228 protein-coding genes, 1 tRNA gene and 1 pseudogene (2 of these 230 cut by a window edge) are annotated in these 227988 nt (G+C 68.0%); 109 read left to right on the forward strand and 121 right to left on the reverse strand.

Annotated features, from left to right (window positions below):
• The 5 genes in view from BJ987_RS27865 to BJ987_RS27885 are tightly spaced (at most 19 nt apart) and all read left to right on the forward strand, a layout consistent with a single transcriptional unit that may run on beyond the window.
• Positions 1-62, forward strand: partial view of a 4Fe-4S dicluster domain-containing protein gene (locus BJ987_RS27865; protein WP_040689749.1) — the 3' end only. The gene continues 166 nt to the left of window position 1, outside the view; the window shows 62 of its 228 coding nt (coding positions 167-228); the start codon falls outside the window, past its left edge; its stop codon occupies positions 60-62.
• A gap of 14 nt (positions 63-76) precedes the next feature.
• Complete coding sequence (locus tag BJ987_RS27870) at positions 77-1489, forward strand: ABC transporter substrate-binding protein (RefSeq protein WP_209895770.1); 1413 nt, start codon at positions 77-79, stop codon at positions 1487-1489.
• A complete protein-coding gene (locus BJ987_RS27875; protein WP_209895771.1) occupies positions 1486-2349 on the forward strand; it encodes an ABC transporter permease in 864 nt (287 codons plus the stop codon). The genes BJ987_RS27870 and BJ987_RS27875 overlap by 4 nt, the downstream gene beginning before the upstream one ends.
• Positions 2346-3098, forward strand: coding sequence for an ABC transporter ATP-binding protein (locus BJ987_RS27880; RefSeq protein WP_209895773.1), 753 nt, complete (start codon positions 2346-2348; stop codon positions 3096-3098). Before BJ987_RS27875 ends, BJ987_RS27880 begins: the two co-directional genes overlap by 4 nt.
• A 19-nt stretch (positions 3099-3117) precedes the next feature.
• A complete protein-coding gene (locus tag BJ987_RS27885; RefSeq protein WP_209895775.1) occupies positions 3118-5811 on the forward strand; it encodes a fumarate reductase/succinate dehydrogenase flavoprotein subunit in 2694 nt (897 codons plus the stop codon).
• 5 nt (positions 5812-5816) lie between these two features.
• On the opposite strand, the gene BJ987_RS27890 is transcribed toward BJ987_RS27885, so the two are convergent.
• The 3 genes from BJ987_RS27890 to BJ987_RS27900 all read right to left on the reverse strand — a co-directional run bounded on the left by BJ987_RS27890 (position 5817) and on the right by BJ987_RS27900 (position 7070).
• Entirely contained in the window at positions 5817-6284 is a 468-nt protein-coding gene (locus BJ987_RS27890) for a hypothetical protein (protein ID WP_209895777.1), read from the reverse strand.
• A 110-nt stretch (positions 6285-6394) separates the two neighbouring features.
• Positions 6395-6865: a MarR family winged helix-turn-helix transcriptional regulator gene (locus BJ987_RS27895; RefSeq protein ID WP_209895779.1), complete on the reverse strand. Its 471-nt coding sequence runs from the start codon at positions 6863-6865 to the stop codon at positions 6395-6397.
• Between the two features lie 61 nt (positions 6866-6926).
• On the reverse strand, positions 6927-7070 hold the full coding sequence (locus BJ987_RS27900; RefSeq protein WP_209895780.1) for a nuclear transport factor 2-like protein: 144 nt from the start codon (positions 7068-7070) through the stop codon (positions 6927-6929).
• A 147-nt stretch (positions 7071-7217) separates the two neighbouring features.
• Between BJ987_RS27900 and BJ987_RS27905 the strand changes: the two genes are divergently transcribed.
• From BJ987_RS27905 to sigJ, 3 genes and pseudogenes are all read left to right on the forward strand, one after another.
• Entirely contained in the window at positions 7218-8744 is a 1527-nt protein-coding gene (locus BJ987_RS27905) for a DUF4419 domain-containing protein (protein ID WP_209895781.1), read from the forward strand.
• A gap of 49 nt (positions 8745-8793) precedes the next feature.
• A pseudogene (locus BJ987_RS27910) lies at positions 8794-9321 on the forward strand (FAD-dependent oxidoreductase); the annotation flags it as partial.
• Between the two features lie 194 nt (positions 9322-9515).
• On the forward strand, positions 9516-10427 hold the full coding sequence (sigJ, locus tag BJ987_RS27915; protein WP_209895783.1) for an RNA polymerase sigma factor SigJ: 912 nt from the start codon (positions 9516-9518) through the stop codon (positions 10425-10427).
• Positions 10428-10452: 25 nt separating this feature from the next.
• Here sigJ and BJ987_RS27920 read toward each other — a convergent pair whose 3' ends face one another.
• Together BJ987_RS27920 and BJ987_RS27925 are read right to left on the reverse strand one after the other, a co-directional pair.
• A complete protein-coding gene (locus tag BJ987_RS27920) occupies positions 10453-11613 on the reverse strand; it encodes a hypothetical protein (RefSeq protein WP_209895784.1) in 1161 nt (386 codons plus the stop codon).
• A complete protein-coding gene (locus BJ987_RS27925; protein WP_209895785.1) occupies positions 11613-12542 on the reverse strand; it encodes a metal-dependent hydrolase in 930 nt (309 codons plus the stop codon). Before BJ987_RS27925 ends, BJ987_RS27920 begins: the two co-directional genes overlap by 1 nt.
• Positions 12543-12646: 104 nt before the next feature.
• Between BJ987_RS27925 and BJ987_RS27930 the strand changes: the two genes are divergently transcribed.
• Complete coding sequence (locus tag BJ987_RS27930) at positions 12647-13267, forward strand: TetR/AcrR family transcriptional regulator (protein ID WP_209895786.1); 621 nt, start codon at positions 12647-12649, stop codon at positions 13265-13267.
• On the opposite strand, the gene BJ987_RS27935 is transcribed toward BJ987_RS27930, so the two are convergent.
• The gene (locus BJ987_RS27935) at positions 13264-14289 is read right to left on the reverse strand and encodes an AraC family transcriptional regulator (RefSeq protein ID WP_209895787.1); all 1026 of its coding nucleotides are present in this window, start codon (positions 14287-14289) and stop codon (positions 13264-13266) included. The two genes, BJ987_RS27930 and BJ987_RS27935, sit on opposite strands and share 4 nt — an antisense overlap.
• A gap of 71 nt (positions 14290-14360) precedes the next feature.
• Here BJ987_RS27935 and BJ987_RS27940 point away from each other — a divergent pair, with 71 nt between their 5' ends.
• The gene (locus BJ987_RS27940; protein ID WP_209895788.1) at positions 14361-15851 is read left to right on the forward strand and encodes a flavin-containing monooxygenase; all 1491 of its coding nucleotides are present in this window, start codon (positions 14361-14363) and stop codon (positions 15849-15851) included.
• Here the strand turns inward: BJ987_RS27940 and BJ987_RS27945 are convergent.
• Positions 15822-16442 carry a hypothetical protein gene (locus BJ987_RS27945; RefSeq protein ID WP_209895789.1) on the reverse strand — a complete coding sequence of 207 codons (621 nt, stop codon included), beginning with the start codon at positions 16440-16442 and terminating at the stop codon, positions 15822-15824. The genes BJ987_RS27940 and BJ987_RS27945 overlap by 30 nt on opposite strands.
• Before the next feature lie 102 nt (positions 16443-16544).
• Positions 16545-18008, reverse strand: a complete 1464-nt coding sequence (locus BJ987_RS27950; RefSeq protein WP_209895790.1) for a dihydroorotase — start codon at positions 18006-18008, stop codon at positions 16545-16547.
• Positions 18009-18146: 138 nt separating this feature from the next.
• On the opposite strand from BJ987_RS27950, the gene BJ987_RS27955 reads away from it, so the two are divergent.
• The 5 genes from BJ987_RS27955 (at position 18147) to BJ987_RS27975 (ending at position 23074) form a co-directional block, all read left to right on the forward strand.
• A complete protein-coding gene (locus BJ987_RS27955; protein ID WP_209895791.1) occupies positions 18147-19334 on the forward strand; it encodes a CaiB/BaiF CoA transferase family protein in 1188 nt (395 codons plus the stop codon).
• A complete protein-coding gene (locus tag BJ987_RS27960) occupies positions 19331-20182 on the forward strand; it encodes a cyclase family protein (RefSeq protein ID WP_209895792.1) in 852 nt (283 codons plus the stop codon). The genes BJ987_RS27955 and BJ987_RS27960 overlap by 4 nt, the downstream gene beginning before the upstream one ends.
• Before the next feature lie 111 nt (positions 20183-20293).
• Positions 20294-21712: an MmgE/PrpD family protein gene (locus BJ987_RS27965; protein WP_209895793.1), complete on the forward strand. Its 1419-nt coding sequence runs from the start codon at positions 20294-20296 to the stop codon at positions 21710-21712.
• A 90-nt stretch (positions 21713-21802) separates the two neighbouring features.
• Positions 21803-22570 (forward strand): ArsR/SmtB family transcription factor, encoded by a 768-nt coding sequence (locus BJ987_RS27970; RefSeq protein WP_209899187.1) that lies wholly within the window; start codon positions 21803-21805, stop codon positions 22568-22570.
• Positions 22571-22585: 15 nt separating this feature from the next.
• Positions 22586-23074 carry a DinB family protein gene (locus tag BJ987_RS27975; RefSeq protein ID WP_209895794.1) on the forward strand — a complete coding sequence of 163 codons (489 nt, stop codon included), beginning with the start codon at positions 22586-22588 and terminating at the stop codon, positions 23072-23074.
• A gap of 13 nt (positions 23075-23087) precedes the next feature.
• Here the strand turns inward: BJ987_RS27975 and BJ987_RS27980 are convergent, their stop codons facing one another.
• Positions 23088-23972 (reverse strand): hydroxymethylglutaryl-CoA lyase, encoded by an 885-nt coding sequence (locus BJ987_RS27980; RefSeq protein WP_245367560.1) that lies wholly within the window; start codon positions 23970-23972, stop codon positions 23088-23090.
• 95 nt (positions 23973-24067) lie between these two features.
• Between BJ987_RS27980 and BJ987_RS27985 the strand changes: the two genes are divergently transcribed.
• Together BJ987_RS27985 and BJ987_RS27990 are read left to right on the forward strand one after the other, a co-directional pair.
• Complete coding sequence (locus tag BJ987_RS27985; protein WP_245366159.1) at positions 24068-25282, forward strand: CaiB/BaiF CoA transferase family protein; 1215 nt, start codon at positions 24068-24070, stop codon at positions 25280-25282.
• 11 nt (positions 25283-25293) lie between these two features.
• A complete protein-coding gene (locus tag BJ987_RS27990; RefSeq protein WP_209895799.1) occupies positions 25294-25911 on the forward strand; it encodes an isochorismatase family protein in 618 nt (205 codons plus the stop codon).
• A 15-nt stretch (positions 25912-25926) separates the two neighbouring features.
• On the opposite strand, the gene BJ987_RS27995 is transcribed toward BJ987_RS27990, so the two are convergent.
• The 3 genes from BJ987_RS27995 to BJ987_RS28005 are packed head-to-tail and all read right to left on the reverse strand — an operon-like array spanning position 25927 to position 27909.
• On the reverse strand, positions 25927-26442 hold the full coding sequence (locus BJ987_RS27995; RefSeq protein WP_209895801.1) for a putative immunity protein: 516 nt from the start codon (positions 26440-26442) through the stop codon (positions 25927-25929).
• Positions 26443-26465: 23 nt separating this feature from the next.
• Positions 26466-26966, reverse strand: coding sequence for a DUF4240 domain-containing protein (locus tag BJ987_RS28000; protein ID WP_209895803.1), 501 nt, complete (start codon positions 26964-26966; stop codon positions 26466-26468).
• A 46-nt stretch (positions 26967-27012) separates the two neighbouring features.
• Complete coding sequence (locus BJ987_RS28005) at positions 27013-27909, reverse strand: poly(ethylene terephthalate) hydrolase family protein (protein WP_209895805.1); 897 nt, start codon at positions 27907-27909, stop codon at positions 27013-27015.
• Between the two features lie 113 nt (positions 27910-28022).
• On the opposite strand from BJ987_RS28005, the gene BJ987_RS28010 reads away from it, so the two are divergent.
• On the forward strand, positions 28023-28730 hold the full coding sequence (locus BJ987_RS28010) for a hypothetical protein (RefSeq protein ID WP_209895807.1): 708 nt from the start codon (positions 28023-28025) through the stop codon (positions 28728-28730).
• A gap of 6 nt (positions 28731-28736) precedes the next feature.
• Here BJ987_RS28010 and BJ987_RS38085 read toward each other — a convergent pair whose 3' ends face one another.
• On the reverse strand, positions 28737-29522 hold the full coding sequence (locus BJ987_RS38085) for an IclR family transcriptional regulator (RefSeq protein ID WP_209895809.1): 786 nt from the start codon (positions 29520-29522) through the stop codon (positions 28737-28739).
• A gap of 154 nt (positions 29523-29676) precedes the next feature.
• On the opposite strand from BJ987_RS38085, the gene BJ987_RS28020 reads away from it, so the two are divergent.
• The 6 genes from BJ987_RS28020 to BJ987_RS28045 all read left to right on the forward strand — a co-directional run bounded on the left by BJ987_RS28020 (position 29677) and on the right by BJ987_RS28045 (position 36353).
• Positions 29677-30201 carry a flavin reductase family protein gene (locus BJ987_RS28020; protein WP_209895811.1) on the forward strand — a complete coding sequence of 175 codons (525 nt, stop codon included), beginning with the start codon at positions 29677-29679 and terminating at the stop codon, positions 30199-30201.
• On the forward strand, positions 30198-31514 hold the full coding sequence (locus BJ987_RS28025) for an acyl-CoA dehydrogenase family protein (protein WP_245366162.1): 1317 nt from the start codon (positions 30198-30200) through the stop codon (positions 31512-31514). The genes BJ987_RS28020 and BJ987_RS28025 overlap by 4 nt, the downstream gene beginning before the upstream one ends.
• Before the next feature lie 69 nt (positions 31515-31583).
• A complete protein-coding gene (locus BJ987_RS28030; RefSeq protein WP_209895813.1) occupies positions 31584-32990 on the forward strand; it encodes an aldehyde dehydrogenase family protein in 1407 nt (468 codons plus the stop codon).
• Positions 32987-34129, forward strand: a complete 1143-nt coding sequence (locus BJ987_RS28035) for an FAD-dependent oxidoreductase (RefSeq protein ID WP_209895815.1) — start codon at positions 32987-32989, stop codon at positions 34127-34129. Before BJ987_RS28030 ends, BJ987_RS28035 begins: the two co-directional genes overlap by 4 nt.
• Before the next feature lie 219 nt (positions 34130-34348).
• The gene (locus BJ987_RS28040; protein WP_209895817.1) at positions 34349-35767 is read left to right on the forward strand and encodes an aldehyde dehydrogenase family protein; all 1419 of its coding nucleotides are present in this window, start codon (positions 34349-34351) and stop codon (positions 35765-35767) included.
• Between the two features lie 46 nt (positions 35768-35813).
• Positions 35814-36353 (forward strand): GNAT family N-acetyltransferase, encoded by a 540-nt coding sequence (locus tag BJ987_RS28045; protein WP_209895819.1) that lies wholly within the window; start codon positions 35814-35816, stop codon positions 36351-36353.
• Positions 36354-36620: 267 nt separating this feature from the next.
• Here BJ987_RS28045 and BJ987_RS28050 read toward each other — a convergent pair whose 3' ends face one another.
• From BJ987_RS28050 to BJ987_RS37870, 4 genes are read right to left on the reverse strand one after another with little or no spacing between them, the layout of a single operon-like run.
• Complete coding sequence (locus BJ987_RS28050; protein ID WP_209895821.1) at positions 36621-36881, reverse strand: Dabb family protein; 261 nt, start codon at positions 36879-36881, stop codon at positions 36621-36623.
• 22 nt (positions 36882-36903) lie between these two features.
• Positions 36904-37482: a neocarzinostatin apoprotein domain-containing protein gene (locus BJ987_RS28055; protein WP_209899749.1), complete on the reverse strand. Its 579-nt coding sequence runs from the start codon at positions 37480-37482 to the stop codon at positions 36904-36906.
• 20 nt (positions 37483-37502) lie between these two features.
• Positions 37503-38108: a neocarzinostatin apoprotein domain-containing protein gene (locus BJ987_RS28060; protein ID WP_209895823.1), complete on the reverse strand. Its 606-nt coding sequence runs from the start codon at positions 38106-38108 to the stop codon at positions 37503-37505.
• Positions 38105-39445, reverse strand: a complete 1341-nt coding sequence (locus BJ987_RS37870) for a hypothetical protein (protein ID WP_281070395.1) — start codon at positions 39443-39445, stop codon at positions 38105-38107. Before BJ987_RS37870 ends, BJ987_RS28060 begins: the two co-directional genes overlap by 4 nt.
• Positions 39446-39867: 422 nt before the next feature.
• On the opposite strand from BJ987_RS37870, the gene BJ987_RS28070 reads away from it, so the two are divergent.
• The 9 genes from BJ987_RS28070 to BJ987_RS28110 are packed head-to-tail and all read left to right on the forward strand — an operon-like array spanning position 39868 to position 48249.
• On the forward strand, positions 39868-41472 hold the full coding sequence (locus BJ987_RS28070; RefSeq protein WP_209895825.1) for a carbon-nitrogen hydrolase family protein: 1605 nt from the start codon (positions 39868-39870) through the stop codon (positions 41470-41472).
• A 34-nt stretch (positions 41473-41506) separates the two neighbouring features.
• Positions 41507-42316 (forward strand): oxidoreductase, encoded by an 810-nt coding sequence (locus BJ987_RS28075; RefSeq protein WP_209895827.1) that lies wholly within the window; start codon positions 41507-41509, stop codon positions 42314-42316.
• Between the two features lie 49 nt (positions 42317-42365).
• Entirely contained in the window at positions 42366-43367 is a 1002-nt protein-coding gene (locus BJ987_RS28080; RefSeq protein WP_209895829.1) for an alpha/beta hydrolase family protein, read from the forward strand.
• Positions 43368-43377: 10 nt separating this feature from the next.
• Positions 43378-44499 carry an aromatic ring-hydroxylating dioxygenase subunit alpha gene (locus BJ987_RS28085; protein WP_209895831.1) on the forward strand — a complete coding sequence of 374 codons (1122 nt, stop codon included), beginning with the start codon at positions 43378-43380 and terminating at the stop codon, positions 44497-44499.
• Positions 44496-45185 (forward strand): hypothetical protein, encoded by a 690-nt coding sequence (locus tag BJ987_RS28090; RefSeq protein ID WP_209895833.1) that lies wholly within the window; start codon positions 44496-44498, stop codon positions 45183-45185. Before BJ987_RS28085 ends, BJ987_RS28090 begins: the two co-directional genes overlap by 4 nt.
• Positions 45182-46099 carry a hypothetical protein gene (locus BJ987_RS28095; RefSeq protein ID WP_209895835.1) on the forward strand — a complete coding sequence of 306 codons (918 nt, stop codon included), beginning with the start codon at positions 45182-45184 and terminating at the stop codon, positions 46097-46099. The genes BJ987_RS28090 and BJ987_RS28095 overlap by 4 nt, the downstream gene beginning before the upstream one ends.
• On the forward strand, positions 46096-46866 hold the full coding sequence (locus BJ987_RS28100; protein ID WP_209895837.1) for an SDR family oxidoreductase: 771 nt from the start codon (positions 46096-46098) through the stop codon (positions 46864-46866). The genes BJ987_RS28095 and BJ987_RS28100 overlap by 4 nt, the downstream gene beginning before the upstream one ends.
• Before the next feature lie 4 nt (positions 46867-46870).
• The gene (locus BJ987_RS28105) at positions 46871-47509 is read left to right on the forward strand and encodes a hypothetical protein (protein WP_209895839.1); all 639 of its coding nucleotides are present in this window, start codon (positions 46871-46873) and stop codon (positions 47507-47509) included.
• Positions 47506-48249: a maleate cis-trans isomerase family protein gene (locus tag BJ987_RS28110; RefSeq protein ID WP_209895841.1), complete on the forward strand. Its 744-nt coding sequence runs from the start codon at positions 47506-47508 to the stop codon at positions 48247-48249. The genes BJ987_RS28105 and BJ987_RS28110 overlap by 4 nt, the downstream gene beginning before the upstream one ends.
• A gap of 4 nt (positions 48250-48253) precedes the next feature.
• Here BJ987_RS28110 and BJ987_RS28115 read toward each other — a convergent pair whose 3' ends face one another.
• Positions 48254-49075 carry an HpcH/HpaI aldolase/citrate lyase family protein gene (locus tag BJ987_RS28115; RefSeq protein WP_209895843.1) on the reverse strand — a complete coding sequence of 274 codons (822 nt, stop codon included), beginning with the start codon at positions 49073-49075 and terminating at the stop codon, positions 48254-48256.
• Positions 49076-49254: 179 nt separating this feature from the next.
• Here BJ987_RS28115 and BJ987_RS28120 point away from each other — a divergent pair, with 179 nt between their 5' ends.
• Both BJ987_RS28120 and BJ987_RS28125 read left to right on the forward strand, forming a co-directional pair.
• A complete protein-coding gene (locus BJ987_RS28120) occupies positions 49255-50205 on the forward strand; it encodes an alpha/beta fold hydrolase (protein ID WP_209895845.1) in 951 nt (316 codons plus the stop codon).
• A 12-nt stretch (positions 50206-50217) separates the two neighbouring features.
• The gene (locus BJ987_RS28125; RefSeq protein ID WP_209895847.1) at positions 50218-50922 is read left to right on the forward strand and encodes a hypothetical protein; all 705 of its coding nucleotides are present in this window, start codon (positions 50218-50220) and stop codon (positions 50920-50922) included.
• Positions 50923-51022: 100 nt separating this feature from the next.
• Here the strand turns inward: BJ987_RS28125 and BJ987_RS28130 are convergent, their stop codons facing one another.
• Positions 51023-51766, reverse strand: a complete 744-nt coding sequence (locus tag BJ987_RS28130; RefSeq protein ID WP_209895849.1) for a maleate cis-trans isomerase family protein — start codon at positions 51764-51766, stop codon at positions 51023-51025.
• Positions 51763-52326 carry a TetR-like C-terminal domain-containing protein gene (locus BJ987_RS28135; RefSeq protein ID WP_209895851.1) on the reverse strand — a complete coding sequence of 188 codons (564 nt, stop codon included), beginning with the start codon at positions 52324-52326 and terminating at the stop codon, positions 51763-51765. Before BJ987_RS28135 ends, BJ987_RS28130 begins: the two co-directional genes overlap by 4 nt.
• Before the next feature lie 82 nt (positions 52327-52408).
• On the opposite strand from BJ987_RS28135, the gene BJ987_RS28140 reads away from it, so the two are divergent.
• Positions 52409-53302, forward strand: a complete 894-nt coding sequence (locus BJ987_RS28140; protein WP_209895853.1) for a DUF4437 domain-containing protein — start codon at positions 52409-52411, stop codon at positions 53300-53302.
• 12 nt (positions 53303-53314) lie between these two features.
• On the opposite strand, the gene BJ987_RS28145 is transcribed toward BJ987_RS28140, so the two are convergent.
• Positions 53315-54871 (reverse strand): molybdopterin-dependent oxidoreductase, encoded by a 1557-nt coding sequence (locus tag BJ987_RS28145; protein WP_209895856.1) that lies wholly within the window; start codon positions 54869-54871, stop codon positions 53315-53317.
• 12 nt (positions 54872-54883) lie between these two features.
• Positions 54884-55531, reverse strand: a complete 648-nt coding sequence (locus tag BJ987_RS28150; RefSeq protein ID WP_245366165.1) for a fasciclin domain-containing protein — start codon at positions 55529-55531, stop codon at positions 54884-54886.
• Positions 55532-55962: 431 nt separating this feature from the next.
• Here BJ987_RS28150 and sigK point away from each other — a divergent pair, with 431 nt between their 5' ends.
• Positions 55963-56613, forward strand: a complete 651-nt coding sequence (sigK, locus tag BJ987_RS28155; protein WP_209895858.1) for an ECF RNA polymerase sigma factor SigK — start codon at positions 55963-55965, stop codon at positions 56611-56613.
• Positions 56606-57325, forward strand: a complete 720-nt coding sequence (locus tag BJ987_RS28160) for an anti-sigma factor (RefSeq protein WP_209895860.1) — start codon at positions 56606-56608, stop codon at positions 57323-57325. Before sigK ends, BJ987_RS28160 begins: the two co-directional genes overlap by 8 nt.
• 15 nt (positions 57326-57340) lie before the next feature.
• Here the strand turns inward: BJ987_RS28160 and BJ987_RS28165 are convergent, their stop codons facing one another.
• Positions 57341-57865, reverse strand: coding sequence for a TspO/MBR family protein (locus BJ987_RS28165; protein ID WP_372446898.1), 525 nt, complete (start codon positions 57863-57865; stop codon positions 57341-57343).
• 25 nt (positions 57866-57890) lie between these two features.
• Positions 57891-59996 (reverse strand): MMPL family transporter, encoded by a 2106-nt coding sequence (locus BJ987_RS28170; RefSeq protein WP_209895862.1) that lies wholly within the window; start codon positions 59994-59996, stop codon positions 57891-57893.
• Between the two features lie 69 nt (positions 59997-60065).
• Here BJ987_RS28170 and BJ987_RS28175 point away from each other — a divergent pair, with 69 nt between their 5' ends.
• Both BJ987_RS28175 and BJ987_RS28180 read left to right on the forward strand, forming a co-directional pair.
• A complete protein-coding gene (locus tag BJ987_RS28175) occupies positions 60066-60581 on the forward strand; it encodes a MarR family winged helix-turn-helix transcriptional regulator (protein WP_307869777.1) in 516 nt (171 codons plus the stop codon).
• 134 nt (positions 60582-60715) lie between these two features.
• Positions 60716-61711 (forward strand): AurF N-oxygenase family protein, encoded by a 996-nt coding sequence (locus BJ987_RS28180; protein WP_209895866.1) that lies wholly within the window; start codon positions 60716-60718, stop codon positions 61709-61711.
• Between the two features lie 12 nt (positions 61712-61723).
• On the opposite strand, the gene BJ987_RS28185 is transcribed toward BJ987_RS28180, so the two are convergent.
• A complete protein-coding gene (locus tag BJ987_RS28185) occupies positions 61724-62449 on the reverse strand; it encodes a TetR/AcrR family transcriptional regulator (RefSeq protein WP_307869778.1) in 726 nt (241 codons plus the stop codon).
• 89 nt (positions 62450-62538) lie between these two features.
• Here BJ987_RS28185 and BJ987_RS28190 point away from each other — a divergent pair, with 89 nt between their 5' ends.
• Both BJ987_RS28190 and BJ987_RS28195 read left to right on the forward strand, forming a co-directional pair.
• Positions 62539-62838, forward strand: coding sequence for a hypothetical protein (locus tag BJ987_RS28190; protein ID WP_209895869.1), 300 nt, complete (start codon positions 62539-62541; stop codon positions 62836-62838).
• Positions 62839-63012: 174 nt separating this feature from the next.
• Complete coding sequence (locus BJ987_RS28195; RefSeq protein WP_209895871.1) at positions 63013-63891, forward strand: alpha/beta hydrolase; 879 nt, start codon at positions 63013-63015, stop codon at positions 63889-63891.
• Between the two features lie 13 nt (positions 63892-63904).
• Here BJ987_RS28195 and BJ987_RS28200 read toward each other — a convergent pair whose 3' ends face one another.
• Together BJ987_RS28200 and BJ987_RS28205 are read right to left on the reverse strand one after the other, a co-directional pair.
• Positions 63905-65491: an MFS transporter gene (locus BJ987_RS28200; RefSeq protein ID WP_245366166.1), complete on the reverse strand. Its 1587-nt coding sequence runs from the start codon at positions 65489-65491 to the stop codon at positions 63905-63907.
• A gap of 74 nt (positions 65492-65565) precedes the next feature.
• Positions 65566-66570 carry an NAD(P)/FAD-dependent oxidoreductase gene (locus tag BJ987_RS28205; RefSeq protein ID WP_209895873.1) on the reverse strand — a complete coding sequence of 335 codons (1005 nt, stop codon included), beginning with the start codon at positions 66568-66570 and terminating at the stop codon, positions 65566-65568.
• 89 nt (positions 66571-66659) lie between these two features.
• Here BJ987_RS28205 and BJ987_RS28210 point away from each other — a divergent pair, with 89 nt between their 5' ends.
• On the forward strand, positions 66660-67268 hold the full coding sequence (locus BJ987_RS28210) for a helix-turn-helix domain-containing protein (RefSeq protein ID WP_209895875.1): 609 nt from the start codon (positions 66660-66662) through the stop codon (positions 67266-67268).
• Between the two features lie 5 nt (positions 67269-67273).
• The gene (locus BJ987_RS28215; protein WP_209895877.1) at positions 67274-67792 is read left to right on the forward strand and encodes a hypothetical protein; all 519 of its coding nucleotides are present in this window, start codon (positions 67274-67276) and stop codon (positions 67790-67792) included.
• A 4-nt stretch (positions 67793-67796) separates the two neighbouring features.
• Here BJ987_RS28215 and BJ987_RS28220 read toward each other — a convergent pair whose 3' ends face one another.
• Positions 67797-68282, reverse strand: a complete 486-nt coding sequence (locus tag BJ987_RS28220; protein WP_209895879.1) for a GNAT family N-acetyltransferase — start codon at positions 68280-68282, stop codon at positions 67797-67799.
• An 88-nt stretch (positions 68283-68370) separates the two neighbouring features.
• Positions 68371-68754 carry a hypothetical protein gene (locus BJ987_RS28225; protein WP_209899752.1) on the reverse strand — a complete coding sequence of 128 codons (384 nt, stop codon included), beginning with the start codon at positions 68752-68754 and terminating at the stop codon, positions 68371-68373.
• Positions 68755-69271: 517 nt separating this feature from the next.
• Between BJ987_RS28225 and BJ987_RS28230 the strand changes: the two genes are divergently transcribed.
• From BJ987_RS28230 to BJ987_RS28240, 3 genes are read left to right on the forward strand one after another with little or no spacing between them, the layout of a single operon-like run.
• Positions 69272-70051, forward strand: a complete 780-nt coding sequence (locus BJ987_RS28230) for an AraC family transcriptional regulator (protein WP_209895881.1) — start codon at positions 69272-69274, stop codon at positions 70049-70051.
• 43 nt (positions 70052-70094) lie between these two features.
• Complete coding sequence (locus BJ987_RS28235) at positions 70095-71015, forward strand: sterol desaturase family protein (protein WP_209895883.1); 921 nt, start codon at positions 70095-70097, stop codon at positions 71013-71015.
• A 33-nt stretch (positions 71016-71048) separates the two neighbouring features.
• Positions 71049-71399 carry a DUF3703 domain-containing protein gene (locus BJ987_RS28240; RefSeq protein WP_209895885.1) on the forward strand — a complete coding sequence of 117 codons (351 nt, stop codon included), beginning with the start codon at positions 71049-71051 and terminating at the stop codon, positions 71397-71399.
• 62 nt (positions 71400-71461) lie between these two features.
• Here the strand turns inward: BJ987_RS28240 and BJ987_RS28245 are convergent, their stop codons facing one another.
• From BJ987_RS28245 to BJ987_RS28270, 6 genes are all read right to left on the reverse strand, one after another.
• Positions 71462-71803, reverse strand: coding sequence for a hypothetical protein (locus BJ987_RS28245; RefSeq protein ID WP_209895886.1), 342 nt, complete (start codon positions 71801-71803; stop codon positions 71462-71464).
• Between the two features lie 23 nt (positions 71804-71826).
• Positions 71827-72099, reverse strand: coding sequence for a hypothetical protein (locus BJ987_RS28250; RefSeq protein WP_209895888.1), 273 nt, complete (start codon positions 72097-72099; stop codon positions 71827-71829).
• A gap of 57 nt (positions 72100-72156) precedes the next feature.
• Positions 72157-72993, reverse strand: coding sequence for a cytochrome c oxidase assembly protein (locus BJ987_RS28255; RefSeq protein ID WP_209895890.1), 837 nt, complete (start codon positions 72991-72993; stop codon positions 72157-72159).
• Positions 72994-73003: 10 nt separating this feature from the next.
• A complete protein-coding gene (locus BJ987_RS28260) occupies positions 73004-73498 on the reverse strand; it encodes a DUF2243 domain-containing protein (RefSeq protein ID WP_209895892.1) in 495 nt (164 codons plus the stop codon).
• A 162-nt stretch (positions 73499-73660) separates the two neighbouring features.
• Positions 73661-74050: a DUF4259 domain-containing protein gene (locus BJ987_RS28265; RefSeq protein WP_209895894.1), complete on the reverse strand. Its 390-nt coding sequence runs from the start codon at positions 74048-74050 to the stop codon at positions 73661-73663.
• Between the two features lie 145 nt (positions 74051-74195).
• On the reverse strand, positions 74196-74480 hold the full coding sequence (locus BJ987_RS28270; protein ID WP_209895896.1) for a hypothetical protein: 285 nt from the start codon (positions 74478-74480) through the stop codon (positions 74196-74198).
• Between the two features lie 245 nt (positions 74481-74725).
• On the opposite strand from BJ987_RS28270, the gene BJ987_RS28275 reads away from it, so the two are divergent.
• Positions 74726-75565, forward strand: coding sequence for an SAM-dependent methyltransferase (locus BJ987_RS28275; RefSeq protein ID WP_209895898.1), 840 nt, complete (start codon positions 74726-74728; stop codon positions 75563-75565).
• A gap of 82 nt (positions 75566-75647) precedes the next feature.
• Positions 75648-77066: an MDR family MFS transporter gene (locus tag BJ987_RS28280; protein WP_209895900.1), complete on the forward strand. Its 1419-nt coding sequence runs from the start codon at positions 75648-75650 to the stop codon at positions 77064-77066.
• Here the strand turns inward: BJ987_RS28280 and BJ987_RS28285 are convergent.
• The 3 genes from BJ987_RS28285 to BJ987_RS28295 form a co-directional block, all read right to left on the reverse strand.
• Positions 77063-77818, reverse strand: a complete 756-nt coding sequence (locus BJ987_RS28285; protein WP_209895901.1) for a class I SAM-dependent methyltransferase — start codon at positions 77816-77818, stop codon at positions 77063-77065. The genes BJ987_RS28280 and BJ987_RS28285 overlap by 4 nt on opposite strands.
• A 93-nt stretch (positions 77819-77911) precedes the next feature.
• Positions 77912-79324: an amino acid permease gene (locus BJ987_RS28290; RefSeq protein ID WP_209895902.1), complete on the reverse strand. Its 1413-nt coding sequence runs from the start codon at positions 79322-79324 to the stop codon at positions 77912-77914.
• A gap of 133 nt (positions 79325-79457) precedes the next feature.
• On the reverse strand, positions 79458-80540 hold the full coding sequence (locus tag BJ987_RS28295) for an NAD-dependent epimerase/dehydratase family protein (RefSeq protein WP_209895903.1): 1083 nt from the start codon (positions 80538-80540) through the stop codon (positions 79458-79460).
• Between the two features lie 102 nt (positions 80541-80642).
• Here BJ987_RS28295 and BJ987_RS28300 point away from each other — a divergent pair, with 102 nt between their 5' ends.
• The gene (locus BJ987_RS28300) at positions 80643-81713 is read left to right on the forward strand and encodes a hypothetical protein (RefSeq protein WP_209895904.1); all 1071 of its coding nucleotides are present in this window, start codon (positions 80643-80645) and stop codon (positions 81711-81713) included.
• 8 nt (positions 81714-81721) lie between these two features.
• Here the strand turns inward: BJ987_RS28300 and yczE are convergent, their stop codons facing one another.
• Both yczE and BJ987_RS28310 read right to left on the reverse strand, forming a co-directional pair.
• Positions 81722-82381 carry a membrane protein YczE gene (gene yczE / locus BJ987_RS28305; protein WP_209895905.1) on the reverse strand — a complete coding sequence of 220 codons (660 nt, stop codon included), beginning with the start codon at positions 82379-82381 and terminating at the stop codon, positions 81722-81724.
• 123 nt (positions 82382-82504) lie between these two features.
• On the reverse strand, positions 82505-84106 hold the full coding sequence (locus tag BJ987_RS28310; protein ID WP_209895906.1) for an alpha-L-fucosidase: 1602 nt from the start codon (positions 84104-84106) through the stop codon (positions 82505-82507).
• Positions 84107-84230: 124 nt separating this feature from the next.
• On the opposite strand from BJ987_RS28310, the gene BJ987_RS28315 reads away from it, so the two are divergent.
• From BJ987_RS28315 to BJ987_RS28350, 8 genes are all read left to right on the forward strand, one after another.
• Positions 84231-85280: a Gfo/Idh/MocA family protein gene (locus tag BJ987_RS28315; protein WP_209895907.1), complete on the forward strand. Its 1050-nt coding sequence runs from the start codon at positions 84231-84233 to the stop codon at positions 85278-85280.
• A gap of 35 nt (positions 85281-85315) precedes the next feature.
• Entirely contained in the window at positions 85316-86116 is an 801-nt protein-coding gene (locus BJ987_RS28320; protein WP_209895908.1) for a M50 family metallopeptidase, read from the forward strand.
• An 87-nt stretch (positions 86117-86203) separates the two neighbouring features.
• A complete protein-coding gene (locus BJ987_RS28325) occupies positions 86204-86863 on the forward strand; it encodes an RNA polymerase sigma factor (RefSeq protein ID WP_209895909.1) in 660 nt (219 codons plus the stop codon).
• 45 nt (positions 86864-86908) lie between these two features.
• The gene (locus tag BJ987_RS28330; protein ID WP_209895910.1) at positions 86909-87826 is read left to right on the forward strand and encodes an LLM class F420-dependent oxidoreductase; all 918 of its coding nucleotides are present in this window, start codon (positions 86909-86911) and stop codon (positions 87824-87826) included.
• A gap of 235 nt (positions 87827-88061) precedes the next feature.
• Positions 88062-88820, forward strand: a complete 759-nt coding sequence (locus BJ987_RS28335) for an LGFP repeat-containing protein (RefSeq protein WP_245366168.1) — start codon at positions 88062-88064, stop codon at positions 88818-88820.
• An 18-nt stretch (positions 88821-88838) separates the two neighbouring features.
• Positions 88839-90485 carry a serine/threonine-protein kinase gene (locus tag BJ987_RS28340; RefSeq protein ID WP_209895911.1) on the forward strand — a complete coding sequence of 549 codons (1647 nt, stop codon included), beginning with the start codon at positions 88839-88841 and terminating at the stop codon, positions 90483-90485.
• Positions 90486-90830: 345 nt separating this feature from the next.
• Positions 90831-91727 carry a DUF5995 family protein gene (locus BJ987_RS28345; protein ID WP_209895913.1) on the forward strand — a complete coding sequence of 299 codons (897 nt, stop codon included), beginning with the start codon at positions 90831-90833 and terminating at the stop codon, positions 91725-91727.
• Between the two features lie 130 nt (positions 91728-91857).
• Positions 91858-92982 carry a PQQ-dependent sugar dehydrogenase gene (locus tag BJ987_RS28350; RefSeq protein WP_209895915.1) on the forward strand — a complete coding sequence of 375 codons (1125 nt, stop codon included), beginning with the start codon at positions 91858-91860 and terminating at the stop codon, positions 92980-92982.
• A 74-nt stretch (positions 92983-93056) separates the two neighbouring features.
• On the opposite strand, the gene hutU is transcribed toward BJ987_RS28350, so the two are convergent.
• Positions 93057-94709: a urocanate hydratase gene (gene hutU, locus BJ987_RS28355; RefSeq protein WP_209895917.1), complete on the reverse strand. Its 1653-nt coding sequence runs from the start codon at positions 94707-94709 to the stop codon at positions 93057-93059.
• Between the two features lie 26 nt (positions 94710-94735).
• Entirely contained in the window at positions 94736-96280 is a 1545-nt protein-coding gene (gene hutH, locus BJ987_RS28360; RefSeq protein ID WP_209895919.1) for a histidine ammonia-lyase, read from the reverse strand.
• 85 nt (positions 96281-96365) lie between these two features.
• On the opposite strand from hutH, the gene BJ987_RS28365 reads away from it, so the two are divergent.
• Positions 96366-97139 carry an IclR family transcriptional regulator gene (locus tag BJ987_RS28365; protein WP_209895921.1) on the forward strand — a complete coding sequence of 258 codons (774 nt, stop codon included), beginning with the start codon at positions 96366-96368 and terminating at the stop codon, positions 97137-97139.
• 61 nt (positions 97140-97200) lie between these two features.
• Here BJ987_RS28365 and BJ987_RS37500 read toward each other — a convergent pair whose 3' ends face one another.
• Positions 97201-97548, reverse strand: a complete 348-nt coding sequence (locus BJ987_RS37500; RefSeq protein ID WP_307869914.1) for an excalibur calcium-binding domain-containing protein — start codon at positions 97546-97548, stop codon at positions 97201-97203.
• Between BJ987_RS37500 and BJ987_RS38090 the strand changes: the two genes are divergently transcribed.
• On the forward strand, positions 97481-97690 hold the full coding sequence (locus BJ987_RS38090; RefSeq protein WP_209899755.1) for a hypothetical protein: 210 nt from the start codon (positions 97481-97483) through the stop codon (positions 97688-97690). The genes BJ987_RS37500 and BJ987_RS38090 overlap by 68 nt on opposite strands.
• Positions 97691-98032: 342 nt before the next feature.
• Here the strand turns inward: BJ987_RS38090 and BJ987_RS28380 are convergent, their stop codons facing one another.
• The 4 genes from BJ987_RS28380 to BJ987_RS28395 all read right to left on the reverse strand — a co-directional run bounded on the left by BJ987_RS28380 (position 98033) and on the right by BJ987_RS28395 (position 101432).
• Positions 98033-98785 carry a ferritin-like domain-containing protein gene (locus BJ987_RS28380; RefSeq protein ID WP_209895923.1) on the reverse strand — a complete coding sequence of 251 codons (753 nt, stop codon included), beginning with the start codon at positions 98783-98785 and terminating at the stop codon, positions 98033-98035.
• 64 nt (positions 98786-98849) lie between these two features.
• Complete coding sequence (locus BJ987_RS28385) at positions 98850-99641, reverse strand: SAM-dependent methyltransferase (RefSeq protein ID WP_209895925.1); 792 nt, start codon at positions 99639-99641, stop codon at positions 98850-98852.
• Between the two features lie 82 nt (positions 99642-99723).
• The gene (locus BJ987_RS28390) at positions 99724-101268 is read right to left on the reverse strand and encodes a phytoene desaturase family protein (RefSeq protein ID WP_209895927.1); all 1545 of its coding nucleotides are present in this window, start codon (positions 101266-101268) and stop codon (positions 99724-99726) included.
• Entirely contained in the window at positions 101265-101432 is a 168-nt protein-coding gene (locus BJ987_RS28395; protein WP_209895929.1) for a hypothetical protein, read from the reverse strand. Before BJ987_RS28395 ends, BJ987_RS28390 begins: the two co-directional genes overlap by 4 nt.
• Before the next feature lie 118 nt (positions 101433-101550).
• Between BJ987_RS28395 and BJ987_RS28400 the strand changes: the two genes are divergently transcribed.
• From BJ987_RS28400 to BJ987_RS28425, 6 genes are all read left to right on the forward strand, one after another.
• On the forward strand, positions 101551-102039 hold the full coding sequence (locus BJ987_RS28400; protein WP_209895931.1) for a hypothetical protein: 489 nt from the start codon (positions 101551-101553) through the stop codon (positions 102037-102039).
• A complete protein-coding gene (locus BJ987_RS28405) occupies positions 102039-103418 on the forward strand; it encodes a hypothetical protein (protein WP_209895933.1) in 1380 nt (459 codons plus the stop codon). The genes BJ987_RS28400 and BJ987_RS28405 overlap by 1 nt, the downstream gene beginning before the upstream one ends.
• On the forward strand, positions 103415-104761 hold the full coding sequence (locus BJ987_RS28410; protein ID WP_209895935.1) for a vWA domain-containing protein: 1347 nt from the start codon (positions 103415-103417) through the stop codon (positions 104759-104761). Before BJ987_RS28405 ends, BJ987_RS28410 begins: the two co-directional genes overlap by 4 nt.
• 12 nt (positions 104762-104773) lie before the next feature.
• The gene (locus tag BJ987_RS28415; protein ID WP_209895937.1) at positions 104774-105886 is read left to right on the forward strand and encodes an ATP-binding protein; all 1113 of its coding nucleotides are present in this window, start codon (positions 104774-104776) and stop codon (positions 105884-105886) included.
• A complete protein-coding gene (locus tag BJ987_RS28420; RefSeq protein WP_209895939.1) occupies positions 105883-108654 on the forward strand; it encodes a DUF5682 family protein in 2772 nt (923 codons plus the stop codon). The genes BJ987_RS28415 and BJ987_RS28420 overlap by 4 nt, the downstream gene beginning before the upstream one ends.
• 127 nt (positions 108655-108781) lie before the next feature.
• On the forward strand, positions 108782-109456 hold the full coding sequence (locus BJ987_RS28425) for a SanA/YdcF family protein (protein ID WP_245367573.1): 675 nt from the start codon (positions 108782-108784) through the stop codon (positions 109454-109456).
• A gap of 5 nt (positions 109457-109461) precedes the next feature.
• Here the strand turns inward: BJ987_RS28425 and BJ987_RS28430 are convergent, their stop codons facing one another.
• From BJ987_RS28430 to fabG, 3 genes are all read right to left on the reverse strand, one after another.
• Complete coding sequence (locus tag BJ987_RS28430) at positions 109462-109887, reverse strand: hypothetical protein (protein ID WP_209895942.1); 426 nt, start codon at positions 109885-109887, stop codon at positions 109462-109464.
• 186 nt (positions 109888-110073) lie between these two features.
• Positions 110074-110526: a MaoC family dehydratase gene (locus tag BJ987_RS28435; protein WP_209895944.1), complete on the reverse strand. Its 453-nt coding sequence runs from the start codon at positions 110524-110526 to the stop codon at positions 110074-110076.
• Between the two features lie 4 nt (positions 110527-110530).
• Complete coding sequence (gene fabG / locus BJ987_RS28440) at positions 110531-111280, reverse strand: 3-oxoacyl-ACP reductase FabG (RefSeq protein WP_209895946.1); 750 nt, start codon at positions 111278-111280, stop codon at positions 110531-110533.
• Positions 111281-111343: 63 nt separating this feature from the next.
• On the opposite strand from fabG, the gene BJ987_RS28445 reads away from it, so the two are divergent.
• Positions 111344-111946: a TetR/AcrR family transcriptional regulator gene (locus BJ987_RS28445; protein WP_307869779.1), complete on the forward strand. Its 603-nt coding sequence runs from the start codon at positions 111344-111346 to the stop codon at positions 111944-111946.
• On the opposite strand, the gene BJ987_RS28450 is transcribed toward BJ987_RS28445, so the two are convergent.
• The 3 genes from BJ987_RS28450 to BJ987_RS28460 are packed head-to-tail and all read right to left on the reverse strand — an operon-like array spanning position 111943 to position 115053.
• Positions 111943-112503, reverse strand: a complete 561-nt coding sequence (locus BJ987_RS28450) for a TetR/AcrR family transcriptional regulator (RefSeq protein WP_209895948.1) — start codon at positions 112501-112503, stop codon at positions 111943-111945. The genes BJ987_RS28445 and BJ987_RS28450 overlap by 4 nt on opposite strands.
• Positions 112500-113720 (reverse strand): cytochrome P450, encoded by a 1221-nt coding sequence (locus tag BJ987_RS28455; protein WP_281070396.1) that lies wholly within the window; start codon positions 113718-113720, stop codon positions 112500-112502. The genes BJ987_RS28450 and BJ987_RS28455 overlap by 4 nt, the downstream gene beginning before the upstream one ends.
• 49 nt (positions 113721-113769) lie before the next feature.
• Entirely contained in the window at positions 113770-115053 is a 1284-nt protein-coding gene (locus tag BJ987_RS28460; RefSeq protein WP_209895950.1) for a M20 metallopeptidase family protein, read from the reverse strand.
• A gap of 186 nt (positions 115054-115239) precedes the next feature.
• Here BJ987_RS28460 and BJ987_RS28465 point away from each other — a divergent pair, with 186 nt between their 5' ends.
• Positions 115240-115953 carry a uracil-DNA glycosylase gene (locus BJ987_RS28465; RefSeq protein ID WP_209895952.1) on the forward strand — a complete coding sequence of 238 codons (714 nt, stop codon included), beginning with the start codon at positions 115240-115242 and terminating at the stop codon, positions 115951-115953.
• A 4-nt stretch (positions 115954-115957) separates the two neighbouring features.
• Here BJ987_RS28465 and BJ987_RS28470 read toward each other — a convergent pair whose 3' ends face one another.
• Complete coding sequence (locus BJ987_RS28470) at positions 115958-117223, reverse strand: PucR family transcriptional regulator (protein WP_209895954.1); 1266 nt, start codon at positions 117221-117223, stop codon at positions 115958-115960.
• A gap of 125 nt (positions 117224-117348) precedes the next feature.
• Here BJ987_RS28470 and pruA point away from each other — a divergent pair, with 125 nt between their 5' ends.
• The 3 genes from pruA (at position 117349) to BJ987_RS28485 (ending at position 121554) form a co-directional block, all read left to right on the forward strand.
• A complete protein-coding gene (pruA, locus tag BJ987_RS28475) occupies positions 117349-118986 on the forward strand; it encodes an L-glutamate gamma-semialdehyde dehydrogenase (RefSeq protein WP_209895956.1) in 1638 nt (545 codons plus the stop codon).
• Positions 118986-119996, forward strand: a complete 1011-nt coding sequence (locus tag BJ987_RS28480; RefSeq protein ID WP_209895958.1) for a proline dehydrogenase family protein — start codon at positions 118986-118988, stop codon at positions 119994-119996. Before pruA ends, BJ987_RS28480 begins: the two co-directional genes overlap by 1 nt.
• A 112-nt stretch (positions 119997-120108) precedes the next feature.
• Entirely contained in the window at positions 120109-121554 is a 1446-nt protein-coding gene (locus tag BJ987_RS28485) for an amino acid permease (protein WP_209895960.1), read from the forward strand.
• On the opposite strand, the gene BJ987_RS28490 is transcribed toward BJ987_RS28485, so the two are convergent.
• Positions 121529-122455, reverse strand: a complete 927-nt coding sequence (locus tag BJ987_RS28490; protein ID WP_209895961.1) for an EamA family transporter — start codon at positions 122453-122455, stop codon at positions 121529-121531. The genes BJ987_RS28485 and BJ987_RS28490 overlap by 26 nt on opposite strands.
• Before the next feature lie 349 nt (positions 122456-122804).
• On the opposite strand from BJ987_RS28490, the gene BJ987_RS28495 reads away from it, so the two are divergent.
• Complete coding sequence (locus BJ987_RS28495; RefSeq protein ID WP_307869915.1) at positions 122805-123314, forward strand: Lrp/AsnC family transcriptional regulator; 510 nt, start codon at positions 122805-122807, stop codon at positions 123312-123314.
• 65 nt (positions 123315-123379) lie between these two features.
• Here the strand turns inward: BJ987_RS28495 and ald are convergent, their stop codons facing one another.
• On the reverse strand, positions 123380-124489 hold the full coding sequence (gene ald / locus BJ987_RS28500) for an alanine dehydrogenase (RefSeq protein WP_209895963.1): 1110 nt from the start codon (positions 124487-124489) through the stop codon (positions 123380-123382).
• A 201-nt stretch (positions 124490-124690) separates the two neighbouring features.
• Positions 124691-126418, reverse strand: a complete 1728-nt coding sequence (locus BJ987_RS28505) for a glycerol-3-phosphate dehydrogenase/oxidase (RefSeq protein ID WP_209895965.1) — start codon at positions 126416-126418, stop codon at positions 124691-124693.
• Between the two features lie 223 nt (positions 126419-126641).
• On the opposite strand from BJ987_RS28505, the gene BJ987_RS28510 reads away from it, so the two are divergent.
• A complete protein-coding gene (locus BJ987_RS28510; RefSeq protein WP_209895968.1) occupies positions 126642-127415 on the forward strand; it encodes an IclR family transcriptional regulator in 774 nt (257 codons plus the stop codon).
• Between the two features lie 105 nt (positions 127416-127520).
• A complete protein-coding gene (gene glpK / locus BJ987_RS28515) occupies positions 127521-129029 on the forward strand; it encodes a glycerol kinase GlpK (protein ID WP_209895969.1) in 1509 nt (502 codons plus the stop codon).
• Here glpK and BJ987_RS28520 read toward each other — a convergent pair whose 3' ends face one another.
• A complete protein-coding gene (locus BJ987_RS28520) occupies positions 129030-129179 on the reverse strand; it encodes a hypothetical protein (protein WP_209895971.1) in 150 nt (49 codons plus the stop codon).
• Positions 129180-129338: 159 nt separating this feature from the next.
• Between BJ987_RS28520 and BJ987_RS28525 the strand changes: the two genes are divergently transcribed.
• Complete coding sequence (locus tag BJ987_RS28525; RefSeq protein ID WP_307869780.1) at positions 129339-129719, forward strand: DUF1304 domain-containing protein; 381 nt, start codon at positions 129339-129341, stop codon at positions 129717-129719.
• 4 nt (positions 129720-129723) lie between these two features.
• Here BJ987_RS28525 and BJ987_RS28530 read toward each other — a convergent pair whose 3' ends face one another.
• Genes BJ987_RS28530 through BJ987_RS28565 form a run of 8 tightly spaced genes read right to left on the reverse strand, consistent with a single transcriptional unit; the run spans position 129724 to position 136585 of the window.
• A complete protein-coding gene (locus BJ987_RS28530) occupies positions 129724-130104 on the reverse strand; it encodes a VOC family protein (protein ID WP_209895973.1) in 381 nt (126 codons plus the stop codon).
• Between the two features lie 59 nt (positions 130105-130163).
• A complete protein-coding gene (locus BJ987_RS28535; RefSeq protein ID WP_209895975.1) occupies positions 130164-131411 on the reverse strand; it encodes a hypothetical protein in 1248 nt (415 codons plus the stop codon).
• Between the two features lie 8 nt (positions 131412-131419).
• Positions 131420-132646, reverse strand: a complete 1227-nt coding sequence (locus tag BJ987_RS28540; protein WP_209895977.1) for a cytochrome P450 family protein — start codon at positions 132644-132646, stop codon at positions 131420-131422.
• 11 nt (positions 132647-132657) lie between these two features.
• Positions 132658-133899: a cytochrome P450 gene (locus BJ987_RS28545; protein WP_209899216.1), complete on the reverse strand. Its 1242-nt coding sequence runs from the start codon at positions 133897-133899 to the stop codon at positions 132658-132660.
• 2 nt (positions 133900-133901) lie between these two features.
• Positions 133902-134501, reverse strand: a complete 600-nt coding sequence (locus tag BJ987_RS28550) for a GTP-binding protein (RefSeq protein WP_209895979.1) — start codon at positions 134499-134501, stop codon at positions 133902-133904.
• Positions 134476-134823: a DUF742 domain-containing protein gene (locus BJ987_RS28555; protein WP_209895981.1), complete on the reverse strand. Its 348-nt coding sequence runs from the start codon at positions 134821-134823 to the stop codon at positions 134476-134478. The genes BJ987_RS28550 and BJ987_RS28555 overlap by 26 nt, the downstream gene beginning before the upstream one ends.
• Entirely contained in the window at positions 134820-135239 is a 420-nt protein-coding gene (locus BJ987_RS28560) for a roadblock/LC7 domain-containing protein (protein ID WP_209895983.1), read from the reverse strand. Before BJ987_RS28560 ends, BJ987_RS28555 begins: the two co-directional genes overlap by 4 nt.
• Positions 135239-136585: an ATP-binding protein gene (locus tag BJ987_RS28565; RefSeq protein ID WP_245366170.1), complete on the reverse strand. Its 1347-nt coding sequence runs from the start codon at positions 136583-136585 to the stop codon at positions 135239-135241. The genes BJ987_RS28560 and BJ987_RS28565 overlap by 1 nt, the downstream gene beginning before the upstream one ends.
• Positions 136586-136784: 199 nt before the next feature.
• Between BJ987_RS28565 and BJ987_RS28570 the strand changes: the two genes are divergently transcribed.
• Positions 136785-137222 (forward strand): type II toxin-antitoxin system Rv0910 family toxin, encoded by a 438-nt coding sequence (locus BJ987_RS28570; protein WP_209895987.1) that lies wholly within the window; start codon positions 136785-136787, stop codon positions 137220-137222.
• A 59-nt stretch (positions 137223-137281) separates the two neighbouring features.
• Here BJ987_RS28570 and BJ987_RS28575 read toward each other — a convergent pair whose 3' ends face one another.
• The 23 genes from BJ987_RS28575 to BJ987_RS28685 form a co-directional block, all read right to left on the reverse strand.
• Complete coding sequence (locus BJ987_RS28575; RefSeq protein WP_209895989.1) at positions 137282-138841, reverse strand: DHA2 family efflux MFS transporter permease subunit; 1560 nt, start codon at positions 138839-138841, stop codon at positions 137282-137284.
• A gap of 85 nt (positions 138842-138926) precedes the next feature.
• The gene (locus tag BJ987_RS28580; protein WP_209895991.1) at positions 138927-140858 is read right to left on the reverse strand and encodes an MFS transporter; all 1932 of its coding nucleotides are present in this window, start codon (positions 140856-140858) and stop codon (positions 138927-138929) included.
• 226 nt (positions 140859-141084) lie between these two features.
• Positions 141085-142062, reverse strand: coding sequence for a zinc-binding dehydrogenase (locus tag BJ987_RS28585; RefSeq protein ID WP_209895992.1), 978 nt, complete (start codon positions 142060-142062; stop codon positions 141085-141087).
• Positions 142063-142065: 3 nt separating this feature from the next.
• On the reverse strand, positions 142066-142488 hold the full coding sequence (locus BJ987_RS28590) for an organic hydroperoxide resistance protein (protein ID WP_209895994.1): 423 nt from the start codon (positions 142486-142488) through the stop codon (positions 142066-142068).
• The gene (locus BJ987_RS28595) at positions 142485-142955 is read right to left on the reverse strand and encodes a MarR family winged helix-turn-helix transcriptional regulator (RefSeq protein ID WP_307869781.1); all 471 of its coding nucleotides are present in this window, start codon (positions 142953-142955) and stop codon (positions 142485-142487) included. Before BJ987_RS28595 ends, BJ987_RS28590 begins: the two co-directional genes overlap by 4 nt.
• Before the next feature lie 154 nt (positions 142956-143109).
• Positions 143110-144129 (reverse strand): allantoicase, encoded by a 1020-nt coding sequence (gene alc, locus BJ987_RS28600; RefSeq protein WP_209895996.1) that lies wholly within the window; start codon positions 144127-144129, stop codon positions 143110-143112.
• A gap of 10 nt (positions 144130-144139) precedes the next feature.
• Positions 144140-145450, reverse strand: coding sequence for an allantoinase AllB (gene allB / locus BJ987_RS28605; protein WP_209895998.1), 1311 nt, complete (start codon positions 145448-145450; stop codon positions 144140-144142).
• On the reverse strand, positions 145443-145742 hold the full coding sequence (locus BJ987_RS28610; protein WP_209896000.1) for a hypothetical protein: 300 nt from the start codon (positions 145740-145742) through the stop codon (positions 145443-145445). The genes allB and BJ987_RS28610 overlap by 8 nt, the downstream gene beginning before the upstream one ends.
• On the reverse strand, positions 145735-146928 hold the full coding sequence (locus BJ987_RS28615) for a glycerate kinase (RefSeq protein WP_307869782.1): 1194 nt from the start codon (positions 146926-146928) through the stop codon (positions 145735-145737). Before BJ987_RS28615 ends, BJ987_RS28610 begins: the two co-directional genes overlap by 8 nt.
• Positions 146925-148727, reverse strand: a complete 1803-nt coding sequence (gcl, locus tag BJ987_RS28620) for a glyoxylate carboligase (RefSeq protein WP_209896002.1) — start codon at positions 148725-148727, stop codon at positions 146925-146927. The genes BJ987_RS28615 and gcl overlap by 4 nt, the downstream gene beginning before the upstream one ends.
• 87 nt (positions 148728-148814) lie before the next feature.
• On the reverse strand, positions 148815-149690 hold the full coding sequence (locus BJ987_RS28625; protein ID WP_209896004.1) for an NAD(P)-dependent oxidoreductase: 876 nt from the start codon (positions 149688-149690) through the stop codon (positions 148815-148817).
• Positions 149687-150466 (reverse strand): hydroxypyruvate isomerase family protein, encoded by a 780-nt coding sequence (locus BJ987_RS28630; RefSeq protein ID WP_209896006.1) that lies wholly within the window; start codon positions 150464-150466, stop codon positions 149687-149689. The genes BJ987_RS28625 and BJ987_RS28630 overlap by 4 nt, the downstream gene beginning before the upstream one ends.
• The gene (locus BJ987_RS28635) at positions 150463-150840 is read right to left on the reverse strand and encodes an allophanate hydrolase-related protein (RefSeq protein WP_209896008.1); all 378 of its coding nucleotides are present in this window, start codon (positions 150838-150840) and stop codon (positions 150463-150465) included. Before BJ987_RS28635 ends, BJ987_RS28630 begins: the two co-directional genes overlap by 4 nt.
• A gap of 33 nt (positions 150841-150873) precedes the next feature.
• Positions 150874-152295 carry a nucleobase:cation symporter-2 family protein gene (locus BJ987_RS28640; RefSeq protein WP_209896010.1) on the reverse strand — a complete coding sequence of 474 codons (1422 nt, stop codon included), beginning with the start codon at positions 152293-152295 and terminating at the stop codon, positions 150874-150876.
• Between the two features lie 19 nt (positions 152296-152314).
• Positions 152315-153223 carry a factor-independent urate hydroxylase gene (gene pucL / locus BJ987_RS28645; protein ID WP_209896012.1) on the reverse strand — a complete coding sequence of 303 codons (909 nt, stop codon included), beginning with the start codon at positions 153221-153223 and terminating at the stop codon, positions 152315-152317.
• A gap of 8 nt (positions 153224-153231) precedes the next feature.
• Positions 153232-153570, reverse strand: coding sequence for a hydroxyisourate hydrolase (gene uraH, locus BJ987_RS28650; protein ID WP_209896014.1), 339 nt, complete (start codon positions 153568-153570; stop codon positions 153232-153234).
• On the reverse strand, positions 153567-154082 hold the full coding sequence (gene uraD, locus BJ987_RS28655; protein ID WP_209896016.1) for a 2-oxo-4-hydroxy-4-carboxy-5-ureidoimidazoline decarboxylase: 516 nt from the start codon (positions 154080-154082) through the stop codon (positions 153567-153569). Before uraD ends, uraH begins: the two co-directional genes overlap by 4 nt.
• 161 nt (positions 154083-154243) lie before the next feature.
• Positions 154244-154660, reverse strand: coding sequence for a helix-turn-helix domain-containing protein (locus tag BJ987_RS28660; RefSeq protein ID WP_209896018.1), 417 nt, complete (start codon positions 154658-154660; stop codon positions 154244-154246).
• Positions 154653-154898, reverse strand: a complete 246-nt coding sequence (locus BJ987_RS28665; RefSeq protein ID WP_209896020.1) for a thiamine-binding protein — start codon at positions 154896-154898, stop codon at positions 154653-154655. Before BJ987_RS28665 ends, BJ987_RS28660 begins: the two co-directional genes overlap by 8 nt.
• 110 nt (positions 154899-155008) lie before the next feature.
• The gene (locus BJ987_RS28670; RefSeq protein ID WP_245367582.1) at positions 155009-156445 is read right to left on the reverse strand and encodes an NCS2 family permease; all 1437 of its coding nucleotides are present in this window, start codon (positions 156443-156445) and stop codon (positions 155009-155011) included.
• Between the two features lie 134 nt (positions 156446-156579).
• Entirely contained in the window at positions 156580-156846 is a 267-nt protein-coding gene (locus BJ987_RS28675; RefSeq protein WP_209896024.1) for a hypothetical protein, read from the reverse strand.
• Positions 156843-158189 (reverse strand): 8-oxoguanine deaminase, encoded by a 1347-nt coding sequence (locus tag BJ987_RS28680; protein WP_209896025.1) that lies wholly within the window; start codon positions 158187-158189, stop codon positions 156843-156845. Before BJ987_RS28680 ends, BJ987_RS28675 begins: the two co-directional genes overlap by 4 nt.
• Before the next feature lie 85 nt (positions 158190-158274).
• Positions 158275-158463: a hypothetical protein gene (locus BJ987_RS28685; RefSeq protein ID WP_209896027.1), complete on the reverse strand. Its 189-nt coding sequence runs from the start codon at positions 158461-158463 to the stop codon at positions 158275-158277.
• A 134-nt stretch (positions 158464-158597) separates the two neighbouring features.
• On the opposite strand from BJ987_RS28685, the gene BJ987_RS28690 reads away from it, so the two are divergent.
• Together BJ987_RS28690 and BJ987_RS28695 are read left to right on the forward strand one after the other, a co-directional pair.
• On the forward strand, positions 158598-160097 hold the full coding sequence (locus tag BJ987_RS28690) for a PucR family transcriptional regulator (protein WP_307869784.1): 1500 nt from the start codon (positions 158598-158600) through the stop codon (positions 160095-160097).
• A 22-nt stretch (positions 160098-160119) separates the two neighbouring features.
• The gene (locus tag BJ987_RS28695) at positions 160120-160656 is read left to right on the forward strand and encodes a hypothetical protein (RefSeq protein ID WP_209896029.1); all 537 of its coding nucleotides are present in this window, start codon (positions 160120-160122) and stop codon (positions 160654-160656) included.
• Between the two features lie 54 nt (positions 160657-160710).
• Here BJ987_RS28695 and BJ987_RS28700 read toward each other — a convergent pair whose 3' ends face one another.
• The 3 genes from BJ987_RS28700 to BJ987_RS28710 all read right to left on the reverse strand — a co-directional run bounded on the left by BJ987_RS28700 (position 160711) and on the right by BJ987_RS28710 (position 164757).
• Positions 160711-161883 carry a low temperature requirement protein A gene (locus tag BJ987_RS28700; RefSeq protein ID WP_209896031.1) on the reverse strand — a complete coding sequence of 391 codons (1173 nt, stop codon included), beginning with the start codon at positions 161881-161883 and terminating at the stop codon, positions 160711-160713.
• Positions 161884-162085: 202 nt separating this feature from the next.
• Positions 162086-163294, reverse strand: coding sequence for an MFS transporter (locus tag BJ987_RS28705; RefSeq protein WP_209896033.1), 1209 nt, complete (start codon positions 163292-163294; stop codon positions 162086-162088).
• Positions 163295-163395: 101 nt separating this feature from the next.
• Positions 163396-164757 carry an NAD(P)-binding domain-containing protein gene (locus tag BJ987_RS28710; RefSeq protein WP_209896035.1) on the reverse strand — a complete coding sequence of 454 codons (1362 nt, stop codon included), beginning with the start codon at positions 164755-164757 and terminating at the stop codon, positions 163396-163398.
• 101 nt (positions 164758-164858) lie between these two features.
• Here BJ987_RS28710 and BJ987_RS28715 point away from each other — a divergent pair, with 101 nt between their 5' ends.
• Positions 164859-165695 (forward strand): helix-turn-helix domain-containing GNAT family N-acetyltransferase, encoded by an 837-nt coding sequence (locus BJ987_RS28715; RefSeq protein WP_245366171.1) that lies wholly within the window; start codon positions 164859-164861, stop codon positions 165693-165695.
• Between the two features lie 82 nt (positions 165696-165777).
• Here BJ987_RS28715 and BJ987_RS28720 read toward each other — a convergent pair whose 3' ends face one another.
• Together BJ987_RS28720 and BJ987_RS28725 are read right to left on the reverse strand one after the other, a co-directional pair.
• Positions 165778-167172 (reverse strand): amidase, encoded by a 1395-nt coding sequence (locus BJ987_RS28720; protein ID WP_245366172.1) that lies wholly within the window; start codon positions 167170-167172, stop codon positions 165778-165780.
• 332 nt (positions 167173-167504) lie between these two features.
• Positions 167505-168146 carry a TetR/AcrR family transcriptional regulator gene (locus tag BJ987_RS28725; RefSeq protein ID WP_209896039.1) on the reverse strand — a complete coding sequence of 214 codons (642 nt, stop codon included), beginning with the start codon at positions 168144-168146 and terminating at the stop codon, positions 167505-167507.
• Positions 168147-168354: 208 nt separating this feature from the next.
• On the opposite strand from BJ987_RS28725, the gene BJ987_RS28730 reads away from it, so the two are divergent.
• Together BJ987_RS28730 and BJ987_RS28735 are read left to right on the forward strand one after the other, a co-directional pair.
• Positions 168355-169743: an NAD(P)/FAD-dependent oxidoreductase gene (locus BJ987_RS28730; protein ID WP_307869785.1), complete on the forward strand. Its 1389-nt coding sequence runs from the start codon at positions 168355-168357 to the stop codon at positions 169741-169743.
• 2 nt (positions 169744-169745) lie between these two features.
• Complete coding sequence (locus BJ987_RS28735; RefSeq protein ID WP_209896040.1) at positions 169746-171518, forward strand: hydroxysqualene dehydroxylase; 1773 nt, start codon at positions 169746-169748, stop codon at positions 171516-171518.
• Here the strand turns inward: BJ987_RS28735 and BJ987_RS28740 are convergent, their stop codons facing one another.
• Positions 171519-171842, reverse strand: a complete 324-nt coding sequence (locus tag BJ987_RS28740) for a MerR family transcriptional regulator (RefSeq protein ID WP_209896042.1) — start codon at positions 171840-171842, stop codon at positions 171519-171521.
• 148 nt (positions 171843-171990) lie between these two features.
• Between BJ987_RS28740 and BJ987_RS28745 the strand changes: the two genes are divergently transcribed.
• From BJ987_RS28745 to BJ987_RS28755, 3 genes are all read left to right on the forward strand, one after another.
• A complete protein-coding gene (locus BJ987_RS28745) occupies positions 171991-172413 on the forward strand; it encodes an Hsp20/alpha crystallin family protein (RefSeq protein WP_209899234.1) in 423 nt (140 codons plus the stop codon).
• 168 nt (positions 172414-172581) lie between these two features.
• Positions 172582-172779 (forward strand): Rv3202a family protein, encoded by a 198-nt coding sequence (locus BJ987_RS28750; protein ID WP_209896044.1) that lies wholly within the window; start codon positions 172582-172584, stop codon positions 172777-172779.
• Positions 172780-172904: 125 nt separating this feature from the next.
• Positions 172905-173069 carry a hypothetical protein gene (locus BJ987_RS28755; RefSeq protein ID WP_209899758.1) on the forward strand — a complete coding sequence of 55 codons (165 nt, stop codon included), beginning with the start codon at positions 172905-172907 and terminating at the stop codon, positions 173067-173069.
• Between the two features lie 166 nt (positions 173070-173235).
• Here the strand turns inward: BJ987_RS28755 and BJ987_RS28760 are convergent, their stop codons facing one another.
• Complete coding sequence (locus BJ987_RS28760) at positions 173236-173736, reverse strand: hemerythrin domain-containing protein (protein ID WP_209896046.1); 501 nt, start codon at positions 173734-173736, stop codon at positions 173236-173238.
• Between the two features lie 115 nt (positions 173737-173851).
• The gene (locus tag BJ987_RS28765) at positions 173852-175420 is read right to left on the reverse strand and encodes a putative glycoside hydrolase (protein ID WP_245366174.1); all 1569 of its coding nucleotides are present in this window, start codon (positions 175418-175420) and stop codon (positions 173852-173854) included.
• A 167-nt stretch (positions 175421-175587) separates the two neighbouring features.
• Between BJ987_RS28765 and BJ987_RS28770 the strand changes: the two genes are divergently transcribed.
• Entirely contained in the window at positions 175588-176589 is a 1002-nt protein-coding gene (locus BJ987_RS28770; protein WP_307869786.1) for a polysaccharide deacetylase family protein, read from the forward strand.
• A gap of 6 nt (positions 176590-176595) precedes the next feature.
• Here BJ987_RS28770 and BJ987_RS28775 read toward each other — a convergent pair whose 3' ends face one another.
• A complete protein-coding gene (locus BJ987_RS28775; protein ID WP_209896048.1) occupies positions 176596-178032 on the reverse strand; it encodes a serine/threonine-protein kinase in 1437 nt (478 codons plus the stop codon).
• Positions 178033-178184: 152 nt separating this feature from the next.
• Here BJ987_RS28775 and BJ987_RS28780 point away from each other — a divergent pair, with 152 nt between their 5' ends.
• Positions 178185-178862, forward strand: coding sequence for a phosphodiesterase (locus BJ987_RS28780; RefSeq protein ID WP_209896050.1), 678 nt, complete (start codon positions 178185-178187; stop codon positions 178860-178862).
• 55 nt (positions 178863-178917) lie between these two features.
• On the opposite strand, the gene BJ987_RS28785 is transcribed toward BJ987_RS28780, so the two are convergent.
• Entirely contained in the window at positions 178918-179382 is a 465-nt protein-coding gene (locus BJ987_RS28785; RefSeq protein ID WP_209899243.1) for a DUF4383 domain-containing protein, read from the reverse strand.
• Between the two features lie 217 nt (positions 179383-179599).
• Here BJ987_RS28785 and BJ987_RS28790 point away from each other — a divergent pair, with 217 nt between their 5' ends.
• The 3 genes from BJ987_RS28790 to BJ987_RS28800 all read left to right on the forward strand — a co-directional run bounded on the left by BJ987_RS28790 (position 179600) and on the right by BJ987_RS28800 (position 183012).
• Complete coding sequence (locus BJ987_RS28790; protein ID WP_209896052.1) at positions 179600-179776, forward strand: hypothetical protein; 177 nt, start codon at positions 179600-179602, stop codon at positions 179774-179776.
• Positions 179777-179905: 129 nt separating this feature from the next.
• Positions 179906-180643 carry an HAD family hydrolase gene (locus BJ987_RS28795; RefSeq protein WP_209896054.1) on the forward strand — a complete coding sequence of 246 codons (738 nt, stop codon included), beginning with the start codon at positions 179906-179908 and terminating at the stop codon, positions 180641-180643.
• The gene (locus tag BJ987_RS28800; protein ID WP_209896056.1) at positions 180640-183012 is read left to right on the forward strand and encodes a glycoside hydrolase family 65 protein; all 2373 of its coding nucleotides are present in this window, start codon (positions 180640-180642) and stop codon (positions 183010-183012) included. Before BJ987_RS28795 ends, BJ987_RS28800 begins: the two co-directional genes overlap by 4 nt.
• A 4-nt stretch (positions 183013-183016) precedes the next feature.
• On the opposite strand, the gene BJ987_RS28805 is transcribed toward BJ987_RS28800, so the two are convergent.
• From BJ987_RS28805 to BJ987_RS28845, 9 genes are all read right to left on the reverse strand, one after another.
• Positions 183017-183616 (reverse strand): maleylpyruvate isomerase family mycothiol-dependent enzyme, encoded by a 600-nt coding sequence (locus BJ987_RS28805; RefSeq protein WP_209896058.1) that lies wholly within the window; start codon positions 183614-183616, stop codon positions 183017-183019.
• 95 nt (positions 183617-183711) lie between these two features.
• Entirely contained in the window at positions 183712-184125 is a 414-nt protein-coding gene (locus tag BJ987_RS28810; RefSeq protein ID WP_209896060.1) for an SCP2 sterol-binding domain-containing protein, read from the reverse strand.
• Entirely contained in the window at positions 184122-184982 is an 861-nt protein-coding gene (locus BJ987_RS28815; protein WP_209896062.1) for an SDR family NAD(P)-dependent oxidoreductase, read from the reverse strand. The genes BJ987_RS28810 and BJ987_RS28815 overlap by 4 nt, the downstream gene beginning before the upstream one ends.
• Positions 184979-186322, reverse strand: a complete 1344-nt coding sequence (locus BJ987_RS28820; RefSeq protein WP_209896064.1) for a cytochrome P450 — start codon at positions 186320-186322, stop codon at positions 184979-184981. The genes BJ987_RS28815 and BJ987_RS28820 overlap by 4 nt, the downstream gene beginning before the upstream one ends.
• A gap of 17 nt (positions 186323-186339) precedes the next feature.
• On the reverse strand, positions 186340-189000 hold the full coding sequence (locus BJ987_RS28825) for an aminotransferase class III-fold pyridoxal phosphate-dependent enzyme (RefSeq protein ID WP_209896066.1): 2661 nt from the start codon (positions 188998-189000) through the stop codon (positions 186340-186342).
• 17 nt (positions 189001-189017) lie between these two features.
• A complete protein-coding gene (locus tag BJ987_RS28830) occupies positions 189018-189878 on the reverse strand; it encodes a beta-ketoacyl-[acyl-carrier-protein] synthase family protein (RefSeq protein WP_209896068.1) in 861 nt (286 codons plus the stop codon).
• A 2-nt stretch (positions 189879-189880) separates the two neighbouring features.
• Positions 189881-190960: a 3-oxoacyl-ACP synthase III family protein gene (locus BJ987_RS28835; protein ID WP_209896070.1), complete on the reverse strand. Its 1080-nt coding sequence runs from the start codon at positions 190958-190960 to the stop codon at positions 189881-189883.
• A gap of 161 nt (positions 190961-191121) precedes the next feature.
• Positions 191122-191991, reverse strand: a complete 870-nt coding sequence (locus BJ987_RS28840; protein ID WP_209896072.1) for a ParB/RepB/Spo0J family partition protein — start codon at positions 191989-191991, stop codon at positions 191122-191124.
• A gap of 217 nt (positions 191992-192208) precedes the next feature.
• Positions 192209-194455, reverse strand: coding sequence for an MMPL family transporter (locus BJ987_RS28845; protein ID WP_209896074.1), 2247 nt, complete (start codon positions 194453-194455; stop codon positions 192209-192211).
• Between the two features lie 110 nt (positions 194456-194565).
• Here BJ987_RS28845 and BJ987_RS28850 point away from each other — a divergent pair, with 110 nt between their 5' ends.
• Positions 194566-195243, forward strand: coding sequence for a TetR/AcrR family transcriptional regulator (locus BJ987_RS28850; RefSeq protein WP_209896076.1), 678 nt, complete (start codon positions 194566-194568; stop codon positions 195241-195243).
• A 103-nt stretch (positions 195244-195346) separates the two neighbouring features.
• The gene (locus BJ987_RS28855) at positions 195347-196561 is read left to right on the forward strand and encodes a saccharopine dehydrogenase family protein (RefSeq protein ID WP_209896077.1); all 1215 of its coding nucleotides are present in this window, start codon (positions 195347-195349) and stop codon (positions 196559-196561) included.
• Here the strand turns inward: BJ987_RS28855 and BJ987_RS28860 are convergent.
• On the reverse strand, positions 196529-197146 hold the full coding sequence (locus tag BJ987_RS28860) for a TetR/AcrR family transcriptional regulator (protein WP_307869787.1): 618 nt from the start codon (positions 197144-197146) through the stop codon (positions 196529-196531). The two genes, BJ987_RS28855 and BJ987_RS28860, sit on opposite strands and share 33 nt — an antisense overlap.
• A gap of 53 nt (positions 197147-197199) precedes the next feature.
• Here BJ987_RS28860 and BJ987_RS28865 point away from each other — a divergent pair, with 53 nt between their 5' ends.
• The 5 genes from BJ987_RS28865 (at position 197200) to BJ987_RS28885 (ending at position 204702) form a co-directional block, all read left to right on the forward strand.
• Complete coding sequence (locus tag BJ987_RS28865) at positions 197200-199419, forward strand: glycoside hydrolase family 3 C-terminal domain-containing protein (RefSeq protein ID WP_209896079.1); 2220 nt, start codon at positions 197200-197202, stop codon at positions 199417-199419.
• 829 nt (positions 199420-200248) lie between these two features.
• Positions 200249-201406: a lipase family protein gene (locus BJ987_RS28870; RefSeq protein ID WP_372446957.1), complete on the forward strand. Its 1158-nt coding sequence runs from the start codon at positions 200249-200251 to the stop codon at positions 201404-201406.
• Between the two features lie 133 nt (positions 201407-201539).
• Positions 201540-202607 carry a galactose-1-phosphate uridylyltransferase gene (gene galT, locus BJ987_RS28875; RefSeq protein ID WP_209899251.1) on the forward strand — a complete coding sequence of 356 codons (1068 nt, stop codon included), beginning with the start codon at positions 201540-201542 and terminating at the stop codon, positions 202605-202607.
• 38 nt (positions 202608-202645) lie between these two features.
• Positions 202646-203752 carry a galactokinase gene (gene galK, locus BJ987_RS28880; RefSeq protein WP_209899254.1) on the forward strand — a complete coding sequence of 369 codons (1107 nt, stop codon included), beginning with the start codon at positions 202646-202648 and terminating at the stop codon, positions 203750-203752.
• Complete coding sequence (locus BJ987_RS28885) at positions 203749-204702, forward strand: aldose 1-epimerase family protein (protein WP_209896081.1); 954 nt, start codon at positions 203749-203751, stop codon at positions 204700-204702. The genes galK and BJ987_RS28885 overlap by 4 nt, the downstream gene beginning before the upstream one ends.
• Here the strand turns inward: BJ987_RS28885 and BJ987_RS28890 are convergent.
• The 5 genes from BJ987_RS28890 to BJ987_RS28910 form a co-directional block, all read right to left on the reverse strand.
• Positions 204638-205576, reverse strand: coding sequence for an STM4011 family radical SAM protein (locus tag BJ987_RS28890; protein ID WP_307869788.1), 939 nt, complete (start codon positions 205574-205576; stop codon positions 204638-204640). The two genes, BJ987_RS28885 and BJ987_RS28890, sit on opposite strands and share 65 nt — an antisense overlap.
• A 65-nt stretch (positions 205577-205641) precedes the next feature.
• Positions 205642-206973 (reverse strand): STM4012 family radical SAM protein, encoded by a 1332-nt coding sequence (locus BJ987_RS28895; RefSeq protein ID WP_209896083.1) that lies wholly within the window; start codon positions 206971-206973, stop codon positions 205642-205644.
• Positions 206970-207791, reverse strand: a complete 822-nt coding sequence (locus tag BJ987_RS28900) for an STM4013/SEN3800 family hydrolase (RefSeq protein WP_245366176.1) — start codon at positions 207789-207791, stop codon at positions 206970-206972. Before BJ987_RS28900 ends, BJ987_RS28895 begins: the two co-directional genes overlap by 4 nt.
• Complete coding sequence (locus BJ987_RS28905) at positions 207784-208881, reverse strand: STM4014 family protein (protein WP_209896085.1); 1098 nt, start codon at positions 208879-208881, stop codon at positions 207784-207786. Before BJ987_RS28905 ends, BJ987_RS28900 begins: the two co-directional genes overlap by 8 nt.
• Positions 208878-209825, reverse strand: a complete 948-nt coding sequence (locus BJ987_RS28910) for an STM4015 family protein (protein WP_209896087.1) — start codon at positions 209823-209825, stop codon at positions 208878-208880. Before BJ987_RS28910 ends, BJ987_RS28905 begins: the two co-directional genes overlap by 4 nt.
• A 154-nt stretch (positions 209826-209979) precedes the next feature.
• Between BJ987_RS28910 and BJ987_RS28915 the strand changes: the two genes are divergently transcribed.
• Together BJ987_RS28915 and BJ987_RS28920 are read left to right on the forward strand one after the other, a co-directional pair.
• Positions 209980-210306: a DUF8820 family protein gene (locus tag BJ987_RS28915; RefSeq protein WP_209896089.1), complete on the forward strand. Its 327-nt coding sequence runs from the start codon at positions 209980-209982 to the stop codon at positions 210304-210306.
• Between the two features lie 33 nt (positions 210307-210339).
• On the forward strand, positions 210340-211377 hold the full coding sequence (locus BJ987_RS28920; RefSeq protein WP_209896091.1) for a DUF6745 domain-containing protein: 1038 nt from the start codon (positions 210340-210342) through the stop codon (positions 211375-211377).
• A 3-nt stretch (positions 211378-211380) separates the two neighbouring features.
• On the opposite strand, the gene BJ987_RS28925 is transcribed toward BJ987_RS28920, so the two are convergent.
• From BJ987_RS28925 to BJ987_RS28935, 3 genes are all read right to left on the reverse strand, one after another.
• A complete protein-coding gene (locus BJ987_RS28925) occupies positions 211381-211992 on the reverse strand; it encodes a TetR/AcrR family transcriptional regulator (RefSeq protein WP_209896093.1) in 612 nt (203 codons plus the stop codon).
• A gap of 16 nt (positions 211993-212008) precedes the next feature.
• Entirely contained in the window at positions 212009-212671 is a 663-nt protein-coding gene (locus tag BJ987_RS28930; RefSeq protein WP_245366177.1) for an SGNH/GDSL hydrolase family protein, read from the reverse strand.
• Between the two features lie 236 nt (positions 212672-212907).
• Positions 212908-213804 (reverse strand): LysR family transcriptional regulator, encoded by an 897-nt coding sequence (locus tag BJ987_RS28935; RefSeq protein WP_209896097.1) that lies wholly within the window; start codon positions 213802-213804, stop codon positions 212908-212910.
• 70 nt (positions 213805-213874) lie between these two features.
• On the opposite strand from BJ987_RS28935, the gene dapA reads away from it, so the two are divergent.
• The gene (gene dapA, locus BJ987_RS28940) at positions 213875-214783 is read left to right on the forward strand and encodes a 4-hydroxy-tetrahydrodipicolinate synthase (RefSeq protein ID WP_209896099.1); all 909 of its coding nucleotides are present in this window, start codon (positions 213875-213877) and stop codon (positions 214781-214783) included.
• A gap of 16 nt (positions 214784-214799) precedes the next feature.
• On the opposite strand, the gene BJ987_RS28945 is transcribed toward dapA, so the two are convergent.
• Positions 214800-216914: an acyltransferase family protein gene (locus tag BJ987_RS28945; RefSeq protein ID WP_245366178.1), complete on the reverse strand. Its 2115-nt coding sequence runs from the start codon at positions 216912-216914 to the stop codon at positions 214800-214802.
• A 163-nt stretch (positions 216915-217077) separates the two neighbouring features.
• Complete coding sequence (locus BJ987_RS28950; protein WP_209896101.1) at positions 217078-217788, reverse strand: TetR/AcrR family transcriptional regulator; 711 nt, start codon at positions 217786-217788, stop codon at positions 217078-217080.
• 55 nt (positions 217789-217843) lie between these two features.
• On the opposite strand from BJ987_RS28950, the gene BJ987_RS28955 reads away from it, so the two are divergent.
• Both BJ987_RS28955 and BJ987_RS28960 read left to right on the forward strand, forming a co-directional pair.
• A complete protein-coding gene (locus tag BJ987_RS28955) occupies positions 217844-219307 on the forward strand; it encodes an MFS transporter (RefSeq protein WP_307869789.1) in 1464 nt (487 codons plus the stop codon).
• An 89-nt stretch (positions 219308-219396) separates the two neighbouring features.
• Positions 219397-219470, forward strand: a tRNA-Pro gene (locus BJ987_RS28960).
• 150 nt (positions 219471-219620) lie between these two features.
• Here the strand turns inward: BJ987_RS28960 and BJ987_RS38095 are convergent.
• Entirely contained in the window at positions 219621-220823 is a 1203-nt protein-coding gene (locus tag BJ987_RS38095; RefSeq protein ID WP_209896104.1) for a site-specific integrase, read from the reverse strand.
• A 183-nt stretch (positions 220824-221006) separates the two neighbouring features.
• Positions 221007-221192, reverse strand: coding sequence for a helix-turn-helix domain-containing protein (locus BJ987_RS28970; protein WP_307869790.1), 186 nt, complete (start codon positions 221190-221192; stop codon positions 221007-221009).
• A 655-nt stretch (positions 221193-221847) separates the two neighbouring features.
• Between BJ987_RS28970 and BJ987_RS28975 the strand changes: the two genes are divergently transcribed.
• The 8 genes from BJ987_RS28975 to BJ987_RS29005 all read left to right on the forward strand — a co-directional run.
• Complete coding sequence (locus BJ987_RS28975) at positions 221848-222204, forward strand: hypothetical protein (protein WP_209896108.1); 357 nt, start codon at positions 221848-221850, stop codon at positions 222202-222204.
• Between the two features lie 369 nt (positions 222205-222573).
• Positions 222574-223176: a TetR family transcriptional regulator gene (locus tag BJ987_RS28980; RefSeq protein ID WP_209896110.1), complete on the forward strand. Its 603-nt coding sequence runs from the start codon at positions 222574-222576 to the stop codon at positions 223174-223176.
• A gap of 113 nt (positions 223177-223289) precedes the next feature.
• Positions 223290-224024 carry a hypothetical protein gene (locus tag BJ987_RS28985; protein ID WP_209896112.1) on the forward strand — a complete coding sequence of 245 codons (735 nt, stop codon included), beginning with the start codon at positions 223290-223292 and terminating at the stop codon, positions 224022-224024.
• 531 nt (positions 224025-224555) lie between these two features.
• The gene (locus BJ987_RS28990; protein ID WP_209896114.1) at positions 224556-226088 is read left to right on the forward strand and encodes a nitric oxide reductase activation protein NorD; all 1533 of its coding nucleotides are present in this window, start codon (positions 224556-224558) and stop codon (positions 226086-226088) included.
• Positions 226089-226111: 23 nt separating this feature from the next.
• Entirely contained in the window at positions 226112-226912 is an 801-nt protein-coding gene (locus BJ987_RS28995; protein WP_209896116.1) for an AAA family ATPase, read from the forward strand.
• Positions 226913-226927: 15 nt separating this feature from the next.
• Complete coding sequence (locus BJ987_RS37875) at positions 226928-227056, forward strand: hypothetical protein (RefSeq protein WP_281070397.1); 129 nt, start codon at positions 226928-226930, stop codon at positions 227054-227056.
• Positions 227057-227151: 95 nt separating this feature from the next.
• Positions 227152-227757 carry a hypothetical protein gene (locus tag BJ987_RS29000; protein ID WP_245367592.1) on the forward strand — a complete coding sequence of 202 codons (606 nt, stop codon included), beginning with the start codon at positions 227152-227154 and terminating at the stop codon, positions 227755-227757.
• A gap of 22 nt (positions 227758-227779) precedes the next feature.
• On the forward strand, positions 227780-227988 hold the 5' end (the start) of the coding sequence (locus BJ987_RS29005; RefSeq protein ID WP_372446958.1) for a hypothetical protein. 223 nt of this gene lie beyond the right edge of the window; 209 of the gene's 432 nt are visible here — the first part of the coding sequence; it begins with the start codon at positions 227780-227782; its stop codon lies off the right edge, out of view.

Consider the following 227988-nt stretch of genomic DNA (forward strand, 5'->3'; position numbering starts at 1 on the left):
CCTGCGCGGCGCGCTGCCCCACCGGGGCAGTGACCGTCAATATGCCCTATCTGTTGCGCTGAATCCGGAAAGACCCATGAAGAGAACACGTTTCGCACCCGTCCTGCTGACCGCCGCGCTCGCGTTGACCGGCTGCTCGCTGGAACAGGCGGCGGCCGGTGACACCGTCAAGGTCGTCATCGGCTACCAGTCCAAGACCATCAACACCGTCACCGCCGGAACCCTGTTGCGCGCCAAAGGTTTCCTGGAGCAGCGGCTGAACCGGCTGTCCGGCGCGAAATACCAGGTCGAGTGGCAGGACTACGACACCGGTGCGCCGATCACCGCGCAGATGGTCGCGGAGAAGATCGATATCGGATCCATGGGCGACTACCCGGTACTGATCAACGGTTCCCGCACGCAGGCCAGCGAACGCGCCGCGACCGCCCTCGTGTCGGTCACCGGCTACAACCCCAAGGGCGCACTGAATATGGTCGTGGTGGCGCCGAATTCGACCGCCCGCACCCTCGCGGACCTGGCCGGGCAGAAAGTCTCCGCCAGTGTCGGCTCGGCGGGGCACGGCACGCTCGTGCAGGCGCTGACCCGGGCCGGCATCGATCCGAAGTCCGGTGTCGAGGTGCTCAACCAGCAACCGCAGATCGGCGCTTCGGCGCTGGAATCCTCTCAGGTCCAGGGTCTTTCGCAGTTCGTGGCCTGGCCCGGTCTACTGGTTTTCCAGAACAAGGCCCGGCTGCTCTACGACGGCGCCGAACTGAACGTGCCCACCTTCCACGCGGTGGTGGCGCGCCGTGACTACTCCGCCAAGCATCCCGAGGTGCTCGATGCCTTCCTGCAGGCGCAACTGGACGCCACCCAGTTCCTCAACGACGAACCTGTCGAGGCAGCCCAGATCGTGGCCGAGAACTCGGGCCTCCCAGCCGAAGTCGTGTACCTCTACAACGGGCCGGGCGGCACCTCCTTCGACGCCACCGTCAAGCCGCACCTGGTGGAGACGCTGAAAAGCGATGTCACCTACCTGAAGTCGATCGGCGACTTCGCCGAACTCGACATCGACGAGTTCGTCGACGACACCGCACTGCGGAAGGCGTTCGCCGAGCGCGGGCAGAACTACGACAGCGCGCTGGCGAACACCGCCAACCCGTCGCTGATCCGGGGCAACGACCCGCTGAACGGCAGGACGGCCGACAATCCCGCGACGGCGAGCGAGATCTGGTTCGCCGGTCAGGACGCCACGCAACCGGCCGCCGATCCGACGAGCCTGCTCCGGGCCGTCAAACAGGGTCGGGCGCAGGGAAAGACGATACGGGCCGCCTATGTGCCCGACGCCGAACTCGGCACGCGCTGGTTCGCGGACAAGGCGGTGTGGGTGCGCGACGGGGAGACCTATCTGCCCTTCACCACCGCCGCCGCGGCGGCGCGATATCTGGACCGGCATCCGTCGGGTGTGACCGTCGGCTTCGAGCAGGCTGTCACCGAGGTGCGGGTATGAGTACCGCCGCGGTCCTCGATCTGGAAGCGGCGCCGATAGCCGAGCCGGGCGCGGCAGAGGCCCGATCCCGGGCGGGACGCGCGGTGTGGCGTTCCCGGATCGTCCGCGTCGCGGCCGTGGTCGCCGCGATCGCGGTATGGCAGTTCCTGACCGCCAACGACCTCCGGCTCTGGGTGCGGTTCGACACGCTGCCGACCGTCACCGAGATCGGCCGGGCGTTCCGGACTCAGCTGAGCACCCAGACCTTCTATCTGGATCTCGGCCAGTCGTTGATCCGCATTCTCACCGGTTTCGGCCTCGCCGCGGCACTGGGCGTGAGCACCGGTGTGGCGCTGGGTCGCTCGCGGTGGTTCGCCGACATCGTCGGGCCGCTCACCGAACTGGCCCGGCCGATCCCGGCCATCGCCGTGGTGCCGGTGGCGATCCTGCTGTTCCCCAGTGACGAGGCGGGAATCGTCTTCATCACCTTCATCGCCGCCTACTTTCCCGTCATGGTCTCGACCCGGCACGCGGTGCGCGCACTGCCGACGCTGTGGGAGGACTCGGTGCGCACCCTCGGCGGCAACCGCTGGGACGTGCTGTGGCGAGTCGTGTTGCCCGGCAGCCTGCCCGGCGTGTTCGGCGGCTTGTCCGTCGGCATCGGCGTGGCCTGGATCTGCGTGGTCTCCGCGGAGATGATCTCCGGCCGGCTCGGTGTCGGATACCGCACCTGGCAGGCCTACACCATCGTCGACTACCCCGGCGTATTCGTCGGGATCATCACCATCGGCGTGCTCGGTTACACCACCTCGGCCGCGGTGGAATTGCTCGGCCGCCGCGCCACCCGCTGGCTGCCGCGAGTCCGGGAGGTCGCGAAATGACCGGTAGCGGAACACGATTGCGCCTGGACCGGGTGCACCTTTCCTATGGTGGCGCACCGGTGATCACCGATCTGTCGCTCGACGTGCGGCCGGGCGAGATCCTGGTGCTCACGGGGCCTTCGGGCTGCGGGAAGTCCACGGTGCTGCGCGCGCTGGCCGGACTGCTGCGTCCGGACTCCGGGCGGGTGCTGGCCGACGACGTGGCGGTCACCGGCACCGATCGCGACCGGGCGGTGGTCTTCCAGGACAACGCCCTGCTCCCCTGGCGCACCGTGCGCGCCAATATCGAACTGGCGCTGAGACTTCGCGGCGAACCCCGCGCCGGGCGCCGCGAGCGCGCCGAGAAATGGATCGAGGAGGTCGGGCTCACCGGCTTCGCCGACTTCCTGCCCAAGAGCCTGTCCGGCGGCATGCGCCAGCGGGTGCAGCTCGCCCGCGGACTGGCCGGCGCCCCGCGCGCGGTGATGATGGACGAGCCGTTCGGCGCGCTGGACACCCAGACGCGCGCCACCATGCAGCGCTTGCTGATCCAGACCTGGCAGACCCATCCGAGCACCGTCGTGTTCGTCACCCACGATGTGGACGAGGCGCTGCTGCTCGGCGACCGGGTGGCCGTGCTCGGCCGGGCCGGTCAACCGCTGCGCGCCCTGCTCGACATCCCGCGTCCCCGTACTCCCGGCGTCGACCGCGCCGCCGCGCGCGCCGAAATCATCGCCGCGCTCGGCCGGCCCGAGCTCGCCGCCCTCTGACCGAATGGTGTTGTCACCGATGGACATTCCTGATTTGACCGAGACCACCCGCCTGGACTGCGACGTCCTGGTCATCGGCGGTGGTACCGCGGGCACCATGGCCGCCCTCACCGCCGCCGAGGCCGGCGCGAACGTACTGCTGCTGGAGAAGGCGCACGTGCGGCACTCCGGCGCGCTCGCGATGGGCATGGACGGCGTGAACAACGCCGTCATCCCGGGCAAGGCCGAACCCGAGGACTACGTCGCCGAGATCACCCGCGCCAACGACGGAATCGTCGACCAGCGCACCATCTATCAGACCGCGACCCGCGGTTTCGCCATGGTGCAACGGCTGGAACGCTACGGCGTCAAATTCGAGAAGGACGAATACGGGGAGTACGCGGTGCGCCGGGTGCATCGCTCCGGGTCGTACGTGCTGCCCATGCCCGAGGGCAAGGATGTGAAGAAAGCGCTGTATCGCGTGCTGCGGCAACGGAAGATGCGCGAGAAGATCCGGATCGAGAATCGGTTGATGCCGGTGCGGGTGCTCACCGAGAGCGGCCGGGCCGTCGGAGCCGCCGCATTGCACACGCGCACCGGCGAATTCGTCGCCGTCGGCGCGAAAGCGGTGATCCTGGCGACCGGGCCGTGCGGACGGCTCGGGCTGCCCGCCTCGGGATATCTCTACGGCACGTACGAGAATCCCACGAACGCGGGTGACGGTTACGCGATGGCGTACCACGCGGGCGCGGAACTGTCGGGGATCGAATGCTTCCAGATCAACCCGCTGATCAAGGATTACAACGGACCCGCCTGCGCCTACGTCGCCAACCCGTTCGGCGGCTACCAGGTCAACGCCCACGGTGAGCGGTTCGTCGATTCCGACTACTGGTCCGGCCAGATGATGGCCGAGGTCAAACGCGAGATCGAATCCGCCCGGGGCCCCATCTATCTCAAGGTTTCACACCTGCCCGAGGAGACCCTCGACACGCTCGAAGGCATCCTGCACACCACCGAACGACCCACCCGCGGCACCTTCCACGCCAACCGCGGTCACGACTACCGCACGCACGACATCGAGATGCACATCTCCGAAATCGGTTTGTGCGGTGGGCATTCCGCCTCAGGTGTCTGGGTGGACGAGCACGCCCGCACCACGGTGCCCGGTCTCTACGCCGCCGGTGACCTGGCCTGCGTCCCGCACAACTACATGATCGGCGCGTTCGTCTTCGGCGACCTCGCGGGCGCGCACGCGGCGGGGACCCTCGCCGCGGTGCCCGCGCCGGCGGCGCTTCCGGAAGACCAGCTCGCCGCCGCGCACGAGCTGATCTACCGTCCGCTGCGGAACCCGGACGGCCCGCCCCAGCCGCAGGTCGAATACAAACTCCGGCGCTTCGTCAACGACTATGTGGCGCCGCCGAAAACCGCCGCGAAACTGTCGATCGCGGTGGAGACCTTCGAACGGATGCGCGGCGACGTCGACGGAATCGGCGCTCGCACACCGCATGAGCTCATGCGGGCCGTCGAGGTCTCCTTCATCCGCGACTGCGCCGAAATGGCGGCTCGCAGCTCGCTCACCCGGACCGAGTCCCGCTGGGGTCTGTACCACGATCGCGCGGACATCCCCGAACGCGACGACCAGGCGTGGCGCTACCATCTGAATCTGCGCAAGAACGCCGACGGCGCAATGGAATTCCGGAAGCGGCCGGTCGCGCCCTACCTGGTGCCGGTGCCCGGCCTGGACGACGTGCCCAGCACCGACCGCACCGTGCTCGCCGTCGAACAACCCGAGCTGGTCGGGCAGCGCGCTCCCCAGATCACCGAGGCGGCCGAGGCCCCCCGCGAGCCCGTCGCTCCCCCGTCACCGCGACTGGTCAGCCTGCTGGCCCTCGATTCGCCCACGGTGCCCGACCTTTCGGGGTATCTGGCCGACTCCGACCCGCAGGTGCGGGTCGCCGCGATCTCGGTGCTGACCGAGAACACACCGGACGGGTTCGCCCCGATCCTGGTGCGCGCGTTGCGCGATCCCGCGCCGGCCGTGCGCCGGACCGCGGCCGAAGGTCTGCGCGAACTCGTCGAGGTCCTGCCGACGTCGACCGGGTTGGCCGACCACCTGGACTCCCCCGACCCGCTCGTTCGCGCCACTGTGGTCGATCTGCTGCGCGCCCTGAAGACCGGTACGACCGCGCAGTTCACCGCCGCCCTGTCCGACTCGGATCACCGGGTGCGCATCGAGGCCGTGCGCGCCCTGGTCTCGCTGGACGACCGGCACGGTGTGGCCGCGGCCGCCGCGGACCACAGCCGCGAAGTGCGCGTCGTTGTCGCCCAAGGGCTTTCGGTGATCGGCAACGGCGGTCACGAGGTGGTGCGCCGGCTGACCGCCGACCGGGATCCGCTGGTCCGAGCCGCGGCGCTGACCGCGTTCGGCGCGCTGGGCGCCGAGACCGCTGCCGATATCACCGATCTGACTACCGCGCTGCGGGATTCCGCGTGGCAGGTACGCGTGGGCGCGGCCCGCGGACTGACGGGCGCGGATCCCGAAGCCGCGGTACCGGTGCTGGCCGATGCCCTCGACGATCCGCACCTGGATGTCCGCAAGGCCGCGGTGCTGGCGCTGGCCACCTGGCCGGACCACGGCGCGGCCCAGGACGCGCTGCGCAGGGCCACCGCCGACCGCGACGCCGACGTGCGCGCCTACGCCCGGCGGGCCGCTACTCAACCGGTGGCGCACTGAATCGATCAGTGCGCACTCGGTGCGGGGACCTGCCCATTGGGTAGTCGGCGATGCCCCGACAGCAGACCGGCGGACAGTTCGCCGTACGCGATTTCGAGTTCGGCGAGCCGGGTCCAGGCCGCGTGCATCTCGTGGCTGCCCGGATCGATGGTCATCAGCAAACGGAAAGCATATTCCGAAGCATCGGCCATTCGGTCTATCACCAGGCCCAGGCGCTCGGGAGTGGTGCGCGCGCCGGGATGCGGATCCGGCAGCGCCACCTCCGCCCAGTCATCGATTTGTTCTATCAATTCGGTGCGGCAGGCGTCGATGTCCGGGGCTCGGTCCGGGTGGTCACGCCGCTGACGGTGCAACTCGGCCAAGCCGAAGGCCTGGGTGCACAGCGGGCCGATCAGGTAGTGGCCGCGCAACGCGGCCAGTAACTGGTCCTTGGATGGCAACGGCTCTGGCACGGGGACATGCCTCGCTGTCATCCGAGGAACCCTCCCTTCACGTCGGCGCCGGGTATCCACACCCGGGGAGTACCACCGAAAGCGTCGGCTAACTCACAGAAATCGGTGAATCTGCCCACCCTTACCGGAACTCACGACCCCGAGCGCTGCGCGACGACCGCGTCCAGACGCTCGCCCAGGGCCATGACCTGGTCTCGAAGCCGCACCAGCTCGTCCACGGGCCAAGCGATATCGGACAGCACATTGTCGATCATTTCCTTCGCACGCTCCTGCAGCGCGAGACCCGCTGGGGTCGCGCGCAATTGGACCGCTCGTCGATCATTCGGATTCCGCACGCTCTCCACCAGGCCGCGATCGGTCAGGCGCTGGATCAGCGGCGAGACGGTGCCGTAGTCCAGACGCAACTGCTCACCGAGCTCCTTCATCGTTATCCCGGGCCGCTCCCATAACGCGAGCAGCGTCAGATATTGCGGATAGGTGACGGTCATCGCCTCGAGGTGCGGCCGATAGGCGGCGGTCATCGAGCGCGAGGTGGAGTACAGCGCGAAACAAAGCTGTGCGGCGAGCGAGAGCAGGTGGTCGTCGTTCGCTTGATCGGACATATCAGCACTGTACGACCGTCCGAGTCGGGCCGAAAGACACTACCGCCTACGCTGCCGCCGACTACAGCCGAGCTTCCGGCGCGCCGATCGGTGTCAGTACGCGCTCGACCAGTGCGGTGTCGCAGTGCTCGACGACCTCGACGATGCGGCCTTCGGCGAGACGGAAGAGGAAGCAGTAGGTCTGGTGGTAATCCTCGCCGCGCACGGTAGTGGCGTAGCCGCGCGCCTGGACGACGACGCGGTCGCGGGTTCCCGTGCGGTCACAGCCGGAAATCGGTGGCCGGGCAGGCGGGACGGCGGCAGAATGGCGGCGGGTCCAAGCGGGGCCGCACGCGAGTAGCGGGGGGACACGATGGTGACTTTCCTGGTCGACGCGGTGACGTCGGCGGCGCAGCCGCTGGCTACGCGACCGCTGGCCGAGTTTTATCCGGACGCACTGCTCATCGGCGGAGATCCGGAAACGCCGATGCTCACGCCTGATGGCGTGGACCCGCTGTTGAGTGCGGTGGGGCGGGCGTTCGCCGAGCATCGGCCGCTGGTGTTGTCGCCGGACGCGGTGTGGCTGACTATCGCACAGGGACTGGCCAGGCACATCCGGTTGCATGCCGAGCAGCTGCGGGAGCAGTTGGTCGAACACCAGGGGCAGGCGACACTGACCGTCACGGTCGGCGATTCGATGCCCACCGACCGGGATTCGTGGTCGCACGTGGTGGAACTGTTCGACAAGGCGCTGTCCGCCGAGACGCGGTACAGCGGGTTGTTCGAATGCGACTTCTCCACCAGCACCGCGGTGGAGCGGGTGGCGGGCCGGGTCGTCGCGCTGGACGCCTATGCGGAGTACTTCGCGATGTGGATGGTGTGCGTCTGCGGGATTCCGTCGATCACGCTGACCGGAACAGTCGAGGACTGGCGCGAAATTCGTGACCGGGTGGACGCGCTCGCCGACTTCGGACTCGAAACCTGGTGCCGCGCACTGGCTCCGGTCATCGAGGAATTCGTGCGGGCGGCGGACGGCGGGGCCGATATCGCTTTCTGGCAGCGCATATACAAACCGGCCGACGCCTACGGCGAGTCGGTGATCACCGGGTGGATAACCCGGCTGTACCCGTATCTCCAGGGCGGGACCACCTACGACATCCCGAACTCGATGCTGGAGTTGCCGCTGGACGAACCGCGCGAGGTGACCGTCGACGGACGCCGCTACGACGGGCCGGGCATCAGCAGCACGATGGTGCCCGCGACGCTGTCGCGGGCGGTGATCAATGTCAATGACCGCGTGGCAGGGCACAACAGGGCGGTCGCACTGCGGGCCGGGCTGGTCGGTGTGGCGCAAGACGAGGACGGGTCGTTACGCCCCCTGCCGGGCTGGCACCTGGAGACCGTCACGGTCGATATCGACGAGGTCATCGACCGCATCGAGCGAGAACACGCGGTGACGGCCGCCGTGCCGAGGAAGTACTGGGAGCGCGTCGGCGCCGACGTGGCCGCGCTCTATCGTCGCATCGGTTCGGCCACCCTGTTCGACGGCGCCTGGCGAATCCTGCCGTGGGCCGAACACCGGAACGTCCGGGTGTCCAGCACCGGCTACACCGAGATCACGGTGATGTTCGAGCTCGCCGACGGCAGCTGCGTGGGCGCTCTCGACACCATCGATCCGGGATCGCGTTCGATGATCACACACTGGGTGCGCTGCCGGGTCGCAGCGGCCGGGGATCCGTCCGCGCCATCGAAGGCCCGTCTGCTGGGCCCGCTCAGCGCGGCGCGGGTATGCGGAACCTCGTTGCCGCTGTTGCTCACCGCCGCGCTGGACCACGGCGGCCGGATCACCCACACCGAAACGGGCGGGCTCGACCGGCTGCTGCGGCGCATCCATCGGTGACACGCGTCACACTCTGTTACGTCAGCGGCGGCCGCGGTGTCCCGAGAGCATGACTGAGCACACCAGCACCACCAAGGTCGTTGTCGTCGGCGGCGGTTACGCCGGCACCCTCGCGGCCAACCGGCTGCAAACGCGCGAGGACGTCGAAATCACCCTCGTCAATCCGCGCCCGCAGTTCGTCGAGCGAATTCGGCTGCACCAGTTGGTCGCCGGTACCGGTGCCGCCGCCCAGGACTTCGGCGCGATGCTGGGCGCGCGGGTACGGCTGATCGTCGACAGTGTGACCCGCATCGACACCGCCGCCCGCAGCGTGCGTCTGGCCTCGGACCGCACACTGCGCTACGACTACCTCATCTACGCGGTCGGCAGTACGGCGGCCACACCCGCCTCGATACCCGGCGCGGCCGAATTCGCTTATCCCCTCGGGGAATGGGAGCACGCGCAGCGGCTGCGCGCCGCGATCGGCGCACTGCCGCGGGACGCGCGCATCACCGTCGTCGGTGGCGGCCCCACGGGCATCGAAACCGCCGCCGAACTGGCCGAGCAGGGCCGCACCGTCACGCTGACCAACCAACTCAGCCACCGCGACGACCGTCCCCGCACTCTCTACCTCGGCGGCAGAGTGGCCGCGTTCCTCAAGGAATCGGTCTGCAAGGCAACGGTTTCCGGGATCCGGAAGGAAGGCCGCAAGCCCGGCTCCTGCGCCACCATCACCGGGTCCGGCGCCCGGCTCGAGCGGCCGGCGCCGGCGCCCGATATGGTGTCGAACCTGTGACCGGCACCGACGAGCACACCGAACGATTCACCCTGCTGCGCCCGTTGCTGTTCACGGTCGCCTACGAAATCCTCGGCTCGGCCACCGAATCCGATGACGTCCTGCAGGACAGCTATCTGCGGTGGGTCCGGGTCGACCTGGCGACGGTCCGCGACACCAAGTCGTATCTGGCGCAACTGGTGACCAGGCAGGCGCTCAACGCGCTCCGGGCGGGTGCGCGCCGCCGCGAGGAATACATCGGCCCGTGGCTTCCCGAACCCCTGCTGCTCACCGAGAGCGACGCCCTGAGCGATGTCGTGCTCGCCGAGTCGGTGTCGATGGGCATGCTGGTGCTGCTGGAGACGCTCACGCCCGACGAGCGCGCGGTCTTCGTCCTGCACGAGGTATTCGGTTTCGGCTATCACGACATCGCCACGGCGGTAAGCAAATCCGTTCCGGCGGTGCGCCAGATAGCACATCGCGCCCGCGAACACGTCCAGGCCAGGCGCAGCCGGTTCGGGCCTGTCGACGCCGCCCAGACCGCCGCACTCACCGATCGCTTCCTGGCCGCGGCGAGCACCGGCGATATGGACGGCCTGCTGTCGATGCTCACACCCGACGCCACCTGGACCACCGACAGCGGCGGCAAGGTTTCGGCGCTGGCCTGGCACGCGACGGGCGCGCGGCGGGTGGCCGAAATCGTGCTCGGTGCATTCCGCATGCGGGAGCTGGTATCCGGGGTGCGGATCGAGACCGTCACCTTCAATCACGCTCCGGCCCTGGCCATCTACCGCGACGCCCATCTCGAGGCGGTGATGCTGATCGAGATCGCCGACGGGAAGATCACCAAGCTCTACGGCATCCGCAACCCGGACAAGCTCGCCGCGCTCGAGATCCCGCGCCGTATCACGCGCAGCGAACGCGGCTGATGTCGCGGCACGCGCCGCCGGGCAGTCAGGCCGGACTGTGGTCGGCCGGCACGGCCGGTTCGGTCCGGCCGACCGCCGAGCCGGTCCGGCGCGGCACGGTGTACACCGCGATCACGCACAGGATCGAGATCGCGAAGCAGGCCAGGGTGTACCAGAGGTTCCCGAGCGGGTCGCCGTTGTCGGTCACGCCGTCGACCGCGCTGAAGAAGTCGGGCAGGGCCGAGATCCAGAGCAATGCCATGACCGCCAGGTACACGATGCTGTAGATCCGCACGAACCGATTGGTGTAGGGCGGATCGTCCAGTTCGCCGCGCCGGAGTCCGAGCCACTGCCGGGTCAGGATCACGACGGCCACGACGCTGACGATCACCAGTTCGGCCGCGTACAAGAAGCCGCGCACGGGCGTGCTGCCCGCACCCAGCACCGTGGCGGGAATCGGCAGGATGGCGGTGCCCAGCGAGGCGAGCACGCCGATAACCACTGTGCGCCAGACCAATTGGAGGCCGGTGAAGGTCTGCCCCTGGTCGACGTGGCGGCCGACGAACCACTGCACGCACAGCGCCAGCGACATCGGCCACAGTGCCGCGAAGACGACGACGCTGGGCAGCGGCACCGCGTCGAACATCGGCTGGTTCATCGGATTGTCGACCGACCACTCCCACCACCGCAGCTGCGGACCGAGATGGTCGAAGATCTCGTAGAAGCCGTGGTGCACGAACCCCACACAGGCCGCCCCGGCAAGCACGCCGTAGCGCCGGAAAACACCCAGCGTCCGGACGATTTCGAAGGCCACGGTGGCCATGAACGGATAGATCGCGACGATGTAGAGCGGTAGCCGGCCCCACAGGAAGTCCACGGTGAAGACGTTGTGCGCGAACATCGTATCGACGTGTTCGGAGATGCCGAACTCCTGCGGGAAGTACAGCGGCGGTTCGATGATGAACAGATAGGCGGTGGCGCCGAACCAGAGCACCAGGTTGGTGGGATCACCGTGGCGGCGCAGGCGCGTGATCGCGTAGATCAGCGCGAGCACCGCACCGAGGATGATGGTGAACTCGAGAACGGGCAGGGTCCAGTTCTCCAGGGCGAACGGATTGCGGAACTCGACGAGCCCGCCCGCCTCGGCACACGAAAAGCCCAGTGCCTCGGCCAGTTCGGCGAAGGTGGGTGCGCAACCGGCGGCCATCACCGCACCTCCCGCGTCTCGGCGGTGTACCAGTGCGAGACGTCATATCCCTCGTCGAAGCGCTTGAACCACAGGTCGGCCAGCGCGGGTAGTCGCTCGTGATCCGGGTTGTGCCGGGGCATCTGACTGCGGATGATGCCTGCCAGCGCGACGAGTTGTTCTCGCAGCGGCAGATGGTCGAACGCGCGCGGCATCGGTCCGTTGTCCTCGGCCCGCAGGCCCGGCAGCAGTCGGCGAAGTTGCTGCTTACGGCGATAGGTCGCGTGCATCGCCAGCGCGTCGACCTGCCGATCCGCCAGCGGCACATGCTTGTTGAAGCCCTCGTTGGCGATCCGGATCACGCGCAGCACATGGGCGAAGATGGACGGGGCCTGCCGCATTCGGTAGAGGTCGCTGCCCACCACATGGTCGAAGATGATCAGGGCCGAGCTGCGGTGCTCGACCTCCTCGACGAAATGCCAGATGAACAGCGAGGCAACGCGATCGTCACCCGGCGCGAACAACGTCGCGTCGTTGTCCAGCATCAGTTTGAACACCGGGGTGAACGTGGCTTCCAGGTCCGCGGTATAGGCGAGCCGATACGCCAGTGTGGCGTGCGTGGTCAGGCGGTCGAATTCCGCGATGACCTGGTTGTAGGTTTCCTCGAGCCCCGGATAGGTCCGGATCAGGGCGTTGACGTGCTGGCGGTGCGCGGTGGAGTGCTGGCCCTCCTGCCGCACGAACGCGTCGGCCTCCTCGGCGACTTCGGGATCGGTGATCAGCGGCATGGCCTCGCGGATCATGTTCACGATCATCTTTTCGAAGCCGATCGCGAGCAGGGACACCGCGTTGGCCATGGCCGAGAAGGCCGGATTTCGTTCATTCCACAGGAACGGCACGTCGTGATCGGCGAATGCGAAACGCATCTTCCGGACTTGTAGATCGGTCATGGCCGACACCATACACACAACCCATCGTTTGTATGATGCTAATCGTGTCTACTGACCGGAACTGCGCAAAGGCAGCCCGGCGATCCTCTGGTACCGTCGGGCCAGTGGCAGGCAGGCGCGGGTGGGGCGGCAATCCGCCGAGCAGCGACGAAGAGGCGACGAGCCGAATCATCGCCGCCGCGGTCGAACTGATCGGGCGCACCGGGTCGGCGATCAGCATCGCCGACGTCGCGGACGCGCTCGGCGTCATCCGGCAGACCGTCTACCGCTACTTCGCCAGCGCCGACGCGCTGATGCGGGCGGCGGCGATCGCGTCGGTGGCCGAGTTCCTCGATCGGCTGACCGAGCGGGTCAGCGGCATCCACGACCCGGCCGAGGCGATGACCGAAGGCGTGGTCTTCACCTTGGCCGAGGTCACGCGCACCCCGCACCTGGGCCTTCTGGTCTCGGGGGCGTACTCCAACGTGCATCCCGACAGCCTCACCTCCGACGCGGCGCAGATGTTCGGCATGCAGATGATCCGGCGCTTCGATGTCGACTGGGAGAGCTACGGATACGACGAGCAGGCGCTCTATGAACTCGTCGAATTCTGCCTGCGCATCCAGCAGTCGTTCTTCGCCGCGCCGAGCAATCCGCCGCGCAGCGACGATGAACTGCGGCGGTATCTACGGCGCTGGATGGGTTCGGCCATTCTGGCCCAAAACCTCCCCGCCACCAGGCTTTAGCGGCGCGGCTCGCGGGGTGCGCGGCCGGTCCAGCGACGGTGGGCGCGGCTGAAACCGGCGGCGTCGTGATAGCCGAGACGACGCGCTATCTCGGTGAGGGTGAGCCGGTCCAGGGTCAGCAGATCGGCGGCCAGGGCGGAGCGCACCTCGTCGACGAGTTCGCGGAACGAGGTGCCCTCGGCCCGCAGGTGCCGGCGCAGCGTGCGCTCGTCGAGATGCAGGCGGGCGGCGATATCGGCGGCCGAGGGAGCGTGGTCGATGTCGGCGAGGATCAGGGCGCGCACGCGGGCGGAAATGCCGCGACGCGATCGCCGGGCCTCCAGCATGCGCGTGCACTGTTCTTCCAGCAGCAGCGCGGTGGTCGAATCCGCTTGCGGCAGTGGGCGATCCAGCAACGAGGCGGCGACCACGATCCGGTGCCGCTCGGTTCCGGTACGCAGGTCGACGCCGGGCAGCAGTGCACGCAGGGCCGTCGCGCGGGAGCCGGTGAACGCCGCCTCGACCCGCAACCCCTGATGCGCGCCGATCGCGATGGGCGAGAGGACGGCGATCTTGGTGAGCTCGCGTTCGACGAAGAACCCCCGGACGTCGGCGGGGATGTCGGTGTCGTCGAAGATCACCGTCAGGTCTGACCCGCTGGGTTCGAGCACCGGTTTGATGAACGCGAAGGACAGTTCCGCATATCGCACGCCGAGGCGGATCGCCTCGCGCACACTCGCACTGGACAGCATGGCGTAGCCCCAGACGCCCAGGGTGCCGATGGTGTAGCGCAACCCGGCGGCGACGCCGAGTCCGGGCTGGTCACCGACCCGGTTCAGCAGATTGCGCGCGATGGCGAGTTCCTGCCCGCCCTCGATGAAGGTGTCGGCGCGGTCCAGGTCGGCGGAGCGCAGGCCGGTGCCGGACAGGCATTCGGCGGCGGTCAGCCCGTGCGCCGCGCCCAGCTCGACGAGAATCCGCGTGGCGGCGGGTCCGCGCGGATGGTCCCAGGTGGGAGTCTCGGCTGTGCTGTCCGTGCTCATGTCCGGAAATGACAATAGCTCATCCGGATCGGACCTCGTCGCGACCGGGGCCGCGAGCCTACCGTCCAACCATGACGAGTAAGGCAGTGTCGGTCGCCATCATCGGTGCGGGGTTCGGCGGGCTGGCCGCGGCAATCGAACTGGACCGCAACGGCATTCACGACTACACCGTTTTCGAACGCGGCGAGTCCGTCGGCGGCGTGTGGCGGGCGAACTCGTATCCCGGTGCGGCCTGCGACGTGCCGTCGCCGATCTACTCGTTCTCCTACGAGCTGGAGACGGAGTGGTCGCGGCGGTTCGGCACCCAGCCGGAGATCCATCGATACCTGCGGCGCACCGCCGACAAGTACGGCGTGACCCGCAAGATCCGGTTCGGTACCGAGGTCGTCGCGGCGACCTTCGAGGAGGACGCGGGCCGCTGGCGGGTCGAGCAGGCCGGCGGGGAGGTGGACTACTTCGATGCGCTGATCTGCGCGACCGGGCAGCTGTCCCGGCCCAAACTGCCCGAACTCGACGGGATGGACAGTTTCGCGGGAGCGCAGTTCCACTCGGCGCAGTGGGACCACAGCGTCGATCTGACCGGCAAGCGGGTCGCGGTGGTCGGTAGCGGTGCGAGCGCGGTGCAGATCGTGCCCGCCATCGCCGACCGGGTCGCGGCGCTGGAGGTGGTGCAGCGGTCGGCGTATTGGGTGGGCAACAAATGGGACCATCAGACCAGCAAGACCGTGCGCGCCCTGCTGCGCACCGTGCCCGGACTCGCACGGCTGCAACACAATGCCGAATGGCTCTGGTACGAAGCGCGGGCGCCGTTCATCGCGCGCTGGGCCGAACCGGTGCAGATCGCGTTCGAGTACTGGCTGAAGTTCAAGATCCGCCGCGAGATTCGCGATCCGGAGCTGCGCGCGGCGGTGACGCCGGACTACCGGTTCGGATGCAATCGGGTGCTGCTGTCCAACGCCTGGTATCCGGCGCTGGACCGAGAGCATGTGACCCTGCATCCACACGGCGTCCACCGCGTCACCGAGCGCGGACTGGTGCTCTCCGACGGTAGCGAGGTGGCCGCCGATGTCATCGTGTGGTGCACGGGCTTCACGGCGAGCGAGTATCTCGCGCCGATCGACATCACCGGGCTCGACGGACGAAAACTGCACGCGGAGTGGAAGTCCGGGCCGTACGCCCATCTCGGCATCACGGTGTCCGGCTACCCGAATATGTTCCTGATGTACGGGCCCAACACCGGGTCGCTCACCAACACCATCACCTTCCTGCTGGAGAAGCAGGCCCGTTACGCCCGCCAGGCGATCGAGCGGATCGCCGCGCGCGGCGGGTGGCTCGACGTGCGCCCGGAAGTGCAGGAGGCGTTCAACGACGGACTCCAGCACACGTTGCGGCGCACGGTATTCACCACCGGCTGCCCCGGCTGGTATCACACTCCCGAGGGCAAGGTCACCGCCGTCTGGCCGGGCTCGCACGTCGCCTACGCCCGCAAGACCCGGAAGGTCGATTTCGACGAGTACGAGCACCGTGCCGCTTCAGGCGAGCTCATGCACGGGCTGTCGTAGCCGGACGGCCGCCACCAGGGCGGTGAACATCACGGCCTCACCGGCGTTGCCGAGCGGTGGTACCGCGAAGGCCGCGCCCGAGGCCACGAAAAGGATGGCCGTGGCCAGCGCCAGCCACGGCCAATTCAGCTTGCGCCACAGCATGATTCCGGCGATGAGCAGCACGATGGAGACGACCAGTGCGGGGATCGGCGGGCCGGACGGTGTTTCCGGGGCGTACCGGACCGTATCGGCGAACCGGCGTGGGATCAGACGCAGGTCGGTCAGATCCGCGACAGCGCCCCAGGCGATCAGAGCGGCGGTGAGCAGCCAGGCCCAGCGCATCCGGATCCGCAGCACGCATTGCGCGGCCCAGATCACCAGCAGCGGGGTCAGTACCACGTGGCCGACGAATCTGCCCACACTGAGGTCGTGCAGTAGATTGCCCGGACCCAGTGTGGCGCCCAGCCCGAATATCGCCGAGTCGTAAGCCAATCCGATGCCGACCGCGTAGAGGCACAGCCGAGCAGGCCCCGTTACCGCGCTCCCCCGCAGCATCAGCACACACGCGATTTGGAATCCGGCCAGCGATAACAGTGCGACGGACAGCATCGGTCTCCTCGGTCGGCCGGAGGGATGATGCCACCCGGCATGCGCTTCCAGTGTGGATGTAGCGGAGGTCGCCGCCGCGAGCGGCCCTCGGGCACACTCGCCTCAGACCGGCGCGCGGCGCAGATAGCGGCCCTGCGGATCGCCCTGGACTTTGCCGTCGTTCAGGATGTGCTGACCCCGCAGGAAGACATCGGTGACCCGGGCGTTCATCTCGAATCCCTCGAAAGGCGTGTATTGCTGCGCGGATTCGGAATCCGCGGCCCGCACGGTCCAGCGCGCTCCGGGATCGACGAGCGCGATATCGGCATCGAAGCCCGCGGCGATGGCGCCCTTGGTTCGCAGGCCGTAGCGCTGGGCCGGGTTCCATGCGGTCAACTCCGCGATGCGAGACAGCGGCAGACCACGCTTCCGCCCCGCGCCCACCAGCCCGGGTAACAGGTACTCGGCGCCGCCGAAGCCGGACTTGGCGGCGAACACGTCGCCGCGGTCGGCCCCGAATTTCTGCTCCTCGCGGCAGCAGGCGTGATCGCTGACCACCCAGTCGATGTCGCCGTCCAGCAGATGCCGCCACAGCGTCTCGACGTCGTCGCGGTCGCGCAGCGGTGGGTTCACCTTGCCACCGAGACCGTGCGCGGTATCGACGTCCGCGAGCAGGTGACCGATGGTGACCTCGCGGCGAAAGTCGACGTGCGGGAAGGCTCGCGCCATCGTGAGCGCGGCCTCGACCGCCTTGGCCGAGGACAGGTGCAGCAGGTTGATGTTCGCCAAGCCGGTTTCGTGGGCCAGATAGGCGGCCATGGTGATGGCCAGACCCTCGGAATGGGCGGGACGCGAGGCGCTGTAGGCGCGCAAGCCGGTCAGCGTGCCCGCGCGCTCCACCATCTCGGTGTACGCGGTCATGATCTCGGCGGTCTCGCAGTGCAGCGACAGGGAGATCCGGTCACCGAAACGCGCACGTGCGTCTTGGATTCCACGCATCACGAACTCGAAGTGCGCCAGGTCGTAGCGCGCACTGGGCGGAATCATCAGGAAGTCGGCCTGATCCGTGGCGCGCCCGTGCAGGCCGTGCCCACCGTAGAACATGAAGATCTTGAACGAGGTGATGCCGAAATCCTCGATGAGCGCGGGGATCTCGGCAATATGCTCGGCGGTCATCGGGGCGAGGTGCAGGGCGTGATCGACGAAGGCGCGGCCTGCCATCCGGTCGAGCACCTCCGGCACGAAGTCGCGGTAGGCGCCGCCCCGATTCAGGTAGTAGCGCCCGGTCCGCATGTAGGTGATGGACGTGGTGACGCCGCCCTGGGCACAGGCCCGGCTTTCGCTGGCGGTGTCGGCGGACAGCTCCTGATAGATACCCCAGTGCTGATGGGCGTCGACGATGCCCGGAAAGGCCAGCAGCCCTTGGGCATCCACCACGCGGTCTACGCCCCCCGCGGCCAGATTCGGGCCCACGGCGGTGACGACACCTTCCGCGACAGCGATATCCACGGCCGCGGGACTGTCGGTGGACGGGTCACCCGGGCGCACCACGCGGGCGTTCCGGATCAGCAGGTCGGTCGCCGCCACGATGACTCCAGTTTCTCTGTGCGAAACATCATTACCAATTGGCCGATCATGGCAGTAGTATGCGCTGATAGTCAATGCCGCAGAAGCACTCTCGCGTTTCGTTGTGGGAAACAACTGCGGCGGTGAGGAGTTGGGGCGATGACCGATCCGCTGTCGGGAATCCGGGTGCTGGATGTGGCGACACTGTTCGCGGGGCCGCTGGCAGCGACGCTGCTCGCGGATTTCGGGGCCGAGGTGATCAAGATCGAGCACCCCAACGGCGATCCGGTGCGCACCCACGGCGCGCAGCGGGACGGGGTCGGCTTGTGGTGGAAGATGCTGGGGCGCGGCAAGAAGTCGGTCACCCTGTACCTCGGTTCGCCCGACGGCCAGGAGATCTTCCGGCGCATGGTGGCCGACGCGGATGTGGTCATCGAGAATTTTCGCCCCGGCACCCTCGAGCGCTGGGGCCTCGGCTACGCCGAACTCCGCGCGATCAACCCCCGGCTGGTGCTGACCCGGGTCACCGGCTTCGGCCAGATCGGCCCGTACGCACACCGGCCCGGCTTCGGCACGCTGGCCGAGGCGATGAGCGGGTTCGCCGCCGTCACCGGCGAACCCGACGGGCCGCCGACCCTGCCGCCGTTCGGCCTCGCCGACGGCATCGCCGCATTGGCCACCGCCTTCGCGGTAATGACCGCGCTGCGAGCCCGCGACCGCGACGGACACGGTCAGCAGATCGACATGGCCATCATCGAACCCATCCTCACCGTGCTCGGGCCGCAGCTCATCGCCTACGACCAACTCGGTGAACTGCAGCCGCGGATGGGCAACCGATCCGCCAACAATGCCCCCCGCAATACCTATCGCACGGCGGACGGCGGCTGGGTGGCGGTGTCCACCAGTGCCCAGTCGGTTGCCGAGCGGGTTGTGCGCCTGGTCGGGCGGGCCGACCTCGCCGAGCAGCCGTGGTTCGGCTCGGGAGCCGAAAGAGCCCGGCACGCAGACGAACTCGATGCCGCGGTCGGCGGCTGGATCGTCGCCCGATCGACCGAGGAGGTGGTGCGCGCCTTCGAGAAAGCCGAAGCCGCCGTGGCACCGATCTACACCGCCGCCGACATCATGACCGATCCGCAATTCCAGGCGCTGGGCACCATCGCCGAACTGCCCGACGACGAACTGGGACTCGTGAAAATGCAGAACGTGCTGTTCCGGCTGTCCGCAACGCCCGGCCGAATCCGCTGGACCGGGCCACCGTTGGGCGCACACACCGCCGAAGTGCTCGCGGGCTACGGTGTGACCGCCGACCGGCTGGCCGAACTCCGCACCACCGGAGTCGTGCGATGAGCGAGCGAGACACCGTCCTGCGGTCAACGCACCGGAGGCGCGATCCGTTGCTGGAGGCGGTGCGCGGCGGTGTCGATCTGATCGAACTCGGGCAGCCGTTCTTCACCGGCATGCCCTGTTCACCCAACCATCCCGGCTTCCGAATGACGCTGGCGCGCAGGCACGGTGACATGGTGCGCCCCGACGGCGGGTCCGCGTCCAACGAGATCATTGTGACCGGTGGGCATGTCGGGACCCACATCGACGCGCTCAGCCACGTCAGCCAGGACGGCCGGCTACACGGCGGCATCGATGCCGCCGACGCGCAGCGGGGCGGGACGTTCACCGTGCACGGGGCCGAGCATCTGCCCGGCTTCCTGCGGCGCGGAATCCTGCTCGATATCGCCCGGGTGCACGACACCGACACGCTGCCCGGCGGTTACGAAGTCACCGTCGAGGATTTGGCGCGGGCGGCGGCACTGGCCGGGGCCGAGCCCACGTCGGGGGATGTGGTGCTGATTCGCACCGGGTGGGCGCGGCTGTTCGACCGTCCCGAGGCGTATCTGGGTGGGCAGTCCGGCGTACCCGGCATCGGGGTGGCGGGTGCTCGGTGGCTGGCGGCCCGCGGCATCGCCGCCACCGGTGCCGACACCACCGCCTACGAGTGCCTGGCTCCCGGCGCGGGACACAGCGTGCTGCCGGTACACCGGGTGCTGCTGGTGGAATCCGGGATCTTCATCCTCGAACATCTGGCACTGGAAGTGCTTTCCGCCCAGAGGATTTCGGAGTTCGTGTTCGTACTGGCACCCTTGCGCATTGTCGGCGGAACCGGGTCTCCGGTCCGCCCTTTCGCGGCGGTAGGCCGATGACGAGGTGGACGCGGCCGGGCGAACCGAGGCCAGCGGTGAATCCAGTGGCTGCTCTGGTTCGGGCGATGACCAGTCGGGGATCATCGACGGCGAGAGTAGGGCGGTGCGTTCATGAATGAGCGGACAATCGTTCAGCGGTTGGCGGAATTCGCCGCATCGGCGCGCGATCGTGGTCTCGGTACGGAGTTGCGCGCCGACGCGGCCCGCCGGGTGCTCGACGTCCTCGGCAACAGCCTCGCGGCCCAACACACTCCCGCTGCGGCGACGGTGCGCGCGCTGATCACCGAGTGGGGCGGCACGCCGCGCGCGACCGCGCTCGGCCTGCCCGGCCGCCACCCGGAGGCCAGTGCGGCATTGCTCGGCGGAACCCTCGCGCACGCCATGGATTTCGATGACACGCACCTGCCGTCGGTGCTGCACCCTTCGGCTTCGGTGGTACCCACCGCTTTGGCGGTCGCGGAGGCTACCGGCGCTGCCGGTGCGGCGCTGCTGGACGCGGTGGCCGTCGGTGTGGAGATCACCGTGCGCCTCGGCATGGCGGGCTACGACGAGGCTCTGGGCAACTCGGTCTTCTTCGAGCGGGGCCAGCACGCGACCGCGATCTGCGGGGCCGTCGGCGCCGCGGCCGCGGCCGCCATGCTGTACCGCTCGGACGCCGACGGCATCGCCCACGCCCTCGGCATCGCCGCGAGCATGGGTTCGGGACTGCTGGAAGCCAATCGCACCGGCGGCACCGTGAAGCGGGTGCACTGCGGGTGGGCCGGGCACGCCGCGGTGACGGCGGCGAGCCTGGCACGGCACGGCATGACCGGCCCGCCGACCGTGATCGAAGGCAGATTCGGTCTGCTGCAAGCCTTTTGCGGTGACCGAGCGGTACCCTCGGCGATCACCGGCGCGCTCGGCGAGCACTGGGAGTTGCCCGGGGTCTTCTTCAAGCCCTACCCGTGCAACCACTTCACCCATGCGGGCATCGACGCCGCACTCCGCCTCCGCGCCCGTGGCGTCACCGCCGCGGAGGTGGTCCGCTTGGAGCTGGGCGCACCGGCACCGGTACTGCGCACCATCGGCGAACCGCTCGACGCCAAGCGTCGCCCCGAATCCGGTTATCACGCGGCGTTTTCCGGCCCGTACACCGTTGCCGCGGCGCTGCTGGGCGGCGGCGGCCTCGGGGTGTTCCACGAGGACTTCACCGACGCCGCCGCCCGTGACCCACAGCGCCTCGCCCTGGCGGCGAAGCTCGATTGCGTCCCGGACCCGCACTGCGACAAGATCTTCCCGCACCAGTTCCCCGCCGTGCTCACCGCCGAACTGCACGACGGCCGCACCCGCACCGAACGCGTGGACGTCAATCGGGGCGGCCCCGGTAACCCACTTTCACCCGAGGAACTCGCGACCAAATTCCGCCTCAACACCACCCATCTGCTGACCCCCGCCGAGGCCGACACCGTCAGCGAGACCGTATACGGATTGGCCGACCTGGAAGATCTGGAGCCACTGCTGACCCAGCTACGAGCAACAGCAGTTCGCTGAACAGCAAATCCAACGCGTCCACACTGCCCGTTGACATATGCAGGTAATCACCTGCATGATTTGGGAGTGCGATCCGAACCCGACATCGACCTGGTGTTCAAAGCCCTCGCCGATCCGACGCGGCGGCTGCTGCTGGATCGGCTGCGGGAACGCAATGGGCAGACATTGCGGGAGTTGTGCGAGCGGGTGGAGATGGCGCGGCAGTCGTTGACGCAGCACCTGGACATCCTCGAGCAATCCGGGCTCGTCACCGTGCTGCGACGCGGGCGGGAGCGAGTCCATTACCTCGATCCGGGTCCTATCCACGACATCGAGCAGCGCTGGATTTCCGTCTTCGACAAGCCGCGACTGGACGCGATCAGCGCTATCAAGAACCAAGCAGAGGAGAAAGCTATGACTACAACGGTGCCCGATTATGTTTACGTCACCTACATTCGGGCGAGTGCGGAACAGGTGTGGGAGGCGCTGACCGACGCGGATGTCACCGCCCAGTTCTGGGGCCACTCGAATGTGTCGGATTGGCAGCCGGGTTCGGGCTGGGAGCATCGGCGGGCCGACGGGTCGGGCGTAATCGACGTCGTCGGGAAGGTGCTCGAATCCGATCCGCCGACCCGCCTGGTCGTCACCTTCGAGGATTCGCCGGAGGTCGAACGGGAGGCTTCGGAGGTGACCTTCCTGATCGAACCCCATCAGGACATCGTGCGGCTCACCGTCACCCACGAGAAGCTGCCGAACCAGGAGATGCTGCAGGGCATTTCCACCGGCTGGCCCGCCGTGCTCGCCAATCTCAAATCGCTGCTGGAGACGGGTGCCGTACTGCCGCAAGCCCCGTGGGAGATGTCAGCGGCCCACGCCTGAGCTCGAGGAGACACGATGCTCGACACCACCGCGTTGCGCGAGGCCTACCGCGTACTGATCGAGGCCGCCGCCACGGTCGCCGAGGCGGAGACGACACGCGATCCCGGGCCGGGCGAATGGAATGCCGACCAGGTGCTGGGCCACGTCAGCCTGGTCACCGCCATGACCCTCGCCGCGGCGTCCGCCGTCGCCGCGGGTGCGCCGACGACCTATGACAACCGGCTGGCCCAGGACTCCTGGACCATCGGCCGCGCCGTCGAGCTGGCGGGCGACGGCGCGGGGCTGCGCGAACGGGTCCGTCGCCAAGGCGAGGCCCTGTGCGAGTTCAGCGGTCCGGCACTGAGTGACGCGGAGTTGGACACCCTGGTGCCCACTCGCCTGATCTCGGCCGGCACGCTGCTGGTGGATCAGCCACTGCCGCTTCGAGATCTACTCACCGGCCTCGCCGCCACGGAATTGCCGGGCCACACCGAGCAACTGCTGGCCCTGCTGGATATCCGCTAGCCCGCGGCCTCGTCTACACGGCGGCGGCGGGGAACGGCCCCGCGCGACCCAGCAGCGCGGGCACCGGTTTGCCCAGCAGTTCGCCCAACCACTGTCCCGTTTCGCGCACCCGTCCGGCATCGACACCGGTCGTCACGCCCATCCGGTCCAGCAGGTAGAGCAGGTCCTCGGTCGCGATATTGCCGGTGGCGGCCGGGGCAAACGGGCAGCCGCCGATACCGCCGGTGCTCGCGTCCAGCACGCGAGCACCGGCCTCGATGGCGGCGACAGCGTTGGCGTAACCGGTGTTTCGGGTGTTGTGGAAGTGGCAGCGCAGTATCGCCGACGGCGCCAGCGCCGCGACTCCGGCGATGAGGGTGCGCACCCGGTCGGGTGTGCCGACGCCGATGGTATCGGCGAGCGCGATCTCGTCGGGCGCGGCGGCGGCGACCCGGCGGATCAGATCCAGGACCGACGCGGGAGCCACTTCGCCCTCGAACGGGCAGCCGAACGCGGCGGCGATGGTGACGGTGCGGTGCAGACCGGCCGCGGCGGCACGCTCGGCGAGCGCCTGCCAGCGCTCGATCCCCTCGTCCGTCGTACATCCCTGATTGCGGCGGCTGAACGTATCCGTGGCCACCACAACGATATTCACCTCGTCCACGGCGGCGGCCAGCGCGCGGTCCAGTCCCCTGTCGTTGAACACCAGTCCGGCATAGGTGACGCCCGGCGGCCGCGGCACCCCCGCCATCACCGCCTCCGCATCGGCCATCTGCGGAACCCGTTGCGGGTGCACGAAACTCACCGCCTCGACGCGCCGCACGCCTGCCTCGACGGACCGTTCGATCAGCCGGATCTTGTCCGCCGTCGAGATCATCTCCGGTTCGTTCTGCAGACCGTCGCGCGGGGCGACCTCCATCAGCGTCAGGTCCACCGTGCCTCCGTATTGCCGGGTCGTTTCACTCAGGGATACAGTGTATCCAGTTTGCCGCGCTTCGCAGGATGGGAACCCAAATGCCCGCTGACACAACCACATCGACCGGTCCGCTGGCCGACCTCCGGGTGATCGAGATGGGCCAACTGCTGGCCGGGCCGTTCTGCGGCCAACTGCTCGGTGATTTCGGCGCCGAGGTGATCAAACTCGAGAGCCCGGGCAGCGGCGACCCGATGCGGCAGTGGGGCCGGGAACAATCGCAGGGCAAGTCGCTGTGGTGGCCGGTGGTCGCGCGCAACAAGAAGTCGGCGACCTGCAATCTGCGCGATCCCGAAGGACAGCGGCTGGCCCGGGAGCTCATCGCCCAGGCCGATATCGTGATCGAGAACTTCCGGCCGGGCACGATGGAGCGCTGGGGACTCGGCTACGACCGGCTGCGGGAAAACAATCCCGGTCTGATCATGACGCGGGTCACCGGTTACGGCCAGACCGGCCCATACGCGCCCCGCGCCGGGTACGGTTCGATCGGCGAGGCGATGGGCGGAATCCGTTACACCACAGGCGATCCCGGCAATCCGCCGGCCCGCACCGGTATCTCGATCGGCGATTCCCTGGCCGCGGTCTTCGCCACCATCGGCACGCTCGCCGCGGTGCATCACCGTGCGCGCACCGGTGCGGGCCAGCTCGTCGACTCCGCCATCTACGAGGCGGTGCTGGCGATGATGGAATCACTGCTGCCGGAGTACGCGATCACCGGCTATCAGCGCGAGCGCACCGGTTCGGTGCTGCCGAATGTCGCGCCGAGCAACGTCTACCCGACCGCGAACGGGGACATGATCCTCATCGCCGCCAACCAGGACACGGTTTTCACCCGCCTCGCGCAGCTCATGGACCGGCCCGAATTGGCCACCGACGCAAGGTATGCCACGCATACCGCCCGCGGCGCCCGGATGGCCGAGCTGGACGACCTCATCGCGGCGTGGACCGCCGGCGCCGACGCGGAACAACTGCTGGAACGCCTGCACGCCGCCGGTGTCCCGGCCGGGCGCATCTACACCGCCCGAGATATGTTCACCGATCCGCATTTCGCCGCACGCGAGGCGATCGTGCGGATCGCGCATCCCGAATTCGGCGAGCTGCCCATGCACAACGTGGTCCCCAAACTCAGTGCCACACCGGGATCCATCCGCCACGCCGGCCCCGAACTGGGCCAGCACAACACCGACGTCTACTGCGGCCTGCTCGGCCTGGACGCCGGCCAACTCGCGAAACTCGCCGAATCAGGCGTCGTCTGAATGGATTTCGAATGAAAGATCTGGCCGAAGACGCCCGCGGCGCGGGTTACGGCACGCCCTTGGGCGCCGGGGACCACCCCGCCGTGCTGGTGATCGATGTCTGTGCCGCCTACCTGGTGGACGACTCCCCGCTGCGCGCGCCGGTGGAGGACGCGGTGCGCGCGGCCGCCACGGTGGTGCACCGCGCGCGTGCGGCGGGATATCCGGTGTTGTTCACCCGCGTCAGCTACCAGCCCGGCACCGGCGAGGGCGGTTTGTTCCGCCGGAAAGTCCCCACCCTCGTTGTGTTCGAGGAAGGCAATCCCCTGGCCGAGTTCCTCGACGATCCGGCCCCGCTTCCCGGCGAATCGGTGATCACCAAGCAGTATCCGAGCGCCTTCCACGGCACCGCATTGGCCGCCAACCTCACCGCCGCCGGCATCGATACCCTGCTCATCACCGGCCTCACCACCAGCGGCTGCGTGCGCGCCACCGCGACCGACGCGCTCCAGCACGGTTTCCGCCCCCTGGTCGTCGCCGACGCCTGTGGCGACCGCGACCCCCGGCTGCACGACGCGAACCTGTTCGACCTCAACGCCAAGTACGCCGACGTCATCGGTCTCGACGCGGCGCTCCGGGTCCTGCGTTGACCGGCAGTGCCGGATTCAGCAGTCGAAGACCGACCAGCAGATGTCGTTGCGCAACCGTTGATCGTCGAGCACGAGTTCGCGGATCGCCGCCGGCAGCTGGTCACGCTGCCACTGGCATTCGAGTCGTCCCGCGGACTCGCTCATATCCGGCGGCGCGGCCGCGCGCGCGGCTTTGATCGCGAAGGCGGCCGCGCCGAGTTCATGCGCGGCGACATGGGCGACGCACCCAGCTTGACCGGCAGCGTAGGCGGCGTGCCGCGCTGCCCCGCGCAGGTCTCTGGCCGCCCCCATCGCATGTCCGCCGGCGGCGCGCGCCGCCATCATCTTGACCTCGCCCCGCACCCAGGCTCGGGCGTGCTCTATCGCTTGACGGGGACGCGGGTCTCCAGGCTGGGCGGCCTCGAAGTAGCCGAGGACATGTTCCGCACACGAGGCGGCCCACAGTGCCAAGAGGTGGTGATCGGCGTCGGTGAGGGTCCCACCACGACGAATCGTCACGAAGCGCGGGTCCCGGATTTTCGGCAGGATCACGACAGGCGCTCCTTCCTCGGTGTTTACGCCCAGCCGGACGGGTTCGACATGCTTTCCCGGGTGATGCCGCCCCCGGTGCGGGGAAAGCCGCCGAACCGCTCATTGTGCAGGTGGGCGAAGAAGTAGCCCATTGCGCCGCATTCCGCGTCCCGCGCGGCCGTTTCGGGTGCCGCCGCTACTGCCTCGTAGTAGTCCTTGCCCATCGCGACGATGAAGCCGCGGCCGTACAGGAACCCGTCATCGGAACCGCCGATCACTCGGTGGATGTCGGCACGGTCGAGGTCGTACATCTTGCGCTCCAGGACGCGGTCCAGCGCGGTCAGCTCACTGGCGGGCAGCTCACCGGCGAGGGCCCGCAGCTGATCGAGAAACGTGCTCAGCTGCTTTTCCAGGGTCTCGGCGACATCGCCGCGGGTGGTCAGCTCGCCGCGCAGCGCGCTGGGTTCCGCGCCCACCTGCTCCCACGCCGACTCGATGATGTTCCAGAACCGGGACTCGTCGGCCGCGGTGGGGATCTCGCTCACGGGCGGACGTTATCAGACCCGGACGCCGCCATCGTTCGGCCGCCGCTCACCGCAGTTCGACCGTGACCGCTGAATCCTGCTGCGGTCCAATGCGGTACACGTAATCGCGCGCGGCCCGGTCGCCGAGCTGCGCCAGGAACCACATAGCCGTCCAGCGTGCGGTCGTGGCGATGGACGCTCCCCACGTGGTGGTCGGGACGCGCGGGTCCGGCGCCGCGCCGGGCGGGTTGTTCTCGTCGGTGAGACAGAAGTGGTTGGCGCCCAGCAGGTTCACGAAGGCCGAGGAGGGAGACCCGCTCAGGCGCATGAAGCTCGCATGGGCTTCGGCGAGTTCGCTGACGCCGTCATTGCTGCCGTTGACGAACATCACCGGAATGTTCCGCACCGCAACCTCATCCACGGAGGCGCCGACCGTGGTGTTGGCGCCGTGGCCGACGATCGCCCGCAATTCCGGCGGGCGGCGGTAGGTCAGGCCGAAGCAGAACGGCGGCTGACAGCGGTCGGCGGCGGCGTACAGCGCGGCGGCGGCCCCGTAGGAGTGCCCGGCAACCACCAGCGTCCCCGGATCCAGCACCGCGCCGATCGCCGAGGACGGATCGGCGGCCGCCACACGCGCCCAGGCGACAGCACGGTTCAGCAAATGCTCACTGGGCACCGCGTACCCGATGAACGGCAACGGATAGTGCTCCGGCACCAGCACCACAAACCCGTAATCCGCCAGCGCGGCAGCGAATCCGGCGTAGTACTGCTTACGGACATTGGCGCCGGGCAGCAGCAGCGCAACCGGCAGGCGGCGCTCGGACCCGGCGGGATACCAGACTGTCGCGGCATCGCCTTCGATGCCGATTTCGGCGGATCGCACCCGTTCCCGGCCCTCGGCGGGCGGGTCGGGCACGGCGATCAGGGATAAGAGGCAGGCGGCGGCCAGGACGAGGGCACGCATGAGACCCCATTCGTTAGCAAACGCTGTGTTTGTGGAAACAGCGTTTCGATGTGAAACTAGCGCGAAGCGTACTCTGCGAAACACCGTTTCGCACAAGAGAACAGGGGAATCGAATGGGCCCGCACCCACACGGCTGGTGGATCCTGCTGCATCTGGTGTTGTTCGTGTGCTGGCTGGGCGGTGACCTGGGCGTGTTCTACTCCAGCCGCTTCGTCATCGACCCGGAGCGGACGCCGGCCGCCCGCGCCACCGCGCTGGCCATCATGAGCGGACTGGACCTCGCCCCCAAGGTCTGCCTGGTGTTGTTCCTGCCCAGCGGCCTCACCCTGATGGCCTTGGAACCGCACGGCGCGGAACTCTTCGACATCGCGCTGTTTCCCTGGTGGACCATTGCCCCGGTGTGGCTGCTCGCCGCACTCTGGTTGTCGCTCACCGTGATTCAGCACCGCACACACGGCGCTATCCCGATGGTCCGGCGGGGCGACCTGGCGATCCGGTGGGCGGTCATCGCGGGCATGGCGGGCACCGGCGGCTACGCGCTGATCGCCGCGGAACCGTTCGGCGTCACCACCAACCCGAAGTGGCTCGGGGTGAAAACCTTGCTCTACGCCGCCGCCATCGCCGCCGGTCTCGGCATCCGAATGACGTTGCGCCCCTTCGGTCCCGCCTTCGCCACCCTGATGACGACCGGCTCCGAGGACACCGTGGAACGCACCCTGCGCCGCAGCATCGACGGCTGCCTGCCCTACGTCTGGCTGATCTGGGGCAGCGTGCTCGCCGCCGCCGCGCTCGGCGTGTTCAAGCCCGGCGCGCAGCTGTGAACCGGGTCAGGCCGAATAACCCATCTGCGCCGACACCGCGCCGGCCGCCTTCTGCAACAGCGGCACGCACTCGGCCATCCGCGGCTCGAAGCGCGACAGCGGTCCGCACACGCTGAGCGCGGCCACCACACCGCCGTCGTGATCGAGCACCGGCGCGGCGATGGACGCGGCGCCGATCTGCCGCTCCCCCATGGAGATCGCGTACCCGCGCTTGCGGATCTCGGCGAGTTCGGTGCGCAGTTTGCGCGGCGTGGTGATGGTGGCGTCGGTGAACGGCGTCAGCTCGTGCCGGTCCAGGTATTCATCGATCTCGGCCTTGCGCAGGAATGCCAGGATGGCCTTGGACGAGCTGCCCGCGTGCAGCGGATACGGCACCCCGAGCGCCACCTCCATCCGCAGTTCCTGGTCCGGCACAACCTGATCCACATACATGCGGGTGTCGCCCCGGCGGATCGAGAGGGTGGCGGTTTCTCCGGTGAGCGAGGCCAGCCGGCGCAGTTCCGGACCGGCCATCACGCGCAGATCGGTGCGCGCGAGATAGGCGCGGCCGAGCGCGATCGCCGCATGACCGAGCGCGTAGCGGCGGGTGGTCGGTTCGAGGGTGATGAGTTCGCGGTTGCGCAGCGCGGTGAGAATGCGGTGCACCGCGGCCTTGGTCAGGCCCAGTTCGTTGGCGATCTCGGTAACCCCGAGATCGGGCCGCCCGGTGCGGCCGAACAGCAACAACACGTCCATGGCTCGTTCGACGGCGGCGATGGAGCGACTCTGATTCTCGGCCTCGGTGTCCGACACGCCAACAGCTTAGGGCACGCCATTTCCCGATGGGAAACGGTCTCGGAAAACCCCCCGAAACGTCTGCGCCACAACGCTGTTACCGGTTGCGCCGGAGCCCGGACAGCGTTACCTTGAGCGTAACAGCGTTTCCACTACCGAAACGGAGGTGACGGTGGATCCGACGTATCTCCGCACCGTGCTCGCCCAGTGGGCCAGCGGCGTCGTGGTCGTCACCACGCTGCGCGAGGGTGGCGGCCGTCATGGAATGACGGCCAGCTCGTTCACCAGTGTGGCCCTGGAGCCCCCGCTCGTCTCGGTATGCCTGGCCACCGACAGCACGACTTGCCGATCGGTCCGGCGCAGTGGGGTTTTCGCGGTCAACATGCTCGGCCACGATCACGAGGAAATCGGTCGCCGCTTCGCCTCCCCCGCCGACGCGGGCGACCGATTCTCGGTGCCGCAGCGCTTGTCCCACCCAGCGGGGTCGGCTCCCGCCGTCCCCCGGTGGGACACCGCGACCACCGGCGCACCCGTACTGGCCGACGCGGTCGCCTGGGTGGACTGCGTGGTCGCCGCCTGCCATCCCGCCGGGGACCACACCATCGTGCTCGGCCTGGTCCAGGACGCGGCCGCACCCCGGCCCGCGCCCCCGCTCATCTATCACGACCGCACCTACTACGAGGGGATAGCCCGATGATCGGCGCACGACTCGTCGAAGACATGACCGACGCGGAACGCGCACGCGCCCAGCGAGTCGAATCCGTTCTGCCCGCGCTGCGCGAGGCGGCCGAGGAGGCCGACCGCACCGCGACCTTCCCGCCGTCGCATGTGTCGCTGCTGCGCGACGCGGGTCTGCTGGGCCTGGTGGTGCCGGAGAAATTCGGCGGCCTCGGCGGCACCCTGCGCGACCTGGCCGCCGCGACTTTCGCCATGGGCACCGCCTGCCCGTCCACGGCGCTGGCCTACTTCTTCCACAACACCAGCGCCTCCCGCGGACTACTGCCGCTGGAGGCGATCGAGGCGGGGCTGTTCTCCGACGACGAGATACCGGTGGTGCGCGCCTTCGCCGAGAAGGTGCTCACGCGGATGGCCGACGGGGTGTGGTTGGCCAATTTCGCCTCGGAGTCGGTGAAGACCGCCAAGGCGAACATCACCATCGCCACGACCGCCCGCAGCGTCGACGGTGGCTGGATCCTGCAGGGCGAGAAGTCGTTCGGCTGCGCGACCGGCGTCGCGGACTACTACCTGACCTCGGCCAAACTCGAGGGCTACGACACCGCCGAGGGGCTGGCGACGTTCTTCGTTCCGCGCGACGCGGCGGGGGTGAGCACCCGCGCCCCCTGGGACGGACTCGGCATGCGAGCCACCGCCAACAACGGCATCCGGCTCGACGAGGTGTTCATCCCGCACGACGAAGCCTTGGCGGTCCCGGGCGCGTTCACCAAGATGCTCACCATGAGCCGGGGCAGCTTCGTCGGGAACCAGCTGGCCATCGCCGCGGTCTACACCGGGTGCGCGCAACGGGTCTACGACGAAACCCTCGCCGCGACAACCCGGAAGACCTTCGCCGACACGGGTGCACCCATCGCCTCCTCGCCCGTGCACCAGGTGCTCATCGGTGAGATGACCCGGCAGTTGCAGACGGCTTACCTGTGGCTGCGCTACCAGCTCGGCATCGAAACCGTGGAGCCGCCGGTCAAACCGAAGCAGGAAGTGTTCACCCAGTGGCGGCTCGGGAAGGGCGCGGTCACCGAGGCGTGCTTCCAGGTGGCGCTCGGCGGACTGAAAGCCGGTGGGACATCGGCGGCTTCGATGAGCGGCGTGGCCGGGCGCGCGCTGCGCGACCTCGCGATGGGCCTGGTCATGACGTTCCCCGCGGAGCGCGGCCTGCTCGAGGTGGCGCGCGTCATCACCGACGCCAAAGCCAATGAGCTGTTCGCGCCCGCACCGCACATACCCGACAGCAACACCGCCGACGCGCAAGCACCTGCCCCTGAGGTGGCGCGGTGACGCGACGCACAGCGGACGCCTTCGCACGCGAAGCCGTGACGGACCTTACGCACTACCGGAGATTGCGCAATGACTGAAAGCACCGCTGGCAGTGGCGAACTCCCCCGCATCGTCGACCTGATCGACGGCGACTGGGGCACGCCGTCGATCGATCTCGGTGTGGCGCTGGAAGATCCGGCCACCGGATGCGAGGTCGCGCGGGCTGTCGCCACCTCGGGCGACAGAATCGAACGCGCCCTCGCGGTGGCCGACCGCGCCTCCGGCGTCATCGCACCGGAACTGCTCGACGCGATCGCCGACGGGCTGGAACCCCGACTGGCGCAACTGGCCGAATGGGATTCGCGGGCAACGGGTGTGCCGATCCGGCAGACCGAATTGCTCGGTGTCATCGTCGCGGGGGCCTTCCGCCTGGCCGCCCAGCAGTTGCGGTCCGGCGCGCTGCGCGCCGACCGCGACGGGGTGCAGGTGCACCGGTTGCCACTGGGGCCGGCGCTGTGCCTGGTGCCGTGGAACGCGCCCGCGCCGATGGCCGCGCACAAGGTCGCGAGCGCGCTGGCCGCCGGCTGCCCGGTGATCCTCAAAGTCAGTGAGCTGACGCCCTATAGCGCGATTCCGCTCGCCGAAGTGATCGCCGAGCATGTACCGGCGGGGATGTTCCAATTGGTCCAGGGCGGCGTCCAGGCCGGAGCGCAATTGGTCGCCGATCCACGGATCAAAGCCGTGTCCTTCACCGGCGGCGTGGCGGGCGGACGCTCGGTCGCGACCGCGTCGGCTCCCCTGTTGCGACCCTGCCAGCTCGAATTGGGCGGCAACAATCCGCTCGTCGTACTCCCGGACGCCGAGGTCGAGACCGCCGCGCGGATGGCGGCCGAACTGCTCACCACACTCAACGGCCAATGGTGCCGGGCGCTGGGTCGTTTGATCATGCCCGCCGACCGAGCCGAGGAACTCGTCGAAGCCATCGGGAAGCGGCTCGAGGCGTTACGCTTCGGCCCGCCGCTCGACCGGGGCACCGATTTCGGCCCGCTCATCCACTCGCGGCATGCCCGGCTGGTCCGGGAATCGCTGTCCGGTCGCGGATTCCACTCCTTCGGTGAACTGCCCGATCGCGGAAACTTCGTCGCACCAACGCTTTTGGATGGCGATTCGGCCGACGAGGTATTCGGCCCGATCGCCGGGATCGCCACGTACGACTCGGTAGCGGACGCGGTGCGGCTCGCCAACGCGGTGCCGTACGGGCTCGAGGGCTACGTCTGTGGGGCTGACGAAGAGCGGGCTCTGTCGGTGGCGCGGCAGATCCGTGCCGGTGAGGTCAAGGTCAACGGGTCCTCCATCATGAGCCTGCACCTGATGACTCCGCGCCCGGCGTGGGGCTGGTCCGGACTCGGCGAGGAAGGCACCGCGGAGACGCTGCGGTTCTTCACCGGAGCCCGGGTCGTCGGCGTCGAGGGCCGCTTCGCCCTGCACACCACATGAGCGCCGTAGTCGTGGTGGGCGCGGGCCCGGTCGGACTCACCGCCGCGCTGACGCTGTCCCGCCGCGGCGTGCCGGTCACGGTGCTCGAACAGGGCGACACGCTGGCCACCGAATCCCGGGCCTCCACCTTCCATCCGCCGACACTCGCGATGCTGGCCGACCTCGGCACGCTGGAACCGCTGCTCGCGCGCGGCATCATCGCCTCGACTTTTCAGTACCGGGCTCGCGGCGGTGGTGAAATCGCCACCCTCGATCTGGGCGTGCTCGCCGCCGACACGCCATATCCGTTCCGGGTCCAGTGCGAGCAGAGCAAACTCACCCCGATCCTGTTGTCCGCCTTGCCCGCGCACGCCGGCGTGCGCTTCGGCTACCGGGTCGACAGCCTGTACCCGAGCGAGGAGGGGGTCATCGTGCACACCTCACGTGGCCCCGTACTGGCCGACTGGGTGATCGCCGCCGACGGCGCGCACTCGACGGTCCGGCGCACGCTCGGCGCGGGATTCGACGGCAGCACCTACCCGGAACGGTTTCTCGTCGCCTCGGTGGCGGAGGATCTGACGGCGGTGCTGCCCGGTATCGCGCCCATCAACTACGTCTTCGATCCGGAAGAATGGCTGGTGCTGCTGCGCACGCCCGAGCACTGGCGGGTGCTGCTCCCCACCCCGGCGGACACCCGCGACGACGACGAATTGGCGCGGCTTCCAGCGCGTTTGGACGCCGTCGCCGACCTCGGCCGGCCGTGGCGGGTGCTGCACGCTTCGCTTTATCAGGTCCACCAGCGCGTCACCGAGAGCTTCCGCCTCGGGCGGGTCCTGCTCGCCGGCGATGCCGCGCACGTCAACAACCCGCTCGGCGGGATGGGCATGAACAGCGGCATCCACGATGCCGTCCAGTTGGCGGATGCGCTCGCCGGCGTCCTCGACGGTGGCCCCGAATCCGAGCTCGACATGGTCGCGGTCCGCCGCCGCACCGTCGCCGTCGAGCATGTCCAGCGGGCCAGCCATGACAACTGGCAACGCCTGCGCAGTCAGGACGACGGCTACCACCAGCAGTTGCGCGCCTTGGCAGCCGACCCGGCCGCCGCGCGCGCCTATCTCCGGCGGGCGTGCCTGCTCGATTCCCTGGAGAACCAGCCGTGACGGCGTCGGGGCGGCGACGCGGCCGGTCAGGGCGGTGTGCCGACGCGCGAAGGTGGCGCGCCCGAATTCGGGGGCTTCGTGCCGCGCGCACCTCCCTCGGGAGTTCAACGGCCGGTGGGGCATCGCGCAGTGAGTCGCCACGTCTGGTGTGCCGTCACCGACACGGCCCTGCTCGCCGGACATCGAAGCGTTCGCCATCGCTGCGACGAGGAGCTACTCGTGCGGATCCAGCGTGAGAATCCGGCACGGCCCCGCGAGATCGTCGGGTCGGTGCCGGTCACCACACCCGACTCCGTGGACGATGTTGTGCGCGAGGCACATCGAGACTTTCGCGAATGGTCACGCCGGCCCCTCGGCACCCGGCTCGCCGCACTCGGCGCCGCAGCCGACCGGATGGATGCGAAGCGCTCGGACCTGGCCGCGCTGCTCGCCCGCGAGAGCGGCAAGCCGGTAGCCGACTGCCGTGGTGAAATCGGTTTCGCCGCAACCTATCTGCGCTGGGTGCGCGACAATGCCGCGACCGTGCTGATGGCAACGACCATCGACGACGACCTGGGCCGGATCGAATGCGCGCCCGCACCGTACGGGGTGGTCGCCGCCATTACGCCGTGGAACGCGCCGATCATCCTGTCGGTGCTGAAGCTGGGCCCGGCGCTGGCGGCGGGAAACACCGTGGTGCTCAAGCCTTCTCCGCTGGCTCCGCTGGCGATCAGCGCGGTGGCGGAACTCCTGCCCGGGGTGCGGGTGATGCACGGCGGCGCCGAGACGGTGCGGGCTCTGGTGGCGCATCCGCTGATCGGCAAGGTGGCTTTCACCGGCGGCGGCGACGCCGGGCGCAGCATCGCGGCGACGGCCGGGCAGGCGCTCACGCCGGTGGTACTCGAATTGGGCGGCAACGACCCCGCCGTCTTTCTCGACGACTTCGCGCTGACACCAGACGATTACGAACGATTGGTGCTGGCCTCGTTCGCTACCGCGGGCCAAGTATGCATGGCAGCCAAGCGGCTGTACGTGCCGCAGGCGCGGTTCGACGAGTTCATCGAGTCATACCTCGCGGCCGCGCGGCGAATTCTGACGGTCGGCGACCCGCTCGACGAGAAGGTGACGATGGGCCCGGTGGTGAGCCGCGCCGCCGCCGCGCGCATGACCGCCCTCGCCGCCGATGCCTGGAACCGCGGCGGCTGGATGCTTCCGCTCGCCGAAAGCCCGGACAGCGACGGCTATTTCGTCGCCCCCACGCTCGTTCTCGACCTCCCGGACGACGCCGATCTGGTCCGGCTGGAGCAATTCGGCCCCGCTGTCCCGGTCCTCACCTACGACACCGAGGACGAGGCCCTCGCGCGCGCCAACAACAGCGAACTCGGCTTAGGCGCTTCGGTCTGGTCGGTCGACGAGGATCGCGCCTTCACCTTCGCCACCCGCCTGGAGGCCGGTTTCACCTTCATCAACACTCACAACCGCACGGGCATGTCCTTGCGCGCGCCGTTCGGTGGCACCAAACGCAGCGGCTTCGGCCGCGAGTACGCCGTCGAGGGCTTACGCGAATACGTCCAGACCACCGTGCGACACGCCCCGGCCGCATTCCGGGCGGGCGGTCCCGGCATGCCCGCCCGCGCCTACCCGGGCCCCACCCGCTAGCTGAAAGCCGCTCTGCCGCAATGTAGTACCTCAATAGAATGGGTACGTGCCCAAGCTGATCGCGCCCACCACACGACTGCACCACGCCTGGCTCGAAGCACACACCGAGTGGGGCCCCGGCACCCATGAAGACGGGTTCGGACTGACACCGGCTGACGAAACCGGCTCACCGGACGGCTTCGCGGCATGGGTGAGCCGGCTGATCGCCGACACCCGCACCACCTACCGCTGGATCGTCGAGGACGGCCGAGTGTGCGGCGGAATCGCACTGCGACAAAGGTTCGACGACTACGTGAGCTGGGCGGGCCACATCGGCTTCGGCATCCGGCCCACCGCGCGACAGCGGGGACTCGCCACCTGGGCGCTCCGCACAATCCTGGACACGGCACAGCTGCTCGAGCTGGACCGCGTCCTGCTGGTATGCGCTGCGGACAACATCGCCTCGGCGAAAACAATCGAACGAGTCGGCGGGACTCTCGAGGAAATCCGCGATACCGAATACGGGCCCGCACGGCGCTATTGGATAGACCTCCAGCCCGGCACGGTAACTCGGAGTTCGCACGCGAACCCGTCGACGGCGTCATAGTCTTCCGACATCGCACGCGTGGGCAGCGGTCTCGATCACCGCATGCTCGCGCTGGCCGCGATCGGAAGTACTCGAGCGCCGGGTGGGATCTCGCTGGTGACAGACCACCCGATCCTCGGCTAGCCGCGGCCGACGCGCTCCGATCCTCGCGCACGTCCGCTACGGCGCACCCCGATAGTCCACCAACGCACGACTGGCGAGGCGGGGGTGCCAGCCATTCGGCGAGCATGGCGACGCGCTCCGATCTTCGCGGACGTCGGCTGCGGATCACTCCCGGTAGTCGACCACCGCGCGGCTTACGAGGCGGGGTATCAGCCATTCGGCGATTTCCCGGTGGGCTGGATGTCGCTGGTAGGCAGCGAGTTCCGACTCGGAATTGTGCGTGGTCATCATGAACAGGTGGTAGGACACGGGGGTGTCGAGTTCGTCGAGGGCCAGTGTCAGGGACCGGATCTCGGGCACCGTGGATCGGAGGCCGGTCAGGAGCTTCGCCGCCTGCTGAGCGTCGCCGCGCTCGTGGAACTTCATCAGGACACGTGGGTCAGCGTGCTCATCGGGTGCTGCCGCGGCGGCGCAGCAGGAAGAATGCCGCGATGGCCGCGACCACGAGGACCGCAGCGGCAATGCCGACGATCATTCTGGTGTTGCTGTCGTCGCTTTCGGATTCCGCGGCGGGGGACGCCGCAGGGGTGGGCTGGACTGCGGTCTTCGCCGCGAAGGTCAGCGGTACGGAGGCCAGGATCTGGGACGGGTTGGTCAAGCTGGTGACGCTGATCGCGCAGGCGCCGGGGGCCGCGGCGCAGTCGGTGCCGCCCACCGCCGCGACCAGGGTGAGGGTGCGGGCGCCGTTTCTGGGCTGCCATACGCCTTGCGCGTCGGCGGAGCCCATCAGCGATCCGGTGAGGTGGCAGTCGGTCGGCGCGACGACCTGCGGCTTACATTGCCCGACCGCGACGCCCGCCAGGTTGGCGTCCAAGCCCGACAGTTCCACGGTGATCGTCTGTCCCGCCGCGACTCCCGTACTCGTATCCAGTTGCAGGGTGGGCGCGGCCGAGGCCGTCGGCGCGGCCGCGAGCAGGCCGGTCGCGGCCGCCGTGAGGACGGCGAGCCGGAACGCGTTGTGTTTCATGTCTTTTCTCCTGAGAGTGTTCACAGCCGTCGCCGGTCGGCGAGGGCGAGACCGGCGACTACGACCAGCAGGGCGGCGGTCGCCGACCACAGCGGTAGCGACGGTCCGTCGATATCGGCCGTGGACGCGGTGGTCGCGACGGTGGGGGCGGCCGTGGCCGCCGGGAGTTGCGATCCGGTGAAAGTGACCGCGATCTCGGCGGAGTTGGCCGCGAGCACGCTGGGCGGTTCGGTGCCGGGCAGCGGCGCGGCGGCGATCACGCACTGCTGCCGCAGGCAGTCGATCATGTTGAAATGCGGGCGGGCGGTGAGTGTGACGGTCGGCAGGGTGCCGTCGTCGGCGACGTTGACGAACGTCGCGCCACCGCCGAGATCGCAATCCCGCATTCCGCTGGTGAAGCCCTGCTTGCACAGGCCCACCGCGATCGAAGCGAGTCCGGGTCGGAACCCCGTGCCGTGCACGGTGATTCGCTGGCCCGTGGTCAAGTCGGTACTGGCGCTCACCTGTATCGCGGCCGTGCCGGGTGCCGCCTGCGCGGGCAGCACCGAAACAACCGGCGTCGAAGTGAGAAGTGCCGCGGTCAGCGAGACGGCCGCGGCCGAGCGGACGGTGATGGTGCGAATCATGTTGTGCCTCCTGGGAAGACGGGTTCGGCTCCAGCCGGCCGAGGTGCGAGCCGCCCGCACAGCAGCGCGCAGCCCACGCCCGCCCCGGCAAGCACGGCCAGTCCCGAGCCGGTGCCCGCCAGCCGTGCCAGAGCACTGACCAGCCCCAGCCCCGTCGCCGCGGCGACCGCGGCCACCAGCACGGTCGCGGCACCCGCGCCGGATGGCACGGTCGCGGCGCCCGCGCCGGATGGCACGCTCGCGGCGCCCGCGCCGGATGGCACGCTCGCGGCGCCCGCGCCGGATGGCACGCCCGTGGCGCCCGCGCCGGATGGCACGCCCGTGGCGCCCGCGCCGGATGGCACGCCCGTGGCGCCCGCGCCGGATGGCACGCCCGTGGCGCCCGCGCCGGATGGCACGCCCGTGGCGCCCGTGGCGGATGGCACGCCCGCGCCGGATAGCAGGATGGCGGCGCGGATTTCACCGTCGAGCCCGCGTGCGGCTCGGGCGGCCGCCGCCAGCGCTACGGCGATACCGATGGCCAGAGTGGCCTCGCCCGGTGCGGTGCCGACCAGCAGCGGCCCGCCCGCTGCCAGGGCCAGCAGCGGCACCACGGCACTCGGATCAGGCGTGGGCAGCGCGACCGCGAAGACCGCGGGCAACGCCGCGAAGACCAGCCAGGTGGCCTGCTCGGATCCCACCGCGTTCCAGCGGAACAGCAGCAGATGCAGCGCCGGGAGCACAGTGCCGCCCACGAGCAGACCCAGCGCGCCGTAGCCTGCCAAGGCCCATCGCATCGGCGCCGGTATCAGCCGATCCCCGGGCCGTCGTCCGACGGCCGTCGCGGAATCCGCACCGTCCGGAGCGAACACCGCCACCGCCGCACAGGACGCCGCCAACAGGCCCGACACGAAAAGCCCGGTCCCCGGGGACCGTTGGCAGACCGCGGCGACGGCCGCGGCGACAACCACACCGAGTGCGGTCACGATGTGCCAACCGGTCAGCGTGGATCCCGCGAGCGCGCGCATCCGACCGGCGACGAATGCCGGTCCGGTTCCCGCACCGGCGACCAGTACCGCCGTGGTGAACATCCACGGCGTCGACACGAGCCCCGCTATCGCGAACGCCATTCCCGCGATCACGCCGCAGACCCCGCCGACACGCACCGAACGACCGGGCCGGATCGCCGCGGTCACGCAACCGAGCGCGAAGGCCGAGATCGCCAGGTACCCGACGGCGGCGCTGGGAATCCCGACAACACCGCCGAAAGGCTTGGCCAGCAAGGCCAATTGCCCGCCGGCCACCGGCCCGGCCAGCGCACCGCAGAGGATGAGGCCCCCGATTCCCGCGCGCATCATGGCCCCGCCCAACGATCGCGACGGCCTGGCGCCCGGCGGTTATCGGCGGCCCGGCGGTTACCGGCGGCCCGGCGGTTACCGGCGGCCCGAGGCGACGGCGCGCCCTCGCCGGAGACTGCCGAGCGACCTACCGGGAGTCCACACCGCGAAACCGCGTCGATGAGCCGGATCTCCTCCGGCGATGCTGCGCAGGTCATCATGGCTACCTTCCCCCGATGTTTCCCACAAAGAAACACGGTTTCGGAATTGCCATATTGAACCCGCCGCACCGGCGGGTGTCAAGGCGAACCCGATGCGCGGCAATCGATTACCGCCGCGTGAAATCCCGGACGAGCGCTGGACAGATTCCACGACCGGGTACAGAATCAGCTAGATTGGAAACAGCGTTTCGATATACGAAACGCCGGGAGAGGTAGCAGCCCATGACCCGAGTCGCCGCCGCACAGCTCGCCGCCGGCACCGACGTCGCGGCCAATCTCGCCGCCTGCCTGCGCGCGATCGACGCCGCCGCCCGGGCGAGCGCCGAACTGGTGGTACTGCCGGAGTTCTGTAACCACCTATCCTGGTACGACGACCGGGCTCATGCCCGGCGAATGGCCCGTACGCTCGGAGATTCCTTCCTCACCGCCGTCGCGGCGCGGGCCGCGCGGCACGGCATCCACGTCAAGATCGGTGTCACACTGGCCCGCGAAGACGGGCGCATCACCGGCACCAGCCTGTTGTTCGGACCGGATGGCGCGCTGCTCGGTCAGGCCGACAAGCAGATCCTGATGGGCGCGGAGAACGACTATCTCGATGCCGGGCAAGCGGATTCGCCGGTCATCGACACACCGCTGGGCCGGATCGGCATGTACGCCTGCATGGAGGGCGTGATCTACGAGGTCACCCGCTCGCTAGCGGTGCGCGGGGCCCAACTGCTGCTCAACAGTCTCAACTCCTTCGCCACCGATGAGGCGAGCCTGCACATCCCGGTGCGCGCCGCGGAGAACAAGGTGTGGGTGGTGGCGGCCAACAAGGTCGGGCCGCTGCTACCGGAGGACCAACTGCCCGCCATCGCGAAAAGGCTCGGCGTACCGCCGGAGCGGTTGCACGGGGCCGGGGAGAGTCAGATCGTCGCACCCGACGGCACCTGCGTGGCCATGGCTCCGGCCACGGGCGAGGCGGTGATCGTCGCCGATATCGATGTCGTGCGAGCCGACGCCAAACAACGGCCGGACGGCACCGACGTGCTGGCCGCGCGCCGCCCGGAACTGTATGCCCCCCTGAGTGATTCAGCCTCCGGCCGCCGAGCGCCCGTAGGTGTAGAGACCATCACCGCGGCGATCGCCGCGCCGGAGACCGCGACGATCCGGCACCTGGCCACCACCGGTGTGGATCTCATCGTCCTGCCGGAGCTGGCGGCGGTGCCGATCCCCGAACTGGTGCGCGCGCTGGCGGACACCTCCGCCTATGCCGTGCTCACCGTCCGCGACGGCGCGGCACATCATGGCGTGCTCGTGCATGCCGACGGTGTCCTAGGTCGACAGCCACAACTACATCGCAGTGCTCGCCATCGGTGGCTCACCGCACCCGGCGACGACCTGGCCGTCTTCGAATTGCCCTGGGGCCGAATCGCACTCGTCGTCGGCGACGACGCCTTGTTTCCCGAGACCTTCCGGCTGGCCGCCGTGCGGGACGCCGACGTGGTGGCCGTGCCCTGCACCCCCTCCGAACCCTGGGAGCTGCGCCTCGGCCTGCCCGAGCGGGCCGCAGAGAATCGCTTGAACGTGGTGGCCGCCGGGTGGGGTCCCGCGGGGCTCACCGGCGCGCTCTACGCGCTCAGCCCGGATTTCACGCTGTGGTCCACCTGGAGCGGCCCGTTCACCGGGGTGATCAGCCACCCGGTGGTGACCACCGTCCCGCCCGGCGCGCGCAGCGTGCGCGCCACCCTCCGTCCCGCGCAGGCGGTGAACCGCGCCGTCTCCAAGGGCACCGACCTCGTCGACGGCCGGCCCCGCCACCGTCTCGACGCCGTGCGCGCGCGGTGAAGCCGACACCGCCGCACCGAACGAAAGCAGCCGCATGAGTGAAACCGTCCAGCATGTCGAGCACCTGGTCGATACGACCCCGCGCGCCGATGTCACCGAGACCTTCCAGGAATGGCGGGACCTGTTGAGCCGGTTGCGCTCCCGCATCGCCGAGCGCTTCGAGCTCACCCGCGACCCGTCCACCGCGGACCTGGAAACCTATGGTGACCCGGAGCAGGGCCCGTCGGGCAGCCTCGCGGCGTACAGCGGCCCCGAGATCGACTGGCTGGTGCACTCCTGGATAGGCGACCCGCGAACGGGTTTCGTGAATCTGCACCTGACGGCCTGGCTCGGCCCGCAGGTCCAGGTGCCGCATCTGGGCTCCGCGCTGCTGCTGTGGCCGGAGGGCTGGTTCTACGTCGATGCGGTCCCGCGCGGTGACCTGGTGGGTGACGGTGACTACTTCGATCGCTATTACGCACCGAACGACGTGCCCTGGCTGACCTTCAAGGAGGAGCATCCCGACTTCAGCTGGTTCACCAGCCGCACCGGGTTCATCCGCGGCAGCCTCTCGCCCACCGCCTACTGCTATTCGTTCCCGCCGACCCGCCCGAATCTCGAGGTGGTGGACCAGATTCTGACCGCCCGGGTGGAGCAGTGGCTGGGCTGGGTCGACGCGGCCGATCCGGTACCCGCCGGCGAACAGGCCGAACTGGCGGCCCGCGACCTCGCGGTGCGCCGCAATATCGCCGAGCGCGATCCGGCGAATGTCATGGGCGAGCGCATGTTCGGGCCCGAACTCACCCAGCGGCTGGTCCGCGCCCTCTGGGGCGGCGACCGCCAACTACCCAGGGCGGGCGCATGAGCGAGCGAAGCACACGCCGACCGGAGCCGCGCGGCACCGAGGTGCGCTCATGACCGGCGATCCGAAGGCGGCGGCCGGCTCGACCATCGGCCCTGACCTGAATCGAGCAGCCCTGATCCGCTCGATGTGGTGGTCGGTCCGGACCGATGGCGTCGCGCCGTTCGATACCGCGCACCTCAAGGTGTACTACCCCGCTCTGCCCTCCGGCAGCGACGCGGAGCGCCTGACCGGCGTCTTCGCCCCGGATCCGACGCGTGCCCCCTATCCGGTGGTGGTGTTCCTCTCCGGCGTCAACGTCGGCCAGGACTCCTACCGCCGGTTCGCCACCGCCGTCGCGGCAACCGGCTTCGTGGTGGTCACCATGGATCGGGTCGCCGAATTGTTCGGCGGTCAGCGCGGTCTCACGCCGGGAGTCGATCTCGACGCCGCCCGCCCGGACGCCTACGGCACCCGCCCTACCTGCCCCACCATCGGCGCGGTACTCGACGCGTTGATCGAAATCAACGAGCTGCCACCGCTACGCGGAGCATTGGACTTGGCGCGCATCGCCTTGGGCGGACATTCGGCAGGCGGCACCGTGGTCTTGCAGTCCGCCCGCTTCTTTCCTTCGGTGGCGGCGGTTTTCGCGTGGGGCGCGCACACGATGGTCGCGACCATGCTGGGCTGGGCTCCCGGTACCGTCCTGCCCGCGCAGGTCGGGTGTCCGGTGCTGCTCGGCGTCGGCACCAACGACGGTGTCATCCAGGCCAGCGCCGACCGCTACGGCGAAGACGGCGCGGAGCGGCCGGATCCGGTGCGGCGCACCTTTCTCGAGGCGCTGCCACAGGGTGATCATCTGCTGGCGGTGGTGCCCGGCGCCAACCATTTCGGTATCGCCGACACCGATCCGACGGCCGCCCGGGCCTTTCTGGACGGCCCGGCCGAGACCGACGCACTGGCACCGTTCGCCCGGCTCACCTCGGCCTTCTTACGGGCGCATCTGCGCGGCGACGGGGCGGCCGGAACCGAACTGGCCGAGTTCGATCAGGGCGTACGGCTGAGCCGGCGATAGGAGCAAAACCATGTTGAAGAACTTCTGGTACGCACTGGAATTCGCGGACAAAGTCACCCGCGAGCCGCGCAAGATCACCTGCGTGGGCCAGGATTTCGTGGTGTACCGCACCGAAGCCGGTGCGCCGGTCTGCCTTTCGGATCTGTGTGTGCACCGCGGCGGCGCGTTGTCCATGGGCAAGGTCACCGGCGACTGTATCTCGTGCCCGTATCACGGCTGGCAGTACAACGCCGAGGGCGTGTGCGTGAAGATTCCCGCGAATGCCGAGGAACGCAAGATTCCACGCAAGGCGCGAGTGGACGCGTATCCGACAGTGGAACGCTATGGCATGGTGTGGGCCTTCCTCGGCGATCTCCCCGAGGCGGAACGGCCGCCGATCCCGGAATTGCCCGAGCACAACGATCCAGCGTTCCGGGCGGTGCAGTTCGAGATGGAGATCGCCGCCAACTACGAGCGCACGTTCGAGAACGTGGTCGACGCCGCGCACACGCCGTTCGTGCACGGCACCGCCTTCGGCAACCCGGACAAGCCGGGGATCCCGGATTTCCGTATCCGGCAGACGGAATGGTCGGCCGAAGCCGATATCCAGCTCAGCCCGCCGCTACCGAAGGGCCTGTGGGGACTGCTGGCCCGGCGGCGGCCACGGGCGGAGTACGTCACCGTCACCAACGCCTGGTACCTGCCCAACATCGTGAAACTGCACGTGCGGCTGCCCATGGGCGACCTGCTGCTCTACGACTTCAATATCCCGCTGTCACAGGAGCGGACGCTGGTCAAGATTCTCGGCTACCGCAACTTCTTCACCGGCGCCTGGGCGGACGGCAATGCCCGCAAACGCATCGAGAAGATCCTGCTGCAGGACCAGCCGGTGGTGGAAAACCAACGCCCGGAGTTGCTTCCGTTCGATCTCGCCGACGAACTGCACGTGCGCAGCGACGGTTTGCAGGTCGCCTATCGCCGCAGGCGTCTGGAACTGATCAAACAGGGCTGGTGGGTCGGCGGTGACGACATCATCACCGGCGACTCCCCACGCCGGAAGGCCACCGTCATCGCTTCCCCGGTCCGCCGCGACAATCCCGAACTGGCCAGTGCCTGGGTGCACAAGGCCCGCACCGGAGGTAATCCGCAATGAGTCTCCCGACCGCGCTCAGCGAGCGCACCCTGGGCACGCTGAGTTCCGCACTGGGCCTGGACACCACTGAGGATGTGGCACTGACCAGCGCCATGTCACCCGAACCGGTGGGCCGGCTGCGGGTGCTGCGCGGCGGGCCGATCGACAAGGCGGTCACCGTCGATCTGGTGGTCCCGCAGATCGGCCTGGACAGTCACATGATCTTCGCGTTCACCGATAGTGCCTCCGCGATACCGCATTTCACGCTGGACTCGGTGCGGGCACCCGAGTATCACGCGCTGCATTTGGATCTGATTCCGCGCGCCGATCTGGCCGTCAACCTGGACTACCTGGATTCGGCGTTCCTGCCCCTGACGCCGCTGCTCGAAGCGGCATGGCGGATCGAGGGCCTGTCCCCCGCCGCCATCGGTCCGCGGCAGCGCGCCATGATGTCGCCGTGGATGCTGGTGTGCCGCGCCACCGAGGACGCCTTCCGCGCCTTGGACGTCACCGTCGACCGCTATCTGGCGCACTGGCTCACGTTGGCGGACAAGGGAGTTCCCACCGTGGACACCGACCTTCCGGCACGGGACCGGATCAATCGAGCGAATCTGTTCAGCCCGGCGGTGGATCCGGTGTGGGCGCAGGTGACCAGGCTGCTCGGCGCCGAACAGGCCGAGCGGGTGCGCGGGGAGCTGGTCGCGTGAGCACCCAGGCCGCGCCGAGCGCGTTCCAGCAACGCATAGCGGGCGAATGGGTCGGCCGCCCTTCGCTTTTCGACGCGCACGGCACCTGGCGGGGCTATGAGGACATCCGCCGCAGTTCCGTGTTCGCCGACGGCGTCACCACCTACTACATGGACGGCGGGCTCACCGGCGGCGGCGATCTGGCCGGCCGGTTCGCGCTGGGCGCGCCGTTCGCCTTCGGCGTCCGGGATTCCGACGCCGACCGCCTCTACACCGGACCCGATTTCTATGGATCCGGCCGGCCCTACGGCAATTTCGTCGACGCCCACTACTACGGTCCGGGCTGGCAGGTCTCGCTGAACACCTGGAATCAGACCATCGGCGACACCCAGGTGTATTCGTCGGTGCTCTACCAGGGCCCGGCCATGGTGGGCGTGTTCGACGGCGTCTACACGCGCGTGCCGGAGCTCGTCGAGCAGCGCATCGAGACCGAAACCCGGTGCGGCCCCGCTGTATTCACCGTGCCGACCAAGGAGAAGTCCCGATACTCCGGTGAACTGGAAGTGTGGAGCGCGGGTCAGCGGTCGCTGGGCAGCCTGCACATGGCGCTCGACATCGATCCGCTGAACCTGCTCACCGCCGAACACCGCCTGGTGATGTCCGGTCCGGTCGAGTTCGATTCCCGAACCACGGTGCGGCGCGACGGGGTCCGATCCTTCCACGAGGGCCCCGATCTCTGGGGCAACGGAAACTCCTACGGCCGAGCCAATTTCGTCCGGCTGCACACTTCGGACGGGCGCAGACTCGTCGGACGGGAATTCATGATCGACGCCGAGCCGGGGATGGGCGCGGGCTCCGAGCTCGCGGTGGTGTACCAGATGTTCGAGCACAACTGCCTGGTCACGGTGCTGCACGGCGTGCTGGAGCGGGCATGAGGACCGTGGTGGTGACCGGCGGGACCCGGGGCATCGGACTCGGCATGGTGCGGGCCCTGCTCGACGGCGGGCATCGGGTCGCTTTGTGCGGCACCGACACCGCGCGTGTCGCCGAAGTGCGCTCGCGCCTCGGTGATTCGGCCCTGGTCATGGCCGCCGACGTGACCGAGCGCGCGTCGCTGCAGGCGCTGTGGGACGCCGCGGTCGACCGCTTCGGCAAGGTCGACGTGTGGATCAACAACGCGGGGGTGTCGCACGATCGGGCCCCGCTGTGGCAGCTGCCCGCCGAGCAGGCCCGCGCCGTCGTCGAGACCAATCTCCTGGGCGTGCTGCACGGGTCGGCCGTCGCCGTGGCGGGGATGGCGGCGGCCGGCGGCGGGCACGTGTGGAACATGGAGGGTCTCGGCAGTGACGGCCGCACCGTGACCGGGCTGGCCGCCTACGGCGCCAGCAAGCGTGGTGTCACCTATGTGACCAAGGCGCTGGCCAAGGAAACACCGGCCGGAGTGTCGGTGGGACTGCTGAGCCCCGGCATGGTGGTCACCGACCTGCTCACCCACGGCTACGCCGATCCGGACGAATTGGCCAAGGCCCGCAAGGTGTTCAACATCCTCGCCGACACCGTCGAGACCGTGGCACCGTGGCTGGCCGAGCGCGCTGTCACGCACACCCGCAACGGCGCGCATGTGCGCTGGCTGACCACGCCGAAGGTGATCGGGCGTTTCGCCATGGCGCCGGTGCGCCGCCGAGATCTGTTCGCCGGGTAGCGCGGTGGAGTATCCGATCTCGCTGGCGGTGGAGGACTTCGCGCCGGTCCTGCTGACCGTGGCCGGAGTCCTGGTGTTGCGCAACGTCTTCCCGGCCAGACGTGGAATTCTGGCGGCCGCGGCTCTGCTGGGCGCGGGCGGCTTCGCGAAAGCCACGGCGAAACTGATCGCCGCGGCCGGCGGCCCGGATCTGCCGTGGCTGCGGAATCTGCTGTTTCCGCTACTGACGCTCGGCTTCGCGGTGCTGGCCTGGGTGGTCGTGGGCTCGCGTGCCGGGCGCATCCCACCGTGGCTCGGCTTTTTGGTGCCTGGGCTCACCCTCGCGTGCGCGCTGGGCGCGGTGCTGGCCCGCGATCCCCTGCCGATGCTGGTGAGCACCACCGTGTTCGCCACCCTCACCGGCGGCCAGCTGATTCTGCTGGCGCGCGCCCGCGGTGACGCCATCGCGGCCGGCCTGTTCGGCACCCAATTGCTGGTGTTCTTCCTGCTCGGACCACTCGCGTCCCGGCCCGATCAGACGGTGGCCCTGCAGTGGGCCGAACAGCTGTGCAATACCGCGGCGCAGGCCGCGTTCCTGGTCGCCGCCCGGCGACTCTCGGCCGCCCCCGTCGCGGCCCCGACCGACGAGGAGTTGATCCGATGACCGACGCACTGGGCTGGCGGCGCAAATTCGGCGTGATCGCACCCTCCACCAACACCATTGTGGAGCCCGACTTCTATCGGATGGGCGTGCCGGGCGTCACCGCGCATTTCAGCCGCATCCATATCCGCGATCAGAACATGGCCGACGATGCCGGCATGGACCGCCTGCTGGAACAGATTCGCGCCGAAATCGGTTCGGCCTGCGAGCGGGTGCTGACCTGCGAGCCCGACTACATGGTGATGGGTATGTCCGCCGAAACCTTCTGGGGCGGCGTGGAAGGCAACCGGCAGTTCGTCCAGCAGATCCACGATGTCACCGGCCTGGAGGTGGCGACCGGGGCCGAAGCCTGCCGCCGCGCCCTGGAACTGTTCGGTGCCCGGCGCATCGGCGTGGTGACGCCGTACCAGCCGATCGGCGACGCGAACGTGGTCCGCTTCTTCGGCGAACTGGGTTTCGAGGTCGCCGCCATTCAGGGATTGCGCTGTCCCACCGCGGTTTCCATCGCCCACGTCACCGAGGATGACTTGCGCACGGCACTGCTCGAAGTGAACAGCGACAATGTCGACGCCCTCATCCAGTGCGGCACGAATCTGTCCATGGTGCGGCTGGCCGACGAGGCCGAGCGCTGGCTCGGCAAACCGGTGCTCGCCATCAACGCCGCGACGTGGTGGATGGCGCTGCGCGACAACGGCATTCCAGATCGAGTGGCGGGCGCGGGGTCACTGCTGCGCGACCACTGACCGGTCATAGGGCGTCGAGCAGGCGGCGGGCCTGCCGGACCACCGCCTCGTCCACCATGCGGCCGGAGTCGTCGAGCATCACGCCCCCGGCGGCGTCCCGGAAGCGATCCACCAGCGCGCGGGCGCGCTCGACCTCGTCCGCGGTAGGCGTGAAGACCTCGTTGACCACCGGCAGTTGCGCGGGATGAATGCAGGCGCGACCCCGGAACCCCAAGCGGCGCAAGGCGATCGTCGACTCGCGCAGCGCTTCGAGGTCGCGGAAGTCGGTGCGCACCGGGCCGAGCGGCGGCTCGATACCCGCCGCGGCGCCGGCCAGCACCACCTGCGATCGGATGGCCAGCAGTTCGCGTTCGTCCGGGCCGGGCGTGAGGCCGAGTTCGGCGGCTAGGTCCGCCTCACCGATCTGGAGCCGGGAAACGCGTGCCACGGAGGCGATCTCGAACGCCGCGAGAATCGCCGCCGCACTCTCGAGCAGAGCGCAGATCCGGATCGCGCCCGGGTGGGGCTCGCACGTGCTCAGCACCGCGCCCGCGGCGCGGACCTGCCGCGCCGATTCGGTCTTCGACAGACAGACGGCCGCGACCATCGGCCCGGCCACCGCGCGCAGATCCTGGTGGCCGAGCTCGCCCGGATTGACCCGCACCCAGACCGCCGGACGCGCCCGCGTGACACCGCGCAGCCAGGCGGCGACCTCCGCGCGCGCGGCGTCCTTGTCTGGTAGCGGGACGCCGTCCTCGAGATCGAGCAGCACCACGTCCGCCGGTCCGGCCAGCGCCTTGTCGAACAACTCCGGTCGATTGCCCGGCACGTACAGCGCGGATCTCATCCACCCTCCGAAATCCATTGAAGGGAACAGCGTTTCCTTCAACGAAACATAGTGTGACCGATACTTTCTGTCTATCTCGAGTTCTCCCTTGACAGTTGGCCGTGGGCGACCAATGATCTGTCCATAAAAGAAACGCCATTCCACTGTAGGAAACGGCGCACCGCTCCCGGGGAGTCACCATGACCCTTAGACGCCCGGTTCTGACCGCCGTCGCCGCCGCTCTCATCGCCGTTATCGGCACCGGAACCACCGCCGCCACCACCCAGCTCTCGGGCAGCGTCGATATTCGCTGCGCCGCAAGCACTCTGCACCAGGACGCGGACTGGTACCTTCCCACCGCAAAGCCGACCGCCATGGTGTGGATCCAGCACGGATTCGCCCGGAGCAATGCGCAGATCGGGGCCTTGGCACGCGGTTTCGCCGAAGCCGGCTATCTGGTGTTCGCGCCGAGCCTGCCGTTCATGCAGTGGCAGGGCTGCACCCTGCAGAACCTCGGCGACAACAGCGCCTTCCTGCACAACGTGGCCGAACTGTTCGGCACCGCGACCGATCCCACCGGCGCGCTCGCCGCCGGCCTGGCCACGGCGGCCCGCCGCAACGGCGTGCCGGTCCCGGAGTTGCCCAGCGAGCTGGTCTTTCTCGGGCATTCGGCGGGAGCCGAAGCCGTCACCTTCGTCGCCGACCGGATCCGCAGCACGCATCCGCAGACCTTCATCGGACTGCGCGGGGTCATCCTGCTGGATCCGGTCAAGTCCTTCATCGGCGACAATATCGCCCGCGCGCTGACCGGTTTGGATCCCACCGGCCTGCCCATCCTGACCATCTCGGCGGCGCCCGCGCTGTGCAACAGCTTCGGCGTCGGCACCGCCGCCGTGCAGACGCAGTTGCGCCGCCCGTTCGTGGGCATCCGCCTGCGGGACGGCGTGCACACCGATGCCGAGGGCGCCAGCTCGGACCCGCTGGGCACCCTGCTCTGCGGCACGCCCACCGCGGTGAACGCCGCCACCCTGCGCACCCTCGCCCTCGGCTGGACCGGCGACTTCCTCACGGGTGCGACCGCCGCCACCGAACCTCGCGCCCGCGCCTTGGTGTCCACCGGGCTGGCCGCCGACCTCCTGCCCGGATCCTGAGCGAGACTCCCCATGATGTTTCCTACCCTGCGCCGCCGTCTGGCGGTGACCGTCCTGACCGCAGCCGCGGGCATCGGACTCACCGCGCCGATCGCCACCGCGGAACCTGCGGAACCCGAAACCTCTGAAGCGGAGGCGATTCCGCAACTCTGCCTGCGCGCACAGGTGCAGACGGCGAAGCTGCGGGTGGTGAAGTTCCGCCGGGGCGGGGGCACCCTGTCCGAAGTGCCCTACACCGACCCGGCCGCATTCGCCGCATCGAAGCCGCAGGCGCAACCGCTGACCGTCACCAGCTACACGACCTACCAGGCGGGCTTGCCGAAACAGGTGCGCTGCAAAGGCAAGTCGGCCGATCACCTCACCGACGTGTACGGCGCCGACATCGCCGGGCCCGAGGGCGCCTGCGCGAATGTCAACCGCGTCACGCTGCGCCAGGTCATCCGATCGTTCACCGCGCGGGAGCGCGAAGCCCTCGTCTATCGGCCGAACAGGGTGGTCGTCGACCCGGACACCGCCGCGATAACCGGCCAGGACTGGTTGGCCGATTTCCCGGTCGCCACCAGGGTCGCCGCGGGCACCCTGCACCTGCCGTCCAAATCACTACTGGTGCCGTTGAATACGCCCGGCATCCCCGAAGCCTTCAAAGGCCAGCACTACTGCACCCTGATCGCACCCGAGTATCTGAAAGCCCTACTGCTCGGCACAGTTCAGCCCTGACCCGACGACCGACACGGTCGAGCCGCGATGCCGAAAGCTCATTACGCGCAGAGCCTGGTGCTGTCCGGCCATTCCACCGGTGGCGGCGAGCCGGGTGCGGTCAGTGCTCACGGAGTAGACAGCCCGCGCCGTCGACGCGGTCATCGAAACCGTGCTCGCGCAAGGCATTCCAGAGCGTAGCGGTGTTGATCGCGAGGACCGGCTTGCCCAGCTCCGCCTCCAACCGGTCGGCCAGCGCGACGAAGGACAGATTCGTGCCGACCTGGACGATCGCCTGCACGTCGGCTCCGTCGATCTCGGCGACGACCGACCGTAGACGTCCGGCACCGACCCGGGCGATATCCATCGCCGTCGGACACCGCAGACCGGTGATCGCGGCGACGTCGAAACCGGCCTCGGTGAAGAACCGGCCGACCTCCTTGTCCGCGATCGGCTGATACGGGGAGAACACCGCGATGCGACGGCACCCCAGTTCCCGCAACGCGGCCCGGCACGAGCTCGCGCCGGTCGTGACCGGCAGACCACTACGGTCCCGCAGACGCTGCTCGAACGCGGCGTTTCCGGCCACGCCACCCCAGAAGGTTTCGGCCGACATGCCCATGACCATACGATCGGGCTCCGCGGTGAGCACATCACGCACCGCGGTGTCGATGGACGCGCGGATCTGGCCGAGCAGTCCCTGAAAGTCCTCATCGTCGCCCATCACCGGATTCGGGATGTACATCGAGCCCGCCCGATAGGCGATGCCCGGAAGCCCGGCCCGCCAATAGTCGTGCTCGACAACGGTATTGGTACTGGGAACGATGACCCCGAAGACCGCCCGGGCGCCCACGACGTTGGTCATCGCACGCTCCCGGCGCCGAGCCGGGCCAGCAGCTCGTCGACGGCGCGATGGGCGCGTTCCCGCTCGACGGGACGGTCCAGCAGCAGTGCTTCGACCACCAGCGGAGAAACGACGGACAGGGCCGCCTCCTCCACGTCGGCCACCCCGAGCGCGGTGAGTGCGGTGCGGAAAGGTCCGAGCAGGTCGTTGACGTAGCGGTGCCGCAGTTCGGTACACGACGGATCGGCCGAGGAGGCCTTGACCAGCGCCCGCAGGAACGCCGCAACGGGCTTGTCGCGCAATCGATCACAGAGCAGATCGGTTTCGGCGTGCAAGTCGGCCGCCAGATCACCGCTGGGCTCCGGCGATTCGTGCGGCGCCACCGCGATGAGCGCGGCGAGGAAGTCGCGCGGCGTCGGCCAGTGCCGGTAGATGGTCGTCCGCGCGACCCCGGTCACGGCATGCAGCCGCTGCGGCGTCAGCGCGGCCGCCCCCTCGGTCAGCAGCAGCTCCAATGCCGCTGTCAGCACGATGTTTTCGGTGTCGGCGGCAGGCCCCGCCGGACGGCCCGGTCTGGTCATGACAATTTACGATACACCTTGTCTTGCTTATTGATAAGCACTACATTCTGTATCGCATATATTGCTTCTCCGAGGAGGACCGATGCGTCCACATGTAGAACTCATCGACGAAAAAGACCTGATCGAGCACGTAGCCGAATTCGAGCAGGCCACCGGAAACGCGGTGCAGCGCAACCTCAGCTACGACGAGGAGGACGGCTCCGCGTCCCTCAAAGTCCGCTTCACCAGCGACTGGTCCCGTCCCGCCGGTGTGCATCACGCCGACACCGAATGGTTCGTGCTGACCGGTCAGGTCACCATCGGGGACACGGTCCTCGGCCCGGAGGGCTTCTGGATGGCGCCGAAAGGCGTTCACACACCGTCACTCTCGGTCACCGCGGGCACCGAGATCCTGTTGTTCCGGGAGCACGGCGACTGGCATTTCGACCTGACCGGCGCCGACCGCGACTTCGTGCGCGCCGACCAGGAATTGATCGTCCGAAACTCCGCCGACATGCCGTGGATCGACGTAAAAGACGGCAGCCCCATGCGTTTCGACCTCGGCGGCACTCCCGTCCCGGGCCTCTACATCAAACTCCTGGCCCGGGACGCCGAGACCGGCTTCTACACCCGTCTCATCAAAGCGAAACCCGGCTGGCGGGAAGAACCCCTCGCCCACCACCCCTGCTCGGAAGAGGCCTACTGCCTCGCGGGCGGCTTCGACTATAACTTCGGCACCATGTGGCCCGGCACCTACTTCTGGCGTCCCGCCCTGATCCGGCACGGCGACTTCACCGCCGATGCCGACCAGGGCTGCACCTGGCTCGTCCGCTCCGACGCCGACCTGGTCGACTGGTACACCGACAACGCGCGAGTCGTGATGTCCGGCGATCCCACCAACTGGGGCCCGGAATACCCGCACAGCCTGTCCCCGCGCTTCGTCGAGCCGGTCCGCTCCCGCTCCATCGGAACCTGGGCCGACCCCGCTTACCAATAGTCCCCACGGGATTCAGCGAACGGTGACTACCCGGTTGTGCCATCCGGTCGATCCGCTCGGAAACGGCGCGGCGCGCTGCTCGGTCTGCGCCGCGCCCGCGCGGTCGACGGCCCGGACCCGCAGTGTGTGGGTGCCGGGCGTCGCCCGCCAGCGCCATGTCCACTGCCGCCAGGTGTCGGTGGAGTACTCCGCCGCGAGATCCGCGGCCTGCCAAGGCTCGTCATCGACCCGCACCTGCACCGCGGCGATCCCGCGCCGCTGCGCCCAGGCGACGCCCGCGACCACGACCACGCCCGCGGCGACGGTGGCGAAAGCGGCGGGCACGTCGATCCGCGACGCCGTCTTGATGGGCGCGCGATCGGCCCAGCCGCGCTCGGTCCAGTAGGCGGTGGCCCGATCGAACCGGGTCACCTCCAAGTCGACGACCCACTTGGTCGCCGAAACATACCCGTACAGACCCGGGACGATCAGGCGCGCCGGATAGCCGTGCTCAATGGGCAGCGCCGCGCCGTTCATGCCCACCGCCAGGAGCGCGTCACGACCATCCGTGACCGCGGACAGCGGTGTGCCGGCGGTGAATCCGTCCACGCTGCGCGACAGCAGCATGTCCGCATCCGGCCGTATCCCGGCCTCGCCGAGCAGTTCGGCGAGCGGATAGCCCAGCCAGCGTGCCGTGCCCACGAGATCGCCGCCGACCTCGTTCGATACGCAGGTGAGCGTCACCAGGCGCTCGACCGCCGGGCGCCGGGCAAGTTCGTCGACATCGAGGATCAGCGGGCGATCCACCATGCCGTGGATCCGCAACCGCCACTCCGCACTGGGCAACGCGGGCAGTCGCAGTGCCGTGTCGACACGGTAGAACCGGTCGTTCGCGGTCACGAAGGAGGTCAGACCCTCGACTTGCGGCGTGACCTCCGGTGCTATCGCCGCCATCGGACTGTCCGTGCGCGGCAATCGGAAGCGGGCACGATCGGCCACTACGTCGTACCAGCGCGCCGAAAGCGCCCGCGCCGCGGTGGCCGAAACCACGACCACCGCACCGACGCTCATCGCCGTGACCAAGAACCTGCGCCGGGACGGCTCGGTGCCGGGAGAACGCAGAGCCGGTGTGCCCGTCAGCAACAGCCGCAGCGCGACGATGCCCGCCAGGACGCCCACCACGGTCGGCACGACGAACCACACTGTGGCCGTGGGCCGTTGCAGCGCCGCCCCGGCGGTGACGACCCCCAGCACCACGAACAAGGCGCTGCCCAAGGGCCGCCTGCGTTCGAGCAACCCTGAGGCCACCGCACCGAGCAACATCACCGCCGCCATCGACACGAACAACGCGTGTTTGTCGTGCGCACCGAAGCGCCGGATAGCGGCATCCTTCACCTCGTGCGGCGTGTGATCCACCATGGCGGCGCCGAGCGCGAAGAACGGCGAGGACGCCGGAGCGATCAGGACGGACACCAGATGGCCGATGCCCAGCACGGTGGCGGCGGCGAGCACCCCCGCCACCGCGGCAGCGCCGCGACCGAGTCTCGGGGTCCGCGTCCGGGTTTCAGGTGTCCCAGGATCGGTGGTCATCGAACGATCCACTCAGGCCGGCGGCATGAGCACGGAGTCGATCAGGTAGACCGTGGCGTTCGCGGTCTGCACGCCGCCGCAGATGACCGAGGCGTCGGCGACCTTGATGGTGTCGCCGGAACGGGTGACCGTCACCTCGCCGCCCTGGACCGTCTTCTGGGTACCCGCGATCTGATCCGGCGCGATCCGACCCGGGACGACGTGGTAGGTCAAAATCTTTGTGAGGGTGGCCGAATCGGTCTTCAGCGCATCGACGGTGCCGGCCGGGATCTTCGCGAAGGCCGCGTCGACCGGCGCGAAGACGGTGAACTGTCCGCCGTTGAGCGTGTCGACGAGGTTGACCTGCGGGTTCAGCTTCCCGGATACCGCCGACACCAACGTGGTGAGCAGCGGGTTGTTGGAGGCCGCCACCGCCACCGGATCTTGAGCCATACCGCGCACCGAACCCGCGCCGGTGGGCACCTGCTGTGCGTAGTCCTTGCATCCCGGTCCGACCGGATCCCCGGCGGACGTCGCCGGCATGGGCGTCGCGGAGGTGGCGGGCATGGACGAGGACGTCGGCCCGGAATTCGATTCGGTGTCGCTGGAGCAGGCGCTCAGGCCCGCGACGGAAGCCGCCGCGACGATGGCTACCGAGGTGATGCGAGAGAAGAGTTTCATGATCGTTCCTCTGCGGGGGCGGCCCGGCTGGGCCGCGGTGAATGGGTGGATCAGGTATCGAGGAGGGGCACCGGCCGAAGTCGGGGTGGTGGTTCGGCCGGTGACCCTCCTGCCATGGGGCGGCTCGGCCCCTTCCGGCGCTTCGACGTATCCGATGCGCGCCGCAAGGGCTTCGCGCCCCACGGCGCGCAGGTTTGGTCTCGCAGCGAGAAATCTTCGAATCGGCGACCCGCGAGAAAACTTCGCCGGTAGACCAAACCCGAGCGCACGGCGTATCGAAGTGGAGGTATGCGATCACCCTTCGTGCCCCTCGACCGACCGAGCCGCCGTGCCGATCGGAGCTGTCCCCGGCCGAGTTCATGGTGACCGGGCCGCGCGCTGTGGTGAGCGCCGTAGCATCGCTGGTACCTCAACTTACGGAGACACAGCGCATGGCGGATGAACGCCGCATCCTGTCGCTCGCCCTGGACCGGACAGTCGATCCGGCCGCCTGCCCGACCGATCGTCCGGCGCCCGACCCGGAGGCCGCTCGCAGGCTCGCGGAGTTGCTACGCCGCGTCGCCGACGCCGACCGGGACGCGTTCACCCAGTTCTATCGCTCGACGCACGACCGGGTATTCGGTCTGGCGCTACGCGTACTGCGCCGGCCCACCGCCGCCGAGGAGATCACCCAGGAGGTGTACCTCTATGTGTGGAACACCGCCGCGCAGTACGACAGCCGGTTGGCCAGCCCGATCGGATGGCTGATGATGCTCACCCACCGCCGCGCCGTGGACCGGGTCCGCACCGAATCCTCCGCTACCACAAGAGATCTCGCCTACGGCCATCGGCACTTGGGCCGCGACCACGATATCGTCGCCGAGACCGTCACCCAGCGCTCGGACGAACGCGCCGTCGTGGCATGCCTGGGCACGCTCACCGACACCCAGCGCGAAACCGTCGCACTCGCCTACTACGGCGGTCGCACCTACGCCGAAGTGGCCACGCACCTGGGTATTCCGCTCAACACCGTCAAGACCCGCATCCGCGACGGTCTCAAACGTCTGCAGAACTGTCTGACCGGATCGGTGCGCGATGCCTGACATCCATTCGCACCACGACCTGCTCGACCTCGCGTATCCCTATGCCCTCTACGCCCTGTCCGAGGAGGACCGGCGCGCCGTCGAGCACATGCTGGACCACGCCGAGGAAGCGACCGCCGCCACGTTCCGCGCGACCGTTCGCGACCTGCGGGAAACACTCGCCGCCATGACCGTCGTGGATGCCGTTCCCGCCCCGCCGAATGTCGAGGAATCGCTGTTGCGCGCGCTCGACACCCAGCTCGCGGGTGCGCGCACATCCGCACCCGCGCGGGGCCGCAAACGCTGGGTCGCGGCGGCCGCGGCCGTCGCGATCGTCATCGGCGTCGGTGGCGGAATCACGGTGTACCGCAGCCAATCTCCCGATCCCGGTGCGGTGACGACCGAGCAGGTCCTCGCGCAGACCGACGTCCGCACCAAGACCGCGGCGGTCGCCGGTGGCGGCACCATCACCGTCTACACGTCCCGGGAGCTGGGCGCGGCGGTCGTCTCCTTCGACGCCGTACCGGCGCCGCCGCCCGAGCACACCTATCAGCTGTGGCTGATCGCCGAGGCCGATCAGGTCCGGTCGGGCGGCGTCGTGGACACCTTGCCCAGCAGCCGCGCGCCGATGCTCATGCGGTTCGGCGACGCCGACCAGCTGGCGGTGTCGGTCGAACCGGCGGGCGGTTCGCTCGCACCGACCACTCCGCCGGTTGTCGGCGTACCCCTGTGAGTCGGCAAAACCCGCTCAGCTGTTCAAGCGCCAGATCTCGAAATTCAGCGCGGCGGCGAAGGCGGTCCAGAGGAAGTACGGCACCAGCAACGCCGCCGCGATCCGGCTGTGCCGCAGGAACATCCAGATCGTCACGGCAATGGCGACCAGCAGCACCAGGATCTCGGCGAAGGCGAGTCCACGCAGATCGGACCCGAAGAACAGCGGTGTCCAGGCGGCGTTGAGGATCAGCTGCACCAGAAAGACCAGGAGCGCCGGGCGTACCGATCGCCAGGGCGCGCCGCGCCACACCAACCAGGCCGCGACCGCCATGAGGAGGTACAGCACGGTCCACACCGGCCCGAACAACCAGGACGGCGGCGCCCAGCCGGGCTGCGTCAAGCGTTTGTAGTCCTCGGCGGCGGAGACCGCCGCCAGATTTCCGACGGTGGCGGCCGCGGCTACCAGCACCAGCGCCACGACGAACCCCGCGACCTGAGTGGCCGCGCGGTACCGCTGGGCGCCCGGAGTTCGATCGGATTGCCGCACATTCTGGTTCACGGTTCCTCCTGCGATGTCGTGTGTGCTAGCTGTGTGCCGCCACCCGGTCGTCCTCGACCGCGCGGTCGTTCGATTTCTCGCGGCCGGTGTCGCCCGGCCACCACACCTTCGCCCCGATCGCACTGAACAGTGCCGGGATGATCACGGTCCGAACCACGAAGGTGTCGAGCAGGATTCCCACTCCGACGACGATGCCGAGCTGGGTGAGCGTGATCAGCGGCAGCACGCCCAGCACACAGAAGACGGCCGCGAGCACGATGCCGGCACTGGTGATGACCGCGCCCGTGGACGACACCGCGCGCACCATGCCCCACTCGGTGCCGTGGGCGGGCGTCTCCTCACGCGCCCGGGTGACCAAGAAGATGGTGTAGTCGACGCCCAGCGCGACCAGGAACAGGAACGCGAACAACGGCACGGCGGTATCCATCGCCGGGAAGCCGAACAGGTGCACGCTCAGCCAGCTCCCGATGCCGAGCGCCGCCAGCGCACTGAGCACCGTGACCGCGACGAGCAGCAGTGCGGCGGGCACGGCGCGCAGCAGGCCGAGCAGGACGGCGCAGACGGCGGCGAGGATCAGCGGAATGAGCACCAGCCGGTCGCGTCCCGCAGCGGTGCGGCTGTCGAGGGCCTGCGCGTCGTTGCCGCCGACCAGCGCCTCGGCCTCGGGCCGGGAGTCCAGTCGCGTGCGGAGGGATTCGACGATCCGGAACGCCCGATCCGAGCCCGGCTCGGCGTCGAGGAGCACGGTCCAGCGCGCCCAGCCGGTCGGTGACGTCCCCGTCGGGGTCGCTCGAACCACGCCCGGGGTGCTCGAGATGAGATCGGTGAGACCGGGCGCGGCGGAGGCGCGCGCGACGATCTGCGCCGGGTCGGCCGATCCGGCGGGGAAATGCGCTGCGAGCGTGTCGAATCCGGTGACCGACTCGGCTCGCACCCGGAACTGCTCGGTCTGTGACAGACCCACGTCGACGGTGAACAGGCCCAGCACGCAGATCAGCAGCCCAGCCACCGTCACACCAGCGACCCGCACCGGTCGGGCGATGACCCGGGTCGCGACCGCGTGCCAGACGCCCTGTTCGGCGAGATCCTGATCGTCCGAGGCTGGGATATAGGGCCAGAACACTTTTCGGCCGCACAGTGCCAGGGCGGCCGGTAGTCCGACGAGCGCGAAGAGCAGGGCGATCACCAAACCCGCCGCGGCGAACACGCCGAGACTGCGTGTACTCGGGACCGACGCCAGCACCAGTATCAGCAGGGCCATGACCACTGTGAGATTACTGGCCACGATCGCGGGACCGGCGCGACGCACCGCGCGACGCAACGCCCGCCGATGGTCGGTGTCGCGATGCAGTTCGTCCCGGTATCGCGAGATCAGCAGCAACGCGTAGTTGGTGCCGGCGCCGAAGACCAGCACGCTGGTGATGCCCGAGGTCGAGCCGTCGAAGGTGATGTCGGTCAACCGGGACAGCCCGGTGCCCGCCGCGTTCGCGACGCGGTCGGCCAGGCCGATGATCAGCAAAGGCAGCAACCACAGGATCGGCGACCGGTAGGTCACGATCAGCAGCACGGCCACCACCGCCGCGGTCACCGCCAGCAAGGTCACGTCCGCGCCGGAAAACGAGTCGGCGATATCGGCGGCGAAGGCCGGGCCGCCGGTGATCTCCACGGTCAGTTCGGCGGGCAGGCCGGCGCGCGCGGCTGCTCGCACGCGCTCGACCAGTTCGGTCAGCGCGGTGCCGCTCGACTTCCCGGAGATCGGCACCTGCCCGAGCACCGCCGCGCCGTCCGGCGCCGCGACGAGCTGGTTCGGGGCGGGCCCGGCACCGGCTGCCTCGGCCGCGCGCGTCACCGCCGCGGCGGCGGCCTGCCGGTCCGACTGGCCCAGTTGACCGCCATCGGACCGGGTCACCACGGCGATCACCGAGGCCGCGCCCGCGTCCGGGAATTCGTCCAGCACCTGCTCGATACGCGTCGACTGCGCGTTGTCGGGCAGCGATTTCGGTGATTCACCGGCGGCATCGTTTCCGCCCGCACCTCCGATTATCGCCAGCGCGATGGCGAGGAGCACCAGCAGTAGCGCCCACGACCTGCGATGCGTAACGACAGCTCCGTACCGATCCCAGATACTCACATCTTCGAATGTTTCATATTCTTAAATATTAAGCAACAGAGAGATCGAGCCGAGGACTACGCTATCGCGGTGACCGACAACGACCAGAACGCCACCACGCCCCGTGCCGACACCGGCCCGGAACGCGCGACGCTGGAGACGGAAATCGGCGCCGACCTGCGCGCACTGACCGCGGTCTCGGAACAGCTCGGACATGTCTTCGCGCGATCGAACAACCTGCGGCCCAACGATTTCCGGGCGTTGCTGCACATCGCCACGGCCGAGTTCGCCGACCGCCCGCTCACCGCCGGCCAGCTCGGCGGGTTGATGGGAATGTCCTCGGCGGCGGTGACCTACCTGGTGGAGCGACTGATCGAATCGGGCCACCTGCGTCGCGGGGCCGACCCGCGCGACCGCCGCCGGGTGCTCCTGTTCCACGACGCTCCCGGCCGCGCCGCCGCCGAGGACTTCTTCATTCCGATCGGCCAGCGCACCCGCGCGGCCACCGCCCAGTTCTCCGATGCGGAACTATCCGCCGCGCACCGGGTGCTGACCGCGATCACCGCGGCCTTGCGTACCCACCTCGACGAAGTAAGCGGCCGCTGAGAGTCGCTGCGATTTCATGAATCTCCCGCGGGTTCAGCAGAAGACGGTTGTATGGGACTCAGGGTCCCATATATCCTCGGAAGTGATGCACCGACCGCTCGGCTACGCCGGTCGGCCCGAACGAGGAGATATCGATGACGCTGTCGCAATCGGTTGGGGAACTGTTCGACCAGGACTATCGGGACGCGCTGGCGACCCTGTCCGAAGGCTCGGTTCACCGCCGCTTCGATCCCTATCTGGACATCGACTGGGACGCACCAGAATTCGCGATCGATCCGAATGATCCGCGCTGGGTGCTGTCCCCGGAATACGATCCGCTGGGCGCGACACGCTGGTATCAGGAGTTGCCCCTGGACCGGCAGATCGAGATCGGCAAATGGCGGATAGCCAATGTCATCAAGGTCGGCGCGGCCTTCGAGAGCGTGCTCATCCGCGGGATGATGCAGTACATCATGAAGCTGCCCAACGGTTCTCCCGAGTTCAGGTACTGCCTGCACGAGATGACCGAGGAATGCAATCACATCCAGATGTTCCAGGAACTGGTCAATCGCATCGGCGTGGACGTGCCCGGTATGCGGCGGCTGTTCAAGATCCTCTCGCCCTTCATCGGCGTGGCCGGCGGATACGCGCACGTCATCCTGTTCATCGGCATTCTGGGTGGCGAGGAGCCGATCGATCACTATCAGAAGGCACTGATCCGCGACGGCGACTCGGTGCCGCCCGCGGTGCTGCGCACCATGGAGATCCACATTGCCGAGGAGGCCCGGCACATCTCCTTCGCGGGCGAATTCCTCGCCGCCCACCTGGCGCATATGAACGCCGCCTCGAAGGCGGTGTGCGCCTTGGCTTTCCCGCTCGCGATGCGCTGGCTCGCCGGAGAGATCATGTCGCCGCCGCGCTCCTTCGGGCGCCAGTTCGACATCCCCGACGAGGTCATCCGCGAAGCCTTCTGGAACTCACCGCAATCCCGGCGCATCCTGTCCGGCTACTTCGGTGACATGCGCAAGCTCGCCGGCGACCTCGGGCTGATGAACCCGATCACCAAACCGCTGTGGTCACTGCTGCACATCGACGGTGCGCCGTCGCGGTATCGCAGTGAGCCGGAGCGTGGAACACGGCGCACCGCTTGAGGTTTCACCGCTTCAGAGCGGCGCGGAGAGCTCTCTGAGCACTTCGAGCAGCGGTCGATCCGGGTCCAGCGCGAGGTCGTGCTCCCGGGCGACCGCGTCGACCAGGCTCCACGCGTATCCGGCCACGGTGGTGATCAGGGCGGCGCGACTCAGCGTCGGGGCGGGGTCGCGGGTCCAGCGGGTCACCGTGGCCTCGACCATGGAGACAATGGCGAAAGTCATGGTGTCGACGGCCGGTTCGTCGACGACACCGACCACGCCGGCGAGACCCGAGACCAGCCCCCGGGTGCGCGCCGCGACGGCGGTGGCGAGGCTGGTGGCGGCGTCGATATCGTCCGGATCGCCGGTCGCCGGGCCTTTGCGCAGGAAATCGTGCAGACGCTGGTGATTCTCGAACCAGTCCACGACGGCGTCCACCGCTCGGACCAGGATCTCGCGGATCGATCCGAACGCCACGTTCAGCGCCTCGTCGAGGGTGTCGGTGAACCGCTCGCCGATCGCCGTGCGCACCCGCCGGTCGAGGTCATCCCGCCCGGAGAACTGCCGGTACACCACCGATTTCGCCAACCCGGCCCGTTCGGCGATCTGCTGCATCGAAATCTCACCCCCCACCGGGGTCTCCTCCAGCAGCTCGATGGTCGCCGCGACGATCTGCCCCTGGCGACTCTCGTTGTGCGGCTGCCACCGCGCCTGCCGCCCACCCAGGGCGGTCGACGCGGCTGACTCGGCGCTCGGCACCGCCCGAGTCTAAAACACCGACCCAGGCCGGTCCCGGATCGAGGTTCGCGAGAAGCAGTCGAGTCTCGTCGCAACCTAGAGTTGCGCCGGTGTCTGTGAATATTCATCTTTCGATGTACATCGAGCAGCTCGCCTCCCCGGCGGAAGCCGACGCTGTCGAGGTAGCGGTGTCAAAGGTGTTGCGCGAGCATGGGATCGAGTCGTGGATGCACATCGGCGTATTCCACGATCCGCCGTGGGTCAAGGCGTGCAGTGAGAATGGGCCGATCGTCATCCGGGGCTTCGGTGAGTGGAGCAAAACTTTCGAGCGGGATGTCACCAAAGCGATCCGTGGTGTCGCACCGGACGCGGACATCGATTTGGCGTGGGGCTATCCGGACGAAGGTTGACACTCGGAGGCTTTGTATCTCATCTCATAATTAAATCTCATTATGTGAAGATTTTGAGATGGCAGGAATATTCTGATTTATCCCGTGTTTGTGTGCACATTCACTTACCAATGGTCAATTTTCCCTTAGGATGACTGACTGACAGTCAGTCCATTGCCTCAGGGATGGTCCCGTATGCGAACCCATGTCTCGTTCACCGCCGGTGGCGTCCGATGCGCCGGCTACCTCTACCTGCCCGCCGATTCCGGGCCAGCGCCCTGTGTCGTGCTCTGTCACGGCTTCAGCGGGACGATGGACCGCCTCTTCGACTACGCCGAGCGTTTCGCCGCCGCGGGCTTCGCCGCTCTTGTCTTCGACTATCGCAGCTTCGGCGAGAGCGACGGCGAGCCCCGCCAACTGCCCGATCTCGACGGTCAACTCGCAGACATCCGTGCCGCCGTGGCGTTCGTTCGCGGGCAGCAGCGGGTCGACCCGGACAAGGTGCTGCTGTGGGGCAACTCGCTGGGCGGCGCGCACGTAATCACCGTTGCCGCAAGCGATTCCCGGATCGCGGCCGTGGTGGCGCAGATTCCGTTCAACGGATTCCCCAAGCAGGTCGAGGGTCGATCGACCGGCGACACGGTGAAACTGCTCGGCGCGATCTGCTGGGACGCGCTGCGCGGCAAGCTGGGCCTGCGCCCCTACTACATCCCCATGGTGGGGCACCCCGGTGAACTCGCCGTGGCCGCGACCCCTGAGGCCGAACAACACATCCAGACCCTGACCGGCGGACAGAAAACGCTGTGGCGCAACAGCATCGCGCCCAGGGCGCTGTTGCGCATGATGCGCTACCGGCCCGCCGCGGAACGCCTGACCTGCCCGCTACTCGTCTGTGCCGCCGCCGAGGACCGGGAAACTCCAGTGGAGACCAGCCGGGCATTGGCCGACCGCGCCGCCAACGGCGAACTCCGCGTCTATCCCGGCACCCACTTCACCTTCTACACCGATCCCACGCTGCGAGATCAGGTGGTCGCCGACCAGATCGACTTCTACCGCTCAGCCACAGGCGAGTAATGCCGCTTCCGGCCTACCGGGACTGCACCGGTTCGGGCGCTTCGGCGGCTGCCTGCGGGACGGTCTTCTTTCGCCCGAGGCTCAGGATGTAGAGCAGCAACCCGCCCATCACCGCGACGCCCACCCACATGGCCTGCTGCCAGCCGTCGACGAAGGAGTGCTGGGCAGCCTGAACCACCTGTTGGGCATGGTCGCCCGCACGTCCGGCGACATCGACGGCATTGGCGACGCCTTCGCGCGCGGTGTCGGCAGTACCGCCGGGCACCCCGTCGAGCTTGCCGTCGATGGAGTCGCGGTAACCCGTGGCTACGAGCGCGCCGAGCAAGGCCACGCCGAGGGCGGTGCCGAACTCGCGAGTGACGTCGTTGAGTGCCGAAGCCACGCCCTGTTTCTCCTGGGGCAGGGAGCTGGTGATGGCCTGAGTGGCGGGTGTCATCGCCAGCCCCATACCGATACCCATCGCGATGATGCCGGGCAGGATGGACAGGTATCCCCCGTCTACGGAAGCGAATCCGGCCATCTGCGCCAACCCCGCCCCGCCCAGCGCGATGCCGATCGCCATCGTGGATCCGGCGCCGATCCGCTCGGCCGACTTCGGCGCCGCACCGGAGGCGATCATCATCGCCACGGCCATGGGCATCAGCGCGAGTGTGGCGAGCAGACCGGACCAGCCGAGGACGGCCTGAAAGAACGGGAACAGCACCACGGCGACACCGGCGTGCACACCGAACACCACCAGCAACGTGATCGAGCCACCGGCCAAACCGCGCTCACGGAAGAGCCGGACATCGAGCAGCGCGGCGTCGCGGCGACGCAGTTCCCATCCCACGAACCCGGCGGCGGCGAGCAGACCGACGGTCAGGCTGATCAGTGTTGCCGGAGCGGTCCAGCCGCGTTCGGGGCCTTCTTGCAACACGAAGATCAGACCGACCACGGCGACGACCGAGATGGACGCTCCGACTGTGTCGAAGGGATGGTCGGCGTGCTCGCGGGAGTTAGGTACCGCGGTGAGCGTGGTGACCAGGGCGGCCAGCACCAGCACGAGCGGAAGAACGAACAACCATCGCCAGTCGGCGACATCGACCAGCAGGGCGGACAGGAACATCCCCAGAATGCCGCCGCCCCCGGCCACACCGGTCCAGACACCGATCGCTCTGCCGCGCTGTTCCGCGGGGAACGTCGAGGTGATCACGGCCAGAGTGATCGGCATGATCATCGCCGCGCCGATACCGGCGGCCACGCGCGCGCCGATCATCACCTCGGCGCTCGGAGCAAGCGCCGCAACGACATTCGCGATGCCGAACACCACCAGACCGGCGACGAGCATAGGTTTACGGCCCAGCCGATCCCCGATCGCGCCCAACGGCAGCAACAGCGCGGCCAAACTCAGGGTGTAGATGTTGATGATCCACAGAATGGTGTTCTGTGCGGCGCCGAACTCGACCGCCATGTCGATCTGGGCCACGCTGAGCCCGGACACCGAAGCGATGACAGCCATCAGCGCCAGCGACACCGCGATCAAGATGGCACGCAGCTGCCCGGCGGTCGGCGTGCCGGCACCAGCGGTAGCAGCCGCAGTTGTGGATTGGTTGACGTTCATGGGTTCCTCTCGGAAATGAGCAGGCCGAAACAGGCGCCGGGCCGATGCCCGGTCGCCTTAGGTGGCGGGACCGATCAGGTAGTGACCCGCGCGGCGGCGAGGGCCGCGTCGGTGTCGGCGGTGGCGAGCATGGCGTTGATGTGGGCACCGGCCAGCGCGCCCGCCGCTGCGGAGGCACCGACCTGGGCCATCAGGTCGGTGGCGTTGCCGACTACCCAGACTCCGGGCACGTCGGTGGTGCCGGCCATGCCGGAGGTGAACCGCCGGCCCAAGTTGTCGGGCAGATCCTCCATCGGCAACCCGAGCCCTTCCAATCCCGCCGTGCGGGCCAGCATGCGGGTGGCGACCGCGAGAACACGGCGGGCCACGACCCGGCCATCGGTCAACCGGACGCCGTTCAGCGTGCCGTCCTCGGCACTGACGATCTCCTCCCACGGGGTGTCGATGACGGTGATGTCGCGGGCGGCGAAGCGGGCGCGGGTGTCGGCGTCGAGGCCGGTGCCGCCGGTGAAATAGACCAGGTCGTCGGTCAACTGGCGAAACAGCAATGCGTGGTGGACGGACCCGGGACCGGTGGCGATGATGCCGATGGGTTCGTCGCGCACTTCCCAGCCATGGCAGTACGGGCAGTGCACCACACTGTGTCCCCAGTGCCGCGTCAGCCCTGGGATGTCGGGCAATTCATCCCGCAGCCCGGTGGCCACCAGCACGCGGCGCGCGGTCAGTCGGCGGCCGTCGGCCAGCGTGACGGTGAATCGCAGGTCACCGTCCGCGGACGGGGCGGCCGGTGCGGTGTCGGCCACCGTCGCGTGCACGACCCGGCCCCCGTAGTGCCGCACTTGTTCACGTCCCTGTGCCAGCAAGCGCGCGGGCGGGGTGCCGTCGAGCACGATGAATCCGTGCATCGCCTCCGCCGGGGCATTGCGTGGGTCGCCGCCGTCGAGCACGACGACCGAACGCCGTGAGCGGGCCAGCATCAGCGCCCCGTTGAGGCCTGCGGCGCCACCGCCGACGACCACGACATCGACGGTCCGATCGGGCACTGCGTCCGACGCGTAGGTGAAAGCGGTCTCCGCCATATCTACACCCTTCGTATCTGGTCCAGCCGTTCTGGACAGCCACGAACGACCATAACGCCGCCTTGCCGCAAGGGCATACAATGTTGCCTATGACGCAAGAAGATGGCGATCTGGACAGCCTCGTACGCAAGCGCATCCGTGCATTGCGGGTGGCGCAGGGCTGGTCACTGGACGAGTTGGCCACCAAGGCGCACATGAGTCAGTCCAGCCTTTCCCGGATCGAGAACGGTCAGCGCCGGCTCGCCCTGGATCAACTGGTCACGTTGGCTCGCGCCCTGGACACCACCCTGGATCAACTGGTGGAGACCGACGCCGACGACGTGATCATCAGCCCCGTGATCGACACGGCGCACGGCATGATGCGCTGGTCCATGAAGGCCGAACCCGGCATGAGCGTCATCCGCCAGCGGATGACCCAACCGCCGCCGGACAATCCCGCGCGCATGCGCGCACACCCGGGCCGGGAATGGCTGGTCGTCCTCTCCGGCACCGCCATCCTGATGCTGGGCCACCGGCGCTTCCGGGTGGAGACGAACCAGGCCGCCGAGTTCCCCACCATGCTGCCGCACGCGATCGGCGCCGAAGGCGGACCGTGCGAGATTCTCGGAATTTTCGACCGCGACGCCCGGCGCGGTCACCAGCGCGACGGCCAGGACGATGAATCACCGTGTCTGCCAGGGGATCCGGCGATAGGGTAAGCGCCATGGACCAGGTTTCGGCCTTTGTCGATGCGTTCGTGGCCAACGGCCCGCGGCCCGAGTTGGCGACGGAGTTGCAGTTGTTCGCCCCGTTGATCGGCAGCTGGGATCTGCGGGTATTCGAATACGACGCGGATGACTCGGTGACCGAGACGACAGCCGAATGGCATTTCTCGTGGGCGCTGGACGGGCACGCGGTCGCCGATGTGTGGATCAGCCCCCGCCGGGCCGACCGCGGTGCGGGCACCGAGGGAGAGTGGGGATTGTCGTTACGGTTCTACGACCCCAAGATCCAGGCGTGGCGTTCCACCTGGCACGGTCCGATGCGCGGCTGGGTGATCCCGTTCCTCGGACAGCGGACCGAGGAGGGCATCGAGCTGCGGGCACAGCAGGACGGCGTAACCCACCGCTGGATCTTCTCGCACCTGACCGCGGAATCGTTCCGGTGGCGGCGGGAGGAAATCGGGCGCGACGAGACAGTACGTCTTCGGCAACGGTTCGAGGCGCACCGGACGGGCGCGTAGGCGGTCAGAACCCGCGGTACATCACGTGCAGCCCGACCCGGCCGAGTGCGGGATGGTGAAACGCTCCCGGCACGGTGCCTACGATCTCGAAGCCCAACCGCTGGTACACCTCGATGGCCCGGCGATTGGAATCGGCCACCGCGTTGAATTGCATTCCGGCGAAACCACGTTCCTTCGCCCACTCCATCACATGCCGGCACAAAGCCGTACCGATGCCCTGGCCGCGCGCGGTGGCGGCGACCATGAAACTCGCCGTCGATACGTGCGCGCCCGGCCCCTGACGATTGGCGTAGGCATTGGCGGTACCCACCACTCGGCCGCCCGCCACGGCGACGACGGTCGTGGCCGGCGGCCCCATCACCCAGATGTCGCGCGCCTGCTCCTCCGTCATCGCCTGGTCGTAGGTGAATGTCTCCCCGGAGCGCACGATGTCGCGGACGATCGGCCAGACCTGCGGCCAGTCGTCCGCGGTGTACTCACGAATTCGCATAGCCGACAAGCTATTCGAAGCCGTCACGCGCATCGACCCGCGGCGCGGCTTTCCGCGTCACGGGTCGATCTGCGAGGTTCAGCGGGAGTTACCTGCCCGCGCTTCCGGTAGACGGTCGCGCCCTGCGCAATTCGCACGCCAGCCGGTCGGCGTCGGGCCGGTCCGGACCGGATCGGGCGCAGCCTTGCGAGGTGTAGCCCTCCGAGTTGTAGCCCTGCCGGTCATAGCCCCACCTGTCGTAACCCCAGCGGTCATAGCCCCACCGGTCATAGCCCCAGAAATCGAAGCCGTCAGGGCCGTAAGGGTCTTCCTGCACAGGGGGTTTGGGAAGTGACGGTGTCGTCCGGGGTGGTTCGGTCGTGACCGGCGGCGCAGTGGTTACCGGCGGCGCAGTGGTGACCGGCGGCGCAGTGGTGACCGGCGGCGCGGTCGTCACCGGCGGCGCGGTAGTGACCGGCGGTGCAGTCGTCACGGGCGGCACCGTTGGCACGGGCGCGGACGTGGTCGGGCCCGGGGTTGCGAATGCCGGAATGACAAGCGCGGCCGGAGCAAGCGCCACCGTCCCGGCGGCCGCGGCCAGCAGGACCGACTGCCGAACCGTACGCGGACTTCTCCTCCACTGCGACATAGATGACCTCCAACTCGAGATGGGCGCGCTCACCGCACCCGAGTCCCCTATCGGTCGACCGTCCAAATTCGCTACATCACAGTGACTTTCGCGACCGCCTCACCCGCGCAGGGCTTACCGAGCACTCCGAGCATTATGCGGGCTGCGAAACTCATAACGCCGTGCGAACACCCGGGAACAAAGCCTGGACCGCTCAGTATGCTTCTACTGCTGACGCACGCGGAATGTGTACGCCGACACCCATCTCGGTTCGTCGGCTGGGCTGCGCCTACGCCGGGTGCCCCGGCTCAGTGTCGAACGGAAGGAGCCAGGTGGTGCCCACAACACCCCGTATCCAGCGTCGGCCGCCCGGTGCAGCGTGATGACCGCCGTCACCGCACCGCCGACCGATCCACTCCCGGCTGCCGCAGTCGCGCGGTGGCGCGGCGGGGTGGTGTTCACGCCGGGGTTGATGGCGTTCACCGGCCGCATCGGGGACGCGGCCGCGCACGCGCATGCCGCTGTGCAGGTGTTGTTCGTCGCCCGAGGCGCGCTCACCCTCACCGACAACGCCGGGCGCACCGTGCCCGCGCAGGCGGCGATCATCCCGCCCGGTGCCGGCCATCGCGTGCACGCCGAACCCGGGACCAGCGGCTTCGTCGCCTTCCTCGATCCCGACAGCGCCACCGCCCACGCCGCCGTGGCGCGGCTGGCCGGATTACCCACCGATCACGCGGCGAGCTGGGTCGCGGCCGCCCGACCGCGCCCACCGATGCTTTCGCCCGCCCCGGCCGTCCGGCCCCGGCGAGCGCATCCGGTGCTCGCCGAAGCGCTGCGCGCGGCGGCCGAATGGCCGGGCGGACCTCCCGCACTCGGCGAACTCGCCGCACGAGTGGGGATCTCGGGCAGTCGGCTGTCCCACGTGTTCACCGCGCAGGTCGGGCTGCCCTATGCGGCGTGGCGGCGCTGGACCCGCCTGCATCAGGCCTTCGAGGTCGTGCGCGCCGGCGGGTCGTTGACCGAGGCCGCGCACACCTCCGGGTTCGCCGACAGCGCGCACCTCACACGCACCTGCCGGGAGCTGATCGGTATCACTCCCACCGAAGCGCTCATCGCCACCGGCTGGCGGCCTGAACCGGCGGGCCACGGCGAAGTCGGCTGATTTCTTCAATCCCGCACCCCGGCGCGGGCGCGAGGCTGATCCCATGTCCACCCTCGCCCGTCCCCTCATCCGCTACGGCTACGCACCGTTCATGCTGCTCGGCATCAACGGCGTCGCCATCGCCCTGGTCGGCGGCGGCGCCGGCAAAGCTTGGCTGCTCGCCCTGCTCGCCGTCGCGGTCGCGGCCTCGTTCACCGCCGAAGCGCTGCTGCCCTACCAGGATTCCTGGAACGGCTCCCATGGCGACACCGGCCGCGACGCCGCGCACGCCTTCGTCAACGAAACCCTCATCCTCACCAGCGTCGCCGCAATTCCCGCCCTGGCCGCGCTCATCCCCGGCGACGGGATCTGGCCGGACAGTTGGCCTTTCGTCGGACAGGTGCTGTTCGCGATCTTGGTCGCCGACCTCGGCATCACCCTGACGCACTACGCCAGCCACAAGGTCGGGGTGCTGTGGCGCTTCCATGCCGTGCACCACAGCGTCCAACGCTTCTATGGGCTCAACGGGCTGATGAAACATCCTCTGCACCAAACCCTCGAGATGGCCGCCGGTGTCACCCCGCTCCTGCTCGCCGGGATTCCGGTATCGATCGCGGCCGTGCTGTCGCTGGCCGTGGCGGTGCAACTGCTGCTGCAACACTCCAACGCCGACTACCGCGTCGGACCGTTCGAACACGTTCTCGCGCTCAACGCGGGCCACCGCTTCCACCACCTCAAATGGGCCGGCATCGGCGATGTCAACTTCGGGCTGTTCACGCTGATCTGGGATCACCTGCTGCGCACCTACAGCTATGACCCGGCCCGCCGCTTCACCAGCGACGACCTCGGCATGGCAGCCAAACCCGACTACCCCACCGGCTACCTGGCCCAACTCGCCGAACCCTGCACCCGCCGCGGCGCCTGCCACTTCACCTCTGACGCCACCGGCACATCGGATTCCGCCGAACAGGTCAGCACAGCCTGACCCGCCGACCCCGACCACCCGAAAGGCCAAGCCATGCCACCAATCCCGCCCGCAGCACGCGCCCGCTATCACGAGGAAATGCGCGCGGCCGAGACCGCACCCGACCCCGCCCAGCGCTGGTTCCACCTCGAACGCGCCCATATCCTGTCCCAGCCCGAACCGTGGCTGCACACGGCCAACCACATCGCGATGTTCGTCCTCGCCGTGCGCGGGCGTAACCGCCGCGAAGCCCTCGGCCAAGTCGTGCGCATCATCGCCGCCGCACCCGCGTCGCTGGCCGGTCTCGCCCCCGCAGGCAACACCGGCCGCGCCGACGTCGGTCTGCGCCGAACCATGCCCCTTCCATCCGATCTCGCGGCGCTGCTGCGTCCAGCGTCGGCATAACTCCACGACCCGACCGCCCGTGATCAACCAAACTTGTTCCGAGCGGCCGACGGTCGCTCTCCTCAGTGAGCGGGCACCGACACGCACACCATGGTGGTGTCTTCGAGGGCCTCGACAATCCCGGGCGCCTGCTCCGGGACGTGGACGAATTCGCCCGCGCGGACCGTTACGGCATCGCTCTGGTCGCCCACGCGTAGCGCTCCACTGAGCACCACCCACACCTCTGCGTAGGGAGCCGGGAGGTCGGCGCGTGCCCCGGCGTAGAAGAACGACGTGTAGGCACTCATCGACCCACCGGCCGTTTTGTCGAGTCCGGGCGCGATCAAGATCCGATCACCGAAGCGAACGGCGTCGTCACCGATCGCGGAGCTGAACTTGTGCGCCCGCGGAGGCATGGCAGCCATGTGGAACCTCTCCGTGGGTAGCTTCAGGCGTCGAGTTCGATCGCGGCGGGCGCGTGCACCGGCGGCCCTTGGAGTCCGAGTTGGCCCGCGATGGTCGGAATTTCGGGGTCCGCGAGAAAGCCCTCGTAGTCCTTCGCGTCCCAGTCGAAGACGCACCACGCCCGGTGCGCGTCGTCCGGATCGAAATAGACTCGGGCCCCCCGGCACCCGTGCTGCTTCCGCTTCTCGGCGCCGACGGTCTCGAAGACCTCGAGGAACCGTTCGGGGTCGGTAACCCTTGCGATGGTGATAATCACTGCGCGCTCCTCCACTATCGGGGACGAAGACCCCCGGTCGGCCGGAAGCGTAAAACGTCAACTTCGATTGAGGTCAAGTGCCCGCGGGCCGACGGGCCAGGCAGGTTGCGCACGTCGCCGCGCATGGCGCTGCGCTCGGCCGGTAGCGAGGTACCACTGGCCCGCGACTACCGCGGCGAGCGCGAGCTCGACGACATCGCCCCCGTAATACATGATCTGCGCGCCGAGCTGTAGATCGCTCGCGGCGAAGGAGGTTCCCGGTGGACCGGCCGCATACAGGGTCTTGGCCAGGACCCCGTGCCCTGCGGCAGCCGCGACCAGTGTCGTTGCCCGGAGCACGAGCGAGTAGCGGTGCCGAACCGGTTCGAGCTGGGTCACCGCGGTGGAAAACAGTGTCCCCGAAGCGAAGACATGCACGAACACCAACGCATGCGGGCCCGGCCGATCATGGACCGCCGCGAACATGCCGGTGCGGTACAGCAGCCATAGCCCGCCGATATCCAGCAGCGCCGCCACCGGCGGGCACATCACCACCGCGACCACCCGAGACCGCACGACCTCGAGCAACGCCGCCCTGACCGGCTGACGCAGAGCACGCAGCGCGAGGGTGACCGGCCGGGCCAGCACCAGCGTCAACGGCGCCACCATGCCCACCACCAGGTGCTGAATCATATGCCGGGTGAACGGTGCGCCCGGGAGCGGCGCCAGCACCGTAATGAGCAGCAGCACACCGCAACTCAGAGCCGCCGCGCTCCGCCACCAGGACCAGTGGTCGCCGCGCGAACGTAACCGCCACACGGCCGCCAGATAGGCACCCACGCCGGCGAACACGAGCAGAACGACAATTCCGCCCAGGTAGCCACTCAGCACGTCAGGGCTGTGATGTTCATGCATGGGTCGGCCGCTATCGGGTAGCGGTCGTACGGCGGCTCTTGGCTACTCGCAACAGCAACACGCCCACCACGAGTAAGAGCACGGCGATGACATTCCACGTCCAGTCGTAGGGTGCGATGTCGACCTCGTACCGGATCTGATGCAATCGCATCAGCTTGTGTTGAACAGTGCCGTCGTAAAGCTGAAATCCCCCGAGCCCGAGGAAGATTCCGGCGGCTACGCCGTACTTCGACAGCCCGGCGCGACGGACGAGGTCGGCGACCATGACCAGGCCGATCACCACCGCGAAGAACCCGAACGCATGGAACAACCCGTCCGAGACCAGACCCACCGAGGTGGTCGACTTGTCGTAGAAATGGTGCCAATGCAGCAGCTGGTGAAACACGGTCTCGTCGATGAACGCCGCGGTTCCGAGGCCGACCAGCACACCGGACCACACCGAGCGGGCCAGCAATGGCGTCGTCTCCACCGCTCCCGGTTGGATCGATGTATCTCTAGGCGTCATCGGCACACCTCTCCTGATTCGGGCTGAACGCGTCGGTGTGCCGGGCTTACCCCTCGGGATCCACGCAAAACGGCGGCACCGAGGATCCAGGACGTGCCCCGACGGCTTCGGAATCACTCCGCTTGCTGCGCCGGGTCGGCGATTTCCGCCAGCTGCCCTACTCTATTCGCCGTCTCGCGCACGAGTCGCGGCCAACGCGATGGCGCGGTCGAATGTTTCGGTGATCACCGCGCGACGGCCAGTCTTGAAATCGTCGTCGGGGTCGAGTTGGTCGATGTAGCCGTCCCATACCCGTAGATACCGTTCGCGCCACTCGCCGAGCACCGCCGCCGAGGGGAAGCTCGCGCCGACCCGCTGGGTTCGGACGATCTCGGTGAGGATTTCGAGCCAGGCGGGCACCATGTTCCCGCCCCACTCGTCGGGCTCCAAGGGCGTGTCGTCGGAAGGGTCCTGGAATTGTTCGGCGATATCGCCGATGATGCGGTCGGTCAACTCTCCGAGTCCGTCCGCAACGGTGTCGCTGTCGAAGTTCCCAGGACCCCAGACACCCATGACTACCTCTCCAGCCGAACACCCGGTTGCGAGGGGCAGCCTATCAACCTCTCAGCGCGTCAATGTGCTTCGCGGGCATCGGATTCGGGGTGCGACTTGATTGCCGGAGAGCCAGGTCTTCCGCCCAGGGCCTTGTTGCTCCGAGTCAGATCACCGCGTTCATGATGGTCCCCGCGCTGGTGGCGACCGCGCCGCCGGCCATGGCGCTGGCCACCATCTTCGGCGACTGGAGGCCACCGCCGTTCCACCGCTCCCAGGCGAAGCGGCCGCCGCCGTAGGTGATGGCGGTGATGCCCGACAGCTGGACCAGCCAGGTGAAGTAGCGGCCCATCTGCATCAGTTTGTCGGCCAGCGGCGGAGCCTCGGGGGCGGGGTTGCCGACGACCTGGGCCAGGACGGTGTCTTGTAGCGCGCAGAGGATCAGGCTCACTGTCATGCTCCTTCGGGATGCCGAGGTGAGGTAATTCGCCGACCGTGCGGTCTTGTTCTCGGCCCATTGAACAACACCTAAAACGCCTGGCAGAGCCGACACACCGCACCTGCCCTGCCCCCTTGTCAGCGGGTTTGCGCACCTCACCTCGCCAGCCGCGAATCCGGCTGCCTTGCTTGGGCGATACCGGCCCGCTGGGGGTTCGCTGGACATAGTCTGGGCGGACGCCCAAGGAAGGACTCTCGATGGCGCAGCCACACGCTCAGACCACCTCCGGATTGTCGGCCAGAATCGATACGACCGTCGCGCACGAAGCGCGGGTGTATGACTACTGGCTCGGTGGCAAAGACAATTACCCCGCCGATCGCGCCCTGGGCGACGCGATAGCCGGGCACATCCCCGCCATCCAGACCATGGCCCAGGCCAATCGGGCGTTCCTCGGCCGGTCGGTGCGCTATCTGGTGCGAGAGGCCGGGATCACGCAGTTCCTCGACATCGGCACCGGGATTCCTACCGCGGGCAATACCCACGAGGTGGCGCAGCGGGCACAGCCCGCCGCCCGCGTCGTCTACGTCGACAACGACCCGATCGTGCTGGCGCACGCGCGCGCTTTGATGTCGAGTTCCGCGGCGGGGAAGACGGCGTTCATTCACGCCGATCTGCACGATCCGGACAGCATCCTGACCGACTCGGCGCTCATCGACACCCTGGATTTCGATCAGCCGGTCGCGATCATGATGGTGGCCGTGCTGATGTACTTCGAGGACGCCGACAAGCCGCACGACATCGTGGCCAAGTTGCTGGATGCCGTCCCCTCGGGCAGTTATCTGGTGATCACCCATCCGACCGCTGATTTCGACGAACGCGCGATGGCCCGGGTGGTGCATTCGGCGGAGGACGCCGGGATCACCTTCCATCCACGCACCCGCGCGGAGACGGAGTCGCTGTTCGCGGGCACGGAACTGGTCGAGCCGGGGGTGGTACCGGTCGTCACGTGGCGGCCCGACCTCGCCGACCGAACGCCGAGGACCGTGGCCGATCCGGAATCGGCCTGGTATTGGGCGGGCGTGGGCCGCAAGCCGTAGCAACCCCTTCCATGCGGGAATAACCAGGGGGACGATACGTTCGTTGGGAACAAGTTAGTCCAACGAACGAAAGGGGCCGCCGGTGGCGACCGAGACAGCGGAGCCGGCTGTCGGCCTCAGATCCGAGCGCGGGGCGGTCCTCGGAGCATTGATGCTCTCGACCGGGCTGGTCGCCTTGGATTCCACCATTATCGCCACCGCGATCCTGACCATCACTCAAAGTCTGGGCGGGTTCGCCCAATTCCCCTGGCTGTTCTCGATCTATCTGCTGGCGCAGGCCGTGACGGTGCCGATCTACGGCAAACTGGCCGACACGTTCGGCCGAAAGCCCGTGCTGCTGTTCGGTATCGCGGTGTTCGCCCTCGGTTCGCTGCTGTGCGGGCTGGCGACCAGCATGCTGGGGCTGATCATCTTCCGCGCCATCCAAGGCTTGGGCGCGGGCGCGGTGCAGCCGATGACGCTGACCATCGCCGGCGATCTGTACACCCTCGCCGAACGTGGCAAGGTGCAGGGCTATATCGCCGCGGTGTGGGCCGCCTCCTCGGTACTCGGCCCACTGCTGGGCGGGCTGTTCTCCGAATATCTGAGCTGGCGCCTGATCTTCCTGGTGAACCTGCCCTTGTCCGGCCTGGCCGCGTGGATGTTGTTGCGGCACTTCAAGGAAACAGCGCCGCGCCATCGGCGCAGCAGCATCGACTACCTCGGCGCGGGCCTGCTCACCCTCGGTGCGGGCGCGATCATTCTGGGGCTGCTCGAAGGCGGGCACTCCTGGGCGTGGGCCTCCGCGCCCAGCATCGGGATTTTCACCGGCGGCGCGGTCGTGCTGCTCGTGTTCGCCGTGGTGGAGCGGCGGGCCGCGAATCCGATTCTGCCGCTGTGGGTTTTCACCCGCCGGGTGCTGGTGGCCAGCAGCCTGATCTCGCTGTTCGTCGGCGCGATAATCCTCGGATTGACCTCCTATATCCCGACTTTCGCGCAAGGCGTGCTCGGCAGCAGCGCGCTGATCGCGGGTCTCGGTGTCGGCGCACTCACTCTGGGCTGGCCGATCACCGGTTCGCAGGCGGGAAAGGTGTACATGCGCATCGGTTTCCGCAACAGCGCTTTGATCGGCAGCGTCGTCGCGACGATCGGCGCCGCCTCGCTGCTGCTGGCGGGCCCGCAGTCGACGGTGTGGCAGTTGGCGGGTTCGTGCTTTGTGATGGGCCTCGGGCTGGGCTTGGTCTCCACACCGTCGATCATCGCCGCGCAGTCCAGTGTGGATTGGCCGGAGCGCGGAGTGGCCACCTCGACCAATATGTTCGCCCGGTCCATCGGCAGCGCGGTGGGCGTCGCGGTGTTCGGCGCCATCGTGAACTCGCACGTGCACGGTGCCGACCATCCCGCACCGGACGCCCTGTCCGCGGCGGTTCACCTGGTGTTCGTCGCGGTCACCGCGGCCGCCGTGGTGTTGATCCTGGCGTCGACCATGCTCCCCGGCCGCCCCACCGCCGACGCGCACTAGCGCTTGCGGGCCTCGATCAGGAACCGGGTGGTGGTCGCGACGAAGGGACCGGTGGCTTCGATCTGCTCGTGCAGTTCGCGCAAGCGGTCTCGGTACTGGTCGACGGTGAAACCGGGGACCATCCAGATCACTTTGCGCAGGAAGTAGATCACCGCCCCGATATCGTCGAATTCGGTGCGTAACTTCTCGAAACGCAGGTCCACGACCTCGAGGCCTGCGGCCTCGGCGTCGCGGCGTGCATCTTCGGGATCCCGCGCTTTACGCGCTTCCGGTTGCGGACCCAGGAAGTAGTCGACCAGTTCGAAGACGCTGGCGGGTCCGACATGCTGGGACAGGTAGCTGCCGCCCGGGCGTAGTACGCGGGCGATTTCGGCCCACCACGCCCGCACGGGGTGGCGGCTGGTGACCAGATCGAAAGCGTTGTCCGCGAACGGAAGTGGTGGTTCGTCGGCATCGCTGACGACCACCGCGCCCAGCGGATGCAGCAGCCGGGTGGCCTCGGCGATGTTCGGCGGCCACGACTCGGTCGCCACCATGGTGCGCGGCAGTTTCGCAGCGCCGGCGAGCACTTCACCGCCGCCGGTCTGGATATCCAGGGCCGCATCGACTTCGGCCAACCGCGCGCTCATCAGACGCTGATAACCCCACGACGGTCGCTGTTCGGTTGCCCGGCCTTCCAGCCAAGCGAAATCCCACCCGTCCACCGACACCGATTCGGCCTCGGCCACCAGATCCTCGAAGGTTCGCGACATAGCAGCGATCCTCGCATCGGTGTCCACCGAATTTCCGTGCGGAAACACCGAGGGCCGACCGGCGATGCGCGATCGGCCCTCGGACACCCGTGGCTAGGCGGTGCGCTTGCCGAGTCTGAGCAGCGTCAGATAACCCAGGCCGACCAGCACGCCCCACCCCAAGCCGACCGCGATCGCGGTACGGCCGCTCTCGGTGAGGAACAGCAGGACCACGACGAGTCCCAGGAAGCCGAGCGCCAGCCAGGTGGTAACCGGCGCGCCGGGCAGCCGGTAGTCGCTGGCGGGCAGCAGGCCCTGCCGCACCCGGCCGCGGTAGATCAGGTGGCAGACCAGGATCATGCCCCAGACGAAGATGATGCCGATCGTGCTGACCGAGGTGATGTAGGCGAACGCCTTGTCCGGCGAGATCACGTTGACCACCACGCCGATCACCATGACCGCCGCCGACAGGCTGATTCCGACATACGGCACCGCGCGCGGGCTGAGCTTGCGCAACGCGGCCGGCGCCTCACCGTGCAGGGACAGGGTGCGCAGCATCCGGCCGGTCGAGTAGATACCGGAGTTACACGACGACAGCGCCGCGGTGAGCAGCACGAAGTTGATCAGGCCGGCGGCTCCCGGGATGCCGATCTGCTGGAAGACCTCCACGAACGGACTCTTGCCCTCGTGGAAGTTGCGCCAGCTGGACACCGACATGATCACCAGAAGTGCGCCCACATAGAACAATCCGATGCGGAACGGCAGCGTATTGATGGCTTTGCGCAGGGTCTTGCGCGGTTCGCGGGCCTCCCCCGCGGTGACGCCGACGAGTTCGACGCCGACGTAGGCGAACAGCACGATCTGCAGCACCAGTAGCGACTGGCCGAAGCCGTTCGGGAAGACGCCGCCGTCGGCCCACAGGTTGGTCACCGTCGGATCGGCGGCGTGACCGAACCCGATGGTGAGCACGCCGATACCGAGCAGGATCATGCCGATGATCGCGGTCACCTTGATGGTGGAGAACCAGAACTCACCCTCGCCGAACAGGCGCACCGAGATCAGGTTCGCCGCGTACATCACCGCGAGCACGACCAGCGCGGTGATCCATGGCTCGATGTCGAACCAGTACTGCACGTACTTGCCGGCAACCGTGATCTCGGCCATGCAGGTCGCCACCCACACCGCCCAGTACGACCAGCCCGTCGCGAAACCGGCGAAGCGGCCCAGGAACTCGTGCGCGTATTCGGCGAAACTGCCGGACACCGGACGGTAGGTGAGCAGTTCACCGAGCGCCCGCATGATGACGAAGATGGCCAGGCCGGCGACCAGGTAGGCCAGGATCAGAGCCGGGCCCGCCTGCTCGATGGCCCCGCCCGCGCCGTAGAACAGGCCGGTGCCGATGGCGCCGCCGATCGCGATCATCTGAATAGTGCGCGGGTTCAGGCCCCGCGCGTAGCCCTCTTCGCCCGATTCGGGCGAGTCCGGGAGTTCCGCGCCCGCGTGTAGCTGACGGTCAGCGGCTGTCATGGGTGGTTCCTTCCGCATTGCCGAACGATCTGCGACGTCACGCTACCGTTCGGCAATCCCACTGCGGCATGCCACCGCCGGTCAGCGCCCGGATAGCCGGATGCTTACCGGTGCACCGATATCCGGAGCGGACTCACCCGTCCCGAGCCGACCGGCCCTGATCCACCGGATCCAAACCGCCGACGCCCGAGGCGAACTCGTGGACCCGCAGTCGCCCGCCCGCCCGCGGGTCCAGCGGCGGGGTCTGGGTACCCGCGCCGGTGCGCAGGCCCTCCAGCAGTTCAGCGAGTGCGTCGAGGGAGGTCCGGCGCGGTGTCCACCCCAGTTCGGCACGGGCGCGGGTGGTGTCCATGAGCGGCAACCGGAGCAACGCATCGAACAGTGTCGGCTCGGCGGGCACCAGGCGCAGATGCCAGGCGGCCGCCAGTGCGCCGCGCACCGCCGTGCTCGGCACGCGCACCGGGCGGGCGCCGAGCAATTCGCCCAGTTGCCGCGCGTCGATCACCGGGTCGGCGGCGATATTGAAGGCACCCCGCACATCGCCGAGCACGGCCCGGCGGTAGGCGTCGGCGACGTCGTCGCTGTGCGCTGCCTGGAACCGCAAGCCCGTCGGCATCGGCAGGATGGGGATCAGTCCCGGCCGGACGAGCCGGTTCGGCAGCAGCGGTCCGAGGAACAATCGCCGCTGGGCGCTGGCCGCCCCGCGCTGGAAAATGAATCCCGGGCGCAGCCGGACGGTCCGGCACTCGGGATTGTCGAGTTCGAAGGCATCCAGAAGTCTTTCCACATAAGCCTTTTCGCGGGTGTAGCCCGCGGCGGGCCAGCCGTCGGTCGGCCAACTCTCGGGCACCGGCACGTCGTCGTGTTTGGGCGAGTAAGCGCCGACGGACGAGGCGTAGACGAAGGCGGGCACCTTGGCCGCCGCCACCGCGCGCAGCACCCGCGTGGTGCCGCCCACGTTGGCCTCCCAGGTGGTCATCGGTCCGTGCATCGGCTGGATGAGCCAGGCCAGGTGGATCACCGCGTCGGCGCCGCGGAAGTGCGGCTCCAGCTCGCTGCTCCGGACATCGGCCCGCACCCACTCCGTTTTCGGCCACTGCCGGTCCGGCAGGCGGCGCGCCAAGCCCAGGATCGAGGTGACCTCGGGGTCCGCGGCCAACGCCGTGAGCACGCTGGTTCCCACATTTCCGGTAGCACCGGTAACGACGACACGCATGACGCACTCCTTCTCCGACGGGTGCTCCCGGCATACCCGGGGCAGCGGCCACGACACCTCGAACCCAACCCTGGCCAGGGCATGTTCGGTACGGTCTACGAGATGGGGATGTCGTCGGGAATTCAGGATCGAACCGGGGTGGCCCGGCGGCCACGCGCCACGCTGGGCGACGACGCGGGCACCGCCCTGACGTCGCTGTGGTTGATCGGCGGGCTGATGCTCGACGCGTGGGCACACTCGAATCGGCCCGGATTGGAGTCGTTCTTCACACCCTGGCACGCGGTGTTCTACAGCGGGTTCGCGGCCACCGCCGGCTGGGTCGGCTGGGTGGTGTGGAAGCACTGGCGCACCGGGCGGCGCGGCCTCGACGCGATTCCGCTCGGGTATGGCCCGACGCTGATCGCGTTGGCCGCCTTCGGGCTCAGCGGTGTCGCGGACATGTTCTGGCACACCCTCTTCGGCATCGAGGAGTCCATCGACATCCTGTTCAGCCCGAGCCACCTCGGACTCGCCATCACGATGTGTGTCATCGTCACCACCCCGGTGCGCTCCGCCTGGACCGACCCGGCTCCGGGCACGCTACGACGGCTGTGGCCCGCGCTGCTCGGCATCGGCCTGGCGATCGCCGAGATCATGGTCTTCCTGGAATACGGCAACGCCCTGACCATCCGCGCGACCCGGATCGTCAGCGGCTTCTCCGATACGGAGAACGGCTCGGCGTCGCAGATCGCGGTCCGGATGCTGGTGACGAACGCGGCCCTGCTGCTGCCGCTGCTGTTCGTGGCCAGACGCTGGGGCCTGCCGCCGGGTGCGGCGACGATCTGCACCGTCCCCCTGCTGGTCCTGAGCGGCGCGGAAACCGGCGGCCGCAATATGAGCACGCTGGTATCGATCCTGGTCGCGGCGATCGGCGCGGACCTGCTGGCACAAGCCTTGCGTCCCACGCATATTCGTCGCTGGGCCTACTGGGCCTTCGCCACCGCCGTACCCTTCTTCACCTGGTCGCTGTACCTCGGGGTCGCCGCCGCGGCGGTGGGCCGCCTGCCCTCGATCGTCGAATTGTGGACCGGCGCACCGATTGTCGCCGCCGCCGTCGGCCTGCTACTCGGCGCGCTGATGATGCCGGGCGACGGGGGCACGGACCCGAGCCGGGAGCAGACGACGAGCGCCTGAGCGTGCGGTCACGCGGCCGGATCAGGCTGCGGCGCGACGGTTTCCGGCAGAACAGCGGTCGTCTCGATGGCACTGCGCGCGTGGAAACCGGGCAGGTGCCGGTTCACCAGCGGGATCATGAGCTGGATGAGGGGTCCGATGCCGAAGGCGTAGACCAGGGTGCCGACGCCGACGCTGCCGCCGAGCACGAACCCGATCACCAGCACCGTCACCTCGATCGTGGTGCGGATGAGACGGACCGACCACCCGGTGCGGCGCACCAGGCCAGTCATCAGGCCATCGCGCGGTCCGGGACCCATCCCCGCGCCGATGTAGAGGACCGTGGCGGCGGCATTGAGCACCACCGCCAGCACCATCGCGCCGATCCGGACCAGCAGCGAATCCCACGCCGGTAGCAGCCACAACCCGGCGTCCACCGAAATACCGATCACGACGACGTTGCTGAGCGTGCCGAGGCCGGGCCGCTGCCGCAGCGGGATCCACAGCAGCAGCACGACCACGCCGGTAATGGCCGTGACCATGCCGAAACTGAGCGGGACGTGCTCGGCCACGCCCTGATGGAAGACATCCCACGGGTCCAGCCCGAGCCCGGCCCGGATCATGACCGCCATGGAGAACCCGTACAACCACAGCCCGCTGTACAGCGCGACCACACGACGAACCAGCATGCGCTTCAGCGTGCGGGTGACTGGCCCGCGAATACAGAGCCAGTCAGGGATTACTGGTCTGGTTGCCGTGGAAGTCCGGCTGGTCCGGCCCCGTACTCGGCGCGATGCCGCGAACCGCGCATGTCAATTCGCGGTGATCTTCACGACCGGGGCGAACGTGCCCGGGAACGGTGCGGCGAGCACGGTGTCGGCACCTTCCGGGCGCACCGTCACCGGTCCCGCTGCACCCAGCAACGTCGCTTCCCCTTGGAGGACAAGGCCTTTCAGGGTGACCGGGCCCGTCGGGCGACCGAGCACGATGGCGTAGGTAGCGGAGCCCTTGCGCGTGAAGAGGACTCGGGTGCCGTCGGTGGTGGTCGCCGTGGAGGTCGTCCACGGGCGGGTACCGTCCACCGCTTCCCGGTTGATCCGCAACCACGCGCCGATCGCGTCCAGCCGGGACTGCTGTTCGGCCACGATAACGCCCGCTCCCCCGCTCGGGCCCGCATTGAGTAGCAGCGCACCATTGTTCGCGCTCGCCTCGACGAGGCTCGTGAGCAACTCCTCGGGTGGCGCGTAATCGGCGTCGGTCTCCCGGCGGTTGTAGCCGAAGGAGCCGCCGATGCCGCGGTCCTGCTGCCAGAACTTCTCCTGCACGACATCGAAGCCGGTGTACTCCGGGGTCCGGAAGTCGCTGTGCGGCACGGACGGTGGTGTGGTGATCCGCTCGGCACCGCCGGGCTGGGACAGCGCCCACTTCATGACCCGGTCGAACCCCCAGCGCAGCGGTTGCCGGCCCATCAGCGCCTGCCAGAACGACGCGGTCTGCCACCGGTCGTTGACCACGCCTTCGGGAACGGTGTTGTAGTAGTCGGCGAACAGCGCGTTCAGCCGCTGCTGACCGGTGGGCCAGCCGATGTCGTTCCAGAGGATGTCGGGCCGGTATCGGTCGATCAACTCGCGCACCTGGGCCTCGGCGTAGTCACCGTAGTCGGCTCCGTAGGGCAGATAGATGTAGTCCCCCAACGTGTTCACCACCCGCGGCTGGAAGGTCCAGTCGACCCCGCCGGAGTAGTAGAGACCGAATTTCATGCCGCGGGCGCGCACGGCGGCCGCCAGCTCACCCACCAGGTCACGCTGGGAATGGAAGTCCGGGGCGTGCGGGTTGGGCACGGCTGACGGCCAAAGAGCATATCCGTCAGCGTATTTCGCGGTGAGTACGACATAGGAGGCGCCGGCGGAGCGGAACTTCTCCGCCCAGGCATCGGGATCCCAGTCGGCCAGTTCGGCCTCGAACTTCCGGGCGATGTCCGCATAGGTAGCCGCGCCGTAGGTGGCGCGATGGTAGGCCGCGGTCGGTGAATCCGGATCCTTGATCTGGTTGGCGTAGTCCTCGGCGTAGGGGCTGCGGGTGAGAGCGTGGTCGTAGTCCTGGACCACGGTCTCGGTGAAGGTCCGGCCGGTCGGAGCGAAGCCCGGCACCGAGTACGGGCCCCAGTGCAGCATGATCCCGAACTTCGCGTCCTGGAACCAGGCGGGCAGCGGATGCCGGCGCAGTGATTCCAGGGAACTGTCGTAACGGCCGGTGGTCGTCATGGCCGCCTTGGCGTCGTCCTGGCGAGCCCACCGCCAGGCCCCGATGCCGAGCGCGGCCGCGGCAGCCACGCCGAGTACCAGCAGGCCGATTCCGGCGCGCAACGCGAACCGGCCGATCCGCCGGGGCCAGGGCCTGGACTTCGGGTTCATGACTCCACGCTATGGGCGGCAGCCGCCCGGCGTCGTCATACCAACGGCCCATCGCGGGTCGTTCTCCGGTAGCACCAGCCCGGGCGTCACGGAATTCGGTGCCCACGGCGGTAACGTCGGGTTCATGACTAGTCTCGAGGTCGCCGTGATCGGATACGGGCTGGCGGGATCGGTGTTCCACGCACCGTTGATCGCCGCCGAGCCGCGACTGCGGGTGGCCGCGGTGGTCACCGGATCGGCGGAGCGGGCCGCGCAGGCCGAGCGGGAGCACCCCGGGGTCCGCGTGTTCCCCGACGCCGACGCGCTCTTCGCCGACCTGTCCGGTATCGATCTGGTGGTGATCGCTACGCCGAACCGCACGCACGCCCCCCTCGCGCACCGTGCCTTAACGGCGGGAGTGCCTGTGGTGGTGGACAAACCGTTCGCGGTCACCGCGGCCGACGCGGAAGCCCTTGTGGCACAGGCTCAACAGCGCGGGGTGCTGCTGTCCGTCTTCCAGAACCGGCGCTGGGACGGCGATTTCCTGACCGTGCGGGAACTGATCGACACCGGAAGGCTCGGCGCGGTGCGCCGGTTCGAGTCCCGTTTCGAGCGCTGGCGTCCCGTGCCCAAGGGTGGCTGGCGTGAAGTCGGTGACGCGGCGGACGGCGCGGGCATCCTGCTCGATCTGGGCCCGCACCTCGTCGACCAGGCGCTCACCTTGTTCGGCCCGGTCCGCGAGGTGTATTGCGAACTGGACCGCCGCCGCGACGGCATCCGAACCGATGACGACGCGTTTCTCGCGCTCACCCACGACTCCGGGGTCCGCTCGCACCTGTGGATGAGCGCGGTGACACCCCAGCTCGGGCCACGCTTTCGCGTGCTCGGCTCGGAATCCGGCTATGTCACCTACGGATTGGACCCGCAGGAGGCGGCCTTGCGCGCGGGCCGGCGCCCCGGCGAAGGACCTTGGGGTGCAGTGGAATCCGATGCCTGGGGCATGCTCGGCGCGGACCCCGACCTGGAGCCGTATCCGACCCGAGCGGGCGACTATCCCGCCTTCTACACCGCGATGGCGGACGCGTTGCTGGACGGCGCGCCCGTCCCCGTGGACCCGCGCGATGCCGTGACCGCGCTGCGCATCCTCGAATCCGCGCGCGACTCCGCCGCCACCGGAGTCGCCCGGCCGCTCTAGTGGACGGTCCCCGGGCGCGCCGATAGGGTGCGGCGGTGGATAGTGCGGAATTGATCGACCGAGGCGCGTCTATTGCCGATCGGCTCCAGACGACACAGCTGCCGCCGCCATGGCAACTGGTGGTGATCACCGGCCTGATCGCGCTGGTGCTCGTCGCCTACTCCCCGGTGTGGCGGATGACCCGCAACGTGGTGACCATCGCACACGAAGGCGGGCACGCGCTGTTCGCCCTGCTCACCGGTCGCCGTTTGAACAGCATCACTTTGCATTCGGACACGTCGGGGCTGACCGTGTCCAGCGGCAAACCGTACGGATTCGGCATGATCGTCACCGCGATGGCCGGTTACCCCGCGCCGCCGCTGCTGGGTCTCGGTTTCGCGGCCCTGCTCGGCGCCGACCGCATCACCCTCATGCTGTGGACCGCTATCGTCCTGCTCGCCGCGGTCCTCATCAAGGTCCGCAACATCTATGGTCTGATCACGGTATTCGGTTTGGGTGCGCTGATTTTCGCGGTGTCCTGGTTCGGCACCGACACCCTGCAGGCCGCCTTCGCCTATCTCGGCGCGTGGTTCCTGCTCCTGGCGGGCACCCGCCCGGTCCTGGAGCTACAGCGCGGTCGCCGCCAACGCTGGCGCAACCCCGGCGGCGTCGACTCCGACGCCGACCAGCTCGCCCGTCTCACCCATCTGCCGGGTCTGCTCTGGGTCTTGTTCTTCGCCGCCGTCGCCGTCGTCTGCCTGGTCGCCGGTACCGGTTTTCTACTGTCCGACGCCACCGGCGTCTGCATCCCGGTGGTCTCCGGCGACTGCCCGGCCCCGTCCTGGCTCAACCCCTGACCCGCGAACCGAGCCCGCGTTCGTTGCGTAGCGGGGGCCCGGCCTGCGTAAATTGCTAGGCAGGATCGTGTGTACAGGGGTGACTCCATGCAACCGGATAATGGACGAGTGCTGTCCGAAGCCGCCGTCGAAGCACTGCTCGGTGCGGTGCTGCGGGAATGCGCGCTGGAACCGCTGCTGCTGCTGGACGCCGCCCGTTCCGGTAGCGCGCTGGTCCGGATCGCCCGCGCCGGCGCCGCCGGGCCCGACCCCTTCGACGAGATCCTCACCGATGCCTACGAATCCACCCGCCGGGAGATGATCGACTGGGCCGCCGGCGAGCTCACCCCAGCGGGCAGCGCGGAGGGCGTCGTACGCACCGCGTTCATGCGGGTCTATGCCCGTCGCCCGGATATCACCGATCCCGGGGAGATGCGCGCATACCTGTGGCATGCCACCGAGAAACTGGTCCGCGACACCTCGCACCACCACACCGCCGACCGCCTCGAACCAGCCGGTGACGAACACATCGCCATGCTCGCCGACCGGGTGGGCGTCTCGTTCGACGACACGATCACCGTGCGGCACATGGTGATCGCGGCGCTGGAGACGATTCCGCAACGCGAACGTGAGGCCGTGGTGCTGCGCGGCTACGAGGACAGCGGCTATGCCGAAGTCGCCCGGATCATGGGTTCGTCGCAGGACGCCGCGCGGTCCTACGTCCGCGATGCCCTCGCCCGAATCCACGAGCGCCTGCGGGCGGCATAAGTCCCGGGCGGACGCCGGGTATTTCCCTCGGGCACGATGGATGCCATGAAACTGCGCATCTTCACCGAGCCGCAGCAGGGTGCGGACTACGACACGCTGCTGGCCGTCGCGAAAGCTACCGAGGACTTGGGGTTCGACGCATTCTTCCGGTCCGACCACTACCTGGCCATGGGTGACTCCGATGGGCTGCCCGGCCCGACCGACGCCTGGATCACGCTGGCCGGGCTGGCGCGCGAGACCGAGCGGATCCGGTTGGGCACGCTGGTCACCGCCGCTACCTTCCGGCTGCCCGGACCGTTGGCGATTCAAGTGGCCCAGGTAGATCAGATGTCGGGCGGCCGTATCGAATTGGGGCTGGGCAGCGGATGGTTCGCCAGTGAGCACGCCGCCTACGGAATCCCCTTCCCGGCGGACAAGTTCGCGCGGTTCGAAGAGCAGCTGGCGATCGTCACCGGGTTGTGGGCGACCGAGGTGGGTGCCAAGTTCGACTTCGACGGCGAGCATTATCAGCTGAAGGATTCGCCAGCCCTGCCCAAGCCGGTGCAGAATCCGGTGCCGGTGATCATCGGCGGCACCGGGCCCAAGCGCACGCCACGGCTGGCCGCGCGGTACGCGAGCGAGTTCAACGTGCCGTTCCACTCGGTCGAGGACAGTGCCCGCAGCTTCGACCGGGTGCGCGCGGCCGCCGCGGCCCACGGGCGCACCGATGAGCTGGTGTACTCCAACGCGCTGGTCGTCTGTGTCGGCGACAATGACGCCGAGGTGGCCCGGCGGGCTGCCGCGATCGGCCGGGAGGTGGCGGAACTGAAGACCAATGGCCTGGCCGGTTCGCCCGCCGAGGTCGTCGACAAGATCGGGCGCTACGCCGAGATCGGTAGTTCGCGCCTCTACCTGCAGGTGCTGGATCTGCAGGATCTCGACCACCTGGAATTGATCTCGGCGAAGGTACAGTCGCAGCTCTGAGTGCCGAACCCGCTCGTGCGCCCGGTGATTCCGGTGCGCGAGCGGGTCGTGCCGCCGGATTGCTAACGATCCGCCGATGGTCGCCGATTCAGCAGGTGGTCGCGCACATCGATGTCGCTGTGCGCCAGTTCACAACTAAAGCCCCCGCCGTGTTGCCCTGCGCGACGTCCGCGCAGGATGTCCGAACAGACAGCAATCCACTGGCTATCCGAGTACTACCCGCCCAGGAGTTCTCTTGAGACCGTTCCGCCGCACCAACCGTCCTGCCGGTTCGCGCAAGCCCGGCGCCGTGGCCACCGCCATCGTCGCCTCGGGCCTCGCCCTGACCGTGTGCGCGGCGACCGCCGGCGCCCGCCCCGTCGGGCCCTTCGACGTGGGCGGTGCGATCGAGACGGAATACGACCGAGCGGGTGGCACGGCGGCGCTCGGCGAGCCCACCGCGCCGGAAGCGGACGCGGCGAACGGCGGCAAGTTCCAGACCTTCACCAACAACGCCGCCATCTACTGGACCGCCGACACCGGCGCGCACGTCGTCTCGGGCCCGATTCGCAACAAGTGGGGCGCGCTCGGCTACGAGAGCGGCGCATTGCGCTACCCGGTGACCAGCGAAGCGCAGACCCCCGCCGGAAATGGCCTGTTCGTCCAGTTCCAGGGCGGTTCCATCTACTACTCCGTCGGCACCGACGCACACCAGATCGGTGGATTCATCCGCGACAAATGGGGACAGCTGGGCTGGGAGAACGGGCCGCTCGGGTTCCCGCTCACCGACGAAGCCGCCGGCCCCAAGGGGGGACGCTACAACCTCTTCCCAGGTGGAGCCATCTATTGGGCGCCCACCACCGGCGCGCACGCGGTCTGGGGCTCGATTCGCGACAACTGGGTCCGAGCCGGCGGCGAAAGCGGCCGCTACGGCTATCCCACCAGCGACGAATACGACTACGAGGACGGCAAAGCCCAGGACTTCCAGGGCGGCCGCATCACGTGGCAGCCGTAGGTAGGTAGCCTGTCGCCTGTGCAACCGCTTGGCGTGAACGATCCGCGACGGATCGGGGACTACCGGATTCTCGGCGTCCTCGGAGCCGGCGGTATGGGCAAGGTCTATCTCGGCCGCAACGCGGGTGGGCGCACCGTCGCCGTCAAGGTCATCCGGCCCGATCTGGTCGGCAACGGAGAATTCCGCACCCGGTTCGAGCGTGAGGTGACCGCCGCGAAGCGCGTCGGCGGACGATTCACCGCTCCGGTGCTCGACGCCGACGTCAACGCGAACCCGCCCTGGCTGGCCACCGGCTATGTCGCGGGGCTCCCGCTCGATGACGCGATCCAGCGATTCGGCACCTTCACCGAAGACACGTTGCTGGTGCTCGCGCGCGGATTGGCCGAAGCGCTGGTCGCCGTGCACAGCGCGGGCGTGGTGCATCGGGACTTGAAGCCGTCGAATGTGCTGCTGGCCGTGGACGGTCCGAAGGTGATCGACTTCGGTATCGCGCGCGCCGTGGAGGACACCGCGCTCACCACCACCGGAAAGGTCATCGGCTCACCGGGATTCATGTGCCCGGAGCAGGTCACCGGGGAAGCGGTGGTGCCGGCCAGCGATGTGTTCGCGCTCGGCGGTGTGCTGGTGTACGCGGCCAGTGGACAGGGGCCGTTCGGCAGCGGTGACACCGTGCAGATGCTGTGGCGGGTGGTGTACGAGGAACCGCGGCTGGAGGCCGTGCCGGAACGGCTGCGTGCACTGGTCGCCGCATGCCTGGCCAAGGATCCCGCCGCGCGCCCGACCCCGCAGCAGATTATGGACGAACTGCCCCAACTCGGGGTGCCCGCGGGCGGCGGCTGGCTGCCCGGACCGGTGCTGCACGAGGTGAGCACTCGCGCGGTACAGCTGCTCGATCTGGACTCCGGTCACTCCGATCCGATACCGGATCACACCCCGCCCGCAGGCGCGGGCCAGTGGTCCGGTCAGCACACCCCGCCACCCGGCCAGTCCTGGCCCGGCACCGCCCCGGCGGTGGAACACTATGCGCCGCACGGATATCCGGGGCGCACCGACCCGACGCAGTTGTCCCACCAGCAGACCGGCTCCCGCAACCACTGGCAACCCGAGCCCCCGAAGCCGAAACGCCGCGGCGCACTCATCGCCGGACTCCTCGTCGCCATCCTGGTCGCGGCCGGCGCCTTTGTCGTCGGCAACCAGCTCCGCGACGACAACTCCGGCGCGGCCGCCACGTCCACCTCCCCCACCGACACAGCGAACACCACCACCCAGCGCGCCCCCACCTCCGCCACAGCGGCCACCACCACGGCCGCCTCGGGCGAATCCGTACCGGAAGCCTTTGTCGGACAATGGAAGGGGACGGCGCAGGACGGGTTGGTCGGCTTCGACATCGAGCTGACCATCAAGGAGGGCAAGGTCGGCCAGGAAGTCGCTACCTCGGCCAATACCGGTCAACTGCTCCGCCACCGCTGTAGCCGAATCGAAACCCTCACCAACGCCACCGACAGCCAACTGACCTTCCGCGCCCGCCTCGCCGCCGACACCGCGGGCGGATGCGTCGACGACGGCAAACCCTCCACGGTCGAACTGCAGCCGGACGGCTCGCTGTCCTACAGCACGCCCGGGGTGTTCGGCGGCACCATCGCGGGCGTGCTCCGCAAGTCTTAGCCATCCCCCCGATTCGCTGCGGTCGCTCGCTTCGGACGCCCGACGCGGCCTGGCTGTACGCCGGGCCGGCGCGCGAGTTCCCGGAGGTCGAAACGCCTTGGCCGGCGTCCCGGGGGCCGTCGCCGAAAGCGGGTGCTCGGGCCGGACTTACCTACGCTGAACCCGATTGCGTTATAGCAGGCGGCCTGTCGCGCCGCGCGACCCGTGATCTCGGATACGCTTGCGCTGCCTCGTCCCTCGCTTCCGCGCCGTCGCGACCGAGGGGTGGGTGATTGCCAGCCGGACGATGTTGTCCGTCCCGGATCTCTCGGCAGCGGCCGAGGAGCTGACGAACACGGAGTTGTCATGACGATCGCTGGTGCGCGCAACGCTGTGCTGATCGCGGTATCGACCGTGGTCCTGTCCGTGGCGGGATTGGCCGCGCCTGCCGCGAGCGCGGTCGTTTCCGACACGGTCTGCGGGACGCCGCTGAGTCAGGACGAGCTTTCCTCGATCGAACGGCTGTCCGACACAAGCACTTTGCGCGGCTCATCGATGGAGCGCCTGGAACGTGCGGTCGACAACCATCGGCAGATCACCGAAATCCTGGTGCGGCACCGGGATCGTCGCGGGCTACTGGCGCTCGGGCTCAACGGTGTCGAATACGCCGCCGTGATGCCCCTGCAGCGCGACCCGGCAGCATTCGCCGATCCCGAATGGGCACACCGCATCAGCCTCGAGTTGCTCTCCCGCTTCCTCGACAATCTGCACGCCGAATTCACCGGCGCTCCGGCGGAGCCGCACTGGGCCCACTACTTCGCGTTGACCCGCCGCTGCGAGCTCTCCGCCGCCCGGGTCGCCATGGCGGGCTACAACGCGCACCTCACCGTCGACCTCTCCTATTCGGTTGCGGCCGTGGGCAGTACACCCGAGAATGCCCCCGACTACTTTCGTATCGTCGACGCCATCGCCCAGCAGGGCCCGCTCATCATCGAGTCCACCAAAGAGGTCTATCACGGGGACCTGGGTCCCCTCTGGCGCTTCTATTTCGTCGGCGAGGGCCTCGACGCGGTCCTGGGCGCGGGCGTAGCCACCGGCCCGCTCCTGCGTCTCGCCGACGCCGGCGCCAACGTTGTCATCTTCACCAACGGCCTCGCATTGCAGGATCCCGCCCTGGCCCCGGCTGTGCGCATCGAGATCGATCTGCTGTGGCCCACTGCCGACACCGCCTTCGCGGTGCTCAGCGCCAACGGCGGGCTGTAGACGCGAACAACGAAGGGTGTCATCTCGGCGCATGATCGAAAGAGAGCGGTCCGCGTGCCGAGCAATCCGGCACCATGGAAATGGATTCGTTTCGATCGGTGGCACCAGGCGATCGGGTAAGGACCAAGACATGGGGATCGGGAAGAACCGGGGACGCCGAGCGCGTTCCGCGTCGATACTGGTCGCGCTGCTGATCGGCGCGGCGCTCACCGCTTGCGGCGGGGAGCCCGACCCCGGCGAGGCGAACCCGGGCACCGCGGTCAGCAGTACCGCGACGAGTACACCGTCCGGCGTGCCGGATTTGGGGGCGGCGGAGGAGATCGCGCTCGGCATCGACGTCCCGTGGGGGTTGGCGTTGTTGCCCGATGGCGCGGCGTTGGTGGCGGAGCGGGATACCGGCCGGGTCTTGCGGGTGGTGGCGGGGCGGGCGCCGGAGCAGGTCTATCAGGTTTCGGGAGTGGTCGCACGAGGCGAGGGCGGGCTGCTCGGGCTGGCGATCGCCCGCGATTACGCCGCGACCGGCTGGGTCTACGCGTATTTCACCGGCGCGGACGACAATCGGATCGTACGGTTCCGGCTGGGCGGGCCGCAGGAGGTGGTGTTCACCGGAATCGCCAAGGCGGGCAACCACAATGGCGGGCGGATCGAATTCGGGCCGGACGGAATGCTGTACGTCGGAACCGGGGACGCGGGGCAGACGGACCGCTCACCCGATCCGGGCAGTCCCAATGGGAAGATTCTGCGCTTGACACCGGACGGACAGCCCGCGCCGGGCAATCCCACGACCGGGTCACCGGTGTACAGCCTGGGGCATCGGAATGTGCAAGGGCTGGCGTGGGATCGGTCGGGGCGATTGTTCGCGGCGGAGTTCGGTCAGAACCGTTTGGACGAGGTCAATCTGATCGAACCCGGCCGTAACTACGGCTGGCCCGCGGTGGAGGGAGCCGGCGGCGGCGATCGAGGCTACGCCGACCCGCTGTTGACCTGGCCCACCTCCGCCGCGTCTCCCTCGGGCATCGCCATTGCGGGCGACACCCTGTACGTCGCCGCTCTCCGTGGCGAGAGGCTGTGGACCGCAAAGATTTCCGACGGCAAGCTCGGCGAACCCGCGGCTCTGCTGCAAGACCGCTATGGCCGTCTGCGCACCGTCGCCGTGGCCGCCGACGGCGCTCTGTGGCTCACCACGTCCAATACCGATGGGCGCGGCGATATCCGTGACGGCGACGACCGCATCCTCCGCTTCCCGGCGAAGTGAACCCGCGGTGAGGCCTCGTCGAGCGCCAGCGGTTCGGGGATGACCAACGTTTCCGTGCCGGTCGATGTGGTCCGTCAGTCACGTTCCCACATCGGGATGCGCACCCCGCGCTCCGCCGCGACCACGGCCGCATCTTCGTAACCCGCGTCCACATGGCGCATCACCCCGGTGCCCGGGTCGTTGGTGAGCACCCGCTCGATCTTCTGGGCGGCGAGGTCGGTGCCGTCGGCCACGCACACCTGTCCGGCGTGGATGGATCGGCCCATGCCGACGCCGCCACCGTGGTGGATCGACACCCAGCTGGCGCCGGAGGCGGTGTTGAGCAGGGCGTTGAGGAGCGGCCAGTCGGCGATGGCGTCGGATCCGTCTGCCATGGACTCGGTTTCGCGGTAGGGCGACGCGACGCTGCCCGAGTCGAGGTGGTCGCGGCCGATCACCACGGGGGCACGGAGCTCCCCGGCGGCGACCATCTCGTTGAACCGCAGGCCGGCCACCTGGCGTTCGCCGTAGCCGAGCCAGCAGATGCGGGCCGGAAGCCCTTGGAAGGCAACGCGTTCGCCCGCGAGACGGAGCCAGCGGCGCAGGGATTGATTGTGCGGGAACAGCTCCACCATGGCGCGGTCGGTGGCGGCGATGTCGGCCGGATCGCCGGAAAGGGCGGCCCACCGGAAGGGGCCTTTGCCCGCGCAGAAGAGGGGGCGGATGTAGGCGGGGACGAACCCCGGATAGTCGAAGGCGCGGTCGCAGCCACCGAGTTTCGCTTCACCGCGCAGCGAGTTGCCGTAGTCGAAGACTTCGGCGCCACGGTCCAGGAAGCCGAGCATGCCCGCTACGTGGTCGGCCATGGATTCGCGGGCGCGGTCGGTGAATTCGTCGGGCTTCGCGGCCGCGTAGTCCGGCCAATCATCCACTTCGACGCCGCGCGGGAGATAGGACAGCGGGTCGTGTGCGGAGGTCTGGTCGGTGACGATGTCGGCTTCCAGACCTACGGCGAGCAGTCGCGGGATCACCTCGCACGCGTTGCCGATCAGGCCGACCGACAAGGCTTTTCGCGCGCTCCTCGCCGCTGACACCCGCCGGACCGCGTCATCGAAGTCGTCGGCGATCTCGTCGAGGTAGCGGTCGGCGACGCGCCGCCGGGCCCGCGCCGGATCGCATTCGACGACCAGGGCGATGCCCCCGTTCATGGTGACCGCCAGCGGCTGCGCCCCGCCCATGCCGCCGAGACCCGCCGTGAGGGTGAGCGTGCCGGAAAGCGTTCCGCCGAAGCGTTTGTCGGCGATGGCGGCGAAGGTCTCGTAGGTGCCCTGCAGGATCCCCTGGGTGCCGATGTAGATCCAGGATCCGGCGGTCATCTGCCCGTACATGGTCAACCCGAGCGCTTCGAGGCGGCGGAACTCCGGCCAGTTCGCCCAGTCCCCCACCAGATTCGAATTGGCGATCAGCACCCGCGGCGCCCACTCGTGGGTGCGGAACACCCCCACCGGCTTCCCGGACTGGACGAGCAGCGTTTCGTCGCTGTCGAGCGTGGTCAGCGTGCGGGTGATCGCGTCGAAACTGGCCCAGTCCCGCGCCGCTTTCCCGGTGCCGCCGTACACGACCAGATCCTGCGGTCGCTCGGCCACCTCCGGGTCGAGGTTGTTGTGCAACATCCGGATCGCCGCTTCGGTCTGCCAGGACTTGGCAATCAGATCCGTCCCGCGCGCGGCCCGTACCGTTCGAGTCATGCGTTCCTCCGTTCTCGGCGGTTGGACTACTGGTCGATGCGCAGGTGCGCGGCGACGGCGTCGTCGAGCGCCCCGGAGTTGATGAGTCGTTCGGCGGCGGCGATTTCCGGCGCCAGGTGCCGGTCCGGTCCGGGGCCGGGGACCTCGGTGCGCAACAGCGCGAGCGCGGCGGCCGTCACCGGGCCCGGTCGCAGGGGCGCGCGCAGATCCAGAGCCCGTGCGGCCGTGAGGTATTCGATGGCCAGCACCGTGGTGAGCCCGGCTACCGCTTTGCGCAATTTGCGTGCCGCCGACCAGCCCATCGATACATGGTCCTCCTGCATCGCACTGCTCGGGATCGAATCCACCGAAGCGGGCGCGGCAAGTCGCTTCAGCTCGCTGACCACACCGGCCTGGGTGTACTGGGCGATCATGTGCCCGGAGTCGACGCCGGGATCGGCGGCCAGAAACGCCGGAAGTCCGTGCGAGCGTGCGGTATCCAGCATGCGGTCGGTGCGCCGCTCGGCCATGCTCGCCACGTCGGCGATCGGGATGGCCAGGAAATCCAGTACATAGGCCACCGGGGCGCCGTGGAAGTTGCCGTTGGATTCCAGACGGCCGTCGGCCAGCACGACGGGATTGTCGATCGCGGAGGCCAATTCGCGATCGGCGACAGTTTCGGCGTGCAGCACGGTATCGCGGGCGGCGCCGTGCACCTGGGGTGCGCAGCGCAAGGAGTAGGCGTCCTGCACCCGGTTGCAGTCCGGCCCGCGATGACTCGCGACGATCTCCGAATCCGCCAGCGCCGCGCGCATCCGCGCCGCCGAGCGCGCCTGCCCGGGATGCGGGCGCAGCGCTTGCAGGTCCGCCGCGAAAACCCGGTCGGTGCCGAGCAGCGCCTCGACACTCATGGCCGCGGTGATATCCGCGACGTCGAGCAGCCGACGCAGATCGTCCAGGGCGAGCACCAGCATGCCGAGCATGCCGTCGGTGCCGTTGGTCAGCGCGAGGCCCTCCTTCTCGGCCAGCACTACGGGCTCGATCCCCTCGACCCGCAAAGCCTCCGACGCGGGCAGGCGTACGCCCTCTGCGTCGACGACCTCTCCTTCACCCATCAGCGCCAGTCCGATCGCGGCCAGCGGGGCCAGATCACCGGAGCAGCCGAGCGACCCGTACTCCGGGACCACCGGCACGATTCCCGCGTTCAGCAGTGCGGCGAGCGTGTGCGCGGTTTCCGGCCGCACTCCGGTGTGCCCGGTGGCGAGGGTGCGCAGGCGCAGCACCATCAGCGCCCGCACCACCTCGCGTTCCACCGCCGGTCCGGCGCCCGCCGCGTGCGAGCGGATCAACGACCGCTGCAAAGCGGCCCGGCTCTCCGGCGGGATATGCCGGGTGGCGAGTGCGCCGAAGCCGGTGGACACGCCGTAGGTCGGCACATCGCTCACCGCCAGCGCCTCGACGTGCCCGCGCGCACTGCTCAGCCGCTTCTCCGCGGCCGCGCTCAAACGCACCGTCGCCGCTCCGCGCGCGACAGCGACAACCCACTCCCTCGACAGCGGCCCATCCAATTCGACCTGTGCGATATCCGGCATGGGTCCCATTCCACAACCGCGACGGCGCAGGCAGAATGAGGCCACGCCGGATACAGTCTGGTATTTCAGACAGAGCGAGGAAGTCATGGGTGATATCCCGGCCCTGCGCCGCGGCCTCGCGGTACTGCGATTACTGGCGACCCGCGCCGGCCCGGTGTCGGCCGCCACCATCGCCCGCGAGCTCGCCCTGCCGCGCTCCACCACCTACCACCTGCTCACGGAACTGGAACGGGCCCGTTTCGTCACTCATCTGCCGGCCGAGCGACGCTACGGCCTCGGCATCGCCGCGTTCGAACTCGGCTCGGCCTACCTGCGCCACGATCCGCTGGAACGACTGGCGGCGCCGCTACTGCGCGAACTCGTGGAACGCGTCGGTCACAACGCGCATCTCGGCGTCCTGCACGGCAACGAACTGCTCTACCTGATCAAGGAACACCCTGCCCGGCCGGAAACGGTGGTCACCGAAGTCGGTGTCCGGCTCCCGGCGCAGCTGACCGCTTCGGGCCGAGCCATCCTCGCGCATCTGCCGGCGGCGCACGTCCGCGCGCTGTTCCCCACCGCGAGCGCGTTCGTCCACCGCACCGACCGCGGGCCCACCACGCTCGCCGCGCTGCGGTCGATCCTGTCCGCCGAACGCCGCCGCGGCTGGTCCTGCGAGGACGGACACATCACCCCCGGGTTCGCCTCGGTAGCGCACCCCATCTTCGATCACGCCCACCACCCCATCGCCGCCATCAGCGTCACCCTGCGCCACCACTGCGACAACACCCCGTGCGGCACCGACTGGTCCGCGTTGGCCACCGAAGTCCGTTGCACCGCAACCGAACTCACGCGCCGCATCGGCGGCCGGAGCGACTGAGCACGCTGCCGCCGGAGCTGCGGATCATCCGGCGCTCCGGCGGCACACCACTTCTGACGAACTACTCGCAGGCGACGCCGTCATTGTCGCGGTCCAGCTTCGAGCTGTAACCGGGTTCACCTCGATGCAACGGAGCCGCCCCGGCGGCTCTGGCCGCAGCGCAGTTGGCGTAGTAGGCGGCGGGCGGAGCCACGGTAACCGGCGGGGGCGGCGGAGGCGGTGCGACAGTAGTCGGGACCACGATCGGAGCACGCACAGTCGGTGGCACGGTCACCACCGGCGGGACAACCGGAGTGCCGGCCGTCGGCGGCGGAGTGGGCGGTGGCACAACTTCGTTCACGGTGGTCGGCACGGCCGTCGGGGTGCTCGACGCGGTGGTTGTGGGCACCTGGGTGGCGATCGGCGCCACCGGGACCGACAATGGCGCGATGGGAGTCGCCGGTTTGTCGCGGTCGCCGCCGCTGATCACGCCGAGAAGCAATAAGAAAGCAAGTAAACCGCCGCCGATTCCGGCGAAAATCTTGAGATTCTTCTTCTTTGCTGCACGCTGAGACGCGTTCGGCTGCGGCCGATTATCCATGGGGTACTTTCTCTGTCTCGCAGGCGAATCCGTCGCCACTGCGGTCGAGCTGTACCCGGGATTTCGGCTTCTCCGCGCCGAGTGTTACGGCTACTGGAGCGAACTGCTCCGGCGTGCGCCCAGAACACGCTCGAAAGCCGCCTTTTCCGACTCGGCGATCCGGAGGCGGTAGCAGAACTTGCCTTCGATCCGGCGTGTTCCGCCGCCGGCTACGATCCGCCGAAAACTCATCTCGCTCTTTCCCGCTCACTCGATCGACACTGTGCTACCAACGGTAGCGACCCCAGAGAATATCGAGCAACCGAATGTTTTCCTAATCCGGCACCCCTGGCCGGCACCGCAGCGGGATTGCCGCGGGCGCGATCGCGGCGAACAGCGCGAATACGCCGCGCGCGAAATCCACCCGGCCGATACCGAATTGCCGCAGCGCCGGACCATGATCGACAGCCACGACCACGGTCACACCGGCCATCAGCGCCCACCACACCGCTACGGCGAAAAGCCGTGCCGGGCGGGATTTCGCGGCGAACGCCACCCGCAACCGCTGACAGTGAAACGGCACATGCCGTTGTTCGTCGGCGAGCACGAGCCCGGCGACCTGCGTGGTCAGTGCATCGCCGGTACCGTCGCGCAGCGCCCGGTAATACCGCAGCGCAACCACTTCCGCCAGCATCAGCACCATCAGCTCGAGCCGCAGACCCAGCGCCCGGCGCAACCGGACGAACACCGCGTCGGTCCAGTGCGCCGAAATGGTGGGCTGCCCGGCGGACTCCAGCAACAATCCGAGCATGCGCGCGTGATTGCGTTCCTCCGCGACGAACAACCGCACCGCGGCCGAATACTCCGGATCCCCCGCGCGATCCGCCTTTCCGATCAGGTTCGCGCCGTCACCGCTCTCCCCGACTTGGAAACGTTGCACGCTGCGCACGATCGCCGGATCGAGCCGAGCGCCCCGGGACCAATCCGGGTCCCCCGCGGCGGCCCGCGCGGTGACCTTCGCTTCGAATTCTCTTGTCCATCGCGTGAAATCATAGGTATGAGCAACGCCGCCCCGCACTGTGTCCATAGGCCAAACCCTAGGAAGCGGCTGTGCGGATCGGCGGGCCCCGGCGTGGAGATTCTGTGCAGGATCAGGGCTTGCGGCCCACCCCGCCCCAGACCGAACCCGGCCGGATACCTTTCGCTTCCTCATCGGTCCGCCAGTAATTGAGCGGGACGATCCCGGGCGGCACCAACTCCAGCCCCTCGTAGTAACCGGCGATCACCTTGTTCGGACGCGGATGATAGGGCACACCACCGCTTTTGGCGTAGTTGTGGCACAGCCGCACATAACCCTCGTCGTCGTCGGTGCCGTCGTTGTGCGCGAGATAGCTGCCGGGGACGACGGCGTCCATCATGGTCCGGATGATGCGGTGCGCGTCTTCCGCGGTAGGCGCGTGACCGAGCACACCCATGAACAGCACGGCGATCGGTTCTTTGAAGTTCAGCACGTTGCGGGCGTCGGCGATGATGGATTCCGGCTCGTTGAAATCGCCCTCCACATAGGTCGTCACCCCTTCGTCGGTGGTGTTGACCAGTAGCGCCCGCGCGTGCGCGAGCACCAGCGGATCGTTGTCGACATAGACGATTTTGGAGCTGGGCGCCGCCTTCTGCGCGACCTCGTGCGTGTTCTCCATGGTGGGCAGGCCGGTGCCGACATCGATGAACTGCCTGACTCCTTGTTCCGCCAGGTATTCGACCGAACGGATCAGGAACTGCCGGGACTGGACCGCCATCGTCTTGATCTCCGGGTACCCCTGCACCGACGATTCCCCGACCACCCGGTCGACCTCGTAATTGTCGCGACCTCCCAGCCAGTAGTTCCAGATCCGGGCCGAATGCGGAACATCGGTGCGAATTAGGTCTTTGCGCTTGTTCGCCATGGGAGGCTCCTGAACGAAAGGAACGATTGCGTCGCGGTGACTGTACTGCCGATCGGCGGTCCGCCGGAGCGTGTTCGGCGGACTAGGACTCCAGCACAGCCATGGCGGCATTGTGACCGCCGATTCCGCTGACGCCGCCGCCGCGCACCGCGCCCGCGCCACAGAGGAAGACGGTCTTCCGGCCGGTCCCGACGCCCCAGCGAGCGGCGGGATCGGAGGGATCTTCCGCGGCGTAGGGGAAGGCGAGATCACGGTGGAAGATGTGGCCGCCAGGCAGGCCGATATCGCGTTCCAGATCGACCGGCGATTTGGCTTCCAGACAGGGTTTGCCGGTGGCATCGACGGCCAGGCAGTCGGCGATGGGTTCGGCCAGGACCGTATCCAGTTGCGCCAGAGTTGCTTTCACCAGCTCGGCCTTGTTCGCGGCCGGGTCGGTGCCGAACAGCCGGGCCGGGGTGTGCAAGCCGAACAGGGTGAGGGTGTGCAGGCCCGCGGCGGCCGCATCCGGGGACAGGATGGTGGGGTCGGTCAGTGTGTGGCAATAGATTTCCGACGGCGGGGCCGCGGGCATCCGGCCGGCGGCCGCGTCCCGGTAGGCCCGCTCCAGTTGGGTGTAGGACTCGGCGATGTGGAATGTTCCGGCGAAGGCGTCACGCGGGTCTACCGCGGGATCGCGCAGGCGGGGCAGTCGACGCAGCACCATGTTCACTTTCAATTGCGCGCCTTCGGGTTTCGCGGGCTCCGGCTCGCCGAGCAGGCGACTCAGTTCATACGGGGAGGCGTTCACCAGAACATGACCGGCTCCGGTGACGCCGTGTTCATGGCGCACTTCGGTTGCGCTGCCGTCGGTTTCGATCGCGGTGACAGCACAGCCGGTGACGATGTCGGCCCCCGCCGTACGGGCGGCCGTGGCCAGCGCGTCGGTGAGCGCGCCCATTCCGCCGATCGGCACATCCCAGTCGCCCGTGCCGCCGCCGATGATGTGGTACAGGAAGCAGCGGTTCTGCAGCAGGGCCGGATCGTGGGCATGGGTGAAGGTGCCGATCAGCGCGTCGGTGAGCACGATGCCGCGCACGGTGTCGTCGGCGAAGGTCGACTCGATGGTTTCCCCGAGCGGCCGTTCGAAGATCGCCTCCCACATGGCCTGGTCGTCGATGAGATCGGCCAGTTCGGCGCGCGTGGGCAGCGGCTGGGTCAAGGTCGGGAAGACCCGCTCCGCCAAACGGCCGGTGCGGGAGTAGAAGCTTTGCCAGGCTTGATAATCCCGGTCCGAGCCGGTGAGCCGGACGAAGCTGTCCCGGGTGCGCTCGGCGGAGCCGGTGTCGACCAGCAAGCCACCCGGGCCGACCGGCGTGTAGGAGGAGATCCGCCGCCTGCGCACCTCGAAGCGCAGGCCCAGGTCCCGAATGATCTGGGGCGGAAGCAGACTCACCAGATACGAGTATCGCGAGACCCGGGCGTCGATGCCGGGGAACATTCGCGCCGAGACGGCCGCGCCGCCGGTGCCCGGCTCCTTTTCCAGGATCAGCACCGATCGTCCGGCCTGAGCCAGATAGGCGGCGGCGACGAGGCCGTTGTGGCCGCCGCCGACGATCACGACATCGTAGGAGGAGCGCGTCGGGGTCATCCGTCCTCGATAGCACGCCGGGCGAGCAGGAGGTTGCCGACGCGCAGTAGTTGCCCGAAGTTCTCCAGTATCGGCGCACCGGCTCGTCGCGTGCCGGTGTTCGTTGTTACCCGGCGGGGCGCACGCAGCCCGGCCGCGCGGACCGTACCAGCAACCTCCGACAACTCGAATCCCCCTGTCGGACAGGAGAAAAGAGCAGATAGGTCGACGTTTCCGCGCCCCGAAACTTGTCGGTGCCTTCGCGTAGATTCAGCACCATGACAAGCAACGGGAGGGAAGGCGATGGACACCACTGAGTGGGAGCGAGCGTCGGTGGTGCGGGTGTTGCCCACCGTCGCACCCCGGAAGCTGGCGAAGGTCCCCTTCGTCGAAATGGCCGACGGCCGACTGCAGGGCGTGGTATCGAGCGGCTCCGATATCGCACGGGTCTACGTGTCCTCGGTGACGGCCCAGACGCACGGGCTCAGCTGCAGCACCAATAACAATCGCCCCTGCGGCGGCCTGAACGGCGGGTGGCAGTGCAAGCACATCGACGCGCTGATCACCGAGGCGGTCCTGCAGTACGGGGTGGCGCGGGTGGCCGGGTTCCTGCGGGTCGAGGCCACGACCGCCCGGGAGCTCGCCGCGGCGGTACACGGCACTCGCGAGCCGGCTCCGGCGGCCGCGGTCTTCAGCCGGTTCCTCCGGCACCTCGCCTATCTGGAACTGCCCGGTAGTTCCGCGCCCCTTCCGGAAATGCAGTGGTTCCCGGCCACGGGGGTGCAGCGCTGATGCTCGCGACACAACTGGCCCACCTGCTGGACGAACCGGCGGGCATCGCCGAGGTGCTCGAGGTGATCGCCGGATTCGACGATGCCCTGGTGCACGGGTTCGCCCGTATCGGCGACGAGCAGGCCGCCGCGCTGGCCGCGCTGGCCGGGGCGGTGGCAGGTTCGCCGCTGGCCGGGCCCGTCGCCGCTGCCGTCGCCGAGCTGAGTACGGGCTCGATCGGTCCGGAGAAGCTCGCGGCGCTCGCCGCGGCCCGCGCGGCGCTGCTCGGCGCGGTGCACGATGCGCTCGCCGGACAATTCGATACCACGCTCGGGCGTCCGAGATCCGAATGGGCACAAGCCGATTCGTCTACCGTCGCGCCGGGCAACCTGGTGGCGGGCTGCCGGTCCTGGCTCCAGGAGCTGGCGATCAGCGGCTGGCGCGGCGTCGACCACGATCTGGTCGCGGCGGTCGACCAGACGGTCGAGGCCCTGTGGGGCGACCCCGCGCTACGACGACTCGCGGTGCTGCTGGACGGATTCGCCGCCGAGCTGAGCGCGTCCTGTCCGGTCGCGACGATGGATCGGGTGCCGGTCAAACGCTGGGCCGATCTGTGGGCACGGGCGCTGCTGCTCTCCTGGCGCGGCGACGAAACAAGAGCCGCCGCCACGATTTCCGGCCGATTGCTGATCCTCGGCGTAGACGTGCACGAGCACGGCACCGCCGTCCAGGCACAGGTCTACGGCGTGCTGGAAGGCTCGGACGGCGTCAACCGCCGGGTACGGGTCAGCGTCTCCGCCGCCAAGGTCGACACCATTGTCGGCCCGGCGGTCTGGCAGGTGCTCGGCGCGCATCCCCAGTTGCTGAAGGCACTCGCCGACCATCGCAGCCTGGATGTCACCGATCTGCCGCTCACCGCGAACGGCGATCTGCTCTGGCACGACGATCGAGCCGGGCTCGGCAGCCCGGCAGATCCGTTCGCCACCGCCCGCATCCAGCTGGCGACCGCCACGGGCCCGGCCGTGCCCCCACTCGACCGAGATCCGGTGCATCTGGCCGAACCGGTCCTGCTGGAGGGCTATCGCGTCAAGGAGGGAGCGCTCGAACTCGACGGTCATCGGCTCGTGCTCGAGCTGGACCGGCTACCCGGCTGCGGCCCGCTCACCCCGAGTTCGCTCACCGGCTCGGCGGCCTGCCTCGGCTTGCTCCGCTGGGACGCCGGCCAGTGGACGTTGCGGCCGCTCGCGGTGCAGAAGAAGGTCAAGAACGTGGTCACCGAGATACACGGCGGTGATTGGGCGTGCGGGCCCACCGACCCCAAAGTCGTGAAGGCACTGGCGAAATCGGGTGATTCCGTCGCGGTGCTGCGGGAACGAGCGGGACGGCTGCTGCGCAAATGACCGAGACCTACGAGACCCAACGACAGCTCCTCTACTGGCGCCTGCTCGCGGGCATCTTCGACAGCGAACCGCAGCCGGCCCTGGAATCCGCCAGTGTCGCCATCGTGGACGACCACGGGCTCCCGGCGGCACTGCTCGATCCCGGCGTCTCGATCGACACCGTGGTACAGCGATTCCCGGAACTCGAGGCGGAATTCGAAGCCTTGGGGGCCGCCGTCCGCGACGCCGACGAGCACACGGACGGAGCCGCCGACGCCGAACCGCACGCGGTCGAGAGCGCCGATTCGGCTGAACCCGTTGACACGCAGCAGGTTCGAAGCGCGGCCCTGGTGTCGAAGCTGTTGCTCAACGTCTTCGCCACGGGTTCGGGCAACGTCAGCGCCACCCAGCTGGCCGGCTGGCAGCGCGACGCACAGTGGCTGCGCCGGACGCTCGGCGCCGAATGTGATGGCGGAATGCGTGCCGTGCTGGCGGATTTGGAGGGCGACCTGGTCTCCCGGATGCGGCTGCGCGAGGTCCTGGCCGATCCCAGCCTGGCCGCACAGCTCACCCCGAGCATGTCGCTGATCGAGCAACTGCTCCGGGACAAGTCGAACCTGTCCGGTGTGGCACTCGCCAACGCCAAGGCTCTGATTCGCCGATTCGTGGATCAGGTCGCCGAGGTGCTGCGCACCCAGGTGCAGCAGACCAGCGCCGGCACGCTGGATCGTTCGGTGCCGCCGAAACGCATCCTGCGCAACCTCGACATCGACCGCACCATCTGGAAGAACCTGCCGAACTGGAACCCGAAAGACGAACGGCTCTATGTCGACCGGCTGTTCTATCGGCAGACCGCCAAGCGCACCACCCCCGCGCGCATGATCGTGGTGGTGGACCAATCCGGCTCGATGACCGACTCCATGGTGAACTGCACCATTCTGGCCTCCATTTTCGCCGGGCTGCCCAAAGTGGATGTGCACCTCATCGCCTACGACACCCGCGCCATCGACCTAACCCCCTGGGTGCACGATCCGTTCGAGGTGCTGCTGCGCACCAATCTCGGCGGCGGCAACGACGGCCCGGTCGCCATGGCCATGGCCATGCCCAAGATCGCCGACCCGAAAAACACGGTGCTGGTGTGGATCTCGGATTTCTACGAATTCGACCGCTCGCAGCCGCTGTTCGAATCCATGCAGGCGGTGCACCGCAACGGGGTGAAGTTCATCCCCGTCGGCTCGGTCAACAGCTCCGGCCACCAGAGCGTGAATCCGTGGTTCCGGGAGCGCTTCAAGACCATGGGAACCCCGGTCATTTCGGGTCGCATCCAGAAACTCGTCCACGAACTCAAGAACTTCCTCGACTAGGAGATTGCCGATATGTCCGACACCTTGCGCGCCCCGGCCGAAGTCAAGTACGCCGAAGAACTGGCCTGGCTGGAATCGATCGACGACGGCCCCAAGCCGTTCGCGTGGCGACTGAGCCCGAAGATGGTCCGGCTGTTCGTTCTCGGATCCGAGCGCGCCGACGGACTGGACCGTCAGATCGATCAGAAGTGGTTCGGTGACCGCAGTTTCGTCGAACGCAGCATCGTCACCCTGGCCTCGGACCGCGGTTTGCTGCTGATCGGCGACCCCGGCACCGGTAAGAGCTGGCTGGCCGAACTGCTCTCCGCGGCGATCAGCCGCAACTCCACCCTGGTCGTACAGGGCACCGCGGGCACCACCGAGGATCACATCAAGTACTCGTGGAACATCTCCATGGTCATCGCCAAGGGCCAGTCCCGGGAGTCGATGATCCCCTCGCCCATCATGACCGCGATGGAGCAGGGCGCGATCGGACGCTTCGAGGAACTCACCCGCTCCACCAGCGATGTGCAGGACGCGCTGATCTCCATCCTGTCCGAGAAATACGTCTCCATTCCCGAACTCGACGACGACAACATCGTTTTCGCCAAACCCGGCTTCTCCATCATCGCCACCGCCAACAGCCGGGACCGCGGTGTCAACGACCTGTCCTCGGCACTCAAGCGGCGCTTCAACTTCGTCCGCATTCCGGTCGTGACGAACAAGCGCAGCGAAGCGGAGATCGTGCGGTTCCGCACCGCCGAGCTGCTGCGCCGGCACCAGATCGAATTGGAGGTACCGCCCACGCTGCTCGACATCCTGCTGGACTCGTTCGCCGATCTGCGGGCGGCGGCCGCGGCCGCGTCCAGCGACGACGAAAAACTGGAGTCGGCGCTGTCGACAGCCGAGCAGATCGGCGTCCTCGAGGACGCGATTCTGCACAGCCAATTCTTCGGCGACAGCACCCTGCGGGCCAACACACTGGCGAGTTCACTGGTCGGCTCGCTGGCTCGCCGGGCCCCGGAAGATCTGGCCATCCTCAACAAGTTCTGGCACGGCGTAGTCGAGCCACGCTCCAAGAACGGCGGCGGTGACTGGTCGCAGTTCCTGGAGGGCGGCCGCGACGCGATCGCGAGGTTGTCGTGAGCGTGGAAATCCTGGCACCGTTCGCCGCGCTGCGTGACCAGCTCACCACCGCCGCCACGCAATTCGCCGACGCGCCGGACGCCGTCACCGACATCCTCACCGGCATCGTCGACGATGTCGACCGCGCGTTGCGGGAGGAGCTGGAGATCTTCCCGGTGTGTCATCACTCGCCCGCTTCGGCGCTGGCGATGGCGCGCCGCCTGCACGAGAAACGGCCCAGCGTAATCTATTTGGAGCTGTGCGAGGATCTGCGCCCGATTCTGGACGAACTGCGCAACTGCAAACTGCCGGTCGCGGTGCAGGCGTGGGCCGGTGCGGTAGACGGATTCCCGAAAGAGTGGGCCCCGCTGTCGGTGGTCGCGCCGATCACCGAGGCGTCCGCCGAGTACCAGGCCATCGCCTACGCCCTGGACACGCCCGGTGTCGAGCTGGTGCTGGTCGACCGCTCCACCGATCACGTCTTCCAATGGACGCCCGCCGAGCCGGCCGAAGCCGCCACGCCACCCGACAGCGCGGAAGCCGCGCTGCACGGTGACGCCGTCGGCATCGAAATCGGTGATATGCGACCACATTTCGCCGAACTGGAGCAGCATCTGCTGCACCACGGCAAGGTCCGGCACTGGTCGGAATGGTGGGATCAGTACGTCGAACAGCCCTTGGCGGGCGCGGACTACGACACCTACCGCCAGGTCATGGTGTTGATCGGCAGCCTGTTCCGGCGGCTGCGGCGCACCGACCTGGACCGGGACGAGGATCGGGAACGCTATATGTGGACCCGGATGCGCGAGCATCTCACCGAGTCCGGCGCCGATCCGGCGAGCTGCCTCTACATCTGCGGCGCGTTCCACGCCGCCAGTCGTGTCGAACAATTCGGCCTGGCCGCGCAGGCGCCCTACGAGATCACACCACGTTCGGCGACCGCCTGGCAGTACGGATTGATCCCGTCCAGCCATTCCGCGATCGAAGCACAATTCGGACTGGCCTCCGGTTCGGTCTCGATCGCCGCCGCTACCTGGTCGAAAGGCTTGCGGCGCAACGGAATCAAGCCGTTTCAGCTGAACGGTCAGTCCGCGAAGCCCAGCACCCGGCGCGGCAAGGTGCGGCCGCTGCCCGCACCGGCGGTCCCGGCGGCCGACAAACTCACCGGCTTTCTGTCCAGCCCGCCGCGGCTGGACACCCTCGATGAAGCCGAACTCCTGGAATGGTCGGTCGACATCGTCCGGCTGGCCCGGCGCAACGGCTATCTGGCCTCCACGGCCGACGCCATCGCCGTCTTCGAGACCTCGATCCTGTTGGCGGGCATGCGCAACCGCGCCCGCCCTACGCCGTACGACTTCCAGGACGCGGCGGTCACCTGCATCGAGAAGGATCACACGCCCGGCCGTCGCGACGTGCGGCGGCTCTGCGAAATCCTGCTCGGCGGCGACCGGATCGGTCAGGTCGGCTATGCCGCGCTGCCGCCGCTGGCCCAGGATGTCCTCGATCGGCTCGAGCCGCTGGGTCTGGATCTGAGTAAGCGGACCGTGCAGCGCTGCCTGCTCGATCTGCAAACCGACAAGCATCTGCGGCCGTGCTCGGATCTGCTGTGGATTCTGCGCCGGCTCATGCCCGCCGAGGCGGTCCGGCCCATCATGGGTGCCCGTGCGCTGGGCGAACGCTCGATCCAGGAATCCTGGGATCTGGCGATCGGCAAACATCAGCGCGCCCTGGTCCAGATCGGCTATGAGGGCGTCACCCTGGAACAGGTGCTGGAACAACGCCTGCGCCGCGCGGTCAACGATCCGGACGCCACCGCGGCGGTAGCCCTCGCCGCCGTCGAGGACGCGCTGCTGTACCTGGGTTCCGCCCGCCTGGCCGACGAACTCGGTGCCCGTGCGGTGGAACTGCTCGCCGCCGAACGGTCGGTCGACGACGCACCGGAGGTGCTGCGGCGAATCAGGCTGCTACTCAACTATTTCCGTTCCACCGAGGCCGGGCTGCCGGACTGGTGCGGAAAATTCGTGACGGCCGGCTACGCCCATTACTGCACCCTGCTCCCCACGGCTTTCTCCGATGAGGACACCGGCGTCCGCCCGGTCGCGGCCATGCTCGGCTTCCTGTTCGGCATGGAGAATCTGGCCTTGTCGCTGGGCTGCGACCACACCCAGCTCGAACTGGCCGTCTTGCAATCGCATCCGGAGGCTCCCGCCAAGGTGGCCCTGCTGTGGGCCACCCGCTATCAACTCGGCCTGCTCACGCTGCCGGAACTTCGCGCCCGCTGCGACGACATGCTGGCCAATCCCCTCGTCGTTCCGGCCTTCCCGCACTACCTCAGCGGCTTCATCCAGGCCATGGATCCGGTTCCCACCTTGAAGCCCTTCATCGTGGAGGTGCTGTCGAAAGCATTCGGCCGGCTCCCCGACTCGGTGCTGCTGCCTTGGCTGCCCACACTCATCACCACGCTGAAAGATCAAGCGGCCGAGCTCATCCCGTCACTCACCCGGGAAGCCGGACGTACCTTCCCGGGTACCCTGTCCGCGCTCGAATCGTGGGTTCCGCCGTGGATCGCCCGTCCCGAACCGATCATCGCGCTCGCGCCGACGCCGGGCGGTCCGGCCACCGACCTGCTCGGCTCCTACCCCGCGACCTGCGACGCCCTCGCCGAAATGCTGGGTTACGAAGGAACATGGCAGGCCGCGGGAACCACCACGAACCAGGCGGTGACCGCGCTGCTGGACAGCTACCCCGCCACAGCCACCGCGCTGGCGGCCCTCGTCCCGCACACCTGACCAGGACCCGATATCCGAACGCCTGCGGCATGATTCGCCGCGGGCCTTCGGCCGTCGTTCCACCAGAGGTCTACCTTTCCGCCACGAAATCCGCACAACATTCCGGCACTATGGCGCCGTGGGGATCATGGGATTCAAGCCGCGGCGGCGAACGGTGCTGCGATGGTCGGCAGCCGTTGTCTTGATCGGCGCACTGGCTGTATCGGCCTCCGTCGGCTGGGTCAGGTATCAGGCGAGCGGCCGTGAATACGCGGCCGATGCGGTGCCGGCGACCGACGTGGCGATCGTTTTCGGGGCGCAGGTCTACGACGACGGGCAGCCCTCGCCGTACCTGGCGGCGCGGCTGGACATCGGGCGTCAGCTGCTCGAGTCCGGGAAGGTGCGGGCTCTGCTGCTGACCGGGGACAACGGCCGGCGTACCTACGACGAGCCCGAGGCCATGCGTAGATATCTGGTGGGCAAAGGTGTCCCGGCGGCCAAGATCGCTTTGGATTACGCGGGATTCGATACGTATCAGTCCTGTGTCCGGGCCAACAAGATCTTCGGGGTGCGACAGGCCATTGTCGTGACCCAGGATTTCAGCGTGCCGCGGACCGTGGCGCTGTGCCGGTCGGCCGGCATCGAAACCGCCGCCGTGGCCGATCACAGCCAGCCGCACGAAGGGGTGTGGATCAAGTGCTGGGTGCGCGATCAGATCGCCGCCATCAAGGCGGTGTGGGAGATGGCCACCGAGCCGGACCCCAAGTTCCTGGGCAATGTGGAAACCTCGGTGCGGGACGCCATTGCGTCGAGCCCGCGGTAGCGGTTTCAGCCGCCGTTGACGATGCAGCTGTAGCCGATGTGCGTACCGACGCCGACCCGGAGAGCGATGGTGGCGGTAACGCGGTCGTCGGGGGCCTGTACGGCGCTGAGCGTGTGTGGGCCCGGTGTCGCCGGGACCCATTTCAGAATGGCGACGCCGCCGGACGGTTGGATCGTCGCGAGCGGAATCCCGTTGTCGTAGAAGTAGACCGGAGCCACCGGATCGGTGACGAATGCCTGGACGGTGTGGGTGCAGCCGGTGCCGTAATTGGTCGCCGAGCCGACGTTCGTATCGGCGAAAACGCCGATCCGGGTGACGGTGGCGCCCGCGGTGGGCGGACCGAGCAGCGCGGCCGCGGCGCAGGCGGCGGCGACCACGCCGAGACGGACGGACAATCGGGCGGCTGTCGGTTCGGTGATCCGGTCACTCATGTGGAGTCCCTCGTCGCACGGTGCCGGCGCACGTCGATGGAACTGCGTCGGCCGGTCCAGTGCGCTGATGGTATCGGCTGCACCCGCCCGGCAACCGCTGATTACGCCAGCGCGTCAGGTAAGGACCGCGTCAGGTAAGGACAACGCCCCGTCGTCCCGGCCGCGACCGGGACGACGGGAGTTGGCTCAATCCACGAGGACCGCGATCGGCTCCGCGACACAGGCCGGTTTCGCGCCGCCCTCGATCTCGATGGTGACCCGGGTCGAGACCTGGGCGCCCGCGGGCTTGCGATCCACCGCCAGCAATTCGACCCCGGCTCGAACCCGGCTGCCGACCGGAACCGCGGCCGGAAAACGGACCTTGTTGGAGCCGTAGTTGATTCCCATCTGCAGCCCGTCGACCCGATAGACCTCGGACGCCAGCATCGGCAGCAGCGACAGGGTCAGGTATCCGTGCGCGATGGTCGTCCCGTACGGGCCCGCCGCCGCCCGGACCGGGTCGAGGTGGATCCACTGGTGATCACCGGTCGCCTCGGCGAACTGGTTCACCTGTTCCTGGGTGATGGTGTGCCATTCGCTGTAGCCGAGGTGCGTGCCTGCCGCCTGCTCGAGCTCGGCGGTGCCGTTGAAGATTCGCATGGCGTCAGCAGGTCGGTCCGCCGGCGACGTAGATGACCTGGCCGGAGACGAACCCGGCTGCCTCACCCACGAAGAACGACACGGTGTTGGCGATGTCCTCGGGCTGGCCCACGCGCTGCACCGGGATCTGGGTGGCGGCCGCCGCGATGAACTGGTCGAACGGCACGCCCACGCGCTCGGCGGTGGCCGCGGTCATATCGGTCTGGATGAAACCGGGCGCGATGGCGTTCACGGTGACACCGAACTTGCCGAGCTCGATCGCCAGGGTCTTGGTGAAGCCCTGCAGACCCGCCTTCGCCGCGGAGTAGTTGGCCTGACCGCGGTTGCCCAGCGCCGAGGTGCTCGACAGGTTGACGATGCGGCCCCACTTCGCCTCGGTCATGTACTTCTGGGTCGCGCGGCTCATCAGGAACGACCCGCGCAGGTGCACGTTCAGCACCGAATCCCAATCCGACACCGACATCTTGAACAGCAGGTTGTCGCGCAGGATGCCCGCGTTGTTCACCAGCACGGTCGGCGCGCCGAGCTCGTCGGCGACCCGCTGCACCGCCGCCTCGACCGACTGCTCGTCGGAGACGTCCACCCCGACCGCGAGGGCCTTACCGCCGGCGGCTTCGATCTCGGAGACGACGGTCTTGCAGGCGGATTCGTCGAGATCCAGGATGGCGACCGCGAGACCGTCCGCGGCGAGCCGGCGGGCGGTGGCCGCGCCGATACCTCGGGCTGATCCGGTGACAATGGCTGTGCGGGTCATGGAGACTCCTGACGTGAGTGGTCGACGTTCGAGACATACGTTACGACCTGTATTATTCACCCGGTGCGCAACCCCCCGCCCACTCGTTCCCCTGGCCGCCCGGCCTCGGCGACCCGCCAACAAGTCCTCGAGCTCACCCGTCGCGCCTTCCTGGCCGGTGAACGCGTCGACGTGCAGGCGATCGCCGCGGAACTCGGGCTCAGCCGCGCTTCCATCTACCGCTGGTTCGGATCTCGCGACGGACTACTCGGCGCCATGCTGGTCCAGGAGTACGAACGCCTGATCACCCGCGCCGACGCCCGCTGCCGCACGCGCGGCGCCCAGCGGGTGCTCGAGGTTTTCGACCGGGTCGCCCGCTGGGAGTCCGACAACGAGCCCTTCCGCCGCTATTTCGAGAACGAGCCGCTCTCGGGTCTGCGCATCATCACCGCCGGTGACGGACCCGTGCAGACCAGAGCCGTCGCGGCGGTAGAGGAATTGATCGCGCGCGTAGAACGCGAGGACGGTTACCAGCCGCCGCTGGAACGCCCGCTGCTCGCCTATTCGCTGGTCCGCCTCGGCGAGGCGTTCCTCTACAACGACCGCGCAGCCGGCATTCGCGGTGACGTGGACCGGCTGCGGCAGGTGGTGGCGGTACTGGTCGGCGCGCACGAGGCCGCGAACTAAGGTGCCGGCACCCCGCTGAGCAGTGGAGCGACGAACTCTTCGAGCATGGCGCGTTCCTCCGCGGCGTCGCGGCCCGGCACGGTGAGCAGGGAAACGATCACGCGTGTGAGCCAGCGGGCGAGTGGCGGTGGTTCGGAGCCGTGGGCACCGAGGAAATGACCGGCCATCGCCTCGATCACGGCCGACGACTGTCCGATATCACCGGCGAAGCCGGCGTTGGCCGGACTGAACCAGGCAATCAGCAAGGGATCGGCCCGCACCGCGCGGACCGCGGCCAGCATTGCCTCGACGATCCGCCCGACCGGGTCCGCGACCGTGGCGACCTCCGCCGTCACCGCCGCCGCGAGCCGACGCGCCTCCCGGTGCACGAACGCCAGCCGCAACGCCTGGCGGTTGTCGAAATACCGATACAGCGTCGCCCGCGAACATCCCGCCGCCCGCGCGACTTCCGCCATTCCGGTCTCGGCCACACCTCGTTCGGCGAAAACCTGGCCGGCGGCGTCGAGGATGCGCTCCACCGCCGCGTCGGTCCGCTCGTCGCGGAGCCAGCCACTCATCCGGCGACCTCGAACGGCACCTTCGTCGGCCAGCGCACGTAGTTTCCCTCCGACCAGCGCACGCCGTCGAGATCGACGGTGAAGTTCGGGCAGCGGGCCAGTAGCTCCTCCAGCGCGACCCTGGCTTGCATGCGCGCCGCGGCCGCGCCGAGGCAATGGTGGTTGCCGTGGCTGAACGTCATGATCTGCCGGGGCCGCCGGCGGACATCGAGTTCGCCCGCGTCGGAACCGAATTCGCGTTCATCGTGGTTCGCCGAGGCGTACAGCAGCAACGCCCTGCGCCCAGCGGGGATGGTAGTGCCGTGCAGTTCGACATCCCGCCGGACCGTGCGTGCGAGTCCCTGCACCGGGGAGGTCAGCCGCAGGAACTCCTCGACCGCGTCCGCGATCAGACCCGGGTCGTCGACCAGCAGCTGCCGCTGATCGGGCCGCTGGTGCAGCAATTGCACCGCGCCGCCGAGGTTTCCGGTGGTGGTGTCGTTGCCGCCGGTGATCATGGTGAACGCGAAGCCGAGGATGGCCAGGATTCCGGCGAAGTCGCCGTCGGCGCCCATCCCGGCGGCCACCAGGTGCGAGATGGTGTCGTCACCCGGTTCGCCGCGGCGTCGTTCGATCAAGCCGGTGAAGTACTGCAGCAGCTCACCCACCGCCGCCTGCGCGTCCGCCACGTTCCCCTGCGCGGAGGCCGCGACGATCGCCTCGGTCCAGCTGTCGAAGTGCGCCCGATCCGCTTCCGGCACACCGAGATAGTGCGCCACGACCATGCTGGGCAGCGGCTTGAACAGTTCGGCGACGATATCTCCGCCACCGTCGGCCCGCAGTCGCTCGATCCGCTCGCGCACGAATGCTCGCACCGCCGGTTCCACCGCGCTCACCTGCCGGGGCGTGAACCCCTTCGACACATGTTTGCGAAAGTCGGTGTGCTCCGGGGGATCGGTGAACACGAACGGCCGGTTCTCGCCCAGCCCGACTTTTTCCAGGTCCCGGTAGTCCACGGTGATTCCGGACGCGGAGGAGAATGTCCCGGGATCCCGTGCGGCCTCGTAGACATCCGAATACCGGGACAGGACAAAGTAATCCGACTCCGGGTCGCCTTCCGGGACCACGTGATGGACCGGATCTCGATCGCGCAGAGCCGCGTACATGGGCCATGGGTCGCGCCAGGTCGCCCCCGAACGCAACTCGAATCGGACACTACTGGACAACTGTGGCGACATGTCGCCACGGTAAGACAGTCATCATTTTTTGTCTAGAACGTGTTTCAGGTCAGCCGGGCGCAAGGTGCCCGGCGAGGTGGTCGTAGGCGACATGGGCGTGCAGCCGCACGCCGGTGACCAGGGTGTCGTCGTCGGCATAGAAGTGCGGATTGTGGTTCATGTACATCCCGCGGCCGTTCGGCTCCGGCCGTGGCATGCCCTGCGGTCCGAGCTCCGCGTCCTGCACGCCGAGGGTCACATACAGTCCGCCGTACCTGTTGACGAACACCGAGACGTCGTCGTATCCGAGGGTGGGCGGCGTCTGCGTCACTTTGTCCGCACCGGCGACCCGCCGGAAGGTCGGTAGCGCGGCGTCGATCCACGCCGCCTGATTGTGCACGGCAGGCACATCCTGCAGGAATTCGACTGTGGCAGAGCAGTTGTAGGCCTGCGCGGTATGGGTAGCCAGTGTCTCGACCCGCCGTCGCACCTCCGGCATGTCCGCCTCGACGGCGCAGCGGATCGTGCCCCACAGCGTGACGGTCTGGCCGATGATGTTGAACCGTCCCACGTCCTCGACATGCCCGATGCTGACCGTCACCGGATCGAACGCGCTGATCTGGCGGTACAGCTGGCCGATGCCGGTGAGCACGGCGCCGGCGGGCGGCATCGGGTCGATGCCCATCCACGGGGTGGAACCATGCACCTGCCGGCCGGTGATCCCGATCTTGATCAGGCAGGAGGCCCCGAACTGGTTGCCCTCGCGGTACCCGATGTACCCCTTCGGATACGGCGTGACGTGAAAGCCGAAGGCCATAGTCGGTACCGGATCGTCGAGCGCGCCCTCCCCGAGCATTGCCGCCGCGCCGCCCTTCTCGTCCACCGGCGGCCCCTCCTCGGCCGGCTGGAACACGAAAAGCACCGTGCCCGGCAGCTTTTCACGCACTCCGGCCAGCACCGTGGCCGCGCCCATCAGCATCGAGGTGTGGCAGTCGTGGCCGCAGGCGTGCGACACCGGAAACGGCCCGCCCGGATACTCCTGGTCGACCACCTTCGACGCGAAATCGGCGCCGCACAGATCGGGTACGGGCAGCGCATCGGTGTCCGCCCGCAGCGCGACGACACCCTTCCCCGGCTGGCTACCATGCAGCACACCAACGATGCCGTGACCGGCGATACCGGTGCGAACCTCGTCCAGATCCAGGGACCGCAGATGTTCGGCGATCAGCTCCGCAGTCTGGACTTCCCGGTTCGACAACTCGGGGTTCTGATGCAAATGCCGCCGCCAGCGCACAACCTGATCGGCGACAGCGGCGGCACGGGCGTCCAATTCACCGTAGATCGGCTCTGACATCGCGACTCCATTCGAGTGATCCGCAAGGGACTGCCGGTGGATATCACTGCCACTATGCCGCAGAAAGCGACAAACTACGGCCATCCCAACCAGTCAGGCAATCATTTCGCTACCCGCGCTGTCGCCAGCCGGTGGCACCCGGCCCCGGCGCTGCGCCGCAGAGCGCATCCGTGGTTGAGTCGGAGTATGTGCCGGACAATCAGCGATCTCGACGCAGCCGTCTCGGACTGTCGCGCCTGTCCGCGGCTGGTGGCCTGGCGCGAGCAGGTCGCACAGGACAAGCGCGCCGCGTTTCGTAGCGAAACATATTGGGGGCGACCGGTTCCGGGCTTCGGTCCGGCCGACGCGCGGCTGCTGATCGTCGGCCTGGCGCCGGCCGCGCACGGCGGAAACCGCACCGGACGGATGTTCACCGGCGACCGAAGCGGTGACGTGCTGTATGCCGCCATGTACGCGACCGGCCTGGCCAGCCAGCCGACCGCCGTGCATCGCGACGACGGTCTGCGATTGCTCGGTGCGCGCGTCACCGCCCCCGTGCACTGCGCCCCACCGGACAACAAGCCACTGCCCGAGGAACGCGACCGCTGCCGGCATTGGCTGACGACCGAACTCGATCTGCTCGCATCCACCGTGCGAGCGGTCGTGGTACTCGGCGGCTTCGGCTGGCAGGCGCTGCTACCGGTGCTCGACCAGGCCGGCTGGGTGATTCCACGCCCGCGCCCCAAGTTCGGCCACGGCGTGCGGATCAACCTGGCCCCCAAGACTTCCGAGCGCGCGCCGCTGCATGTGTTCGGCTGCTATCACGTCAGCCAGCGGAACACCTCCACCGGCCTGCTCACCAGCACCATGATCGAATCGGTGCTCAGCTCCGCCGCGGCCGCCGCCGGTCTGCGCGGGTAGCCGGTCAGCGCTCACCGCGCGACGACGCCGACTCGCGCAGTGCCAATTGCAGTTCCAGCAGCAGCCGGTCCGCCGGGTCGGCCAGGCTCATGCCGGTGAGCTGTTCGACGCGGCGAATGCGGTACCGCAACGTATTCGGGTGCACCCGCAGCTCCTGGGCGGCAGCCCGGACGTCACCGTGGACGCGCAGATAGACCTCGACGCTGTCGCCCAGGTTCGCCGAATGCGCGCTGTCGTAGTCGGCGAGCGCCTCGAGCCGGGGGTCGCGTAGCTCCGGTTTGCCGCGCAGCAGGCCGACGATCTCACCGAGCAGCACCGCCGTGCGCGATTCCGCGAGGGTTGTTACCCTGCCCTGCGCGAACGCCGCGGGCGGGCTGTCGAGCACCCGATCCACTTCCGACCGGGCGCCCGCGACCGCCGCGAGATCGGCGACCGGGATCGCGATGGCCGCGTGCAGCGGGACCAGTTGTTCCCGTTCGAAGCGCTCGACCAGCTGACGCACCCAGGCGGTCACCGCCCGTTCGGAGCGGAATCGCGGCAGCAGCACATAGATTCGCGCGCCGTACACCATGGTCACGGCATCGCGGCGAAAGGCGCTGGAGTGCAGCCGGATCAGACCTCCGAGGCTGTCGTCCGCCGTCTCACCAGCACTCGCGCTCCCGTCCGAGCGGGCCGCGGCGCCGGTCAGCGCCGCGAAACCGACTACCGCGGCCGGGCCGTGCGCCGGAATGCCCAGAGCCCCCGCGATCGAGGGGATATCGACACCCTCCCCCCGCACGCCGAACAACCGTTGCACCATCAGCGCTTCCGTGGACGGCGCGTCGAGAATCCGCGAAATAATCCGTGCGGCAATGGCCGACGCCCCACGCAGCACCTCCGGTGCGCCCGGCTCGAACGCGCGGTCGCCCTGCTGCAACCAGATCGAGCCGAGCAGGCGTGGCGCGACACCGGCGTCCGCGGACGGCCGCCGGATGCTGATCACCAAGCGCCGCTTGATATTCAGTTCCGGGTGCGCGGGCACCTCGATGACCTCGTCGGTGCGCCGCAACCGGTCGAACACACCCCATTCCCGCAGCATCCGCAAATAGTCGTGCGGACCCTCGCGACCCAGGATCGAGCGGATCCGCAGCGGGTCAGCGGCCTCGTCGGAGGCCGAGTAGGCCAGCACATGGGACTCGGGATCCTCGATGGAGACCATTCCGCCCGCGTTCTGGGCCACCAGCTGGGCCAGCCCGAACAGGTCGGTTTCGCCGTCGAGCAGAACACGCATGGTGGAACAACCTTCGGCCGATCGAACAATACTGACAGCTCATCTTTGTCCGTTCGGCCGATCCACCGCAGGCTTTCGCGGAGTTGACTGCCCTCCAGTGCTACCGCGCTATCCAGGAGGTATTCATGGACGCCATCGCGACCACTCCCCCGCCCGTCAACGAGCCGGTGGGGACCTTCGCTCCGGGCAGCCCCGAACGGGCCAGGCTGCGAGCGAAACTCGACGAACTCGGCGCCGAGCGGACCGAGGTGAACAATGTCATCGGCGGTGTGCATCGGCGCACCGACGGCCCGGTGATCGATGTGGTGCAACCGCATCGGCACGCGGCGGTGCTCGGCACCGTCACCGCGGCCAAGGCGCGTGACGTGCGGGCCGCGGTCGACGCGGCGACCGCGGCCGCACCCGGCTGGCGTGCGCTGGCTTTCGAGGACCGCGCCGCGATCTTCCTGCGCGCCGCGGATCTGCTGGCCGGGCCGTGGCGGGAGACCATCGCCGCGGCCACCATGCTGGGGCAATCCAAGACCGCCTATCAGGCCGAGATCGACGCCCCGTGTGAGCTGGTGGACTTCTGGCGGTTCAACGTCCAGTTCGCCCGGGAAATACTGGCGCAGCAGCCGATTTCGGTGCCGGGAGTGTGGAATCGGCTCGACTACCGGCCGCTGGAAGGGTTCGTCTACGCCGTTACCCCGTTCAACTTCACCGCGATCGCCGCCAATCTGCCCACGGCTCCCGCGCTGATGGGTAACACCGTGGTCTGGAAACCCGCACTCACCCAGTCGGTGGCGGCGTACTGGACGATGAAGCTGCTGGAGGCGGCGGGGTTGCCGCCCGGCGTCATCAATCTGGTGCACGGCGCCGGGCCGAAGGTCTCGGATGTGGTGCTCGCCGACCCGCGACTGGCGGGCGTGCACTTCACCGGTTCCACCAAAACCTTCCAGCACCTGTGGCGTTCGGTGGCCGCGAATATCGGTGACTACCAGTCCTATCCGCGGCTGGTCGGGGAGACCGGCGGCAAGGACTTCGTCATCGCGCACAGCTCGGCCGACCCGGAGGTACTGAGCACCGCGCTGATCCGCGGCGCGTTCGACTATCAGGGCCAGAAGTGTTCGGCGGCCTCGCGCGCGTTCATCCCGAAATCGGTGTGGGCGCAGATGGGCGCGGATCTGGTCGGGAAGGTCGCCGAGCTGAAATACGGCGACGTCACCGATTTCACGAACTTCGGTGGCGCCCTGATCGATCGGCGGGCCTACGACCGCAATGTGGATGCGCTGGAACGGGCCAAGGCGACGGCGGGCCTGACCATCGCGGTCGGCGGGCGGGCCGATGACAGTGTGGGCTATTTCGTCGAGCCGACGGTACTGCTCGGTGACGATCCGGCCGACGAGGCGTTCCACACCGAATACTTCGGCCCCATCCTGTCGGTGCATGTCTATGACGACTCCACGCCCGGATCCTTCGACGCCGCTTTGGATCTCGTCGATCGCGGAGCGAGTTACGGGCTGACCGGATCGATCATCGCCACCGACCGCGCCGCCGTCGCGCGAGCCACCGATGCGTTGCGGTTCGCCGCCGGGAACTTCTATGTCAACGACAAGCCGACCGGCGCCGTGGTCGGTCAGCAACCGTTCGGTGGGTCGCGGGCCTCGGGCACCAATGACAAGGCCGGATCGCCATTGAATCTGCTGCGCTGGACGTCGGCACGAACCATCAAGGAGACCTTCGTACCGCCGGTCGAGCACCGCTACCCGCATCAGGAGCGGTGATGACGAACGGATTGCTGCGCCCCGCCATGCTGGCCGCCGCCCGTTCGGCCCGGCTGGAACGCACTGTTCGCCGCATGCCGTCGACCCGGCGGCTGGTCGACCGGTTCGTCGCGGGCGATACCGAGGAGCAGGCGATCGCGGCCGCCACACCCCTGCTCGAATCGGGGCGGCGGATCAGCATCGATTACCTCGGTGAGGACACCACCGATATCGGACAGGCGCGCGCCACGGTCAAGCACTATCTCGAGCTCCTGTCCGCGCTGGCGCACGCACAGGCGGCATTCAGCGGCGATCAGACGGCCGTCACCCCCGCGGGACCGCTGGAGGTTTCGCTGAAACTGTCCGCCCTCGGGCAGGCTCTGCCGCGCGACGGGCACCGGATCGCCCTCGACCACGCGGCGGAAATCTGTGCGGCGGCCCAGGCCGCCGCAGCGATGGTGACCATCGACGCCGAAGACCACACCACCACCGATTCGACACTGTCCATCGTGCGGGAGTTGCGCGGCGAATTCCCGGACCTCGGCACCGTCCTCCAGGCCTATCTGAAGCGAACCGAGGCCGACTGCCAGGAACTCGCCGGCTCCCGCATCCGGCTGTGCAAGGGCGCCTACCGGGAACCGGCCGATGTCGCCTATCAACGCCGGGCGGAGGTCGACGAGGCGTACCTGCGGTGTTTGCGGATCCTCATGGCGGGGGAAGGCTATCCCATGGTCGCCACCCACGATCCGCGGATGATCGACGCCGCGCAGCGCTACGCCCGAGAGACCGGCCGCGACACGGGCGATTTCGAGTTCCAGATGCTCCACGGCATCCGCGACGACGAACAGCGCCGTCTGGTCAAGGCCGGGCATCGCTTGCGGGTCTACCTGCCCTACGGCGACCAGTGGTACGGCTACTTCATGCGACGGCTCGCCGAACGCCCGGCCAACCTGGTGTTCTTCCTGCGCGCCCTGAGGCCCGGCAATTTCGCCGATTCTCCGTCCGTCACACCCGCCGGTCGGTTTAGCTGAATCCAGCTCGCTGGGTTCACCCACCCCGTCGGCTCACCAGCCACCAGCTGAGCTGTCGCGCGCTCGGCTCGCCACCCCTGGGCCGAGCGCACGCAGAAAGGAAAGGAATCGCATGTTCAACGCCGATATGCGCCGGCAGATGTTGCGCCGCAAACCCATTCAGGAAATCGAGGAGGAGATTCCCGCCGACGAGCGGCTCGCCAAACATCTCGGCCTGTGGCAGCTCACCGCGATCGGTGTCGGCGGCATCATCGGTGCGGGTATCTTCGCGCTCGCCGGGTCGGTCGCGCATTCGGTGACCGGGCCCGCGGTGCTGATCTCGTTCCTGATCGCCGGCCTGGCCAGTGCCGCCGCCGCGCTGTGTTACGCCGAGTTCGCGGGCATGATCCCGAAGGCCGGTTCGGCCTACACCTACGGGTACGTGGCGCTCGGCGAACTCGGCGGCTGGTTCATCGGCTGGGATCTGCTGCTCGAGTACGTGGCGGTGGCGGCGGTCGTCGCGATCGGCGTCTCCGGATACTTCAAATTCCTGCTGGAGCAGGTCGACATCGACCTGCCCACCTGGATGCTGGGCGCGTACGGCACCGAGGACGGGCGGGTGGTCGACGTCTTCGCCGTACTGTTCTGCCTGGGCACCGCGTGGCTGCTCTCGCGTGGCATCCGCAGCGTCGGCCGGTTCGAGACGGTGGCGGTCGGCATCAAGGTGGCGCTCGTGCTGCTCATCATCGTGCTCGGTGTCTTCCACATCGACAGCGCCAACTACAGCCCGTACTTCCCGTTCGGTACCGCCGCCGTCTTCACCGGCGCGGCGACGGTGTTCTTCGCCGTGTTCGGCTACGACGCGATGAGCACGGCGGCCGAGGAGTCCGTCGACGGCAAGAAGCACCTGCCCAAGGCGATCATCTACTCCCTGGCCATCGCGATGGTGCTGTACGTGCTGGCGACTTTGGTGCTCACCGGCATGCAGAAGTACACCGAAATCGACCCGGAGAGTGGCTTCTCCACCGCCTTCAAGGCTGTCGGCATGCCCGGCGTCGCCAACATCATCGCGATCGGCGCCATCGTCGGCATCATCACCGTGGTGCTCACCTTCATGCTCGGTGTCACCCGCGTGTGGTTCGCGATGAGCCGCGACGGGCTGCTGCCGGAGTGGTTCGCGAAAACCCATCCGGTGCGCAAGGTTCCGACTCGCGTCACCTGGATCGTCGGCATCGGTTCGGCGATCCTGGCCGGATTGCTACCGATCAACACCGTCGCCGAGCTCACCAATATCGGCATCCTGATGGCGTTCGTCGTGGTCTGCATCGCCGTGGTGGTCCTGCGCTACAAACGTCCCGACGCGCCCCGCACGTTCAAACTCCCACTCATGCCGGTCATTCCGATCATCGGCGTGATCGCCTCGGTGTGGCTGATGCTGTCGCTGCCGTGGGAGACGTGGCTGCGGTTCGGGGCCTGGCTGGTGGTCGGACTGGTGATCTATCTCGGTTACTCCCGCACCCATTCCAAACTCGAGCAGACAGGCCCCGCCCCCGCTACCGGGCCTTTGGTGAAAGACTGAGCAACACCAGCCCGGAGGCGAGAACCGCTAGGCCGCACCACGATACGAACGGCAAGCGTTCGCCGATGACCGTGACGCCGAGCACCGCCGCGACGGCGGGCTCGGCGAGCGTCAGCGTGGTCGCCGCCGCCACGGTGGTGTGGCGCAGGCCGTACCCGAACAGGCGGTACGCCAGGAACGTGGTGAAGATCGCGAGGTGCAGCGCGACCGCGATGCCGCGCGTGCTGCCGAGCCACGTTGTGTCCGTGCACAGCACCACCGGCAGCACCAAAAGCCCTGCCGCGCCGAACATCACGCCCATCACCGAGTCGGACCGGTGCCCGCGGGCGATCAGTTCACCACCCACCAGCGCGTAGACGACATAGGCGAAGCCGCCCATCGCGGCCAGACCGATGCCGAGCAGGTCGACCGCGGCGGCGCCGGTCGTCAGTTGCGGGCCCAGAACCAGTGCCGCGCAACCGGCTACCGCCGCGGACGTGGCCACGACCCACCGCGCCGCCGGGCGCGACCGGCCCATCGCCCAAGCCAGCGCACCGGCGAAAACCGGTGCGCCGCACAGCGCTACGACCGTCGCGACGGCCACGCCCGTGCGCGCCACCGCCGGATAGAACGTGACCGGATATCCGGCCACGGCGACCGCACCGAGCAGAAGCAGCCGCCACTCCCCGCGCGAGTAGGACCGGCGACTCGGCCGGCGAGGCCCATAGTGCCCGGCCGATAAGAGCAGTAGCCCGCCCAGGGCGAGACCCGCCGAACCCACCGCGGCGGCGGGCGCTCCCGCGGGTGCCAGTGAACTAGCCGTTCCGGTGGTTCCCCACAGCACCGAAGCCGCGAGGATCGGTGTGGAGCCGCCGAACCGGCCGGATGTTTCAGCCAGGGTGGAGCAGACATCGTTGGACACAGTCGTGAACTTCCGTTCTCGAATTCCGAAAGGGATTGGATTCGAAACGGGCGCACGAACGACAGCCCCGCGACCCAGAGGTCAGCGCGGGCTCGAATTCAGCTCAACCGCGAAGGTGCGCCCGGTCAGGCGACCGGGGGCGGCGTGACAGCGTGCCAGTAGGTGGAGTCCACGGCGTCGATATTAACGGCAGTCGCCACCCGACGGTACCGGCCGCTCATAGCGCATATCTATCGGCACCGCGCAGATTCGCCAACGATGATTCGAAGTCACCGCATCCTGGCGAATCATTTTCGGTAGCGTGACCTCCGTGAGTGAACATGGCAGGACCGAGCGACGGCGCGGCGCAGTGTCGGCGGCAGGCTTACCGCCCGCGCCCAGCCGCCCGCGCACGCCGGTGCCGATCGATGACATCGATCGGGTGCTGCTCGACCACCTCGCCCGGGATGGGCGCATGACCAACAACGCGCTGGCCGCCGCCGCCGGCATCGCACCCTCGACCTGCCTCGGACGGGTGCGCTCGCTGGTGGAGCGCGGCGTGATCCGCGGCTTCCACGCCGAGATCGATCCCGGCGCGCTCGGGCGGGACTTGCAGGCGATGATCTCGGTTCGGCTGCACAGCAATTCGCGCAAACACCTGGCCGAGTTCGGACAGCAGCTGTCGGTGCTGCAAGAAGTGTTGAACGTGTATTTCATCGCCGGTGGTGACGACTATCTGATCCATGTCGCCACCGCCGACACCGAGGAACTGCGCGGGTTCGTGCTCGAGCATCTCAGCGCGCACCCGGCGGTGTCCTCCACCGAGACCATTCTGATCTTCGAGCACCTGCGCCCGCGCACGACTCTCGCGCAGCACTGAGGACGAACAGCGCGGACCGTGCATCACGGTCCCCGCGGATGCCTGTTCGCGGTGGTGACCGAGTGTCAGGCCGCGACCAGGCGGCCCACCGAATAGCCGTGCGCGGTGGCGACCGACTCCGACAGCAGCTGACCCGCGTGTGTGCTCAGACCGGCGGCAAGACCCGCGTCGGCCGCGACGGCCGCACGCCAGCCCTTGTCGGCCAGTTCCAGCACATAGGGGAGGGTGGTGTTGGTCAACGCCACCGTCGACGTATTCGGCACCGCGCCAGGCATATTGGCGACGCAGTAGAACACCGAGTCGTGTACCCGATAGGTCGGCTCGGCGTGCGTGGTCGGCCGCGAGTCCGCGAAACAGCCACCCTGATCGATCGCGATGTCCACCAGGACCGATCCCGGTTTCATCTGCGCCACAAGCTCATTCGGCACCAGCGTGGGAGCCTTCGCGCCGGGCACGAGCACCGCGCCGATCACCAGATCGGCCTCGCGCACCGTGGTTTCCACTTCTTGCCCGTTGGACGCGATGGTGCGCACGTGTCCCCGGTACTGCTCGTCGATCTCGCGCAGCCGCGCGATATTCACATCCAGCGCGGTCACCTCCGCGTGCATGCCGAGCGCGACGGCGATCGCGTTGCGGCCCGCCACTCCGGCCCCGAACACTACGACCTTCGCGGGCCGCACCCCCGGCACACCGCCCATCAGCACACCGCGCCCGCCTTCACTGCGCATCAGGTGATAGGCCCCCGCCTGCGGCGCCAACCGCCCCGCCACCTCACTCATCGGCGCCAGCAGCGGCAGCGAGCCGTCGCGAGCCGTCACCGTCTCGTACGCGATCGAGGTGATGCCCGACGCCAGCAGCGCGTCCGTGCACTCCTTCGACGCCGCCAGATGCAGGTAGGTGAACAACACCTGCCCTCGCCGCATGCGCGAATACTCCTCGGCCACCGGCTCTTTCACCTTCAACACCAATTCGGCGCTGCCCCACACCTCATCCACCGACGCCGAAACCCGCGCCCCCACATACGAATACGCCGCATCCTCGAACCCGGACCCCACCCCGGCCCCCGCCTCGACCACCACCTCATGCCCCCGCGCGACGAGCTCCCGCACCCCCGCGGGCGTACACGCCACCCGATACTCGTGGTTCTTGACCTCCCGCGGCACCCCGATCTTCACTGCGGCTCCTCACACTCGATGAATTGGACGGCCCCGAAAAACCGAGGCGCTTCATCTCAAAGTGTGAACTTTCTGCGAGATCAGATCTATATTCTTGAATTTAATTCTCAAACGGCCTTCATGTACGTCGATATTTGCAGGCATCATGGCTATGTGCGCCCGCCACACGAAACATCTTCGGCAGGCAACGCTTCCCGACCTTCAGGGCACCGAGAGTGATTCCTCGAGGGGGAAGCCGAAGGATTCGCGGGAGTCGGGGGCGGAGACGCGGATGGCGTCGGCTTGGGCGTCGGTGGGTTGCAGGTTGGAGGCCAGTTCGGCTTCGACCCGGAGGCGGTAGATCTGGATTTCGCGGGCGATCCGGTCTTCGTCCCAGCCGAGGTAGGGGGCGACCAGGGTGGCGACCTCGGGGGCGATGTCGACGCCGCGGGCGCTGGTCTCCACCGAGAGGCGGGTGCGGCGGGCGAGGATGTCGTCGAGGTGCAGGGCGCCCTCGTGGGTTACCGCGTAGACGATCTCGGCTTTGAGGTAGCGCGAATTGCCCAGCCGGGCGGCGAGTTCCGGGGCGGCGTCGATCAGTTCGCGGAGTTCGGTGACGGCGCTGCCGAAGCGACCGAGGAGGTGGTCGACGGTGGGCAGGTCGACGTCGAAGACCTCGGCCAGACGGGCGCGGGACAACGACAGTTCGCGGTACTGGTGGGCGCCGACCAGGGGGACGCGTTCGGTGCAAGACTTGGCGATGCGGCCGGGCAGGTCCGCGACAGCGAGATCGATGGCGTCCTTGGCCATGACGCGATAGGTGGTGTATTTGCCGCCGGCCACGATGACGAGCCCGGGGACCGGGCGGACGACGGCGTGCTCGCGGGAGAGCTTGGCGGTCTGGTCGGAGTCGCCGGCGGCGAGCAAGGGACGCAGTCCGGCGTAGACACCGACGATGTCGTCATGGCCGATCGGCGTCTCCAAGAGCCGATTCACTTGGGCCAGAATGTAATCGATGTCGGCACGGGTGGCGGCGGGGTGGGCGAGGTCATGGTCCCAGCCGGTGTCGGTGGTGCCGATCACCCAGTGCTCGTCGCTCCAGGGGCACGGGATGACGAACAGCAGGCTCTTCTCGGTTTCGGTGATCAGGCCGGTCTCGGAGTCGATCCGGTCGCGGGGCACCACGATGTGCACGCCCTTGGACGCCTTGATCTTGAACTGGCTGGCGGCACCGAGCATTTCCTGGAGTTCGTCGGTCCAGGCGCCGGCGGCGTTGACGACGCGTTTGGCACGCACCTCGAACTTGCGGCCCGTCTCCTGGTCCTGCACCAGCGCGCCGACGACGCGACCGTCCGCGCGCAGGAAGTCGACGACTCGGGCGCTGGAAGCGACCAGCGCGCCGTGCGAGGCGGCGGTGCGGGACAGCATCATGGTGTGCCGGGCGTCGTCGAGCTGGCCCTCGTAGAAGCTGACGCCGCCGCGCACGGTGCCGCGTTTGGCGCTCGGAAAACGCTGCATGGTCTTCTTCTTGCCGAGGTGGCGGAAGTGTGCGGGAACGCCGCGGCCCGCGCCGAGCACGTCGTAGACCCCGACGCCGGTGCCGACCCAGGCGCGATCGAGGACCGGCTTCTCCAGCGGATAGACGAACTCGACGGGCTTGGCCAGATGCGGCGCCAGGGTTTCCAGGATCAGCTTGCGTTCGCGCAGCGCCTCGAACACGAGCCGGAAGTTGAGCTGCTTGAGGTAGCGCAGGCCGCCGTGCACGAGCTTCGACGAGCGGCTGGAGGTTCCGGAGGCGTAGTCGCGGGCCTCGACGAGCCCGACGGTGAGCCCGCGGGTGACCGCGTCCAAGGCGGCCCCGGCGCCGACCACACCGGCGCCGATCACCAGCACGTCCAGCTCGGTGGCGGCCATGGTGTCGAGCGCGTGCTGCCGGGCCTCGGGACTCATCGCGACAGGCGCGGTCAGGGAACGCGTTTCGATCCCCTTCCGCACGGTGGACTCAGGCCTTCCAGGTACCGCTCCGACGAGGTCAGGCATCACATTCTCCGTTGTCCGTGATACGGCTCCGGCCCCGATCCGGGGGAGCCATTACCGAACGTAAGGACCCGGCGACCAGGCTTCAACGGTGCCTGTTCGACATTGTCGAACAGTTTCGCGCTAGCGTGGGGATATGCCCGGACCGATCCAATCGATCGAACGCGCCGCCGCGATCATGAGCGTGGTGGCCGAAGCGCCCTTCGGTATCGGCGTCGGCGAACTGGCGGCGGTCCTCGGCCTGCCGAAGCCGACCGCGCACGGACTGCTGCGCACCTTACAGGGGGTCGGCTACATCGACCAGGATCCGCGATCCGGGAAGTATCGAATCGGGGACGCGACCCTGGGCCTGACGGCACGGCGGTTCGACGCCAACGTGCTGCGCTCCTACGCGATGAACTGGGGCGACACCCTCGCGGCGCGCTCGGGCGAGTCGGTCCGCATCGGGGTGCTGCACGGTGACAGCGTGCAGATCGTGCACCACGTGTTCCGGCCGGACGGCAGCGCTCAAGTGCTGCGCCTCGGCGTCGAACTACCTTTGCACGCAACCGCTTTGGGCAAGGTTCTGCTGGCCTACACGCCGGGCCTCGCCGAGCGCGCGACCACGGGAACCCTGCCCGCCTACACCCGGCGGACGGTGGCCGCGCCGCGCGCGCTGCACGGCGAGATAGCGCGGGTGCGCGGCCAGGGTTACGCCGAGGACCTCGGCGAATTCGCCGCTGAACGCGCGTCCGTCGCCGCACCCGTCCGCGAGTCGGGCGGGCGAGTGGTCGGCGCGATCGGGGTGGTCGGCCCCTTCGACCGGCTGAGCGAGAAGGCGACGCACACCAGGCTGATCGACCTGGTCCGCACCGCCGCGGCCGCGATCTCCCGCGACCTCAGCGCCGAACGTCCGCAGGTCCAATCATGAAGCCGATTCTCCCGCAAGGTTATTGCCGTGCGCACGCCGCCCGGACCACCGAGAACGAAACCGACGTTCGCCGAGAATACGACCCACCTGCGCCCAGAGCGACAAATGAGCACTGAACGCGCTTCCAAAGCACGCTATGTGATGGCCATCGACCAAGGCACCACGTCGAGCCGGACGATCCTCTATGACGCCGCCGGACAACTGGTGTCGGTGGCCCAGCGCGAACACCGGCAGTTCTATCCGGCGGCCGGGCAGGTCGAGCACGACGCGGTGGAGATCCGCAAGAATGTCGGCAATCTGGTGGGACGGGTGATCGCGAAGGCCGGGGTATCCGCCGATCAGGTGGTGGCGATCGGGATCGCGAATCAGCGCGAGACCACGGTGCTGTGGGATCGGCACACCGGCCGGCCGATCGGCAATGCGATCGTCTGGCAGGACACGCGCACGGAAGAGCTGGTCGCGCGACTGGCCCGGCGACCGGAAGCCGCCCAGGTAGCCGCACGCTGCGGGCTTCCGCTGCTCAGTTACTTCGCCGCCCCGCGCATCCGGTGGATTCTCGACCATCATCCCGGGCTGCGCGAACGTGCCGAGCGCGGCGACATCCTGTTCGGGACCATGGACAGCTGGCTGATCTGGAATCTCACCGGCGGGGTGCACGTCACCGATGTGACCAATGCGGGCCGGACCATGCTGATGAACCTGCGCACCCTGGACTGGGACGACGAACTGCTCGAATTCTTCGACATCCCGCGCGCGCTCCTGCCCGAAATCCGTTCCAACGCGGAGGTTTACGGCCACACCGAGCACGGCATACCGATCGCCGCCGCGCTCGGCGATCAGCAGGCCGCCCTGTTCGGCCAAACCTGTTTCGACGCGGGCGAGGCGAAATGCACCTACGGCACCGGCAGTTTCCTGCTCGCCAATACCGGCACGGCGCCGGTGCACTCCGAGCACGGCCTACTGACCACCGTCGCCTACCGGATCGGCACCGATCCCGCGCGTTACGCCCTGGAGGGTTCGATGGCGGCCACCGGAACCCTGGTGCAGTGGTTACGCGATCGGCTGGAACTGATCGGCGCGGCGCCCGAGATCGAAACGCTGGCAAGCACGGTCGAGGACAACGGCGGCTGCTATGTGGTGCCCGCCTTCTCCGGCCTGTTCGCACCGCGCTGGCGGGCGGAGGCGCGCGGCGTCATCGCCGGTCTCACCTCGTATATCACCAAGGGTCATCTGGCACGCGCGGTGCTGGAAGCGACCGCCTGGCAGACCCGCGAAGTCGTCGACGCCATGAACGCCGACTCCGGTCATCCACTGACCGAACTGCGCGTCGACGGCGGCATGACCTCCAACAACCTACTGATGCAACAGATCTCGGATTCGCTCGGCGTCCCGGTGGAGCGCCCGCTGTACGCCGAGACCGTCTCGCTCGGCGCGGCCTACGCCGCGGGCCTCGCCGTCGGACTGTGGCCGGACATGACCGGTCTGCGGCGCAACCGGCACACCGCCGGACGCTGGCTCCCGGCGATGCCCGCGGCCCGCCGGGACAGCGAGTATCGCCGCTGGTCCCAGGCCGCCGGCCTCACCTACAACTGGACCGAACCGGCGGAGAACTAGTCAGAGTTCGTCGGGCGTCGACTCGTCGGATTCCAGTTCCTCGCTCATCGGATGCTCGTCGGCGTGGGTGGCCGACTCGTGCTCCCCCGCGAAATCGGGGTCTTCCTGGAGCGACTCCGCGGTCGCCCGATCCATTTCAGGTCCACTCATGGCTGCCGGATACCTCGTCCCGCGGTCGGCAAACAGTGCCATCATCGATACGGCACGCGGCGCGGCGGCAGGATCGGAAGCCACCTCGCGGCTACCGTGCTTTCCGGACTGCGCCCCGCAGCCCACGGAACGCCGGAGTGACCGATCCGAGGAGGGCTCGTGCTCGCGGTAGTGCAAATCCTGGCAGGCCTCGCCGCCCTGATTCACCTCTACATCTTCACGCTGGAGAGCTTCCGCTTCACCGATCGCCGGGTGCACGCCGGCTTGTTCCTGGTCGACGACACCGCGCTCGAAGCGGTCCGGCCCTGGGCGTTCAACCAGGGCTTCTACAACTTGTTCCTGGCAATCGGCACACTGGTCGGCGTCTTCCTCGTGCGCCCCTGCCCGGCGGCCGGCTGGGCTCTGATCATCATGGGGTGCGGCTCCATGCTCGCCGCCGCACTGGTCCTGGTCGGCACCGACCGCCGCTTCCTGAAGGCCGCGGCCGCGCAGGGCACCCTGCCCGCAGTGGCCCTGCTGGCCGCGCTGACCCAGCTCTGAGCCGTCAGTCCAGCCACATCAGACAGAAGATGTGCCCGACCGGATCGGCGAACACCCGGAAGTCGCCGTCGGTGACCTCTTGCACCAGCCGGGCTCCGAGTTCGAGCACCCGCTCCTGCGCGATGTCGACGTCGTCCACCAGCACGTCGAAATGGATCTGCTGGGACGCTTTCGGGTCCGGAAACCGCGGCGGCTGGTATTCGGGCGCGGTTTGGAACGCTATGCGCCGACCTTCCTTGTCCGCGATGACAACCCAGTCGTCTTCTTCGTCTTCGATCAACTCTGCCCCCAGCAGCCCGATATAGAACTCGGCCAGTTTGCGTGGTTCCGGACAGTCCAGCACCACACTCCGCAGGCTGCCGATCCCGGTGGTCGCGTTCGTCATACATCCCTCCTCGAAGTTCCCTTGGACACTTCCCGGTTACCCGAGGAGACCGGCACTACTCACTCACGGATGCGCCGGAGCAGCGGGCGCACCCAGGGCGCGAGGGCCGGCACCCCGACGAGCAGGAACCACGGTATGCGCCACCACCACCGGACGCCGTAGTCCTGGGCAGCCGGCGCCGTCGTCGTCAGCAAACGCGCGGTGGACGACCACACCACGAAGGCGTCGCCGATGGGGAACAGACCGAAGGCGTAGCGCTTGCTGCCGGGCAGCGTCAGGGGCAGGCCGAGCAGTTCGCCCTCCGATGCCAGCGCCGCGGCCAGGCTCGCATCGCCGTTGACCCGGGCGGCGCCCATCCCGACCACGGTGGCGGACAAGCTGATTCCCGCGACCAGCGGCCCGGAATCGACATCACCGGTTCCGGCTTGCCCCTGCGGATACTCGCGCAACCCGGGACCGAAACCACCCGGGTAGCTGAGGAATCGGCTCCGGAACCCGGCGTACTGAGTCCGCGCGAATTCGGCGTCTATCTCGGGAAGGAAGCGATGGATCATGGTCTGGGAGGTAGCGCGAGCCCCGGCCACCACTGACCCGTCCGGCGAAACCTGGTGCGGCAGTAGCCCGGTCGCCGGATCGAGCCGGGCTCTGGCGTCGTCGAGCCAGCGCGCGACCACCGCCCCGAACCGAGCGCCGCGCAGGTGATCGTGCAGCCGGAGCGCGGCGATCGCCACCGTCGAATCCACCGGCCAGGCCCGACCGGGATACGCCGGCAAGAACGGCGTCCCGGCGTCGGTGAAGGCCGCCGCGATCTCGGCGCTGCCTTCGTCGAACCGTCGCGCCAGCTCGGCATCCGTGCCGCCGTCCAACGCGAGGACACCACCCCGCAGCCAATTCGTCCAGCCCGCCCAGAACACGCCGTACGCGGGGCGCAACCGCGAATCGAACACCGCTTTGCCGGCCGTCGACTCCAGTCTGTCCAGCGCCCAACGGGATTCACGCACGGCGTGCGCCCGATGCGCCGGATCGTGCAACCCCGTCTGCACCCAGGCAAGACCGTAGAGAGCGTTCACGAAGAAGTACCCCTCCGGGAACTGCCGCTGCGCCGCTGTGTCCGCGCCGTCGGCTATCGCGCCGCGCAAGAACGACAGCTGACGCGCGGTCCCGGCGGGCTGCTCGTCCACGCCCGGCTGCGGCCAGACGAACCGCCCGACCGCCACCAAACAGGCGATGGTCACGACGACGCCCAACCCGCGCAGCACCCACCGCCACGGCGACACCGTTCGGGCCGGCAGCGAAACCACCGCCACGCGTCGGGCTACTCGGCCGGATTCAGATGCACCGGAAGTGTCCGGTGGCCATTGGAGATGAAACTGGCGACGTGCCCGAACTCCGCCGGGTCGGCGGCGAACGTCATGTTCGGGAAGCGTTCGAACAGCGCCGGCAACGCCACCAGCGCCTCCAGACGGGCCAGCGGCGCACCGAGGCAGTGGTGCACGCCGTGACCGAAGGACAAGTGCTCCTTGGACGGTCGCGTCACGTCGAACTCGGCCGCTGTTTCGCCGTGCACCTTCGGATCACGGTTGGCCGCGGCATACGAGGCGAGGATCGGATCGCCCTTGGCGATGCGGATGCCGCCGTCGATGTCGATATCGTCGGCGGCGAAACGCAGCGGCAGGTGCGCGACGGGCGCTTCGAAACGCAGCGACTCCTCGACGAGGTCGGACCACGCGACGTTGCCCTCGACCACGGCGGCCCGCTGGTCGGGACGGGTCAGCAGCGCGTGGATGGATTGGTCGAGCAGGTTGACGGTGGTCTCATGGCCCGCGCTGATGACCAGCAGCAGGGTGTCGATGAGCTCCTGCTCCTGCAGCTGGGTGTTGTCCTCTTCGTCGCGATGCGAGATCAGCAGGCTCGTCATGTCGTCGCCGGGGTGCTCACGGCGGTAGGCCACCAGTTCACCGAGGATCCGGTACATCTCCATGTAGTTGGCCTGGGATTCCTCCGGGCCGAGGGAGGTGTCGAAAATGCCGTCGACGCACTGGCGCAGGCCCTCGTTCAGCGACTCCGGCACGCCCATGAGTTCCGAAATCACTTGAATCGGAAGCGGATACGCGAACCGCTCGCGCAAATCGACCGGCCCTTCGGCGGCGGCCAGGTCGTCGAGCAGCGCGTGGGCGATTCGTTCGATCTGCGGCCGCATCGCCTCGGTGCGGCGGTGGGTGAACGCTGGTGCGACCAGCTTCCGTAGTCGGCGATGGTCGGCGCCGTAGGCGGTGAACATGTTGTTCACGGCCACCCAGAGGAACAGCGGCCAATCCTGCGGCACCTCGCCGTTGATGAAGGCCGGCCAGTGCTGGCGCGCGTCCTTGGACACCCGCGGGTCGATCAGCATCTTCTTCAGCACTTCGGCGTCGGTCACCGACCACGCGCGCACACCACCCGGCAACTCGACAGCACTGACCGGTCCGCGCTCGGCGATGCGGGCGGCCTCTCCTTGAATGTCGGTACCGGCGGGATCCAGGACAATGGGCTGACTGTCCATCACTTCTCTCCTTAATACACGTGCAGCGGAGGCGATTTCGGGAAGGTGACCGGTAGGGACACCAATGCGCGATGGAACGGTCCCGGCCGCCAGTGCAGCTGGTCGGGCGACACCCCCAGCCGCATTTCCGGTAGTGCGTCAAGGATTTGGTCGATGGTTTCCTGGGCGATCAGGTAGGCCACGGACCGGGCGGGGCAGGCGTGCGGGCCGAGGCTCCACGCCAGATGCGAACGGTTGTCGGTGTATTCGCCCGCGCTGATGGCGGGATCGTTGTTGCAACCGGCCATGCTGATGACGACCGGCTGATGCGCGGGCAGCCACACGCCGTCGATGAGCATCGGCTGGCGCGGATAGGAGACGCAGTAGTTCGCCATGGGCGGGTCGGTGAACAGCACCTCGTCCAGTGCGTCGCGGGTGGAAAGACTGCCACCCAACAGGTTTCCGGCGAACCGGTCATCGGTGAGCATGAACACCAGCGTGTTCACGATGAGGTTCTGCTCCGGCTCGATGCCCGCGCCGTAGATGGTCGCCAGCTGGTGGATCATCTCCACATCGGTCAACTTCGCCGGGTGGGCGAGCAGCCGTGAGGTGAGGTCGTCGCCGGGTTCCTTGCGCTTGCGGGAAGTGAGCTCCACCAGCGCGTCGCTGAGCATGGCGTTGCCCTTGTCGGCGTTGACGCCCTCGAAGATGGCGGCCATACCGGTGGCCACCTGCTGGCCGATATCGGGTGGGCAGCCGATCACCTCATTGAGCACCGCGAACGTCGCCGGGAAGGCGTACTGACTGATCAGATCGGCGTAACCGTCGCTACAGAAGGTGTTGATCAGCGGTATCGCGATGCGCTCGACGGTGGCGTGCAAGGAGTGCAGATCGACCGCGCTGATCGCGGCGAGATTGGCCTGGCGGTAGCGCAGATGCTCGATTCCCGCGCTGCGCAACGCGTTCGGGCGCCACTCCAGCATCGGCAGAATGGGGCATTCGCCGGGCACGTGCTGCTGCCAGGTGCGCGGGTCGGCCGGGAAGTGGTCGGGATCGTTGAGAATCCGCAGCGCGGTGTGATAGCCGATCACCAGGGTCGCGGGAATTCCCGGGGAGAGTTCGACCGGCACCAAAGAGCCGTATCTGCGGCGCATTTCGTCGTAGGCGCGGTGCGGATCGGCCGCGAACTCCTCGTCATACAGGGACACGCGCGGGCCGTCGGTGTCGACCGGTGAGCCGTGGGGTACCGGACAGCGATCGGCCTGGGGCGGCATGGTCAAAGCAAGGACTCCTGACGATGGAACAGGAATTCGACGAGCGTGATCAGCGAACGCAGACAGGTGCCCCGATTGCGGGCATCGAGCGCGGTGAGCGGCGTCTCGGGCGTGAGATCGAGCGCGTCCCGGACCTCCTCCAGCGGATAGCGCGTGGCGTCGTCGAAGACGTTGACCGCCACCGAATACGGCACCCCGCGCTCCTCGAGCACCGAGAGCACCTCGTCGGAGCGCTCGATGCGCCGGGTGTCGACCAGCACCAGCGCACCCAGCGCACCACGGGCCAGCTCTTCCCATAAGGGGACGAAACGCTGCTGGCCCGGGGTGCCGAAAAGGTATAGCGCCAGTTGGGGATTCAACGTGATGCGGCCGAAATCCATCGCGACGGTGGTCTGCGTCTTCTGACCGAGCCCGGCCATGTCATCGATGCCGATGCTGGCTTCGGTGATGGTCTCCTCGGTGCGCAGCGGCGTGATCTCCGAGACGCTGCTCACGAACGTGGTCTTGCCTACCCCAAAGTTCCCCGCTACCAACAGCTTTACCGATCGGGTCACGGTCTCCGGCACATAATTGACTTCAGGCCGGGAGAGCACGGAGCCCATCGAGTACCTCCTTGAGAATGGCAAGCTGTGGCACGTTGGTGGGCACGGGTATGGCCAGGCATTCGTGGTCGAGCAAGTCGGAGACGACGATCTTCACCACCGAAGGCGGCAGATCCAGGTACGCGGCGATCTCGGCGATGGAGAGGGCTCCGTTATTGCAGACCTCTCGTACCCGCCGAGCCTCCGGGCGGGCACCCTGCGGCAGGATGTGGCCCGCCGCGACGACGATGGTCACCAGATCCAGCTCCCGGCTGGGGCGCGAACGCCCCCCCGTGCGCACGTAGGAGCGGACCAGGTCGGGGTCGCGCCGTGGCCTGGTCATCGCCGATCGCTGTCCGCTCTCCGCTGCGAGTACTTGCCGAGTTCGTGCCCGACCCGGGCGGCGAGCTCGTTCATGCGATGCGCGATCAGACTCACGTCCGCCTCGGTGGTGGTCGAAACGCCGAGCAGCGCACCGTCTCCCGCCGCGGTGATGAAAATCATCCCCTCGTCGTATTCGGTCATGTTCTGCCGCAGACCGGTGCCGGTCCCGCCACAGAACTCACCCAAAGCCTTACCGAGCGAACGCAATCCGGACGCGGCAGCGGAGAATCGCTCGGCGTTGTCTCGGGTGATGCCTTGCGAGTGGGCGATACGCAGACCGTCCTCGGATAGCAGGACGGCGAAACGCACACCGGGAACGCTGAGCTCTTCGAGTAACCAGCCGAGCTTGTTACTGGAATCGGTGGCGGTGCTCATCAAGGCGTCGTCCCTTCCGTGTTCTCAGCCGCGGCCGCTCGGCCGCTCTTGGATCCGGTCTGCCATGCGGCGGCGATATCTGGTCGAGCTGGTCCCGGTTCGGTGCGCTGGGTGGCCGGCCTGGCCGGCGCGGCGGCGAGGCCGGGCGCGACCGGGCGACGGCGGCGCTTGGGCAGACCACCACTGGTGATCTCGTGCACCGCGAAAGCCTGGTCGGCACCTTCGGGTTCGGGTTCGGCGGGTCGCTGGACGGCCGGCTCCGGCACGACGGCCGCTTCCACGGCGGGCGTGGCCTCCGGGGTGGCGAGCAGCGATTCCGGGATGTAGACCATGGCCCGCATACCCCCGTAAGCGTTGGGCCCGTCGATGTAGACGGTGAATCCGTAGCGGCGAGCGAGCGCGGCGACACCGGGGAAGCCGACCTTGGGCGCGGGGCCGAGTTGATGGATATCGACGGTGCGCTCCCCTGCCAGGATCTGGCGCGCCTCCTCCATCTGCTCGGAGTTCATCCGCACACCCGCGTCGTCGATGATGACAGTGATGCCGTGATGGCCTTCTTGGAAGCTGATGTCGACGAACGACGTCGGCGGCGAGTAGCGCAGCGCGTTGTCGAGCAGCGTGGCCAGCGTGTGCACGAGCGGCTCCACGGCGCGACTGATCACCACCCGATCGGACTGGTGGGACCGCACGCGCAGATAGTCACGCACGCGACCGGTGGCGCCGCCGACCACGTCGGTGAGCGATTGCGCGGGCCAGCGCCTGCCGGGCAGACCACCGCACACGATGACGTAGGACTGCGCCTGGCGGATCATCTGCTGCACCGTGTGGTCGATGCGCGTGAGCGTGGCGTAGACCTCGTCCCCGCGGTGGGTACGCAGGGCGGCGCTGACGACCTGGCCCGCGTCGGCGCCGAGGCTGACCACCGAGGTACCGAAGGCGCGCACCGCGCCGCTGGTGGCGTCGCGGGCGGCGGCGGTTACTTCCGCGCGTGCCTTTGTCTCGGCCTGTTCGACCGCGGCGCGCATGCGCTCCTCCGCGTCGGTCTGCACCTTGCGCAACTCATCGGCATAACGTTCGCCGAGCCACTGCAGACACTGCACGAAGCGCGTGTTCTGCATACCCTCGAGCACGTCGAAAGTAGTGGTGGGAGCCTCGAACCGCCGGACAGCGTCGGTAATCGCCGGCACGGTGTGCACGGCGAAGGATTCGAGGGTGTCCTCGTACGCGCGCTGCAGGCCAGTGAGCTCATCGATCCGTAGCTGCTGCCGTCTACCAGCATTGACGAAATACACCGTAACGGCGATGACCAGCGCTGGAGCGATGATCCACGGAAGTACCTGTGCCATTTCTAGGTTCATCCGGTTACGTCACGCCTTTCCTCACACCCGCCGACAAACAAGGCTCTAGCCTCACATTGCCTGCGGGACAGGCGATCACACCAATGCTCCCGCGGACTTGCTCACATTAGCAGGATCCCAGCGAACGCGTAACGTTCAGCAACAGTTACGGATTCGAAGAACCGGCGGTACCGGATACCATGCCCGCATGGCGAAACTGAAGGTCTCCGTAGACGTCCCGCTAACCCCGGATCGGGCCTGGGCGCACACCTCGAACCTTTCCGAGCTGGACCAGTGGCTGACCATGCACGAGGCATGGCGCAGCGAGGTGCCCGAAGAACTGACCGAGGGCAGCACGCTGGTCGGCGTGGCCGCGGTCAAGGGCTTTCGCAATCGGGTGACCTGGACGGTCGAGAAGGCCGAACCGCCGCGCCGGCTGAAACTGCGCGGCGCGGGCAAGGGCGGGACCAAGCTGGGCCTGGAACTGCTGGTGGCGCCCAAGGGCTCGGGTTCGGAGGTGACCGTCGACATCGAACTCGGCGGGCGGCCGCTGTTCGGTCCGATCGGCAGCACGGTGGCGCGTGCGATCAAGGGTGATATCGAAAGGTCCCTGGACAAGTTCGTCACGCTGTACGGCGAGAAATAGCCCCCTGAACGAACTCGGGCCCACGATGCCGAAGCGTCGTGGGCCCGAATCGAACACCGTCAGTGCACGAGCACCTGGGCATTACCGTCGGCCGGCACCGGCGGCTTGGTGCGCGGCAGGAAGTAGGCCGGAATCAAGGCCAGCACCATCAGGATCAGCGCCACCACGAAGGTGTTGCTGAACGACTCCGCGGCCAGGCTCAGCGCCTGCGCCTTCTGCGCCGCGAACTCCGCCGCCGCCTCCGGGGGCAGCGTGGCGGGATCGGGCAGCGCCGCGGCCTGTTCCGGAGACTGCCCCGCGGTGGGCAGGCCCTTGTCCTTCATCTGATTGGTCAGGATCACCGCGATGGTGGCCGTGCCGATCGAACCGGCGGTCTGGTTGATGATGTTCATCAGCGTCGAACCGCGCGCCACCTGCTGATGGGTCAGCGTCTGGATCGCCGCCGTCATCACCGGCATCATGGTGCAGCCCATACCCAGACCCATGATGAACAGGCCGGTGCCCAGCATCAGATACGAGGTGTCGGCCTCGAGCTGGGTGAAGAACACCATGCCGATGCTGATCACCGCGATACCGGTCAGCACGATCTTGCCCGGACCGATCTTGTCGACCAGGCGGCCCGCGATCGGCATGGTCAGCATGGCGCCCAACCCCTGTGGCGCCAGCATCAGACCGGCCGAGAGCGAGGTCTCACCCTGCACCGACACCAGGTAGGACGGCAGCAGCAGGCCCGCCCCGAAGAACGCCGCGGCGAACAGCGTCATCGTCAGCACCGAGAACAGCAGCGACTTGTTGCGGAACAGGTACAGATCGATCAGCGGGTGCTTGGCGCGCAGCGCGTGGAAGACGAAGGCCACCAGCAGCAGCGCACCGATGAGCATGGTCACCCAGACCTTGGGCGCGGTGACCCGGCCCTCGTCCGGAATGGAGGAGACGCCGAACAGGAACAGCGCCAGACCCGGTGAGGCGAGCAGCATGCCGATGAAGTCGAACGACTCCGAGGGCTGCGGCTTGTCCGCGGGCAGGATGATGAAGGCGTAGACCAGGGCGATGACGCCCAACGGGAGGTTGATCAGGAAGATCCACTCCCAGGAGAAGTCGTCGATCAGCCAGCCGCCGAGGATCGGGCCACCGATCGGGCCGAGCAGCATGGGAATGCCGAGCACGGCCATTACCCGGCCGATCCGCTGCGGACCGGCGGCGTGGGTCATGATCGTCATACCGAGCGGCATGAGCATGCCGCCGCCGATGCCCTGGACGACCCGCGCGGCGATCAAGGTCTCGATGCTCCAGGCGAAGCTGCACAGCACCGAGCCGAGCACGAAGAACGCCAGCGCCGAGATGTAGAGGCGCTTGGTGCCGAACCGGTCGGCCGCCCAGCCGGTCATCGGGATGACCGTGGCCAGCGCCAGCGTGTAGCCGGTCATCGACCAGGCGGTCAGGGCATAGCTGGAACCGAATTCGTGCTGGAACTCGGGAATGGCGATGGTCACGACAGTGATGTCGAGGATCGACATGATCGCGCCGAGCACGACCACGCCGGCGATTTTGAAGACTCTCGCGTCGAGCTTGTCGTCGGCCGCGTCTTGGTCGGCCTTGATATCCGGAGGTGATGTCACCGGTTAAGGGTGCCAGTTGCCCCGACAAATAACCAGAGAAGCCCGGCGGGTCGGAGAGTGACTGCCGCCACCCTCCCCCACTCGGCTACTTCGGCAGTTCGGCCAGCTCCCGCCGCACGACCTCATCGTGCGCCGCCGCCGCGGCGGCCGCCCGCCGCGGGCTCCAGTGCCCGGACATGACGAACACGAACGGGATGAACAGCACCTGGGCGATCAAGCAGATCCACCACCAGCGTCCCCACTGACCGGGCGAATCGTGCTTGGCCTGCCGCACTTCCGGGCCGCGCTCGGCCAGGTAGGCGCGATCGGAGGCGGAAATGGTGTTGATCGCCTGCAGTTTCGCGCCCGCGTCCGCCAGTTTCGGGGCCACCCGCGCGGCGACGGTGAGCTCGTCGCGCGGCACCGCCTGCGTCGCGGTGAGCCGCGCGATCGCGTCGTTCACCGGAATGGCGAACTTCTGCGCCACCTGACCCACCGCGGCGAGGCCGGCGTTGCCGTCGGCCGGATCGGCCGCCAGTGCCGCCTGCGTGTCGGGGTTGATGGCGTTCAGTGTCTGTAGTTCCTGCGGGTACTTCGCCTGAAGCGCCAGCGCCGTCTGGATCTCGGCGGCGGTGGCCCCGCTCAGCTTCTGCATCGCGGCGAGCTGCGCGGCCTGATCGCCCGGGTCGGCCTGCAATGCCGCGAGGGTTTCCGGGCCGACGGTCTGGATGGTGGCGAGCTCGGCGGCATGCGCGGCCTGGATCTGCGCCAGGCGCGGCCCGTAATTCACCAGCGGCCCGGCGGCGTTCACCACGAGCAGCAAACCGAACAGGACCAGCGTCACCACGCCGCGCAGGGTGCCGCCCCAGACCGCGAGGCCGACCGCGGTGGCGGCGGGGTTCCGCTCCTCCACGGTTTCGGTGAAGCTGGCCATCCAGGTGGAGTAGGCGATACCGGTACCGATCGCGATCAGCGCGAAAATCCAGGCCCAGGTGTAATACCCGGTCTCCGGATTGTCATTGTGCTGGATCAGGATGAACATGCCGACGATCGAGATGAGCGCACCGGCGATCATGAACGGCTTGCGGACTTTCAATCGATCCGAGGCGATACCGGCGGCCACGAGCGCGATCGCGTTGGCGCCCCAATACCAGTTGCCCAGCGCGTTCGCCTGCGCCGAGGTGAACCCGAAGTTGGTGGCCAGATAGACCGCCAGGAATGAAATGATCGTATAGAAGAAGGCCAGGAAAAGGCTGATGCCCAGAGCCGATCCGACGATATTCGGCTTCAGCATCTGCTTCCACTGATCACGTTCCAGTTCTTGCACATTCAGGCCGCGGGCGCGCGCCTCGATCAGCGCCTTGTCCCGCAGTGACACCATCACCTGATCGCGCAGTGGCGGGCTCAGTTCCCGGAGTGCGACGACCGCGACCACCGAGATCACCATGCAGATCACACCGCAGAGCCGGTAGTGGTACTGCCAGTCCGGGTGCGCGTCCAGCGTGCGGGTGGAGATCGCGGTGGTCACCAGGGCGCCGATCACCGGCCCGAGGGTCCAGAAACCCATCGCCGAGGCACGGCCCAGTTGCGGAGAGAAATCCCGGATCAACGCGGGCGTGGCCACCAGGACCGCACCCTCCACCACGCTCACCAAGACGTAGACGATCAGATAGGCCTCTTTGGTCGTCGTCGCCGGCACCGCGAACAGTGTCAGCGCCGAAACGATCACCACGCCGTAGGCGACGATATTGGCCCGCCCCCACCGATCCAGGAGACCGGCCACCAGTGAGGCGACCGCACCGAACGCGGCCCCCACGATGAAGATTCCGACGAAATACGAGAAGGACAGATCGAAATAGGCGATCAGCTCGTTGCCGACCGCGCCGGTGACGAACAATTGGTAATACAACGCGATCGAGGTGACGACCACGACGGTCAGGTACCAAGCACGCGCCGGCGTTTCAGGATAATTCGGAAGTTTGCGCTGCCAGAGCCCGGTGAGCAGGGTCGGCGGGGCGGGGATCGACGTCGAACTCATAGTCGAATTGCCTTTCTAGCCTCGGCAACTCGCGCTGAATCACGGCGACGGGGCGGACGAGCCGCCGGGTGCGCAAACTGTAACGACCGATCTTGATCCGCACGCGGTTTCCGGCCACTCGGTCCCGCTCATCGGAATTCTGCGATATTCGGAAACGAAGACAACAAAACGCAGTGCGGGTCATCGAGACGATGACCCGCACTGCGTGGACGCGATGACGGACCCGCTAGGGCCGCAACGCGATCTTGGCCGAGCGGCCGCGACTTTCACTGGCCACGGCGGCTTCCGCCGCGGCGTCCAGCGGGAACGTTGCCTCGACCGCCAGGCGCAGGGCACCCTGTGCCGCCATCGTCACCAGTTCGGTGATCAGGCGGCGCATGTCCTCGCGGCTGGTCTGCTCGGCGCGCTTGGAGCCCCAGAAACCTTTGATCACGGCCTGTTTGAAGATGACCGGGCCGGGATCGATGATCAGCGGCTTGCCCGACAGCGCACCGAAGGAGATCAGTTCGCCGCTCGGCGCGAGCAGCGAGAGCAGGTCGTTGGCCGCGCTGCCGCCGACCTGGTCGACGGCGCGCACGATCGGCGCGCCACCGGTCAGTTCGGAGACCTGCTGCTGCCAGCCCTCGGTTTCGGTGTCGACGACCGCTTCCGCGCCCTGGTCCCGCAACGCCTTCAGCGATTCGGTGTTGCGCACCAGGCTCAGTACGTGCACGCCGCGTTGGCGGGCAAGGACATTCAGCAGCCGGCCCACCGCGCCGTTGCCGGCGTTGACCGCAATCCAGTCGCCCGCCGCCACATTCAGGTCTTCCAGCAGCATGAGCGCGCTCAGCGGCATGGCCATCAGCTGGGCGGCGGTCTCGTCCGGGATCGCGTCCGGCAGCGGCACCACCTGGGTGGCCTTGGCCAGGAAGAACTCGGCCCAGGCCTCGTGGATACCCGAAATGCTCACGCGCTGACCGACTTCCAGCCCGGAAACGCCCGGACCGAGCGCGTCGATCCGGCCGACGGCCTCGGTGCCCGGGATAGCGGGCAGCGCCGGCTTGTAGCCGTACACGCCGCGGATGGTGGCCAGGTCGTGGTTGTGGATCGGTGCCAGGATCAACGCGATCCGCACCTGACCTTCGCCGGGCTCCGGCGCCGGTCGTTCCCCCGCGGTCAGCACGTCCTTCGGTTCGCCGAAGGAGTCGATCACTACCGCGCGCACGGCTCAGTCCTCCGCGACGGTGACGGTGACGTCGATATTGCCGCGCGTGGCGTTGGAGTACGGGCAGACCTGGTGCGCCTTGTCGGCCAGCGCCTGCGCCTGCTCGCGGGACAGGTTCGGCAACGTCACCTCGATCTCCACGGCCAGCTGGAAGCCGCCCGCGTCGTTCTTGCCGAGGCTCACCTTGGCGCCGACCGCGGAGTCGTCCACGTTCGCGCCGTCGTTCTTGCCGACCAGGCGGAGCGCGCCGTGGAAGCACGCCGCGTAGCCGGCGGCGAAGAGCTGCTCCGGGTTGGTGCCCGTACCGCTACCGCCGAGCTCCTTGGGCGAGGTCAGGTCCACCTCGACCTTGCCGTCGGAGGTACGGGCGTGGCCGTTGCGGCCGTCGCCGGTGGCGAGGGCTTCGGCGGTGTAGAGGGTGTTCATGAGTGCTCACTTTCGCTTCGAGGATGCGATATCCGAGGTTGCGCGGACAGTGTCTCGGTCATGCGCCGCAAGGTATCGCGCAGCGCGACGAATTCGTCCGAGGACAGGCCGACGGCTTCGGCCATTTCGTTCGGTATGTCGCGGGCCTGGGCCCGCATTTCGCGTCCGGTGCCGGTGAGCCGGATCTCGACTCGCCGTTCGTCGGCGGTGCTGCGCTGGCGCTGCACCAATCCCGCCGTTTGCAACCGCTTGAGCAGCGGCGACAGGGTGCCGGAATCGAGTGACAGCGTCGTGCAGAGTTCCCCGACGGAGCGACCGTCACGTTCCCACAGCGCCAGCATCACCAGGTACTGCGGGTAGGTCAGCCCGAGCTTGTCCAGCTTGGGCCGGTAAACCGCCGTCATCGCCCGCGACGCCGCGTACAGCGGAAAGCACAGCTGCTCGTCGAGGCGAAGATGATCGGTCACGTCCTGAACGGTAGTCCCCAATTAAGTTGTGTACAACCGAACTGAGCGTGGCCTGCGCCACATCACCGCCGTCGTCCCGGCACCGGGACCGGTCCTGGGACCGATGCGCACCGGGACGACGGACGTTCATGCGGAACGCCGCAGGCCCGGCGAATCAGGCTGCGCCCCAACGAGTGTTGAGTTGCTCCTCGGCCGCCGCGGTCAGCGTGCCGAACAGGCGCAGGCGCGCGAGGCCGCCGTCCGGGTAGATATCCAGCCGCACGTGGGTGGCGGCGCGGTCGTTGCTCAACCGGAACCGGTGCGGCGTGTCGGGCTGCAGCGCGGTACGGGGCAGCAACTCGAACCAGGCCGCGTCGTCGACGGCGGGCAGCGGCTCGTCGCCGTGGTGGTCGATACCGAGCAGCCGCGCCTCCCCCGGCGCGTTGAACAACAGGTTCGTGGTGTCGAGCTCCAGCAGCTGCGGCACCCCCTGCGCGGCGAGCTGGATTGTGGCCCAGTCGTTTCCGCTGTCGCGACGACGCCTGGTTTCCCAGCCCTCGGCCTGGTTGCGGGCCAATCCGGGGCTGATCATATTGTCGGGCGCGGAGTAGAACATGTCCGAGCACCCGAGCGCCCGAGCGCCGTTGCCGAGCGCGGCGAGGTCCACGGTCAGACCGGACAGCAACGCCGGGTCGGGCACCACTTCACCGTGCACCCGCAACCGGGCCACGCCACCATCGGGGTAGATGGTGAGCCGGACGTGGGTGAACACGCGATCGTCGGCGATCGGGAACTCGTGCACGGCGTCGCCGGTCAGCGGACTGCGCGGCAGGATTTCCACCCAGTCGGCGTATTCCAGCTCCGCCACCGACGGATAACCGGACACCCGGCAAGCCTCGATGGAGGCGAACGGAGGGTAGTTGCCCTTGAACCACGCGGTGTCGATGACGACGCCGCGCACCACGCCGGGCATGCCGAGCCGCACGATGGCCCAGTCGTCGCCGGGACCGCGGTGCCGGCGGGTCTCCCAGCCGTCGTACTCCTGCCCCTTGGGTCCGAAGGTCTCCGGGGAGAACCTCGGCGCCCACGGGTTGATCAGGTTCTCGCGCTCCTCGAAGGACTCGTCGCTGGCCGCGATCACGCTGCCGAGATTGGTGCGCAGTGCCAGGTCGGGTAGGGCGGTGAAGTCTGACATATGTTCTCCCTCAGCTCTTTTCATGAATGGTCGCGTCGATGAACCGACCGGCGGGCCGCTCCCCCACGACCGCGCCGCGCAACCAGGTGGACTGGACCACACCCGACAGCTCCCGGCCCTGGTAAGCCGTGATCGGGTTCTTGTGCTGCAACGCGGCCGGTTCGACGGTGAACGCCGCGTCCGGATCGAAGGCGACCAGATCGGCGTCGCAGCCGACCGCGATCCGGCCCTTGTGTGTCAGCCCGACCAGATCGGCGGGCGCTTCGGCCATCCAGCGGACGATGTCCTCGAGGCCGAATCCCCGGGCGCGCGCGGCGGTCCACACCGCGGGCAAGCCGAGTTGCAGCGAGGAGACACCGCCCCAGGCGCTGGCGAAGTCACCCTCCTTCATGGCGGGCGGGCACGGTGAGTGATCGGAGACCACGCAGCACAGCACGCCGTCGGCCAGGCCCTGCCACAGCGCGTCCTGGTTCGCCGAATCCCGGATCGGCGGACAGCATTTGAACGCGGTGGTGTGCGCTTCCGCGGCCGCCAGGGTCAGGTAGTGCGGGCAGGTCTCGGCGGTGATCCGCACGCCACGGGCCTGCGCGGCGGCCAACGGCGCGAGGCAGTCCGCGGCCGAGACGTGCAGGATGTGTGTCCGGGCCCCGGTCTGCTCGGCCAGCGCGAGGATCGCTTGCACCGCAGCACTTTCCGCCGCTCCCGGCCGTGATTCCAGGAAGGCGTCGTAGGACCCGTCCGCCGGCTCGCCCAGGCGGCCCGGATCCTCGGCGTGCACGATCAGCAACCCGTCGAACGCGACGAGCTCCGTCATCACCGCTTCGATCTCGGGCAGCGTCAGCGGCGGGAACTCGTCCACGCCGGACGGGGACAAGAAGCACTTGAACCCGAACACGCCCGACTCGTGCAGTGGGCGCAGCCATTTCAGGTTTCCCGGAATCGCGCCACCCCAGAACCCCACATCCACCTGACACTGCCCGGCCGCCGCGGCGCGTTTCGCCGCCAGGGCGGGCACGTCGACCGTGGGCGGCAGCGAGTTCAACGGCATATCGATGATCGTCGTAACACCGCCCGCCGCAGCGGCTCTGGTCGCTGTCGCGAACCCCTCCCACTCCGTGCGCCCGGGTTCGTTCACATGGACATGCGAGTCGACCAGGCCCGGCAGCAAGACCAGGTCCGCCACATCGGTGGTCGTCCGGGCCGCCAATTCGGCCGCATAGGGTTCCACGGCTGCGATTCGCCCGTCCCGCACCGCGATCGCGGCGGGACGGATTCCCTCCGGCAGCACCACGCGGCGCGACCGGATCACCAGGTCATGCATGTCCACTCACTCCTCGCGCACTCTGAATTCCGGCGTTCGCCGGAAGTTCGGCGGCCGGGCCCGAACCCCGCGCCGCCGCCCGGATCTCGGCGAAACCCGCGGCGAGACCCGCAAGCCCCGCGGCGATGCCCACCGACCCCGCGGCGGCGCCGACCGGACCCGCTACTACGCCCGTTCCGGCGGCCACACCCACCGCTCCCGCGGCCACACCGAGCAAGCCGGTGGCGATACCCACCGAATTCCCGGCGAGCGCCGGGATCCAGCGCCCAGGCAGGTTCCAGTGCTTACCCATGTCCGCCGACCACCTTGCGAAGGTTGTTGTCCACCAGCCATTTTCCGGCCACGCCTGCCGCCAGCCGCTCGAGCAGCGGCCCGGCGTGGGCCATGCATACGGCCGGGTCGGACTCGAGATCGGTCAGGGCGTAGGCCTGTTCGATATCGACGCGCCGCAGCTGTTCGGCGGTGAGGGCGCGCCGTCCGGCAACCGCGATCACCGGCACACCGGCGGACTTCGCGATCCGCGCGACGCCGACGGGCGCCTTCCCGTGCAGCGTCTGCTGATCGAGCGACCCCTCACCGGTGATGACCAGGCGCGCACCTTCGACCTGCCCGGCGAAACCGAGCTGGTCCAGGATCATGTCGATCCCCGGCCGCGCCTGGGCGTTCAGGAACGCCATCGCGGCGAACCCGACTCCACCGGCGGCCCCGGCGCCGGGCCGCTCGGCGACATCGATGCCCAGATCGCGCCGCACGATCATCGCCAGCCGGGCGAGACCGCGCTCGAGATCCTCGACATCGAACTGCTTCGCGCCCTTCTGGCGGGCGTACACATTCGCGGCTCCGCGTGCGCCCAGCAGCGGATTGTCCACGTCGGAAGCCACCGTCACCAGCGGCACCCGCACCATTTCACTGGCGTCGACGCGCGCCAGCCGGCGCAGCGCCGCACCGCCGGGCGGCAGTTGCTCCCCGCGCTCGTCGAGGAACTTCACGCCCAGCGCCGACATCATGCCCGCGCCACCGTCGGTGCACGCACTTCCACCGAGCCCCAACAGGATTCGCCGGGCGCCGCGCTGCGCGGCGGCCCGGATCAGCTCGCCGGTGCCGGTGCTCGAGACCGTCCGCGAGGTCGACGAGGTCGGCGGGTGCGGCATCTTGCGCACCCCCGACGCCTCGGCGAGTTCGATCACGGCCGTCTGATCGCGCATGGCGAACGACGCGACGACCTGGTCCCCGATCGGACCGGTGACGCTGGTGCGGAACCGGGCGAAGCCCGAGGCCACCACCGCGTCCACCGTGCCGTCACCCCCGTCGGCGACCGGAACGGTCACCACGGGAACGTCCGGCCGTACCCGGCGCAGGCCGGTGGCCACGTGCTCGGCCACCTCGGGAGCGGTCAGCGAGCCCTTGAACTTATCGGGCGCGATGACCACATACCCCTCTCGCCACCGGGGACGCGGCGCCCGTCGGGGGCTGATCACCTGCTTCCTCCGACAGCTTCGGGCTCCGGCAGCGCGGCGATCGCGGTGGGCGCGTCGTCGAGCGACTGCGCCAGCTCCTCGAACTCCATGATGTTGTCGATCTCGAGACCCATCGACACGTTCGTCACGCGCTCGAGGATGACCTCCACGACCACCGGCACGCGATGCTCGGCCATCAGGGCCTTGGCGTCCTCCAGCGCGGCACTGAGCCTGCCCGGTTCGGTGACCCGAATCGCCTTGCAGCCCAGCCCTTCCACGACCTTCACGTGGTCCACACCGTAGCCGCCGATCTCGGGGCTGTTGATGTTCTCGAAGTCGAGCTGGACGTAGTAGTCCATGGAGAAGTTGCGCTGCGCCTGGCGGATCAGCCCGAGGTAGGAGTTGTTCACCACGACATGGATGTACGGGATGCCGAATTGCGCGCCGACGGCCAATTCCTCGATCAGGAACTGGAAGTCGTAGTCACCGGAGAGCGCGACCACGGTGGCTTCTGGGTCGGCGGTGGCGACACCGAGGGCGGCGGGCAGGGTCCAGCCCAGCGGGCCGGCCTGGCCGGCGTTGATCCAGTGCCGCGGCCGGTAGACATGCAGCAGCTGCGCCGCCTGGATCTGCGACAGGCCGATGGTGCTGACGTAGCGGATATCGGGTCCGAACGCCTTGTTCATCTCCTCGTACACGCGCTGCGGCTTGATCGGCACCGAGTCGAAGTGCGTCTTGCGCAGCCCTTCGTTCTTGCGGTGCTTGCACTGCTTGGCCCAGTCCGCGCGGCTCGGCAGCGTCTCCGCGGCCTTGCGCTCGCGCGCCACCTCGAGGAACACCTCGAGCGCGGCGCCGGCATCGGAGGTGATGCCGAAGTCGGGCGCGAAGACCCGGCCGATCTGCGTCGGCTCGATGTCGACGTGCACGAAAGTGCGGTCCTTGGTGTAGGTTTCGACGCCGCCGGTGTGCCGGTTGGCCCACCGGTTGCCGATGCCGAGCACGAAGTCCGACTCCAGCATGGTGGCGTTGCCGTACCGGTGCGAGGTCTGCAAACCGACCATGCCCGCGTGCAGCGGGTGATCGTCGGCGATGGTGCCCCAGCCCATCAGCGTCGGCACCACCGGAATCCCGGTCAGCTCGGCGAATTCGACGAGCAGATCGGCCGCGTCCGCGTTCACGATGCCGCCGCCGGCCACGATCAGCGGGCGCTCGGCGGCGGCCAGCATGTCCAGGACCTTCTCGGCCTGGGCACGGCTGGCAGCGGGCTTGTGCACCACGAGCGGCTCGTAGGTATCGATATCGAACTCGATTTCGGCGAGCTGCACATCGATCGGCAGGTCGATCAGCACCGGGCCCGGACGACCCTCACGCATCAGGTGGAAGGCCTTCTGGAAGGTGCCGGGCACCTGCGCCGGCTCCAGCACCGTGACGGCCCACTTGCTGACCGGCTTGGCGATGGAGGCGATATCGACGGCCTGGAAGTCCTCCTTGTGCAGTTTCGCCACCGGAGCCTGCCCGGTGATGCACAGGATCGGGATGGAATCGGCACTGGCCGAATACAAACCGGTGATCATGTCGGTGCCGGCCGGGCCGGAGGTACCGATGCAGATGCCGATATTGCCGGCCTTGGCCCGGGTGTAGCCCTCGGCCATGTGCGAGGCGGCCTCGACGTGGCGGGCCAGGACGTGCTTCAGTCCGCCGTGCGCGCGCATGGCGCTGTAGAACGGATTGATCGCCGCGCCGGGCAGGCCGAAAGCCTGTGTCGCGCCTTCTTTTTCCAGGATCAGGACCGCCGCGTCGACGGTACGCATCCGTGCCATATCAGTTCTCCGCCTCATCGGTCACATCGATCAGAACCCAGCCTTCGGGCACGTGGGTCACGCACTGTTCATGTGCGACAGCAGTAGTCACGCGTCGTCTCGCTTCGACAACGCCTCGGCGACCAGCAGCAGACCGGAGTGATCCAGGTTGCCGTAGCCCATGGCACGCGCGGCGGCGATGAGCTGCGCGGTGAGCGCGCCCATCGGAATCGCCACCTCGGCGTCGCGCGCGGCGGCCAGAATGATGCCCATGTCCTTGTGGTGCAGGTCGATCCGGAAACCGGGGACGAACGAGCGCTCCAGCATGGTCTTGCGCTTGAGCTCGAGGATCTTGCTGCCCGCGAGACCACCGGCCAGCACATCCAGGCCCTTGGCCGCGTCCGCGCCCAGGTTCTCCATCAGCAGGATCGCCTCGGCGACCAGGGCGTAGGTGCCGCCCACGATCAGCTGGTTGGCCGCCTTGACGACCTGACCGGCGCCGTTCGGGCCGACGAGCTCGAAGGTCTTGCCCACCGCCTCGAAGATCGGCTTCGCCGCAGCGAAGTCCGCTTCGGTACCGCCGACCATGATGGACAGCGCGGCGTTGATCGCGCCGGGCTCGCCGCCGCTGACGGGTGCGTCGAGCACTCGCAGGTTCTTCTTCGCGCCCTCGGTGGCGGTCCAGCGCGAGGTCTTCGGGGTGATGGTGGAGAAGTCGATGTAGAGGGTGCCGGGGTCGGCGTGCTCGAGCACGTCGGCGAACACCGATTCCACATGCTCGTCCTGCGGCAGCATCGTGATCACGATGTCCTTGCCGCGGACGGCTTCGGCCGCACCGGAGGCGGTGTTGCCGCCCGCGGCCTTCAGCTTGTCCAGCGCGGCGGCGCTGTGGTCGTAGCCGGTGACCTCGTGGCCCGCGGCGACCAGGTGGCCCGCCATCGGTCCACCCATGATGCCGAGTCCGACAAATCCGATCTTGCTCATTTGATCCAGCTCCAATCCAGGTCTGCGTCTTTGTATTCCAGGCCGATCCAGCCGTCGTAGCCGGCGGCGGACAGGCTCTCGAAGAGAGCCGTGAAGTCGAGATCACCGGTGCCGGGGCGACCACGGCCGGGGTTGTCGGCGATCTGCACGTGGCCGATGCGCGAGGCGTAGGTGTTGATCACCTGGTGCAGGTCCTCGCCCATGCGGGACAGGTGGTAAAGGTCGCACAGGAACTTGATGTTCGGCTCACCGGCCGCATCGATGACACGCACCGCGTGCTCGGCCGAGACGACCGGATAGTCCGGGGACTCAGGCGAATTCAGCGCTTCCAGCAGCACCGTGGCACCGATCCGGGACGCGGCCTGGGCGGCCAGGCGCAGGTTCTCCAGCGCCAGTTCGTCCTGCTTGGCCGGGTCCTCGCCCTCGATCCGGTTGCCGTACAGCGCGTTCAAGGCCTTGCAGCCGGTGCGCTCGGCGATACCGACGGCGACCTCGATGTTGTCGCGGAAGGTGGTGACCGCGCTGGGCACCGAGACCAGGCCGCGACCGGCGGGGATCAGGTCGATGAAGTTCAACCCGGCCAGCTGCACACCGGCATCGGCGATCGCCCCGACGAACGCGTCGATCTCCTTGTCGCCCGGTGTCGGATCGGTGCCGAAGGGCCACCAGAATTCGACACCGTCGAAACCCGCCGCCTTGGCGGCGGCCGGACGTTCGAGCAGCGGCAAATCAGTGAACAGAATCGAGCAATTGACGTCGAATTTTGGCACGATCAAGCTCCTTTCTTGTATTTCTTCCAGCTGCCGATCTCGGTGATGTCCTTCAGCTCCGGGTAGGAAATCGGCGGCTTGCGCATCACCATGGACAGCACCGAGCGGTTGTCTTGCAGCTCGATCACGCCGAGCTCCAGTTCCGGCGGTTCGGCCGGAAGCAGCTTCTCTCGCAAGACATCCAAGGAAATGTCGAACAATTCGCCGGCGATCGGCGCACCGCCATCGGCGACGGGCGCGAGACCCGGGAACCGGTCACCTACCGAATAAAACCGATAGCGTGGCGCGGTTTCGGCTTCACCGGCGAACGGTGCGCCGTCGAGCAGGTAATTCAGGGGTCCTCCGCGCATGGCGGAGCCGTTCAGGAAAATCAGAGGCATTTCAATGCCCTTCTCAGGGTTGGTATTTAAAAATTACTTTCGGATATCGTCGTCGAGCCGATCGCCGAGTTCCTCGCGCTGGTCCTGTGCGGCGGCGAACACCGACACACCCTCGCGCTTGCCGGCGCGAATCTCGTTGAACACCACGTTCAGCACGATCGCGACTACCGCGGTCGCACTGATCCCGGATTCCAGGACCACGGCGATCGACTTCGGGAACGCGTGCCAGAAGTCCGGCGCCGCAATCGGAATCACGCCGATCGCGACACTGACCGCGACGATGACCATATTCAGGTTGTCTTCGTAATCCACCCGCGACAGCGTGCGGATACCACTGGCGGCCACCGATCCGAAGAGCACGATCGCCGCGCCACCGAGCACCGGATACGGAATCCCGGCGACCACCGCGCCCACCACCGGCAGTAGTCCGAGCAGCGCGAGAATCGCGCCACCGACCGCGACCACATAGCGGCTCTTGATGCCGGTCAGCGCGACCAGTCCGACATTCTGTGCGAACGCGCTGCACGGGAAGGAGCCCACCAGAGGCGCCACCGCGCTCGACGCCATATCGGCGCGCAAGCCGTCCGCCAGCCGCTTCTTGTCGACTTTCGTCGGCAAGATCTCGCCGATGGCGAGAATGTCGGCGGTGGCCTCGGTCATGATCACCAGGATCACGATCGTCATGGCGACGATCGCGCCCACTTCGAACGTCGGCGTACCGAAATGCAGAACCGAGGGCAAGGCGACCAGTTTCGCATCGCCGACTCCGGAGAAGTCGGCCTTGCCCGTGCCGACCGCCACCAGTGTTCCGATGACGAGGCCGATCAGAATGGACAACCGCGAAATCGCACCTTGGAAAAGCCGGCTGATCACCAAGATGATCAGCAGTGTCAAACCGGCGTATCCGATATTGGCCATGGAGCCGTAATCGGAGGATTTGGCATTGCCGCCCATCGCCCACCGGAATGCCACCGGCATCAGCGACAACCCGATCACCGTGATGATCGTGCCGGTCACCACCGCCGGGAAAAGCCGCACCAGGTGTGCGAAGAAGGACGAGGCGATCAATCCGATGACACCCGCGACGATGATCGCGCCGAACACCGGCCGCAGCCCGCCGTCATTGGCGATCGACACGATCGTCGACACGCTGACGAACGAAATGCCTTGCACGATCGGCAGTCTGGAGCCGAACGGCCCCAAACCCAGGGTCTGCAGCATGGTGGCCAGACCCGAGACGAACAGTCCCGCGGTCACCAGCAAGGCCATGTCGGTGGCCGACAGTCCGGCCGCACCGCCGATGATCAGCGGTGGCGCGATGACGCCGCCGTACATCGTCAGGATGTGCTGCAGGCCGTACGCGATCAGTTGCAGCGGTGGATATTTCGTATCTTCCGGCCGGACCGTGGCGGTTGAAGCAGCCCCGTCGGACGGGGTGCTACGGCGGTTGAACATGGGTGTCGCCTCTCCGCGATCAGCAAAATCCGGGCACGGCGTGCCAGGCAGAACCAGCGTCGCTGGCGTCGTCACGGACTACCGAGGCCTCGATCAGGCCATACGGCCGATCGGCGGCGATGAAGACCTCATTCGGGTTTTCCAGCGCGAACGGGCTCAGGTCGACCAGGAAGTGGTGCTTGTTCGGCGCGGAGAACTTGATCTCGGCGACCTCGCGGTGCTGCTCGAGCACCGCGCGACCCATGCTGTAGAGGGTCTGCTGCAGCGCGTAGGAGTGCACGGCGGCGAACTGGCGCAGCAGAATCGAGCGGATCGAGTCGTAGGACTTGTCCCAGTCCGGGACCTCGGCGTTGTCGTAGCGCCACTTGGCGACCAGCGAGGTGGCCATGATGCGGTCATTGGTCGGCTGCAGGGTCGTGTACTTGTCCTTGAAGTACCCGTGGAATTCCGAGCCGGTGGTCTTCAACAGCACCAGATCCTTGATGCCGGAGACCACGTGCGCGCGCCGATCCGGGCCCACGCCGTCGACGTTGATATGAGTGGTGCGCACACCGGCGCCGCTGCGCACGAACGAATGGTCGTGGCCGATGCCGTCGACGGGGATGCGATCCCAGGCGTACTCCTCGATCTCCACGCGCGCGCCGTCGGCGCCCGGGCAGCGGGCGATGAAGTGATCGGCCAAGGTCAGGCCGTAGTTCTCGATCGCGCCGATCTCCTTCTCCTTGGCGAAGGCGAAGGCGGTGTTCTTCTGGGTGTCGGTGGGGAGCACGTCCTTCTGATCACCGGTGATGTGCGCGTCCTCGAAACGCCCGCGCAGCGCGGAAGATACGTTCAGATCGCGAATCTGGTGACGCGCGGTGTCGCGGTAGACGCGGACGACACGGCTCTCGGCCTTGCCGTACTGGTTGGGTCCAAGCTGGATGGCCATGGTGCGGGTCAGCTCCCTCGGTAGGTGGAGTAGGCGAACGGACTGAGTAGAAGCGGGATGTGGAAGTGGCTGCCGGCCGGGCCATTCGGCGTGAAGGTGATGACGGCTTCGGGGAAGAAGCAGTCCTGGCCGGTGCCGGCGGCGTAGGCGGCGACGTCGAAAACCAGCCGGTATCGGCCGGTTTCGAGCTCGTCCGGGCCGAAGTCTCCGACGCGGCCGTCGGCGTCGGTGACCGCTCGGGCCAGCAGCACCGGCTCGCCGTCCTTGATGAACTCCAGCCGGACCGGGACACCGGCGCCGGGCTTGCCGAGTGCCGTGTCGAGCACGTGCGTGGTGATCGCGCTCATGCCGGGGCTACCTCCATCTCTCCAATTGCCTTGCGCAACCGCAGGATCGCGATCTTGCGCAGTTCCTCCGCGACGGTCGCCGCTTCGGTTTCGTCGTCGTTGCCGAGGCGGGCTTGCAGGGCGGCCAGGATCTGCTCCGCGGACAGCCCGGTGGCGCAGATCAGGAAGACCCGTCCGAACCGCTGCTCGTAGGCCTGGTTGCCGGCCATCAGGGCCGCGGCGGTGGCCAGGTCCTGGCTGACACCGGACTGCTCGCCGCGCGACCATTTCGCGTCGACGCCGCTGCCGTTCGCCCGCTCCCCGATGCGGGGGTGGGCGGCGAGCGCGCGGTCGACGTCCTCTGCGGTGAAGGTGCGGGCGGCGCTGTCGGCCACCGTCAGCAGGCTGTCCAGATCGGCGTACGGCCGGCCCGCCAGGACGGCGTCGGCCCACGCCGGAACGTCGCAGCAAGCCAGCAGTACCGGCCGAAGTTGTTCGCTAGCAGTCGAATTGAACGCTGCCGTAGTCCCCAATTGCCTGGCCTTTCTCGTGTAGCGGAGGTCACATCCGCTTACTTCGAGAAGAGTGGCACAGGTCTCACCCGTAAATCAACAGTTTGTTGAAATTTGGGGTGAAAGCCCAAGTGGCGGGGTCGCACCGGGCTGCCGTTCAGCAGGTCCTACAGGGACCCCGCTCAGGACCGGGTCCGGTTCAGATAGTTGTACACCGTGAAGCGGGTGACGCCGAGGGCTTCGGCGACGGTCTCCGCGGACTTGCGGTAACTGAAGGCTCCGCGCTCTTCCAGCAAACGCACGGCACGCTGTTTGTCGGCGCGCTTGAGGTCGGTGAGGGAACCCCCGAGTTCGGTCGCCACGGCGTCGAGCAGCCGGGCCAGGCCGCCCTCGGTGCCGGGGTCGGCGGCCGCCGCGGCCGCGGCGGTGCCGTCGGTCGCGGCGAAACGGACAGCGGCCAGTGTGGCGCCTTCCCACACCAGGGGAACGTCATCCGGACCGCAGTCGCCGGGCGGCACCAGACGACCACCCACCCGGTCCAGCAGTGGAGTGATCGTCACCAGCACCGGGTGCGTGGGATCGAGGTACGTGTCAGTCATCGTCATCCCGCTCCACCTGCATGGTCACCCGGGTCGCACCGTGGGCGAAACCGGTGGCGAGCACATCGCGCAGCAGGTCCAGCAACTTCTCGCTCGGACCGGACACCGAGGTGCCCAGCGGGCCGAAATCACAATCGAGACCGGCGGCTTCGAGCACGGCGAGGGTCTCGGCGGCATGTGGCGGCGGATCGCCTTCGCCATGGAACGGCTCGGTGGTGAACTCAGCACGCAGCCACATGGGCACAGGCTACCCGCGCTTCCTGGAAGGGGGACAAAGGGATCGGGCGCGCACAGCGCCTCGCGGCGCAGCCGGAACTGTGCCGCGAGGCGCATGATGTGCGATGGCGGTCAGCCGCCGAAGGCCAGTTCGATGGCGTTGATGCCGAAGTAGGCGAGGAAGACCGCACTGACCACATACAGCAGCCAATGCACTTCCTTGAACTTTCCGCGCGCCGCCTTGATCACCACGTAGGCGATCAGGCCGGCACCCACACCGTTGGTGATGGAGTAGGTGAACGGCATCAGCGCGATGGTCAGGAAGGCGGGAACCGCCACCTCCAGATCGTTCCAGTCGATCTTGCGGGCCTGGGTCATCATCAGCGCCCCGACCAGCACCAGGGCCGGAGCCGCCGCCTGGATCGGGACGACCGCCGCGATCGGGGTGAAGAAGATCGCGGCGATGAACAGGCCGCCGGTCACCACGCTGGTCAGGCCGGTACGGGAACCCTCACCGACACCCGTCGCCGACTCGACGTACACCGTCGCGCCCGCACCGCCGGCCGCGCCGCCGATGACCTGGCCGACACCGTCGACGGTCAGTACCTTGCCCAGGCCGGGCATGGTGCCCTTCTCGTCCAGCAGTTCGGCCTCGTCACAGACGCCGAAGATCGTGCCCATCGCGTCGAAGAAACCGGTCAGCACCAGGGTGAACAGCACGATCGAGGCGGTCAGCGCCCCCGCCGAGGCGAAGCCGCCGATCAGGTCGACGTTGAACATCAAACCGAAATCGGGTGCGGCCAAGAGCTTTTCGGGCGTCTCCGGTACCACCGGACCCCAGGACTTGGGATCGATGGTGGCGTTGGCGTTGATGATCACCGCGACCACGGTGGCGATCGCGATACTGATCAGCAGGGCGCCGGGCACCTTGCGGATGAACAACGCCAGCATGACCAGCAGGCCGACCGCGAAAACCACCACCGGCCAGCCACTGAGGTGACCGCCCGAACCCAGCGTCACCGGCGGACCGGTGGCCTCGCCGTGACCCACCACGCCGGCCGAGACCAGGCCGATCAGCGCGATGAACATGCCGATACCCACACCGATGGCATTCTTCAACGCCACCGGAATAGCATTGATGATCATGGTGCGCAGACCGGTCGCGGCCATGATCACGATGATCACGCCCATCAGGATGACCAAGCCCATGGCCTGCGGCCAGGTCATGTGCGGCGCCGCCTGGAAGGCGACCACCGGGACCAGTCCCAGCCCGGCGGCCAGCGCCAGCGGCACATTGCCGACCAGCCCCATGAGCACAGTGCTCAGACCGGCGGAGAACGCCGTGGCGGTGGTGAGCTGCGCGATGGACAGCTTGTCACCGTTCATGTCCGTGACACCGCCGAGAATCAGCGGGACCAGCAGGATGACGTAGGCCATCGCGACGAAGGTGGTGATACCACCACGGACCTCCCGGGACACGGTGGTCTTGCGCTCGGTGAGTCGGAAAAACCGGTCGTGCCAGGCTTTTCTCGGTACCGGCGGCTCTTCCGCGACGGGCTTTGTCTGCATCTGCGTCATTGGGCTTGCCCTCCTCAGGGCGTGGCCGACCTACGGTCCGGGATGGATTTCCGGTGCGCGCGGTTCGGTTATGCGGTTGTGGAGCGCCGCCGCCTCATTGCGAAAAGATGCGGCGCCCCCGTTGATCAACAGCTCCGGATATTGTTTTCCGGTGGTTCCGGCACACGGTTCATGTGCACGGTAGTCCCCCGCGGGCGGCGCGCGTCACGGGTGGCGGCGACGCCCGCGGGGGTGGCGGAGAGCGTGGGTGGCTCGCCGTGATGTTCCCGAGCCGCTGGCCGCGGTAGCGGACTGTCGACATCGGTCGGGATGGCATGGTGGTATTCGCGGATCTCTTCGATGACCCCCTCAATCGGGACATCGACGGGTGCCGCGAGTACCTGGGTCGTCATCGAGTTCCCTCCTGCAGCAGGCGTTTCCGGGCATCGGCCCCGGCTCGGCCGGTCGCATCGTGGGCCACGGTGCGCAGCTCGCCGTTCTCGACGACGGTGTGCCCGCCGACGATCAGACGAGCCAACGGCGGTGTCGGACCGAAAACCAAGGCGCACACCGGATCCGCGACGGCGGAGCGGAAGCCGTCGACCCGCCAGATGGCGATGTCGGCGAGCTTGCCGACCTCCAGCGATCCGATCTCGTTCTGGCGGCCCAGGTTTCGGGCACCACCGAGCGTGCCGAGCTCCAGGGCCTGCCGGGCGGTGAGGGCCTTCGGGCCGCGCACGGCGCGCTGGAAGAGCATGGCCTGGCGCATCTCCCCGGCCATGGACGTCAATTCGCTGGAGGCCGCGCCGTCGACCCCGAGGCCGACCGGGGCGCCCGCGGCGATCAGGTCGGTGACGCGGGCGATACCGGCGCCGAGGCGCGCGTTGGAGGTCGGGCAGTGCGCCGAGCCGGTGCCGGTTTCGGCGAAACGGCGGATGTCGGCGTCGTGCAGATGCACCGCGTGCGCGAACCACACGTCGTCACCGAGCCAGCCCAGCTTGCCCATGTATTCGACCGGGGTGCAGCCCATCTGCTCTTTGCAGTGCTCTTCCTCGTCCAGCGTTTCGGCGAGGTGGGTGTGCAGGCGCACGCCTTTTTCGCGGGCCAGCGCGGCGGACTCGGTCATCAGCTCGGCGGTCACCGAGAACGGCGAGCACGGCGCGACCGCGACCCGCAGCATCGAATCGAAGGACGGATCGTGATACGTGTCGATGACCTCGGCGGTGTGCGCGAGGATGTCGTCGCGGCTCTCCACGACCTCGTCCGGCGGCAGGCCGCCGTCGGACTGCCCGCGGTCCATCGAACCGCGGCACGGATGGAAGCGGATGCCCAGCTCCCGGGCGGCACGGATCTCGGCGTCGAACAGATCACCGCGCCCCTTGGGGAAGAGATAGTGGTGGTCACTGCTGGTGGTACAGCCGGTCAGCGCGAGCCAGCCCAGCCCCGCCGCGGCGGCGCCGTAGACGACGTCGGCGTCCATCCGCGCCCAGATCTGGTAGAGCCCGGTCAGCCATTCGAACAGGGTGGCGTCCTGGAACAGACCCTGGCTGGCCCACTGGTACAGGTGGTGATGGGTGTTGACCAGGCCCGGCGTGACCAGGCAGCCGGTGCCGTTGACGCGTTCGGCGCCTTCGATCCGCGGCGCCGGGCCGGAGCCCAGCGCGGTGATCAGGCCGTTCTCCGCCACCAGGTATCCGGAGGGTATCTCCGGGCCGGCGACCGGGGCGATGTAGGCGTTTTCGATGACAGTCTTCATGCGGGCGCTGCCTTCTCGGTGAGATGCGAATTGCGTGCCACCCGATCATGCGCCAGCCGATCCGCGCCGTTGGAGCTCACCCGCGTCACGCCGCCGCCCGCTCACCGTATGCGTTGCCAGTAGATAGCGCGAGGCGCGCGGTCACGGCGGGCCGAGCCCGGTCGACCTCGAGTTCGACGACGACGCCGATGCCGCCGGGAGAGGTGTTCGCCTCCGGTCGGGCGGCCTCGGACCCGAGCGCCTCGGCCCCACTCGCGGGTCGCGGTAAATCCATGTCGGTAAGTACAGCTGGCCGGGAAGTGAACAGGTAGGAACGAGAAATCTGAACTGTGGCCCAGTTCACACCGCAAGGTTTGTACGTATCTCCAAATGCGGTGGGTACCCCGACCGCTGTTAGCGTAGGAAACTGTGCGATTACGTTCCCTGCTCACCATGACGGCCCTCGGTCTCGAACTCCTCACCGGGGAGGAAGACCTGGACCGCTTCGTGCGCTGGGTGGTAACCACCGACCTGCTCGACCCCAGCCGCTACCTCTCCGGCGGCGAACTCGTGCTCTCCGGCCTGCAGTGGCGCGACAGCCCCGCCGACAGCGAAACCTTCGTCGGCGCCCTCGCCCGAGCCGGCGTCGCGGGGCTGGCCGCCGGTGACGCGCGCTACGGCGGCGTGCCCGAGGACATCGTCGAGGCCTGCCGCCGGCACCGGATCCCGCTGTTCCGGGTCCAGGAGAACGTCGCGTTCGCGACGGTGACCGAGCAGATCACCCGCAACCTGTCCACCGGACGGGCGGCCGACCTGAGCGCGGTGCTGGACCGGCACCGCCAGCTCGTGGCGGGCAGCGGGCTCGGGTCGGTGCTGGATCTGATCGAACGCGATCTCGGTATGAGCTGCTGGGTGATGTCCTCGACCGGGCGCGTGGTCGCCGGGTCGGTCGCACCGCCCGAGGGCGTGACCGCGGCGTTTCTCAACGCCCGCCGACTACCCCTGGTGGAACGCGAGAACGGTTCGCCCCATTCGATTTTCGCGGTCGACGAGTACAGCACCTCGCGAGTCGCGGACTGGTTCCTGGTATTCCAGGGCGACTGCACCGAGTGGTCCGAGGAACGGCGCGCGCTACCCGGCGAGCTCGCCGCCGTCGTCTCACTCGAGCGGGCCCGACAGGACGACCGGCAGAGCGCCGAAGGACGGCTCGCCCAGGAGCTGATCGAGCTCATCGTCTCCGATGCCAAACCGGCGGAGATCATCTCGCGCCTGGAACTGACCGGCCTCGGCCCCGGTGAGACCTACATCGCGGTCGCCGCGGCGTCCGAGGGCGACACCCTGCGGCCCGGCGAACTTCGCGTCCTGTTACGCGAAATCCTTTACGGCAGAAGGCCGGCCGCCGGAGTGGTCGACGGCGAGGCGATCGCGCTGATCCCGGCGCGCAGCTCGATCCTGGACGAAATCCAGCTCGCCCTCAGCGAATTGGCGCCCGCACTGGGTGAGAGCCGGCTCTCCGTCGGCGTCAGCGGGGTCGTCGACGGCGAAGGTCTGCGCGGCGCGGTCGAGGAGGCCCGGTACGCCCGCCGCATGGCCGGCCGCAGCGAACACCAGGCGAGTGTCGTCGGGCATGACCAGCTCGCCACCCACATGCTGCTGCTCGCCAGCGTGCCCGACGAAGTGCGGCGCATGTTCCGGACCCGGCTGCTCGACCCGTTGAGCAACTACGACCAGGACAATCGCGCCGATCTGGTGCACACGCTGGAGACGTTCCTGCAGTCGTCGGGATCGTGGACGAAGTCCGCCGAGTTGCTGCACGTGCACGTGAATACGCTGCGGTATCGGATTCAGCGGATCGAGGAACTGACCGGACGCGACCTGTCGCGGCTCGAGGATCGGGTCGACTTCTTCCTGGCGCTCGCGCTGCGCTGACCTGCCTGCGACAGTGGTACCGATGACTACCACCGGTTTCCAGCGCATCTCGCGCCTTCGCGCGCTCATCGATCACCCGCGCACCGGGCCCGATGAGCGCGCCACCGCACAGCGGATGCTTGACCGGATCCTGAGCAGATCCGGCGCCGTGACCGCGGACTCCACCCGCGCCTACGGTACCCGTCACCGTCGCCTCGGCAAGCATGCCGACCTCGCCGCCGTCGCCGAGATGATCCGCGACGACATCGCTTTGGCGCGAACCATGTCGGACACTCCGGCCGCACCCGGCGATCTGGCCCCGGTCGATCCCCTCGGTGACGCACCCGCCCAACTCACCTTCGTGGTAAGCACGCCCCATCCCGGTGCCATCGACATCACGATCGACGACATCCCCCAGGCCTGGGGTTGGGCCGATAGCTCCGGCGCCCCGACCGCCGCACTGCAATCCCTGGCTACCGAACTGGCCGACATCCTGCACAGTTACAACCACAGCGGCGCAGACCTCCCGCCACGCTTCTTCGGCCGCGTCCGAGCCGGAAACCGCACGCTGATCTGGTAACTCGCGCCACTCATCCCTCAGCGGGCCGCCCGGGCGGAGCGGACGCGCTGACTGTCAGTTGCTCGGCCGGTGCGAGTGCGCGTAAATGCTCACCCCGACGAGCAGCGCCATCAGCACCCCGGCCGCGGGCACGGGATAAGGCGTGAAACTCGCCGCCAGAATGAGCGATCCGAGCAGCGGCATGGTCCAGGCGTACGGCGCGTTCGCGCCGTGCGGCCGGACCATCAGCCACCACACCACCAGCAGATAGCAGAAGACGGGGATGGTGACTGTCAAACCGGCCTGTGTCGTCGACACATGGGCGTGGTGTTCGACTTGCGCGATGGTGACCGACAGCCCCGCGCCGACCGCGGCCCCCGCCGCGAAGATCACGTAGTGGCCGTAGCCCCACACATAGGGAGAAGGCGTAGACGCGAGCAGCTCACCGGCGTTCATCGAGAAGTAGACCCACCACATGCCGAACACGATGAGCAGACCGCCCGCCGCGATGAGCAGCAGTTCGGTGTTCATCGCCGCAGTCAGGGCGTCCCGAAAAGCATTGGTGGCGGACAGGATTGTCTCGCCGAGCACGATGATGGTGAGCAGCCCGTAGCGTTCGGCGATGTGATGGGGATGCCACGGCATCCGCCAAGCCCGGTCCGCCCACGGCGGCACCAGCAGTTCGGCCACCACCATCACCAGAAAGCCCCACGGCCGCAGCTGGCCGGGCAGGGCGAAGATGACCACGGCCCAGCCGCCCATGGCCAGCGACTCACCGGCCACATACCGCAGCATGGCGGCCCGAGCCAGCGGATGCGCCCGCGCCGCGCGCAATTGCTGGGCGACCAAACCGACGCGCATCACCAGGTATCCGACGAACACGATCGCGAAGTCGCCGTCGTCGAAAGCGCGCGGCACACCGGCCGCGAGCAGCAGCACCCCGGTCATCACCAGCAGCGTGGACAGCCGGTACGGCACATCGTCGGTGTCGAAAGCCGAGGCGAACCAGCTGAAGTTCATCCACGCCCACCAGATCGCGAAGAACACCATGAAGTAGCTCAGGATCCCGGCCGCGAAATGCCCTTCGGCCAGCGCATGCTCCAGCCGCAACGCGACCTGCGCGACCGCCACCACGAAGCACAGGTCCAGCAACAGCTCCAGCGGCGTCGCCGCCCGGTGTGGCTCGTCCGGCCTGCGCGGCGTCATCCGATGCCGCCAGGTCCACCCGCTGATCGCATGCTCGGTCATGTACGCATCGTAGGGAGCGCCGGATCCCGCATTCCGGATCCGCGGCGGCGATTCGACGTCGATCACAAGACGCACCGCCTCACGGTCCGAATGCCGTGGCGAACTAGTGGTCTCGTCGGCGGCGCCGGCGCGGGCAGCGCCTGGCATCCGGCCCTGGGATCAGCCGAGCGCGGAAGTGCCCGCCGGCGCGGCTGGCACGACATCAACCGCCGCGGCGCGGGACGGTCGCGACGGACAACGCGGCGGCGATGACGACACAGACGCCGAGGAGTTGGAATGCCCGGGAGTAGCCGCCGAGCTGTCCTGCCATGGCCGTCGCGGCGAAGGGGGCGAGAGCCGAAGCGACGATCGACGGCGCGGCGAGCAAGCCGGAGAGGCGGCCGTAATGCGAAGTGCCCCAGCGGTCGGTCACGGCGGTGGCCTTCAGCAGCGTGAGCACGCCGCGGGCCATGCCCGCGAGCACGGCGGCGCCGACCAATGCCGTTGCGGTGGTGAGACTTCCGAGCAGGACGGTGCTCGCGGCGATACTCAGCAGGATCAGCGCGGTCCGTGTGCGAACGCTGGTGTGCCGCTCCAAGGTCCCGTATCCGAGCCGGCTCAGCACCTGACCGGCCCCGCCGAGCCCCAACGCCAGCGCTGCCGTACCTGTACTGAAGCCTCGTTCGATCAGCAACGGGACCAGCAGGATCACCGCCGCGGCGACCGCGAACGAGGTGATCGCCAAAGCGGTTGTCAGGATCCGGAATTCCCGCGTGCCCGCCGCTCGGGCCGGGCTCGCGTCCTGGTCGGGTTCGACGATCGGTCGGGCGGGCCAGCGCAGACGAAGACCGTACCAGTGCGCGGGTATCGTCAAGACCGCGAGGAGCCCGGCGAGCACGAGATAGGTTGCGCGCCAATCGAACCGCTGGGCGATCGCGGCCGTGAGCGGAGCGAACACGGTGCTGGCCAAGCCGCCGGACAAGGTGAGGATGGTCATCGCCCGGACGCGCCGGACACCGTGCCAGCGGGTCAGGGCCGCGAACGCGGGCTGATACAGCACCGCGCTCTTGGCCGCGCCCACCAGCAGCCATCCGGCGAAGAACCAGGCGAGATGCTGCGCCGAGGCGACCAGCGTGAGCGATACGACCCCGAGCACCGAGCCCGCGCTCATCACCCAGCGCGGTCCGTAGCGATCGAGCCATCGTCCCACCGGTATCCCGGCGACCGCGCCCACCAGTTGCCCCGCGGAGAACGCGGCCGTCAACGCCGTTGCGGACCAACCGGTTTCGGCACTGATCTGCCCGGCCAGCACCGGAAACGCGTAGTACAGAATCCCCCAGCTGGTGATCTCGGTCAGGCACAGGACCGCCAGCACCCGCCGCAGCTCCGCGGCACTGGCGGGCGCACCCGGCACCGACAGGTCTTGTCTCACATACTCACCACTCGACGTGGACAACAGCCGTCCCCGATCTACGTTATCGGCTGTCCGGGCCGTCGTCCCGGGCCATTTCGCGCCGGGACGACGGGCTCAGGTCAGCGAATCCGTTCTGACAGCGGCAGTTGCGGCAGACCGCCGGGAGCGGACAGCGCCAGGTCCGCCGCGGGCGTCGAACAGCAGCCACCGCCCGACTCCTCCTCCGCCGGTGCGTCGAAGAGTCCCGAGCCGCCACAGACTCCGGTGTCCGGCAGCACCAACTCGACTCGCGCGGCGGCCTCGTGGTCACCGGCCAGCGCGGCGGCGATGGAGCGGACCTGCTCGTACCCGGTCATGGCCAGGAAGGTCGGCGCGCGGCCGTAACTCTTCATCCCGGCCAGGAACACTCCCGGCTCCGGGTGCGCGAGTTCGCGCACCCCGTGCGGATATACGGTTCCACAGGAGTGCAGGTTGGGATCGATCAGCGGCGCGAGGGCGGTGGGAGCCTGCAGTGTGGCATCCAGTTCGAGCCGGACCTCCGAGAGCCAGGACAGGTCCGGGCGGAATCCGGTGAGCACGACCACCTCGTCGACGGCTTCGACCGGAGCACCCGCGGCCGGGATCAGGACCAGGCGGCCGGCCGCGTCGCGCTCGACGGTTTCGGTCCGGAAGCCGTACACCACCTCGACCCGTCCCGCCTCGACCGCCTTGCGGCCGTGCTCGCCGAGTGCGCCGCGGGCGGGCAGTTGGTCGCTCGCGCCGCCGCCGAAGGTCGCGCCGATGTCGCCGCGCCGCAGCAGCCAGGTGATCCGAGTGCCGGGGTGCTCCGCCGCCAGCGCGGCGAACGCCACCAACGCGGTGAGCGCCGAATGTCCGCTGCCCGCGAGCGCTATGTGCTTGCCCGCGTACCGGGACCGGCCCGCCGGGTCCGTCAGATCCGGGACGCGATAGGTAATCCGTTCAGCCGCAGCGCTTTCCCCGATCGCGGGGAGCCCGTCACCACCCAGCGGATTCGGTGCGGTCCACGTCCCGGAAGCGTCGATCAACGCCTGGGCCGCGATGCGCTCGTCCCCGGCGGCGGTGCGGATGTGCACGGTCAGCGGTTCGGTGTCCCGCCCGGCATCCACGACCCGGTCCCGGCCGCGCCGGGCCACGCCGACGACCTCGGCACCGTAGCGGACCCGCTCCCCCAGCCGTTCGGCCAGCGGCCGCAGATATCGGGTAACCCATTCCGCGCCGGTCGGATACGAGGCCGGATCCGGTGCGCGCCAGTCCGATTCGGCCAGGATCGGGCGGGCGGCGGGTGCGATCAGCTCGGCCCAGCGCGAGAACAGCCGCACATGGTTCCACTGCGCCACCGCCGCGCCGGCGTGTGCGCCGCGTTCGAGCACGAGCACCGGCACTCCGCGGCCGGCGAGTTCGGCGGCGGCCGCCAGACCGACCGGCCCGGCGCCGACGACCACGACAGGGAGGGCATTCATGGCAATCCTTCTTTCATCGATACTCATCGATTGACTGGCCTGACAGTATCGACTGGGGTCGATGAATGCAACCATCGATTCAAATCGATACAATGGCTCGTATGCGCACCCTGCCGCAGGCCCAGATCCTGCCGACGAGCGAAGCCACCACCTACGCCGAGTGGTTCGCCTGCCTCGCCGAGCCGGTACGGGTGAAGCTGTTGCACGCGGTGGCGACAACGCCGCAGGGCATCACCATCGGCGCGCTCACCCAGATCCTGGGCACCAGTCAATCGACCACTTCACACCACGTGCGCAAGCTCGCCGACGTCGGCTTCGTGCGCTTGAAGAAGGAGGGCACCGCCACCATCGTGACGGTGAACGAAGCCTGCTGCGCGGGTCTGCCGCACGCCGCCGACGCGGTAATGGGTCTGCTCGCACCGCGGCCCTGCTGCCCGGAGGACGTCCCCGACGACGTCCACGTCCGAGGCCTGCGCCCCGAGGATTGGGATGCGGTGCGGCGCATCTACGCCGAAGGCATCGCCACCGGGATCGCCACCTTCGAAACGACCGTCCCCAGCCGCGCCGACCTGGACGCGCACTGGCTGCCCGAGCAGCGGTGGGTCGCCGAGATCGAGGGCGAGATCGCCGGTTGGGCCGCGCTGAGCCCGGTCTCGGCCCGCGGTTGCTACGCCGGCGTGGCCGAGACCTCGGTGTACGTCGCCGGCGACAGCCGCGGTCGCGGTGTCGGAAAAGCGCTGGTGCACAAGCAGGTGACGGCCGCCGATCAAGCCGGTCTGTGGACCCTGCAATCCTCGATCTTCACCGAGAACCGCGCCAGCATCGCCCTGCACCACGCGGCGGGATTCCGGACGGTCGGCATCCGGGAGCGCATCGCCCAGCGCGACGGCGTCTGGCACGACACGGTCCTGATCGAACGGCGATCGAGCGCCTCCTGACCTCCGCCGCACTGCGTGGCACACAGGTGATGTGGCCGCCGCGTCCCCGAATCACGTTGTCGGAGAGCCTGTCCCACGGCGGTCAGAACGGACGCGGCTGCGGGCGAGCCGCTTCCAGCTGCGCGGACACCGACAGGATGGTGGTCTCTCCGTTCGACGGGCCGATGAGCTGTACCGCCAGCGGAAGCCCGTCGGTGCCGACACCGCTCGGTACGGACGCCGCCGGATGGCCGGTGACGTTCCACAGGCCGGTATAGGCGGCCATCGGCATCGAACGCAGCAGGGCGCGGACGCTACCCGCGCCGTCGAGCACACCGACGCGGGGCGGGCGGATGGCGATGGTGGGTGTCAGCAGCAGATCGCAGGTCTCGAAGATCCGATCGACCTTGCGCGCCAGCACTTCTCCGTGCCGAATCGCGCGCTCGACGACCGGTCGCCGCGCCCAGGCGCCGAGGGCCACGGTCTCGCGGGTGCGGCGCTCCAGCAGTGCCGGGTCGTCGACGAGTTCGGCCTCGGCCCGGACTCCGCCGAAGAACTGCGGCAGGAAGGCCGAGGTGGGGTCCGGATAGCGCGGGTCGATCTCGGACACCGAATGCCCCAGGCCCGCCAGCAGTTCCGCGGTATCGAGGACGGCTCGGACGTGCTGTGGATCCGGTTTCGCCAGCGGCACGGGCGATTTCGTGCTGTAGCCGATACGCAGTCCGGTGCTCGGCCGGGTCGCCGCCGCGACGAACGACATGATCGGGTCGGGCGCGTGGAAACGATCCCGCGCGGTACTGCCGCGAATCACGTCGTAGACGAGCGCACTGTCGTACACGGTGCGCGTCAGCGGGCCAACCACGCCCAGCGCCCACCACAGGTGTTCGTGCGGCGCGGTCGGCACGCGCCCGCGCTGCGTCTTCAACCCGAACAGGCCGCAGCAGGCCGCGGGGATCCGGATCGATCCGCCGCCGTCACCGCCGATCGCCACCGGCACCAGCCCGGCCGCCACCGCCGCCGCGGAACCGCCGCTGGAGCCGCCGGTGGAGCGGGTGCGATCCCACGGGTTGCGGGTGACACCGTGGGTCGTGGACTCGGTGAAGGGCCACTGCCCGAACTCCGGCATCGCCGTCTTACCGACGATCACCGCGCCGGCCGCCCGCAGCCGCCGCACCACCTCGGAATCGGCGGCCGCCGGTCGGTGGTTGGCACGGGTACCGAACGTGGTCACCTCGCCGGCTACGTCGAGTTCCTCTTTCACCGCGATCGGAATGCCGTGCAGCGGACCCAGATCGGCGCCCGCCACCCGCTCCCGATCGCGGTCGGCCGCCTCGGCCCGCGCGCGTTCGCGCAGCACGGTGCTGAACGCGTTGAGATCGGACTCGCCGATTTGCCGCAGAGTCGCCTCGGTCAGTTCCGCGGCCGAGACCTCGCCCCGATCCAGCAGCTCGCGCTGCTCGCGCAGCCCGGCGGACACGATCTCGCGCATTTCCGTCATATCCCAGCCGACCCGCTTCTCCAGTCCGGCCCATCACAGCCGGATCACCTGCCTGCCCGCCGAGCCTAGTACCTGCGCCGATATCCGCGACACGCCATCACGGTTTCATAACGGCTGCGGTGGGGTAACCAGCTGTCATGACGGACCACCGACCTACCCGCATCGCCGGAATGGAACCGGGGACCGCAGTTCTGGCAGCTTCGACGTGCCTGGCCTTCTCGGCTGGAATCGCCGCCATCACGCGGTCACCCGGCATCACGCTCACTGCCTGCGCCAGTCTCGCCATCGGCCTCGCACTAGTCCTGAACATCCTGCCGCACAAGGCATAGCGCTCACCCGGGCGCGTCACCGTAGACCGTGAGCCAGACGGCCCGGCCGAGGGCCGCGGCCAGCGCCTCGTCGGTCACCGCCGCTTCCGCGGCGAAATTCACCGCGATCGTGCGCTCCACCATCGAGGTCAGCACCAGTGCCGTCGCGGCGGCATCCAACCGGTCACTGACCTGGCCGCTCCGCTTGTCGGCTTCGAGCCGTTCCCGCACCAGGCCACTGAACACAGACACCCGCCCGCGCCAGTACGCGCCGACATCCCGGTCGTAGGCGGAGACCTCGCTCAGCGCCAGCAACAAGTAGCGGTGCGCGCGGAACCCCGTGATCATCGCGCCCACCGCGGCCACCACCCCGTCCTGCTCGTCGGTGTGGTCCGCGCGCCACCACAATTCGGCCGCGCCGAACAGATCGGCGGTGGCCAGCTCGGCCATGCGAATGAGCAATTGGCTCTTGTCCGGGAAGTAGCGGTAGAAGGTCGAGCGCGCGATCCGCGCGGTGGCCGCGATGCGCTGCACCGCGATCTCGGTGAACGGAATGCCCTCGGCCAGTAGCTGTTCGAGAGCGCGCAGCACCCGGCGCTCCAGATCCGCGCGGCGCTCGTCGTCCGGCGGCCGGGCCGGGCGCGCGGCGCGGGTCAGCGAGGGCATCGGAGATCGGGTGTCGAGTCCGCCATGGATGCCATTGTGCTCCTTCGTCCCGCACCCGGGCCGGGCCATCTGACCCAGACAGGTATTGACATCACGTCGCGGCGAGCTCAATATCGGACACAGTGTCCGAGACACAGTGACCGAGGACAAGCATGATCGAATACGCAGTCCCACCAACGCGATTCACCGGCGGCATGGGCCGCCTGTCGTGAGCGCCGTAGAAACAGCCGACGCGATCGTCGTCGGAGCCCGATGCGCCGGATCGGCGGCCGCCATCGCCCTGGCGCGCGCCGGGCGGCGGGTAATCGCCTTGGACAGCGCGCATTTCCCGTCCGATACCGTATCGACGCACCTGCTGTGGCCCGCTGGAGTGGCGGAGCTGCGACCACTGGGCGCCGCGGCGGCAGTCGAGCAGCTCGGCGCACCACACCTGACGCTCGCCCGGGCGGGCGGCTCCGGTTTCTGCGTCACGTCACCCTTCAGCCCGGTGGACGGTATCGATTACGCGCTGTGCGTACGCCGGCCCGGGCTCGACGCCGCGCTGGTCGGCACGGCCAGGTCGGCGGGCGCCGAGATCCGCGAGCGCGTGAAAGTCGGCGAATTGGTCTGGGACAGTGGCCGCGTCAGCGGCGTGCGCTACACCGACCGAGCCGGCACGACCATCGAGTTGCGCGCGCCGCTAGTGATCGGCGCGGACGGCCGCCGCAGTACCGTCGCCCGGCTGGTCGGTGCGGATCGGCCGTATCTGAGCCAGCCGAGCGGGCGGGACTGCTATTTCGCCTACTGGCGCGACGGCGACTCCGCCCAGCGGCATATCGCGGCGCAGTGGCGCGCGGGCTCGGACCTCGGCACCGCGTTCCCGTGTGACGACGGCCTGGTGCTGAGCCTGGTGCAGCCGCCCGCCGAACCTGTCCAGCCGGGCCCCGGTCATGCCGAAACCCGGTACCTGGCAGCACTCGATCGCCTACCCGACCTCGCGGCGCGCCTGGCGGGCTGCACCAGGGTCGGCCGGGTGCGCGCCGCGACCGGCATCGTCTCCTACTTCCGCCGCTCCTCGGGCCCGGGCTGGGCACTGCCGGGCGACTCCGGCCATTTCAAGGATCCCGTTACCGCGCAGGGCATTCGAGACGCCCTGCGCTACGGACGCCGGCTCGGCGAAGCAGTGGCCCCGGTGCTGCACGATCCGGCCGTCCTCGACCGCGTCCTGCTCGAATGGGAACGCGAACGGGCCGCGGAATGCCTGGACATGTACCAGTGGACGAATCGGCTGGCCCGCGCCGAACCGATGCGACCGCTGGAAATCGAGCTCTATCGCGCCGCCCAGCGCCAAGCGGCCCTGGCCTTGGCCGCGACCGAGATCTTCTCTCGCACAACGACACCCAAACAACTCCTGTCACCCACCCGGGTCACCGCGCTGACCGCGAACGCCATGCTGCGCGGCGCACCCGCCGCCGTGCTGTGGAACCTGGGCCAGGAGCTTCGTGACGCCGCCGCCGAATGGTTGCAGGCCCGCACTGCCGCACAGGCGATTCCGCGGCACCTCGCGCCCACACCCCGACAATCCACGCAGGACCGCGATCCCGTCTCCAGGAGCTAGCCATGCACGACCCTCGACCCGCGTCCGGGTTCAGCCGGCGCGACATGCTCCGCGGCGCGCTGATCATGGGCGCCACCACCGGCCTGTGCGCCGGGCAAGCCCACGCCGCCCCGCTGCGGCGCACACCGGCCACCGGCCGCTCGGTCGCGATCTTCGGCGGCGGCGTGGCCGGTCTGTCGGCCGCGCACGAACTGATCGAAAGAGGTTATGAGGTAACGGTTTATGAGCCGTCCCACCTCGGCGGTAAGGCCCGCAGCATGGGGGTACCGGGCACCGGGACCGACGGCCGAGCCGACCTGCCCGGCGAACACGGCTTCCGCTTCTTCCCGGGCTGCTACCAGAACATCCCGGACACGATGAGCCGAATCCCGTTCCCCGGGAACGTGAACGGCGTCGCCGGGAATCTGGTCCGGGTCGACGGCGCGGTCGCCGGATTCCGGGATCTCCCACCGGTTTTCACGCCGGTCGAACTTTCCGGCCTCCGGCATCTCACCCCGGAACTCCTACAGACCTCCCTCATCACCGCGTTCAGTTTCGTCCCCGGCCTGCCGCCGCTCGAGCTGGCCTTCTTCGCTCGCCAGATCGCCCTGTGGTTCACCTCCTCGGACGAACGCCGGTACGGCCAGTGGGAATACGTCACCTGGGAGGCGATGCTGCGAGCGGAGGGAAAATCCGCGGCCTACCGCGAGTACCTCGTCAGCGCGCTGACCCGGATCACCGTCGCCGCGAAGCCACACCTCAGCTCGGCACGCACCATCGGCACCATCGGCGAGGCCCTGGTGCTGGCGGGTTCCGGGCTGATCCCGCAGTTCAGCGGCGGGGTCGATCGGATCCTGAACGGACCGACGAACGAGGCCTGGATCGACCCGTGGGTGGCTTATCTGCGTTCGCGCGGCGTGGTTTTCGTCATGGGGCAGCGCGCGACGCGGTTGCGGCTGCGGGCCGGTGCGATAACGGGGGTAGCTGTCGCCGGTGCCGGCGGTACCACCACCGTGCGCGCCGACTGGTACGTCTGCGCCATGCCGGTCGACCGGACGCTGCCCCTGCTCGACGACGACATCCTCGACGCCGATCCGCAGCTGGCCGGCATGCGCGAGCTGGTCACCGACTGGATGGTCGGCATCCAGTACTACTTGCGCCAACCGACCCGGCTACCGCAGGGGCACATCGCCGCGCTCGGCACCCCCTGGGCCCTGACCGCACTGCGGCAGGCGCCCATGTGGCGCGGCGACTTCGCGGCCCGCTACGGCGACGGCAGTGTGCGGGAATGCCTGTCGGTGGACATCTCCGACTGGGACGCCCCGGGCATCCGCTACGGCCGGACCGCCAAGGACTGCACCGCCGAGGAGATCGCCGCCGAGGTCTGGGCGCAACTGAAGCGCTGGCTCAACACCTCGACCGGCTGGCTCCGCGACGAGGACATCCTCTCCTGGCACCTCGATCCCGGCATCTCCTGGTCCGCCGGGCGCATCCACAACGAGACCCCACTGCTGGTCAATACCGTCGGGTCCTACGACCACCGGCCGCACGCGCACTGCGCGATTCCCAACCTGTTCTTCGGCGGCGACCACGTGCGCTCGCACATCGACCTCGCGACCATGGAGGGCGCCAACGAATCCGGTCGCGCGGTCGCCAACGCCATCCTCGACGCGGCGGGCGACGCGGCGCCGCGGGTGCCGGTTCACCCGCTGGTGACGCTGCCCGTCTTCGAACCGTTGAAGCAGCTCGACGCCGACCGCTTCCGGCGCGGCCTGCCGCACATCATGGACAGCTGATCACTTCTCGCCCAGCCGTTTGGCCAACCGGATGTTGTCCGCGCGCAGCGCGGCGTTGTCGTCCTCGAGATCGAGGATGCGGCCGATGCCGGCGATGTTGATGCCGGCGTCGGCCAGCACCGTGATGCGCTGTAGCCGGGCCAGATCGTCGCTGCTGTAGCGGCGCGTGCCCCCGTCGCTCCGAGCCGGGGTGAGCAGCCCGTGCCGTTCGTAGAGCCGCAAGGTTTGCACGCCGATACCGGACAGCCCCGCCGCCACCGAGATCCCGTACACCCCGGCGGCAGGATCGGGCAGGTGGGCGGCCCGGTCTTGCTCCTGATTCATCCGACCTCTCTCTGATCTTCCCGAAGAGATTATCTGATTGACCCTCTTGCACTGTTATACATCGAGTGCTATAACAAATCTATGCCGAATGGCACAGATAATCTCACCACTTGCCGAGAGAGAATGGAGTGAGTTGGAGGTGGCGACCATGCTGATGCGTACCGATCCGTTCCGTGACCTGGACCGTCTCGCGCAGCAGGTGTTCGGCACGTCGGCCCGCCCCGCGGTCATGCCGATGGATGCCTGGCGCGTCGGTGACGAATTCGTCGTGGAATTCGACCTGCCCGGTATCGACCCCGACACCCTGGACCTGGACATCGAACGCAACATGCTGACAGTTCGGGCCGAACGCCCCGGCCTGGACCAGAACCGGGAGATGATCGCCGCCGAGCGGTCGCGCGGTGTGTTCACCCGGCAGCTGTTCCTCGGCGACAACCTCGACACCGAGCAGATCCGCGCCGACTACACCGACGGCGTGCTGCGTCTGAGCATCCCGGTGGCGGAGCAGGCCAAGCCGCGCAAGATCGAGATCGCCCGCGGCAACGGCCACAAGAAGGCCATCAACGCCTGATCCTGGACCGTCCGGAGGTCCCCGGCGAGATGGAAGGCAGGTGATGCCGTCGAACTACAGCGAGGCCAGTCCGTAGTTAGTCACGTCACCTTTCGAATTCCCGGCGTAGCCCGGCCCACGTGGGCCGGGCTCTCGCAAGCACCCGAACGTCAGGGAGGAGACACACCCATGCGCGATATCTTCCCAGCCGCAGGCGAAGCCGACTACGCTGATCAGCAGGTGCCGATTGTCGACACCGAAGCCGACAATGATGTCGTACCGCTTGCCGAGCGGATCGCCCGAGCGTGGGACACCGCAGAGTACGACCGGATCGAACAGTCCCGGATCGTCCCCCTTCCCGACGACGAGTATCCCTTCGCTTACTGACGTTTAGACCCGCACGGCGCGGGAATTACTGCCGCCGTTCACATCTCGCGCCTCGCGCAAGCTGTGCGGGGGTGAGAAGCAGTCAGCACCTGAGACAAGTTCAGACACTCGGAGGAATCCAGATCGTGGCCAGTCTCGACAACCGCACCATTTCCGCACGTCCGCGCCAGCACACCGCCGAAAAAGACAGCGAAACCCCGATTGTCTGGCCCGACCCGAGTCCGCTGGATTCCTGGTGGGAACAGGTCATGGGCCGCAACGCCCAATCCACCCGCCGCAGCGTGGCTTAACGCGCCTCCGATCGCTCCGAGAGCAGCGACTGCAGGGTCTGACAGCTCGGATAACTCAGGATGAAGGCTGCCGGCGGGCCGAAGAACGCCCACGGCTTGCCGATCCGGCGGGTGGCGAAGGGCGGCGGGGGTTGATTCCCCCGCCGCCCTCAGCTGTCCGTAAGGGTCATGCGGTGACCGCGTCCACCGCTTTCTTCAGCGCCGACGGCTGCGCCGGGGAGGTCGGCGCTTTCTCCTTCAGTTCCAGCATGCGCGCGCCGATCTCCTGAAGTTGCTTACGCCCCAGGTGTTCTCGCACCTTGGGGAACCATTCGTTCTCCTCCTCGTCGATGTGGTGATCGACACTCTCGATGAGGACGGTGGTCTTCGCGGTGAACCGCTCGTCGTCCGGCTTCATCGCCGCCAATTCGGCGATCAACACGTCGGCGACATGATGTTCCTCGAACGACTCGAGAATGTCTTTCTCCAATTCGGGCACGAGTGCGCGAACCTCGGGATACATGCATTCGTTCTCGATGTAGGTATGCACGGTGAGCAATTCGATGATCTTGTCGACCAGCTGCCCCTTGACCTTGTGCGCGCCCGCGCCCGCCTTCTCGAAATCACGGAACAGTTTCCGCACTTCCTTGTGATCCTCGCGCAGCAAAACAATCGCGTCGGTGGACATCGATACTCCTCGCTGTAGGAACGTGGCTTTTGCCCGGTCATTCCCGGCGCTGGGCCACTGAAACCGCGCCGATCAGCCTTTCCCACAGCCCGTCCCACACCCGGACGGCGTCGGCTCAGAGGTGATAGCGCACGGTCGGGCTCCAGAGGATATAGCTGTCGATGCCCGCGGCGGCGGCAGCAGCTATCTGGGCGCTGACCTGGGCGGGACCGTAATCTACGCCCAGGCTGAAGTCTTGCAGCCATGGAATGACTTCCGCGCCCGTGCCTTGGGTCAACCTGATGAAATCACCGAGCGACGCGTAAATGATGTCGTAGGGCTGGGAGTTCGGATCGGCGACGCCGTATTCACCGGGGTTCCAATGCGACGGATACAGCATCGGCGCCACGTAATCGACGTATCGGGCGATCAGCGGAATGTCTTGGGCGATCTGTTCCGGACGGGTCGAAGCGATGCCGAACACCGCGGCACCGAGGACCGCGCCCGCTCGGTGCACCGGATCCCTGCTCTCACGCAAGAATTCCGCGATCGAGGTGGTGGGGTCGGTCGTAGCGCCGGGAAATCGCATCTGGCCCAGCGGGCCGTCGGGCCGCCGGACATAGTCGTACATGATGTCGTCGAAGCCCAGCTGCGCCGCCTCGGTCGCGAGATCGATGTTGTAACCGCGGATTTCGGGATGCGCGAAGTTGGTGAACGCGATCGGTCCGTAGTGGCTGGAATACGGCCGGCCGTCGGCGTTCTGCACCACCAGGTCGCGGCGGCCGCTGTGCCAGGCCCACTCGGCGACCTTCGGATCCCGGAACGCCACGATCCGCCCCACCACCCGCAGACCCATGTCATGCAGCCGGCGCAGCGCGTCGGGGGCGTCGTAAATCGTTGTGGCGGCACCGGCTTCGCGGGCCAGCGGCACCTGCGAGTCGTAGCCGATGACGCCGTCCTCATCCTTGATGTCGAGTTGGACGGTATCGATACGGCCCGTACGCGCCAGCTCCAGCACGCTCTCGCGCAGACCCTCGTGCGACCACGCGTGCGCGGTGACATGGACGGCGCGGGTGCGCGGAATATCGACGGCGGCGTCGACCGGCACCGTCGTGGCGTTGCCCGCGACGTCGACGGCCTTCACCTCCGCGCCGACCGGCGCGTGCGGCACGGTGATCTCGAACGAACCGTCCGCGGCGGGCGTGATCGGCTGCGACCCGAGCGTCACTTGCCGCGCGCCCTGGACGGTGCCTCGGACGACGAACGGCTGCCGGTAGGAGGTCATCGGCGGCGCCGCGGTCACCAGGACCACCGGCGCGGTGGCGTCGACCGTGATGCTCTTCGACGTTTCCGGCCCGTCGCGCAGGAACCCGCCCGGGACCGACGCGGTGAGCTGGTGCACGCCATCGGGAAGCGGGGCCGGCCGGACCACGACGGTTTCGCCCTCGACCGTGGCGGCGACCGGCTTACCGTCCAGCTCGACGCGCACCGCGTACGGATCCTGGCCGCGCGCGTCGACCCGAATCACCATGTCCGCCAGCGTCGCAGCGTTGACCGGGCCGTCCGGCAGGCCGGCCAGCGGGAGCTCGCCGGGCGAACCACGCATCGCCCCCACCACGATCGACCCCAGTCCGACCGCTACCACCGCCGCGACCGCCACCAGCACCGTCCGCTGACGGCCTGCCCGCGGAACCCGTTTCAGCAACCCGCACACCAACTTTCGTTTCGGGGGGACTCTACTATCCCTGGGCCGCCACGGTCGCGGCCGGCTTTCGGGATCTCGCGCAGCACATCGTTATCCGCGGATTGCGAATCGGTCGCGGGTTCACCGACCGGCTACCGAGTCGGACCGTTCACCCGTACCGTGAGCCGGTGGCGACTGGGATGGTGCGAAGTGTCTTGGCGGCCTTGCTGTTCGCGGCCGCGGCCGGGTGTGCGAATGCCGAGCCCGAGGCGGCGCCACCGCCCACCGCGCCCGCGCCCGCCGTTCCGCCCGCCCCCACCCTCGACCCGGTGCAGGTGCGGGCGAACGAACTCGGCCTGGTCCCGGTGCTGATGTATCACCAATTCCTGCCCGCCCCCACCGGCGACTACGACCAGACCCTCGCCGAATTCCGAGACGAGCTGGAACGCCTGTACCGCGAGGGCTACCGCCCGGTGACCGCCGCCGAATACATCTCCGGCGCGATCGACATCCCGGCCGGCACCCACCCGGTGGTGCTGACCTTCGACGATTCGACCGCGAGCCAATTCGCGTTCGGCGCGGATGGCGGCCCCGCGCCGAACTGCGCGGTCGGCATCCTCGAGGAATTCCGCGCGCGCTACCCGGATTTCCGACCGAAAGCCACCTTCTACGTCAACAACGAGCCTTTCGGCAACCATCCGCGGGCCCTGACCTGGCTCGCCGAGCACGGCTACGAGGTGGGCTCGCACACCGCCAACCATCCCAACCTGGCCCGGCTGGACGGCGTCGGCGTACAACGCGAATTCGCCGAGAACGTTCGCGCCATCGAAGCGGCGGTGCCGGGAAAACCGGTGCGCACCATGGCTTTACCTCTCGGCATCGCTCCAGCCGACCGCGCACTCGCCGGAGCGGGTCACTGGGCGGGCACGTCCTACCGGTTCGACGCGGTCATGCTCGTCGGCGCGGAACCGGCCCCGTCGCCGTACGGCACGGTCGACCCCACCGCCGTCCCCCGGATCCGTTCCGGCAAAGGCGAAGTCCTCTTCGACTCGGCGTACTGGCTCGACCGGCTCGCCGAAAACCCCGCCCTGCGCTACACCTCGGACGGCGATCCCGCCAGGATCAGCTTCCCCGCCACCGGCGGCGCGGAACCGGCCGCGGCGTGGAGCACCCGGGCCAACCCGTACTGAGTCACGTCACGACGTGAGTTCGGCGCTGTCTATCTGGAAAGCCTCGCCGACCGGAACCAGCACGGCCACCCGGGTTTCGGTCGCGACCTTGCCGTCGACATAGCGCAAGGTCAAGCGGTAGGTGGCGGTGAGATTGCCGGTGTCGGTATCGACCACCTGCACGCCGGTCGAGGCGACGGTGCCCCAGAAGTCCCGGTAGCCGGCGTACCCGCCGATGTAGTTCTGGTAGCGCGGCGTAAGACGTCCCCACGCGGCCGCCGGATCATCCGGGAGCAGCGCATAGTGTTCCTGGACAAAGGCGGCGATGCTGTCGAGCGCCTGGGGTGGTGGAGGAATCACACCGGTCGGGGAGGTCGCGCCTCGCGTCGTTGTCATAGTCGGCGTCGATGTCGAGTCGAGCGGTTCGCCCGGGGGCGGGGGCGCGCTGCTGATCGACCCGGACTCGCCCTTGCCCTGAAGTTGGCTCACCAGCACCGCGCCGACAATAAGCGCGGCCACCAAAGCCGCGACAGCCACGAGGATTCCGGCTCGGCGGGGCCGTCGCGGACGGGTCGGAGACGGATTCGGATTGAGCTGCGTGGGGTCGAATCGGGCCGGATCGGGCACTGTGGCGGGGGCCCGTGAACTCGACCGCGGTGCGTCGGCGGCCGCGCGCGCGGCCGCCGCCAACTCCCCCGCCGTCCGGTACCGCCGCGCCGGATCCTTCGCCATCCCGCGCGCGATCACATCGTCGAACGCGGCTGATACCTGCCCGTTCGACGGCCGCGGCGGCGGTTCGGTGAGATGCGCGGCGATCTGGCGTTCGGCGCTCTCCCCCGCGAAAGGCTTGGTGCCGGTGAGGCATTCGTACAGCACACACGCCAGCGAGTAGACATCGGCGCGACCGTCGTAGCTACCCTGGGTCAGCCGTTCCGGGGCCATGTAGGCGAACGTGCCGATCGTCGCGCCGGTCGTGGTGAGACTGGATTCCCCGGTCCCCGCCGCGATCCCGAAATCGATGAGATAAGCGAAATCGGCTGCGGTGACAAGAACATTGGACGGTTTCACGTCGCGGTGCACCAGTCCCGCCTCGTGCGCCGCGTCCAAGGCCGCGGCGATCTGCTCCAGGTAGGCCACGGCTTTCGGCGGTGGCAGCGGGCCGCCCAGCACTAGCAGCGAGCCCAGATCCGTGCCCTCGACCAGCCGCATGTCCAGGTAGAGGCGGTCGTCGATCTCACCGTAGTGATGGATCGGGATGACGTGCGGTTCGCTCAGCCGCGCCGCCGCCTGCGCCTCCCGCCGGAACCGCTCGCGATACACCTTGTCGTGCGCGAAATGCGGCGGCAGCACCTTCAGGGCGACCACCCGATCGGTCCCGGTGTCGAAGGCCCGATACACCTGCCCCATGCCGCCCTCGCCGAGCAACTCGACGAGCCGATACCGGCCGAACGGTGTTCCATCCACCCTGTACGACTACCACCGAATCCAGCAACCCGCCATGCGAATGCGCCGACAATACAGATCACCGCAACCTCGAAGCGTGGTCGGCGGTTTATCACCGCCTCGCTCCGGGCAGTCGACCTACAGGACGCATTCGACGCGTGAAGGGAACTCCGATGGCTCAGTACCCGGCAGCAGTGGTGGAAAACGCTTTCGGAGCCGTGGCCCGATTGCGTGGCGCGCGGGTCTTTCATCCCGACGGCGTCTATCTGACCGGTCGATTACGGGTCGACAGCGAGTTCGAGCACCTGTTCGGGGTGGGCGATCAGCCGGTGACCGCGCGGCTGTCGAAAGGAACGTCCATGCCCGCCGGACTTCCCGACGTACTCGGTCTCGCCTTCCGGGTCCCCACTCGCGACAACCGGCCGTGGGATTTCACGCTCGCCACCACCGGCACCGGCAACCTGACCCGGTTCCTGGTGACGCCCACCCGTGGCTGGCGCAGCGCACGGTACGGCAGTCTGCTGCCTTACCGTTTCGACGGTTCGGACGCCACCTGGATCTTCGCCGAACCCGATCACACGCAGCCGGACACGGCTTCACTGGACGCGATGGCGGGATATGTGCGAGACAACTTCTTGACGTTCCTGCTGACGGCGAGCAGCTATGCCAAGCCACATCGCAAATTCGGCGAGCTGACGTTGCGCCAGGACGAGGCGGTCGAACATCCCATCGACTATTTCGATCCGATCCTGCATTGTCCGCCCGGTGTGCGAATGGTTCCGGAGGTCGTCAGCACGGTCCGCGAACTCGCTTACACCGGTAGCCGCCGCGGCCGCCATCAGATTCCCTGAACGCGATTTCGGCCACGTCATGTAGGACGTGGCCGAAATGTGGTACCGCCGAGAATCAGACACCCGGCCCCGCCGGGTAGTTACCGGTGCTGAAATCTCCGCCGGTCCGCGCCCCCAGCCGGGGCAACAGCAATCCGAGGGCGATCATGCCGATGCCCAGGACGAAATGCAGCCAATTGTCGGCGACATTCAGCGGGACGAAGTTCGCGTCACTGGTGCGATCGATGACCAGGCCGTACAGCCAGAGCACCAAGTAGATCGCACCGCCGACGAGCAGGTACATCCGCGCTCCCGGCGCTGTCCGAGCGGCGAGGATGCCCGCCAGACCGAACAGTAGGTGGACGACGTTATGCAGAATCGAGACCTGGAATATGCCGAGCAGTTCGGCGTGTGATTCGTGGCCCGCCATCTCCATGGTGTCGTAGCCCGAGGTGACGCCGGGAATGAACCCCAGTATCCCCACCAGAAGGAACACCGCGCCCACCACGAGGGCGCCCAACTGTACCGGTGACCGCCGCATAGTGTTCGTTGCAGAAGTTGACATGACAGTTCTTCCTTTCGCCGAGCGGATACCCGACTCGCGGCGGAGATTCCCGGCCCGATCGCACCGAAACCTGAAATTTCAATTCACCGGGCGTCGTGGCCCACACCAGATCGCAGTCCAACTCCGCGAGCCGCCGACCGTGCGCCGGGTCGACCCGCACCAGGAGCGGGTTCGCACCCTCCGGAATTCCGGAATGCCATTGGGGATAGTCGCGCGCGGTACCACCGAATGGAATGAGGGGGCCGTCGACGTCGAGGAAGAGCAGCGGCTTGGTGGGCACATTCGGACAGTAGCCCAGAACGTGCCGGATTCCTGCGGGCGCGTCACCGAGCTGGCGCACACCGTGCGCGCCCATCTCCCGGCGACCTAGCCTCCGGAACCTCGAGAAGCCTTACGGGCGAATGTGATCGAGCTCGCCCGGCAGCGATAGCTCTCGGCCCGAGCACAATTCCCCGGCAGCGCCCGGTTTGCCCGGCTCGATCCGGGAAAGCTCCGGAGTATGGGTTTTCCAGCTTCGATCACGGTGGCATTGTTCGATCTCGACGGTGTGCTGACCGATACCGCGCAGGTGCATCGGCGGGCGTGGAAGGAGACGTTCGACGCTTTTCTGGCCCGGCGAATCGGGGACTCGTACGAGCCGTTCAGCGACGACGACTATCTGGAGTATGTGGATGGACGGCCGCGCGCGGATGGCGTCCGGGAGTTCCTGAGATCACGGGACATCACCTTGCCGGAGGGCGATCCCGATGACCTGCCCGGAGATTCGACGGTGCACGGGGTGGGCAACCAGAAGAACCAGCTGCTGCTGGCCGTGATCGAACGCGACGGGATCCGGGTGTATCCGGAAGCGGCGGGGTATGTCTCGCGGCTCCGCGAGGCGGGGCTGGGCATCGGGGTGGTGACTTCGTCGGCGAACGCCGAGGCGGTGCTGACGGCCGCGAAACTGGCGCACCTGGTCGACGTCCGGATCGACGGCGTGGAGATCGCCGAGCGGGGTCTGCGCGGTAAACCCGCGCCCGATTCCTTCGTCGCCGGTGCCACGGCTTTCGACGTAAAGCCGGAGCAGGCTGTGGTTTTCGAGGACGCGGTGGCCGGTGTCGAAGCGGGACGGGCGGGCGCGTTCGGGTACGTGGTGGGCGTCGATCGGGTCCGCGACGGCAGGCACGCCGAGGCGCTGCGCGCGGCCGGCGCGGATGTGGTGGTCACCGATCTCACCGAACTGGAGGATCGGCGATGAAGCGCGACTGCTCCGGCTTCGACATCGCGCCCTGGGAATTGCGCTGGTGCGGGCTCGATCTCGACGCATTGCATCGCACCGAATCGATCTTCGCGCTGTCCAACGGGCACATCGGGTTGCGCGGCAGCTTCGAGGAGGGTGAACCGGTGGGCAAACCCGGCACCTATCTGAACGGGTTCTACGAGAAGCGCGAATTCCCTTATGCCGAGGGCGGTTACGGCTACCCAGGCGACGGCCAGACGATGGTGAACGTCACCGACGGCAAGATCATCCGATTGCTCGTCGAGGACGAGCCGCTCGATATGCGCTACGGCAAAGCGGTGGAACACGAACGGGTGCTGGATTTCCGGTCGGGCACGTTGCGCCGCACCACGGTGTGGACCTCCCCCACCGGCCGCAATGTGCGGATCAATTCCGAGCGGCTGGTGTCGTTCACCGACCGCGCGCTGGCCGCGATCCGCTACGAGGTGGAGCCGCTCGACGGTGACATGGACCTGGTGATCCAGTCGGATCTGCTGGCGAACGAACCGGTTCCGACCCAGGCCGGTGATCCGCGGCTGGCCGCGGTGCTGGATCGTCCGCTGGTCTCGGACTTCTCGGCGGCGCGGGATTTCAGTGCGGTACTCGCCCACCACACCCGCCGCTCCGGGCTGCGGATGGCGGCGGGCATGCACCACGAGTTGAGCGTGACCGAGACACCGCGCTGCGATATCCACGCCGAGGACGATCTGGCCCGGCTGACCGTCGCGGTCGATGTGGCTCAAGGCGACAAGCTATGTCTGACAAAGTATCTCGCTTACGGCTGGTCCAGTCGCCGGTCCACCCCCGCGCTGCGGGCTCAGGTGGACGCGGCGCTGGCCGCCGGACTGGAAACCGGCTGGGACGAACTGCTGACCCGACAACGTCAGTACCTGGACAACTTCTGGGAGCACGCCGATATCGAGATCGACGGCGACCCGGAATTGCAGCAGGCGGTACGTTTCGCCATGTTCCACGTCCTGCAAGCCGGCGCGCGCGGTGAGACGCGGGCGATTCCGGCCAAGGGACTGACCGGCCCCGGCTACGACGGGCACGCGTTCTGGGACACCGAGACTTTCGTCCTGCCGGTACTCATGTACACCAACCCGATCGCGGCGGGAGACGCACTGCGCTGGCGGCACGCGACCCTGGACCAGGCCCGGCAACGAGCCCATGAGCTGGGCCAGCCCGGAGCGATGTTCCCGTGGCGCTCCATCAACGGCGAAGAGGGTTCGGGGTATTGGCCAACCGGTACCGCGGCGGTCCACGTGAACGCCGATATCGCCGACGCGGTGGTGCGCTACCTGGCCGCCACCGGCGACGAGCAGTTCGAAACCGAATGCGGCGTGGAGCTTTTGGTGGAGACCGCCCGGCTCTGGGCCGGTCTCGGACACTTCGACGCGGCCGGCGCGTTCCGGATCGATCGGGTCACCGGACCCGACGAATATTCGGCGCTGGCCGACAACAACGCCTACACCAATCTGATGGCGCAGCAGAATCTGCACGAGGCCGCCGAGGCGTGTGTCCGCCGGCCCGAGATCGCGCGCCGCCTCCGGGTCGAGGACGCCGAGATCGCGGCCTGGCGGGACGCCGCGAAACGCATGGCGCTGCCGTACAACTCGGACCTGGGCGTGCACGAACAATCAGAGGGCTGTACCCGGCACGCCCGCTGGGATTTCGCCGCGACACCGCCGGAGAAGTATCCGCTGCTGCTGAATTACCACTACTTCGACCTGTACCGGAAGCAAGTGGTGAAGCAAGCGGACCTGACCTTGGCGATGTACCTGCGGCCGGAGATGTTCACGCCCGAGCAGAAGGCCCGCAACTTCGAGTACTACGAGGCCCTGACGGTGCGCGACTCCTCGCTGTCGGCCTGCCCGCAATCCGTGCTCGCCGCGGAGGTGGGCCATCTGGGCTTGGCCTACGCCTATTTCGGTGAGGCCGCGCTGACCGACCTGCACGATCTGCACCGCAACGTCTCCAACGGGCTGCATATCGCGTCGCTGGCGGGGACCTGGATCTGCTGTGTGGGTGGCTTCGGCGGCATGCGCACCAGCGGCGGACGCCTGTGCTTCGCGCCGCGACTACCCGGGGAGCTCGACCGCTTGGCCTTCCGCATCATCTGGCGAGACAGCCGGATCGCGGTGGAGATCACCCGGGAGACCGCGACCTACCGGCTGCTGTCGGGTGCGTCGCTCACCCTCCGGCATCATGGTGAGCCGTTCGAGCTGACCGCCGCGCCGGTCACCCTGGCGATTCCGGAGTTGCCGGTCAAACCCGCCCCGGCGCTGCCCGAAGGCCGCGCACCGTACGACCGGCGACAAGCGAGGAATTCCGGGACCAAGCCCTGAGGCCTCAGGCCTGCACGCCGGTGGAGACCTCGCGCCCGGTGGCGATCAGCAGCAGGTCGACCACCGGCGCGCGCACTTCCTCGGGTCCGTCACCATGACTCCACCGCGCATCCGTCGCGATCAGGCGCTTGCCGCGCAGCCGCTTCTTGGCACCGTAGAACATGCTGCCCAGCGCGTAGTCGAGCGGCGCGACCACCCGTTCGGCCGGTGGGCGGTAGTCCCGCCCGAGCGGCCGGGCGATGTCCTGCCCGTGCACGATGATGTCCACCAGCGGATCGAGCGCACCCGCGCCCGGGGACCGCCGATGACAGTCCGCGCCCGCGCGCAGCAGCGCGATCAGTTCGGTGGGCGTGTACCGCACGGCCTGCCGGCGCGCCGCGTCCGCGTTCGCCCGGTCCCAATTCCCCCTCGCCCGGATGACGTCCACGAGGACCGAGCGCACCGTGTCGCGGTTGGACAGCGTCAGATGTGCGAGCACCTCGTGCACGGTCCATCCCGCACACAGCGACGGCCGCCGCCACTCGTGCTCGCTGAGACCCTCGAGAAAGTCCGCCAGCGCCAGCCGCTCGTCCCGCACCTGCTCCTGGATCTGTACACGGTCCATGATTCTCAGTCTCCCGGTCGTTCGGATGCTCTCCATACAGACCCGGCGGCCCGCCGAAATTCATCGGCGGGCCGGAAAAGCGTCACCCTGGGCGTTCAGGGGAACCAGGTATCCAGGCGCATAGCGGTCGGAATACTGCCCGTGATGCGCATCTTCCGGGTCGCCAGCAGGTGCACGCCGCTGGCCTGGCGGGCGATGAGGCGCAGGAAGGAGACGTCACCCAGGGTGATGGTGACCGCCGGAGCGGCCGGGATGGGGCCGGGTGTGGCGGTGCAGACGCCGTGCCGGATGTGCATGTCCCAGGTGTCGGGGCGGATTCCGATCTGCCATCGGATCAGCGCGTCCACCTTGCGCGTCTTTCCGGAATCGACTCCGGCGCGCCATATTTCGAAGATCCGCCGCAGGATTCGAGGCCGCTCGACCGGGTCGGCCATGATGTCGAGCAGTTCGTCGTCGGACGAACTGGTGACCAGGTGCTGGAACTCGGCTTCGGTGGTGTCACTGTTCATTTCGCTTCTCGCAGTCCTTCGAGGGGCCTTCGGCGGACCTGGTCGAGCAGCCGAGCCCCTTCGGGGCCGACGACCCGCTGGTAGGCCGGTCCGAGCAGGCGCTGGAGCAGGTCCAGGATCCAGGCGTCCCGGCCGACCAGCACCCGGGCCCGTCCGGCGCGGACGCCGGACAGGATGGTGCGGGCCGCCGCGACCGGCGAAACCCCGGGGTCACGGTCGAACGCGGCCGCCAGGACATCCACGTCGATGCCGGCGGCCGCGTTCGAGTTCCGCACGATGGCGGTCTTGACGCCGCCCGGGCACACGCAGGTCACGCGTACCGGATGGCCGGCGGCCCGCAATTCCATGCGCAGCGCTTCGGTGAAGCCGCGGACGGCGAATTTCGCCGCGCTGTAAGCGCTTTGACCCGGGAACGCGACGAGGCCGAACACACTGGAGATGTTGACCAGGTGACCGTCACCGGAGGCGATGAGGTGCGGCAGGAACGCCTTGGTGCCGTGCACCACACCCCAGAAGTTCACCTGCATGACCCGTTCCAGGTCGGCGTACTCGGTTTCGGTGATCTCGCCGGTGAACGAGACGCCCGCGTTGTTGACCACCAGATGCACCGCGCCGAATTGCGTGCGCACCCGATCGGCGTAGGCGGCCATCGCACCCCGATCGCGCACGTCCAGCGGCTCGGCGCGGACCTCGCCGCCGAGCGCCCGCACCTGCTGCACCGTCTCGGCCAAGCCTGCCTCGTCGATGTCGGTGAGCGCCAGGCGAGCGCCGGACGCGGCCAGCTGCCGCGCCAGCGCCTGCCCGATGCCCGAACCGGCGCCGGTGACCACCGCGGTCTTGCCGACGAATTCGCTCACCGTCCGTCACCACCGATCTCGACCAGCGGCGGCGCGCTGATCCTCGCGCCCTTGGCCGGGGCGAAGGCGACGTGCTTGGAGCTGGCCCGCTCCGGACCGCGCAGATCGGTCGTGATCTGACGGCGGGCCAGCAGCACCCGCAGCACCTCCGTGGCCTCCATCAACGCGAAGTTGGCTCCGACACAGCGGCGGGCGCCGCCGCCGAACGGAGCCCAGAGGCCGGGTGGAATCGGACCTTCGAGGAAACGCTCGGGCCGGAATCTCGCCGGCTCCGGGAAGTTCACCGGGTCGTTCTGCACGATCCCGATCATCGGCATGACCGTGCTGCCCTTGGGCAGGCGATAGCCCGCGAGTTCGACGTCCTCGGTGAGCGTCCAGGTGACCTCGAAGATGACCGGATGCATCCGCAGCGATTCCTTCACCACGGCTTCGAGATACGCGGTGTCGTCCAGAACCGCGGCCTTGGCCGCCTCGCGGGCCACCTGCCGGTCGCGGGCCAGCTCGTGCAGCGCCCACGCCAGCCCGGTCGCGGTGGTTTCGTGTCCGGCGATCAGCAGGGTGATCAGCTGATCGCGGATCTCCAGATCGGACAGCGCGTCTTCGCCGTCGCCGGCCACCAGCAGCCGGGACAGCACGTCGGTGCGCTCGCTGAGGCCGGAGCTGGTGCGGCGCTCGGCGATCACCTCGTAGACCAGCGCGTCGATCTCCCCGACCAGTTTCATAGCGCCGCGCCAGGGGCCGACCCGTTGCGCGCCAGGCACATTCAGGCCCATCAGCACGATCAGGTCCATGTCCAGCAACCGGCCCAGCAGTGCCCGCATCCGATCGAAGCGCGGTCCCTCGGCGATGCCGAACGTCACCCGGGACATGATGTCGAGCGTCAATTCCCGCATCCGGTCGTGACTTTCGAACGACGTGGCCACCGGCCAGCGGTCCACCTCGGCGACCGTGAGGTCGCGCACGATGTCCAGGTATCCGCGAATCGCGTTGCGTCCGAACAGCGGCGCCATCAACTTGCGCAGCCGCTTGTGCTCGTCGCCGTCCACCATGAACACCGACTTGTGCCCCATCACCGGCGCCATCACCCGATTGCCCTCGCCCGCCGAGAACTGCGACGGCGGCGCCGCGAACATCGCGGCGATGTGCTGGGGGTCGTAGAGCAGAATCACCTTGCGCCACGGGTAGATATCGATCGATACGACATCCCCGAACTTCGCCCGCAGACTCGCCGCCCAGCGGTGCCGCCACCAGGTGAACAGCACCGATTGCAGCACGGGGGGCAGCCGGGGCCCCGGCGGTCTGGCCAGCAGGGTGCCGCGCCCGGTTTCTATGCGTCGCATCAACATCGTGTCGTCCTTCACGCGAGAAACAGTCCGTGCTCTTCCATTTCGCCGATGCACTTGGCGAAGGCATCGGCGATGTGGTCGAGATCGGCGGTGGTGTGCGCGGCGTTGAGGAACATGCCGTGCAGCTCCGGGAAGTAGACGCCGTATTTGCGCATGTAGTACGCGAGCGCCAGGCTGGCCTTGATGTTCGTGCCGGCGATCTTGTCGCGCACCAGTTTCGGTGTCGCGTAGTCGAAGGCGATGTTGAACATCGAGTGCGCGCCCTTGACCTTGCAGGCGATGCCGCGTTCGTCGGCGGCGGCCTTCATATCGCCGATCAGGCGGCGGGTGTTGTCGTCCAGGTCGGTGTAGATCTCCGGGTGCTTGCCGAGGTGTTCCAGCACGGCCTTGCCGGCGGCGGTGGTGATCGAGTTACCGGACATGGTGCCGCCGACGAAGGCGCGTTCGTCCACGTCCCGGAACGGATCACCGGTCGTGCGACCGGTTTCCATGAACTCCGGCAGACCCGCGACCGCGCCGCAGGGCAGACCGCCGCCGATGATCTTGCCCAGTGCGGTGAGATCGGGACGCACACCGGCCAGGTGCTGAGCGCCGCCGAAGTGCACCCGGAACCCGGTGACCACCTCGTCGAAGATCAGCACTATGCCGTGGCGCGTGCAGGTTTCGCGTAGCTGGGTCAAGAACGCGGTGTCGTAGCTCAGCGTCGCGCCCGGCATCGGTTCCACGATGACGGCCGCCAATTCATGGGCGTGCCGGGCGATCGTGTCGAATGCCGAGGGATGCCCGTATTGCAGCAGCACCGTCCCCTCGGTCACCGCCTTCTGGCCGCCCGCCGAATTGATGGGCGCGGGCTGGTATTTCGCACCGCTGAACACGAACCACGAGCTGACCGTGCCCTGATCGGAGAAGCCGTGGTAATGGCCCTCGAACTTGGCGACCCGGTCCCGGCGGGTGTGCGCGCGGGCGATGCGCAGCGCCACCTGCACGGCTTCGGTGCCCGAATTGCACAGCACCACATTGGACAACGGGTCGAAGGCGTCGGCGATGATCTCCGCCAGCTCCAGTTCGGACCGGTTGCCCATGGCGTTCACGCCACCCTTGGCCGCGGCCCGCTGAATCGCCTCGACGGCGACCTCGGGGGCGTAGCCGAGGATATGCGGGCCGTAACCGCAGGAGAGGTCGATGTATTCGTTGCCGTCGATGTCGCGGACCCTGGACCCCTTGGCCTCCTCGATGATCATCGGGTACTGACTCGGCATCACATAGCGGTCCAGGTGGGTCGGCGCGATCAGCGCACGCTGCGGGTTGTTCTTGGCCGCCATGGATTTCGGGCTCATCTGCCCGATCACCTCGTCGAACTCCGCCTGCAGTTCGGCGTTCATGTACGGCGAGTATTTGTCGTTGAAGCGCCGGGCGTTGGCCCAGATGTCGATGTCGGGGTCGACCACGGTGACGAAACCCTCGCCGGTCAGGAAGGCCAGCGACAGGAGGGTGAACCGGGTGGTCGGGCGGGCACCGTAGCCGGCGACCAAGTTGCTGGCATCATCGAAGAACGACATCGTCGACCAGCGATCGCTCTGTTCCTGGAAGTGGTGCGCCAGAATGGCTTCCAGCCGGCGGGAGTAGGTGTCCCAATGCTGGTCCAGGGTGCCGCGATCATCGATGAAAGCGTTGGTGAACCGGGTGACGGCCAGGTCCCATTCCTGCCGGGTGCAAGCGAAGTAGAAGGCGGCCAGCCCCCACTTGTCCTCCTCGTTCAGCTCGCCGACCAAACCGAAGTCCAGCACGACGATCTCGCCACCGGGCCGGAACATGATGTTGCCCGGATGCGGGTCGACATGGAACAGGCCGTGGAAATAGGCCATGGTGTCGAACATGTCCTGCAGCCGGCGCGCCAGCTCCGGGCGATGCTCGGCCTCGACGAGTTCGTGTACCTGTTCGCCGGAGACCGCGTCGATGAACTCCATGACCAGAACCCGGTCGCTGGAGTACTCCTGGTACACCCGGGGCACCCGCACGAAGGGGTGGGCGAGGAAGTTCTCCGCGATGGCCTGCTGACGTCCGGCCTCGGCGCGCATATCGGTCTGACCGGTGAGATAGGGCCGCAGCTCGCCGAACAACGCGGGCGCGTCCAGCTTCCGGACCGCGGGCACCAGCCGGTCCGCGGCGCCGAGTAGCACACCGAGCACCGCCGCGCTGGCCCGCAGCCGCTCCGGAACACCGTGCTTGACCACCTTGAGGGCGACCTTCTCCCCCGTGTGCAACACCGCGCGGTGCACCTGGGCCACCGAGCCGACAGCGACCGGCTCCCAATCGAATTCGGAGAACAGCTCGCCGACGGGTGCGCGCAGTTCCTGCCGCAGCGTCTCGGTGAGTTCGGCGCGGCTCATCGGGGCGAGCCCGGAGAAGAAGTCCCGGAACTCGTCGGTGGCGTCCTTGGACAGCAGACCGGTCTGAGTGCCGAGCACCTGGCCCGCCTTCACGTAGAGCGGACCCATGCGCAACAAGTAACCGCGCAGCAGCCGGGCGGCCGCTTTCCGGTCGGTATCGCGTTTGGCGGCGCCGCTGAGCAGGTAGCGCGTGCCGTACAGGCCGGTCCACCACAGCAGACGGCCGGCTTCGACGGCGGCCATGCCCGAGGCGGCCACGGGGGATGTGGATTTCGCGTTCATGTCTTTCCTCCAGAGATTCAGAGCCCGTAGGGCGCGCAGGCCGCGGCGAAATGGCCGTCGGCGGCGAGAAACAGCGCATGGCGGGCCCGGCCGCGAGGTTCGGCCGCCAGCCACGCGCGGTAGGCGAAGGGCAGGGCCGCGCTGTGCGGGTCGGCGGCGGTGCCAGGCGTGTGCACCTCGTCGATACCGGCAGCGGCGGCAATCGATTTCGCGAACCCCGGGCGGGGTTCACCGGCCAGCAGGACGCAGTCGGCGGGATCGAGGCCTTCCTGTTCCAGGCAGCGCAGCACGACCTCGGTCGCGATATCCAGGCCGCGTTCGCGCGCGGCCTCGTCGGGCTGGTCCAAGGCGATGACCCGGCAGCCCTCGGATCCCATCGTGGCCAGCGGCATATAGGCGAGCGGCCGGGCCGGTGCGGTGGTGCGTCCCCGGTAGACCGTGCCGAAGCCGGTGTCGTCCGGGCTCGGGGCGACCACGACCGCGGCGGCACTGGTCAGATAGGGAAAGTCCGGATGCTCACCCCGGGACGGATGGCCCTCGCCCGCCACGATCACCGTCTTGCGCGCACCGGTCACCGCGGCCACCTGCACCGCGTCCAGGAAGCCGCACGGCCCGTTCATGATGTCGAAGGACAGGGCGGGCGTGCGCTGCCCGTGGTACCGCAGATTGATGCCGGCCTTCTTCTGGATGAGCGCGGCGATGGCCGGTTCGACGATGTTGTCGTCGCGGTGGATACCGGTGTTCAGCAGCAGCGCGACCTCGCTGTTGTCGATACCGGACCGGTCCAGGACTTCGCGGACGGCCAGGGCGGAACGTTCCACCGAACCCGCGCCCGCCGAGGCGCCGACGGTGACCGAGGAGATAATGGATACACGCATGATCAAGCCTTCAGTGCGGAGACACGAACGGACATGTGGCCGTAGACCATTCCGGAGGCGGACGGCACGATGAGGACCTTCGAGCCGGGCGCGATGGTGCCGCGCTTCAGATGGTCGTGCAGGGCGACGAAGTGCGAAGTGGACGCGGTGTTGCCATAGCGTTCCAGCACCGTGAGACTTTCCGGCGCCGGACGGCCCGACTCGCGCTCCAGCAGCGCGTTGATGTAATCGAGAGCACGGGCGCTGAATTGGTGATGGATGATGAAATCGAGTTTCTCGCTGTCGATATCGCCGCCGCGCTCGCGCAGGTAGTCCAGGTACCAGGTGATGCCCTGCAGATACCGTTCTTCGGTGTGCATCGACTTGTTGTCGGTATACATGGCGATGCCCTCGCTGTTCCGGCTCGGGCCGCCGATGCAGAATTCGGCGTAGGACGCCGAGGTCATCAGATCGACATAGTCGATGATGTCCGCGTCATCGGTTGCTCGATCCAAGAGCACGCACGCGCCGGAATCACCGACGGACAGCGAAGCGAATTGCGGATCGTATTTTTCGGTGATCTCCCGCACCGCGGTTTCGGCGATCGGGGTTATCTGCTCGCCACTGACCACGATGCCGTTGCGGGCGATGCCGGCCCGAATCATCCGATCCAGCACCATGATTCCGGTGACCATGCCCGCACAGGCATTGCAGATATCGAAGGCGACCGCCTGCTTCGCACCGATCCTTTCGGCCAGCAGAGCGGCCAGCGACGGTTCGAAACCGTAGTGTCGCGGGCCGACGGTCCGGGTGATCGACACGGAGATTATGACGTCCACGTCGCCCACTGCGTACTGCGACCGGGACAGGCAATCCTGAATTGCTTCGGTGGCCAGGGTGAAAGAGTCCTCGTAATTGTCCTCGGAATCGTCGTGGACCCGCCGTTCGCTGACACCGGTGAGTTCTTCGAGTGGCGGAAGCTTTCCGGCACTCAATCGCTCCGTATCGATGCGCGCGAGCAAGTCGGCCGTGCTGACCGACTTCTGGGGCAGATAGGTCCCGATCGATTCGATCCTGCTGTGAATATCACTTTCCGAACGCATCGGATCAGCTCCATTTCGGCTGCTTGGCATGCTTCAGAATTACCCGTCGAGGCCCATCGTCGCCTCTGCGCTTCATCTTTCGATATCGACGGCGCCCGGGTCAATAAAGCAGTCGATCGGCCATTCCAAAGAATGGCCGATCGAATCTGTGGAAATTCTGGCTACGAATTGCTAGCGACAGTCAGGGTCTGCTCGTCGAGCCGGTCGCCCACCCGCGCCGCGAACCGGCGCCAGGTCTCCGCGTTCTGCTGCGCGAGTTCGAGAATGAGATTGAGGCAGTGCTCGGGCAGTTGCTCGGCCAGCTCCGCCGATTCGGCAGGTGTGCGCGGCGCGGCATCGAGCCAGCGCAATAGCTGGCGCCCGGTCTCGGACAGGCGCAGCGACGGGTCCCGGCGCAGGCTGTCCATCATCGACGGCACCGAACGCATTGCCGTTACCGGGCTTTCGCTGGTCCGCACGGGGCGCGGCGGCGGCGCGACCGGCTCGCGCAGCCGCCGTACCCGTCCGTCGCGACCGAGCCGGCGCGAAGTCTGGGGAATTTCCCCACCGGCTCGCCGGCGGATCGCGCCGACGGTTTTGTGATCCAATCCGGCGACGGCCGCCACCCGCCGATCCGACCACAGCGGATACATCACCATCAGCCGCAGCGCGGCGGCTTTGCGGTCTTTGAGCGTCAACGGCAGGCCGTGTTCGGAATTGGCCTCGACCGCCAATACGAAGGCCTCCTCGGCGCTACCCTCGAAGAATCTGACCCGAATGGTCTGCTGCCCTTTCGATTTCGCCGCATGCAGCCGGTGCAGGCCGTCGATCACCTGCATGGTGCTGCGGTGCACCAGAATCGGCGGCAGCGGCGACTCGACCTGCGCGAGCACCTGGGCGTGCGCGACATCGACCTCCCGCACGCGCAGAAATTCACCGCGGGCAAGCGCCGCGATGGGAATGTCCACTACATTCCGCGAAACCCCGACCCGGGCGAGCCGGTCGGCGGCACCGTCGCCGTGCGTCACGCGAGCCGTAGCCTGTCCGTTCATACGCAACCCCGAAACACTCTAGAACCAATAGTCCGTCACACACTCGGGTCATCTCTCGCCGAAATCCTTGGACGACACCCCGCTGTGCCGAACCGCTTGTTCGGGACCAGCCGACGCGAAAAGTATTGCACGCCGGTAACTTTCAGACAACAATTCGGCCGCACCGAATTTCGGTGCGGCCGGACGGCTTGTCGGACACACTGGTCCGGGAATGGTCTCAGACAGTCGTGCTTTCCCGGACGTTCACCGAGATGGTCTTTCTGTTAAATCTCGGGTACCACCAGTTCCACCGGCCGAATATCTGCATCAGCGCGGGCACCAGCATCAGCCGCACGATGATCGCATCGATGGCCACGGCCACCGCCAGAGCGAACCCGATCTGCTTGTCCTCGAGCATGTGCGCTGTCACGAAACTGCCGAATACCACAACCATGATGGCGGCAGCCGTGGTAATCGGTCGCGCGGTATGCGCCAGGCCGGACGCGACCGCGCGTTTGTTGTCACCGTCGATATCGAATATTTCTTTGATCCGGCCGATCAGGAAAACCTCGTAGTCCATCGACAGCCCGAACAGCACGGCGAACACCACGGTCGGCAGGAATACCTGGATAAACCCACGGCTTTCGAAATCGAAGAGCGATTCTCCGAGCCCCCACTGGAATACCGCGACCGTAATGCCCATCGCGGCGGCGATGGCGATCAGGTTCATCACGATGGCCTCGATCGGCAACAGAATGCTGCGGAAAACGATGACCAGGAAGATGAACGAACTCGCCAGCACCAACCCGAATACCCAGGGCGATTTGAGGCCGATCTCCTTGGAGAAGTCCACATATTCCGCGGTTTCTCCGCCGACGCGCAGGGTCGGGCCGCCGTTCGCGGTCACCGCCTTCGCTTCCGCGCGCAGAGATTTCACCAGCGCTGTCGCCTCGGGCGCGTCGAAGGGCACGTTCAGGATCACCGTCGCCACCCGCCGTCCGCTGTCCGAGGCCTCGGGCAGCACCGATGAAATCCGCTTGTCACCGCTGAGTCCGGCGGCGAAGGCGTCGAAGCGATCGGCCTGCGCCGCGGTCAACGCCCCCTCGACCGGCCCGGTGGCCACGATCTGCACCGGCGCCAGCAGGCCCGAGGCGAACTTCTGCTCGATCACCTTCGCCGCCCGGCCCGACGGCTGGTCCGACAGGGCCGCGACCCCGGCGTCGAGGCCGAACTTGACCCCGGCCAGCGGCGCCGCGGAGAGCAGCAACACTGCGATCGCGGCGGTCGCGAACACCCATGGCCGGCGCATCACCAACTCGGCCCAGCGCTCCCATCCGCCGTTGGTCCGCTGCGCACTCGCGTCGGGCGGAAGGAATTTCGCGGGCAGCGCACCGGAGTTGATGCGTGGGCCGAGACCCGCCAGCACCGCGGGCAGCAGCGTGAGCGAGACCAGCAGCGCCGCCGTCACCGCGGCGGCCACGCCACCGGCGATGGCGCGGAAGATCGGTACCCGGACCACGAACAGCGCGCCCAGCGAAATCATCACGATCAACCCGGAAGCCAAGATATTGCGACCGGTGGTCTCCATCGTCACCGCGACGGCCTGCCTGGTGCGCTGCCGGATATCGCCGATCGCGCTGTGCGCCAGTTCCTCCCGGAATCGGCTGACCAGGAACATCGAGTAATCGATCCCCACTCCCGTGCCGATCATGGTCGCCACCGCGAGCACCAGCGTGTCGAAATGCATGAACGTGGACAACAGGTAGATCAGCCCGTACGCACCCGCGATACCGCCGAGCGCGACGCCCACCGGGACCGACGCCGCCACCAGCGCGCCCATCGACAGGATGAGCAGCACCAGGGCCACCGGCATGCCGATCAGCTCGGCCTTGGTGGTGTCGTCGACACCGACTCGCACCTGGTCGTTCTGCATCGGCGTGTGCCCCGACACACCCACCCAGATCGCGCCGGAGCCGTGCTGAGCGGCCTTGCGCGCCAGTTCGCCCGCGAGTTCGGAACGTTTGTCCGCCGAGCCCTTGATGCCCGCGATCGCGATGGCGGTGCGCTTGTCGTCGGACACCAGCTTCGCCGGTAGACCGTCGAACGGCCCGATGACCTCCGAAACCCCTGGTATGCCGCGGATTTCGGTGAGTACCGCTCGCACCTTGTCCTGAAACTCGGGGCTGTCGACCGAGCGGTCCCGGGAATCGAAGACGATGACGTCCTGCTCGGCCCCGATCGCGGGGAAGTGCCGGGCCAGAATCTTGCGCGCCTCCGCCGATTCGGCCGCGTCGACGCCGAATTCCGGGGCCTGCAAACGATGTTCGAGGGCGGGCACCGATACCACACAGGCCGCCAGCAGCACCGCCCACACCGCGAGCGTCAGCCGCCAGTGCGAGGCGATGAACATGCCCCACCGGTGCGCCGCGCCGGGGCGTTCCGGCGGCAGCCCGACGCGCTCGGGTCTGGTCTCCACTTGCGTCATGGCCCCGCCTCCAAACTGGAAGTGACTTTCAGATATCCGGAGTCTATGAGCCTTTCCCGCCATCCTGCAAGTCACTTTCCGTTTTTCACCGCTGGTTGTACGCTCGACGGATGTCTCGTTCAGCGCCGAACGCCTCCACACCGGCCCGCGGCACCTCGGTGTGGGAGCGCAAGAAACTGCAGGCCATGCGTGAGATCCAGCGCGCCGCACTGGACCTTTTCGACGAGCACGGGTTCCGCTCGGTCACGGTCGAACAGGTAGCCGCCGCCTCGCACGTCTCCCCCAGCTCCATCTACCGCTACTTCGGCACCAAAGAAGCACTGATCCTCTGGGACGAATACGACCCCAAGCTGATCGAATTGCTCAGCCAGAACAGCGATTCCGTGGTGACGCCCGCGGAGTTCGTCGAGGAGATCCGCGCCTCGATGCCGGCACTGATCCACGAACTCGCCTCCGACGAAGAGCGGATCCGCCGCCGGATGCGCTATGTGGCCACCGAAACCGACGTCCGCGACGGGCTGGCCCGGGAGACCCGCCAGCTCGAGGACGTACTGCGCCGAGTGGTCGGCGCGCGGATCGGCCGCGATCCCGACGATCTCCAGATCCGTCTGCTCTCGGCCATGCTGGCCTGGGGCTTCGACGCGGCACTGGACTACTGGGTGGAAACCGACTTCGACCTGCCGCTGGCCGACGCCTTGGGCTACGCCATCGAGGCGCTGACCCGCAGCGCCGAGGCGGTCCTGGGCTTCCCGGTCCCGCGCAGCCAGGGTCCGCGGCACAAAAACTGAAAGTTGCTCGCAATTTCTCCGGGGAGACGTATAGTCGAAGCAATCTGATAGTCACTGTCAGGTTTCACACAGTGAGCGACTTCGACTCAGGGGAAGGTTCGCGATGACGAAGATCTTGATGCTGGGCGGCGCGGGACAGATGGGACGAGCCGCCGCACGCGTACTCGCCGCCGCACCGGCGGTGGACCACCTGGTGGTGACCGACCTGCGAGCGGACCATGCCGAGACAGTCGCGAAAAGCTTGGGCGACAAGGTGTCCGGGCTCGGCCTGGACATCACCGACCGGCGGGCGTTGCGGCTGGCGCTCGAGGACTGCGACCTGGTGCTCAATACCGTCGGCCCGTACTACCGATTCGGGGTGCCGATCCTGGCGGCGGCCATCGAGGCCGGGCGCGACTATGTCGATATCTGCGACGACTGGGAACCGACCCTCGCCATGCTGGAGCTGCACGACCGAGCCCGAGCCGCGGACGTGGTCGCGCTGGTGGGCATGGGGGCCAGTCCCGGCGTCTCGAATCTGCTCGCGGTGACCGCCGCGCGGGAGCTCGATACCGTCGAGTCCGTGGTGACGGCCTGGAGCGGCGGCGACGCGCGGGAGGCCGGGGGGATGGGCGGGAACAGCCCGAACGCGGCCTACCTGCACGCGATACACCAGATCACCGGCACCATCAAGGTCACCCGGGACGGCGCGCTGACCGATCGGCCGGCACTGGAGGAGATCACCCTGGACTACCCCGGGATCGGAGCCGGGAGCGGGTGGACCTTCGGCCATCCCGAGGCCGTGACCCTGCACCGGGCGTTTCCCGAACTGCGCGACAACACCAATCTCATCACCGGCGGCCGGGTGCTCATCACGATGTGCCGGGCACTGCGCCTGTCGGTGGACCGCCGGCTGCTCAGCCCGCATCGTGCCGCCCAGTTGGCGCATCGGGGCATGGCGCTCCTGCCCCCGGGCACCATCGGATCAGGCGCGCTGCCACCGCTGTTCGCGCTCGCCACCGGCACCCGCGCGGGCGAGAAAGCCACTGTCGCCACCGCGCTCGCCCAGATCCCCGGGCGCGACATGGCCGTGAACACGGGTGTGCCGTTCGCCGTCGCGGCCCTGCGACTGGCGACCGCGGACGCCGCGCCCGGCGTGCACACCCCCGAAACCTTGCTCGACCCCGACGCCTACTTCGCCGCCCTGGCACCGCACTGCATCGGCAGCCCCGCACCGGAGGCCATGACCGCGACCACCCGCTCCTGGTGCAGTGCGGCGGAAAACGCCGCCAGCCTGCAGACCTCGCTATTGACGGCTTTCTTCGCCGCGAACACCTGAGGGCTCGCCGACCAGACGCCAGAAGTACGCGATGTGGTCGGCCATGTCGACGCTCGGGTCATACATCCACTGCATCTGCAGACCATCCATGACCGCGAGCATGAGCACGGTGACCCGCTCGTCGTCGAGATCGTCCGGCAACCGACCGGCCTCGCGCAGACGCCGCACGCCCGCGGAGATCTCGGCGCGCGCGGCCCGGTATCGGTCGCGGAAGAAGTCGTGGGCCGGGTGGCCGGGCTCGGCGGCCTCGGAGGAGAACCGGGAGTACAGCTGCACCAGGCCGGGGACCTCGGCATTGTGGCGAACCAGCCGCTCCATGACCCCGGCCATATCCGGCGGCCCGTCGCCTTCGGGGCCTCCGTAGCACCGCAGGTCCACCTCGTCACGGCGGCGCAGGATCTCGGTGAACAACTGCTCCTTGGTGCCGAAGTAGTGCAGCAGGCCGGTCTGGCTGAGCCCCACCGCGTCGGCGAGCTCGCGCACCGTCGTCCGGCTGTACCCGTTGCGGGCCACGATCTCCAGCGCCGCGGTCAGGATTTCTTCCCGCTTGGCAATGCCTTTCGAATACGCACCACGTTGTACCACCGGCCCGACCTTACCCTTGTGCACTAAAACCGAATGCCATACTGTTTTCGGATATGACTTTCGAACTCACCGAGTTGTCCCTGGCGGAGAAGGCGGCGCTGGGCAGCGGTCAGGACTTCTGGACCACCAAAGCCGTCGGCCCGGTCCCCTCCCTCGTGCTGACCGACGGGCCGCACGGCGTGCGGCGGCAGGCCGGAGCCACCGACCATCTCGGTCTCGCCGGGAGCCTGCCCGCGACCTGCTTCCCGCCCGCGGTCGGCCTCGGCCAGAGCTGGGACGCGGAACTCGTACGCCGGGTCGGCGTGGCGCTCGGCCGGGAAAGCCGGAACTTGGGCGTGGATGTCCTGCTCGGGCCGGGCATCAACATCAAGCGAGATCCGCGCTGCGGCAGGAATTTCGAGTACTACTCCGAGGATCCGGTACTCACCGGCGTGCTGGGGGCGGCTTGGGTGCAGGGCTTGCAAAGCACCGGTGTCGGCGCTTCGCTGAAGCATTTCGCGGCCAACAACACCGAGCACGATCGGATGCGCTCCAGCTCCGATATCGATCCGCGCCCGTTGCGGGAGATCTACCTGCGCGCCTTCGCGCACATCGTGCGCACGGCCGAGCCGTGGACGGTGATGTGTTCCTACAACCGGATCAACGGAGTACCCGCCGCCGAAAACCGCTGGCTGCTCACCGAACTCCTGCGCGAGGAGTGGGGATACCAAGGGCTGGTCGTCAGCGACTGGGGTGCGGTAAGTGACCGGGTCGCGGCCGTCGCGGCGGGGCTGGACCTCCAGATGCCCAGCAGTGGAAGCGCTTCCGACGACGCGGTGGTCGCCGCCGTGCGAGCCGGGACGCTGGATCCGGCGGTCGTCGACCGCGCCGCCGAGCGGGTGGCGGCGCTGGCCGCCAAGGCCGTGGCGGGGCGCGCCGACGTCGAACCTCACGATGCGCCGGAGCACCACGCATTGGCCCGGGAGGTGGCCGCGCAGTGCATTGTGTTGCTGCGCAACGATGGCGGCTTGCTGCCGCTGTCGCCGTCACGGTCGATAGCGGTCATCGGTGAATTCGCCGAAAGCCCGCGATACCAGGGCGGCGGTAGCTCGCACGTCAATCCGACGCGGGTCGACACGCCACTGGCCGAGATCCGTGCGCTCGCGACCGGAACAGTCACTTATGCGCAAGGTTTCACCACCGACGGCAGCCCGGCCGGGGCGTTGTCCGAGGAGGCAGTGCGCGCGGCGGCGCAAGCGGAGGTCGCGGTGCTGTTCCTCGGCTTGGCGGCGAGCCAGGAGTCCGAAGGCTTCGACCGCGACCACATCGAGCTGCCCGCCGGGCAGCTGGCCCTGCTCACCGAAGTGCTTGCGGTGCAACCCGATACCGTGGTCGTCCTGGCGCACGGCGGCGTGCTGCGGCTGGCGCCGATCGGCGCGCCAGCCATCCTGGACGGCGCGCTGCTCGGTCAAGCCGGTGGCGGCGCGATCGCCGACGTGCTGTTCGGCGCGGTGAATCCGTCGGGCCGGCTCACCGAGACGGTGCCGGTCCGGATTCAGGACACCCCCGCCTACCTGAACTTCCCGGGCGAGAACTCGCACGTCCGATACGGCGAAGGACTGTTCGTCGGCTACCGCTGGTACGACGCCCGCGAGCTGGAAGTGGGTTACCCCTTCGGGCACGGACTTTCGTACACGAGCTTCGAATACTCCGACCTCGCCGTGGACTCCGCATCCGCCGACCTGACCGTGTCCGTCACCATCACCAACACCGGTGACCGGGCCGGGCGTGAAGTGGTGCAGTGCTACACCGCCAAACCGGACTCGACCGTGGTGCGCCCGCCCCGCGAACTGAAAGGCTTTCGCGGTGTCTACCTGGAACCCGGTGCCGGCGAGCGTGTTCGGATCACCATTCGCCGCGAGGATCTCGCCTACTGGGAGACCCGCACCGACCAGTGGATCGTCGAGGACGGCGACTACGAGGTATCGGTGGGCGCGTCCAGCCGCGATCTTCGTTGCGTGGCAAAGGTTTCCGTTTCCGGCGACCAGGTCCGGCTGCCGCTGAGTCTGGAATCCACCCTCGGCGAGATCATGACCGACCCGAACGCCGGACCCGTGCTGGAATTCTTGGCCGGCAACGCGCCCGCCGGGATGGCGGCCGACGGCGGCGACGCCCTGGGCCTCGATCTGGCACGAATGATGGCCTCCGTTCCGTTGGGAAAGCTGGTCGCGTTCGGGGCCGGAAGCCTGGCGGAACTCGAACAGGTCATCGCGAAGGTCAACGGTCCGAGTTGAGGAGGCGCGCCCGCGCCCGCGGACGGCCGTGGACCGGCCTCGGTGTCGGGCGTGGGCGGGCTCCCCCTTCGATCGTGTCAATCGGCGTTGCCTTCGTGTGGCCGCGCCGCCGCAGCCTCCGTCCACGGCATAGGTCGAGAATCGGTACCGTAAAAGCGGAATCGAGGCGACGCTCCTGAGACAGGTCGTCAGCGGAGCAACCGATCAGCCGGACGCGGTGAGCGTCTACGGCGATGGCTACCAGGCACGAGCCGACATCTCGCGGTTCGGCCCGTCAGCCGGTGCGCGCCGAGCGACCTCGATATCGGGCCCCAGCCATCGCCGTTGGACAGCCGCAGTACCTTCGCCTACCCTTCGCCCCAGGTCACCTCGCACCATCAGGTTGCGAGACTTCGACCGACTACGCGAACGACAGGCATCTGGTTGAGAAACCCGCAGGCAGCACCGGGTGGGCGCGGACCACGGCACAACCAACCCAGACGGTCCGGTCGATCCTGTGCCGCCGCCCGGCGATCCCGAACCGACGCTCGCGCCGCCCTTCCGATCGAGACCCCTCGACCCCATCTGTCTGGGTCGGAGCGCACCGAGAATGCAGGTCACAACGGTTTCGCGGCACTCATGTGATCAGAATCAAAGTACTTTCACTACCGAAAATTCAAGATCAGCCCTGTGATACGTTCACGCCCGCGGCCGGTGCTCTCGCGCCACCGCCCCAACCCACCCCGTCGGCCGACGACAGCCCGGTACCAAACCTGCTGCGGCGCACTGTCGGCCATGCTGCTATGCCCGAAAGAAGATCGTGACCGCTTTCCTCCTCCGCTCTCTCACCCTGGCACTGAGCATCATCGCCGTGGGTCTGTTCGCCGCGCCGAGCAATGCGGAACCGCTATATCCCCAACCAGATCCGGACCCGTTCTACGCGGTGCCGGCCGACCTCGGCAGGTTCGCGGCCGGTGACGTGGTGCGGACCCGACGCATCGACACCGGCCCGTATGTCGGCACCGAGGGCTGGCAGGTCGCATTCCGGTCGACCAACTCCTCGGGCGACCCGATCCTGGGCATCACCACCGTGCTGCTGCCCGCCGGAGTGCGGAACCCACCGCTGGTCTCCTACCAGGCACTGATCAATTCCCTCGGTACCCGATGCAACCCCTCGCGGTCGCTGTTCAACGGCGAACTCCAGGACGCGCCCGGCGCGATGCTGCCGATCGGCCGCGGCTGGGCCGTCTCCCTGCCGGACTACCTGGGCCCCAACGTCTCCTACGGCGCCGGTCGGCTCAGCGGCATGGTCACCCTGGACAGCGTCAAGGCCGTCCAGCGCGCCACCGAACTGGGTCTGTCGAATTCGCCGGTCGCCATCGCGGGCTACTCCGGCGGCGGCATGGCCACCGCCTGGGCCGCCGCGCTGCAGCCCAGCTACGCGCCCGACCTGAAGATCGCCGCGGTCGTCGCGGGCGGCATCCCGGCCGATTTGGAGCAGATGGCCCTGGGCCTCGGCTTCGAGCCGCACCCCGGCTTCGGCCTCGCCTTCGCCGCCGCCATGGGCCTGGAGCGGGAGTACCCGGACCGCCTGCCGATTTCCGATCAGCTCAACGAGAACGGTTTGTGGTTCCGGGAATTCACCCACGACGCCTGCCGCCGCTTCCTGCTGTTCCACGGCGCCTTCCGCAGCGCCGAACAGCTGGCCGCCTCCAAGAGCCTGATGGACAGCCCGGTGGCGCGAGAGGTACTGCACGAGAACAGCTTGCGCTACTTCGACGGCGTCCCGGCCGCACCCACCTACATCTGGCAAGGCCGCTTCGACACCCTCACGCCGTACAACACGGTCGAGGAAACCGTCAACCGCTACTGCCGTGCGGGCGCGCCCGTGAAACTGGTGACCTATGACATCGCCGAGCACATGACCGCTGCGGCGGCCGGCTTCACCGAGGCCTGGAACTACGTGGAATCCCGCTTCCGCGACGAGCCGGTGCCGACCAGCTGCTGACCTACCGGTGGCGGGGAGCGAACGGCTCCCCGCCACCGTCGTTTCACCCCGACTTCAGCACCACCCAGGCGCGGTTGCTAGATATTTGCTGGCGGTCAGCGATACTGGATCGGTGATCAAGACCGAACGCGACTTGGCCGACGGCCGGATAATCCGGTATTACGACGCCGCCCCGGTGGCGCGGATGGCTGTCGACACCCGAGACCTGCCCACCGCGCACACCACCTCACAGGCCCGGTTCGACCCGTTGCTGGGCGAGTGGGTAGTGGTGGCCTCGCATCGGCAGACCCGTACCTTCCTGCCGCCCGCGGATCTCTGCCCGCTGTGCCCGTCGACTCCCGAGCGGGCCACCGAGATCCCCGAAACCGATTACCAGGTAGCTGTTTTCGACAATCGGTTTCCGTCGCTCACGCCGGTGCACAGCGCGTTGCCGGAGTCGGTGCCGGGTGCGCCGCACACGCTGCTGCGGGACGGGTTCGGCAAATGCGAGGTGGTGTGCTTCACCAGCGCCCATGATTCGTCGTTCGCCCAGCTGGAACCGGTCCGGGTGCGACTGGTCGTCGACGTCTGGGCCGAGCGCACCGCGGAGCTGGCGAGCCTCGACGGCATCGGGCAGGTGTTCTGTTTCGAGAACTCCGGTGCGGACATCGGGGTGACGCTGTCGCATCCGCACGGGCAGATCTACGCCTACCCGTTCGTCACACCACGGGTCGCCAAGATCGCCGCCAATGTCGCCGACTATCGGAAAACGCACGGCGCCAACCTGTTCGGCGAAATACTCGCCGCCGAGCGCGCGGCCGGGCTGCGGGTCGTCGCGGCCAACGAGGAGTGGACCGCCTTCGTGCCGCCGTTCGCGCGCTGGCCCTACGAGGTGCAGTTGTATCCGCACCGGCAGGTCGCCGACATCCCCGATCTCGACGACGCTCAGCGGGACGCCTTCGCGCGGCTCTATCCGGATGTACTGCGCCGGTTCGCCCACCGCTTTCCCGCGCCGATGCCGTATGTGGCAGCCTGGAATCAGGCGCCGACCCTCAATTCCGCTGTGCCGCGCCAGGACTGGTGGCTGCACCTGCAGCTGTTCTCGATCCGGCGGGCGGCGGACAAACTGAAGTATCTGGCGGGATCGGAATCGGGCATGAATGTGTTCATCAGCGATACCACGCCCGAACAGGTCTCGGCGGAACTGCGGGAGGTGCGGTGAGTCAGCTATCCGAGGGTGCGTCGATGGATGTGCCGGCGATGAGCGCGGGCGGCATCTGGGCCGCGCCCGGCCGGGTCAACATCATCGGTGAGCACACCGACTACAACGGTGGCTACTGCCTGCCCATGGCTTTGCCGCAGGTGGTGCGCTGTACGGCGATGCCGAGAACCGACGGCCTGGTGCGGGTGTCCTCCCAGCAGCATCCCGGCGAACGGATCGACGTGCCGGTACCGGAGCTGGCCGAGTCACCGGTCGAGGGCTGGGCCCGTTACCCGCTCGGGGTGGTGCACGAGTATCACCGTCGCGGGCATCGGATTCCCGGAGTCGATCTGGAACTGGACGGGTCGGTACCGATCGGCGCGGGGCTGTCGTCCTCGGCGGCGATCGAGTGTTCGGTGGCGATCGCGTTACGCGATCTGTTCGGGTTGCCGGTGTCGGAGGCCGATCTCATCGATATCGCGAACAAGGCCGAGAACGACTATGTGGGCGCACCCACCGGCACCCTCGACCAGACCGCGTCGATCCGCTGCACCGCCGGACACGCCCTGTTCCTGGACGCGGGAACCGGCGAAACCTCGCAGGTGCCTTTCGATCTCGCCGCCGCCCGCCTGGCACTGCTGATCGTCGACACGAATACACCGCACGCGCTGGTGGACGGCGAGTACGCGCGACGGCGACGCGAATGTGAGGCCGCCGCAGCCGAATTGGGGGTGTCCAAGCTCCGCGAGATCACCGATATCCGGGCGCTGTCGGCCCTGACCGACCCCGTTCTGCGGCGGCGCGCTCGGCACGTGGTGAGCGAGAACGCCAGAGTCCTCGCGGTGGTGGAGGCCCTGCGAAACGGGGGCGACCCGCGCGCCATCGGTCCCATCCTGACCGCCGCGCACGCCTCGCTGCGGGACGACTTCATGGTGTCCACCGCTCAGCTCGACACCGCGGTCGAAGCGGCGCTCGACGCCGGCGCGCACGGTGCTCGGATGGTGGGCGGCGGGTTCGGCGGCAGCATTATCGCGCTGGTCGACGCGAACGCCACCGACCGCGTCGTCGCGGAAGTCGAAAAACGTTTCCAGGCAGCTTATTTCGCCGAACCCCGGGCGTTCGTGGCGGTGCCGTCGGCCGGTGCGCGACGGGTGGATCAGGGATGACCCCGCCACCACCGGAGCCGGTGGCGAGCCCAGCGCCGTCCGGACAGCAGTTCCGGATCGCACGAGGCGAGCAAGAAGCGGTGATCGTCGAAGTGGGCGGCGGTATTCGGGAGTACCGCGTGGGCACACGCGAGGTTTTCCAGCCCTATGACCTCACCGCGATCGCCGACGGCGCGCACGGGGCGGTGCTGATTCCCTGGCCGAACCGATTGCGTGACGGCAAGTATCGCTTCGGCGGGGTCGACTACCAGGTGCCGCTGTCCGAGCCGTCGAAAGGCAATGCGATCCACGGTTTCCTGCGCTGGCGGCCGTGGCAGGCCACCGAGCGAGCCGAGCACGAGATCACCATGCGCACCGCGGTGTATCCGCGGCCGGACTACCCGTTTCATCTCGAAGTAGCGGTGCACTACGCGCTGTCCGACCAGGGTCTGACTGTGACGACCACCGCCACCAACGCCGGTGCGGTTCCCGCGCCGTACGGCTGCGGCCACCACCCGTATCTGTCGCCGGGCAGCGGGCCGATCGATGACGCGATCTTGCATTTCGACGCGGGCACCCGGATCCGCACCGACCCGTACCGCCAGCTACCGGCTGGCACCGAAGCGGTCACCGACACACCGGAATTCGATTTCATGAGCCCGCGGCAGGTGGGCTCGGTGGAGATCGACCACGCGTTCACCGATCTGGCGCGAGACGACGACGGACTCGCGTGGGTGCGGCTGCGCGGCACCGACAAGCTGGTCGCCGAACTCTGGGTCGACGAGAGTTATCCCTTGATCCAGTTGTTCACCGCCGACACCCTCGCCGGCGCACACCGCCGCACCGGCCTCGCGGCGGAACCGATGACCTGCCCGCCCAACGCCTTGCAGACCGGCGACGGCGTCATCACGCTGGCCCCCGGCGCATCGGTGACAACCCGATGGGGAGCTCGGCTCGGCGTCGCCCGCTAGCCGGAATCCGCTCCAGGACACCACCCGCGAAAACGTCGTAGAGCGGCAACGTTTCCAGATGCACGTAGCCGATGTGACAGTCGCACACGGCAAGTGGGCAGGGTCTGGAACCCAGGGCCGCCCGGTAGCTGCCGTCGTAGAGGTTGCCGAGCTCGGTGCGGACGAAGTGGCATCGGCGTACGGTGCCTTCACCGTCCACGGAGATCACCGATTCGCCGGTGCGGCAGGGCATTCCAGCCGACCGGTGCGGGTGCAGGCTGTAGTCGAACAGCGGGTCGATCTCGCTCCACGCGGCGGCCTCGGCGTCGGAGAGCTGGTGTCCCTCCGGCGCGTTCACCCAGAGGTAGACGTGCTCGGGCAGGTCGGCGCGCAGTCTGCGGGCGGCCGCCAGATGGTCCGGAAATCCCACCACCCCGACGCTGAACCGAATCCCCTTGTGCACCAGGTCCGCACACTTGGCGGTGAACCTTTCATATGGGGTCTGGCCGGGATGGTAGGTGCACCACAGCGCGAGCGTGTCCGGGTCGGCGTCGGCCAGCCAGTCGGTGCGGCAACTCAGATTGGTCTGGATCGCGACTCGCCGTACCCGCGGCAGATGCGACAGCTCGACCAGTGCGCGGCGATACCAGGATCGGACCAGTCCCTCGCCCCACGGGGTGAACAGGATCGACAGGCGGTCCTCGCTCTCGGTCACCCAGTGCGAGAACCGCTCCAGTGCCGCGCGGTCGGCTCGCAACTGCTCGCGGCTGTCCCGGCGTTTGGCGAAGGGGCAGTACGGGCAGTCGTAGTCACACGAAGCCAGGGGGCCGCGATACAGAATCGTCAAATCGATCGGCTCGCTGGTCTTTTCCAGCTGCCACCGAGGGACGGGCACGGGCAAATTCTCGAGTGGCGATCCCAACGCTGTCTGGCCGCGCTGGCGGCACGATTCGGTGCGGCTCATTTCACCTCGTAGGCGGCCATCGCGGCACGCACGGCGGGCGAGAAGAGCCGGGGCCCGAGCGCATCGGAGTAGGCCAAGCCCTCCGGGGTCAGTCGCAGCAACGCCGGTTCCGCGTCTGGGTCGAGCCAGCCCAGTGCCGCGAACTCGTCGAGTTCCGTAGCGAAGTGCGCACTCGGGTGCGCCCCGAACCGTGCTCGGTAGTCACCGACGTCCATCCCCTCGGCTTGTAGCAGCGATTGCAACAGGTGACGCCGCCGAGCCTCGTCCTCGTCGATTCGACGGCCGACTTCGGCGCGCCCGAAATCCGTTGTCCCGGTGTAGCAGTCAATGATGCCGCGCACTTCCCGGGGCGCCACCGCGTAGTCGAACGAATAGTGCAGTCCCGCGGTATAGGAGCGGGCCCCGCTGCCCAGACCGATCATGCCGTCGGTTTGGCAGGCGTAATCGCCGGACCCGGCGCTCGGCGCGTCGAGCCGCCGGAACATGCGCATCGAGGCCTGCTCATAGCCGTGGCCGAGCAGCAGGTCCCGACCGGCGCGGTAGAGCCGCAACCGCTGCTCGTCCCACTCCTCGTCAGCGGCGCCGGCGAGTTTGCCGAGACCCGTCAGCGGCCGCACATACAGCGGGTACAGATAGAGTTCCTCGGGCTGCCAGGCCAGTGCCGCCCGGAGCGAACTACGCCAGGTGTCTTCGGTCTGGCCCTCGATGCCGTAGATCAGGTCGATATTGAGTACCGGGATGCGCGCCGACCGGATGCGTTGCAGTGCGGCCTCCACCTCGCCACGACGCTGTGGCCGCACAGCCGCCTTGGCTTCGCTGTCCACGAAACTCTGCACGCCGATGCTGATCCGGGTCGTGCCGCGCTCGGCCAGCACCGCGAGCCGGTCGGCCGTAGCGGTGGTGGGCGAGGTTTCCACCGACAAGGGGACCGCGCGCAGATCCACACCCATTCGGTGTTCGGCGATATCGCAGAGCCGGGTCAGTTCGCCGGCGGTGAGGTAGGTGGGTGTGCCGCCGCCGAACGCGGCGGCCGCGAAACGAACCGGCCGATCGCCGAGCGCCGCGCGGACCGCGATCGCCTGCCGCTCGAGCGCGTCGAGGTAGCGCAGGGTCAGGTCGTCCGGGGCGCCGATCCGGGTGAACAGATTGCAGAAGCCGCAACGGTATTCGCAGAACGGGATGTGCGCGTAGAGCGAGAGCGCGTCCGTCGGTTCCCGCGCCCAGAGGTCACTGAGCAGCGGCTGGTCGGCGAGCGGGCGGTAAGCCGTCTTGTGCGGGTAGCCGTAGACGTAGCTCTGGTACGGACGGGGCCGGGTCATCGTGGTCATGCGTGCGCCTCTAAGAAGAACTGAGCGTAGGGAACGGTCCACACCGATTCGTGGCCGAGGCGGTGGCCGGTGAACCCGTCCTCGCCGTAGGCGGTGCCGTGATCGGAGCACACGATGGCGAAGCAGCGCCGGCGACTGCTCGCGGCGGCGAACAATCGGCCGATCTCGCGATCGACGTATGCCAAAGCGGCGGCGTGGGTTTCGCGCGTATCGCCGGCTTCCCGCGTCGCACCGGGCAGGTAGAACCAGTTCGGTTGATGCAGCGCGGAGACGTTGACGAAGAGGAAAAGTTTGCGTTCAGGTGGCAAAGCCGCGATGACCTTCTCCGCGCAGTTCACCTGTGCCGCAAAGGAATCCGGGACGGCGACGGAGAACTCCGGCTCCCAGTGACTTTCCTGGAACAAGCCCGGCAGGGCCGAACCCAGCGCCCCGCGCTTGTTGAAGAACCCGACACCGCCGATACACACCGTGCGATACCCCTCGGCGGCCAGCGCGGACACCAGATCCGGGGTGTCGAAGACGAATGTGCGGGCCGCTGTGGTCTCACTGCCTTCGAACCTGGCCGCGAACAATCGCGGATGCGGACCCGGTTCGGCGGGTGTCGGCAGGAAACCCGCGAACATCGCCTGGTGTGAGGCGTAGGTGAAACTGCCTGGCGCGTGGCGTTTCTCCCACCGGCCCGCCGGGAGATGGCGGGCCAGATTCGGTAGCCGGCCCGCGGCAACGAGTTCGGCGGCCACGTCGAAACGCAAGGTGTCGAGGGTGACGAGCAGCAGGTCGTCGTGCCCGACCACCTCGTTCATATCGGGATCAGGCATCGACTTCGCTCCTTGTGCGGCGCAGGATCGCGGCGACCTGCGCGTCGTAGGCATCGCCGGATTCGGCTCCGCTGCCCGGGAATCCGAGCAGACCGGGCAGCAGATCACCGAACGCGTTGACCTCGCCGACGGCGAAGCGCCGCCAGCCGGGCGCGGGCAGCAGGTCCACACCCACCCGGGAGAAACCCGGGAAACAGGCCGCCGCGCGCTCGCAGATCGCGAGCGCCTCCGGCCAGTTGCCGCCGATGGCCGCGCGGGCTACGGCCAGATCGCCACGTGCGCCGCCGAGATGCAGGTTCGTCATCGGCCATCGGCTCGTGCGGACCACGGCATGGGTAGCGCGGCCGTCCACCACGACGACGCGCAGGTCGGCGGTGCGGCCGTGCAGCGCGGCCTTGGGCAGCCAGCGTTCGATGTGCAGGCCGTCCGGGGCCAGCGCGTCGACGATCGCACCGACCTCCGCCTCGCTGCTGTAGGTGGCGACGCGCAGCGAATTGAACAGCCCGCCGCGCGGATCGCGCCGGACCGAGGTGGTCGCGCGGATCCGTCCGCCGCTCGCCGTCGCGATGGCCAGCACACCCGAAGCCGAGGAGCCGTGCGCGAGTTTGACGAACACGCGCGCCAAACCGGCGTCGGCCATCAGGGTGCGCACGTCCACCCAGCCCCGGACTCGCGGCGCATCCCTGCCCGAGGTCGGTGCGGCGGGCACGGGGACATCCGCGTCCGACAGCACACCGTGACATAGCCGCTTGTCGAAGAGCACCGCGAGATCTTCCGGGTCATCAAGCAGCCGGACCCCCGCGGGCAGCCCGCGCGCGGCCGCGAGGAAGCGTTGATACCAGAGCGCCGAACCCTCCACCCGCGTCGGATCCTCGGCATCCCGCAGGATCCGCTCGACCCGCGGATCCTCGCCCGGTGAATCGAGCCGTACCAGCTCACCACGGTGGAACTCGGCACGCCCTTCGAGCACGTCGAGCCACGACACCACCCGTGCCGCCGGAATCCCGGCCCGGCGCAAGGCATCCTGGAACCCGGTGACGCGCCGATTCCCCGGAATCCCGACGATGGTGAGCGCGGGACCGGTGCTCACTCCCCGACCGCGACATAGCGCCACTCCCGATCGTCATCGACCTCGGCTTCCTCCTCCTCGGAGAGGATCACCGACACCCCGAACGGTTCCAGCGCCGCGGTCAGTCGCTTGCTCAGCGCCGAGCTGATGAAATGGTGATGCAGATCGAGGGTCTGCAGATGGGTGAGCGGCTGGCCCTCGAGCAGCGCCGCGGCGCCCTCGTCACCGAGTGTGCCCATAGACAAATCCAGGGTGGTCAGGCGCGCCACCACCGGTGCCGAGGCAATCGCCAGGGCGATCTGATCCTGAATCTCGCTGTTGCGCAAGCCGAGATGCTTCAGCGCCGGGAAGCGGGTACCGGACAGGATCGGTTCCAGATCACTGATCTCCACGGTGGCGCCGTACTCGGAGGTGCCGAGCCAGAGATCCAGACGCTCCAGCGCCGGCAGGTCGCTCGCGGCGACGGCCCGGACCAGTTCCACGTCCAGGCCGCCGGTCTGCACCGACAGCGAGCGCAACGCGGCGTGTTCGATCGGCCGCAGTCGCATGTTCTCGCCACCGCGGAAACCGAACTCCCGCAATGTCGGGAAGGCTTCGAGCAATGGGGTGACGTCGGACTGGTGAATCCAGGAGCACTCGTTCTCGTCGTAGGTGATATCGCCGACGAACAGCGCGCGCAGGGCGGGCAGCCGATCCTTGGCCGCGACGAGCGCGGAGACCACCGGCTCGGAATCCTCGTCACCCTCGCCCCAGACGCCGACGACGATGGCGCGCACCGCGGTGCTGTCGACCGTCTCCAGGAAGCGGGTGAACGCGTCCGCCCACGTCTCCTTGCTGTCCCACGGTTCGATGGCGACGCGCCACGCCACGCCGTCCGCCTCGGGCAACGCCTGCGTTGTGGCGCTATCGGGGAATTCGACCACGGGTAGCCCGTGGAAACTCTCCATGTGGTCGGAAATGGCCATGCTGCGGGCTCCCCAAGAGTGTGCGATCCGATGTGCCAGCAAGTTCTACCAGGAGCGCCCGACAGCCGCGCGGGCCACCGTGAATTGTCGTACCCCACCGCTACTTTCACAGGTGGGAGCGGCGCACGAGGTGCCGGTTCGGAGGGAGAGAGCCATGTTCCGACAGGGTGATGTGCTGATCATGCCGATCACGGAGGAGGCCGTGCCGGAGCGCTTCCGGGAGGCCGCGGGCGAACCACGCGATGGGCGCGGCCGCATGGTGCTGGCACTGGGCGAGGTCACCGGCCACGCGCACGCCTTGCACGCGCCCGGCCGGCTGATCCGGACCGCCGGGCCGACTGCGCCGAAGCTGTTGCATCTGCCCGAGGGCGGTCGGCTGGTGCACGAGGAACATGCGCCGATCCCGCTGCCGAAAGGCTGGTACCGGGTCATCCGCCAGCGCGAGTACGTGCCCGGTTCGGTGCGCATCATCGCCGACTGAACTACCCACACCTCAATCACAGAGCGGATTTTCATGCACACCCTCGAGAACTGGCGCACCGTCGCGACCGCTACCGGACGGGCCGATCGGCCCGCCGCCGAAGCCGGAGTGCGGCGCGCCTACACCGACGCCGGGCTGGCCGAGCCCGCCCGGATCATCTGGGCCGATTCGCCGGTGGCGGGCATCGCCGCGGTGCGGGCACTGGAAGCCCCGGGCCGCGCCGTGCGCGAGACCGTCCGCACGGTGCCCTGGGCCCTCGAACGCCAGCGGCTGTTCGCCGAGTTGGGCGCCGACGGATGGAATGAACTCTGGCAGGCGACCGGCGCGCAACTGTGGGATTCCACCCGCGCCCTGGCCGAGCGGATCCGCACCGGCGTGGTGGACGATCTGGTCGAATCGGCGGGGCCAGCGGCGGATGAGCGGCTGAGCCCCGCCCGCGCCGCCGCCGAACGCGAGATTCGCGTACTCCTGCTCGATGCCGTACTCGGACAGCACGACGCGCCGTGGCTGGCCGCGTTCGGCGAGTCCGAGCGGTTGACCGGCTTGGCCGAGGTCGCACGCAACGCGGGCTGGTGGTGGCCGTTCGAGCACGCGGTCGTGCTGTGCGAACGCCCGCTGCACCTGGAGCGCGACGAGGCCGGCCGATTGCACTGCGGCGACGGGCCGGCCCTGATCTTCCCCGATGGTTTCGCGCTGTACTCCTGGGGTGGAATGCCCGTGCCCGCAACATTTCTCAGCGAATTGAGCGATCTGACCCCGGCCCGTATCCGCGCTGAGGACAATGCGGAATTGCGCCGCGTCATGCTCGAATTCTTCGGCTACGAACGGTATCTCGCGGAATCGAATGCTCAGCCCGTGCACCGGGACGAAACCGGAATCCTGTGGCGGATACCGCTGCCCGACGATGAGGATGTGGTCATGGTGGAGGTCGTCAACTCCACCGCGGAGCCGGACGGTACCTTCCACACCTACTGGCTGCGTGTCCCGCCCGGCACCCGGACCGCCAAGGAGGGCGTCGCCTGGACCTTCGAACTGGATGCGGCCGACTACCAGCCACTCCGGCAGACCTGAGGATCAGGCGAGGAAACTCTCGACGCTGCGGCGAATCCTGTCCACCGCCGCCGGGTCACCGCACCGCATCGCGGTGTTCGCCGAACTCAGTACGGCGTCGATCTGGAAAGCGACCAGATCGGCGTCGAGCGCGCCGATCTCACCCGCGGCCGCCGCGTGCCGGAGTTCGTCCGCGAGCGCCGCGAGCCACTCCCCCTTCGCGGCGACGAGAGCGTCGCGGATCGGTCCCGGCACGCTGTCGAACTCCGCCAGCGTGGCGGTCCAGAAACAGCCGCCCGCGAACAACGGCGTCGCGGAGTAGACGATCCATCGTTCGACAATCTCTCGAAGCCGCGGCAGCCCATGGGGTTTCGGCCCGGCCGGTCGGATGACAGCATCGATGAACAGGCGGCGCGCCTGGTCGATGGTCGCCAGCTGCAATGCCTCTTTGGTACGGAACAGCGTCTGAATACCGGCTTTGCTGAGGCCGGTATCGGTCGCGAGCCGCCCGAAGCTCAAGCCGCCGAGACCTTCCAGCGAAGCGAGATCGACAGCCTGGCGGAGCACCAGCTGCCGGGTTTTCGCACCACGCAGCAGCCGCTTGTCGGTGATCTGCGCATCCCCCGCACTCTGCATGCGGTCGATCGTACTCTCACCGCGGCCGCGCCGGACTGAGCCGATGCGCCAGCTGCTTCACGAACTCGGTGGTGATCACCGCCTGCCCCGAGGTCGAGAAGTGAATTCCATCGGCGCTGAGCAGATTCGGCCGGTTGTTGAGATCGTGATCCCAGAAGTCGGTGAGCACCGCGTCGAACTCCCCCGCCAAACGCCGGGTGATGTCGTTGAGCCGGCTGAGCCGGTCGGTCCAATCCGCGAAAACCGGCACCACATACGCCCGCCCCAGCGTGAAAACAGTCAGCTGCGCCCCCGTCCGCGCGGCGAGCTCATACATCCGCCGCAACTCCCGCTCGATCTCGCCGAAGTCCGGATCGCGCCGGACAATATCGTTCGCACCCGAATTCAGGTGCAGCAGATCAGGCCGAAACCCACGCATCCGATCGAACTGCTCGGCAATCACCTCGGGCGTCTTCGCACCGACCCGCGCGGTGTTCAGATACGCGAGATCCGGGCGCACGCTGCGCAGGATCCTTTCGAACCGATCACACCACCCCAGCGGCAGGTAGCCCGGCGTGGGATCGCCGGTACCGGCCGAGAGGCTGTCACCCAGCACACCGAACCGCTGCCACGGCGCGTCGTAGAGCAGCGCCGCCGCATCGATGGGTGACAGGCAGAAGGGGTCCGTTTCCTCCGTCATCGGAGGCATCGTCGCAGTCATAATGTAAACATACGGTCGACCGCATACTGTTTGCAAGGTTCGTTATCCGGACGAGCGGCCCCGGACCAGGCGGGCGAACCACCCACGGCTCGCACACAACATCGGGCACCTTCCGTTATTCGCGCCGTGCGAAATTCGGCTACAACCGCACGCAGCGCCGAACCCACCCCACCACGCCTAAAACCCCCACGCCACCGGACACACCTGGTCCCTGGTCAACTCCCGGCTTCACTTCGCCGGGATGGCAATTCGGCCACCGCCGCATGCAACGCCGAGCGCACCGCGACCACTGCGGGCGAACCACCCATGCCCCGCGGATACGCGACCGAGGTCCTGCGGCGGGCGGGCAGTGCCGTCAACACCAGGTCCGCGGGCGGTGCCGTGACACCGAGTTCGGGCACGAGCGCAACTCCCTGCCCGGCCGCCACGAGAGCCAGCACCGTGCCGAAATCGTCGGCGTGGTGGCGGATTCGTGGGTGGAAACCGGCGGCTTCGCAGATCCGGATCGTCATCGTGTGGCACAAGGTGCCGGGCGTGCCCGCGATCCAGGCCGCGTCGCGGCGGGCGGCCAGCGGTTCGACCGTGTCGGCGGCCAGATAGATCGTTTCTTCGAGCAGGGGCTCGGTGTCGATGGCCGGGTCGGGTGCGGCGGGGACATAGTCGTATTCCTGGACCAAGGCGACATCCAGTGTCTCGGCCCGCAAAGCCTGTGGCACTGTCGCCGGGTCGACCTCGGCCACCGTCAGTTCCAGCTTCGGGTACTCCCGGCTCAGCGCCACCAGCGCAGGCGACACGATCGTCGGAACCGCCGACGGAAACGCCCCGATTCGCAACGGCCCGGCGAGTTCGGCTCGACCAGCGGCCAACTCGGCCTCGGCGCGAGCCAGCGCCGCGAAAATCGTCTCGGCATGCTCGACCAGCGTGCGCGCGGCGGGTGTCAGCTGCACCCGGCGACCGGTCCGCTCCAGCAGCACCGCACCGGTTTCCCGTTCCAGCGCGGCCAACTGTTGAGACACCGCGGACGGGGTGTAGGAGAGCGCTTCGGCGACCGCGGCGATGGTTTTCCGATGCGACAGTTCCCGCAGTAGTCGCAACCTTCTGACGTCGAGCATAAGCTCAGCTTAAGCTCACGTGTAGAAACGTGAACTGGACCTGACGAAACAGCCGAAGCAGGCTGGAATCATGACTTTCACCGGCCTGTTCGTCCCCCTCGTCACCCCGTTCACCGCGGGCGACGACATCGCCACCGATGCCCTGGAAGGTCTCGCGCACTCGGCTCTCGACGGCGGCGCGACCGGCCTCGTCGCCCTGGGCACCACCGCCGAAGCCGCGACCTTGACCACCGCCGAACAGCAGCTGGTTCTGGAGATCTGCGCCCGCGTCTGCTTGGAGCGTGATGCCGCGTTGATCGTCGGCGCGGGATCGAACTCGACCGCCGCGTCTGCCGATTCCCTTGCCGCCCTGCGAGCACCTGTCGCCGCCGCGCTCACCGTCGTCCCGTACTACACGCGCCCGTCCGAAGCCGGCGTCCTCGCCCACTTCCGCCGCCTCGCCGCCACCAGTCCCGTCCCGCTCATCGTCTACAACGTCCCGCACCGCACCGGCCGCACGCTCGGTGCGAACACGCTGCACGAGCTCGCCCGAATCCCGAACATAGCGGGCTTCAAACACGCCATCGGCGGCATCGACGACGCCACCGTCACCTTCATGAGCACCCTCCCACCCGCCGTCGACGTGCTCGCCGGCGACGACCTGCATGCCGCCGCGCTACTCGCCCTCGGCGCCTCCGGCGGCATCCTCGCCTCCGCCAACGTCGCTCCCACCGCCTACACCCGCCTGATATCCGCTTGGCGCACCGGCACAGTGGCCGAAGCCCGTGCGCACGCCCACCGCCTCGCCGCCCTGTCCGCGGCCTTGTTCGCCGAGCCCAACCCCACCGTCATCAAGGCCGTACTGGCGGCTCGCGGCCGGATCCCCACTCCCGCCGTCCGTCTCCCCCTCCTGCCGGCAGCCGAATCCACCACCGCCGCCGCCCTGGATGCCCTGGACCGCTGCGACGATTTCGTTCCGCTGGCAGCGTCCTTCCGATGACGACAGCGCTCGGCGCTCACCACCACTGTGTGATGGCACCGATCTGCCGCCCCAACTCCGGCGCGAGGGTGCGGGCGTAACTGGCGGAGATGTGGTGTTCGTCGCGATAGACGAGGACGTTCCCTTCGGCGGCGAGACAGCGGTCGGGGCGGCAGATGGCATCGGTGAGGTCGAAGGGGAAGACGTTGGGATAGGCGGAAGCGGGCTGGGTGGCGGGGTTTTCGGAGGTAAGAGCCGCGGCACGGTCGATGCCGCAGCTGTAGGCGGTGCCACGGTGGGCCAGGCAGTCAAGGGCCCGGTAGGTGACGCCGTCGCGGCGCGGCCACGGGGTGTCGCGGACGGCGAGGACGTTGAGGCCCCGGTCCGACAGTGCCGACCAGATATCGAGGTATTCGGGCGGCACGGTGTCGCCGCCGTCGTCGGTTCGCGGGCGGGTTGCGGTGAGGAACACCCAGTCCGGACGCTGGCCGGCGAGCCGGTCGAGAACCTCGACGGACCATTCGCGGCATTCCGGGAACGGCGCGACAGCGTAGGAAGGTTCGTCGACCAGGGTCAGCGGGCAGCCCTCCTTGAGAAAGGTCACAATGCGGAATCGGTGTTCGGCGGCAAGGACTTCCAGCGCGGGCAGCCAATGTTCGGAGTGCGATCCACCGACCAAAGCGATGGTGCGGGCGGCGCTTTCGTCACCGTAGCGGCATTCACGGACCTCGCGGTTCGGCGTGATGCAGCCGTCGGACGTCGGGCGGGGCGCGTCCTGCTGCGCTTCGAAGACGGTGGGCCGCATCCGCTCGGGTTCGGCCACCGTCCCCGCGAAAAGCACGGCCGCACCCGGATATCGGACGACATCCAACGCCTCCGGCGCATGCGCGGGATTGGCCCGCAACACCGCCTGCCAGCCCAGCGCCGCGACGAGCACGCCGACTCCGGCCAGCGCCGTCACCAGTCCGACGCCACGCCGATACCGCACGCCCCCGGCGTACCGTCGTTGCCGCAGTGGCACTTCCACGCACCGCTCGGTCAGCACCGCCAGCACCAGGGAGATGCCGAGCACCAGCAAGCCCCCGCGCAGACCGGGCGTCACCTTGCCGTATTCGGCCAGATAAAAGATCAGCACCGGCCAATGCCACAGGTACAGCGCATAAGCCAGCCCACCCAGCCGTACCAGCGCCGGCGTGGCCAGCAGCCGGTTCACCCAGGGCGTCGACCCCATGCCCGAAATGATCAACGCCACCGCCGCCAGCACCGGGAACAGCGCGGCGGGCCCCGGAAATCGGGTGGCCCCGTCGATCAGCATGCCGCACGAAATCACCATGGCGAGACCAGCGATCGCCACTACCGCCCGCACCGAATGCGGGACCTTGATCCATGGCGCCGCCACCGCGAGCGCGGCACCGGCCAGCAGTTCCCACGCGCGCGCACCAGTGTCGTAGTAGGTCCAAGCCTGATGCTGGGCAGCACCCTCGGCGGCATACCAGAACGACGCCGCGCCCGCCCCGATCAGCCCCGCCAGCAACAGCATTCGCTGTCCGGAGCGCCGCACCCACACCGCGACGACCAGCAGGATCACGAGATAGAACTGCGTCTGCACGGCCATCGACCAAAGGTGCTGCAGCGGACTGACCGACGGATCCGGGGCCAGGTAGTCCAGCTCCGCACCCGCCAGGAACCAGTTCTGGTAATACAACGCCGAGGCCAGCGTCTGCGCCGAGATGTCACCCCACTGCGTGTAAGGGCGGGCGATCACCGTCGCACCGAGCACCGCCGCCAGCACCACCATGAGCGCGGGCAGCAGCCGACGTCCGGTACGCAGCATCGTCCGCTTGATGTCGCTGCGGCGCAGCAGCATTCCGGTGAAGAAGAACCCTGACAGCACCAGGAACACGTCCACGCCTCCGGACACCCGGCCCATCCAGACGTGGAAGACCACGACCAGCGCGATCGCCAGCCCGCGCAGTCCGTCCAGATCGTGCCGATATTCCGGTGCCGCAGCGGAATTCGTGCCCCGTCGCGCGGACTCCATCCGGCGCGGTATCCGCGGCATCACCATGCGGGTCCACCGTCCACGGCGGACATCGTCGTTCTTCGCGAGAGCACCGTCCAACTCCTCATGCCAACCGTCCCCGACCCGCATTCCGGGCAGGGTTTCGACCAGACTTCCGAGCGCGCTACTTCGAACAGATAACGATAGCCCCGGAGTTGCCGGAGTTAGATTAGGTGCAAGATCTCCAGGACTCCAACATTGTCCTCATCCCGGGACGTTCAGTCGGCGATAAGCCGGTATGTCCGATTACCGCTCAGAGTTCGTGCGCTTTGCGCAACCGCGCTTCCAGCCCGTCCAGTACGCACAGCAGACCGAAGTCGAACGCCATCGCGCGGGCCGCGGTCGCGTCCATATCCACCTGTGACCGGTAGTCGGCCAGCATCTCGGGATATTCCCCGGCCAGCTCGTCCATCCGCGCCAGGATCCCCGCGGGATCCATGGTTTCACCGCCGTAAGCCCTGGTGAACGCCACATCCGGAATGACCTGTCCGAGCACGAAGCACATCACCGTGCCGCTGGCCATGTAGATGTCGACGCCGCTGAATCCCGCCTGGACGAACGCTCGCCGCAACCGGTCGTTGAGCCGGAACGCGTTGGGTCCGAGGCTCGGAACCGCACCGATCACCTCCGTCGACCACGGATGGGCGTAGAGCGCCGCCCGCAAGTTGTAGCCGAAGGTGGTCAGCAATTCCCGCCAGGACAATTCCTCGGGCTCCGGCGTCTCCACCATGCCCCAGAACTCGTCCAGCACCAGCTCGAGCAACTGATCCTTGTTGGCGACATACCAGTAGAGACTGGTCGCCCCCGCCCCCAGCTTCGCACCGAGCTTGCGCATGCTCAGCGCACGCGTGCCCTCCGCGTCGAGGAGGTCCACGGCCGCGCGGACGATCTGGTCGCGGCCCAGCCCCGCCGCCTTCGCGGGACGGGGTTCGCGGGTGAAGACCGACGAGAACTGTTTGCTCACGGTACGGATCCTATATCGACTCGCACGCTGTTCGAGTTTGTCGTACAGTGTGCGAGTGGAATCGAACACTGTACGAGACCCCCGTCGCTGGTGGGTCCTCGGCGTCCTCTGTCTGTCCCTACTCGTCCTGATGATCGACGGCACCGTCCTCAACCTGGCCATCCCCTCGATGATCCAGGAACTCGGCGCGACCCCGTCCGACATCCAGTGGATCCTCGACGCCTACGTGCTGGTGTTCGCCGGTCTACTGCTCACCGCGGGCAGCCTGTCCGACCGCTTCGGCCGCAGGAAAATGCTCATCATCGGCCTGACCCTGTTCGGCCTGGCCTCCCTCGGCGCCGTCCTGGCCACCGACCCCTGGCAGGTCGTCGGCGCCCGCGCGGCCATGGGCATCGGCGGCGCACTGCTCATGCCGTCCACCCTGTCCATCCTCATGACCACCTTCGAGGAGGACGAACGGCGCACCGCGATGGCCGCCTGGTCCACCGTCTCCATGGTCGGCATCGTCCTCGGCCCGACGCTGGGCGGCTTTCTGCTGCAACACTATTGGTGGGGATCGGTGTTCCTGGTCAACATCCCCGTCGCCATCCTCGCCGTCGCCGCGGCCTACGTCCTCATGCCCGAAACCTACGGCGACCAGCGCCCCGTCGATCCCGTCGGCGTCATCCTGTCCATCGTGGCCCTCACCTCCGCCATCTGGGTGATCATCGAACGCGAATGGAACATTCCCGTGATCGCCCTCGCCGTCGTCGCCGCAGCCGGCTTCATCGTGTGGGAGAAACGCAGCGAGCACCCGATGCTCCCGCTCGGCGTGTTCCGCAACCGCGACTTCAGCGGCACCGCCGCCACCCTGCTGCTCATGGTGTTCGGCATGGGCGCCGTCATGCTCATGCTCACCCAGTACCTGCAGTTCGTCCTCGGCTACGGCCCCATGAAAGCCGGCCTCGCCCTGCTCCCCTACGCCGTGGCGGCCGCCGTCTGCAACGGTCTGGGCGCCACCCTCGGCAAGAAACTCAGCAACAAGACACTCATCGTCTCCGGCCTCGTCGTCATGTCCCTGGCTTTCGTCATCCTCGCCCTCAGCGAGAGCTACCTGATGATCCTGGTCAGCATGCTCGTCATGGGCGTCGGCGGCGGCCTCGCCGGCCCCGCCGCCTACGCCTCCATCATGAACGCCATCCCCCTGGAACACGCCGGCGTCGGCTCCGCGATGAACGACACCCTCCAACAAGTCGGCATGGCCATCTCCATCGCCCTCCTCGGCAGCGTCCTGGCAAGCGTCTTCACCGACCACATGCCCACCGACGCCCCCGAAGCCGCCCGCGAATCCATCGGCAGCGCTTTCCAACTCGGCTACATCGAATCCGCAAAGGAAGCGTTCACCACCGCAATGGCCTACGGCTCCTGGATCAGCGCCGGCTTCAGCATCGCCGCGGCAATGCTCGGCCTGGTCCTGCTACGCACCAAACCGACCACAGCCCCCGAACCCGCCAAAGACGAGGCCCCCCTCCCCCTCTAACCCCCCGACACCCCCGCCGGAACCAGGCGATTTGGTTCCGACGGGGGGTAGTGCGCTAATCTCTTCAAGCACCCGCTGAGCGGGGGCAACGGGCTGTGGCGCAGCTTGGTAGCGCACCTGACTGGGGGTCAGGTGGTCGCAGGTTCAAATCCTGTCAGCCCGACAGTAGAAACCCTCTCCGACCTCGGTCGGAGAGGGTTTCAGTCTTTCAGAGATCGGCCCGGAATTGAGCTGATCCCACAGAAACACCACACTTTTACGCCACCGATCCAGTGGCCCAGCGCTCCAGGACGGCCCGGTTGTCGGGGACGGTCTAGGGGATGTCGATGTAGTGGCGCTTGGCCACCGCGGTCGTGTTACCCAGCTGCCGTGCCGCCCGCTCGGGATCGTCGAAGGCTTGATCGACTTCGGTCGCGACACCTTTGCGGAATGTGCGCGGGGTGACCCAGGCGAACTCGGTGCCCCGCGCCGCGCGCCAGGTCCGGCCGAAGTTGTTGGGGCTGCGGAAGGTGCCCTTGCGGGAGGGGAACAGCAGCCCGTGCGGGTTCGGCTGACCGGGTCCTTCGAGGTATTTGATCGCTTCGCGTAGCGCCTCGACGGTGTGGGCCGGCAACAGGATTCGCCGCCAGCCGTTCTCGGACTTGGGCGCGGGCTTGCGGGTCCAGCCGCCGGTGCCTTTGCCCTTGGATTCGACCAGGGTTCCGGTGATATCCAGATACGGGTCATCGGCGTCGAGATTGATGTCGTCGAGTAGCAGCGCGAACACCTCGTAGGGGCGCATGCCGGTTCCGGTGATCACGTCGATCACCCACACGAGCGACCAGTCCCGGGGCGGCCCGCTGGTGTAGGCCGGAGTCCCGGGGATCGCCTCTCCGCGTGCCCAGGCACGTACCTGGGCACGGAAGGCGGGCAGTGCCTGCTGGTCCTGGACCTTGCCGCGGGATTGGGTCGTGCGCTTCCTGAATGCCTTGACCCCGTCGACGGGATTGGTCTCGATGGCGCCGTGGCGCACGGCAATTCCCATCATCTCGTTGAGGATGATCTTGTGCTGCTTGGCCTTGCGGCGCAGGCCTTTACCGACCATGCGGCGCAGGTGTCGATCCAGCTCACCAGCGCTGGCCTGCCAGATCTGCAGGTTCCCGATCGAGTTCTCGATCTTGATCGTGTTCGGGTCCGCGCGCTTGTCGGTCGAGACGTAGATCTCGCGGCGGTAGTCCTCGATGTTGCCCTCGGAATAGGCGTCGTCGTCGCCCATTTCGCACAGCAACTCAGCGGCCAGGTCGATCAGCTTGGTGGTGCGCGTGATCCGCCGTGCACCGCGCTGGTCGTGGTGATCGCGCATGGCTTCAGCGAGCCGATTGGCGGCCTCACCGGGACTGCTGCCGTAGCGCTCGATCAGGGTCGGTCCGGCAGCTCCGTAGAAGCGCACCGTGGTGCGCCAGCTGCCGTTGGGCTGCTTCTTGGGTTTGGAGGCCTTCCCGAAGGTGCCCACAGGCTTGGGGAGCCGTCCCACCACTGCCGACCTCCTTCCTCCATCACCCGACGCACAGACCGCACGTCCCGCCCTGTGGCTAACCGTTGGATATCCAAGCGCCGTCGAGTTTTAGAGATCAGAAGCACAATCACAAGAGCCGAAGATTCGCTAGGCGATTGCTGTCATGCTGGGCATCGAACTGGGGATTCGACGGCGCGGGGCTGGTTACGCCTCGCCGAGAATTTGTTCCTCCCAGGCCAGGAGACCTTTCATGGGATAGCGCCGGTAGCGACCCATCCGAGCGAACGGCGGCCCCTTCCCTTCCGAGGCCCACGCCGCCAAGGTCTTCTTCTCGATCTTCAGCCGAGCCGACACCTCGTCGGTGGTCAGCCAGACTTCCTCATCGCTCACCACCGACGCCGGCCACAGCGCCGCAAATATATTGAGCCGGAGCGAGACCCCGGAGGCATCGCCTCGCAACGGGGTGTCTCATACAGGAACATCAGAGCTCGATTCACGAGCCGATCCGCATGCCGCTCCCCTACTCCATTAGAACCTCGACTTCGCCTCGGCGCCACATCCGAGCGGCCGCCGAGGTCAGAAGCCGTCGACAGGGCCTATCCGGACTCGCGAATCGGACAGAGCATTTAGTCCTCAATGCCTTTGTCCGCGAATGCTTTCGCCAGGCCAAGACGTCGCCCGCGACTGCTGATCACTTCGGCACCGTCATGGAAGGTATTTCCTCATTGCGATAGTCGGCAGCGATTACCGCCGCCTGACCGTGCTGCCGCATACGGGGTTTCGGTTGCAGATGCAATTCATACTTAGATGCGCACATCTCATTATTGAGATGTTATTCGCGCTCTGTTTGGCTGCGACCGATGAGCAATCAGGCCCGACGGGTCTAGCTTTCGTACGAGGCGCTCACACACCAAACGCTGGCGTGGATGCCACTTCTCCGTGCGCATGTCCCCTCTCGCGCACAAAAATGTGGCATATGTGCCACTTTTGACGGGACTGTGTTCGAGTGCTCTCGCACACAGGAGGTCACCAGTGGCTTTACCTCATGAACTGCTCGATTCTTGGCGTATACGCCAACTTCAGGAGTGCGGGTTCGGCGGCGGTGGTCGCGTTGATCGAACCGCTGATCCCGCCGCAGGCGCCGTTGCAGGAACTGCTGCACGGCCCTGCACCGACACCACACGCCGTCCGTATCGCCGATCCCGATGTCGTTTACGGCATGTCCACCATCGGCGACGGCGGCCGGATTCTCGACAAGCTGCTGACCGCGGAACTGGGCTGGAATCCCGGACTGCGTTTGCGCATCGAAGCCGACGAACACGACCTGCTCATCGTGTGGCCCTGCGCCGAGGGCAGCACGGTCCTCAGCCCCTCGCTCCACATCACATGGGTCTGGGGGTAGCCGCGTGCAGCTTGTGCGCGCGTGGATCCGGACACCCTCGGTATCGACCTCGTGGGTCGTGAAATGGTGAACCGACAGGCGACCTCCTCTTGAGTGCGGCCGGTCTCGGGGGAAGCAGAAATTGGCGAGCTTCCACAAGGCGAACCAGTCGTGGAATCGAAACATGCTGTCATGTACCGATTCCGCAATGAACCATCGCGTCGCATTCGGAAGACGTTGTGCCAAGTCGGGAGGTGGCTGCAGGTCCTCGGCTGGCCCTGAGCGCCCACTTACCCATCCGAACGAGCAGTTCCCCGATCCCGCTAACCTACTGGGCGGCGATGGACATGGACTGCTCGATGAGTCGAGTCAGGAATAAAGGAGACGCGAATGGCTGCGACGGACGGCTTATCGGCACGTGAGGCGAAGCGTCTCCAGACCAGGGAACGCCTCATGGGTGCGGCGATCGGGGAATTCAAGCGGACCGGAACGGCCGACGCCGACGTCGGTGCCATCGTTGCGGCCGCGGGGGTCGCCCATGGCACGTTCTTCTTCCACTTCCCGACCAAGCAGCATGTCCTGCTGGAGCTCGAGCTGCGCGAAGAGCAGCGAATGGTCAAGCAGCTCGGCCGTTTCCTGCGCGGCGACCGCGACCTGGCCGAGCTACTGAACGAGACGGTCCGCCTGATCTTGGACCTCGAGCATCGCCTGGGTGCACTGCTGTTCAAGGACTTTCTGGCGGCGCACTTCTCGCAGACACGCCCGCCCGACGACGGGAGGGAGCATCCGCTCATAGACCTGGTGGCCCAGCGGATCGAACTCGCGCGCGACAGCGGGGCTATCGACCCGGAGGTCACCCCGCTCAACAGTGCGGTGTTCTTCCTGCTCGGCCTCTACGCGCTACTGATCACCACCAGCGCGTGGCCGAACCGACAAATGCTGGTCGAGGACTACCTCATCCGAACGATGCGCAGCCTCGCACCGGCCGAATGAACGGCCATACGCGGCTTTCGCGATCATCATCTTGTTGACTGGAGTCAGTTTTGGTACCTTTGTGAGCGCCAGATCGGCCGTCGCGCGCCGACCCTCGTTCACAGGGGAGATCGATGTCGATTCCCGGCAAACCCACCAAGCGCCTCATTGCCCGTGCCGACGCGGATCCAGCGAGCGCGGCCCTGTCCCTCGATGAGCACTCCAGGCGATCGCGATTGGCGCAGCGGCGCGCCGACAAGTGGTTGATCAGCGGCAGCATTCTGATCGGCACTGCCGCGCTGGGGGTCTTCGGCCTTCCGCTGTTCCTGTACGGCATCAGGCTGCTGCGACGTGCCCAGCGCGACGGGCTGACGGTTCGGCCGATGTTGGTCACTCTGCTGGGCTACTTGGTTATCGTCGACGCCGCGCTCAATACGGTCGGCTGGGCGCTGGACCTGGTCGCCAATCACACATTGCTGGCCCGCGTGCTGCTGAACGGGTGGGGCAACATGTTCGACGCCGGCTACTTCTGGCACTACAACGAACTCTGGGTGGGCGGCGCGGCGGGCCCTGGCGAGAAGGCGTGGGAAGTCGGATTGATTCTGACGGTGTTTTCCATGCGCATCGCCGCGGCGATCGGATTTCTCCAGATGAAGCGCTGGGGCCAGCAGTGGATGATCATCACCTGCTGGATGGGCGTGGTCATCTGGGTCGGATACGTGTTCAATATGACGATGTACGCGGATGTTCGCTTCGCGGGCGTCGTGTTCCCCGTCATCGGCTGGTGGCTCTACGACATCTTCTACATCAGCCCCTTCCTCGCCATCCCCTACCTGCACACCGTCAACCGCGAAATCTTCTCCGACTGAACAGCAGTCGAGTATGGCCCAGCGCGCGTGACATCCAGGCGCATGCCCGATCGGGGGTGCCCGAACTCGTGCGGCTGTCTCCTGCCGCGCCAAAGCAAATACTGACTCAACTCAGCTCATCCAGTTCAGATCAGCATTCCTCCGCGACATATTCTTGTTATGACTACTTGTTCAAGCGTTCTCATCTGACTATAGACAGCAATGCTCGCGCCAATTATATTGACTTCAGTCAGTCAAACTTACGGATGGGGGTCTTGTGATGGCGACGGCAGGCCTCGAACCGCAGGACCCATCTCCCGCTCCGCGCGGTGCATCTCACCGAGTTCCGGCACGGCGGCAGGGTCCACTGACGTTTCGTCATCCAATCGAGGTCAGGAGCTGGGGTCATGGATTATCTGTGGGAAATCGCGCGTTACGCGGCAGCGTGGGGTGGCACGGTCGGGATCATCGCGTTCTGGTACTGGATGTTCTCCAATATCGGCACGTTCTGAGTAGCGTGCGCGTGAGTCATCGCGCACCAGCGGGTGCGCGATGACTCGACTCTCGGATACACACTCGCTGATGGTCGAGCGCAGTTGCTCGCTGACCGCGGTCGTGCTGAGCGACCGCCGCCGTGACGGTGTCGTACTCGTCACCGGCGAGCACCGTGTGTTCGGACTGAACCCGAGCATGAAGACCGTCCAGGTGCCTCATCCGCCGCTCGCGCGGGACTGGTCTCGGCGCACCCTGACATGCGGGATCGCCTTGCAGTGCGCACCGTCGAAGGAACGGCTCACCGAATATCGGCTCAACGAGCTCAGTGGCGGTGAACTTCGCGCACTCGCGATCATCGAGGCCGAGGTCGCGTTCGGCTGGATCGGGATCAGATGGCCCGGGCTGGTACCCGAAATCCTGCGCGTGGTCCCCGATCTGGAGATGGCGGCGGCGGACATGACTGCATCGGCGATGGTCGAACGGGCCGTGACCATGGCAGCGGCGGGGCGCACTCGGACACCGCACCCCCTGCTGGGGCTGCTGCCGACCTCCTATACGCGCCCACAGACCGTGACCGAGAGGTTGCGCCGCAACTTCGGCAGGATGCCGTGGACCACCACTCAGAAGCGGCTACCCCGACCCTATTCGACGCCCGTGGGCGGTGACGGCGGCGTACGCAATCCCAACCTCCCGCCCCCGAGCAGACCGCACGACAACGATCTCGATCGCACCCCCGAGCATCGTCCCGGCATCCCGTATCCCGAATGGAACATGTGGACTCGGCGATTCATGCCCGATCACGTGGCGGTGCTCGAACAGGCCCACACCGCCCGCGGCCCGCAGACGGTCACCGTCACCGCGGATCTGCGCAAATGGTTCGAGCAACACACCCACCGTGAAATGACAGACCGGCTCGAGGACGGCTCGATCCTCGACGTCGACCGATACATCGGCCACTACATCGATCTGGCAACCGGCAGCGCGGCCGAGCCCCGGATCTTCCGCGAACTGATGCCGCGCAGCCGCGATGTCGCCACCGCGCTCCTGCTGGACGGCAGCTCGTCACTCGGCGTGCACGGCGGGCAGATCTTTCGCCTGGAACTCGCCTGCGCCGATGCCCTGTCCCACTCCATGCGCCGCGCCAATCAACGTCACGGGATCTTCGTGTTCACCGGCAATACCCGCCATCGCGTGGAAGTGCGGCGCTTGAAGGACTTCGACGACGCGCGGTTCCTACCGCCGGGCGGGCTCGGACTGGAGACCGGTGGCTACACCCGCCTCGGGGCACCGCTGCGGCACCTGACCGCGCGACTACTCGACCAGTCCGCCGAGCACCGCCTGCTGATCGTCATCGGCGACGGCCTGATCTCCGACGAAGGCTACGAGGGCCGCTACGCCTGGGCAGACGCCGCGCACGCGGTCCAGGAGGCCGACGAGGCCGGAGTGACCATCTACTACATCGGCATCGGACCGGTGCGAGTCGACCCGCTGCCGGAAGTCTTCGGTCCACGCCGCTCCCAGCGCATCGGGCGAATGGAGGACCTGCCACGGGTCTTGGCCCACGTCCATCGCGCACTCGTCACCGCCTGAGATCACCGCAGATCGGAAGAACGATGACCACCGACACCTATTTCGCCGCCGGCAACGAAGTCGAGATGTTCGAGCTGGCTTTCGGCCGTCACGTTCCCGTCATGCTCACGGGCCCGACAGGCTGTGGCAAGACACGCTTCGTCGAGCACATGGGCCTGCTGCTGGGCCGGCCCGTGGTCACGATCAGCTGCCACGACGACCTCACCAGCTCCGATCTGGTCGGGCGGTTCATGGTCGCCGGCGGTGATGTCGAGTGGATCGACGGGCCACTGACGCGCGCGGTCAAAGCGGGCGCGATCTGCTACCTCGACGAGGTGGTCGAGGCTCGCCACGACTCGCTGGCCATCCTGCATTCGCTGACCGACCACCGCCGCGCGCTCTATCTCGACCGGGCCCAGGAAGTAGTGCAAGCACCGCCGACCTTCATGCTCGTGTGCTCCTACAATCCCGGCTACCGCAGCTCGCTCAAAGAACTCAAACCCTCGTTCCGCCAACGATTCATCACCCTGGCGATGACCTACCTGCCGCCCGAGCGCGAAGCCGAACTGCTGGTCTCCGAAACCATGGTCGACCCCGCGGCTGCTCAGCGACTGGTCGCGTGCGCGACCTCGATTCGCCAGGCCGACAGCGCCTTCCACTTCGAACCACCCTCGACCCGGGTACTCGTCACCGCCGCGGCCATGATCGCGGCGGGCGCCACCGAGATCGCCGCCGCCGAGGCCTGCGTTCTCGCGCCACTGAGCAGTGACGGCGCGATCACCGAAGGATTGCGTGAGATCGCGGCCGCCACCCTGCTCACTCCCGAAACCTCGACCACGTCATAGGAAGGTGCGGCCGACATGGACCTGAAGGAACGCAAACGCAAACGAGCGCTGATCGTCTTCCAGATCGTCATCTACGGCTATCTGCTGACGATGTTCTGCATCCAGCTCTACATGTCCTTCGCCCGCGGGTGGTGGGACCTGTGACGACGTCACAACCAGCGGCCGCCGACACGTCACCGCTGTCGCTGGAAGACCACCACGAACAGTCCCGCCTGGCCCAGCGCCGCGCCGACAAATGGATGATCACCGGCGCCGCCCTGATGGGCATGTGGGCACCAGGGCTGATCGGTCTGCCGATCTTCCTGCGCGGTGTCTGGCTGCAACGTCGAGCCGAGCACGCGGGTCTGTCGGTGCGACCGATGGTCATCACCCTCATCGGGTATCTCGTACTCATCGACGGCTGTCTCAACAGCCTCGGCTGGGCGCTGGATCTGGTCGCCAGCCACACCCTCATCAACCGCGTGCTGCTGGTCGGGTGGGGCAACATGTTCGACGCCGGATACTTCTGGCACTACAACGAACTCTGGGTCGGCGGCGCGGCAGGCCCCGGCGAGAAAGCCCTGGTCGCGGGGCTCATCCTCACGGTGTTCTCGATGCGCGTCGCCGCCGCGATCGGGTTCCTGCAGATGAAGCGCTGGGGCCAGCAATGGATGATCGTCACCTGCTGGATGGGCGTGGTCACCTGGGTCGTCTACGTGTTCAACATGACCATGTACGCCGATGTTCGCTACGCCGGAACCGTCTTCCCCGTCATCGGCTGGTGGCTCTACGACATCTTCTACATCACCCCCTTCCTCGCCATTCCCTACCTGCACACCGTCAACCGCGAAATCTTCTCCGACTGAACGATATTCGAGGGATACCAACATCGTGACCACACCAGCTTCGACCGACACCGAACCCGCCGACGACCTCCCGGCCGGCACCACTCCCTACTACGCGCGCATGCACACCTGGATCAAAAGAGCCGTCCTGGTATGCCTGATCGCCCTCGTCCTCGAGGGCGCGTTCACGCTGCCGTTCATGGCGATCTACTACGGCTACCCGACCCTGAGCCTGACCGAGATCTGCAGCGA

This window comes from Nocardia goodfellowii (assembly GCF_017875645.1).
Lineage (GTDB): Bacteria > Actinomycetota > Actinomycetes > Mycobacteriales > Mycobacteriaceae > Nocardia > Nocardia goodfellowii.

Coding starts and splice junctions, on each gene's coding strand:
- BJ987_RS27870 (WP_209895770.1), top strand. CDS start 77: ATGAAGAGAACACGTTTCGCACCCGTCCTGCTGACCGCCGCGCTCGCG.
- BJ987_RS27875 (WP_209895771.1), top strand. CDS start 1,486: ATGAGTACCGCCGCGGTCCTCGATCTGGAAGCGGCGCCGATAGCCGAG.
- BJ987_RS27880 (WP_209895773.1), top strand. CDS start 2,346: ATGACCGGTAGCGGAACACGATTGCGCCTGGACCGGGTGCACCTTTCC.
- BJ987_RS27885 (WP_209895775.1), top strand. CDS start 3,118: ATGGACATTCCTGATTTGACCGAGACCACCCGCCTGGACTGCGACGTC.
- BJ987_RS27890 (WP_209895777.1), bottom strand. CDS start 6,284: ATGACAGCGAGGCATGTCCCCGTGCCAGAGCCGTTGCCATCCAAGGAC.
- BJ987_RS27895 (WP_209895779.1), bottom strand. CDS start 6,865: ATGTCCGATCAAGCGAACGACGACCACCTGCTCTCGCTCGCCGCACAG.
- BJ987_RS27905 (WP_209895781.1), top strand. CDS start 7,218: ATGGTGACTTTCCTGGTCGACGCGGTGACGTCGGCGGCGCAGCCGCTG.
- BJ987_RS27920 (WP_209895784.1), bottom strand. CDS start 11,613: ATGGCCGCCGGTTGCGCACCCACCTTCGCCGAACTGGCCGAGGCACTG.
- BJ987_RS27925 (WP_209895785.1), bottom strand. CDS start 12,542: ATGACCGATCTACAAGTCCGGAAGATGCGTTTCGCATTCGCCGATCAC.
- BJ987_RS27935 (WP_209895787.1), bottom strand. CDS start 14,289: ATGAGCACGGACAGCACAGCCGAGACTCCCACCTGGGACCATCCGCGC.
- BJ987_RS27940 (WP_209895788.1), top strand. CDS start 14,361: ATGACGAGTAAGGCAGTGTCGGTCGCCATCATCGGTGCGGGGTTCGGC.
- BJ987_RS27945 (WP_209895789.1), bottom strand. CDS start 16,442: ATGCTGTCCGTCGCACTGTTATCGCTGGCCGGATTCCAAATCGCGTGT.
- BJ987_RS27955 (WP_209895791.1), top strand. CDS start 18,147: ATGACCGATCCGCTGTCGGGAATCCGGGTGCTGGATGTGGCGACACTG.
- BJ987_RS27960 (WP_209895792.1), top strand. CDS start 19,331: ATGAGCGAGCGAGACACCGTCCTGCGGTCAACGCACCGGAGGCGCGAT.
- BJ987_RS27965 (WP_209895793.1), top strand. CDS start 20,294: ATGAATGAGCGGACAATCGTTCAGCGGTTGGCGGAATTCGCCGCATCG.
- BJ987_RS27975 (WP_209895794.1), top strand. CDS start 22,586: ATGCTCGACACCACCGCGTTGCGCGAGGCCTACCGCGTACTGATCGAG.
- BJ987_RS27980 (WP_245367560.1), bottom strand. CDS start 23,972: ATGGAGGTCGCCCCGCGCGACGGTCTGCAGAACGAACCGGAGATGATC.
- BJ987_RS27985 (WP_245366159.1), top strand. CDS start 24,068: ATGCCCGCTGACACAACCACATCGACCGGTCCGCTGGCCGACCTCCGG.
- BJ987_RS27990 (WP_209895799.1), top strand. CDS start 25,294: ATGAAAGATCTGGCCGAAGACGCCCGCGGCGCGGGTTACGGCACGCCC.
- BJ987_RS28005 (WP_209895805.1), bottom strand. CDS start 27,909: ATGCGTGCCCTCGTCCTGGCCGCCGCCTGCCTCTTATCCCTGATCGCC.
- BJ987_RS28010 (WP_209895807.1), top strand. CDS start 28,023: ATGGGCCCGCACCCACACGGCTGGTGGATCCTGCTGCATCTGGTGTTG.
- BJ987_RS28025 (WP_245366162.1), top strand. CDS start 30,198: ATGATCGGCGCACGACTCGTCGAAGACATGACCGACGCGGAACGCGCA.
- BJ987_RS28030 (WP_209895813.1), top strand. CDS start 31,584: ATGACTGAAAGCACCGCTGGCAGTGGCGAACTCCCCCGCATCGTCGAC.
- BJ987_RS28035 (WP_209895815.1), top strand. CDS start 32,987: ATGAGCGCCGTAGTCGTGGTGGGCGCGGGCCCGGTCGGACTCACCGCC.
- BJ987_RS28050 (WP_209895821.1), bottom strand. CDS start 36,881: ATGAAGTTCCACGAGCGCGGCGACGCTCAGCAGGCGGCGAAGCTCCTG.
- BJ987_RS28055 (WP_209899749.1), bottom strand. CDS start 37,482: ATGAAACACAACGCGTTCCGGCTCGCCGTCCTCACGGCGGCCGCGACC.
- BJ987_RS28060 (WP_209895823.1), bottom strand. CDS start 38,108: ATGATTCGCACCATCACCGTCCGCTCGGCCGCGGCCGTCTCGCTGACC.
- BJ987_RS37870 (WP_281070395.1), bottom strand. CDS start 39,445: ATGATGCGCGCGGGAATCGGGGGCCTCATCCTCTGCGGTGCGCTGGCC.
- BJ987_RS28070 (WP_209895825.1), top strand. CDS start 39,868: ATGACCCGAGTCGCCGCCGCACAGCTCGCCGCCGGCACCGACGTCGCG.
- BJ987_RS28075 (WP_209895827.1), top strand. CDS start 41,507: ATGAGTGAAACCGTCCAGCATGTCGAGCACCTGGTCGATACGACCCCG.
- BJ987_RS28080 (WP_209895829.1), top strand. CDS start 42,366: ATGACCGGCGATCCGAAGGCGGCGGCCGGCTCGACCATCGGCCCTGAC.
- BJ987_RS28085 (WP_209895831.1), top strand. CDS start 43,378: ATGTTGAAGAACTTCTGGTACGCACTGGAATTCGCGGACAAAGTCACC.
- BJ987_RS28090 (WP_209895833.1), top strand. CDS start 44,496: ATGAGTCTCCCGACCGCGCTCAGCGAGCGCACCCTGGGCACGCTGAGT.
- BJ987_RS28100 (WP_209895837.1), top strand. CDS start 46,096: ATGAGGACCGTGGTGGTGACCGGCGGGACCCGGGGCATCGGACTCGGC.
- BJ987_RS28110 (WP_209895841.1), top strand. CDS start 47,506: ATGACCGACGCACTGGGCTGGCGGCGCAAATTCGGCGTGATCGCACCC.
- BJ987_RS28115 (WP_209895843.1), bottom strand. CDS start 49,075: ATGAGATCCGCGCTGTACGTGCCGGGCAATCGACCGGAGTTGTTCGAC.
- BJ987_RS28120 (WP_209895845.1), top strand. CDS start 49,255: ATGACCCTTAGACGCCCGGTTCTGACCGCCGTCGCCGCCGCTCTCATC.
- BJ987_RS28125 (WP_209895847.1), top strand. CDS start 50,218: ATGATGTTTCCTACCCTGCGCCGCCGTCTGGCGGTGACCGTCCTGACC.
- BJ987_RS28130 (WP_209895849.1), bottom strand. CDS start 51,766: ATGACCAACGTCGTGGGCGCCCGGGCGGTCTTCGGGGTCATCGTTCCC.
- BJ987_RS28135 (WP_209895851.1), bottom strand. CDS start 52,326: ATGACCAGACCGGGCCGTCCGGCGGGGCCTGCCGCCGACACCGAAAAC.
- BJ987_RS28140 (WP_209895853.1), top strand. CDS start 52,409: ATGCGTCCACATGTAGAACTCATCGACGAAAAAGACCTGATCGAGCAC.
- BJ987_RS28145 (WP_209895856.1), bottom strand. CDS start 54,871: ATGACCACCGATCCTGGGACACCTGAAACCCGGACGCGGACCCCGAGA.
- BJ987_RS28150 (WP_245366165.1), bottom strand. CDS start 55,531: ATGAAACTCTTCTCTCGCATCACCTCGGTAGCCATCGTCGCGGCGGCT.
- sigK (WP_209895858.1), top strand. CDS start 55,963: ATGGCGGATGAACGCCGCATCCTGTCGCTCGCCCTGGACCGGACAGTC.
- BJ987_RS28160 (WP_209895860.1), top strand. CDS start 56,606: ATGCCTGACATCCATTCGCACCACGACCTGCTCGACCTCGCGTATCCC.
- BJ987_RS28180 (WP_209895866.1), top strand. CDS start 60,716: ATGACGCTGTCGCAATCGGTTGGGGAACTGTTCGACCAGGACTATCGG.
- BJ987_RS28195 (WP_209895871.1), top strand. CDS start 63,013: ATGCGAACCCATGTCTCGTTCACCGCCGGTGGCGTCCGATGCGCCGGC.
- BJ987_RS28200 (WP_245366166.1), bottom strand. CDS start 65,491: ATGAACGTCAACCAATCCACAACTGCGGCTGCTACCGCTGGTGCCGGC.
- BJ987_RS28205 (WP_209895873.1), bottom strand. CDS start 66,570: ATGGCGGAGACCGCTTTCACCTACGCGTCGGACGCAGTGCCCGATCGG.
- BJ987_RS28210 (WP_209895875.1), top strand. CDS start 66,660: ATGACGCAAGAAGATGGCGATCTGGACAGCCTCGTACGCAAGCGCATC.
- BJ987_RS28215 (WP_209895877.1), top strand. CDS start 67,274: ATGGACCAGGTTTCGGCCTTTGTCGATGCGTTCGTGGCCAACGGCCCG.
- BJ987_RS28220 (WP_209895879.1), bottom strand. CDS start 68,282: ATGCGAATTCGTGAGTACACCGCGGACGACTGGCCGCAGGTCTGGCCG.
- BJ987_RS28230 (WP_209895881.1), top strand. CDS start 69,272: ATGACCGCCGTCACCGCACCGCCGACCGATCCACTCCCGGCTGCCGCA.
- BJ987_RS28235 (WP_209895883.1), top strand. CDS start 70,095: ATGTCCACCCTCGCCCGTCCCCTCATCCGCTACGGCTACGCACCGTTC.
- BJ987_RS28240 (WP_209895885.1), top strand. CDS start 71,049: ATGCCACCAATCCCGCCCGCAGCACGCGCCCGCTATCACGAGGAAATG.
- BJ987_RS28245 (WP_209895886.1), bottom strand. CDS start 71,803: ATGGCTGCCATGCCTCCGCGGGCGCACAAGTTCAGCTCCGCGATCGGT.
- BJ987_RS28255 (WP_209895890.1), bottom strand. CDS start 72,993: ATGCATGAACATCACAGCCCTGACGTGCTGAGTGGCTACCTGGGCGGA.
- BJ987_RS28260 (WP_209895892.1), bottom strand. CDS start 73,498: ATGACGCCTAGAGATACATCGATCCAACCGGGAGCGGTGGAGACGACG.
- BJ987_RS28265 (WP_209895894.1), bottom strand. CDS start 74,050: ATGGGTGTCTGGGGTCCTGGGAACTTCGACAGCGACACCGTTGCGGAC.
- BJ987_RS28275 (WP_209895898.1), top strand. CDS start 74,726: ATGGCGCAGCCACACGCTCAGACCACCTCCGGATTGTCGGCCAGAATC.
- BJ987_RS28285 (WP_209895901.1), bottom strand. CDS start 77,818: ATGTCGCGAACCTTCGAGGATCTGGTGGCCGAGGCCGAATCGGTGTCG.
- BJ987_RS28290 (WP_209895902.1), bottom strand. CDS start 79,324: ATGACAGCCGCTGACCGTCAGCTACACGCGGGCGCGGAACTCCCGGAC.
- BJ987_RS28295 (WP_209895903.1), bottom strand. CDS start 80,540: ATGCGTGTCGTCGTTACCGGTGCTACCGGAAATGTGGGAACCAGCGTG.
- BJ987_RS28300 (WP_209895904.1), top strand. CDS start 80,643: ATGGGGATGTCGTCGGGAATTCAGGATCGAACCGGGGTGGCCCGGCGG.
- yczE (WP_209895905.1), bottom strand. CDS start 82,381: ATGCTGGTTCGTCGTGTGGTCGCGCTGTACAGCGGGCTGTGGTTGTAC.
- BJ987_RS28310 (WP_209895906.1), bottom strand. CDS start 84,106: ATGAACCCGAAGTCCAGGCCCTGGCCCCGGCGGATCGGCCGGTTCGCG.
- BJ987_RS28315 (WP_209895907.1), top strand. CDS start 84,231: ATGACTAGTCTCGAGGTCGCCGTGATCGGATACGGGCTGGCGGGATCG.
- BJ987_RS28325 (WP_209895909.1), top strand. CDS start 86,204: ATGCAACCGGATAATGGACGAGTGCTGTCCGAAGCCGCCGTCGAAGCA.
- BJ987_RS28330 (WP_209895910.1), top strand. CDS start 86,909: ATGAAACTGCGCATCTTCACCGAGCCGCAGCAGGGTGCGGACTACGAC.
- BJ987_RS28345 (WP_209895913.1), top strand. CDS start 90,831: ATGACGATCGCTGGTGCGCGCAACGCTGTGCTGATCGCGGTATCGACC.
- BJ987_RS28350 (WP_209895915.1), top strand. CDS start 91,858: ATGGGGATCGGGAAGAACCGGGGACGCCGAGCGCGTTCCGCGTCGATA.
- hutU (WP_209895917.1), bottom strand. CDS start 94,709: ATGACTCGAACGGTACGGGCCGCGCGCGGGACGGATCTGATTGCCAAG.
- hutH (WP_209895919.1), bottom strand. CDS start 96,280: ATGCCGGATATCGCACAGGTCGAATTGGATGGGCCGCTGTCGAGGGAG.
- BJ987_RS28365 (WP_209895921.1), top strand. CDS start 96,366: ATGGGTGATATCCCGGCCCTGCGCCGCGGCCTCGCGGTACTGCGATTA.
- BJ987_RS28380 (WP_209895923.1), bottom strand. CDS start 98,785: ATGGACACAGTGCGGGGCGGCGTTGCTCATACCTATGATTTCACGCGA.
- BJ987_RS28385 (WP_209895925.1), bottom strand. CDS start 99,641: ATGGCGAACAAGCGCAAAGACCTAATTCGCACCGATGTTCCGCATTCG.
- BJ987_RS28390 (WP_209895927.1), bottom strand. CDS start 101,268: ATGACCCCGACGCGCTCCTCCTACGATGTCGTGATCGTCGGCGGCGGC.
- BJ987_RS28400 (WP_209895931.1), top strand. CDS start 101,551: ATGGACACCACTGAGTGGGAGCGAGCGTCGGTGGTGCGGGTGTTGCCC.
- BJ987_RS28405 (WP_209895933.1), top strand. CDS start 102,039: ATGCTCGCGACACAACTGGCCCACCTGCTGGACGAACCGGCGGGCATC.
- BJ987_RS28410 (WP_209895935.1), top strand. CDS start 103,415: ATGACCGAGACCTACGAGACCCAACGACAGCTCCTCTACTGGCGCCTG.
- BJ987_RS28415 (WP_209895937.1), top strand. CDS start 104,774: ATGTCCGACACCTTGCGCGCCCCGGCCGAAGTCAAGTACGCCGAAGAA.
- BJ987_RS28425 (WP_245367573.1), top strand. CDS start 108,782: ATGGGATTCAAGCCGCGGCGGCGAACGGTGCTGCGATGGTCGGCAGCC.
- BJ987_RS28430 (WP_209895942.1), bottom strand. CDS start 109,887: ATGAGTGACCGGATCACCGAACCGACAGCCGCCCGATTGTCCGTCCGT.
- BJ987_RS28435 (WP_209895944.1), bottom strand. CDS start 110,526: ATGCGAATCTTCAACGGCACCGCCGAGCTCGAGCAGGCGGCAGGCACG.
- fabG (WP_209895946.1), bottom strand. CDS start 111,280: ATGACCCGCACAGCCATTGTCACCGGATCAGCCCGAGGTATCGGCGCG.
- BJ987_RS28450 (WP_209895948.1), bottom strand. CDS start 112,503: ATGAGTGGCTGGCTCCGCGACGAGCGGACCGACGCGGCGGTGGAGCGC.
- BJ987_RS28455 (WP_281070396.1), bottom strand. CDS start 113,720: ATGTCGCCACAGTTGTCCAGTAGTGTCCGATTCGAGTTGCGTTCGGGG.
- BJ987_RS28460 (WP_209895950.1), bottom strand. CDS start 115,053: ATGTCAGAGCCGATCTACGGTGAATTGGACGCCCGTGCCGCCGCTGTC.
- BJ987_RS28465 (WP_209895952.1), top strand. CDS start 115,240: ATGTGCCGGACAATCAGCGATCTCGACGCAGCCGTCTCGGACTGTCGC.
- BJ987_RS28470 (WP_209895954.1), bottom strand. CDS start 117,223: ATGCGTGTTCTGCTCGACGGCGAAACCGACCTGTTCGGGCTGGCCCAG.
- pruA (WP_209895956.1), top strand. CDS start 117,349: ATGGACGCCATCGCGACCACTCCCCCGCCCGTCAACGAGCCGGTGGGG.
- BJ987_RS28480 (WP_209895958.1), top strand. CDS start 118,986: ATGACGAACGGATTGCTGCGCCCCGCCATGCTGGCCGCCGCCCGTTCG.
- BJ987_RS28485 (WP_209895960.1), top strand. CDS start 120,109: ATGTTCAACGCCGATATGCGCCGGCAGATGTTGCGCCGCAAACCCATT.
- BJ987_RS28505 (WP_209895965.1), bottom strand. CDS start 126,418: ATGAGTCCCGAGGCCCGGCAGCACGCGCTCGACACCATGGCCGCCACC.
- BJ987_RS28510 (WP_209895968.1), top strand. CDS start 126,642: ATGCCCGGACCGATCCAATCGATCGAACGCGCCGCCGCGATCATGAGC.
- glpK (WP_209895969.1), top strand. CDS start 127,521: ATGAGCACTGAACGCGCTTCCAAAGCACGCTATGTGATGGCCATCGAC.
- BJ987_RS28520 (WP_209895971.1), bottom strand. CDS start 129,179: ATGAGTGGACCTGAAATGGATCGGGCGACCGCGGAGTCGCTCCAGGAA.
- BJ987_RS28530 (WP_209895973.1), bottom strand. CDS start 130,104: ATGACGAACGCGACCACCGGGATCGGCAGCCTGCGGAGTGTGGTGCTG.
- BJ987_RS28540 (WP_209895977.1), bottom strand. CDS start 132,646: ATGGACAGTCAGCCCATTGTCCTGGATCCCGCCGGTACCGACATTCAA.
- BJ987_RS28545 (WP_209899216.1), bottom strand. CDS start 133,899: ATGCCGCCCCAGGCCGATCGCTGTCCGGTACCCCACGGCTCACCGGTC.
- BJ987_RS28550 (WP_209895979.1), bottom strand. CDS start 134,501: ATGGGCTCCGTGCTCTCCCGGCCTGAAGTCAATTATGTGCCGGAGACC.
- BJ987_RS28555 (WP_209895981.1), bottom strand. CDS start 134,823: ATGACCAGGCCACGGCGCGACCCCGACCTGGTCCGCTCCTACGTGCGC.
- BJ987_RS28560 (WP_209895983.1), bottom strand. CDS start 135,239: ATGAGCACCGCCACCGATTCCAGTAACAAGCTCGGCTGGTTACTCGAA.
- BJ987_RS28565 (WP_245366170.1), bottom strand. CDS start 136,585: ATGGCACAGGTACTTCCGTGGATCATCGCTCCAGCGCTGGTCATCGCC.
- BJ987_RS28570 (WP_209895987.1), top strand. CDS start 136,785: ATGGCGAAACTGAAGGTCTCCGTAGACGTCCCGCTAACCCCGGATCGG.
- BJ987_RS28580 (WP_209895991.1), bottom strand. CDS start 140,858: ATGAGTTCGACGTCGATCCCCGCCCCGCCGACCCTGCTCACCGGGCTC.
- BJ987_RS28590 (WP_209895994.1), bottom strand. CDS start 142,488: ATGAACACCCTCTACACCGCCGAAGCCCTCGCCACCGGCGACGGCCGC.
- alc (WP_209895996.1), bottom strand. CDS start 144,129: ATGTCAGACTTCACCGCCCTACCCGACCTGGCACTGCGCACCAATCTC.
- allB (WP_209895998.1), bottom strand. CDS start 145,450: ATGCATGACCTGGTGATCCGGTCGCGCCGCGTGGTGCTGCCGGAGGGA.
- BJ987_RS28610 (WP_209896000.1), bottom strand. CDS start 145,742: ATGGGTAAGCACTGGAACCTGCCTGGGCGCTGGATCCCGGCGCTCGCC.
- gcl (WP_209896002.1), bottom strand. CDS start 148,727: ATGGCACGGATGCGTACCGTCGACGCGGCGGTCCTGATCCTGGAAAAA.
- BJ987_RS28625 (WP_209896004.1), bottom strand. CDS start 149,690: ATGAGCAAGATCGGATTTGTCGGACTCGGCATCATGGGTGGACCGATG.
- BJ987_RS28635 (WP_209896008.1), bottom strand. CDS start 150,840: ATGCCTCTGATTTTCCTGAACGGCTCCGCCATGCGCGGAGGACCCCTG.
- BJ987_RS28640 (WP_209896010.1), bottom strand. CDS start 152,295: ATGTTCAACCGCCGTAGCACCCCGTCCGACGGGGCTGCTTCAACCGCC.
- pucL (WP_209896012.1), bottom strand. CDS start 153,223: ATGGCCATCCAGCTTGGACCCAACCAGTACGGCAAGGCCGAGAGCCGT.
- uraH (WP_209896014.1), bottom strand. CDS start 153,570: ATGAGCGCGATCACCACGCACGTGCTCGACACGGCACTCGGCAAGCCC.
- BJ987_RS28660 (WP_209896018.1), bottom strand. CDS start 154,660: ATGACTGACACGTACCTCGATCCCACGCACCCGGTGCTGGTGACGATC.
- BJ987_RS28665 (WP_209896020.1), bottom strand. CDS start 154,898: ATGTGGCTGCGTGCTGAGTTCACCACCGAGCCGTTCCATGGCGAAGGC.
- BJ987_RS28670 (WP_245367582.1), bottom strand. CDS start 156,445: ATGCAGACAAAGCCCGTCGCGGAAGAGCCGCCGGTACCGAGAAAAGCC.
- BJ987_RS28675 (WP_209896024.1), bottom strand. CDS start 156,846: ATGACGACCCAGGTACTCGCGGCACCCGTCGATGTCCCGATTGAGGGG.
- BJ987_RS28680 (WP_209896025.1), bottom strand. CDS start 158,189: ATGAAGACTGTCATCGAAAACGCCTACATCGCCCCGGTCGCCGGCCCG.
- BJ987_RS28685 (WP_209896027.1), bottom strand. CDS start 158,463: ATGGATTTACCGCGACCCGCGAGTGGGGCCGAGGCGCTCGGGTCCGAG.
- BJ987_RS28695 (WP_209896029.1), top strand. CDS start 160,120: ATGACTACCACCGGTTTCCAGCGCATCTCGCGCCTTCGCGCGCTCATC.
- BJ987_RS28700 (WP_209896031.1), bottom strand. CDS start 161,883: ATGACCGAGCATGCGATCAGCGGGTGGACCTGGCGGCATCGGATGACG.
- BJ987_RS28710 (WP_209896035.1), bottom strand. CDS start 164,757: ATGAATGCCCTCCCTGTCGTGGTCGTCGGCGCCGGGCCGGTCGGTCTG.
- BJ987_RS28715 (WP_245366171.1), top strand. CDS start 164,859: ATGCGCACCCTGCCGCAGGCCCAGATCCTGCCGACGAGCGAAGCCACC.
- BJ987_RS28720 (WP_245366172.1), bottom strand. CDS start 167,172: ATGACGGAAATGCGCGAGATCGTGTCCGCCGGGCTGCGCGAGCAGCGC.
- BJ987_RS28725 (WP_209896039.1), bottom strand. CDS start 168,146: ATGCCCTCGCTGACCCGCGCCGCGCGCCCGGCCCGGCCGCCGGACGAC.
- BJ987_RS28735 (WP_209896040.1), top strand. CDS start 169,746: ATGCACGACCCTCGACCCGCGTCCGGGTTCAGCCGGCGCGACATGCTC.
- BJ987_RS28740 (WP_209896042.1), bottom strand. CDS start 171,842: ATGAATCAGGAGCAAGACCGGGCCGCCCACCTGCCCGATCCTGCCGCC.
- BJ987_RS28745 (WP_209899234.1), top strand. CDS start 171,991: ATGCTGATGCGTACCGATCCGTTCCGTGACCTGGACCGTCTCGCGCAG.
- BJ987_RS28750 (WP_209896044.1), top strand. CDS start 172,582: ATGCGCGATATCTTCCCAGCCGCAGGCGAAGCCGACTACGCTGATCAG.
- BJ987_RS28760 (WP_209896046.1), bottom strand. CDS start 173,736: ATGTCCACCGACGCGATTGTTTTGCTGCGCGAGGATCACAAGGAAGTG.
- BJ987_RS28780 (WP_209896050.1), top strand. CDS start 178,185: ATGGCTCAGTACCCGGCAGCAGTGGTGGAAAACGCTTTCGGAGCCGTG.
- BJ987_RS28785 (WP_209899243.1), bottom strand. CDS start 179,382: ATGCGGCGGTCACCGGTACAGTTGGGCGCCCTCGTGGTGGGCGCGGTG.
- BJ987_RS28790 (WP_209896052.1), top strand. CDS start 179,600: ATGCCATTGGGGATAGTCGCGCGCGGTACCACCGAATGGAATGAGGGG.
- BJ987_RS28795 (WP_209896054.1), top strand. CDS start 179,906: ATGGGTTTTCCAGCTTCGATCACGGTGGCATTGTTCGATCTCGACGGT.
- BJ987_RS28800 (WP_209896056.1), top strand. CDS start 180,640: ATGAAGCGCGACTGCTCCGGCTTCGACATCGCGCCCTGGGAATTGCGC.
- BJ987_RS28805 (WP_209896058.1), bottom strand. CDS start 183,616: ATGGACCGTGTACAGATCCAGGAGCAGGTGCGGGACGAGCGGCTGGCG.
- BJ987_RS28810 (WP_209896060.1), bottom strand. CDS start 184,125: ATGAACAGTGACACCACCGAAGCCGAGTTCCAGCACCTGGTCACCAGT.
- BJ987_RS28820 (WP_209896064.1), bottom strand. CDS start 186,322: ATGCGACGCATAGAAACCGGGCGCGGCACCCTGCTGGCCAGACCGCCG.
- BJ987_RS28825 (WP_209896066.1), bottom strand. CDS start 189,000: ATGAACGCGAAATCCACATCCCCCGTGGCCGCCTCGGGCATGGCCGCC.
- BJ987_RS28830 (WP_209896068.1), bottom strand. CDS start 189,878: ATGCGTGTATCCATTATCTCCTCGGTCACCGTCGGCGCCTCGGCGGGC.
- BJ987_RS28835 (WP_209896070.1), bottom strand. CDS start 190,960: ATGCGTTCGGAAAGTGATATTCACAGCAGGATCGAATCGATCGGGACC.
- BJ987_RS28840 (WP_209896072.1), bottom strand. CDS start 191,991: ATGAACGGACAGGCTACGGCTCGCGTGACGCACGGCGACGGTGCCGCC.
- BJ987_RS28845 (WP_209896074.1), bottom strand. CDS start 194,455: ATGACGCAAGTGGAGACCAGACCCGAGCGCGTCGGGCTGCCGCCGGAA.
- BJ987_RS28850 (WP_209896076.1), top strand. CDS start 194,566: ATGTCTCGTTCAGCGCCGAACGCCTCCACACCGGCCCGCGGCACCTCG.
- BJ987_RS28855 (WP_209896077.1), top strand. CDS start 195,347: ATGACGAAGATCTTGATGCTGGGCGGCGCGGGACAGATGGGACGAGCC.
- BJ987_RS28865 (WP_209896079.1), top strand. CDS start 197,200: ATGACTTTCGAACTCACCGAGTTGTCCCTGGCGGAGAAGGCGGCGCTG.
- galK (WP_209899254.1), top strand. CDS start 202,646: ATGAGCGCGGGCGGCATCTGGGCCGCGCCCGGCCGGGTCAACATCATC.
- BJ987_RS28885 (WP_209896081.1), top strand. CDS start 203,749: ATGACCCCGCCACCACCGGAGCCGGTGGCGAGCCCAGCGCCGTCCGGA.
- BJ987_RS28895 (WP_209896083.1), bottom strand. CDS start 206,973: ATGACCACGATGACCCGGCCCCGTCCGTACCAGAGCTACGTCTACGGC.
- BJ987_RS28900 (WP_245366176.1), bottom strand. CDS start 207,791: ATGCCTGATCCCGATATGAACGAGGTGGTCGGGCACGACGACCTGCTG.
- BJ987_RS28910 (WP_209896087.1), bottom strand. CDS start 209,825: ATGGCCATTTCCGACCACATGGAGAGTTTCCACGGGCTACCCGTGGTC.
- BJ987_RS28915 (WP_209896089.1), top strand. CDS start 209,980: ATGTTCCGACAGGGTGATGTGCTGATCATGCCGATCACGGAGGAGGCC.
- BJ987_RS28920 (WP_209896091.1), top strand. CDS start 210,340: ATGCACACCCTCGAGAACTGGCGCACCGTCGCGACCGCTACCGGACGG.
- BJ987_RS28925 (WP_209896093.1), bottom strand. CDS start 211,992: ATGCAGAGTGCGGGGGATGCGCAGATCACCGACAAGCGGCTGCTGCGT.
- BJ987_RS28930 (WP_245366177.1), bottom strand. CDS start 212,671: ATGACGGAGGAAACGGACCCCTTCTGCCTGTCACCCATCGATGCGGCG.
- BJ987_RS28935 (WP_209896097.1), bottom strand. CDS start 213,804: ATGCTCGACGTCAGAAGGTTGCGACTACTGCGGGAACTGTCGCATCGG.
- dapA (WP_209896099.1), top strand. CDS start 213,875: ATGACTTTCACCGGCCTGTTCGTCCCCCTCGTCACCCCGTTCACCGCG.
- BJ987_RS28945 (WP_245366178.1), bottom strand. CDS start 216,914: ATGCGGGTCGGGGACGGTTGGCATGAGGAGTTGGACGGTGCTCTCGCG.
- BJ987_RS28975 (WP_209896108.1), top strand. CDS start 221,848: ATGAACTGCTCGATTCTTGGCGTATACGCCAACTTCAGGAGTGCGGGT.
- BJ987_RS28980 (WP_209896110.1), top strand. CDS start 222,574: ATGGCTGCGACGGACGGCTTATCGGCACGTGAGGCGAAGCGTCTCCAG.
- BJ987_RS28985 (WP_209896112.1), top strand. CDS start 223,290: ATGTCGATTCCCGGCAAACCCACCAAGCGCCTCATTGCCCGTGCCGAC.
- BJ987_RS28990 (WP_209896114.1), top strand. CDS start 224,556: ATGACTCGACTCTCGGATACACACTCGCTGATGGTCGAGCGCAGTTGC.
- BJ987_RS28995 (WP_209896116.1), top strand. CDS start 226,112: ATGACCACCGACACCTATTTCGCCGCCGGCAACGAAGTCGAGATGTTC.
- BJ987_RS37875 (WP_281070397.1), top strand. CDS start 226,928: ATGGACCTGAAGGAACGCAAACGCAAACGAGCGCTGATCGTCTTCCAG.
- BJ987_RS29000 (WP_245367592.1), top strand. CDS start 227,152: ATGATCACCGGCGCCGCCCTGATGGGCATGTGGGCACCAGGGCTGATC.